Genomic DNA, 208,526 nt, shown 5'->3' with positions numbered 1-208,526 from the left:
GATAATCTTTCTGACTATCAGTCCGTACTCACAAGCACCCACACGAATTGCTTGATTCGATTTGTTAAAGAGCGTTTGGTTAAGAGCTTTTCGTCTCAACCGAGGCGCGCATTCTACGCTTTCCTCAGAGCCTGTCAAGCGTTTATTTTGAAGTTTTTCCGAGAAACTCGTTTAACTTCAGACACTTAACTCGCTGCGATCTCTCGTAGCGGAAGGCGAATCATACAGCGTTTAGAAGCGCTGTCAACCACCATTTCAACCGCTATCGATCAGACGACCGAAGCACCACCAGCACCACCTGGATTAAGCAACTCTTTGAATTTCAAGGAGTTTCTCGCTCCGACTACGCTGGAAGTGGGGCGCATTATAAGGGGATTCGGACGCCCGTCAAGGCTTAATTTCAATAAACCTTGATATCGCCTAAAACAAAGCGGGGAGGCCTATCGGCCTCCCCGCTTCGCTTCTCACGCCTTAAAGGCTAGGGAAGGCAAATTGCGACGCCTCATGGCTCGCACGCTGCGGCCAACGCTGGGTAATCGCCTTGCGACGGGTATAGAACCGTACCCCATCCGGCCCATAAGCATGCAGGTCGCCAAACAGCGAGCGCTTCCAGCCACCAAAGCTGTGGTACGCCACAGGCACCGGCAGCGGCACGTTCACACCAACCATGCCCACTTCGATCTCATCACAGAACAGGCGTGCCGCCTCACCATCACGGGTAAAGATACAGGTCCCGTTACCATACTCGTGATCGTTGATCAGCTGCATGGCCTGCTCCAGGCTGTTCACACGCACCACGCACAGCACAGGGCCGAAGATCTCTTCTTTATAGATGCGCATCTCTGGCGTCACCTTGTCGAACAGGGTGCCACCCACGAAGTAGCCGTCTTCATTACCCGCCACACGGAAACCACGGCCATCCACCACCAGCTTGGCGCCAGCAGAAACACCGTCATCGATGTACCCCACTACCTTGTCACGGGCAGCAGCAGTCACCAGCGGCCCCATGTCCAGGCCGCACGAGGTGCCGGCACCGATCTTGAGCGCCTTGATCTGCGGCTCCAGCTTGGCGATCAGCGCATCGGCAACCTGGTCGCCCACACACACCGCCACCGAAATAGCCATGCAACGCTCGCCGCACGAACCGTAGGCAGCGCCCATCAGTGCGCTGACGGCGTTGTCCAGGTCGGCATCCGGCATCAGCACTGCGTGGTTCTTCGCGCCACCCAAGGCTTGCACGCGCTTGCCGCGCTTGGTGCCTTCGGCATAAATGTACTCGGCGATCGGGGTCGAGCCCACAAAGCTCAGCGCTTTCACTTCCGGCGCCTCGATCAGCGCGTCCACAGCTTCCTTGTCCCCGTGCACCACGTTGAGGATACCCTTGGGCAGGCCGGCCTCCAGCAGCAACTGGGCAATGTACAAGGTCGAACTCGGGTCACGCTCGGACGGCTTGAGGATAAAGGCGTTACCGCAAGCGATGGCCAACGGGTACATCCACAGGGGGACCATGGCCGGGAAGTTGAACGGCGTAATACCGGCGACCACGCCCAGCGGCTGGAAGTCGGACCAGGCATCGATGTTCGGGCCGACGTTACGGCTGTATTCACCCTTGAGCACCTCAGGCGCTGCGCAGGCGAACTCGACGTTCTCGATACCGCGCTTGAGTTCGCCAGCCGCGTCTTCCAGCGTCTTGCCATGCTCTTCGCTGATCATCTGCGAGATGCGTGCTTCGTTCTGCTCCAGCAGTTGCTTGAAGCGGAACATCACCTGGGCACGCTTGGCCGGCGGGGTGTTGCGCCAGGCCGGGAATGCAGCCTTGGCAGAGTCGATCGCTTCCTGAACGGTCGCGCGGCTGGCCAGCTCGACCTTGCGTACTGCCTGGCCAGTGGACGGGTTGAAGACATCGGCGGTGCGCTCACCCTTGGAAACCAGCTCGCCGTGGATCAGGTGCTGAACAATGCTCATGCAAAACTCCAGATAAAGAAGGTTGATGCTGGCGCGCAAACAGCTCACGCGCCTTACGTCAGAATCGGAAAGATCAGTCGATCTTGTTCAGCGCTTCACCGACCGCGTCGAACAGACGGTCCAGTTCCTGCGGCTGTGTATTGAACGTTGGGCCAAACTGCAAGGTGTCGCCGCCGAAGCGCACGTAGAAGCCGGCTTGCCACAGCTTCATCGCGGCTTCATACGGACGGACAATGGCATCGCCATCGCGGGCAGCGATCTGGATCGCGCCGGCCAGGCCGTAGTTACGGATATCGACGACGTTCTTGGTGCCCTTCACGCCGTGCAACAGCTTCTCGAAGTGCGGCGCCAGCTCGGCGGCGGACTGCACCAGATTTTCCTTCTGCAGCAGGTCCAGCGCGGCGATACCGGCGGCACAGGCTACCGGGTGGGCCGAGTAGGTATAGCCGTGCGGGAATTCCACAGCGTATTCCGGGGTCGGCTGGTTCATGAAGGTCTGGTAGATCTCGCTGCTGGCGATCACCGCGCCCATCGGAATGGCGCCGTTGGTGACCTGCTTGGCGATGCACATAAGGTCAGGGGTCACGCCAAAGGCCTCAGAACCCGTCATGGCGCCCATGCGACCGAAGCCGGTGATCACTTCGTCGAAGATCAGCAGGATATTGTGCTGGGTGCAGATTTCACGCAGGCGCTTCAGGTAGCCCTTAGGCGGCGGCAGTACACCAGCCGAACCCGCAAGCGGCTCGACAATCACAGCTGCGATGTTCGACGCATCGTGCAGTTCGATCAGCTTGAGCATTTCATCAGCCAGGGCGATGCCGCCCTCTTCCGGCAGGCCTTTGGAGAAGGCATTGACCGGCAGCACAGTGTGCGGCAAATGGTCGACGTCCAGTAGCTGGCCAAACATCTTGCGGTTGCCGTTTACGCCACCCAGGCTGGTACCAGCGATGTTCACACCGTGGTAACCACGGGCACGGCCAATGATTTTGGTCTTGGTGGCCTGGCCCTTCAGGCGCCAGTAGGCGCGGACCATCTTCAGCGCGGTATCGGCGCACTCGGAACCGGAGTTGGTATAAAAGACGTGATTCAGGTCACCGGGGGTCAGCGCGGTGATCTTCTCGGCCAACTGGAACGAAAGCGGGTGACCGAACTGGAAGGCAGGGGAGTAATCCAGGGTGCCGAGCTGACGTGCAACCGCCTCGGTGATTTCCTTGCGGGTATGCCCGGCACCACAGGTCCACAGGCCCGACAAGGCATCGAAGATCCTGCGCCCTTTGTCATCGACCAGGTAATTGCCTTCGGCCGCCACGATCAGCCGTGGGTCGCGATGGAAATTGCGGTTGGCGGTGTAAGGCATCCAGTGCGCATCCAGCTTGAGCTGGCTTGCGATACCGGCAGGAGCGGTCTCGGGCATGTTCATCGGCGGTTCCTCGAAAAACGAATAGGCAACGATGGATGTTGTTGCAGCTAAATTCGCACGTGGATAAAGTCTGAAAAAGACTACATTTCTAATCTTCAGGTAGCGCAAGACTAAACTTATGAGCCGACGTCCCGACCCACTCGCCCAAGTCAGCGATTTCGACATCCGCCTGCTGAAGATCTACCGCAGCGTGGTCGAGTGCGGCGGCTTCTCGGCTGCCGAAAACGTGCTGGGCATTGGCCGCTCGGCCATCAGCCAGCAGATGAATGACCTGGAGCAACGCCTGGGCCTGCGCCTGTGCCAGCGTGGCCGCGCCGGTTTTTCGCTGACCGAGGAGGGCCGCGAGGTTTACCACTCGGCCCTGCAACTGCTCAGTGCGCTGGAAACCTTCCGTACCGAAGTCAACGGCCTGCACCAGCATCTGCGCGGGGAGCTGAACATCGGCCTGACCGATAACCTGGTGACCCTGCCGCACATGCGCATCACCCATGCATTGGCCGAACTCAAGGATCGCGGCCCCGAGGTGCGCATCCAGATCCGCATGATCGCCCCAAGCCAGGTCGAGCAGGGTGTGCTCGATGGCAGCCTGCATGTCGGCGTGGTGCCGCAGACCAGCCCGCTATCCGGCCTTGAGTACCAACCGCTGTACAGCGAACGCTCGCTGCTCTATTGCGCGGTTGGCCATCCGCTGTTCTATGCCGACGATCAACAGATCGACGAAGCCCGCCTCAACAGCCAGGAGGCGATCGCTCCGACCTTCCGCTTGCCCGCCGAAATTCAGGCCCATTATCAGGCCCTGAACTGCACCGCCAGCGCCTCGGACCGTGAGGGCATGGCATTTCTGATCCTTACCGGCCGCTACATCGGCTACCTGCCCGACCACTACGCCACGTTCTGGGTTCAGCAAGGTCGCCTGCGCGCCCTCAAGCCCTCGCAGCGCTTCTATGACCTGAGCCTGAGCTGGGTAACGCGCAAGGGCCGGCGGCCGAACCTGGTACTGGAAAGCTTCCTTGAAAGCCTGGCTGCGACACGCTGATGCCTGCTTGTGACGCTAATGCTTGTTACTTGAGCGCAGGAAGGTAATCTTGTCCGACATCCGTTGCCACAGACCTGTACGGAATCGTCCATGACCCTAGAAGTCCCTGCGCATCGCCTATCCGCCTCGGGCAAGCCCGCTGGCCGCATCCGCCAGAAGAACGAACAGGCCATCATCCAGGCCGCCGAAGACGAGTTCGCCCGCCATGGCTTCAAGGGCACCAGCATGAACACCATTGCGCTGAAGGCCGGTTTGCCCAAGGCCAACCTGCATTACTACTTCACCAACAAGCTCGGCCTGTACATTGCCGTGTTGAGCAACATCATCGAGCTCTGGGACAGCACCTTCAACGCCTTGAGCGTCGATGACGATCCCGGTGCTGCGTTGAGCCATTACATCCGCACCAAGATGGAATTCTCCCGGCGCAATCCGCAAGCCTCGCGGATCTTCGCCATGGAGGTGATCAGCGGAGGCACTTGCCTGACCGAGTACTTCAGCGCCGACTACCGCGAGTGGTTCCGGGGCCGGGCGGCGGTGTTCGAGGCCTGGATCGCGGCAGGCAAGATGGACCCGGTAGACCCGGTTCACCTGATATTCCTGCTATGGGGCAGCACCCAGCACTATGCCGACTTCGCCACCCAGATCTGCCAGGTGACCGGCCGCAGCCGCCTGACCAAGCAAGACATGGAAGATGCGAGCAACAACCTTATCCACATCATCCTCAAGGGGTGCGGCATCGCGCCGAGTGCCTGACATCGACTTATGCCTTCTACCCTGCTCGACCTCTGCGAGTTTCGCGAGGAAATCCGCAAAAGCCGCTTCATTACCCTCGCCGGCCCGATATCCAGTGCCGCCGAGGCGATGGGTTTCATTGAACGCCATAGCGACCCGGCTGCCACGCACAACTGCTGGGCCTGGAAGCTGGGCGGGCAATACCGCAGCAGCGATGACGGCGAACCCGGCGGCACGGCCGGCAGGCCAATCCTGGCTGCTATCGAAGCCCAGGACTGTGACCAGGTCGTGGTATTGGTGATCCGCTGGTACGGCGGCATCCAGCTAGGCACCGGCGGCCTGGCCCGGGCTTATGGTGGCGGTGCCAACAAGTGCCTGCAGCAGGCGCCGAAAAGGCTGCTGGTGCAACGCAGCGAGTACCGCTGCAGCTGCAGCTTCAGCGAACTGGCCCTGGTCAAACTGCGCCTGGCAGAAGTCGACGCGTTGGTGCTGGAAGAACGGTTCACCGCCAACGGGGTGGATCTGCACATTGCGGTAGGCGAAGCACACATCGGCGCGCTGCAACAGCAACTGGCCGACCTCAGCCGCGGGCGCATCCTCTTGGAAGCCTGCTGACCTTTGCCCACAACAACTGTGGGCCTGCCTGTGGATAAGCTTGGGGCACTCTGATGCAGGCCACGCCCATCAAGGCCTGCAGAGCATTGAGCGTTTTTTGACCACTGCATGATGAAAAGCTCGACCCGCTGAGCTGTCAAGAGTTATCCCCAATCGTCAAGCGTATAACACTACGGCCGCTTGGTAGTTTGCACACATTAACTGTGGAATAGCCTGTGGATAACCCGTTAGCCAACAAGCGAAGCACCCGGGCGCACACAGCCAAACGCCGTTGCTCATTTCTTGACCAGTGTTGATGCGGCGCATGACGCCAGGCTGAAGTATGCTCAAATCCTTTTCTTCTACCGCGACAGGAATGCTCCTATGACCACTCCACGAACTGCCCTCATCATCGGCGCCTCCCGCGGGCTTGGCCTTGGCCTGGTGCAGCGCCTTCACGAAGATGGCTGGAACATTACAGCCACGGTGCGTGACCCGCAAAAAACCGGCGCACTCGGCGAAGTGCCTGGGGTGCGCGTCGAGCAGCTGGAAATGAACGACACCGCACAGCTCGATGGCCTGAAGCAGCGCCTGCATGGCGAAGTCTTCGACCTGGTGTTCGTCAATGCCGGCGTCATGGGGCCGCTGCCGCAGGACCTGGAAACCGTGCAGCGCAGTGAAATCGGCGACCTGTTCATGACCAACGCCGTGGCGCCGATCCGCGTCGCCCGACGCCTGGCCGGCCAGGTGCGTGAAGGCTCGGGCGTGTTGGCGTTCATGAGCTCGATCCTGGGTAGCGTGACCATCCCCGACGGTGGCGAGGTCTGCCTGTACAAGGCCAGCAAGGCCGCCCTGAACTCGATGATCAACAGCTTCGTGGTCGATCTGCAGCGACCTGGCCTTTGCGTATTGGCCATGCACCCGGGTTGGGTAAAGACCGACATGGGCGGCGAGAACGCCGAAATCGACGTACTCACCAGTACCCAAGGCATGCTCGAACAGATCAAGGCGCAAAGCGGCAATGGCGGGCTGCGCTTCATCAACTACAAGGGCGAATCGCTCGTCTGGTGAGTTGAACCTGATCGGTGGTTGAAACAATGCAGGGCCAGGCCGGGCGCAATGCCCGGCCTGGCCCTGTAGAATGGCGGCAACCGTACCTGATTTGAGAACACCCACTATGTATGAATGGTTGAACGCCCTGCCCAAGGCTGAACTGCACCTGCACCTGGAAGGCTCACTGGAACCCGAGCTGCTGTTCGCCCTGGCCGAGCGCAACAAGATCGCCCTGCCCTGGAACGACGTCGAAGCCCTGCGTAGCGCTTACGCCTTCAACAATCTGCAGGAATTCCTCGACCTTTATTACCAAGGTGCGGACGTGCTGCGCACTGAGCAGGACTTCTACGACCTGACCTGGGCCTACCTGCAGCGCTGCAAGGCGCAGAATGTCATCCACACCGAACCGTTCTTCGACCCACAGACCCACACTGACCGTGGCATCCCGTTCGAAGTGGTGCTCAATGGTATCAACCAGGCACTCAAGGATGGTCGTGAGCAGCTGGGTATCAGCAGCGGCCTCATCCTGAGCTTCCTGCGCCACCTGAGCGAAGAAGAAGCACAGAAAACCTTGGACCAGGCCCTGCCCTTCCGCGACGCGTTCATCGCGGTAGGCCTGGACAGCTCCGAGAAAGGCCACCCGCCGAGCAAGTTCCAGCGCGTCTTCGACCGTGCCCGCAGCGAAGGCTTCGAGGCCGTGGCCCACGCTGGCGAGGAAGGACCACCCGAGTACATCTGGGAAGCCCTCGACCTGCTCAAGATCAAGCGCATCGACCATGGCGTGCGCGCCATGGAAGACGAGCGCCTGATGCAACGCATCATCGACGAGCAGATCCCGCTCACCGTGTGCCCACTGTCCAATACCAAACTCTGTGTGTTCGACCACATGAGCCAGCACAACATCCTCGACATGCTCGAGCGCGGCGTGAAAGTGACCGTGAACTCGGATGACCCCGCCTACTTCGGCGGCTACGTCACCGAAAACTTCCATGCCTTGCACACTCACCTGGGCATGACCGAAGACCAGGCTCGCCGCCTCGCGCAGAACAGCCTGGACGCACGGTTGGTCTGACCGGACACGGCGTTGCGGTTACCCCACCTGCAACGTCGGAACGCGGGCAATGCGATTGATCTGCTGAATCCCCAGGGCCGAGATCTGCAATGCCCGCGTATTCTCGGCCTCACGTATCCATCCCGATTGCAGGAACAAGGTGAGCAAGGCCTGCCCCAGGCTACCGCCAAGATGAGGCCCCTGGTCGCTCCACTCATTACAGTGGCAGATCACGCAACCGCGCTGCTGCTGAGGTGCCAGTGCATCGATATAGACGCCAATGCTTGCCAACTGCGCCCGGCCCTTCTCACTGACCATCATCTGATGCACGCTGCCCTCCAGCCAGCCTGCTACCACCAATCGGTGATAGAGCTCACCGGCCAGCTCGCCGCCCAGGTGATCAGCGCAGCGACGCGCCCGGCGCATCGACATTGGCATCGGCAGCGGCTTGGCCTGCGCGCCCCTGTCATTACCCAGTTGCACACTGGCCAAGGCTTCTACGGCTGCGCCCACCTGGGGCGTCGCCAGCCGGAAGTAACGCTTGCGACCGCGCGCCTCAAGCCTGAGCAGGCCTGCCGAAGACAGCAATGACAAATGGGCGCAGGCCGAGGAGGAGGTCAACCCAGCCATCATCGCCAGCTCATCGGTCGGTCGCGGCGTGCCATCAATCAGCGCCCACAACATGGCGCTCCGCTTGGGGTCGGCCATCAGGCCGGCAATCTGACTGATACTGCTGACTGTATTCATGTCCCTTTAACTCCCTGCAAGATCACATCTGAATTCCAATGGCCAACATTGGCAACGCCGATTGCCCCCTAGCTGCTACCGGCCTGGCACCGGGGTCAGTATAAGCCGCATGAAAGCCCGCTCTAGCAGCCGTGCAGACAGACCTTTGGGTCAAAGGGGGATGGGTAGGGCAACCCTTGATCCATTGAGATAGGCGAACGACCCCCGCCTCAGTTTTAGGTGACAGGCATCAGACCGCGAAATAAAGGGGAAGAAACAACGCACGAGGAAGAATGGCCCCGTGCGGGCAGCGACTCTGCCGACAGCGCCGTTCCATAAATAGCGCAAATAAAAGCGAAGGTTCGACACCCTGCAGAAATTGCATCTGGAAGCGTCCGACGCCCCTGCCGGAAAATGCCCTGACCGCCAGTCAGGACACCCATTCATGCCCTGGCACCACGTAACCGCAGCGCTACACTTGACCCGCTCTCCCCACCATTCGGAGGTATGCCGCGATGGAGATTATCGTCAGTGCGTCCAACCGCAACCCCAACTGCCCCTGGGAGGTCAGGCTCGACCAGCATGTGGTGAGCTTCCGCAGCGAAGCAGAAGCACGTGCCTTCGTCGTCACGCTGGAAGCCCGTTTGCGCGCGCCTCACCCGCTCAAGCCGGACGCGTGGCCTGCAAGCGCCGGGTCAACAGCGCAACACTGACCACCAGTGCCCCGCACAGGCTGATTACCAACGCCATGGGCACTGCACTGCCGTCATGCAGCAGGCTGACCAAAGCTGCCGCGCCTGCGGCGACGCTGAATTGCAGGCACCCCATCAAGGCCGAGGCGCTGCCGGCGCGTACGCCCTGGCCGCTCATGGCGCACGCCGAAGCATTGGGGATGATGCAGCCCAGGCTGGCGATGCAGATGAACAGCGGCACCAGCAATGGCCATAGTTCAGCCGGGCGCAGCGCTGCTACAGCGAGCAACGCCAGGGCCGCGACCAGGTACAGCCAGACGGCACGCACCAGCAGGAAGGCCGGACCACGCTTAGCCAGCATGCGCGCGTTGATCTGCGCCACCAGGATGAAACCTGCCGCATTGGTACCGAACAGCCAGCCGTAGTGTTCGGCCGGCACACCGTAGAGCTTGATGAACACGAAAGGTGAACCCGCGATGTAGGCAAACATACCTGCGATGGCGATCCCCCCTGTAAGGGCATGGCCAAAGAACGTGCGGTCAGCCAACAACCGCACGTACTGGCGCAATGCGCCGGATAAAGGCTGGCGTGGCATATGCGCGGGTAAGCTCTCGGGCAACCCCAGGCCGACCGCCACCAGGCAAGCAGCGCTGAACAGGCTCAATGTCAGGAAAATCGACTGCCAACCAGCCAGGTTAACCAGTACGCCGCCGAGCATCGGCGCCAGAATGGGCGCCAACCCCATCACCAGCATCAGTTGTGAGAACACTTTGGCCGACGCCACCGGGTCGCACTTGTCGCTGACGATGGCCCGTGACAACACCATGCCGGCGCAGCCGCCCAACGCCTGGACGAAGCGTGCCAGGATCAGCGTGTCGAGGTTAGGCGCGTAGGCACAGGCCAGCGACGCCAGGGTAAACAGCGCTACGCCGAACAGCAGCGGTTTGCGCCGGCCAAAGCGGTCGGCCATCGGCCCATAGGCCAGTTGCCCCAGCGACAAGCCGAGGAAGTAGGCAGCCAGAGTGGTCTGGACATGTTTTTCGTCGGTGGCGAACGCCTGCGCCATGGCCGGGAAGGCGGGCAGGTAGAAGTCGATCGCCAGCGGCCCGAACGCACTGAGTGCGCCCAGGATAAGCACCATTCGCAGGTTCATCAGGAATCCATAGCAGGCTAAGCAAGTGCGTAAGTCTACCTGCAGTGGACAGTATCAGCATGAAAACATTTGCAACAAAACAGGGCCGCAAACACGGCCCCTTCCAACTCAAGCCACCTCAGCCTGGTAGCCCTCTTCACGAATCGCAGCCAGCAACTGCTCAGCACCCAGAGCGCTCTGCACACGCACCTGCTTGCCGGCCAGGTCGACCTCGACCTGGGCGTTTGCATCCTGTTCCTGCACCGCGCGGGTCACCGCCTTAACGCAGTGGCCACAAGTCATGCCTTGTACGTTGAACACTTGCATGGGTGTTGCCTCCTTCAGGGTTTAACTCAGTTTCAAGCTTGCCATCGGGGCAAGGTCAAGTTCTGCATCCAACGGCCGGGCTGGAAATCCGCACCAACCTCGGCCAAGCTGCGCCTTTGACGATTCGGCAAGCAGGAGATTCTTCATGTTCAGGACAGCACTGGGCGTTGTCGGGCTATTGGGCACGCTGGCCGCGGTGCCACCGGCAAGCGCCGAAGGCAACTCGGACTACAGCGTGCTGATCATTTCACGCGAACGCCTGGAAGTGGCCACCAGCTGCGAAATCGGTGTCTACCTCAACGACCAGCTTTCCGGGCGCGTATTCCAGGAACAGTCGACCTCTTTCAACCTGCCGCCCGGCCCTGTTGATGTACGCTTGCGCCTGCTGCCGGGGCAGATGCCCGGCTGCGCGCCCGGCCTGGAAGACCAGCGCAGCACGCGACTGACCCTGCAGGCGGGCCAGATCAACAAGTACCGCATTGCCATGGGCCACAATGGGCTGGTACTGAGGCGAGCCAACCTGGACTATTGACCTTCCCCACATGGCAAGGTTGATGCTGGTGGCCTGTCCAAGGAGGAGAGCCATGCCCGCATCCACTGTATTCGACCTGCCGATCTGCGGCATGACCTGCGCCAGCTGTGCCGGCCGGGTCGAGCGCGCTCTGCGCAAGGTCAGCGGCGCTGAACAGGTCAGCGTCAACCTCGCCAACGAACAGGCCAGGGTCCAGGCCCCGGCCGGCAGCCTGCCCGCCCTGGTCGAGGCTGTGCGCGGCGCCGGGTACGAGGTACCGACCCGCACCGTAGAGCTACAGATCGATGGCATGACCTGCGCCAGTTGCGTCGGCCGAGTCGAGCGCGCGCTCGGTAAACTACCGGGCGTTGAACAGGTCAGTGTCAACCTTGCCAACGAACGTGCCCACCTTCAGGTGCTGCAGGGCGTTGATGACAACCTGCTGCTCGGCGCGGTCGAAAAGGCCGGCTACAGTGCCAGCCTGCCGCTGTCGGTCAACAATGACCAGGAAGCCGTCCAGCGCCGCCTGCGCAACGAACGTCTGGCCGTCGGCGCTGCCCTTTTGCTGGCCCTGCCCCTGGTGTTGCCGATGCTGCTTCAACCGTTTGGTCTGCACTGGATGCTGCCGGCCTGGGCGCAATTCGCGCTGGCCACCCCCGTGCAGTTCATCCTTGGCGCACGCTTTTATGTGGCGGCCTACAAGGCTGTGCGCGCCGGCACCGGCAACATGGACCTGCTGGTCGCGCTGGGCACCAGTGCCGGTTACGGTCTTAGCCTGTACCAATGGGCCAAGGCATCTGCCGGGATGGCCCCGCACCTGTACTTCGAGGCATCGGCGGTGGTGATCGCCCTGGTGTTGCTGGGCAAGTACCTGGAAAGCCGGGCCAAACGCCAGACCGCCAGCGCCATACGGGCCCTCGAAGCGCTGCGCCCAGAGCGCGCAATGAGGGTGCTCGATGGCCATGAAGAAGACGTTGCAATTGCCCAATTGCGGCTCGGTGACCTGGTGCTGGTCAAGCCAGGGGAGCGCTTCCCGGTCGATGGTGAAGTGGAAGAAGGCAGCAGCCACGCTGACGAAGCCCTGATCAGCGGCGAGAGCCTGCCAGTACCCAAGCAACCCGGCGATAGCGTTACCGGCGGCGCGATCAACGGCGAGGGTCGGCTGCTGGTGCGCACCAGGGCATTGGGCACAGAAACCGTGCTGGCCCGCATCATCCGCCTGGTCGAAGACGCCCAGGCGGCCAAGGCGCCCATCCAGAAACTGGTGGACCGGGTCAGCCAGATCTTCGTCCCGGCCGTGCTGGTCATCGCACTGCTGACCCTGATCGGTTGGTCGCTGGCCGGCGCCCCGCTGGAGACCGCGCTGATCAATGCCGTTGCCGTGCTGGTGATTGCCTGCCCTTGCGCCCTTGGCCTGGCCACACCTGCAGCGATCATGGCGGGTACAGGCGTTGCCGCGCGCCACGGCATCCTGATCAAGGACGCCGAGGCGCTGGAGCGCGCACATGCGGTGAACCGCGTGGTGTTCGACAAAACCGGAACGCTCACCTCCGGCAGCCCGCGCGTTGTCCACAGCCAGGCCCTGGTCGGTGATAGTGCCGAGTTGCACCGCCTGGCGGGGGCCCTGCAACGTGGCAGCGAACACCCCTTGGCCAAGGCGGTACTCGACGCCTGCACCGAGCAAGGCCTAAAGGTTCCCACGGTAGCCGACAGCCAGTCGCTTACCGGCCGCGGCATCGCTGGCCGGGTGGAAGGCCGCGAACTGGCGCTGGGCAATCGGCGCCTGCTCGACGAGTGCAACCTGCAACCCGGCGCCCTCGCCACAGAAGCACAGGCCTGGGAAGCCGAAGGCCGTACCCTGTCCTGGCTGATTGAACGAGGCGCACAACCTCGCGTGCTGGGGCTGTTCGCCTTCGGCGACAGCATCAAGCCCGGTGCCGACCAGGCCATCGCAGCCCTGCGCAAGCGCCATATCAGCAGCCACCTGCTGACCGGTGACAATCGCGGCAGCGCCAAGGTGGTAGCCGATACCCTAGGCATCGATGACGTGCACGCCGAAGTGCTGCCAGCCGACAAGGCCGCCACGGTAGCCGAACTGAAAAAGCACGGTGTGGTGGCGATGGTCGGCGACGGTATCAACGATGCCCCAGCGCTTGCCGCCGCCGATATCGGCATCGCCATGGGCGGGGGCACCGACGTGGCCATGCAGGCAGCCGGCATCACACTGATGCGTGGCGACCCACGCCTGGTGCCTGCCGCCCTGGAAATCAGCCGCAAGACCTATGCGAAAATTCGCCAGAACCTGTTCTGGGCATTCATCTATAACCTCATCGGCATCCCACTGGCCGCACTGGGTTACCTGAACCCGGTACTGGCCGGTGCCGCCATGGCGCTGTCCAGCGTCAGCGTGGTGAGCAATGCCTTGTGGCTCAAGACCTGGAAACCCACCAGCACCTCGCAGGAGGCCCCATGAATATCGGCCAGGCCGCCCGCCGCAGCGGGCTCAGCACCAAGATGATCCGCTATTACGAAGCCATAGGCCTGCTCAAACCGGCCACCCGCAGCGACAGCGGCTACCGCCTGTACCAGCCAGAGGACCTGCACAGCCTGGCCTTCATCAAGCGCTCACGCGACCTGGGGTTTTCCCTGGAAGAGGTGGGCAAGCTGCTGACCCTGTGGCAGGACCGGCAACGCGCCAGCGCTGATGTGAAGGCTCTGGCTCTGCAACACATCGATGAACTGAACCGGCGCATTGAGGAGTTGGCCAGCCTGCGTGACACATTGAGCGAACTGGTAGCCCACTGCAAAGGCAATGACCGGCCTGACTGCCCGATACTCAAAGATCTCGCACAAGGGGGCGAGTGCTGTCACTGACGCGTTTGACCACCACGCCCAGACATTTGGTATGCCATATTAGCCTGAAGCCGACCGAATAGTCGCCAAATGCGCCTAGACCCAATAAATACGGGCATTTTCATTCAAAAAAACCCGGACGCTGCCGATACAGTTTCTACCTGCCTCGCGTGTCGAAAAAAATAAATTCCGGGAGCGTCGATGAACATCAAACAGAAACTGACCTGGGCATTCGCGGTCATCGCCGCACTGCCCATCGTCCTCGTAGCCACCTTGGTGGTCATCAACCTGCGCGGCGAAGCCCGCGAGGATTTTCTTGACGGCAGCAGCCGGGAAATCCGCCAGGTCAGTAACGCGATGAACCTGTTTTTCCAGGGCATCACCCAGAACGTCGACTACCTGGCCAGCCTCCCGCAGGTCACCGGTAGCAGCGACAACGTCAAGAAACACATAGGCGCCGACGCCGCGCAAATCACCCCGAGCGAACAGGACAAGACACTGTTCGAGCTGTTCACGCGCCTGGCCAAGAGCCATCCGGACTACGCCTACGTGTCCTATGGCCTGCAAGACGGCGGCTACGCCTTCTGGCCAGGCGACCCGAACATGAGCAACTACGACCCGCGCACCCGCCCCTGGTACCAGGCGGCCATGGCCAACCCTGGCAAGACCCTGCGCACCGCCCCTTACTACTGGGCCGGCGACGATGCCGTATTGGTCAGCACCGTGCGTACCGTTGCCAACCAGCTGGGCAGCCCCGGTGGCGTGGTCAACATCGACGTATCGCTCAAGGGCCTGACCGAGATCGTCCAGCAGATCAAGCTGGGCGAAAGCGGCTACCTGATCCTCATGGAAAACAACGGTAACGTGATGGTCGACCCGCGCGATGCCAGTCACAACTTCAAACAGCTGGCCAGCTTCGGCGACGGTTATGCCGAGCTGGCCAAGGCCGGCAAGGGTTTGGCTGAAGTCGACATTGGCGGCGTGCGCTACATGGCCAACGTCTACCCCGACGAAAAACTCGGCTGGACCTTCATAGGCCTGATCCAACAAAGCGAAGTGATGCAAACCACTACCCGCCTGACCTGGCTCATCGGCGGCGTCGCGCTGGTGCTGGCCGCGCTGTTCGCCGTGGTCGGTGCCACTTTCGCCAAACTCATCGTGCGCCCCATCAACAGTGTTTCCAGTGGCCTGGAAGACATCGCCCAGGGCGAAGGCGACCTGACCCGCAACCTGGAGGTGCGTGGGCGTGATGAAACCGCGCAACTGGCCGGCTGGTTCAACCAGTTCCTCAGTGCCATCCGCAGCCTGATCCAGCACATCGGCGCGGCGGCGAGCAAGATCCTCAGCACGTCCACCAGCTCCACTCAGGTTTCAAGCGACATGGCCGAGGCCGCCGGGCGCCAGCGCGAAGCGGTGGACATGGTGTCCACCGCATTCCACGAAATGGTCGCCACCGCCAACGAGGTTGCCCGCTCCTGCAGCCAGGCCGCGCAATCGGCCGACAGCGGCCAGCAACAGGCCCGCGAAGGCCAGCAGCAGATCGATGCGGCCGTCAGCAGTGTCGACCGGCTGAGCCAGGAGATCGAGCAATCGGCGCAGTCGATTCAGCAGTTGGAGCGCGACAGCAATGCCATTCAGTCGATCCTCGGTACCATTCGCTCGATTGCCGAACAGACCAACCTGCTGGCGCTCAATGCTGCGATCGAAGCCGCCCGCGCCGGCGAACAGGGCCGTGGGTTTGCGGTAGTTGCCGACGAGGTCCGGGCGCTGGCCAAGCGCACCGCCGATTCCACTGCTGAAATCGACGGGCTGCTTGGCAACCTGGCCAGCCGTACCGCCGAAGTGGCCGAGCAGATGCATGCCAGCCTGGAAGTGTCGCAGCAGTCGGTCAGCCGCATTGGCCTGGCCCGCGACAGCTTTGGCCAGATACGCGAGTCGGTGGACATCATCCGCGACATGAACACGCAGATCGCCACCGCAGCGGAAGAACAGCACCAGGTTGCCGAAGACATCAACCGCCATATCAGCCAGATTCACGGTGATGCGCAGCTGGTGGCCGACCTGGCTCAGGCGGCGCGGCAGGACTCGGAAAGCCTGGCCGGGTTGTCCAATGAGCTGGATTCGCTGGTACGACGCTTCCGTACCTGACCGGTTGTCTGCACCGGCCTCTTCGCGAGTTATCGGGAAGAGGCCGGTACCCCTGCTACAACGTCAACTCACCCGGTGTCGAGCCAAACAATTGCTTGAAGGCGGCGATATAGGCCGACGTCGAGTCATAGCCACAGCCCAGCGCCGCTTCGGTCACGCTCGCCCCCGTCTCCAGCAGCGCCAGCGACGACAATAGCCGCATGCGTTGACGCCAGTTGCGAAAACTCAACCCCGTCTCTCGCTGAAAAAGGCGCATGAGGGTCTTCTCCGAGCACTGCAGTTGGCGGGCCCACTGCTGCAGGGTCTGCACCTGATCCGGCGCGGCTATCAGGCTGTTGCACAGCGCCAGCAAGCCTGTATGCCGTGGCAGTGGCAGGGAAAACCCCACTTCAGGCAACGTACGAAGCTGGTCGAGCAGCACCGAGACCAAGCGGCCTTCCACGCTGTCGCCTTCGGGATAGTGCGGCGGGAACACGCAAAACTGCTTTATCAACTCACGCGCCAGCGGGGTCACTTCCAATACCCGGCACTGCGCCGAAGCCCACGGGCAAGCGTCGCGGCGAATGTACAGGCTGCGCATTTCCGCCCGCCCGGACGTCACCACTTCATGTTCGGCGTCGGCAGGGATCCACACGCCCCACTGCGGCGGCGCGAAATAGCTGCCATCACGCGTGTAGACACCCAGCACGCCGCTGATCGCATAGGAAAACTGCACCCAGTCGTGGCTGTGGCGGGTGGTCCAGGAGCCGGCCCCCAAGCTTTCAGCACGGGCATAGAGCGGCCTGGGCAAATGGACCAGGGCAGGGATGGCGCGGGGGTGTCCTATAATCGGCATGGTGAGTTCTTGTAGTTCTGACCAGACAAGCCTAACACCCGCCATCGCGACCCTGCAGCCCTTCAGGCAGTTACCGCTCGACGATCACTGTCACCCCTTGCCCGCCCGCCGCGCAGATCGAAATCAAGCCTCGCCCCTTCCCTGCCGTCGCCAGCAGTTTGGCGAGGTTTGCCAGGATCCGCCCCCCGGTCGCCGCAAACGGGTGCCCTGCCGCCAATGAGCTGCCTTTGACGTTGAGCTTGCTCCGATCGATCGCACCCAGGGGGGCATCCAGCCCCAGCCGCTCGCGGCAGAACTCGGCACTCTCCCAGGCCTTGAGCGTGCACAGCACCTGGGCAGCAAATGCCTCATGGATCTCGTAGTAATCGAAGTCTTGCAGGGTAAGGCCATTGCGCGCCAGAAGCCGCGGCACCGCATAGGCCGGCGCCATCAGCAGCCCTTCCTGGCCCTTGACGAAGTCCACCGCAGCAGTCTCGCCATCGACCAGATAGGCCAGCACCGGCAGGCCCTGTGCCTGCGCCCACTCCTCTGTGCCCAGCAGCACCAGCGACGCACCATCGGTCAGCGGTGTGGAATTGCCTGCTGTGAGTGTGCCCAAGCCACTGCGGTCGAACGCGGGCTTGAGCTTGCTCAACTGCGCAAGGGTCAAGTCCGGCCGCAGGTTGTTGTCGCGCGTAAGGCCCAGAAACGGTGTCAGCAGGTCATCCTGCCAACCCTCGGCGTAGGCCGCTGCCAGATGCTGATGGCTAAGCAGAGCCAGCTCATCCTGCTCGGCGCGACCGATCTGCCAGGCCTGGGCCATGCGCTCGCAGTGTTCGCCCATCGGCAACCCGGTACGCGGCTCGCCATTGCGTGGCAGCTCGGGCTTGAGATGGCCCGGGCGCAACTGTAGGAAGGGCTTCAAACGCTCGCCCAGAGTCCTGCCGCGGTTGGCCTGCAGCAAGATGCGCCGCAACCCCTCATTGACCCCGATCGGGGCATCGGATGTGGTGTCGACGCCACCGGCGATACCGCTGTCGATCTGCCCGAGGGCAATCTTGTTGGCCACCAGCAGGGCAGCCTCCAGCCCGGTACCGCAAGCCTGCTGAATATCGTAGGCCGGTGTCTGCGGCGACAGCCGCGAACCGAGCACGCATTCGCGGGTCAGGCTCATGTCGCGCGAATGCTTGAGCACCGCACCGGCCACTACTTCACCCAGGCGCAAACCGTGCAGGCGGTAGCGTTCTGTCAGGCCCTCCAGCGTGACCGTGAGCATCGCCTGGTTGCTGACAGTGGCGTAGGCACCGTTGGAGCGGGCGAAAGGGATTCGGTTGCCGCCCAGAATCGCGACCCGGCGAAGTGAACGCATGCGTAAATTCCTCCTGAAACAATTCGATCCGAACAGCCTAGGTGTTTTTGCCGCATTCGAACGACCTCTTCACAAAGTTGGTCCACACTTCAATGCTTGCCTTCAGGGAGACCCGCACATGAGCGACCGCTATCTCGGCTTTGCCAACTCCAACCTCGGCCGCCGCTTCGTCGATGCCCTCGGGCTGCCACGCCCGGCACCGCTGGAACGCTGGCAGGCCGGGCGCCTGCGCCCGGTGGAGGGCGCACTGGTCATCGGCGGTGGGCCTCTGGCAAATCAGGTCGAAGCCATCGCTCCACGCCTGACCGACGAATGCTACAGCTTCAATGGTGTAAGCCTGCAGGCTCCCGCCTGGGTGGCTGGCCTGGGGCCCAAGCTCAAGGCCGTGGTGTTCGATGCCAGTCATCTGTCCGACAGCGATGAGCTGAAGCAGTTGCGCGAATTCTTCCAGCCGTTGCTGCGCAGCCTGGCACCCTGCGCCCATGTGGTCATACTCGGGCGCGCACCGGAAGGCATCGACGACCCGCTGGCCAGCGTCGCCCAGCGTGCTCTGGAGGGTTTCAGCCGCTCGCTGGCCAAGGAATTGCGTAACGGTGCGACGGCGCAGCTGTTGTACGTGGATGAAGCTGCCGATGGCCAGCTCGAAGGCGCCTTGCGCTTCTTCCTGTCACCCAAGAGCGCATTCATTTCCGGCCAGGTGCTGCGTTTGCAGGCCTGTGCCAGCCAGGTCGAAGACTGGACGCGGCCGCTCGCCGGGCGCCGGGCATTGGTCACTGGCGCTGCACGCGGGATCGGCGCCGCCATTGCCGAAACCTTGGCACGTGATGGTGCCGAGGTGATGCTGCTGGACGTGCCGCAGGCCCAGCGAGACCTCGATGCACTCGCTGCCCGCCTGGGCGGCAAGGCGCTGGGGCTGGACATCTGTGCCAGTGACGCAGCCGCGCAACTGCTCCAGGCCTTGCCTGATGGCATCGATATCGTCGTGCACAACGCCGGCATCACCCGGGACAAGACCCTCGCCAACATGACCCCCGATTACTGGGACGCCGTCATGGCGGTCAACCTCAAAGCACCCCAGGTACTGACCCAGGCGCTGTATGAAGGCGGCGCCCTGGGCGCAGATGCACGCATCACTCTGCTGGCCTCGGTCAGCGGCATCGCCGGCAACCGCGGCCAGGCCAACTATGCCGCAAGCAAGGCCGGGCTGATCGGTTTTGCCCAGGCCTGGGCACCCAAGCTCGCCGGGCAAGGTGGCAGCATCAATGCCGTGGCCCCCGGTTTTATCGAGACGCACATGACCGCCGCCATGCCCATGGGCCTGCGTGAAGCCGGGCGGCGCCTGAGCTCGCTGGGCCAGGGCGGGCGCCCGCAGGATGTCGCCGAGGCCATCGCCTGGCTCAGCCAGCCCGGTTCCGGCGCGGTGAATGGCCAAGCGCTGCGGGTCTGTGGCCAGGCATTGATGGGAGCTTGAGCATGAACCGGCACTGGCATGACCTGAACAGCCCCGACTCACGCGCAAGCCTTTATCTGCGCGCGGCCAGCAAACGCAAGATCAGCGGCCACGCCCTGCCAGCCGATGGCCTGCGCTGCTTCATCCCTATGCAGCCCGGCAATCTCGCGGCGTACCGCAATCTGTGCCACTTCACCGATGACGGCCGCTTGCCGGGCACCTACCCCCATATCATGGCGTTTAACCTGCAGTTGCAGTTGCTGACCGCCCACGGCTTCCCTTTCCCGCTGCTGGGCCTGGTACACCTGCACAACCGCATCGAGGTGCTGCGCCCCCTGGGTGGTATCGACGGGCTGCACTTTGCGGTGTTTGCCGACAACCTGCAGCCACATGCCAAAGGCGGCACATTCGACCTGATCACCGAAGCCGAAGATGGCCTTGGCCTTTTGTGGCGCGAAACCAGCCGCATGCTGGTGCGCGGCTTGAAACTTGAAGGGCAGCCCGAAGAAAGCGAGGAAAGCGAACCGCAGCCTTTGCCTGAGACGACCCGCTGGTACGCCGACAGCGATATTGGCCGGCGCTACGCCAAAGTCTGTGGCGACTACAACCCGATTCATCTGAGCGCCACAAGTGCCCGGTTGTTCGGCTTCCCCAGGGCGATCGCCCATGGCATGTGGAGCAAGGCCATGGCGCTGGCAGCGCTGCGTGGGCACCTGCCAGGCAGCGGGTATGCCTTTGAAGTGGATTTCCGCAAGCCAGTGCGGTTGCCATCGGAGGTGGTATTGAGTGCCAGCGCCGCCGGCCCTGCCGGTGAGCTGCGCCTGGATGGGCACGGTGAGCTGCTGCACATGGTCGGGCGCTGGGGTTCGCTCTGAAGGCCGCAGGCTGCTTTGGCCCCTTGAATCCTCTTGCTTTGCATTGGGGCTGCACGGAAGCTATGCGGCACTAGGAGAACCGCAATGAACCTGCAAGAACTCACTCAACGCCTGCACCAGATCCGTGACAACAACGACTGGCGCGGCTTCCACAGCCCGAAGAACCTGGCCATGGCCGCCAGCGTGGAAATGGCCGAGCTGGTGGAAATCTTCCAATGGCTCAGCGAAGACGAATCGCGCCAACTGCCTGCGGACAAGCTCGCCCACGCCGGCCAAGAGGTAGGTGACGTCATTCTCTACCTGCTGCTGCTGTGCAGCGAACTGGGCCTGGACATGGAGCAGGTGGTACGGGCCAAGCTGGCCGACACCGAAAGGCGCTTCGCCCGATGAACGACCGTCACTTCGATGAGCTGGCCACTCGCTTCGCCGAGAAGATCTACGGCGGCGCCAAAGGCGCGATCCGCCTGGCCGTGCTGCAGGCCGACCTGGCCGACGCCCTCCCCGACCGCCCGCTGCGGGTGCTCGACATCGGTGCCGGGCTCGGCCACATGGCTTTGTGGCTGGCCGAGCGCGGTCACCAACTGACCCTGGCCGAGCCGGCCGCACCCATGCTCGAAGGTGCCCGCACGCGCTTTGCCGATGCCGGCCAGACCGCCACGTTCATCCAGGCGCCATGGCAGGACCTGCTCGGTCAGCTCACCGAGCCCTACGACCTGGTACTGTGCCACGCCGTGCTCGAATGGCTGGCCGAGCCAGAGAGCATCCTGCCAGTGCTGCACCAACTGACCGCACCTGGCGGGTGGTTGTCCCTGGCCTTCTACAACCGGGATGCGCTGGTTTATCGCAACCTGCTCAAGGGCCATTTCCGCAAGTTGCGCAGCAACCGCCTGGAAGGTGAAAAACAGAGCCTCACCCCGCAGAAACCGCTTGATCCACGTGAGCTCAAGGTGCAACTTGATCCTCTGTGGCAGGTCGAAACCGAGAGTGGCGTGCGAGTTTTCCACGACTACATGCCCAGGGAATTCCAGGCCAAGGCCGAGATGCTCGACCTGCTGGAAATGGAACTGGCCCACCGCCGCCACCCGAGCTTTGCCGGGCTTGGCCGCTACCTGCACTGGATGTGCCGCCCTCGCTGAACCACCCGCCGGGAGGATTTCATGCCGTACCGCCTGCTGTGCCTGGCCTTGCTCCCGCTTGCCCTCAGCGCCTGTCAGGGCAGCAACCCGTACGTTGCCAGCAGCCGCCCCTTGCCGCCGGCCCCCGCGCAGGCGGCCAGCACCTTCGACGCCAGTGCCTACCCGGCCCCACCGCGTGACTATGGCCGTTACCGCAGTTGGAGCTGGCGCGACGGCCAGTTGCCAAGCGGCACTGCTGACGCCGCCCCGGGGCAACTAGCCGATGCCGTCAGTGGCGCCCTCGACCAGCATGGACTGCGCCCGGCCAGGGGCGCGACCGGCGACTTGCTGGTCAGTGCCGACATGCGCCTGGAGCGGCGTTTGCGCCAGGTACGCGACTATGACTACTACGACCCCTACTACGGCCCGTCCCCCTACGGCGGTGTCGGTTTCGGCGGTTACCGCAACGGTTACGGCGCCTATGGCAGCGTGCCGATCGTACGCACTTACGAAGTTGAAGTGATGGTGGTGCGCATCGACCTGTTCGACGCCCGCAACGGCCAGCCGGTGTGGAGCGCGAGCGCTGAAAGCGGCAGTGACAAAAGCTCGCCGCGTGACCGCGAAAGCGCATTGCGCGAATCGGTACACAAGGCACTCAGCGGCTATCCTCCCAGTTAATGCCTAACGGAGAACCATCATGTTGCGTCGCTTCGTTCTACTGTCATTCGTGCTGTTGCTTGCCGCCTGCTCCAGCAACAACGTCCAGCAGGATTTCGACGCCAGCCGAGACTTTGCCGCGTACCGCAGCTGGGCATGGCAAGAGCCGGCCCTGCACTACCGCCCGGATGACCCGCGTATCAAGAGCGACCTCACCGAACAGCGGATCCGCCAGGCCGTCGCCGACCAACTCGACCAGCGCGGCCTGCGCCCGGCACAAGGCAATGCCCAACCTGATGTCACTGTGCGTGCCTACCTGATCGTCGAACAACGCCAGCAGCAGATCACCACCAACTACGGTGGTGGCTGGGGTGGTTATTGGGGTGGCTATTGGGGCGGGCCGATGTACAACGAAACCCGTAGCGTCGATTACAAGGTAGCGACCATCCAGGTCGACATGTTCGATGGCCGCGACGGCAAGCTGGTCTGGCGCGGCAGTGCAGAGCAGATCATGAACAACTACCCGCCCAGCCCTGAGGAACGCAACAGCGCCATCCAGAAGACCGTTGGCCAGGTACTGGGCAATTACCCGCCAGGCAGGGCCAGATGAGCATGGCATAGCCCGTTCGTCAGATCGCGTCTACCCTGTTGATAAACCTGCTGAACGGGTAGACGTGTTCAACGAATAAGGATCGACCTGCCAATGCAAAGCATTGTTCTGCTGATGTGGCTTGCCTTGTGCACTGAACAGGATATTCGCGAACGCCAGATCGCCGATGTCCTGACCTTGGGCGTAGCAGCCTGTGCGCTGATCTGGCTGTTCTTCACCGGCCACACCTGGATTGGCGCCGACGCCAGCGATGCCGGCTGGGCATTGGCCATCGTCATGCTATTGACCTTGCCCGGCTACATGCTCGGCCACTTCGGCGCTGACGACGTCAAGCTGATGGGCGCACTGGCGTTGGCGACCAGTCATCAGTATGTGCTGGGGACCTTTATCGGTGCCGGCGTCAGCGTGTTGCTGTGGCTGCTGACTCGCCGCCGCCTGTGGACCCTGTTCAACCCCAAGGTAAAGAAGCGGCTGCAGGCGCTCACCGAACAAATGGGCGACAAACAAGCCTTCGTGCCTTATGTGCTGGCCGGCTTTCTGCTCACAGCGGTATGGATCCAATAATCAGTCCCGTTGTCCGATAACTTGTACATGCGTTGTACAGGTTCGCAAGCAGCGTCTATGGTTAAGCTGCCAGAGCGTCTGGCCCGGGAGCAGGGCCGCTTAGGAACAGGGAGTTGATCGTGAACAAGTCATTCAGCGAGGTGAAGGTTCTGGTGGTCGATGACCAGCCCCTGATCGTCGAACAGTTGTGTGAGTATCTCGAAAATCAGGGCCACCATTGCGTGGCCGCGCATTCAACAGACGAAGCCATCGAGCGCTATGTGGCAGATGAATCCATTGGCCTGGTGCTGTGCGACCTGCACATGCCCGAGCGCGATGGCATTGAACTGGTGAGGGCGTTGAAGGAAATTGCCGGGCGCCAGCGCGTGTTCGAAGCGATCATGCTCACTGGCCGGGCCGACAAGCAGGACGTGATTCGTGCGCTGCGCGAAGGCTTCGCTGATTACTACCAAAAACCCGTTGACCTCGACGAACTGCTGGAAGGCGTGCGTCGCCAGGAGCAGGTTTTGCTGGAGCGCAAATCCAACTTCCAGAACCTGGGCAGTCTCAACAAACGGTTGCAAGACCTGGCGGGCTGCATCGATGAGCTTTACCAGGACCTGGAGAAAGCGCGGGGCCAGGGCGTCCACCGCCGCGCCAGCGATGTCGAAGAGGGCGAGAGCGATCTGCCCGCCGCGTTCGAGAAGCTCTCACCACGCCAGCTGGAAGTGGCCCGGCTGGTGAGCAAAGGCAAGACCAACTACCAGATTGCCTGCGAGCTCGGGATCACCGAAAACACCGTGAAACTGTACGTTTCGCAGGTGTTGCGACTGACCCATATGCACAACCGCACGCAACTGGCGCTTGCGTTGACACCCAGTTCGTCGCCGGTGCACCAGCGGTTCACCACCCATTGAGTGAAACGGTCTTCACAGGCCCTGTCACCGGCAGCCGCCGATAGGGCCTGAAGACCCGACGCTCAATCCAGCTGATAGCTGACGCTCAGCATCAGCCGAGGCCGGCGGTTCAGGCTGTCCAGTGCCACATCCGCCAGCGGCTTGGCCACCTCCAGCGCCACATTGCCATATCGCCCGCCTGCCAGGCGCACGCCCAGCGCTGCCGAACTAAGGTGCGCATCCTCGAAAGGCCCGCCGTTGTACCAGGCGTGCGCCGCATCGAGCACCGCATAGGGCTGCACCCGTTGCAACCAGGCACGGCCAGCCATAATGCTGTAGTTGAGCTCGTAAGCCACACCCCAGCCCTTGTCACCTGAGGCCTGGTCGCTCGGGTAGCCGCGGCCGAAACGCTGCCCGCCAAACACCGCTCGCTCACTGTCGGGCAGCCTGTAGTCACTCCAGTGCACTGCGGCCGACACGACGCCCTGCCACTTTTCAGACAGTTGGTCGCTCTGCAGCCCGGCGATCCGAAAGCGCAGAAAGTCCATGTCGTAGTCCGCATCGCTACGCGCCCCCAGATAATCCATACCCTGATAGACCCCGGCGCTGGCGATGCGCAGGCGACCGGGATCTGCCTTGCGCCAGTCGCCTTCGAATGACAGCGCGCGAACATAGGTGTCGTACTCGGGTAAGCCGCCCGCCCGATACTCAATGTGCTCGCCGACCGAATAAAAACGCCCGGCCACGTTCACCCATTCGTTCGGTGCAATCATCAGGGGCTGGCCGAGGCCAATAGAATAACGCTCGCTCTCAAGGCGCTGATTGATGTCGGCACCGCCATCCAGCCGGACACGAGTACGCGGCTCACTGCGGTACCGTGCAGCGCCTAGCAGCAATTGGTTGCCGTGAGCGTCCAGAGGCTGGCTGTAATCCAGGCGCTGGTAATCAACGTATTCGTCACCGGCCGGCAGCAGAAAGCTCGCAGTCAGTTGCTCGGCAAAGCGTGTCTGGCCATTGCTGGAGATTTTGAACAGCGCCTGCAGGTCCCCGCGGCTGCCGTCACTCAGGGTCACGCCAGCATCAACTGGCCTGCGCCACGCACGTATTTTCAGACGGTTCGCGTCTTCAGGGGCGGGCCCCACCGCCACTTCAGCCTTCACATTGATACCCGGTAGCCGCTGCACCGCGCCGACATAGCGCTCGAGCGCTTCCTGGGTCAGTGGCCGCTCGGCCAGCAGGCGTCCTGTCACCTGCTTGAGGTAGAGCGCGGGCGGGCCGATATCACCCAGCAGTTCATAGCCCTGGATGTACCCTTCCACCAGCACCACATGCACACGGCCATCGGCAAAGTCCTGAGGTGGCAGGTAGGCATACGACAGCGGGTAGCCATCATGCTGGTAACGCTGGGTCAGTCGCTCAGTGAATTGCTGCAGATCACCCAAGGAGATCTCGTGCCCAATCAATGCTTGATAGTGCTCACGCAATTCACTCAGCGGGTAAACCGTACCGCCCTCGAAGCGCACCTTGTGCAGTACGAATCGGGCATCTGACGGCAAGCTCTCGGGTGCAGCAGGTAACACGACATGCAGCGCCGGGGTAACGGGGCGATAGGTATCTACCGGCAGGTTGGCGGTGGGCAGCCGGCGCTCGTATTCATGGGTATCGAGAAAAGCCGGCAACGGCTCGGCAAGGGCCAGGCTGGCCCAGGTCAGCAGTAACAGGGGCACGACCGCAAGACGCATAGGACGCTCCACGATCCCTTGGGCGCCGGGGCGTCGGCCGGCCACACCCATCACCAGCAAGCGTAGGTGCTGCCCCGGCAAACGTCGAACGGCTAATCGCTGACCTGGAACGCCACCCGCGCGGTTTCACCGCTCTCATCGAGTGCGCTGAGCTCGATCTGCCCGGCCTGCTCAAAGCGCACCCGCATGCTGCCCTGGCCCTCGGTCTGGCCAAGGGGCTGGCCGTTGAGGAACCACCAGCGCCGCCCACCCCCACCCAGGGCCGAAACCTGCAGTTGCAACGGCTCGCTGCTGGTGGCCGGGCGGCGCAGGTTGTCGCCTGGGCGTACACCGACGATGGACAGGGGCGGTGCCGTGGCAGGTACCTGCGGCGGGCAGCTTGGGTCCACCGCCGGCAGCCGCGCCGCACGCCGCTCGACCCGCGCCAGCCAAGGCTCGAGCGGGGCCGGCCAAAGGGCGACATCGCGCGCGTGGGCACCTGGGCACGAGCCATCCACCCGCAGCCCCTGCGCGTTGACCCAGACCTGCTCACGCAAACCCAGCCCAAGCGGTTGATCGGCTGCCTGCAGGGTCGGCGGGGTGGTGCCGTCGAGTGTCCAGGCAAAGCGCTGGCGCCTGCAGTTGGGGTCTTGCCGGTTCATGGGCTGGCCCAGCGGCCAGCAGATCGCGGCCACGCCAATGCTGGCGGGCACCTGTTCGACCGGCACGCCAAGGCCCCGCTGGCTGTCACGGTTGGTCAGCAGGTCGTGAATCTGCAGCATCAGCGGCGCCGCCGAAGCCAGGCCGAACTGGCCGGGCACTGGGGTGCCGTCGGGCCGGCCAATCCACACGCCAATCAGATAACGCGGCCCGACGCCGATCGACCAGGCATCACGAAAGCCATAGCTGGTACCCGTTTTCCAGGCCAAATGCGGGCGTTGCACCAACTGCGCGTGCGGGTCACGGTCCGGCCGCGCCTGGCCGCTGAGAATACGGCGGATGATCCACGCCGCCCCCGGTGACAGCAGACGCCGCTCCAGCAGCGGATCCTGCGGTTGCAGACGCACCCGTGCACTGTTGCCGCCACGGGCCAATGCCGCATAACCACCCACCAGCTCCTCCAGGCGGCTGCCTGCGCCACCGAGGATCAACGACAGATTAGGCTCGGCCAATGGCGGCAGCGCCAGCGGCATGCCGGCCATGCGCAGTTGCGCAGCAAAGCGCTTGGGCCCATACGCTTCGAGCAACTGCACCGCCGGCAGGTTGAGCGACAAGGCCAGCGCCGAACTGGCCGAGACCGGGCCGCTGAAACCCATCGAGAAGTTGCCAGGCCGGTAATCGCCATAGCGGCGCGGTACATCCTGCAGCAGCGATTCGGAATGGATCAGGCCGTCGTCCAGGGCCATGCCATAGAGAAACGGCTTGAGGGTCGAGCCCGGTGAACGCAGCGAGTGGACCATGTCGACGTGGCCGAAACGGCGCTCATCGGCAAGGTCGATCGAACCCAGGTAGGCACGCACGGCCATGCTCTGCGCATCCACCACCAGCACGGCCGCGGAGGTACGTTCCGGCAAGCGGGCACGCCAGCCCAGCAGCAGGTCCTCGAGGCGCCGCTGCAACGAGGCATCGAGCGTGGTGCGGATCAACGGCGGGCTGCCGGGAGTGTTCAGGCGGCGCGCCAGCAGCGGTGCCAAGGCTGGCTCCTTACGCGGGGCCAGCAATAACGGCTCTTCGGCAGCTTCCTTGATCTGCCAGGCAGGCCACACCTGATACTCGTCCAGGCGCTGCAGCACCTTGTCCCGCGCACGCTGGGCGCGTGCGGGGTGACGGTCGGGGCGCAACCGGCTGGGTGCCTGGGGCAGCACTGCCAGCAGCGCCGCTTCGGCAGGCGTGAGGTGCATCGGCGATTTGCCGAGGTAGGCCCAACTGGCCGCCGCCACGCCCTGCAAGGTGCCACCGAAGGGTGCGCGATTGAGGTAGATCTGCAGAATCTCGTGCTTGGACAGGTGCCATTCCAGCTGCGCCGTACGCCACAGTTGCCGCAGCTTGCCTGCCAGCGTGCGTTCGTGCGGGTCGAGTAAACGCGCAACCTGCATCGACAGCGTGCTGCCACCTGAAACAACCCGCCCGCCGCGCACGTTCAGCCATGCCGCGCGCACCAGCGCCAGCGGGTTGACCCCTGGGTGGTGGTAGAACCAGCGGTCCTCATAGGTCAGCAGCGCCTGCAGGTACAAAGGCGAAACCTCTTTGGGGCTGACCGGGTAGCGCCACACGCCCTCGGCATCGGCGAAGCGCCACAAGGGCGTGCCGTCTTCGGCCAGCACGACCCGCGCCAGATCATCTGCCGGCATGGGCAATGGCCAGATACGGTCAGCCAGCCACAACAGGCCGGCGATACCCACCAGCGCCACCACGCTGGCGCGCAGGATCCTTGCCGCTCGGGTGCGCGGTCGCGCTAAGCTAGGCATCGGGAACCGACCGGGCCAGGTGATGGCCAAAGGCTTGGGGACGGCAACCTCGCCGATTCGTACATCAGGAAGCAACTATGCATGTAGAAGGTTTTTTCGAGTGGCTTGGCCAGGCACTGGGTTCGTTGATCCGCTTCATCGTCGACGCCTTGAGCGGCCTGTTCAACCTGCTGGCCAACGCCGGGGGCAACTTCATTGATGGCCTTGCGCGCACACTGGGCATGGACACCTCACTGGTCAGCATCCTTGCCCTGATCGTCGGCCTGCTGCTGCTGTACTCGGCAATCCGCGCCTTCATGCGCGCCTCGATCATCCTCGGGATCATCTGGCTGGTGCTGGGGTTGTGGGTGATGAGCTGGGTGATCCATTGAGCGTGCACCGTCAATTGTAGGAGCGGCCTTGCGTCGCGATCGGGCGCGCAGCGGCCGCAAAAACGTTGTTCACCACAGTTGCTGGTCTGGGGCCTCTATGAGGCCCTTTCGCGACGCAAGGCCGCTCCTACAAAAGAGCAGCATGCCCTACCTTGATTTGACCGTCATCTCACCCTGCCCATCGCCCACCGCCTGCAGGTTCGGCCGGTACATCGACTCCACTTGCGGCGGCGGTATACGGTAGGTGCCCGGGGTCACCGCTCGCGCCAGATACAACAGGTGAGTGGTGCCATAGCCGTCGAGCTTGAGCGCCGCCACATACCGGTCATCACGGTATTCCTGATGCACCACGCTGGCGTTTTGCATCGACTCACGCCACTGCTTCACTGCGCTGCTGGCATTGTTCAGGCTGGCAGCGCTCTGCGCCAGGTTCTGGTTCTCCAGCTCCAGGCCCGCCGGCAACAGGTCGACCACCAGCGCATCCGGAACTCGCTCCGTGGCCTTGAGCGCCAGATGCACCAGCACCAGGTCGCCGCTGCGCACGTTGTGCAGGTCCAGTACCTGGCCGTTCATGCCCAGGTATTCACGGCGGATCTCCATGCCGTTGCCGCCTGCGGCAGGCGCCTGACGTGGATAGCCCGAGAGGGTCAGTTGCTGGTAGACAGTTTCACTACCTTCGTTCTGCACACTCAGCGGCGAGGCCAACAGTGGGCCTTCGAGCTTCATGCCAGCGTCGCCATTGCTGAACTCCCGCACCTCACCGGCACTGTCCAGGCGCGCCTTCCACGGGCTCTCAGGCTTATCGAGCAAGCCACGCCCGGCCAGGTACAGCGCATTACGCTCCTGCGTCGACAGCCAACGGTTGGCGGCCAGCTCATCAGACAGCGCGAACAACCGCTGATCGACCTGGTTGCTGGCCAGATCACTCTCCTGCAGCAACGCCAGGATCAATGCCTGGTCACGCAGGCTGCTGCCGTAATCGGCCATCCAGCCTTTGCTGCGGCTGATACCCAGGCCTGCTTGCAATGCCTCCTGCGAACGCGGCTTGTCGCCCATCTTGTCCAGCGCCACGGCCAGTTGTACCAGCGGCAGGCCGGAGCGCGCATCGGCGCGCCGTTCGAACAGGCTGCGCAAGGCCCCCAGCGGAGCCTGCTGGCTGCGCGAAAGTACCAGCGCAGCGTAGGCCTGCACGGCAAAGCGGGTGTGTTCGGCGTTCTCGCTGTAGTCGACCTCGATCAGGTTACGCTCCTGCAAGTAGCGCAGCAGGCGTTCATTGGCTTTCTTCAGCGCCTCGGCCGGCACACCATAGCCTTGGTCCCGGGCCCTGAGCAGGAAGTCGGTGACATAGGCGGTCAGCCAGTACTCCTCCTCGCTGTCAGAACTCCACAGGCCGAAGCTGCCGTTGTAGCGCTGCATCCCCAGCAGGTGTTCGATGCCCATTTCGATCTTGCGCTTGCGCACCTCGGCCGGCTCGCCTTTGATCCCCAGGCGCTTGAGGCTCTGCGCATCGGCGTACAGCGAGGGGTACAGGCCGCTGGTGGTCTGTTCCAGGCAACCGTAGGGGTAGGCTTCGAGGGCACGGATCTGCTCGGCCAGGTTCAGTGGCGGGCGGCTCGACAACGCCAGGCTGGCTTCCAGCCCGGCCGGTTCGAATGCTGCCAGGTCGGCTTCAGGCAGCGTCCAGGGCTGGTCCTTGAGAGCCACGCGGTAATGCTTGAGCACGGCCGGGTACGCGGGGCGTACGCCCAGCGTCCATTCACGCTCGAAGGTGTTCAGCGGCTCGCCCGGCAACTGCAGGCCATTGACCCGTACATGCACCTTGCCCTGGCCCAAGCCACCCTGCGCCTGCACCGGGATCATCAGGGTGGTGCGCTGGCCCTCGGCCAGGGCAACACGCTGCTGGGCGCTCATTGCCAGGCTCACCTGCCCCTCGGTGCTGATATCGACAGTCAGCTGCTGGGCCAGGCCGGAAAGGTTGACCAGGTCCAGCGCCAGGCTGGTGCGGTCGCCACCGGCAAGGAAGCGCGGCGCCGAGAGTTCGGCAATCAGCGGGGCCGCCACCACGGTCTTGCCCTCGGCCATGCCGAAGTGGTCCTCGGTCCAGGCCTGGGCCATCAACCGCAGTTCGCCATTGAAGTCGGGAATATCGACGCTCGCCTCGCCCTCGCCCTGCTCGTTCAGGGTCACCGGAACACTCTGCCGGGCAACGATGGTGACCGTGGTGTTGGGGCGCTTGCCCCCCTTGGCCATGGCTGCGTCACCGCCGAAGGCCAGGCTGGCCAGGCGCCCCTGACCGGCTTCGATCAGTTGGCCATAGATGTCCAGCTGGTCGGCGCCATAGGCCTTGCGGCCGAACAGGCTGGCGTATGGGTCAGGGGTCTTGAAGTCGGTGATGTTGAGAATGCCCACATCCACAGCAGACAACAGCACATGGGCCTGTTTGGGAATACTGCCATCGGCATTGGTGGCCTTGATTCTGACCGTCAGGGGTTGCTTGGGGCGCATTTTTTCCGGTGCCTGCAGGCTGACCGCCAGCTTGCGCTCGGCGCGGCCCAGCGGCAGGTGTAGCACACCGACGGCACGCTTGGGCGTGGCATTGGCCTTGCGCTCACCCGGGCGGATCACCAAGGCACTGATGTACAGGTCGTGGCGAGCCCACTGCTTGTCCAGTTGCACATCGAAGGTCTTGCCTTCGGCGGGGACGTCGATCTCCTGCCACCACAGCGGGCCATCGCTGGATTCGATCATCAGGTAGCCATTGCCGGCAGCTGGCGGGGTTACCGTGACCTTGGCAGTAGCGCCATCAGCGTAAGCCGGCTGGTCCAGCGCCAGCTTGACCTGGTCGGGGCGCACTGCGCCGCCTTCGGCATTGTCCTGGGCGCGATACCCCGCCCAGAAGCGTTCGCTGGACACCAGGCCAGTCTGTGGGTCTTCCACCTCGACGCGGTAAGGCCCCCACTCGACCTGGAAGGTCAGCTTGGCAGTCGAGCCCGCTTGTACGTTGACGCTTTGCTCGCTCTGAGTGAGGAATTTTTCGTTGTAGTTGTAGCTCCAGCCGTCGCTTTGCGAGTAGTTCCAGTAGTAATCGCGGCGCTCTCGGATCAGCCGTACCTTGAGGTCGCTTGCAGCGAGCTTGTTGCCGTCTCGGTCGGCCACCAGGAACTCGAATTCCACCGGGCCGTCGCTGTCGGTTTCCTCGCCCTCGAACACGCCACGCAGGCCAGGCAGGCGGTCGGCGGGCCAGATCGGTTGTTCGAGACGACGGGTGATCGGTCGGCCACCGGACTCCTGCAAGCTGGCCTGCACGGTCAACTGCAGCGGCGAGCGCGCTTCGGCCCAGCGGCTTTCGATATCGACCACGGCCTTGCCAGCCTGATCGAGGGTCACTTCATCCAGCTCCAGGTCTTGGTTCAGCTCGGTTTCGGTGACCGAACCAAACTGATAACCCGGCAAAGCAGGTACCGCTTCGCGCAGGGGGCGCACGTACGCCTGGCCGCTCAGGCGATTGCCCGCCGCTGGCGCACCGTAGAGGTACCGGCCATTGACCTGGACCTGCGCCGTTTCTTCGGGCGAGAGCGGTGTGCTGCTGCCCTTCAGTTCAAGCGCCAGGCGTTCAGGAAGGAAGTCTTCGACGAGGAACTCATAGACCTGCTTGCGCCCCCCGCCAAGGTCGAGCAGCAGTTGCCAACGACCGGTCGGTGCTTCTGTAGCCAGTTGCAACTGGTACTGATAAAGGCCGTTGGCATCGGCCTCCCAGACAAACTTGCGGCTGACCTGCTCATCCGGGCGGCGTACCTCCACACTGACCGGCTGGGCCTTTACCGGCTTGCCATCCTGGTCGCGCAACAGGCCGTTGAGCAGCACCGTCTCACCCGGGCGATACAGGTCGCGCGGGCCAAAGATGAAGAACTGCAGCGGGTTTGCCTGCGGGCCGGTGATGTCGAATTCGGCCAGGTCCAGCGCTGCAGTGTTCAGGCGTAGCAGTGTGGTATGCACACCCTGGGTCGCGATCAGGGTATCGGCCTTGGCCGTGAGCGGCAGCTGGGCATGGCCTTGGCCATCGGTCTTGGCCTGGGCCAGCAGCTTGCCCTTGTCGTCATGAAGTTCGAGGTTTACCTGGTTGAGCGCCTTGCCGCCCTCCAGGGCCTGGGCAAACACGTCAAGACGGTCGCGATAGCGGTGGGCCGAGACGCCGATATCGCTGAGGGTGAACAGCGTCGCCGGCTGCGAATAATCGTAGGTTCCTGACGCGCGCATCACTGCCAGGTATACGCCCGGCTCCTGCAGCGGCTTGATCCCGGCGATCGGCAGCAGCACGGTCTCACGGGTATTGCGCGCCGGGTTGAGGTCGAACCGGCCGCTGTAGACCAGGTCGGCCAGGGCCAGGGTTTCCTTGGACTGGTAGTAGTAGAGGCTGCTGTTGCGGCCCCAGTTGACCAGGAAGGTCGAGAGCATGTCCGGCTTGACCCGGAAAAACTCGACATCGACCTTGTCGACGTTCAGGGCAATCACCGGCAGGCCCTCGGCCAGCCGCGTAGGCAGCAGCGAGCCACGGCTGGCGAAGCCGATGGTCGGCTGCATGTCGCGGGTTTCCAGGCGGGTCACCGACTCGCTTTCCAGCTGCTTGCCGTTGACAGCCAGCAGGCCCTTGTCGACGGTCAACACAAGCTTGCGCTGCGGCTCGAGGTGACGCAGGCGCAGTTCCATCTGGTTGTCGGCAAGCTCCCAGGCACCGTCGACCTTGCCTTTGACGGTATCGACCAGATGCAGCTTGGCAGCGAAGTCCTGCTTTGCGTCCAGCGGTGCGGAAAAACTGACCGAGAGGGCACTGGCGCCGTCGAGCTGCACTTCCGAAACATCCAGTACGCTGAGCTCACGGCCTTCGTAGCGTTTGGCGAGTTCGGCAGGGTCCTGGCGCTTGGGCGCAGCAGATTCGGCCGGGGTGCTTGCCGCCGGTTTTTCGGTGGCGGCAGGTTTGTCTGGCGTGGAGGAATCACAGGCACTGAGCAGGGCCAGCGCGCAGGCCAGCAACAATCCTTTGTTGAACATGGAGTGGGGACTCTAATCGGCAGCGTATGCGTGAAGGCAGCAACTATAGCGCAACGGCAGGTGGCTGGCCGTTAGAATGCGGCCTATCGATCCAGAAGGGCCGCTATGCGGGCCTGTTTTCCCAGGAACTCAAATGTCGCAAATTGCCACCGACTGGCAGCACCGCCTCACCCACCGCAAAGTCTGGGCCCTGGCCGCACCGATGATTTTGTCCAACATCTCGGTGCCCTTGGTGGCCCTGGTAGACAGCACGGTCATCGGTCACCTGCCCCACGCCCATCAGCTTGGCGCGGTGGCGGTGGGTGCCACGCTGTTCACTTTCATGGTCGGCCTGATGGGCTTCCTGCGCATGGGCTCCACCGGCTTCGCTGCCCAGGCCGCGGGGCGTGCCGACGGTGCTGCGCTGCGCCAGGTCCTGGTGCAAGGCCTGCTGCTGGCGGTGGGCTTTGCCCTGCTCATCGGCCTGCTCGCCCTGCCCTTCAGCCAACTGGCGCTGCACGCGATGCAACCGAGCCAAGCCTTGCAGCAGTCGACCGAGGCCTTCTTCCATACCCGCCTGCTCGGCCTGCCGGCGGCGCTGGCCAGCTACGCGCTGGTCGGCTGGTTCCTCGGCACCCAGAACGCCCGAGCACCGCTTGCCATATTGCTGACCACCAACCTGCTGAACATCGGCCTCAACCTATGGTTCGTTCTTGGCCTGGATTGGGGTGTGCTGGGGTCGGCGCGGGCGTCGGTGATCGCCGAGTGGGCGGCGGCACTGCTTGGCCTGGCCCTGACCCGCCCTGCCCTGCGCGCCTACCCCGGGCATATCGCCTGGGCGGCACTCAGGCGCTGGCAAGCCTGGCGGCCGTTGCTATCGGTCAACCGCGATATCTTCCTGCGCAGCCTGGCCTTGCAGCTGGTGTTCCTGCTGATCACCGTGCAAGGCGCGCGACTGGGCGAGGCCACGGTGGCGGCCAATGCACTGCTGCTCAACGGCCTGCTGCTCACCGCCTACGCCCTCGACGGCCTGGCGCATGCGGTGGAAGCCCTGTGCGGCCATGCCATTGGCGCCCACGATCGCGACACCCTGCGCCGCTCGCTGGTGGTGGCCTGTGGATGGTCATTGATTACCAGTCTGGGTTTTGCCGGGCTGTTCCTGCTGGCCGGGCATTTGTTCATCGACCTGCAGACCGATATCGAGAGTGTACGCGCGGCCGCCTATCCGTACCTGCCGTACCTGGCGGTACTGCCATTGGTAGCGGTGTGGAGTTACTTGCTGGACGGCCTGTTCATCGGTGCCACGCGGGCGCGGGAGATGCGCAATGCAATGCTGGTTTCGGTGCTGGTTGCATTGCCGCTGGCGTGGGCCATGAGTGGCTTTGGCAACCACGGTTTGTGGTTGGCGTTTCTCGGGTTCATGGCGTTGCGGGCGGTGACGTTGGGATGGGTGGGCTGGCGCCTGCAACGAAAAGGACTGTGGATTCACTGATGCTGGGGCTGCCTTGCAGCCCTTTCGCGACGCAAGGCCGCTCCTACAGGCGACGCGGTACCGCTGTAGGAGCGGCCTTGTGTCGCGAAATGAGGGCGCAGCCCTCATCTGCATACTCACAGCCACACACAATCCCAGTGAGAATACTCGCCAGCACGCTGTACCAGTCCGGCACGGATTGGAGTGGGTTTGGCAACCACGGGTTGTGGTTTGCGTTTCTCGGGTTCATGGCGTTGCGGGCGCTGACGTTGGGATGGGTGGGTTGGCGCCTGCAACGAAAAAGACTGTGGATTCACTGATGCTGGGGCTGCCTTGCAGCCCTTTCGCGACGCAAGGCCGCTCCTACAGGCGACGCGGTACCGCTGTAGGAGCGGCCTTGTGTCGCGAAATGAGGGCGCAGCCCTCATCTGCATACTCACAGCCACACACAATCCCAGTGAGAATACTCGCCAGCACGCTGTACCAGTCCGGCACGGATTGGAGTGGGTTTGGCAACCACGGGTTGTGGTTTGCGTTTCTCGGGTTCATGGCGTTGCGGGCGCTGACGTTGGGATGGGTGGGTTGGCGCCTGCAACGAAAAAGACTGTGGATTCACTGATGCTGGGGCTGCCTTGCAGCCCTTTCGCGACGCAAGGCCGCTCCTACAGGCGACGCGGTACCGCTGTAGGAGCGGCCTTGTGTCGCGAAATGAGGGCGCAGCCCTCATCTGCATACTCACAGCCACACACAATCCCAGTGAGAATACTCGCCAGCACGCTGTACCAGTCCGGCACGGATTGGGTTGGCGATGATGTATCGAGCAACGGCCCTGATGTCCTGCTCACGCCGTAACGCTCGGTCATGGAAGCCAGGTTGCCAGATATGACGCCTATCAGATCCGCTCGATAAAGCGCGCAACTTCTTCGAGATTTGAATGCGCACATCAATTCGCCAAGCGTTCCGTGGCCTAGCTCGATCAGCCAGTGCAGATGATCTGGCATCAAGACCCACGCCAGCGTTCGACAGCACGCTTCCTGATCGCTTAGCCGCAACTGTTGAATGGCGGCTCGGGCGAAAGGAAGATTCTTGAAGATTGGAGCGCGATTGCGGGTAACCGTTGTTAATAGATACAGCCTCCCCTGCTCCGAGTGGCGGCCTTTGCGCAAACGGTGATTGCCTTGACGGTCCATGTCGGTATCCCTTGAACATTGCGTTCAACGGTAGTCAGCCCCATGCAGCCGGGTACGTTTGTTCCTTTTCCTGATGTGACACCGGTGAGGGCTGCGCCCTCATTCGCGACGCAAGGCCGCTCCTACGGGGGTAGCAGGAGCGGCCGTGACAATCACGACGACAGGTAGGAAGACCGGGTCAGCCCCAGGCGCAGTGCATCGAGGAACTGGGTACGCTCTCGGGCGCTGATCTTGGCGCTGGCCACCTTGTCGCGGTAGTGGGTCATCAACTCCTCCGGCGACAGGTGCACATAGCGCAACATGTCTTCGATGGTGTCGTGGGTCTCGATACCGGCGTGGAACACGCTGCCATCGGCGTTCTGGTAAATGTTCACCGAGTCGGTATCACCGAACAGGTTGTGCATGTCACCGAGAATTTCCTGGTAGGCACCGACCAGGAACACGCCCAGCAGGTAGTCCTCACCGTCCTTGAGCGAGTGCACCGGCATGCTGGTCTCGATGCTCTGCTCGTCGACGTACTGGTTGATCTTGCCGTCGGAGTCGCAGGTCAGGTCCTGCAGCACTGCACGGCGCAGCGGCTCTTCGTCCAGACGGTGCAACGGGATGATCGGCAGCACCTGGCCGATGGCCCAGGTGTCCGGCAGGCTCTGGAACACCGAGAAGTTGCAGATGTACTTGTCGGCCAGCTTGTCGTTCAGTTCGTCCAGCACCTGGCGGTGCGAGCGCTGGCGGGCCTTGAGCGAGTTGTGCAGGCGACGGCACACGGCGAAGTAGCACTGCTCGGCCAGGGCCTTTTCGGCCAGGCTGATCTTGCCATCGGCATATTGCGCTGCCACGTCTCCCATGTAGTGTGTGGCGCGCCAGTAGGTCTCGGTGACCATCTCGATGTCGGTCGGGCCGAGCAGGTCGGCCAGCCACTGCACGGTCTCGGGCAGGCTTTCCTTGTTTTCGATGGTCGGCACGTCGTCGTTGTGTTTCTCGACGTCGGTCACCTGGATCACCAGCATGGCGTGGTGCGCAGTCAGCGAACGGCCACTCTCGGAGAAAATGTGCGGATGCGGCAAGCCCTGCGCGTCGCAGAACTCCTTGAGCATGCCCACCACCACGCCGGCATAGTCGTCCATGTCGTAGTTGATCGAACTGGCGTTGCGCGAGTGGGTGCCGTCGTAGTCCACACCCAGGCCACCGCCCACGTCGATATGGTCGACCGGCAGGCCCAGGGCACGCAGCTCGCCGTAGTAGCGGATGGCTTCCTTGAAGCCATGCTGGTAGTCGGCCAGGTTGGCGATCTGCGAACCCATGTGGAAGTGCAGCAGGCGGATGCCCTGGTCCAGCCCGGCATCGCGGAAGCGCTGCACGACCGAAATCAACTGGGCAGCCGACAGGCCGAACTTGGACTTCTCGCCACCGGTGTCTGCCCACTTGCTCGAAGCCAGCGACGACAGGCGAACGCGCAGCCCAACCTGCGGCTTGACCTTGAGCTCGGCGGCCTCTTCGATCACCAGCGCCACTTCGGACTCTTTCTCGATGACGATGAACACATTGTGGCCGAGCTTCTGGCCCATCAGCGCCAGGCGGATGAACTCGCGGTCCTTGTAGCCGTTGCAGACGATGGTGCCGCCCTTCGGCGCCAGCGCCAGCACCGCCAGCAGTTCAGGCTTGGAACCTGCCTCCAGGCCGATGGAAACGTTCTGCGTGGCGATGATGTTCTCTACCACCGCTTCCTGCTGGTTGACCTTGATCGGATACAGCGCGGTGTACTGGCTCTGGTACTCAAGGCGCGCGATGTTGGCGTCGAAGGCACCAGTCAACTGGCGCACGCGGTCCTGCAGAATGTCGGGGAAGCGTACCAGCAGCGGCAGCGACAAGCCGCTCTGGCGCAGCTCATCGACCTGCTCGAACAAGTCGATCGGCGCGCTCTGAGGGCCGTTGGGGCGCACTTCGACGCGCCCGGCTTCATTGATGGCGAAATAACCAGCGCCCCAATGGCGGATACCATAAACACTGCGGCTGTCGGCCACGGTCCATTGGCTACCATCGTCTTTGCGTGTGCGTCGTACGGACATTCAAGTCCCCTATAAAGTCGAAAACACTGCCCCACATGGTGGCGGGCGCAGTGTAAAAGCTGGAAATGACGATTCATCCGTGCCCAGCAATAGACCCTGGTCACGGGAACGAGTTTAGAAAGCGCTGGGCAAAAAATCGCGTGATGGCCTCAGCCCCCGGACTTTTTCGTCTTGAAACCCTGTTTGGTCAGCTCGCCGATCAACAGCTCGACATGGTCGCCCTGGATCTCGATAACCCCGTCCTTCAGGGCACCGCCGGTACCGCAGCGGCGCTTGAGGGTGGTGGCCAGCTCCTTGAGCTGGTCTGGCGGCAGCGGCACGCCGGTGACAGTGGTCACGGTCTTGCCGCCACGGCCTTTGCTCTCACGGCGAACACGGGCGATGCCGTCGCCTTCGGGGATGGTTTGCTGCTTGCAGATGCAGGCATCCACCGGCTGGCTACAGTCGGGGCAGTGCCGACCGGCGTCGGTGGAAAACACGAGACCGCCAAGGGCGGAAAAGGAAGAAGCTTTCTTGGCCACTTTTGTTCCTCTGTGCTGAGGACAAAAACTGGTCGGCAGGAGCCGACCGCGAAGCCCCACTCTGGCAGGGGCGGCGCTACTGCCGCAAGATCCTGCAACAGCCCGAAAAGGGCGCGCAGTGTAACGATAAATCAGGTGATTGCTAAGTACCGGAATGCGCCATTTTGCGAAAGATTTGCGACTCATGGGACCTGGGACCGCAAAGCGGCCCCAGCCTTAGCCCAGACTGACCTTGTACCGCTGCAGCGCCGCCAACGAGTCCGGACAGTAGGGCTTGCTGAGGCTTTCTGCCTCAGCCTGGGCGAGGCTGATGAACCTCGCCTCGCTCACCTCTTCAGGCTGCAACCGCAGCGGCGCGTCCGACACTGCCGAATACACCGCGCACCATAACCGGTTGTCGGGCTGGTCGAAGTAGAACCGTTCGTGGAAACGCAACTCGGCGCCCTCGATGCCCAACTCCTCGGCCAGTTCACGGGCCGCCGAGTCGGCATACGCCTCCCCCGCCGCCACCATGCCGCCTGCGGCCACATCCCAATAGCCCGGATACAGCGCCTTGCTCAAGGTGCGCCGGTGTACGCATAACTCACCGGCGCCATTGAACAGCAGAATGAAGGTACAGCGGCCAATCAGACCACGCTCGCGAAGCTCCGCCCTGGGCAGCGCACCAAGCACCTGGTCGGCTTCGTCCACCCAGGCGACCAGTTCGCGGTCGGAAGCCGCCCGGTGGGCGGCCTCGTTGGGGCTTATAGCCATGTTCAACCCTGCGACAACAGTTGACGCAGGTCGATGACCGCCGCGTTGGCCCGCGAAATATAGTTGGCCATGACCAGCGAGTGGTTGGCCCACATGCCGAAGCCGCTGCCGTTGAGCACCATCGGGCTCCACAACGCTTCCTGCGACGCCTCCAGTTCACGAATGATCTGGCGCACGCTGACGGTGGCATTCTTCTTCGCCAGCACGTCAGCGAAGTCCACTTCGATGGCACGCAGCAGGTGCGACAGCGCCCAAGCCTGGCCGCGGGCTTCGTAGAACACGTTGTCGATCTGCAGCCAAGGCGTTTCCACCACCTCCTCGTCCACCTGCGGCGCTTGGCCAGCAACCACCGATTCGGTCTTCAGGGTGGTATTGAGCTTGACCCGGCCAACACTTGCCGACAGGCGCTGCGACAGCGAACCCAGGCGCGTGGCGACATCGCCCAGCCAGTTGTTCAGGTTGTCGGCACGGGTATAGAAGATCGCACCCTTGTCGCCAGCCGCCAGGCGGGTCTGGTAGCGGGCGAGCGATTTGATGCCCTCTTCGAACTCCGATTCGCTCGATGGCAGGATCCAGCTCTTGTTGTCGAAGTTGAAGCGCGGCTCGGCCTTGGCAAGGTCGGCGTCCTCGGTGGACTGCGACTGCGAGCGGGCGAAGTCTTTGCGCAAAGCGCGGGACAGGTCACGCACCTGGACCAGCACGCCGTATTCCCAGCTCGGCATGTTGTCCATCCACAGCCCCGGCGGGAAGCGATCGTTGGAAATGTAGCCGCCCGGCTTGTTCAGCAGGGTTTCGGCCACAGTCTTGAGCGTTTCGATGGTGGTGTAACCAATCACCATCTGCTGGCCGTTGCGCTCGGCTGCTGCCTGGGCATTCTGCTGCACCGGGAACAGCTCCGGTTCCTGGCTCCAGTACCAGCCCAGCCCGATGCAGACCAGCAGGTACAACCCGATCAGGGTCCCCAGGGCTCGGCTCCAGAGGCCACCCACATAGCTACGGGCGGCAGCACCGCGGCCATCGACACGCTCACGGGGCTCGGCCTTGGCCTCGCGGTTTTTCCAGTCCAGCATGGCTTTGTCCTTATCAGTCACGACGGTTCAGGGCTTTTGACCACAGGCCAGTGCCAGGGTGCCACGGCAAGCCCACGTTGCTGCACTATAAAGCAGACACCACCGTACGCATAAGCGACCAATCGGTCAGCAACTGAATATTCGTCATCAACGCTTTGTTGATCCCGCGCACTCGCATGCCTGGAAAGAGCTGCTAGCATAGAGCCATCATCGCACCTGCATATCCCACTAATAAGTAGTCAGGACATGACCCAAGCCGCGGAGCCGAGCCAAGAGCGCCTCAAGCAGGAGCTCGATCACCTGTTGCAACGCCTGTCGCGCACTCGTTTGCGCCAGGGCGACCAACTTGATCAGCTGACGTTGCCACCTGCCCGCAGGCCGGTGTATCTGCTGCTGCGCGACCATGAGCGCGCCGAGCGTCTGGCCCAGCAACTGGAGTTCTTCGGCCTGAGCGTGCAAGCGCTGTTCAGCGTCGACGCTTTGCTGGCGTCAGTGGCCGAGCAGGCACCCTCTGCCATCGTGATGGATGTCGACTTCAGCGGGCCAGGTTGCGGCATGCAACTGGCGGCACAGGCGCAGTCGGGTCTGGAGCAGCCGATCCCGCTGCTGTTCTTCAGCCTGCACGAAGCCGACACGCCAACGCGCCTGGCCGCAGTACGCGCAGGTGGTCAAGCATTTCTCACCGGCACACTGGAAGCCTCCAGCCTGCTTGAGAAGCTCGAGATCATGACCAGCACCGCGCCTCTTGAACCGCTGCGCGTGCTGATCATCGACGACTCGCGCACCCAGGCACTGCACACCGAACGCGTGCTGGGCAGCGCCGGCATGATCACCCGCAGCCTGACCGACCCGATCCGCGCCATGGCCGAGTTGGCCGAGTTCCAGCCCGACCTGATCATTCTCGACCTGTACATGCCAGCCTGCTCGGGCCCGGAACTGGCCAAAGTGATCCGCCACAACGACCGCTACGTCAGCGTACCCATCATCTACCTGTCCGCCGAGGACGACCTGGACAAACAGCTCGACGCCATGAGCGAGGGCGGCGACGACTTTCTGACCAAACCGATCCGCTCGCGCCATCTGATCACCACTGTGCGCAACCGTGCTGCCCGAGCGCGCCACCTCAAGTCGCGCATGGTCCGCGACAGCCTTACCGGCCTGTACAACCACACGCACATCCTGCAATTGCTGGAAGATTGCAGCTTTCGCGCCCGTCGCGAGGGCCAGCCGCTCAGCTTTGCCATGCTCGACATCGACCACTTCAAGAAGATCAACGACCGCCATGGCCACCCCATGGGTGATCGGGTTATCAAAAGCCTGGCGCTTTTTCTCAAGCAACGGCTGCGCAAGACCGACTTCATCGGCCGCTATGGCGGCGAGGAGTTCGCCATCGTCATGCCCAACACCGCACTGGATGCCGCGCACAAGGTGCTCGACGAGATTCGCCGGCGCTTCGCCGAAATCCTCTACCCGGCACAGCCTTGCGACCTGCGGTGCACGTTCAGTGCCGGGGTGGTGCAGCTGGACGATGAGCTCGATGCATTGAGCATGGCCAGCACCGCTGACGAGGCGCTGTATCGGGCCAAGCATGCGGGGCGCAACTGTGTGGTGCGGGTCGAGCCTTAGCCGGCCGGCCCGCGCCCATTAGATAGCGTTAAGCCACCATCGTCATCACCCCGTCACAAAATAGCAATAACTTCAGGCACCTACCCCTCCACCCCCGCAGGAAGTTCGCGGCTATGCGCCTGAAGTGGCTGACCAATTTCAACACCCTGTTGCTGGTGACCGTGTGTATCGCTCTGGGCGCGACCCTTTGGTGGTCGCAGCGCGCCCTGGAGCGCCCCTATCAATTGATGGAACGCTATCTGGGCCTGTCGCAGCAGTTCCAGAACCAGGCCGCGCGCAACATCCAGGCTTATCTGGGCAGCGGCGACGCCCTGCGCCATGCGGCGGCGCTGGAGGCCAACCAACAGCTTGGGCAGGCACTGGCCGACTGGCCTGAAGAGCTGGCCGGCCAATTGCGCCCAAGCCTTGATACCCTGCAAGCCTTCACCGCCAACGAGCTGCTCGCGGCCGGCAAACTGGCCGGCGACCCTCAAGCCCTGCTGTTGCAGGCCGAACGTGAACTAGGCGCCAATTTCGAACAACTGGCCGGCTATGCCCGCGACAGCGCCAGCAGCGAGGCGAGCGGTTATCTGCTGCCGCTGCTCGACGCCAGCGTACACCTGGGCCGCCTGTCGCTGGCCCGTGACAAACTGGTCAGCAGCGGCCGCGCCGAGCTGGCCGACGAGGTAGAACGCGAGCTGCAACTGATCCGCGCCCAGGCTCAGGTCATCGACAACCTGCCGTTGCTGGGCGTGACCCGCGCCGCCGAATCCAACGCTGATGATTTCGCCGCCATGATGGGCCTGGAAACGCAGGCCGCCGGGCAACAGGAAGACGTTGCCGTTGGCCTCAAGCGCGAACTGCAGAGCCTGCTCAACCGCTACCCTGGCGAACTGCAACGCACCCGCGAACAGATCGAGCGGCGCACAGCCCTGGCCGCCAGCACCAATGAACGGCTCGACGCCGTGCAAAAAGCCATTGCCAGCCTTGAGCCTGAAGTGCGCGGCCAGCACGCCCGTATCGCCAGCGAAGTGCGCCTTATCCAGGGCCTGATGATCGGCCTGATCCTGCTGATCGCCCTGCTCATCGACACATTGCAGCGGCGGCTGACGCGCACCCTGACCGGCCTGGCCCCGGCCCTGTCGCGATGGGCCGAAGGCGATTTCGCCGCCCCCATCGCCCTGGGCAAGACAAACCGCGAGCTGCACGACATCCAGGAATCGCTCAACCGCCTGCGCCAGTACCTGGTGGAGCTGGTCGGCACCATCCGCCACAACGCCGAGCAGGTGGCCGGCAGCAGCCACGCACTGGCCGGCATGAGCGCCGCCCTGCATGACGGCGCAGAGCGCCAGGCCGGTGACACCGGGCAGATCCGCGATGCGCTGGGCGAACTGGAAGCCACCATTTTGCAGGTGGCTGATGATGCCAGCTCCGCGGCCGATGCCAGCCGCGATGCCGGCCGCGCCGTGGAGCAAGGCCAGACGGTGATCGGCCAGAGCCTTGGCGGGCTGCGCACGCTGGTCGATGAGGTGCAGGGCAATGCCCGCATGATCGAACAGCTGGCCGAGGAGTCGGCCACCATCGGCGGTGTGCTCACCGTGATCAGATCGATCGCCGAGCAGACCAACCTGCTGGCATTGAACGCCGCCATCGAAGCCGCCCGCGCGGGCGAAATGGGCCGCGGCTTTGCCGTGGTTGCAGACGAAGTACGCTCGCTGGCACAACGCACCACAGGCGCCACTGGCGAGATCCAGGCCTTGATCGACCGGCTGCAACAGGCGGCACGGGAGTCGGTGACAGGTATGCGGGCGCAACTGGAACATGCGCAAGCCACAGCTGACCAGGCTCAGGCTGCCGATGGCGCGCTGGACGAGATCGTCAACGCGATCCGCACCATCGCCGATACTGCAGTGCGCATTGCCGACGTCACGGCGCAGCAGAGTGATGCGGTGAGCGAGATTCGAGGGCACAGCGAGCGGATTCATGAGCTGGGTGAAGACAACCTGCAGCGCATCGGTGAAGGGCGCGAGCAGGGCGAGCAATTGCTGACCCTTGGCGGCGAGCTGAACCGTGCGGTGCGGGCCTTCAGGCTGTGATCGTTTGCCTGCACTGCCCCCCAACCAAGGCCAACTCCGCTATCATGCCGGGCACGTTCCACCTCGCGAGTCCGCCATGCGCCGCCTGTTTTTCCTGCTGTTCCTGCTGCTGGCCAGCCCTGCCTTCGCCACGGGCCTGCTCGACAACCGCCCCAGCGCCACCCTCGGCGCCGCCTCGCTGAGCAACAGCGCAGACTTTTTGCCCGTACATGAAGCCTTCAAGCTCAGCCTGGTCCAGGCCGATGCGCACACCATCAAACTGCGCTTCGTCGCCACCGACGGCTATTACCTCTACCGCCATCGCTTCCAGTTCCGCAGCGAACCGGCAGACATCACCCTGGGTTCGCCGAACATTCCCAAGGGCGAGGCCAAGCACGATGAGTTCTTCGGCGACGTCGAGGTCTACCACGGGGTGCTCGACATCGAACTGCCGCGCACCGACGCCCGCGCATTCACCCTGCTGGTCGGCTACCAGGGCTGTGCCGACAAGGGCCTGTGCTACCCACCAGAGACGGCACGCCTGAGCATCGACGGCGCAGGGGGGAGCACGGCCGACGCCCCGGCGACGGCCAGCGAGCAAGGCTGGAGCTGGAAATCGTTGCTGCTGTTCTTCCTCGCCGGGGTCGGCCTGACCTTCACGCCCTGCGTGCTGCCAATGCTGCCGATCCTCTCTGGCGTGGTCCTGCGCGGCCAGGTCGCCGGCCTGCGCGGCCTGGCCCTGTCGCTGGCCTATGTGCTGGCCATGGCCGCCAGTTTCGCCCTGCTGGGGGCGCTGATGGGCCTGTTCGGTGCAGGCCTGAACCTGCAGGCGCGGCTGCAATCGGCTTGGGTACTGGTGCCTTTCGCGCTGTTCTTCGTGCTGTTCGCACTGGCCATGTTCGGCCTGTTCGAACTCAAACTGCCACAGGCCTTGAACAATCGCCTGGACACGCTCGCCCACCGCACCAAGGGCGGCTCGCTGCTGGGTGCAGCAGTGCTGGGCGTGCTGTCCAGCCTGCTGGTTTCGCCGTGCGTCTCGGCACCATTGGCCGGCGCCTTGCTGTATATCAGTGCCAGCGGTGACGCCCTGGGTGGCGCACTCAAGTTGTTTGCCCTCGGCCTGGGCATGGGCGCGCCATTGTTGCTGGTAGCTACTGGGGGCGCGGCCTGGCTGCCAAAGAGCGGGCCTTGGCTGAACACCGTGAAAAACGCTATTGGTGTGTTGCTGCTGGGCCTCGCCATCGGCCTGCTCAGCCGCGTGCTGCCGGGGCCGGCAACCTTGTTGCTGGTCGGTTTCCTGAGCGTGGGCGTAGCCGTTTTCCTCGGTGCGCTGGAGTTCGTGGTCAAGGCGCCACGCCAACGCCTGGCGCAACTGCTGGGCCTGGCCCTGCTGGTCTACGGCCTGGCCTGCTGGTACGGCGCCCTCAATGGCCAGGGCGACCCGCTGCGCCCATTGCCTGCGCCAACGCCGACAACCGTCGGCAGTGGCCCGGCAGCTTCGGTGGATGCCTGGCAAACCGTCACTACGCCGGCCGCACTTGACGCGGCCCTGGCCGAGGCGAAAGCTGCGGGGCAGCCGGTCTTGCTCGACTGGTACGCCGACTGGTGCATCAGCTGCAAAGTCATCGAGCATGAAGTACTCAACGCAGCGCAGGTCCAACCGCAACTGGGCGCATTCAAGTTGCTGCGTTTCGACATCACCGAAAGCAACGCCGAGCAACGTACCCTGCTCGACCGCTACCAGCTGTTCGGCCCGCCTGCACTGTTGTTCTTTGCCGCGAACGGCAGCGAAATGACCACCGATCGGGTCATTGGCGAGATAAACGCCGCCGAATTTGCGGGTGTTCTGGCGCGCGTGCGCGGCAAACTCGGTCTATAACTTCCCGCGTGCTGGCATATTTCTGCGAACGAGTGACCAGATTTTAATATTTGGTCACATACTTCGCGCGAACCTCGGACATCGTGCTGGCTATTGCCGGGAACTGGACACTTGCCGTCGCTTTACGGCACACTCGCCGCGCTGTGTCGAATTGCCCTACAAATCCAAGGAATCTGCAGATGGCAACGCTACTGGTGCTTCACGGCCCCAACCTGAACATGCTCGGGCTCCGCGAACCGGGCCACTACGGCGCCGTGACCCTGGCCCAGATCAACCAGGACCTGGAACAGCGCGCCCGCGCCGCAGGCCATCACCTGCAGTACCTGCAGAGCAATGCCGAGTACGAGCTGATCGACCGTATTCACGCCGCACGCAACGAGGGTGTGGACTTCATCCTGATCAATCCGGCTGCTTTCACCCACACAAGCGTCGCATTACGTGACGCATTGCTTTCGGTGAGCATCCCATTCATCGAAGTGCACCTGTCCAACGTGCACAAACGCGAACCGTTCCGTCACCACTCCTACTTCTCCGATGTAGCCGTAGGGGTGATCTGCGGCCTGGGCGCCAGCGGGTATCGCCTGGCCCTGGAGGCCGCACTGGAACAACTGGCTGCCAACGCACAGCCCTGATGATAGAAGCCCTGGCCTGAGTGGGCCGGGGTTCGAGAAAAACGTTTCAGATACGTTTTTAACTTAATGCCCCCTGACCGAACCTTTGGGAGTTGATGATTAATGGATATCCGTAAAGTCAAGAAACTGATCGAGCTGCTGGAAGAGTCTGGCATCGACGAACTGGAGATCAAGGAAGGCGAAGAGTCGGTCCGTATCAGCCGTCACAGCAAGACCCCAGCCGCTCAACAGTTCTACGCACCTGCGCCAATGGCTGCCGCGCCTGTAGCTGCTCCGGCCGCTGCTGCCCCGGTTGCCGAAGCTGCCGCCGCTGCCCCGGCCCTCAAAGGCACCGTGATCCGTTCGCCAATGGTCGGTACCTTCTACCGCAAGCCTTCGCCGACCTCGCCGAACTTCGCTGAAGTTGGCCAGAGCGTGAAGAAAGGCGACACCCTGTGCATCGTCGAAGCGATGAAGATGATGAACCACATCGAAGCCGATGTCGGCGGCGTTATCGACGCCATCCTGGTGGAAGACGGTCAGCCGGTTGAGTTCGACCAGCCGCTGTTCACCATCGTTTGATTCGCGGAGAGCCAACGATGTCTGGGAAGCTGGAAAAAGTCCTGATCGCCAACCGCGGGGAAATTGCCCTGCGGATCCTGCGTGCCTGCAAAGAACTGGGCATCAAGACCGTCGCCGTGCACTCCACGGCCGACCGCGAACTGATGCACCTGGGCCTGGCAGACGAGTCGGTCTGCATTGGTCCTGCTTCGTCCAAAGATTCGTACCTGCACATCCCGGCGATCATCGCCGCCGCTGAAGTGACAGGCGCTACCGCCATCCACCCGGGTTACGGCTTCCTCGCGGAAAACGCCGACTTCGCCGAGCAGGTGGAGAAGTCCGGTTTCGCCTTCATCGGCCCGCGCGCCGACACCATTCGCCTGATGGGCGACAAGGTTTCGGCCAAGGACGCGATGATCAAGACCGGCGTACCGACCGTACCGGGCTCCGATGGCCCGCTGCCGGAAGACGAAGAGGTCGCCCTGGCGATCGCGCGTGATGTCGGCTACCCGGTGATCATCAAGGCCGCCGGTGGTGGTGGTGGTCGCGGTATGCGCGTGGTGCACAAGGAAGAGGACCTGATCGCCTCGGCCAAGCTCACCCGTACCGAAGCCGGTGCAGCCTTCGGCAACCCGATGGTCTACCTGGAGAAGTTCCTGACCAACCCACGCCACGTGGAAGTTCAGGTGCTGTCCGACGGCCAAGGCAACGCCATCCACCTGGGCGACCGCGACTGCTCGCTGCAGCGTCGTCACCAGAAGGTACTTGAAGAAGCGCCTGCCCCGGGCATCGACGAGAAGGCCCGCCAGGAAGTCTTCAAGCGTTGCGTCGATGCGTGCGTCGAGATCGGCTACCGTGGCGCCGGTACTTTCGAGTTCCTGTACGAAAACGGCCGTTTCTACTTCATCGAAATGAACACCCGTGTGCAGGTTGAGCACCCGGTTTCGGAGATGGTCACCGGTATCGACATCGTCAAGGAGATGCTCAGCATCGCCGCTGGCAACAAGCTGTCGATCCGTCAGGAAGACGTGGTGATCCGCGGCCACTCGCTGGAGTGCCGGATCAACGCCGAAGACCCGAAGAAGTTCATTCCGAGCCCAGGCAAGGTCAAGCACTTCCACGCCCCGGGTGGCAACGGCGTTCGCGTCGATTCGCACCTGTACAGCGGTTATTCGGTTCCGCCGAACTACGACTCGCTGATCGGCAAGCTGATCACCTACGGCAAGGACCGCGACGAAGCCATGGCGCGCATGCGCAATGCCCTGGACGAGATCGTCGTCGACGGCATCAAGACCAACATCCCGCTGCACCGCGACCTGGTGCGTGATGAAGGTTTCTGCAAAGGCGGCGTGAACATCCACTACCTCGAGCACAAACTGGCCAACCAGGAGTGATCGCGTTAGCGTGATGCAGCGAAGAACCCCGGCCCTGTGCCGGGGTTCTTTTTTGTAGGGCTGCTCTCAGACCATCGGTTATGCGTTACCACGTTTACCGGCCCGATCGCTGGCAAACCTGCGCCTACAGTCAGATCAGTGCACTGAAAAACAGTGAAGAGCCCGTTGGACCCGGCTCGCCGGCGATTGGCCTGCAAGGCAGCCCCTCAAGTCATCCACAAACACACCGCACTCGCGTAAACTGCCAGCCTTCGCGCAGCCTCGGGCTGCCCCTCTCGATTTACCAAAGGTGCCCGCCATGCCTTGGCTGCAAGTACGCCTGGCCATCAGCCCGGAACAAGCCGAAACCTACGAAGACGCCCTGCTCGAAGTCGGCGCCGTATCGGTCACGTTCATGGACGCCGAAGACCAGCCCATCTTCGAACCCGACCTCAACACCACGCCGCTGTGGTCGCACACGCACCTGCTGGCACTGTTCGAGGCGGACGCCGACCCTGAGCAGGTATTCGCTCACCTGCGCCTGCTGACCGGTGCGCAGCTGCCGGAACACCAGGCCGAAGTGATCGAAGATCAGGATTGGGAACGCAGCTGGATGGACAACTTCCAGCCAATGCGCTTCGGCCGCCGCCTGTGGATCGTGCCAAGCTGGCACGAAGCGCCGGAAAAGGACGCAGTCAACCTGCTGCTTGACCCTGGCCTGGCCTTCGGCACCGGCACCCACCCGACCACCGCCCTGTGCCTGGAATGGCTCGACGGCCAACAGCTCGAAGGCACCCAGGTGCTGGACTTCGGCTGCGGCTCGGGCATTCTGGCCATCGCTGCATTGTTGTTGGGCGCACGCGAAGCGGTCGGTACCGACATCGACGTGCAGGCCATCGAAGCCTCGCGTGACAACGCCCAGCGCAATGGCGTCGCCGACGAGAAGCTGGCGCTGTACCTGCCCGAGCATATGCCGGCCATGCAGGCCGACGTGCTGGTCGCCAATATCCTGGCTGGCCCTTTGGTCTCGCTGGCGCCGCAGCTGTCCGGCCTGGTACGCCCAGGTGGCCTGCTCGCGTTGTCTGGCATCCTTGCCGAACAGGGTGAGGAGGTCGCCGCGGCCTACGCCGCCGACTTCGAGCTGGACCCGATCGTCGTGCGCGACGGCTGGGTGCGCATCAGTGGTCGCCGCCGCTAAGCGGGCCTAAAATACTTCTCTGCACAGCTCCCGGATCGCCGCATGACCGACAGTTTCGTCACCCAGTGCCCGCATTGCCAGACCAGCTTTCGCGTCACCCATCACCAGTTGAGCGTGGCGCGCGGCGTAGTGCGCTGCGGCCATTGCCTGCAGGTGTTCAACGCGGCGAAGCAACTGCTGGAGCAGAATCGCGCCAGCGCCGCCCCGGCAGTGCCGCCGATACCGGTGGTCGCGCCCGTCACCGCGCCCGAGCCCCCGGTCAGCGAGCGCTCAGCCGCCGAGCCGCAAGACTGGGCAGCCACAGCGCAAGCCCTCGACGAACTCGACCTGGACCAGGAACTGGCCCGCCTCGAACGCCGTGGCAAGCCAGACGAGCCGCGCCCTGCTGCCCCTGCCGATGCACTGCAGGCGCGGCGTGACGAGCCCGCCGCCGAGCCCCATGGCGACGCACTGTTCGGTAATGCAACCGACGATCACCATGAGCCGCTGGAAACCGTCGATCCCGCCCCGGTACTGCTGGAGCAGGAGCCACTGGACCTGGAGCCCGCCCCAGGCGATCGCACCGAGCCCACACTGGACGGCAACCTGGACCTGGACTTCGATGATGAACCTGCCACGCATCGGGCTGCCGAGCGCGATAACGCGCACGACTTTTCCGAGCGGCTGTCGCCAGATGACGAACCCGTTCACGAAAAAGGCCTGAGCGCCCGCGATGATGACGATACGGATCTGCATCTGGCGGCGCACGATGACACCCCTGCCCCGGCGCTGACTGGCGAGCGCCTTGAACCTGGCTTCGCTGCCAGGCCCCAGCGCCCGTCACGCAAGGAGCCGCTCATCGACGTGGTCGACGACCCTTTGCAACTGGGCTGGGAGAAGCCGCGCCCCCACTGGGGCAAACGCGTGCTCTGGGGCTTGCTCACCCTGCTGGCCGCCGGCCTGCTGGCATTCCAGTACGTGTGGTTCCATTTCGACGAAATGGCACGCCAGGACCAGTACCGCCCGCTCTTCCAGCAACTGTGCCCGATGCTTGGCTGCGAGGTGCCCACCCGTGTCGACATCGGCCGAATCAAGAGCAGCAACCTGGTGGTGCGCAGCCACCCTGACTTCAAGGGCGCGCTGATCGTCGATGCGATCATCTACAACCGCGCGCCCTTCGCCCAGCCGTTCCCGCTGCTGGAACTGCGTTTTGCCGACCTCAATGGCCAATTGATCGCCAGCCGGCGCTTCAAGCCGAGCGAGTATCTCTCGGGTGAATTGGCCGGCCGTGGCGAAATGCCCAGCCAGACGCCGATCCACATTGCCCTGGACATCCTCGACCCTGGCCCGAAAGCAGTGAACTACAGCCTCAGCTTCCGCTCCCCCGAATAAACGTCGAGCGGCAAGCTGCAAGAGAAGCGAGCCGACAACCGGTCTGCTTCCTCTTGCCGCTTGAAGCTGAAGCTTGTAGCCCAAAGGCATAAGCCTACAACTGTTCAGAATTTATCCAAATCCATCTTTATCCGGTCACCGAGAGCGGGTATTATGCCAACCCTTTTTCGACTCCAATGATTCGGCCCCACAACAGGGAACACCTATGTCGGCGGTACGCATCGGCCCATACACACTACGCAACAACCTGATCCTCGCGCCCATGGCCGGGGTCACGGACCAGCCTTTCCGTACACTTTGCAAGCGCCTGGGCGCGGGCATGGTGGTGTCGGAGATGGTCAGCAGCGACATGAGCCTGTGGAACAGCCGCAAGTCGAGCCTGCGCCGCATTCACGAAGGCGATCCCGAGCCGCGCTCGGTACAGATCGCCGGTGGCGATGCGCAGATGATGGCGGCGGCGGCCAGGGCCAACGTCGAAGCTGGCGCCCAGATCATCGACATCAACATGGGTTGCCCGGCGAAAAAAGTCTGCAACAAAGCTGCAGGCTCTGCTTTATTGAGAGATGAAGTTTTGGTCAGCGAGATTCTCCACGCCGTCGTCGGCGCGGTGGACGTCCCGGTGACCCTGAAGATCCGCACCGGTTGGGACCGGGCGAACAAGAACGGCCTGAACGTGGCGAGGATCGCCGAGCAGGCTGGCATCCAGGCGCTGGCGGTGCATGGCCGCACACGCGCCGACCTGTACACCGGCGAAGCCGAATACGACACCATCGCTGCCATCAAGCAGGCGGTGTCCATCCCGGTTTTTGCCAACGGCGATATCACTTCGCCAGAAAAGGCCCGGGCGGTGCTGGACGCCACCGGCGTCGACGGTCTGCTGATTGGCAGGGCCGCCCAGGGGCGGCCCTGGATCTTTCGCGAGATCGAGCATTACCTGGGGACTGGCCAGCATTTGCCGGCCCCGCAGCTGGACGAAGTGGAACGTATCCTGCTGGAGCACCTTGCCGCGCTGCACGCCTTCTATGGCGATGTGATGGGCGTACGTATCGCCCGCAAGCACGTTGGCTGGTACCTGGCAACACGACCCGGCGGCAAGGAGTTTCGCTCCCGGTTCAACGCTTTGGAAGACACACAAGCGCAGTGCGCCAACGTTCGAGCGTATTTCAGCGAACGTCGACAGAGCCTTGAGACAGAGGACGGACAAGGGGTGGCCGCATGACGATGATGACCGAGACATTAGTGAGTGGAACAACGCCCGTGAGCGACAACGCCAACCTCAAACAGCACCTCAACACGCCGAGCGAAGAGGGCCAGACCCTTCGTGACAGCGTCGAGAAGGCGCTGCACAACTACTTCGCACACCTGGAAGGCGCTACCGTCACTGACGTGTACAACCTGGTGCTCTCCGAAGTCGAGGCGCCCCTGCTCGAAAGCGTGATGAATTACGTCAAGGGCAACCAGACCAAGGCCAGCGAGATGCTCGGGCTCAACCGAGGCACCCTGCGCAAGAAACTCAAGCAGTACGACTTGTTGTAAGCCAGAATCCCAATCAGAAAAGGCGGCTCCCTGAACAGAGGCGCCTTTTTTGCTGACTCCACCGCGTTATTGGAATCCGAAATGACCGACCAGACTACCCGCCTGCCAGTCCGCCGCGCCCTGATCAGCGTCTCCGACAAGACCGGTATCCTCGAATTCGCTCGTGAGCTGCAGCAGCTCGGTGTCGAGATCCTGTCCACCGGCGGCACCTACAAGCTGCTCAAGGACAACGGCGTGAACGCGGTGGAAGTGGCCGACTACACCGGCTTCGCCGAAATGATGGACGGCCGGGTCAAGACCCTGCACCCGAAGATCCACGGCGGCATCCTCGGCCGTCGCGGTGTCGACGACGCCATCATGAACGAGCACGGCATCAAGCCGATCGACCTGGTCGCCGTCAACCTTTACCCATTCGAAGCCACCATCGCAAAACCTGGCTGTGACCTGCCGACCGCCATCGAGAACATCGACATCGGTGGCCCGACCATGGTCCGTTCGGCTGCCAAGAACCACAAGGACGTCGCTATCGTGGTCAACGCCGGTGACTACGCCAGCGTCCTCGAGGGCCTCAAGGCCGGCGGCCTGACCTACGCCCAGCGTTTCGACCTGATGCTCAAGGCCTTCGAGCACACTGCCGCTTACGACGGCATGATCGCCAACTACATGGGCACCATCGACCAGGCCAAGGACACGCTGTCCACCGAAGCGCGCAGCGAGTTCCCGCGCACCTTCAACAGCCAGTTCGTCAAGGCTCAGGAAATGCGCTACGGCGAGAACCCGCACCAGAGCGCGGCGTTCTACGTTGAAGCCAACAAAGGCGAAGCCAGCGTTTCTACCGCCATCCAGCTGCAGGGCAAGGAGCTGTCGTTCAACAACGTGGCCGACACCGATGCCGCGCTCGAGTGCGTGAAGAGCTTCGTCAAGCCGGCCTGCGTCATCGTCAAGCACGCCAACCCATGCGGCGTCGCCGTGGTGCCTGAAGACGAGGGCGGTATCCGCAAGGCCTACGACCTGGCCTACGCTACCGACACCGAATCGGCCTTCGGCGGGATCATCGCCTTCAACCGCGAACTGGATGGCGAAACCGCCCAGGCCATCGTCGAGCGCCAGTTCGTCGAAGTGATCATCGCCCCGAAAATCTCCCAAGCTGCCCGCGACGTGGTGGCTGCCAAGCAAAACGTACGTCTGCTGGAGTGCGGCGAGTGGCCAGCCGAGCGCGCCGCCGGTTGGGACTTCAAGCGCGTCAACGGTGGCCTGCTGGTGCAGAGCCGCGACAACGGCATGATCACCGCAGATGACCTGAAGATCGTCACCAAGCGTGCACCGACCGAGCAGGAAATCCACGACCTGGTGTTCGCCTGGAAAGTGGCCAAGTTCGTCAAGTCCAACGCCATCGTCTACGCCAAGCAGCGCCAGACCATCGGCGTGGGCGCCGGCCAGATGAGCCGCGTCAACTCCGCGCGCATCGCGGCCATCAAGGCAGAGCATGCCGGCCTGCAGGTGCAAGGTGCGGTCATGGCGTCGGACGCGTTCTTCCCGTTCCGTGATGGCATCGACAATGCAGCTAAAGTGGGTATCAGCGCCGTGATCCAGCCAGGTGGTTCGATGCGCGATGCTGAAGTCATCGCCGCTGCCGACGAAGCTGGCATCGCGATGGTATTCACCGGTATGCGCCACTTCCGCCACTGATAGCAGCGGCAAGCTTTAAGCTGCAAGCTGCAAGCAAGAGCAGGCCCAGTCGCTCCTGCTTGCAGCCACAGCCCCTTGAATCCCTGAGTTGTGAGCATTTGAAAGGATCAGCGCGAACCGCTTTTGCTTGACGCTTGCAGCTTGCAGCTTCTCCGAAGGAGCCTGTAATGAAAGTTTTGATCATCGGCAGCGGCGGCCGTGAGCACGCCCTGGCCTGGAAAGTCGCCCAGGACCCACGCGTCGAGAAAGTATTCGTCGCCCCCGGCAACGCCGGTACCGCCATTGAAGCCAAGTGCGAGAACGTTGCCATCGACGTCACCGCCCTTGAGCAACTGGCAGACTTCGCCGAGAAGAACGTCGACCTGACCATCGTGGGCCCCGAGGCGCCGCTGGTCATCGGTGTGGTCGACCTGTTCCGCAGCCGCGGCCTGGACTGCTTCGGCCCGACCAAGGGCGCGGCCCAGCTGGAAGGTTCCAAGGCCTTCACCAAGGACTTCCTGGCTCGCCACAAGATCCCGACCGCCGACTACCAGAACTTTACCGAGATCGAGCCGGCCCTGGCCTACCTGCAGGAAAAAGGCGCGCCGATCGTGATCAAGGCCGACGGCCTGGCCGCAGGCAAAGGCGTGATCGTCGCCATGACCCTGGAAGAAGCCGAAGCCGCCGTGCGTGACATGCTCGCGGGCAACGCCTTTGGCGACGCCGGTTCGCGCGTGGTGATCGAAGAGTTCCTCGACGGCGAGGAAGCCAGCTTCATCGTGATGGTCGACGGCCACAACGTGCTGCCAATGGCCACCAGCCAGGACCACAAGCGCGTCGGTGACCAGGACACCGGCCCGAACACGGGCGGTATGGGTGCCTACTCCCCTGCCCCGGTCGTTACCGCCGATGTACACCAGCGCGTGATGGACCAGGTAATCTGGCCGACCGTGCGCGGCATGGCCGAAGAAGGCAACGTGTACACCGGCTTCCTGTATGCCGGCCTGATGATCGACAAGGCGGGCAACCCCAAGGTCATCGAGTTCAACTGCCGCTTTGGCGACCCGGAAACCCAGCCGGTCATGCTGCGCCTGGAGTCGAGCCTGGTGCTGCTGATCGAAGCCGCTTTCGCCAAGGCGCTGGACAAGGTCGAAGCGCAGTGGGACCCCCGCCCAAGCCTGGGTGTGGTGCTGGCTGCCGGCGGTTACCCGGGCGACTACGCCAAGGGCGACGCGATCAGCGGCCTGGAGGCCGCAGCCAAGATCGAAGGCAAGGTGTTCCATGCCGGTACTTCGCTCAAGGACGGCCAGGTAGTGACCAACGGTGGCCGCGTGCTCTGCGCCACGGCCATGGGCAGCACGGTTGCCGATGCCCAGCAGCAGGCTTACCGCCTGGCCAAGGAAGTCACCTGGAACGGTAGCTTCTACCGTACCGACATCGGCTACCGGGCTATCGCCCGCGAGCGCGGTGAACACCAGCAATAACCTTTACCGGATAGCCGCAGCGTCTTGCGCATGCGGCCTTCGGCTCGTCGACAGGGCCCCATCGCGGGCCTTGCCTTCGACTTGGCGCGCCGCGCATAGTTACTACACGGCACATCAGCTAGGAAGGGATCTCGTAGTGCGTCGGCTTCGGATTGCCACAGCTCTGATCGTCAGCTTGCTGACCCTGCTCTGCCTGCTCCCGGCTTCGGCTGACCAAGGCGGAGGCTGGTCCGTTTTGCTCGACGAACAAGCCAACCTGCAATTGAGCGACGTCCGCTCGGATCGCTATCGCAACCAGTTCAGCCCTACTACGCTGAGCGACCTCGATGCCGCACCGGCGCAACAGGCCCTGTGGCTGCACTATCGCCTCGAACCGGGTGACCAGGAGCAACTGCTGCGGGTCTTTGCCCCGGACCTTTCACGCCTGGACCTCTACGCCCTCGACGGCGACAGGCTATTACGCCAACTGCACCACGGGCGCCAGGCCGGCAACGCCAGCACGACCCTGCGCGGCAGCGATCACGTATTGCCCTTGCCAAACAGCCGCAAAGCGGTGGACATCTACCTGCGCCTGGTTTCCGAGCATCAGCTGCGCCCGGCCATCAGCCTGGAGCCTGCGGCAGTCGCCGCTTCAAACCATGGCCAGCCGTTGCTGTTCGGCATGCTCTTCGGCGGCCTGGTCATGCTCATACTGCACAACCTGATCCGCTTTCTGTACACCCGCTCCAGCACCACCCTGATCCTTGCGCTGTACCACGGGCTGATGCTGTTCAGCGGCCTGATCCTGCTCAACCTCAGCGGCCCCTGGTGGCACCTGTGGCACAGCGCGCAAACCCCGGCCGCCTACCTGACCCTGGTACTGGCGGGCCTCGCGGGGCTGTATTTCACCCAGCACTTTTTCTCGCGCTGCAACTCACCGCAGCTCAATCGCTTGCTGCAGGGCGAAATGCTGGTGGCCGGGGTCAGCGGCCTGATCCTGCTGTTCGTGGATACCCTGCCGCTCAACCTGATGACCTACGCCCTGCTGGCCCTGGGCAGTGTGAGCATGCTGCTGGTCAGCAGCTACCACTGGTACAAAGGTTATGCGCCGGCACGCCTGTTCAGCCTGGCCATGGTGGTGTTCAACCTGGGCGGGCTGGTGCTGCTGCCGGCCCTGCTTGGCCTGACCCGCACCTCGACGCCCTGGCTGCTGTGCATTCTGCTCGGGTTGACGGTGGCCAGCGGCCTGCTGCTCAACCTGGCGGTCAGCGAGCGCCTGCGGCGGATGAGCGAAGAGCGCTTCAGCGCCAGCCGCGCACTGGCGGCCAGCGATGCCGAAATCAATGCCAAGGCCGAGTTCCTGGCCAAGATCAGCCATGAAATCCGCACGCCCATGAACGGCGTGCTGGGCATGACCGAACTGCTGCTGGGCACGCCACTGTCGGTCAAACAACGTGACTACGTGCAGACCATCCACAGCGCCGGCAACGAACTGCTCACACTGATCAACGAAATTCTCGACATTTCCAAACTCGAGTCGCGACAGATCGAACTGGACGATGTGCAGTTCGACCTCAATGCCCTGATCGAAGACTGCCTGAACATCTTCCGCGCCAAGGCCGAACAACAGAACATCGAGCTGATCAGCTTCACCCAGCCACAAGTGCCACGGGTCATCAGCGGTGACCCGACGCGCCTGCGCCAGGCCCTCTCCAGCCTACTGGAAAACGCCCTGAAAAATACCGACCAGGGTGAAATCCTCCTGGTCGTTGCACTGGACCAGCGCGGCGAGGTGCCGCGCCTGCGTATCGCCGTGCAGGACAGCGGCGAGCCACTGCCTGCGGCCGAACGTGAAGCCCTGCTGCAGGCAGAGCTGCACAGCCATCACTTCCTTTCCAGCAACAAGCTTGGCGGCCACCTTGGGCTGATCATCGCCAAGCAGTTGATCGGCCTGATGCAAGGCGAGTTCGGCATCAAGAGCAGCACCAGCATGGGCAACACCCTGTGGCTGACCCTGCCGCTCGACCCCTCTCGCCTGGAGCAACCCTTGGCCGACCTCGACAGCCCATTGCGCGACGCCCGGGTGCTGGTGGTGGACGACAACGACACCTGCCGCAAGGTGCTGGTGCAGCAGTGCAGCGCCTGGGGCATGAACGTGAGTGCCGTACCCTCGGGCAAGGAGGCCTTGGCCCTGCTACGGACCAAGGCGCACCTGCGTGACTATTTCGACGCGGTCTTGCTCGACCAGAACATGCCGGGCATGACCGGCATGCAGCTGGCGGCCAAGATCAAGGAAGACCCAAGCCTGAACCACGACATCCTCGTGGTGATGCTCACCGGTATCAGCAATGCACCGAGCAAAGTCATTGCCCGTAATGCCGGGGTCAAGCGCATCCTGGCCAAACCGGTGGCCGGCTACACCCTCAAGACCACTCTGGCCGAGGAGTTGGCCCAGCGCGGCCGCGAACAGACCGTGCCGACGCCCTTGCCAGGCACACCGCCCACCCACGAGCTGCCGGGCGACTTCCGCGTGCTGGTCGCCGAGGACAACAGCATCTCGACCAAGGTGATCCGCGGCATGCTGGGCAAACTCAACCTCGAACCGGACACCGCCAGCAATGGTGAGGAAGCCCTGCAAGCCATGAAGGCCCAGCGTTATGACCTGGTGCTGATGGATTGTGAAATGCCGGTACTGGACGGTTTCTCTGCCACTCAGCAACTGCGCGCCTGGGAAGTCGCCAACCAGCGCCAGCGCACCCCGGTGGTGGCACTGACCGCGCACATCCTGGCCGAACACAAAGAGCGCGCACGGCTGGCCGGCATGGACGGGCACATGGCCAAGCCGGTGGAGCTGTCGCAATTGCGCGAGTTGATCCAGTATTGGGCGAACCAGCGGGAAGCCAAGACCGATCCGCTGCATACTTCGTAACCGATAAAGCGCTGTAGGAGCGGCCTTGTGTCGCGAAAGGGGTGCGCAGCAGCCCCAATTCCGTGTGGTGCTGCTGAAATTCTGGGGCTGCTGCGCACCCCTTTCGCGACACAAGGCCGCTCCTACAAAGGACTCACCCTCATGCTTCATGAGTTGTTCAGTGTCTACCTGAAGATGCTGGTGCTCTACAGCCCGTTCTTCGTGCTGTCGTGCTTCATCAGCCTGACCCGTGGCCACTCCAGCAAGGAGCGCAAACAGCTGGCCTGGAAGGTTGCCTTCGCCGCCTTGGTCGCCAGCGTGTTGCTGTACCTGTTCGGGCGGGCGATCTTCGGCATCTTCGGCATCACGGCCGATGCCTTCCGCATCGGCGCCGGCAGCGTGCTGTTCATCTCTGCCTTGGGCATGGCCCAGGGCAAACCGGCCGTGCAGGCCGACAACGTGCAGCAAGACGTGACCATCGTACCGCTGACGATCCCGCTCACCGTAGGCCCGGGCACCATCGGCGCCCTGCTGGTGATGGGCGTCAGCCAGCCGCACTGGGACGACAAGTTGCTGGCCATCGTCAGTATCGCGCTGGCCAGCTTCACCGTGGGCCTGGTGCTGTATCTGTCGCACGGGATCGAGCGCATTCTCGGCGATCAAGGCCTGCAGATCGTCAGCCGCCTGATGGGGCTGTTCGTCTGCGCCTTGGCGGCGCAGATCATCTTCACCGGCATCAGGGGCTACCTGGTCGGCTAGCCCTGCCACTCAGGGCGCAACAGGGTACCAGCGCGGGGTATAGACCCACTGCCCACCGTCGGCACGGGCAAAGGTACAGGTCGTGGAAGAACCGACCAGGACCATGGTGCGCATGTCGACCATCTCTGGCGTCAGCTCGGCGAGGGTGACCACCCTCAGCGTCTGCCCCGGCCTGCCGATGTCACGCCCCAGCACCACGGGTGTATTACCATCCCGGTGCTGGCGCACGATTTCCAGCGCGCGCCCAAGCTGCCAAGGGCGCGAACGCGAGATCGGGTTGTAGAAGGCCAGCACCAGGTCGGCCTGGGCCGCCAGGGCCAGCCGATGCTCGATGGTCGGCCACGGTTTGAGGTTGTCCGATAGCGACATCACGCAGAAGTCATGCCCCAGCGGCGCGCCCGCCTGAGCGGCAGTGGCCAGCGAGGCCGAAACCCCTGGCAGGATTTCCAGATCGACACGATGCCAGGCGGGGTCAGTGGACCCGTGCAACGCTTCCAGCACGGCGGCGGCCATGGCGAATACCCCCGGGTCACCCGACGACACCACCACCACCGAGCGCCCTTGTGCGGCGAGCTCGAATGCATGACGCGCGCGCTGCATTTCTTCGCGATTGTCGGTGCAATGTTGCACCTGGTCATCGCGGAACGGCCCGGCCATGCGTACGTAGGTTTCGTAACCGAGAATATCCTCGGCGCGTGCCAGCTCGGCTTTGACCGCCGGCACCATCAGCTCGGCGGCGCCAGGGCCAAGGCCGATGACGGCCAGGCGACCACGCCTGCGGCCCAGTTGGTTGACCTTGACAGGCGCCGATGCCAGCGCAATGACCAGGCCCCCTTGTTCGATCAGGCGCGCATCCGGCAGTGCTTCGGCGGCCATGCTGACAAGAGTGCTTTCTTTGGCAGCAAAACGCAGTGCGACACCCAGCACCTTGGCCGCTGCCTGCAAGGACGGTTCGGCCATGGCCTGTTCGGCAACCAGCAGGCACGCCAGTGACTGCTCGGCGATGCCCGCCTCATGCAGGGCATCGCCGACGCGTTCAACCAGATCAGGACCGCCCGCATCCACCGCAACCACCACCGAACGTGGGTGGATCAGCAACTCGTCACGGCTGGCCGGGCGCGCAGTGCATCCCACATGAATGGTGCGCTGGGCGGCTTCACTGGCCGGCAATTGGGCGTGAGCCAGCCAAGGCGCATCGCCCTCGATACGTACCGCCTCGCCCGCCAACAGATCGGAAACGAAACGCTTGCCCTGTTCGATATCCGCCAGGGCGTAGCCCTCGGGTGGGTTCAACAGGCAGGTGCCGAAACGCAGCTCGCCACTGGTGGTGATCGCCGCCGCTACGCCCAGCGCCTCACCGATCTCGCGGGCCATGACATTGACGCCGCTCAGCCCGCCAAGCAGCGGCACTACCGCACTGCCGTCCTCGGCCACCGCCAGCACCGGCGGCTCCGCACCTTTCTCGCTGAGCAGGCTGGCCAGGCTACGGATGACGATACCCGCCGCACACAGGGCTATGATCGGCGTGTCTTGTAGATACAGGGCGCGCAGCGTGTCGCCAAATGCTTCGTAGTACTGGTCGGCCAGCTCGACCCGGCCGCTCAGGCCATGGATCGTCGCCTGTGGATAGTGCTGCTGAATGCGCCGCGCGGTGGCCACGCTGCCAGCGCCGAGCACGATGATTGCCGGTGCCTTGTGCATGCTCATCCCTGCCATTTTTCACCCGGCACGATGATCAGCGAGAAGTACGGTGATGACTGTGGGTCCACCTGGTCCAGCGCGACGATTTTCTGATTTGCCATGGTCGCCCGCTCGACGTACAGCGCTCGCCCGTCCAGGCCCAGTTCGCCCAGCACCTGGCGCACCTTGGGGAAGTTGCGGCCCAGCTTCATGATCACTGCCGCATCGGCATCGGCCAGGCGCCGCTTGAGTTCTTCGGCCGGCAGCACGCCCGACAGCACCGACAGGCTCTGGTTGCGGTAAACCAGGGGCGCGCCCAGTACCGACGCGCCCCCCAGCATCGAGCAGACACCGGGGATCACTTGCGCGTCATAGCGCTGCGCCAGACGGTCATGCAGGTACATGTAGGAGCCGTAAAAGAACGGGTCGCCCTCGCAGATCACCGCGACATCGCGGCCGGCATCGAGGTGCTCGGCCACCTGCACGCTGGCCTCGTCATAAAAATCGCTGATGACCTGCTCGTACGACAACGGAGCCGGCAACGCCTCGGTGGTCACCGGATAGACCAGCGGCAGCAGCGTTTGCGCTGGCTGCAGATGCGACTCGATGATGCCGAAGGCATTGCCACGCTTGCCCTTGGCCACGAAGTAGGCGACCACCGGGGCCTCGCGCAGCAAGCGCAGGGCCTTGAGCGTAATCAGCTCAGGGTCGCCAGGGCCTACGCCCAGGCCCAGCAGACGTCCACGCGGCGCCATCATTCCACCTCCGTGGCGAGGGCATTGACCGCGGCAGCAGCCATCGCACTACCGCCCAGGCGGCCCTGCATGATCACGAACGGGATGCCCCGGCTGTCTGCGGCAAGCATGGCCTTGGACTCCGCCGCACCGACGAAGCCAACCGGGAAACCGAGGATCAGCGCAGGCTTTGGTGCACCGGCATCGATCATTTCCAGCAAGTAGAACAGTGCGGTCGGCGCGTTGCCGATCACTACCACGCTACCCTCCAGATAGGGCCGCCACAGCTCCAGAGCCACAGCCGAGCGGGTATTGCCGGCATCTTTGGCCAGGGCCGGGACACTCGGGTCGCGCAGGGTGCAGATCACCTTGTTATCGGCGGGCAGGCGGGCACGGGTGATGCCTTCGGCGACCATGTGCGCATCGCAGAGGATCGGCGCGCCGTTGGCCAGGGCCTCGCGCCCCGCGCGGCCGGCACCTTCGGAGAACTGCAGGCCGTCGATGGCCTCGACCATGCCACAGGCATGGATCACACGTACGGCGAGTTTCTCGAGGTCTGCGGGGATCCGCTCGAGCCGGGCCTCCTCACGGATGATCCGGAAGGAATTGCGATAGATCTCCTGACCATCGCGGATGTAATCAATCATCAAGGTGCTCCGTCGGCAGGTCGAGCATGGCGCCTGCTTCGTTCAAGGTGAGGTTGGCGGCGCGCAGGGCACCAAAGCCCGGCAGGCGCGCGTCACGCAAATAGAGGTCATAGCGGCCCGGCGAGCGGGCCAGCAGTGTGGCCGGGGCGACATGGGCCACGGCGCAGGATCGGGGGCAACCAGACAGGTGCACACTGGCAGGGGCGCCAGCGGGCAACAGGGCCGCCAGGGCCACGGCATCGGCCTTGGTATCGCCATGCGCCTTGGCGCAGCCGCTGGCGCCGGTGCAGGCAACCAGGCGGGCCAGGGGCTCATGGCTGTGGCAGAGCAGGCCCAGGGCCGACAACTCACGTTGCGCCGGGGCGATGCTCGCGCCAGCCACAGAGGTCAGCATCAGGCTCTGCCAGGGGCTCAGGCGCAGGCTGCCATCACCGTGTTCACGCGCGATTCGCGCCGCACCGCGCAGCATGTCGGCGCTGAGCCTGCCAAGCGGCGGGGCAACGCCCAGGGCCATGCCCTGCAGCTGCTCAACGGCACCCAGCCATGGGCTGTTGCCCGCTTTGCGGCGCCAATCGAGCACGGCATCATCCCGGCGGATCGCCAGCCCTAGCCCCTCGATGAATCGCTCCACTGAGCAGTTTTCAAGCAACTGGCGCATGCGCGCCTGGTCCGGGCTGGCCAGGTCGAGGAAGCGCTCAAGCACTGCGCGCACCAGCGCCAGCCCCTGTTCCACCGGCACCGCGCCCAGCACCTGGCCGTCAGCCGGGCAACCGGCCAGGCCGAAAGCCAGCCAGGTGCGTTGCTCGAGTCGCACGGCTGAAAGCCATAGATCGTGCGGGTGCTCGAGCATCGCCAGGCCTTCGCCGCCGTCCAGTTGCACCGCGAACTTGGCCGATAACTGGTGAAAGCGCGGTGTGCCTTGCAGCATGTCGAGGATGTGTTCGGCCAGGGGACGAACATCCAGCACCATCAAGGGGTCATGCCCGGCCAAGGGGCTGAGCATCAGGTTGCGCACATCGTCACTGGCAGCATCGCGTGGGCCCAGGCCTGCTGCCAGCAGGCTTTCGATCAGGCCGGCGTGATCGTCGCCAATGCCACGGACCTGCAGGTTGCCGCGGTTGGTCGCCTCGATCACACCACCGGCGAAACGCTCGGCAGCCGCCGCCACGGCATCGGCTTGATCGGCCAGCAACAGCCCACCGGGCAGCTTGATCCGGCAGATCCCGCCATCAAGGGCGCTGACGATGCGCCACAACCCCGGGCAAGCCGAGGGACGGGGCGATACGGGTGGGGTATGGACCTGCTTCAAAGGGACGTCCGGCAATCGCTGAAAATGCGCTTGAGTGTAGAAGGCGCGGTATTATGCCTGCTTTGTCCGGCGGCATGAAAAGCCGGTGGTCGAGCATCGCTGGCGATTGAACAGAAATTCATCACCGCGTCGCCCCCTTTGCCGGCTTAGGGGGGCGATGCGCCCCCAAAAATGGCGGATCAGAAACACATGACACCCTGGCTGACAGTAGTAGGCATCGGCGAAGACGGCTTCAGCGGCCTGGGCAAACAGGCCCGACGCGCCCTGCTCGGCGCTTCGCGGATCATCGGCAGCCCACGTCAGCTGGCCCTGCTGCCGCGCTGCGTTAGCGCCGCCCGGGAGGATTGGCCGAGCCCGTTCTCGCTCGCCCCGGTACTGGCTCGGCGCGGTGAGCAGGTGTGCGTGCTGGCCAGCGGTGACCCCATGTTCTACGGCGTCGGCGCCAGCCTGGCGCGGCAGGTGCCGGCCCAAGAGCTGCAGGTACTGTCGATGCCCTCCTCCTGCGCCTTGGCCGCCGCCCGCCTTGGCTGGCCGCTGCAGGACGTGCAGGTGGTGTCTCTGGTCGCGCGCCCCCTGGCCTCTCTCAACGCCCACCTTTACAGCGGCATGCGCCTGCTGGTGCTGAGCAACGACGGTGAGAGCCCCGCAGCCATCGCCGCCCTGCTGCGCGAGCGCGGTTTCGGGCCAAGCCGCCTGCAGGTGTTCGAGCACCTCGGCGGCCCTGCCGAACGCCACTTGGCGGGCATCGCCGATGACTGGGCCCAGCCTCAGGTCGCCGCGCTGAACCTGGTTGCCATCGAGTGCCAGGCCACTGCCGACGCTCCGCGACTGTCACGCGCAGCCGGCCTGCCGGACGATGCTTTCCGTCATGACGGCCAGCTGACCAAACGTGACGTACGGGCTATCACCTTGGCCCGTCTGGCCCCCCAACCAGGCGAGTTGCTGTGGGACGTTGGCGCAGGCTGTGGCTCGATCGGCATCGAGTGGATGCGCGCCCACCCCGCCTGCCGAACACTGGCAATCGAAGCCGACGAGGGCCGCCAGGGCTTCATCGAGTACAACCGTGATGCCCTTGGCGTTCCCGGCCTGCAACTGGTGCGCGGCAAAGCACCGCAGGCCTTGGCCGAGCTGGAGCGCCCGGATGCGATCTTCATCGGCGGTGGCGTCACCCGTGAAGGCGTGTTGCCGTTGTGTTGGGAGCGGCTTCGCCCCGGAGGGCGATTGGTGGCCAATGCCGTGACCCTGCAAAGCGAACTGGCACTGGCGCACTTTCGCCAACAGCATGGCGGTGAACTGACGCGTATCCATGTCGCCCAGGCCCAGCCATTGGGCGCCTTCGACACGTGGCGCCAGGCATTGCCGATCACCTTGCTCGACGTGGTGAAGCCCCACGATGCGTGAAGAAACCCGCGAACAGCCGGCGCCACTGCGCAGCGGCCTGACCACTGGCAGCTGCGCCACTGCCACCAGCCTGGCGGCAGCGCGCCTGCTGCTCACCGGTGTGAGCACTGACGCCGTGAGCATCACCTTGCCCAAGGGCAAGGTGGTGCAGATGCGCCTGGAATTCTGCCGCCGCGAGGACGAGCGCGCCGAAGCCGGCACACTCAAGGATGCTGGCGACGACCCCGATGTCACCCATGGCGCGCTGCTCTACAGCCAGGTGCGGTTGCAGGACGAGCCGGGCATACGCTTTGTAGCGGGCGTGGGTGTCGGCACGGTCACCCGCCCCGGGCTGGTACTCGCCGTGGGCGAGCCGGCGATCAACCCGGTACCGCGACGCATGATCAGTGAACACCTGCAGCAACTGGCCGACGACTGCGCCTACCACGGCGGCTTCGAGGTCACGGTCAACGTAAAGGGCGGCGAGCAGCTGGCACTCAAGACCATGAACCCGCGCCTGGGTATCCTCGGCGGGCTGTCGATTCTTGGTACCAGCGGCATCGTGCGGCCTTTCTCCTGCGCGGCCTACATCGCCTCCATCCACCAGGGCATCGATGTGGCCCACACCAATGGCTATACCCATATCGCCGCCTGCACCGGCAATGCCAGCGAAGACACCATGCGCCGCGTCTACGGCCTGCCGGAAATTGCCCTGATCGAGATGGGCGATTTTGTCGGCGCGGTGCTCAAGCACCTGCGCAAGGTGCCGGTGCCACGCCTGTCACTGTGCGGTGGCTTTGGCAAGATCAGCAAGCTGGCCGCCGGGCATATGGACCTGCACAGCCGCCACTCGAGCATCGACCTGCCGCAACTGGCCGGGTGGGCCGCGGACATCGGCGCCGATGCCGACCTGCAGGCAGCGATCATGGCCGCCAACACCAGCCAGCAAGCCCTGGCCCTGGCACACGCCGCCGGCATCGCCCTGGGCGACGCGGTCTGCGCCCACGCCCTGGCGTTCGCCCGCAGCGTGGTGCCCGCACAGGTGCAGGTGGAAGTGTTCGCCATCGACCGCCAGGGCGGCATCGTCGGCATGGCAGGTGTGCAATGAACCGGCGCATCCTGCTGCTGGGCGGTGTCACCGAGGCACTGGCCATCGCCCGTCAGCTTGGCCCGGAGCATGTCTACAGCCTGGCTGGCATCGGCCGGGTGCCGCAGGGCCTGGCCTGCCAGGTGCGGGTCGGCGGCTATGGCGGGGCCGAAGGCCTGGCCGCCTACCTGCGCGAGGCGGGTATCACCCTGCTGATAGACGCCACCCACCCCTATGCCGCGCAGATCAGCCACAATGCCGCCGCCGCCGCACGGGCCGTGGGCATCCCGTGCTGGGCCTTGCGGCGCCCGGCATGGCAGGCCCAGCCCGGTGACGACTGGCGCGAAGTGGAGGATTGGGCGGGGCTGATCCATGCACTCAAGCCGTTCCGTCGGCCTTTGTTCACCTTGGGGCGCGAGCCGCTGCAGCATCTGGACGAGATTCCGCCAGAGCAGTTCTGGACCCTCAGGGCGTTGCAGGCCTGCCCTGGTAATGATCGCTGCGAAGTGATCGGTGCGCGGGGGCCGTTTCACCTTGACGATGAGCGGGTGCTGTTCGCACGGCGCGATATCGATGTGCTGGTCAGCAAGAACAGCGGCAGCGTGGCGACCGAGCCCAAGCTTGAGGTGGCGCGGGAGCTGGGGGTTCCAGTACTCATTCTGAAGCGCCCCACACTTCCACAGGTCGATGCTGAGTTCACCCGGTACTGCCTGTTGCTCAGCGCCCTGCATCTATGACTGGCAGCCTTTGGCAACGTATATCCCATTGACATATACCTTGCGGAATTTAAACTTCAGTCACAGTTTGCCGCTTCCAGGGAGGCCCATCATGGAGCAAGGTGCTGTCTTCAAAAGCAATCGTAGCCAGGCCATCCGCTTGCCGAAATCTGTCGCATTTCCCGAAGAGGTGACCCGCGTGGACATTGTTGCAGTGGGTCGAACCCGCATCATCACTCCCGCTGGTGAATCATGGGATAGCTGGTTTGACGGCGAAGATGCGAGCCCGGACTTCATGGCCAGCCGCGACCAACCTGCCGACCAGGAACGTGAAGGGTTTTAATGCTCAAGTACATGCTCGATACGAATATCTGCATCTTCACGATCAAGAACAAACCCCAGGTAGTTCGTGAAGCGTTCAACCGCCACCATGGTCAGCTGGCAATCAGCACCGTCACACTGATGGAGCTGGTTTACGGTGCAGAGAAATCGGCCGCTCCTGCACGAAATCTCTCGATTGTGGAGGGTTTCGTAGCGCGTCTTGAAGTACTCGACTATGACAGCCATGCAGCAGAACACAGCGGGCAGCTTCGCTCAGAACTGGCAAAGGCCGGTACGCCCATCGGTCCTTTCGATCAGTTGATTGCCGGGCATGCCCGCGCGCGGGGGCTTACCTTGGTAACCAACAACCTGCGAGAGTTCATGCGCGTTCCGGGGTTGCGGGTTGAGGATTGGCTGGCCACGCCAGGGTAAAAGACGTAGCCCTTTCCATATTCCGACAGTGGCTATCGACCATCGCTGCGCTGTGACCAGATACATTCATATGGCCGTTGGCCTGTCGTCAGTCTTAAACTCAACCCCCCTCCCCTCCGGAAAGCGTCAACCATATGGAAATGCAATGGTGGATCTGGCTGGTCTTCGGCATCGCGCTGATCCTGCTCGAACTGGTCCTGCCCACGTTCTTCATCATCTGGTTCGGCATCGGTGCCGTGCTGGTGTCGCTCATCTCGCTCGCCGCCCCCAGCCTGCAACTGGACATGCAGGTACTGTCGTGGGTGCTGTTCTCGTCGGTCACCACGGCACTCTGGTTCAAGCTGTTCCGGCGCAAGCAGCCGGATGTGCGCTGGACCGCCGACAGCGTGATCGGCGAAGTCGGGCTGCTGATCAGCAGCGTTTCGCAATTCCAGAAAGGCCGTGTGCGGTTCCAGAAACCGATCCTGGGCAATGAGGAATGGATCTGCGTCGCTGACAGCGACATCCCGTCAGGCGAGCGTGTACGTCTCGTCGCCATCGAAGGCAATACTGCCCGGGTCATCCGGGCCTGACCGCATTAAAAGGAAGTTCGCATCATGACCAGCCTTATCGTCGTCGGCACCCTCGCCGTTTTCGTCCTGATCACTGTTTTCAAGGGTGTACGCATCGTACCCCAGGGGGAGGAGTGGATCGTCGAGCGCCTGGGCCGCTACCACAGCACACTCAAGCCCGGCCTGAACATCGTCATCCCGTACATGGACGTGGTCGCCTATCGCCTGCCGACCAAGGACATCATCCTCGATGTGCAGGAGCAGGAAATCATCACTCGCGACAATGCGGTGATCGTCGCCAATGCACTGTGTTTCGCCAAGGTGGTCGACCCACAGAAGGCCTCCTATGGCGTGCAGAATTTCTCGTTTGCCGTCACCAGCCTGACCATGACATCGCTGCGCGCCATCGTCGGCGCCATGGACCTGGACGAAGCGTTGTCCAGCCGCGAGCAGATCAAGGCACGCCTGCGAGAGGCGATGTCCGAACAGACCGAAGACTGGGGCGTGACCGTGCGCTCGGTAGAAATCCAGGACATCAAGCCATCGGAAAACATGCAGCTGGCCATGGAACGTCAGGCGGCGGCCGAACGTGAACGTAAAGCCGACGTGACCCGTGCCGAAGGTGCCAAGCAGGCCGCCATTCTCGAGGCCGAAGCCCGCCTGCAGTCGGCCAAGCTCGATGCCGAGGCGCAAATCAACCTTGCTGAGGCTTCGGCAAAGGCGATTTCGCTGGTCAAGGACGCGGTGGGCAACGAGACGGTGCCAGCCATGTACCTGCTGGGTGAGCGCTATGTCGGCGCCATGGAGAACCTGGCCAGCAGCAACAATGCCAAGGTGGTGGTGCTGCCGGCTGATTTGCAAGAGACCGTGCGTGGCTTGATGGGCCGTAACAAGGCTTGATGGCTGCTGTAGCTTCATGGCCGGCTTGCCGGCCATGGTCCGCGCAGCAGCTCCATCGACCCGCCTGCGTCACTTCACCGCACCCCATCATTTTTACCTATACTGCGCCGTACAATACCCGCCACGATTCCTGACCGGATCTCTCCATGCCCCCACGTCGGCACATCGCCTGGATAGCCTGCCTCGCAGTGCTGTTCAACCTGCTGGCCATGCCGCTGTCCTCTGCCGCGCCCAAGGGCCCGGCCGAGCAGCTGCTGTGGGGGGCTTTCTGTTCCAGCATGGCAGGCAAGGCCAAGGTCGACGTCCAGGCACTGGCCAAGATCGACCTCGGCACGCAAAACGACGAGCATTCCAACATGCAGCACTGCTGGTGCTGTTCGGGAGCCTCGCCGCTGCTGGCCCTGCCAGGTTATCCGCCACAACTGCACAACCCGCCCACGTTGCTGGCCGCGCATGTTCCACCGCCAGCCGATTACCAAATGACGCCGCGCCAACTCTGGCCCGCGCTCAACCCCCGCGCCTCTCCCCTGGTCTGAGTTCATCACGCTGTCTGCCTGAACCTGAACAGAACGGAGACTTACACCATGCTCAAGCAAGCTCTCGTAGTGGCCGCACTGCTGCTGCCCGGCGCCTTCGCCAACGCCCATGAATACACCGTGGGCGACCTGCATATCGCCCACCCCTGGTCGCTGCAACTGCCGCCGAACGCGCCCAATGTGGCCGCCTATTTCATCGTGCACAACAACGGCAAGGTCGATGACCGCCTGCTCAGCGTGGACAGCCCCATCACTGCTGACGCACAACTGCACGAACACGTGATGAGTGCCAACGGCGCCATGAAGATGCAGCAGGTGCCCAATGTAGTAGTGCCCGCTGGCAAGGACGTGGTCTTCGCCCCCAGCGCCTATCATGTGATGCTGATGCAGCCCAAGGACCGTAGCCTGCTCAGCGACGGCAAGCGCTTCCCGCTGACCCTGCATTTCGAGAAGGCAGGCGACATCACGGTCGACGTGGCTGTGCAGAGGCAGGCCCCGGCGGACCAGCCGCACGAACACGCACACTGACCCTTCGCTGACTGGCGCTCGCCTTCATGAGCCTGCCATGCAACAGACGCAGCCGTACCACCCGCCCTGAACGCAGGCGCGTCGGTGGCGGCTGGCTGAGCCTGTTCGCCATGTGGATGATCTTTATCGGCCCGCTGATTTCCCAGTCGATGCCGATGGATCATCACGCGGGCATGAGCATGCCGATGGGCATGGCTCTGTCCTCGGAACACGGGCACGCCAGCGACTCGCATCACGGCCACGGCGACGATGGCCAACTGCATGTGATGTGGGAAAAATGCGGCTACTGCAGCCTGCTGTTCAACTGCCCTGCATTACCGCAGACCTTCAGCCCACTCGTTGCCGGGCACGCCCTGCCCGTCACCCTCATCCCTGCGGCAACCCTTCAGGGCCATGCCCGACAGGCCATATTCCCCGGTGCGCGCAGCCGCGCGCCACCGCCTTCGATCAGCGTCTGAATCCCTGCTGCCGCACGGAGCCTGGAGGCTCCGCGCCCACCCATGACTGATCGACTGGAATCACTATGTCCGGCTGCACCCCTGTATTCGCCCCCTCTCTGCGAGGGACATTCGCCGTGTTGTGCGGGTCGCTGCTCGCACCCATGGCCCTGGCCGCCGAACCTGGCCATGAAACGCACGAGCAAGCGCCGCCCGAGCTGAGCCCGACGGTGATCACCGCCATCGCACCCAGCTCGCCCCTGACGGTCGTCACCAACCCCAAAGACCCGCGCCAGCCCGTGCCGGCCAGCGATGGTGCCGATTACCTCAAGACCATCCCTGGTTTTTCAGCCATCCGCGCCGGTGGCACCAACGGTGACCCGGTGCTGCGCGGCATGTTCGGTTCGCGCCTGAACATCCTCACCAACGGTGGTGTGATGCTCGGTGCCTGCCCCAACCGCATGGACGCACCGACCTCTTACATCGCGCCGGAAACCTATGACCGCCTCACCGTTATCAAAGGCCCGCAAAGCGTGATCTGGGGCCCCGGCGGCTCGGCCGGGACCATCCTTTTCGAACGTGAACCGGAAAAATTCGGCACCCTCGGCAGCCGGATCAACGCCAGCCTGCTGGCCGGCTCCAACGGCCGCTTCGACCAGGTACTCGACGCCGCCGCAGGCAATAGCCAGGCTTATGCGCGCTTCGTCGGCAACCAGTCGCGCTCGGACGACTACCACGACGGCAACGGCGACACCGTGCCTTCGCGCTGGGACAAATGGAACGGCGATGTGACCCTGGGCTGGACGCCCGACCAGGACACCTTGCTCGAACTCACCGCCGGCAAGGGTGACGGCGAGGCCCGCTATGCCGGCCGTGGCATGGACGGCTCGCAGTTCAAGCGCGAAAGCCTGGGCCTGCGCTTTGAAAAGTCCAACCTGGGCGAGGTGCTCGACAAGGTCGAGGCACAGGTCTATTACAACTACGCCGACCACGTGATGGACAACTACAGCCTGCGCACCCCATCGGGCAGCGGCATGATGGGCATGCCCATGGTCAGCAATGTCGACCGCCGCACAATGGGCGCACGCATCAAGGCCACCTGGCGCTGGGCCGACGTGCAACTGATCAGTGGCATCGACGCACAGACCAACGAACATCGCCAGCGTGGCGGCATGGGCGTTGATGCGCACAAGGGCCAGCCCTGGACCAAGGATGCCGACTTCCATAACTATGGGGCCTTTGGTGAACTGACCTGGTACGCCACAGGGGTTGACCGGCTGATCACCGGCGCCCGTCTCGATCGCGCCTCCGCCCGCGACTTCCGGGCTGGCAGCGCTACCGAAGGTGATACCCGCGCCGATACCCTACCCAGCGGTTTCGTACGTTATGAGCACGACCTCGCGGCGGTGCCGGCCACCACTTACATCGGCCTTGGCCATGCCCAGCGTTTCCCCGACTATTGGGAGCTGTTCTCGCCCAAGCTGGCGCCCTCTGGCGCCGCCAACGCCTTCGACGGCATCAAGCCAGAAAAGACCACCCAGCTCGACTTCGGCATCCAGTACCGCGACGAGCGCCTTGAAGCCTGGGCTTCGGGTTATGTCGGGCAGATCCGCGACTACATCCTGTTCGACTACCGTACCGGCATGATGGGCATGAGCACCTCCCAGGCGCAGAACATCGACGCCCGCATCATGGGTGGCGAACTGGGCGCCGCCTACAAGCTGACGGAAACCTGGAAGGCCGATGCGACCCTGGCCTACGCCTGGGGCAAGAACAGCAGTGACGGCAAGGCACTGCCGCAGATGCCACCACTGGAAAGCCGCATGGGCCTGACCTACAGCCGCGACACCTGGAGCGCCGGGGCCTTGTGGCGGCTGGTGGCTGCACAGAACCGCATCGCCGAAAACCAGGGCAATGTGGTCGGCAAGGACTACGAAACAAGCGCCGGGTTCGGCGTGTTCTCGCTCAATGGCGCCTACAAGGTGAACAACAACCTCAAGCTCAGCGCAGGCGTCGACAACCTGTTCGACAAGGCTTACGCCGAGCACCTGAACCTGGCCGGGAACGCCGGGTTCGGCTACCCGGCTTCCGATCCACAGCCGGTCAACGAGCCGGGCAGGACGTTCTGGACCAAGGTCGATTTCAGCTTCTGACAACAACAACGGGCGCAGCCGCTGGTTGCGCCCCTCAGCTGGTCAAACAGGAGGTTCCCATGAGCGGAACACGCGTTTCATTCTACAACCTGGCCTGGCGCTGGCATTTCTATGCGGGGCTGTTCGTCGCTCCGTTCATGATCCTGCTGGCGATTACCGGGATCATCTACCTGTTCAAACCGCAGCTGGACCCACTGCTGTACCGTGACCTGATGGTGGTCGAGGCCAGCCATCACCGCCAGGGCGCCGACGTGATGCTGGCCGAAGTGCGCCAGGCCTACCCCAAAGGCCATGTGGGCCAATATCTGCCACCCATCGATGCCGAGCGCAGCGCGCAGTTCGTGGTGCATGACGGTGGGCGCGAACTGAATGTGTTCGTCAACCCGTATAGCGGCAAGATCCTGGGCGAACAGGATGCCAAGCAGAACCTGCAGGCGGTCGCCCGCGCCCTGCATGGCGAGCTGATGGTCGGTACGCTCGGTGACCGACTGGTGGAACTGGCAGCCGGCTGGGGCATCGTGCTGGTGGTGTCCGGCCTGTACCTGTGGTGGCCGCGCGGGCGCAGCGGCAGTGGCGTGCTGTGGCCACGGCTGTCGGCGCGTGGCCGGCTGCTCTGGCGCGACCTGCACGCGGTCAGCGGCTTCTGGGGCTCGGCCCTGCTGCTGCTGATGCTGCTCAGCGGCATGACCTGGACCGGCCTGTGGGGCAAACAGTACGCCGACCTGTGGAACCGCTTCCCGGCGGCCATGTGGAATGACGTGCCCAAGTCCGATCAACAGGCCGGTGAACTGAACAGCGCCCACCGCCAGACGGTGCCCTGGGCCATGGAAAACACGCCGATGCCGCAGTCCGGTGCGCATGCCGAACATGCCGGGCACCACATGATGTCGAACAGGCCAGCGGCACCTCAGGTGAGCCTGCAGCAGGTTCAGGACCTCGCCACCGCGCGCGAGGTGGAACCCGGCTACAGCATCACCGTGCCGACCACTGCCGATGGCGTATTCACCATCGCCGTGTTCGCCGACGACCCGCGCAACGATGCCACCCTGCATGTCGATCAGTACACCGGCAAGGTGCTGGCCGACGTGCGCTGGAAGGACTACAGCCCGGTGGCCCGGGCGACCGAGCTGGGCGTCATGCTGCACGAGGGCAAGATGTTCGGCGTGCTGAACCAGATCATCATTCTGCTGGTGTGCCTGATGATTTTGCTGGGTTCGGTGAGCGGGCTGGTGATGTGGTGGAAACGCCGGCCGGCCGGTGGCCTGGGGGTGCCGGCGCTGCGCCATGACCTGCCGCGCTGGAAGGCGGCTGTCGGGGTGATGCTGGTACTTGGGGTGATGTTCCCGCTGGTGGGGGTGTCGATGGTCGTGATGTGGGTGGTGGACAGCCTGGTGGTAAGGCGCAGGGTGCTGGCCAGCACTTGAGGCCATTGGGGCTGCTGCGCAGCCCTTTCGCGACACAAGGCCGCTCCTACAGACGACCGCGTTGGCCTTGTGTCGCGAAAGGGCCGCACAGCGGCCATCTGCTACTGAAAAGTCGAGTCGATCTGTCGCGCCCCGATTTGGGACGCGCGTGTTAGCCTACGCGGCTTTCACAAAAAGACTGACCCTCAATGGAATGCAGCCAATGACCCGGACCTCTTCCCCTCCTGCTCAAGCGCAGCACCTGCAGCGTAACCTGACCAACCGCCACATCCAGCTGATCGCCATCGGTGGCGCCATCGGCACCGGCCTGTTCATGGGCTCGGGCAAGACCATCAGCCTGGCGGGGCCGTCGATCATCTTCGTCTACATGATCATCGGCTTCATGCTGTTCTTCGTCATGCGCGCCATGGGCGAACTACTGCTGTCGAACCTCAACTACAAGTCGTTCATCGATTTCTCGGCCGACCTGCTCGGCCCCTGGGCCGGCTACTTCACCGGCTGGACCTACTGGTTCTGCTGGGTGGTCACCGGCATTGCCGACGTGGTCGCCATCGCCGCCTACACGCAGTTCTGGTTCCCGGACCTGCCACAGTGGATACCCGCCCTGACCTGCGTTGCAGTACTGCTGTCGCTTAACCTGGTTACCGTGAAGATGTTCGGCGAGATGGAGTTCTGGTTCGCCCTGATCAAGATCGTCGCCATCCTCGGCCTGGTCGCCACCGGCCTGTACATGGTCATCACCGGTTTCGAGTCGCCGAGCGGGCGCACCGCGCAGCTGGCCAACCTGTGGAACGACGGCGGCATGTTCCCCAACGGCCTGATGGGCTTTTTCGCCGGCTTCCAGATTGCCGTGTTCGCCTTCGTCGGCATCGAGCTGGTCGGCACCACCGCCGCCGAAGCCAAGAACCCTGAACGCACCCTGCCAAGGGCGATCAACTCGATCCCGATCCGTATCATCGTGTTCTACGTGCTGGCACTGATCGCGATCATGGCTGTGACCCCATGGCGCGATGTGGTGCCGGGCAAGAGCCCGTTCGTCGAGCTGTTCGTGCTGGCCGGCCTGCCAGCGGCGGCGAGCATCATCAACTTCGTGGTGCTGACCTCGGCGGCCTCGTCGGCCAACAGCGGCGTGTTTTCCACCAGCCGCATGCTCTTCGGCCTGGCCCAGGAAGGCGACGCACCGCGCGCATTCGAAAAACTGTCGAGCCGCGCCGTACCGGCCAACGGCCTGTACTTCTCGTGCACCTGCCTGCTGCTTGGCGCGGTGCTGATCTACATGGTGCCGAACGTGATCGAAGCATTCACCCTGGTCACCACGGTTTCGGCAGTGCTGTTCATGTTTGTCTGGACGCTGATCCTGCTGTCGTACCTGAAGTACCGCAAAACCCGTGCGGCGCTGCACCAGGCGTCGACCTACAAAATGCCGGGCGGTCGCTTCATGTGCTACGTGTGCCTGGCGTTCTTCGCCTTTATCCTGGTGCTGCTTAGCCTGGAAGCGGACACCCGCTCTGCGCTGATCGTCACGCCGATCTGGTTCGTGTTGCTGGCGGTCACCTACCAGGGTGTGCGTAGCAAGCGGCATCCGCGCACAGCTGTGCGCAACAGCTGATGCACTACGGGGCTGCCTTGCAGCCCCAATCCTGTGCACACAAGCACCTCAGGCACCAACCTGGACCTTGCAAACGCCCCATCACCTCGCACGACCCTTCTATTACGCACCTTTTGCCGTTCGGCACACCCCTTGCAACGGCCCTCCCCGCTTGGCCAACACCAAAAAAACTCAGCGGAGAGAGCACATGAAGCGTCGCAGTCTGATCAAGGCCTTTACCCTCAGCGCATCGATTGCGGCGATGGGCCTTAGCTGGAGCATCCAGGCCGCCGAGACCATCAAGGTCGGCATCCTGCATTCGCTGTCCGGGACCATGGCGATTTCCGAAACATCGCTCAAGGACATGGCGCTGATGACCATCGACGAGATCAACGCCAAGGGCGGGGTCAACGGCAAGATGCTCGAACCGGTGGTGGTCGACCCTGCATCCAACTGGCCACTGTTCGCCGAAAAGAGCCGCCAGTTGCTGACCCAGGACAAGGTCGCGGTGGTGTTCGGCTGCTGGACCTCGGTGTCACGCAAGTCGGTGCTGCCCGTGTTCGAAGAGCTCAACGGCTTGCTGTTCTACCCGGTGCAGTACGAAGGTGAAGAGATGTCGCCGAACGTCTTCTACACCGGCGCCGCGCCCAACCAGCAAGCGATCCCGGCCGTGGAATACCTGATGAGCGAAGACGGCGGCAGCGCCAAGCGTTTCTTCCTGCTCGGCACCGACTACGTCTACCCGCGCACCACCAACAAGATCCTGCGCGCCTTCCTGCACAGCAAAGGCGTGGCCGACAAGGATATCGAAGAGGTCTACACGCCGTTCGGCCACGCCGATTACCAGACCATCGTCGCCAACATCAAGAAGTTCTCGGCAGGCGGCAAAACCGCCGTTATCTCCACCGTCAACGGCGACTCCAACGTACCGTTCTACAAGGAGCTGGCCAACCAGGGCCTGAAAGCCACCGACGTACCGGTGGTGGCGTTCTCGGTGGGTGAAGAGGAACTGCGCGGCATCGACACCAAGCCGCTGGTAGGCCACCTCGCCGCCTGGAACTACTTCGAATCGGTGGATAACCCGGTCAACCAGAAGTTCGTCGCCGACTGGAAGGCCTACGCCAAAGCCAAGAACCTGCCGGGTGCCGACAAGGCCGTGACCAACGACCCGATGGAAGCCACTTACGTGGGCATCCACATGTGGGCGCAAGCGGCGGAAAAAGCCAAGTCCACCGATGTCGACAAGGTACGCGAAGCCCTGGGTGGGCAAACCTTCAAGGCACCGTCCGGCTTCACCCTGACCATGGACAAGACCAACCACCACCTGCACAAGCCGGTGATGATCGGCGAAATCCAGGATGACGGGCAGTTCAGCGTGGTCTGGGAAACCGAACAGCCGCTGCGCGCGCAGCCGTGGAGCCCGTTCATTCCGGGCAACGACAAGCGCCCTGACTATGCAGTGAAAGGCAACTGAGTGCACTGGGGCTGCGCTGCAGCCCCTTCGTTGGCAAGCCAGCTTCCACAGGGCCCTGAGAACAGCACCACCCTGTGGGAGCCGGCTTGCCGGCGATGAATCCACCGCCGATTTCCAGGATTGCCCGCATGCTCAGACTCCTCCTCACCCTGCTGCTCCTGCTGCCCCTGGCAACCCAGGCCAGCGAGGGCGAATTCTTCCTCACCGCCAAGCCCGCCGAGCAGGCTCGCCTGCTCGAAGGCTGGGCGGCGCAACCCGAAGCCGCGCGCCTGCCGCTGCTGGAAAACCTGCGCCAGGGCCGCATCGCAGCCGATGACACCCGCAAGGTGCGCCTTAACAACCGCCTGCGCGGCCTGATCGATAACGCCCTGGCCAGCCACCAGTTGCTCAGCGACAACAGCGACACTCGCCTGACCGCCGCCCAGCAACTGCAAAAAAGTGCACAACCGGCGCAAATGGCATTCCTCGACCGGCGCTTTGCCAGCGAACCCGACACTACCGTGCACGCAGCGCTTGGCCTGGCACTGGCCAACCTGCAACTGGGCGCCAGCGAGCCAGCCGTGCGCCTGGCGGCGGTACGCCTGCTCGGCGAAACCGGCGACCCGCTGGCCCGCACCCGCCTGGAGGCCTTGCTGCAACCCGACGTGGAAACCGACGCAGGCGTGCGCACTGCCGCTGAAACAAGCCTGGCGCAGGTCAAACGCAAACTGCTGTTCGGTGAGCTGCTCGGCCAGGCTTTCAGCGGCCTGTCGCTGGGTTCGATCCTGCTGCTGGCGGCCCTTGGCCTGGCGATCACCTTCGGGCTGCTGGGCGTGATCAACATGGCCCACGGTGAGATGCTCATGCTCGGTGCTTACAGCACCTACATGGTCCAGGTGCTGCTGCAGCGCTACGCGCCAGGCGCAATCGAGTTCTACCCGCTGATTGCCCTGCCAGTGGCCTTCGCCGTCAGCGCCGGGGTGGGCATGGCCCTGGAGCGCACGGTGATCCGCCACCTCTACGGCCGCCCGCTGGAAACCCTGCTGGCGACCTGGGGCATCAGCCTAATGCTGATCCAGGCCATCCGCCTGCTGTTCGGCGCGCAGAACGTCGAGGTCAGCAACCCGGCGTGGCTGTCTGGTGGCATCCAGCTGCTGCCCAACCTGGTGCTGCCCTATAACCGCCTGGTGATCATTGCCTTCGCCCTGGCGGTGGTACTGCTGACCTGGCTGCTGCTCAACCGCACGCGGCTGGGCCTGAACGTACGTGCGGTCACCCAGAATCGCAACATGGCTGCCTGCTGTGGTGTGTCCACCGGGCGGGTGGACATGCTCGCCTTCGGCCTGGGCTCGGGCATCGCCGGGCTTGGTGGTGTAGCGCTGAGCCAGGTCGGCAACGTCGGCCCGGACCTTGGCCAGAGCTACATCATCGACTCGTTCCTGGTAGTGGTGCTCGGCGGTGTCGGGCAACTGGCCGGTAGCCTCTGGGCCGCCTTCGGCCTAGGGATAGCCAACAAGCTGCTGGAGCCGCAAATCGGCGCGGTGCTTGGCAAGATCCTCATCCTTGCGTTGATCATTCTGTTCATCCAGAAACGCCCGCAAGGCCTGTTCGCCCTCAAGGGACGGGTAATCGACTGATGAACCAGCCACTGCTTGTCACCGCTTCGCAAAAAGCCGGGCCGCGCCTGTCGCTGGCCATCGGTACCGTCGTCGTCCTGCTGTTGCTGGCCATGGCGCTGCTGTCGTTGCTGCCGCCCGACCATGCCTTGCAGGTCTCGGCCTACACACTCACCCTGGTCGGCAAGATCCTCTGCTACGCCATCGTCGCCCTGGCCCTGGACCTGGTCTGGGGCTACGCAGGGCTGCTGTCGCTCGGCCACGGGCTGTTCTTCGCCCTCGGTGGCTACGCCATGGGCATGTACCTGATGCGCCAGGCCGCCGGTGACGGCCTGCCGGGGTTCATGACATTCCTGTCGTGGAGCGAACTGCCGTGGTACTGGGCCGGTACCCAGCACTTTGCCTGGGCGCTGTGCCTGGTGGTGCTGGCACCGGGCCTGCTGGCACTGGTGTTTGGCTTCTTCGCCTTCCGCTCGCGGATCAAGGGCGTGTATTTCTCGATCATGACCCAGGCCCTGACCTTCGCCGGCATGCTGCTGTTCTTCCGCAACGAGACAGGGTTTGGCGGCAACAACGGTTTCACCAGTTTCCGCACGATTCTGGGCTTCGACATTGCCTCCCAAGGCACCCGCGCCGTGCTGTTCCTGCTGACCGTAGGTTTGCTGCTGGCAAGCCTGTACCTGTGCTGGCGCCTGACCCAGAGCAAGTTCGGCCGCCTGCTCACCGCCGTACGCGATGCAGAAAACCGCATGATGTTCTGTGGCTATGACCCACGGGGCTTCAAGCTGCTGGTGTGGGTACTGAGCGCCGTGCTGTGCGGCCTGGCGGGTGCGCTGTATGTGCCACAGGTGGGCATCATCAACCCCAGCGAGATGTCGCCGACCAACTCCATCGAGGCTGCTGTCTGGGTAGCCTTGGGCGGGCGCGGCACACTGATCGGCCCGCTGCTGGGCGCGGGCCTGGTCAACGGCATGAAAAGCTGGTTCACCGTGGCCTTCCCCGAGTTCTGGCTGTTCTTCCTCGGCGCATTGTTCATCCTCGTCACCCTGTACCTGCCCAAGGGCGTGGTCGGCCTGCTGAAGAAAAGGAGCCAGCCATGAAAGGCGTGCCCCCAGTGCATCCGGAATTCATGCTCGAACCGGTATTCGACAACCTTGGCAGCGGCCGTGACGCCATCGGCCTGGGCAGCCGCCGTGAAGCGGGGCTGGATACCCGTCACGGCACGGTGCTGAGCCTGGAAGGCATCAGCGTCAGCTTCGATGGTTTCAAGGCACTCAATGCCCTGAACCTGTACATCGGTGTGGGGGAGTTGCGCTGCATCATCGGCCCCAACGGTGCCGGCAAGACCACCATGATGGACGTGATTACCGGCAAGACGCGCCCCGACACCGGCAGTGCCTTCTTCGGCGATACCCTGGACCTGACCCGCATGAGCGAATACCAGATCGCCCAGGCCGGCATTGGCCGCAAGTTCCAGAAGCCCACGGTGTTCGAAGCACTGACCGTGTTCGAGAACCTTGAGCTGGCACTGAAAACCGATAAGTCAGTCTGGGCCTGCCTGACGGCACGCTTGAGCGGTGAGCAACAGCAACGCATCGAAGAAGTGCTGACCACCTTGCGCCTGCTACCCCTGGCCCAGCGCCAGGCAGGCCTGCTGTCACATGGGCAGAAACAGTTCCTCGAGATCGGCATGTTGCTGGTACAGGAGCCGCAACTGCTACTGCTCGACGAGCCGGTGGCCGGCATGACCGATGCCGAAACCGAGTTCACCGCTGAGCTGTTCAAAGGCTTGGCCGGCAAGCATTCGCTGATGGTGGTGGAGCACGACATGGGGTTTGTCGGCAGCATTGCCGACCATGTGACCGTGCTGCACCAGGGCAGCGTACTGGCAGAGGGATCGCTGGAGCAGGTGCAAGCGGATGAGCGGGTGGTCGAGGTTTATCTAGGGCGCTGACGCGCCTCAAGTGGCATGCATCAAGCCGCAAGCAGTAGCCGTGCGCTCCCTCTTGCCGCTTGAAGCTTGAAGCTTGTAGCTGACAAGAACGAGGAATTGAAAGTGCTTGAAGTCAGTGAATTGCACCAGTACTACGGCGGTAGCCACATCCTGCGCGGCCTGTCCTTCGAAGCCAAGGTCGGTGAAGTCACCTGCCTGCTCGGGCGCAACGGCGTGGGCAAGACCACCCTGCTGCGCTGCCTGATGGGCCTGGTGCCGCCACGCGAAGGCCGCGTCGAATGGGAAGGCCAGCCGATCACCACGCTCAAGCCACAGCAACGGGTACACGCAGGCATCGCCTATGTGCCCCAGGGGCGTGAGATATTCGCGCGGCTCAGCGTCGAGGAAAACCTGCTGATGGGCCTGTCGCGCTTCCCGGCGCGCGAGGCCCGTGAGGTGCCTGCGTTCATCTACGAACTGTTCCCGGTGCTGGAACAGATGAAGCAACGCCGCGGCGGTGACCTGTCCGGCGGCCAGCAGCAACAGCTGGCCATCGGCCGCGCCCTGGCCAGCCGGCCACGCCTGCTGATCCTCGACGAACCCACCGAAGGCATTCAGCCATCGGTCATCAAGGAGATCGGTGCGGTCATCCGCCGCCTGGCAGAGCGTGGCGACATGGCCATCCTGCTGGTGGAGCAGTTCTATGACTTTGCCGAGGAGCTGGCCGACCAGTATCTGGTCATGGCCCGTGGCGAAATCATCCAGCGCGGGCGCGGTGAAAACATGCAGGCCGAAGGTGTGCGTGGGCTGGTAACCATTTAATCTGCAGCGCTCGACCTTGTGAGACGCAGCAATGAGCCACGAAATTCGCGATGCCCTGCCCGCCGACGTGCCGGGCATCCTCGACATCTATAACGACGCAGTGCGCAACACCACGGCGATCTGGAACGATACGCCGGTGGACCTGGGCAACCGCCAGACCTGGTTCGAGGCACGGGCGCAACAGGGCTATCCGATTCTGGTGGCAGTGGATCACAGCGGTGTGCTGGGCTATGCGTCGTTTGGCGATTGGCGGCCGTTCGAGGGTTTTCGCAATACCGTGGAGCATTCGGTGTATATCCGTGGCGATCAGCGCGGCAAGGGCCTGGGGCCGCAATTGATGGCAGCACTGATCGCGCGCGCGCGGGGGTGTGGCAAGCATGTGATGGTCGCGGCCATCGAGAGTGGCAATGCCGCGTCGGTCCGCCTGCATGAGCGTCTGGGCTTCGTGGTGACAGGGCAGATGCCCCAGGTGGGGGTGAAGTTCGGGCGGTGGCTGGATTTGACTTTCATGCAGCTGGTGCTCGACCCGGGGGCAGAGCCAGCCTGAGTTTTTTGCTGATTGCAGCGGCCCCATCGCCAGCAAGCCGGCGATGGGGTCGCTGCAATCGACATCACATCTGGGTAAACCTGCCCAGCCGCTGTTTCAGCATGCTGTTCTCGCTGCGCAACTGCTGCACTTCCTGCAACAGCTCCAGCGCCAGCGCCACCCCTTCCCACTCCAGTTCCAGCTCCTGGTGCAGCTTTGCCGCACGCCTGGCCAGCAGCGGCGCCTGATCATCGAACAACCATTCCTCCGGCGTTCGCCCCGAAGGTTCAACGATGCCGTGCTCGACGATCTCGACCACGTAGTCGGCCGTGATATCGGCCTCCTGGCAAAGCGTGCGCATGTCCAGTTGAACGATCAGGGTGCTGCTCATGATCACTTACTCCATTGTGTCCTCGGATTGAACGCCGCCTTCTCGGAAAGCTGGGTCCACAATTGGCGGGTAGAGGCGTCGGATGCCGGCGGCATGACTACCTTGAGCTGGGCGTAGAGGTTGCCGCGCTCACCCTGCTTGTTCGCCAGGCCTTTGCCAGGCACACGCAGGCGCTGGCCACTCTGGCTGTCGGGGCGGATGGTCAGGTTGATCTTGCCGTCCAGGGTCGGCACCGCCACCTTGGTGCCCAATGCCGCCTCCCACGGTGCCAGTGGCACAGTGATGATCAGGTCCTGGCCCTCGACATCGAACAGCGGGTGCGGTGCCATGCGGATGGTCAGGAACAGGTCGCCGTTGGCGCCGCCAGCGCTGCCCGGCGCTCCTTGGCCCTTGAGGCGGATGCGCTCACCGTCGCTCACGCCGGCCGGGATCTTCACGTTCAGGGTCTTGGTCGTGAACCCGGTACGCTGGCCGGCGGCGTTGGTCTGCGGCACCTGGAAGCTGATCTGCTTGGACTCCTTGCTCAGGGTTTCCTCAAGGAAGATCGCCAGTTCCAGTTCCACATCCTGCCCTCGCCTGCCGGCACTGCGTTGTTGCCGAGCGCCGCCAAAGGGGTTGCCGCCCCGTGCGCCGAAGATCGAGCTGAAGAAGTCGGAGAAATCACCGCCCTCGAAACCACCGCCCGCACCGCCACGGTTCTCCCAGCCCGGTGGGGCCTGGAATGGCCGACCATGCTGGCCGCCGTACTTGCGGATCTCGTCGAACTCGGCGCGTTTCTGGGCGTCGCCAAGTACCTCGTAGGCCTCATTGGCCTCCTTGAATTTCTCCTCGGCGTCGCGCTCCTTGCTGACGTCAGGGTGATACTTGCGCGCCAGCTTGCGGTACGCGGCCTTGATCGCCTTCTCGTCCGCCGTGGGCTCTACGCCGAGTATCTTGTAGTAGTCTTTGAAGTCCATCTATGGATCACCAATGTGAATTTTCGTGTTGCATCTGAAGATAAGGGTCAAGCATAGCCTTTCAAGGTTCGCTTGGCTTTGCTTCAAGGCAGACGGCCGGTCTTGATTCTCTGGCCAAGTGGCATAAACTGCGCGGCCGTTTTGCCTCCGGAAGCCCTTTTCCCATGTCTGACGTATCCCCGGCCCGTGCCCTTGGCATCGACTTCGGCACCTCCAACTCCACGGTCGGCTGGCACCGCCCCGGGGTCGAGTCGCTGATAGCCCTGGAAGACGGCAAGATCACCCTGCCCTCGGTGGTTTTCTTCAATATCGAAGAGCGCCGCCCGGTGTATGGCCGGCTGGCACTGCACGAATACCTGGAAGGCTACGAAGGCCGCCTGATGCGCTCGCTCAAGAGCCTGCTGGGCTCCAAGCTGATCAAGCACGACACCAGCGTGCTGGGCAGCGCCTTGCCATTCAAGGACCTGCTGGGCATGTTCATCGGCGAACTGAAAAAGCGTGCCGAAACCGCCGCCGACCGCAGCTTCGATCAGGTGGTACTGGGCCGCCCGGTGTTTTTCGTCGACGAGGACCCGGCTGCCGACCAGGAGGCCGAAGATACCCTGGCCGACGTGGCCCGCAAGATCGGCTTCAAGGACGTGTCGTTCCAGTACGAACCGATTGCCGCCGCGTTCGACTACGAGTCAGGTATCAGCCGTGAAGAGCTGGTACTGATCGTGGATATCGGCGGGGGTACCTCGGACTTTACCCTGATACGCCTGTCACCCGAGCGTCACCAAGTGGCCGAGCGCCAGAGCGACATCCTCGCCACTGGCGGCGTGCACATCGGCGGTACCGACTTCGACAAGCAGTTGAGCCTGCAGGGCGTGATGCCGCTGTTCGGTTACGGCAGCCGGATGAAGAGCGGTGCGCTGATGCCTACCAGCTACCACCTCAACCTGGCCACCTGGCACACCATCAACGCCCTGTACTCGCAGAAGTCGCAACTGGCGTTGGGCAGCATGCGCTATGACATCGAGGACACCCTGGGCATCGACCGTCTGTTCAAGCTGATCGAGCAACGGGCCGGGCACTGGCTGGCGATGGAGGTCGAGGCCAGCAAGATTGAGCTGACCGACCACGAAAGCCGCCGTATCGACCTCGGCCGCGTGGAGCGCGAATTGGGCGTGGACCTGACCCGTGCGGTGTTCGAAGGCGCGATCGAAGGGCTGCTGGAGCGGGTGCGTGGCAGCGTCACCGAGCTGCTGGCCAAGGCCGGTGTAAGCGAAGGTCAGGTGGACACGGTGTTCTTCACCGGTGGTTCCAGCGGCATTCCGGCGCTGCGCAACAGTGTGGCGGCGATGCTGCCGAATGCGCGGCATGTGGAGGGCAATATCTTCGGCAGCATCGGCAGCGGGCTGGCAATCGAGGCGCGCAAGCGTTACGGGTGAGCTGCGAGCTACAAGCTGCGAGCTACAAGCCGATTGGCGATGGAAGGCCCACCGCGTTCGGCTTTATCTTGCAGCTTGCAGCTCTCAAACCAGCTCAGCCCGCTTCAGCTCGCTCTTCATGTACGCATAGTACACCGGCCCCGCTACCACTCCCGGCAACCCGAACGCCGCCTCGAACACCAGCATCGCCAGCAAAAGCTCCCAGGCCTTGGCACTGATCTGCCCCCCCACGATCCGCGCGTTGAGGAAGTACTCGACCTTGTGGATAACGATCAGATACCCCAGCGCGGCCGCAGCCACCCAGATCGACAGCGACATGCCAACAATCGTGATCAGCGTGTTGGACATCAGGTTGCCGATCACCGGCAACAGCCCGAGCAGGAAGGTCAGCACGATCAGCGTCTTGGTCAGCGGCAGGTGCACACCGAACAGTGGCAGCACCACGGCAAGGAAAATACCGGTGAACACGGTGTTGAGCAGCGAGATCTTGATCTGCGCGAAGACGATGTTGCGAAACGCCTGCACCAGCAGGCTCAGGCGCTCGAACAAGGCGGCAGCCAGCGGTTTGCGCCGCGAGATGTCGGGGATGCGCTGCAGGGCAATGATAGCGCCGAGTATCATGCCGATCAGCAGCGTCACGAACATGTGCGCCATGCCCTTGCCTACAAGCTGCAGGTCGCTGAGGTGGCTCTTGATCCACTCACCGATGGCCACTTTGAACTCCGCGGCACTGGCCGGCAGGTAGCCCTCGATGAACGGCGGCAACTGGCCACGGGCACGCTCGAACAGGGCCATGAACTTGTCCAGCGATGCGCCGGGGTTCTCTGCCTCGTGCAGCAGGAAGCTGAACGCGCCGGCGATCAGCAAGGTCAGGGTACTGACCACCAAGGTACCCAGCAGCGCCACCGCCAGCCAGCGTGCGCGTTGCCCGGCAATGATCGGCTGCAGGCGTGGCGTGAGCATGTTGACCAGCTCGAACACCAGCAGCCCGGCCAGCAGGCTGGGTAACAATTTCAGGGGGAGCGCCAGCAGCAGGCCGGCAAATACGATGATCCAGCTGGCCAGGGTGACCTGGCGGGGGGTGAAAGTCATACAGCCTCAACGGCAGACAACGGAAAAGAACCGCAGTCTGCCAGCCTTCGTCCTACAGGCATAGGCGCAGGTCATTTCTTCTTCAGGCAGTCACTCATGTAGGCCTTGCGCTCGTCGCCCTTGAGGGCCTGGGCGCTGGCGTCAGCGTTGCAGATCTTCATCTTTTCCTGCTGGGTCGGCGGTACGCTTTTCTTCAGGCAGTTGCTCATGAAGGCTTTGCGCTCATCGCCCTTGAGCGCCTTGGCAGAAGCGTCGGCATTGCACGAGGTCATCTTTTCCTGTTGCGCGGTGGCAGCGAATCCCTGCGCACTGAACATAACGGCCAACGCCAGCAATGGCATGTGCAGCATCTTCATGGAGTGGTCTCCTTGTCTCCCGCGCCCGATGCACGGTGTCGCAGGTGAGTGTAGACAACAAATTTTACACACCCGTCCGCGCTTGCCGCCGGTACTGCTCCGGCGTGCAATGGGCCTGACGCTGGAACATGGCGATGAATGCCGAGGCGCTGCTGTAGCCCAGGTCGAAGGCGATGGCCTGTATCGGCAAGCCGGCCTCCAGCGCCTCGATGGCCCGCAAGAACCTCAGGCGCAGGCGCCACTCACCAAAGCTGATGCCCAGTTCGCGCAGAAATTGCCGCGCCAGGGTGCGCTCGCTGACATGCACCTGCGCCGCCCAGTCCGCCAGCGGGCGGTTGTCACCAGGTTCGGCGCCGAGGGCATCGAGCACCTGGCGCAGGCCCTCGCTCCGAGCGAAGGGCAGGTAGCAGGTCTGGGTGGGTGCCAGCAGCAACTGATCGAGCAGCACCTGCACCAGACGCTGGTCGCGTTCGTCCTTGGCCACCTTGACGTCCCGGCGGGCGAAGTCGCCGAGGATGGCCTTGAGGATATCGCTTATCACCAGGCTGCACGCCTGCTGCGGCAGCCCGGCGCACAGGCTGCGGTCGAGATAGACCGAGCGGTAAACGATGGCCTGAGGGTTGTAGCAACCATGCTGGGTATCCGGCGGCACCCAGACGGCGTAATGCGGGGGTGACAGAAAACGCTGGCCATCGACATCCAGGTGCATGACGCCATGGGCGGTGTAGTTGAGCTGGCCCCAGGTGTGGCGATGGGGCGGGCTGTGAGTGTCGGCGCCAAATTCGTCGTGGCGCAGGTACACAGGCGCAGGAAGTTGGTCGAATTGGGGGATGTCGAGGTATTTGCGGTGCATGCTGTCTGCTTCAAGGGGCAGGTTGTCTGGATAGGAGTATAGGCTTGCTGACAGACACCCGATAATACCGGGCCACACTACAACCTCTGTGTGCTAGCGCAAACGCGCCCACAGAGGCTAGTAAGCATCCGAGAGCCGTTGCGTCATGAATTATCTGTACCCCCTTACCGCTATCCTCATCTGGGCCGGCAACACCGTGGTCACCAAGCTGTCAGCAGGTGCCATCCACCCTGCCGAGATCGGCTTCTACCGCTGGCTGCTCGCGGGGCTGCTGTTCACCCCATTCCTGCTGCCGGCCGTATGGCGCAACCGCGCAGCCATCCGTGCGCACCTGGCCAGAATCTTCGTCCTTGGCGTGCTCGGCATGGCCCTGTACCAAAGCCTCGCCTACTTCGCGGCCAGCATCACCAGCGCTACCAACATGGGCATCATTCTCTCGCTGATGCCCTTGATGTCGCTGGCCCTGTCCATCGCATGGCTCGGCCAGCGGCTGAGCTACGGTGCGCTGACGGGCGCGGCGGTGTCCTTCATCGGTGTGCTGGAAGTCGTCTCCGCCGGCCATCCCGGCATCTTGCTGGAGCAAGGCCTGAACCGCGGTGACCTGCTGATGCTGGTGGCCACCCTGGCCTACGCGGTGTACAGCTTCCTGCTGAAGAAATGGCAGCTGCGCCTGCCGCCCTTGCAGCTGCTGTACCTGCAGGTGCTGGTGGCAATCATCGTCTTGCTGCCACTGTTCCTGCTTTCGGACAAAACCGGCCTGAACGTGCATAACGCGGGCCTGGTGCTGTACGCCTGTGTGCTGGCCTCGATGGTCGCGCCGCTGGTGTGGATGCAGGCCGTGCAACGCCTGGGGCCAAGCCGCACCACGCTGTTCTTCAACCTGCTGCCACTGGTGACCGCGCTGATCGCAGCCGCAGTGCTCGACGAGCAACTGGCGAGCTACCACCTGATCGGCGGCTTGCTGACCCTGGCCGGGGTGGTCCTCGCCGAACGCTGGACCACCCCCGTGCGCCGCAGCGCTACAGCCCCGCAGCCTTGAGGCGGGCGGCGTGCTCGGTGAACAGCCGCACCGGCTCGGCGCCCTTGCCCACGGCGCCGAGCGACTGGTTGACGATGTCCAGGTGATCGAGCGGGTAGTCATCACCGATCACCTGCCCCAAGTGTGAACTGAAGCGCCCGACCATACCGTCACACTGGCCCTTTTCCTTGACGAAACTGCGGGCGAACAGGCGGCAGAAGCGGTTGCTGCCGTCAAAGCGGTTACGCCCCTGGTCGGTGATACCCGGCTGCAAGGTGCCTGACCACGAATAGTAACGCACGCCGTTGACCTCTCCCGCGCCCTCACCGCCCCAGGTGTCGGGCAGGCCCTGTGGATAAGCCTGGTTGAACAGCGCTACGCCGGCGCTGGTCAGCGATTGGTGCGAGGCATGCACGTCGATAGGCAATGAGTCGCGGCGCCAGCCGGTTTCCAACCACCCCAGCAGCACCGCCAGGCCATGCAAAACAGCCCTGAGGATGCGCCCTTGGGGTGAATCGCCCGGCGCTGTGCGAGCCAAGTGGTCGGCCAGTTCCGAGCCGTGGTTAGGCCCGGCCACCGAAGTCACTGATGCCACCCGGTCAGGCCGCTTGGCTGCGGCATAACGCGCGCTCAGGGCGCCTTGGCTATGGCCGATCAGGTTGACCTTGTCAGCGCCGGTACGCTGGCAGATGTCTTCGATGATTGCCAGCAACTGCTCACCGCGCACTTCGCTGGAGTGCAAGGGCGATACCTGCACGGGGAACACCTGCGCCCCGCCCTTGCGCAAGGCCGGCACGATGCCGAACCAATAGGGATAGAGCAATGCCCTGACAAAGCCGAGCATGCCCGGTACCAGCACCAACGGGTAGCGCGTAGCCAATTCCTGCTGCATGGGCCCAACCCCTTTGCGTGGACGACCGGCCAACACTACAGCGGCCTGAATGACCATCGCAATCGAACTCCTGACGCGCCGCGCGGTTCCAAACCAGAACAGACCCTTGAGCAAGGAGCGGGACCATGTACAAACAGACCCTGGCAATCCTTCTGGCAAGCGCGACCCTGGCCGCCTGTGGCAGCCGCCCGGAAAACCCGGTGGACTACGTCACCTACCGCGACGAGCCGCTGGTCAAGCAAGTCGAAAACGGCATGACCATGCAGAAAGTCATCGCCATCGGCGGCAGCCCATCGAATGCGACCGACCTGCCGCACGGAGGCACTTGCAACGACTACATCCTCAACCGCGATGGCCATCAACAGCCTTACTACGTGCGCTTCGATGCCACCGGCCATGTCGATGCCAAGGGTTTCAAGACTTGCAAACAACGAGAAGAGGACAGCGAAGCCGTACACGGCGCCTGAGCCTGCGCAACATCCTGACCACCCGTCCTGATTTGTCTGGAGATAACCATGAGCAACGTTGAACTGACCGATGTGCAAACCCTGCGCAAGCGTGCCCGTGAGCACGTCGAGCAAGGTGCGGTGACCGAGGGTTACCACGCCGACCGCCAGGAAATCCTGCGCCTGCTCAATGAGTCGCTGGCCACCGAGCTTGTCTGCGTACTGCGCTACAAGCGTCATTACTTCATGGCCAGCGGGATCAAGGCGAGCGTGGCTGCCGAGGAGTTTCTCGAGCATGCCAACCAGGAAGCCGAGCACGCCGACAAACTGGCCGAGCGCATCGTGCAGCTGGGCGGCGAGCCGGACTTCAATCCGGACAACCTGACCAAGAATTCCCATGCCCAATACGTAGCAGGCAATTCGTTGAAGGAGATGGTGCTGGAGGACTTGGTGGCCGAACGCATCGCGATCGACAGCTACCGCGAGATCATTCAGTACATTGGCGACAAAGACCCGACTACGCGTCGCATCTTCGAGGACATCCTGGCTCAGGAAGAAGAACACGCAGACGACATGTCCGATCTGCTGCAAGGCTTGTAATCGCCAGGGGCCGCTTTGCGGCCCCGGTTCACTTATTGCTTGCCCTTCACCTCAGCCGGCGCCTTGCCGGCTTTCATCTGCTGCAGCAACGGCGTGCACTGGTTGGGCTCATCGCCACTGCTTGGCGCCACCAGCGCCAGCAGCCCCGCCGCAGGCCCTGCAACTACCCCCAGTGCCACCATGCCCACGCCGCGCAATGCCAGCGGCACCGCCTGCACGCCCGCACCGGGCTTGGCGAACGGCCCGCGGACATACAGCGGCGAACGCAGCGAGAACAGCCGCAAGCCTTTCGATTCAGGAGTGATCTCAAGGTCCAGCTGCTCGCTGGCGAAGTTGGCCGTGCCGTTGACGTAGATGATCGCGTTCTCGGTATCGAATATGAACAGGCGCGTGCTCGCCAGCCCGTCCTTGATACCAACATCAGCTGCTGCGCAGTTGATCTGCACATCCTCATCGCCAAACAGCTTGCCGATCACGTAGTTGCCCACGTTCAACCCTGCAATCTCCATCAGGCTGCGGCTGATCGCACCATCGTTGATCAGCATGCGCAGGTCACCATTGGCCGTGCCCAGCAGGGCTGCCACCGAGTTGCCGCGGCCGCTGATATCGGCATCGCCGTTGAGCTCACCGAAGCTGGTCTGCATCGGCGCAAAGGTGGGGAACAGCTGCTTGAGCTTGAAGCCACGTGCGGTCAGCCGAGCGCGCCCCTGCAGCGGTACGCTGCGGCCATCCAGGCGTATCCTGGAGGCCAGGTTGCCACCGGCCACCCCAAAGCGCAGCGGCTCCAGGCGCAGCAGGCCGTCCTCGAGGATTACATGGGCAGAGAGGTCTTTGAACGGCAATTGCTCACTGTGGACGATTCGTTTGCCGGCAAACTCGACGTCGGCGTCCATGGTGCGCCAGCGATCAGTGCGGAACTCCTCCACCGGCAGCACCTTGCCGGCAGGCTGCTTGCTGGCGCCCCCGCGGGCTTTCTGCTCGGCGTTGGAGTCGGCACCGATCAGCGGTGCCAAGTCTTTGAACAACAACTGGTTGGAGACCAGCTTGCCAGATAGCTTAGGCCGCGGCTGGCTGGCGACGAACGCCAGGTCGCCGTGGATGTCACTGTTGCCGATCTTGCCGTTGAATCCTTCGTAGTTGAACGTCGCACCTTCGGCCGCCTGCAGGTTGGCCTTCAGGTGACCATCGGTTTCGTAGGCTGGTGTGTCTGGCAGGGTCACCCCCGTCAGCGGATAAAGGTTACCCAAACTGGCGCCTGACAAGCGCAGGCGAAGATCCAGCGCCCCCAGGTTGCGAGGGTCGGTCAGGGTGCCTGCGAGCACTACGTGGGTATCGGCAACGCGCACGTCGGCCTGCAACGGAAATGGCTGGCTGGCGTCCTGCAGCGCCAGCAGGCCACCAATCTTGCCAGTACCGGAGACTGGCTGCCCCTTGTAACGGCCCTGGGCCTTGAGCCCGAAGGCATAGTCCTGAGCGCCGCCGGCCTTGTCGGCACTTGCCTTACCCACGATCTCGCTGAACGGTATGGGTTTGCCCAGCGGATCTATCTGTACCTTCATGCTGGTTTTCAGGGTCTGGTCGTCGAAGCTGACATTACCTTGGTCAAAACCGATGGCACCGATATCCAGCTGCCACTTGGAGGGCTGTGCATTCTCATCCTTGGGGCCGAAATCGAAGGTCCAGTTGGCGCGGCCATCGGCCAGGCGAGTAAGGCTGGCGGTGGGTTTGACCAGGTCGATGCGCGGGATGACGATCTGCTGGAATACCAGCGGCAGCGGCGCCAGTCGAAATTCCACACGCTCCAGGCCGACCATCTTCGGCTCCTTCAGCCACTCGGGATTGCCTAGGGTCAGGTCCTCGGCAATGAAGTGCGGCCACGGTACCCAGGCGCGCCACCCGCCTTCTTCCGGCTCAGTGCGCCAGTGCACCGACAGGTTACCGTTGATCGCGAACGGCCGGTGCAACGCTTCGGAGACTTTCTCGTTAAGCAATGGCTTGACCCGGTTCCAGTCGAAGGTGGCGATCACAACCACTAGTATCGCCAGCAAGGTCAGCAGGCTGGTAAGGGTCCAGACGAGGATTCTGGCGGGACGCGTCATTGCGTTATTCTCCTGACGGCTTGGGGCAAAACGGGCGCAACGATCGCACTCAATATCTCCGACTGATGAAAGCCCCCAGGGTTTTATCCATGAAGCCCATGACGGTGAAGTTTTCTTGCCTACCTGCTCAGCTTTTTATCACAGGATGCCTTGAAACACCTGCGTTAGAGCATTGACACCGCGCTATCAATACCATCGATTGTTACCATTACCCGTATGAACTTCTCTCTGGCGTTGCCGAGCGTAGCATTGGCTTCGTACCCACTTTCCAGCCCCCGAGAGGAGCACCGAAATCATGAAACGCCAATTGCTGACCCTGACGCTGTCCATTCTTGCTGCCAACGCCTTCGCCGTTCCAGCTGCCGATCAGCACCTGACCGCCGAATCGCGCTCCAGCGCTGTTGAAATGGCCCAAACGCTGAAAACCGTTGCCGAAGGTGGTGCCGAGCGTCTGATCGAACGCAGTGGCCGTGTTGCCGAAGGCGGTTCGGATCGCCTGATCGAGCGCACCGGCCGCGTTGCCGAGGGTGGTTCGGATCGTCTGATCGAGCGCACCGGCCGCGTTGCCGAGGGTGGTTCGGATCGCCTGATCGAGCGCACCGGCCGCGTTGCCGAAGGCGGTTCGGATCGCCTGATCGAAATCAGCCGTGTGAGCTGATCTCCATGGCCGAAAACAACAACCTGCATCAAAGTGCCTACCCACCTCCCAGCCCGGTCAATTGACCGGGCTTTGTTTTCAGGTAACACCGCCCCGCGCAACTGGTAATTCTGCTAGTTCCACATCGCCCATCGCCATTGCTAGGTTACTGAAGGTATGGCTACGGAGCGTTCAAATGAGAAACCCGGCAACCGATCTGATAGCACTCAGGCCTGACTGGCTGGACGAAAGACTGCTGGCGCTCATCGCCCGGCCGATCGAGAACAGCGAAGAGGCCAAACGAACCTTCATTGAACTGTTGGCGCAGCCAAGCCTGCAGGGCGATGCATTGCTTGCCGATCTGCCTAAGTTGCTTCGGTTTCATACAACCTGTGCCATGCATGACGGTGCTCTGGCATCGATGATCTCGATTCACTACAACTTGTGCATGGGCTCGATCAAATCGATGGGCAATGACAGTGACTATGTGCGCAGCCTGTACAAACAGTTGAACGAAGGCACGGCAATCGGTGTATACCTCGCCACGGAACTGGGGTATGGCAGCAATCTTTTCTCACTGGAAACAGAAGCACGCTATTGCCCCGAGCGACAGATATTCGTGCTTGATTCGCCCAGCCGCCAATCCTACAAGTTCATGCCAAACAGCACGCATAGCCCCTTGCCCAAGATTGCAGTGGTGATGGCGCGCCTGATGGTCAACGACAAGTTCATCGGTATCTTGCCGTTTCTTGTGCCACTGCATGCGGGCGACACGGCCTTCCCCGGTGTTCGTATTACTGCACTGGGCCACAAACCAGGGATGCACCTGGACAATGCCATGACCTCGTTCGAAAACGTTGAACTCCCTTACGAGGCGCTCTTGCAACGAGGCACCATCGAACTGGACCGCGATGGGCAACTGCGCACGCTGGCCACTACACGCAGCCAACGCTTCATGCGCTCCATCGAACGTGTCCAGTCCGGCAAGCTGTGCATGGCCAGTTGCGCCCTGGCGGTGGCGATGGCCGGCTTGCATATCAATTACATCTACGCACAGAAACGCCAGACCTTCAGCCCGGCCGGTCCGGTCAACTTGCTTGCCCATCCCACCTATCGCCACCCACTGGCCATTGATGTCGTGACCAACCTAGTTCATGCCGCGTGGCTTGAACAGATCGTCGCCAGGCACGGCAAGGATGCGCTCAAGCCTTTAGCGCCTGACGTACTCAACGAAGTGGCAATTCTCAAGGCAGTTTCAACCTGGGCCAGCCAGGACATTCTGGTGCGCTGCCGTGAACGTTGTGGCGCACAAGGCATGTTCGCGGCGAACAAGATCATCGGTTACCTGTTGAACAATAACGGCGCGATCACTGCCGAAGGCGAAAACCTGGTGATCATGCTCAAGGCCGCTGCCTACTTCATGAAACACGCGGCCCCAGCCAGCGCGCACGCAGTGAAGGGCAAAAAGCGCCAGCGTCTGCTCGAACACCTCGACACCTGTATCGACCTCATCCGCTCAGGCATTGCCGACAAGCGTGACCGGTTCTTGCAAAGCGAGGACATGCTGCTGCTGGCCAAGCTGCTGGGGGTACGCATGGCCAGTGTGCGCTACCTGGCCCATATCGATGAAAGCCCACTGGATGGCGTTATCCTCGATGTGTTTCTGCTCAGCCAGTTAGAGCAACACGCTGTGGCGCTGGTACGGACCCAGGCAGCATCCTCCAGGCAGATCAGGAGCTGGGCAAACCGCAAACAGGCACTGCTGGTGCAGCATGCACCCTTGATTCTGGAGCGGTTGAAACGCATGGACATGAGAATGTTGGAGGTGCCGATCAGCAGCGACAGCTACATCGAGCATTACGCGTCCCGCCACCACGACGGGCAGGCCGCGTGAAACCTTTTTTTGACTTTTGTCCATGAGCCAATAAAGTGCAGGTTTCCTTCGCGATCAATGGCCTGACATGCTGCCGCGCGCCGAACAGAAGCTACAGACTCGCCAGGCCCTGCTCGACGCGGCCTGCCAGCTCATGGAAAGTGGCCGTGGTTTCGGCAGCATCAGCCTGCGCGAAGTGGCCAAGGCCGCCGGCATCGTGCCCACCGGGTTCTATCGGCACTTCACCGACATGGACGCCCTGGGCCTGGCCCTGGTGGCCGAGGTCGATGACACCTTCCGCCAGACCATCCGCCTGGTGCGGCAGAACGAGTTCGAACTGGGCGGTATCACCGACGCCTCGGTACGCATCTTCCTCGACGTGGTAGCCGCCCACCGGGCCCAGTTCCTGTTCCTGGCCCGCGAGCAGTACGGCGGCTCGCAGGCGGTGCGCCAGGCTATCGGCCGCCTGCGCCAAGGTATCAGCAACGACCTGGCTACCGACCTTGCGCGAATGAAACGCTGGCAGCACCTGAACGGAGCAGCGCTGGCGGTGATTGCCGACCTGGTGGTGAAGACCGTGTTCGCCACCCTGCCGGAACTGATCGACAACCCTGAACAAGGTTATCCACAGGCGCTGAGTGCACGGGACAAGATCACCCAGCAGTTGCGCTTCATCTTCGTCGGTGCGCGGCATTGGCAGGGTTTGGGTAATCCGGGCTGAAGCGCACTTCTGCTACCATGGCGCACTGCCGATTGTGACGAGCGCATTCATGTCCGACCCCCGCCCCACTCCAGCCGAACTGGCCCGCTTCAACCAGCACTTCGCCGAACGCATCGTGCCAGTGTGGCTGGGCCCCGGCTGGAATCCCGAAATGGCCCTGCCCTACGAGGCCCTGGATGCTACGCACCGCCCGCTGCCAGTGCAGCGCTACCGGGCGATGGCCTGCGCGCGTCAGTTGTACCTGTTCAGCAGCCGTATCGAGCAACCGGGAGCGGCAGAGCGGGCCGCAGCCCTGTTTCGCTCGCTGCAGCGGCATTTCCACGACGCCGAACATGGTGGCTGGTTCTACAGCATCGATGCCCAAGGCAAACCGCTGGACCGGCGCAAAGACCTCTACACCCACGCATTCATCGTGTTTGCCTGCGCTCATTACTGGGGAAAAGTCCGCGAAAGCCTGGTGGAATCGGCGCTCAATGCTGCCCTCGAGATCGTCAGCGAGCAGTTTGCCCGCGATGACGGCCTTTACGAAGCGAGCCTCGGTGAAGACTGGTCCGACCTCGGCAGCGGCCCGCTGCAAAACCCACAGATGCACCTGGCCGAAGCCTTCCTGCAGGTTCTCGCCGTGCGTGCAGATCAAGGTGTGCAACAGGCACTGCTGCAACTGTGCCAAGCCCTGCAGACGCACTTCATCGAACCGCAACATGGCCTGATGCTGGAAAAACCCCGCGGTGCTGTGGATAACTGGTTCGAGCCGGGGCACCAGTTCGAGTGGTTCTACCTGCTGCATACCTCGGCACTGCTGCGCGGTACGCCGCTGCATGCGTCCATCGACCGCGCATTCGCTTACGCCGAGCAGTGCGGAGTGAAGGATGCTGCCGTGCTGGCGATGCTGGCTGTGGATGGCCAGGTGATCGATGCGACCCAGCGCATCTGGGCACAGGCGGAGTACCTGCGGGCGCTGGCCTTGCGGTCAGGGAGTGAAGTGAAGGTGGCTGAACAGTTGCAGGCAATGGAACAGCGCTTCCTGCACGATGGTGGCTGGTATGAGTGCCGCGATGGTGAAGGTGCGGTCAGCCGCCATGACATGCCTTCGACTACGCCCTATCACCTGGCGACTTGCCTGGAAGGCTTGCACCGGCTGAACTGACGCAATTGCCGGCAAACTGGCTTCCACAGAGCAAGCAGAGCCGCAACACCTGTGGCAGCCGGCTTGCCGCCGATTGGGCGGCGAAGCGCCCTTACTGCATCAGCCTTTCACCGAACGGTCGATCGATAACCCAGCCCAGTCCTGGCTCACCGGCATCACCTCCAGGCTGTTGATGTTGATGTGAGCCGGCTGATTGAGGATCCAGAAGATAGTCTCGGCGATATCCTGCGGCTGAATAGGCTCGGCACCGGCGTAGGTGGCATCATACTTGGCCTGGTCCCCACCGAACCGCACCAGCGAAAACTCGCTTTCGCACAGCCCTGGCTCAAGGTTGCTGACACGCACGCCCGTGCCACGCAGGTCACAACGCAGGCTGAGCGAGAACTGGCCGACGAACGCCTTGGTACCGCCATAGACGTTGCTGCCAGGGTACGGATAGTTGCCCGCCACCGACCCCACGTTGAGGATCGACGCCCCCCGGCCGTGGGCGATCAGGCGTGGCAGCAGCAAGCGGGTGGTGTACATCAGGCCCTTGATGTTGGTATCGACCATGGTTTCCCAGTCGTCCAGGCTGCAGTTCTGCGCCGCATCGACGCCCAGCGCAAGGCCTGCGTTATTGACCAGCCCGCGCAGCTTGTCAAAGCCCGCTGGCAGGTTGGCTATGGCGTGTTCCATGGCCTTGCGGTCACGTACATCGAGCACCAGGCCGTGCACTTCGGTCTTGGCCGACAGTTCGGCGCACAGGGCATCCAGGCGATCCTTGCGCCGGCCGGTGAGGATCAGCTTCCAGCCGGCGTCGGCGAAGCGGCGAGCCGTGGCCTCGCCAAAACCGGAAGTCGCGCCAGTGATGAATACGGTGGACGTCATGCTCTGTTCCTCGCTGTGGATTATTTTCGGCAAGCTTTGCAGCATGCCCGCGACGGGCGTAGTCAGCAAGCCATCGCGGCACTTGGTCATTTTTTGTACATTACCCGCAAAGCCGCATGGCAGAGGGTCCAGCGCGAGCTATGCGCATGTTATCCACAAGGCTTTCCCCACGGATTGGGGGCAACTTGACCATCAGGCGGAACCCTTTCAGCCACCTACGGTCAGGATCACGCGTTGCGGAAATGGCGCACCCTTTCAAACATGCCGCTTACAGCAGTCTGTCCAAGGGTTTCGCACAGAGTTATCCACAGGCTGGTAGCCTATCGTTAGCGCTCTAAGGCGTCTGCGAAAACCCGCGCTGAATGACTCATAACAGCAACTGATCAAAATATGAACAGAACCTTGAAGGCCTTGATCTCATTGGGTTGCAGCTAGATGCCACCATGTTTTCCACAGGCGGCTCCACATTATCCGTGGACAACAATGAGCCTGTGGAAACAATGGCTTGCGTAGGGGTTGTGGCAAAGCTCAAGAAAGATATGCGACAAGTTGTCCACATTCGCCAGGTGATGCCGATCGGGGCCGCACAGCAGCCCCGGATTCAGCTTAGTGCCCGCCAAGATAGGCGCTGCGAACCTCTTCGTTGACCAACAACTCCTGCCCGGTGCCGGTCATGCGAATCTCGCCGTTCACCATGACATAGGCCCGGTCGGACAACTTCAAGGCATGGTTGGCGTTTTGCTCCACCAGAAAGATGGTCATCCCGGTCTTGGCCAGTTCGCGCAGGGTCGAAAAGATCTGCTTGACCACGATCGGCGCCAGCCCCAGCGACGGCTCGTCGAGCAACAGCAATTTGGGCCGACTCATCAGCGCACGGGCAATGGCCAGCATCTGCTGCTCGCCACCGGACATGGTCATCGCACGCTGGTTGCGCCGCTCCTTCAACCGAGGGAACAGCTCGAACATGCGTTGCATGTCCTCACTGGCATATTTGTCACCGATAGGGATGGTACCCATCATCAGGTTTTCCTCGACGCTCATGTCGGGGAACACCCGGCGCCCTTCCGGCGACTGGGCGATGCCATTGGATGCGATGTAGTGCGACGACTTGCGGGTAATGTCGGTGCCACGGTAGACAATCTGCCCCGAGGCTGCGCGCGGCTGGCCGAAGATGGACATCAGCAGGGTCGACTTGCCGGCACCGTTGGCGCCGATCAGGCTCACGGTCTCACCTTCATCGATGTGCATCGAGACCTTTTTCAACGCCTGAATCGGCCCGTAGAACACGTCCAGGTCCTTCAGTTCCAGAATGGGTGCACTCATACCAGCTCCTCTTCGTCGGCACCCAGGTAGGCGGCGATCACCGTCGGGTTGTGGCGGATATCCTGCGGCGCGCCTTCGGCGATCACGTTGCCGTGGTCGAGCACGACGATATGGTCGGAAATGCTCATGACCATGCCCATGTCGTGTTCGATCAGCACCACGGTGATGTCGTGCTCGTCACGCAGCACGCGGATCATACGGCTAAGTGCTTCGGTCTCCTGCGGGTTGAGGCCGGCCGCCGGTTCGTCCAGGCAGATGATCTTCGGCCGCGTGCACATGGCCCGGGCGATTTCCAGGCGGCGTTGCTGGCCATACGACAGCTCCCCGGCCAGGCGGTTGGCACAGTCGACCAGATCGACTACCTCCAGCCAGTAGAATGCGTGGTCCAGGGCATCACTCTCGGCCTTGCGGTAGGCCTTGGTGTTGAGCACGCCGGCCAGCAGGTTGCGGTTGACCCACATGTGCTGGGCGACCAGCAGGTTTTCCACCACCGACATTTCCTTGAACAGGCGAATGTTCTGGAAGGTGCGCGCCAGCCCCGCGCGGTTGACCAGGTGGGTGCCACCGAACATCTTGTAGTACAGGCGCGAACCAAAACGTGCCGGCGAAACGAAGTCCGCCGCCTGGAAGCGCTCACCAAGCAACTGGATGACGTTGGTATGGCTGCCGCGCACGTTCAGCTCGATGCGCCCGCCGCTGGCCTTGTAAAAACCGGTCAGGCAGTTGAACACCGTGGTCTTGCCGGCGCCGTTGGGGCCGATCAGGGCGAAGATCTGGTTACGCTTGACCTTGAGGCTGACGTCGCTGAGCGCCTTGATGCCACCGAACTGCATCATCAGGTTGTCGACCGAGAGAATGATTTCGTCGCTCATGGCGCCACTCCTTTACGCGGGACCACACCGGCGCGGCTGATGCGGATCAGCCCACGCGGTCGCCAGATCATCATCAGCACCATCAGCACACCGAACAGCAGCACCCGGTATTCGGAGAAGCTGCGCAGCAGCTCCGGCGCTACGGTCAGTACGAACGCAGCGATCACCACGCCCACGGTCGAGCCCATGCCGCCCAGTACGACAATGGCCAGAATCAGCGCCGACTCGAAGAAGGTGAACGAGGACGGGTTGACGAAGCCTTGGTAGGTGGCGAAGAACACCCCGGCGAGGCCCGCAGTGGAGGCCCCCAGGGTGAAGGCCGAAAGCTTGACCAGCACATGGTTCAGGCCCATCGAGCGGCAGGCGATTTCGTCCTCACGCAGCGCTTCCCAAGCGCGGCCAACCGGCATGCGGGTCAGCCGATGCTTGATGTACAGCACCGCCAGCACGACCAGGAACAGCACGGCATAGATGAACACGAACTTCAGATTGGCGTTGTAATCGAAGCCGAAGTACTCGTGGATCGGCACCCCGCCATCCTTGGCTCGACGGCCGAACTCCAGGCCAAAGAAAGTCGGCGCCGGGGCCGGCATGCCGTTCGGGCCACCGGTGAACGACAGCCAGTTGTTCAGCACCAGGCGGATGATCTCGCCAAAGCCCAGGGTCACGATCGCCAGGTAGTCACCGTGCATGCGCAACACCGGAAAGCCCAGTATGCACCCTGCCAACGCCGCGGCGATGGCCGCCAGTGGCAGCACACTCCAGAACCCCAGCCCCAGGTACTGATAGCCCAGCGCCAGGCCATAGGCGCCAATGGCGTAGAACGCCACGTAGCCCAGGTCGAGCAGGCCCGCCAGGCCTACCACGATGTTCAGGCCAAGGCCCAGCAGCACGTAGATCAGGCCCAGGATGACCACGGTCAGCAGGTACTTGTTGGCGAAGATGGGGAAGACGATGGCGATCACGATCAGCGCCGGAATGATGTAACGCAGACGCGACTTGTAGTTCGGTGCATTGACGTGCACCCCCGAGCCGCCGCTGTCGAAGCCTTGCAACATGCGTTTGCCTGCGGCGGTCTGCAGGTACAGGCTGAGCAGGAAGCGCCCGACCATCACGCCACCGACCAGCCAGGCCACGCGGCGGGGTTCGGCATTGAAGCTATAGCCGTCGAGCACCACGCCGACGACCGGACCAAAGACAATGAGCGCGAGCAGGCCGGCGACGATGGTCTCGAGCAAGCTGCGTTTGAGATCGAAACCTTGGGTTTCGGCAACGGAGGCAGTTTTGGCAGTGGACATGTTCACACCTTAGCCACGAGCGGGCGACCCAACAGGCCTTGTGGGCGGAAGATAAGGATCAGCACCAGCAGCGAGAAGCTGAACACGTCCTTGTAGTCGGAGTTGATCAGGCCAGAGAACAACGACTCGGAAATACCCAGGATAATCCCGCCCAACATGGCGCCGGGCAGCGAGCCGATGCCGCCGAGCACCGCAGCGGTGAATGCCTTGATGCCGATGATGAAGCCGGCGTAGAAGTCGAAGGTGCCGTAGTTCATGGTGATCAGCACACCGGCAAGCGCAGCCATCACCGCGCCGATGACGAACACGTAGGAGATCACCCGGTCGGTGTTGATGCCAAGGATCGAGGCCATCTTGCGGTCTTGCTGGGTAGCGCGGCACATGCGGCCGAGCTTGGTGTACTTGATCACATAGGTGAGCAGCCCCATGCCGACGAATGCGGCAATCAGGATGAAGATCTTGGTGTAGGTCAGTTGCACGAAGCCAGTGCCCACTTCGACGCGCCAGGCGCCTTCGAGCAGGGTCGGCACGCCTTGCTGGCGGGCGCCCTGGCTGATCTGCGCATAGTTTTGCAGGATCAGCGAGATGCCGATGGCACTGATCAGCGGTGCCAGGCGGGTGGAGTTGCGCAGGGGTTTGTAGGCGATGCGTTCAATGGTGAAGCCATACACACCCGTGACGACGATGGTGAACAACAAGGTGCCCAACATCAGCAGGGGGAACGACTCGATGCCGAAATAAGCCAGCAATGCCAGGCTGATTGCCGCGAGGTACGCGGAAATCATATACACCTCGCCGTGCGCGAAGTTGATCATGCCGATGATGCCATAGACCATTGTGTAGCCGATGGCGATCAGGCCATAGACCGACCCGAGGGTCAGGCCGTTGACCAGTTGCTGCAGGAAAATACCATCCATAACGCAATCTCACCTGAGCGAGACTGCACAAGCGCCGAGCACGCCAGGCCACGGATAAAGCGGCCCTCGCAGCGCAGAACCGTGCAGATCTCCGAATAAAGACAGGTACCGCAGGGGCATCGGCCCGGACGCAGGCCCGGGCTGGCTGCCGTTGTTATTTTTGTTTTTCCAGCTGGTGGTACTTGCCGTCCTTGTCCCACTGGTAGACCACGTAGTCAGAGACAGTCAGGTCGCCTTTGCTGTCCCACTTCTTCTCGCCCATGACGGTCTGCACCGGGTTGGCCTTGAGCCACTTGGCAGCGTCTTCGCCCTTGTTCGACTTGGCGCCGTTGAAGGCAGCGGCCAGGGCTTGCAGCGAAGCGTAGGCGTAGAGGGTGTAGCCTTCAGGCTCGGTGCCGGCTTTGCGGAATTCTTCCACCACCGCCTTGCTGTCTGGCAGCATGCGCGGGTCGGCACCGAAGGTCATGTACACGCCGTCCACGTACTGGGCGCCGCCCGCGGTTGCGACCAGTTCGTCGGTGACGATACCGTCATCGGACATGAACTTGACGTCCTTCAGGCCTTGCTCGCGCAGCTGACGCACCAGCGGACCGGCTTCGGGGTGAAGGCCGCCAAAGTAGACCACATCGGCACCGGTGGAACGGATCTTGGTCACCACGGCGCTGAAGTCTTTCTCGCCACGGGTCAGGCCTTCATACAGCACCGGCTTGACGCCACGCTTCTCCAGCTGCGCCTTGGTTGCATCGGCCAGGCCCTGGCCGTAGGTGTCCTTGTCGTGCAGCACCGCCACCTTCTTGCCCTTGAGCACATCGACGATGTAGTCACCGGCAACGATGCCCTGCTGGTCGTCACGGCCGCACATGCGGAACATGGCGCTCAGCCCGCGCTCGGTGACTTGTGGGTTGGTGGAGCCAGGGGTGATGGCGATCACGCCTGCTTCGTCATACACCTCGGAAGCTGGAATGGTGTTGGAGGAGCAGAAGTGGCCCACCACTCCGATTACCTTGTCCTGATCGACCAGACGGTTGGCAACCGATACAGCCTGTTTCGGCTCACAGGCGTCATCGCCTTTGACCAGGATGATTTTTTCGCCGTTGACGCCACCGGCAGCGTTGATCTTGTCAGCTGCCGCCTGGGCACCTTTCATGTATTGCTCGCCAAACGCTGCGTTAGCCCCGGTCATCGGGCCCGCGACACCGATCTTGACGTCGGCCTGAACATACGAAGAAACACCCAGTGCCGTAGCCACGGCCAGTGCCAGGAAACCTTTCTTGTAAAACGTCTGCGACATGAGGTGGTGCTCCTAGAGTTTTTTTTGGTTGGCACTACAACTTCTCAGCCCTGTGCTCAGAGCAAGGGCCGTGCCATCGGTTTTGTCTTCCGGGAAATCACACTGTTGGGGCCGCGTCGAGGCGACCGACGGCCTTTTCTTTACTGAGTGTGCAACCGTCTGCCACGCGACAAGCGCCACCATGCGCGCAAACAAGGAGCAACCACCGAGTGCCATCATTGCAACCCTGACAAGTGTTTACGTGCAACCACCCTGTAACAGCAGACGTCACCGAACTGCACACCACTGGTGCGCAACTGCTACAGGCGGCACCGTTTCAAGGCTAGCTGGTGCACGGAAAAACACCTGATTTGTCTGTTTCGGCCTCTTCACACACGCACCCGCTCCCGCCGGTAACGCGTTGCCGGCAAGTTCGGCGCGTTTCCTGTGGCACAATGACCGCCATTCGCCGCTTTGGAGCCCACCCTGATGAGCGAGAGCGCATTCGCTGAGCGCATCGTGCACAACCTGCTCGACACCGACTTCTACAAGCTCACCATGATGCAGGGCGTGCTGCACAACTACCCGGATGCCGACGTGGAGTGGGAATTCCGCTGCCGCAATGGCGAAGACTTGCGCCCCTATCTGGGCGAGATCCGCAACCAGCTCGAACGGCTGAGCGAACTTACCCTCGATGATGGCCAGCTGGCCTTCCTCGAACGCATCAGCTTCCTCAAGCCCGATTTCCTGCGCTTTCTGCGCCTGTTCCGTTTCAACCTGCGCTATGTGCAGGTTGGTATCGAGGGCGACCAGCTGTACCTGCGCCTCAAAGGGCCCTGGCTGCATGTGATCCTCTTCGAAGTCCCGCTGCTGGCCATCATCAGCGAAGTGCGCAACCGCCACCTGCACCCACGCATGCGCCTGGCCGAGGCCCGTGACCAACTTTACCGCAAGTTCGACTGGCTACAGGCGCATGCCAGCGCCGACGAACTGGCCGAACTGCAAGTGGCCGACTTCGGCACCCGCCGGCGTTTTTCCAGCCGCGTGCAGGAGGAGGTGGTGCGGGTACTGCGCGATGACTTCCCGGCCCGCTTCGTCGGTACCAGCAACGTCGATTTGGCATGGAAACTGGATATCAAGCCGCTGGGCACCATGGCCCACGAATGGATCATGGCCCACCAGCAGCTCGGCCCGCGGCTGATCGACAGCCAGATCGCCGCCCTGGACTGCTGGGTCCGGGAGTACCGCGGCCTGCTCGGCATCGCCCTGACCGACTGCATCACCATGGATGCCTTCCTCAGCGATTTCGACCTGTACTTCGCCAAGCTGTTCGACGGCCTGCGCCACGACTCGGGTGAGCCGGTGGCCTGGGCGGAAAAGGCCATCGCCCATTACCAGAGGTTGGGGATCGACCCGATGACCAAGACCCTGGTGTTCTCCGACGGCCTCAACCTGACCCGCGCGCTGCAGATCTTCCGTGCCCTGCGCGGGCGCATCAACGTCAGTTTCGGCATCGGCACCAACCTGACCTGCGACATCCCCGGCGTGGCGCCGATGAATATCGTGCTTAAAATGACCGACTGCAACGGCTCGCCGGTGGCGAAGATCTCTGACGAGGCCGCCAAGACCCAGTGCCGCGACGAGAATTTCGTCGCCTACATGCGTCACGTGTTCAAAATCCCCAGCAAGGAGTAACCCATGCAAGCCGTTCAGCAAGAGATTGCCCAGGCGCTCAACGTGCAGCCGCCGTTCGCAGACGCCGCTGCGCTCGAGGCCGAAGTCGCCCGGCGCGTGGCGTTCATCAAGGATTGCCTGGCCAACGCCCGCCTCAAGACCCTGGTACTGGGCATCAGCGGGGGCGTCGATTCGCTGACTGCCGCCCTGCTCGCCCAACGCGCCATCAACGAGTTGCGCGCCGAAACCAGCGACCCGGCCTACCGCTTCATTGCCGTGCGCCTGCCGTACCAGGTACAGCATGACGAGCACGACGCCCAGGCGTGCCTGGAAGTGATCAACGCCGATGAAGTGCACACCGTTGATATTGCACCTGCCGTGCGTGCACTGGCCGCAGAGGTGCAAGCATTGAAAGACGGCTCGCCGTCACTGGTGGACTTCGTCGTGGGCAACGTCAAGGCGCGTACGCGCATGGTCGCGCAGTACACCATCGCTGGCGCCCGCGCTGGCCTGGTGATCGGCACCGACCACGCCGCCGAGGCAGTGATGGGCTTCTTTACCAAGTTTGGTGACGGTGCCTGCGACCTGGCCCCGTTGAGCGGCCTGGTTAAGAACCAGGTGCGGGCCATTGCGCGCAGCTTTGGGGCGCCGGAATCGCTGGTGGAGAAGGTGCCTACTGCGGACCTGGAAGACCTGGAACCAGGCAAGCCTGACGAGGCGTCGCATGGCGTGACCTACCAACAGATCGATGCCTTCCTGCATGGGCTGCCGGTTGAGCAGGAAGCGTTCGACATCATCGTCGCCACCTACCGCAAGACCCAGCACAAGCGCGAACTGCCGTTCGCACCGTGAGACCTCTGGGGCCGCTTTGCGGCCCTTTCGCGACACAAGGCCGCTCCTACAGGACTGTAGGAGCGGCCTTGTGTCGCGAAGGAGGGCAAAGCCCTCCCCTGCTTCAAAGTGTCATTACTTGACGACTACCGTGCCTTTCATCATCGAGATATGGCCTGGGAATGAGCAGAAGAAGCCGTAGTCTGTACCAGCAACCAGCTTGGACACATCAAAGGTCACCGCGTCTTTTTCGCCCGCCCCAATGATCTTGGTGTGAGCGATGACACGCTCATCACCTTCTTTCAGATAGGACTTCTCGATACCGGCGCTCAGACCATCGGTCGCGATCGGCTGCATGTCAGCTGCCTTACTGATGACAATGTTGTGACCCATGACATTCTTTGGCAATTTGCCCGAATGTTCCAGGTTCACGGTGAATTGCTTGCAGCTCTTGTCGATGACGATTTCCTTGGTATTGAAGGACATCTGGTCAGTCGAGTCGACAGTTACCGAGCACTCGGCGGCGAAGACGGAGGCGCTGGCGAGGGTCAGCAGGGATACCGCTACAGCTTTCGCAAACATCATGAATCTCCTTGGCAGGGTTTTATCAATTGCGAGACTGCCTGAAACCGTTCAGCCCCTTGCTGACATGCATCAAAGGGTGTCAAGTGGCCAGCCAGTTGAATTGTTCAATGGATTGTATACAACCAATCTAAGGGCACATCATGCCCTTTTAATGGACGATGGGACAACCTCTCATTCAGGAGCAACTGCAATGGCCCTCTCAAGTTTCATGAACAGCCTGCTCGCCGCCTACGCCCACGGGGCCAGCGGTGCGATCTGTGAATTCTCCCGCCCGGAGTGACAACTGCCTTCGAACATTAAGGCCAGGCTTGTTTGATGCGGATGGACTCAACGAGAAGTCGCGTGGTTTTCTCGGCCTTGGCGGCGAAGTGGGTCGACAAGAAGCCTGATTGACCCAGAGGCTTTTGGGACCGCTTTGCGGTCCTTTCGCGACACAAGGCCGCTCCAACATCGACCGCGCTGCCAAATGAATTGTGCTTGCGCGGACATTGCAGGAGCGGCCTTGTGTCGCGATGGGCTGCAAAGCAGCCCCAAGAATCAATCAGCGCGGAATGACAGGCTGGCGCGGCTTCTTGCTGCCTTTGCCACCACCTTTTGCCGCTTCCTTGCGTTCCTTGGCCGCCTGCTGGTTGCGGGCGAACGCTTCAGCCTTGGCCTTCTCACGCTTGTCCCACGGCTTGCTGCCGTCACTGCCACGCGGCGGCAAACCGGTGTGCTGGGTGAGGATCTTCTGATCCTTGCCCACCTTGTGGCTGCCGGCCGGCGTCGAGTTCTTGCGCCGTGCACTCTGGTAGGTGTCGGTCTGCGGCTGGTGCAGCGGGATCAACTGATGCTTGCCCGGGCCAATGAGGTCGGCACGGCCCATACGCTCTAGTGCCTCGCGCAGCATCGGCCAGCCCTTCGGGTCGTGATAACGCAGGAACGCCTTGTGCAAGCGGCGCTGCTCGTCGCTCTTGACGATCTCCACGCCTTCACTCTTGTAAGTGACCTTGCGCAGCGGGTTCTTGCCCGAGTGGTACATGGCTGTGGCCGAGGCCATGGGCGACGGGTAGAACGCCTGCACCTGGTCGGCGCGGAAGCCGTTGCCCTTGAGCCACAGGGCGAGGTTCATCATGTCTTCGTCGGTGGTGCCTGGGTGCGCAGCGATGAAGTACGGGATCAGGTACTGCTCTTTGCCCGCCTCTTTCGAGTACTTCTCGAACATGCGCTTGAAGCGGTCGTAGGAGCCGATGCCGGGCTTCATCATCTTGTCCAGCGGGCCACGCTCGGTGTGCTCCGGGGCAATCTTCAGGTAACCGCCCACGTGGTGGGTGACCAGCTCCTTGACGTACTCCGGCGATTCCACTGCCAGGTCATAGCGCAGGCCCGACGCAATCAGGATCTTCTTCACACCCGGCAGGGCGCGTGCCTTGCGATACAGCTCGATCAGCGAGCTGTGGTCGGTGTTGAGGTTTTCGCAGATGCCCGGGAACACGCACGACGGCTTGCGGCAGTGCTTCTCGATCTCCGGGCTCTTGCAGGCGATGCGGTACATGTTGGCCGTCGGCCCGCCAAGGTCGGAGACCACGCCGGTGAAGCCAGGCACCTTGTCACGCATCTCCTCGATTTCGTGCAGGATCGACTCATGGGAGCGGTTCTGGATGATCCGACCTTCGTGCTCGGTGATCGAGCAGAAGGTACAGCCGCCGAAGCAGCCACGCATGATGTTCACCGAGAAGCGGATCATCTCGTAGGCCGGGATGCGCTCCTTACCGTAGGCCGGGTGCGGAATACGGGCATAGGGCATGCCGAACACGTAGTCCATTTCCTCGGTGGTCATTGGAATGGGTGGCGGGTTGAACCACACATCCACTTCGCCGTGCTTCTGCACCAGCGCACGAGCGTTGCCCGGGTTGGTCTCCAGGTGCAACACACGGTTGGCGTGAGCGTAGAGCACCGGGTCGTTACGCACCTTCTCGAACGATGGCAGGCGGATCACCGACTTGTCGCGGGTCATGCGCGGGCTGTCGAGGATCTGCACGACCTTGGCTTCGTTCGGATCTTCCTGGTCGCCCTTGGCCTGCTCGATGGCGCAGGCCTGGGTGTCCTGGGTATTGACGTACGGGTTGATGATCTTGTCGACGCGGCCAGGGCGGTCGATGCGGGTCGAGTCGATCTCGTACCAGCCCTCGGGCGTGTCACGACGCACGAATGCGGTACCGCGCACATCGGTGATGCTTTCGATGCTTTGGCCACTGGACAGGCGCTGGGCGACCTCGACGATCGCCCGCTCGGCGTTGCCGTACAGCAGGATGTCGGCGCTGGCGTCGATCAGGATCGAATGGCGAACCTTGTCCTGCCAGTAGTCATAGTGGGCGATGCGGCGCAGCGATGCCTCGATGCCACCGAGCACGATCGGCACGTGCTTGTAGGCTTCCTTGCAGCGCTGGCTGTACACCAGGCTGGCACGGTCAGGGCGCTTGCCGGCCATGCCGCCCGGGGTGTAGGCATCGTCAGAGCGGATTTTCTTGTCTGCGGTGTAGCGGTTGATCATCGAGTCCATGTTGCCCGCCGCGACGCCGAAGAACAGGTTCGGCTCACCAAGCTTCATGAAGTCGTCTTTGGACTGCCAGTTCGGCTGGGCAATGATGCCCACGCGAAAGCCCTGGGCTTCCAGCAGGCGGCCGATGATGGCCATGCCGAATGACGGATGATCGACGTAGGCATCACCGGTCACGATGATGATGTCGCAGGAATCCCAGCCGAGCAGATCCATCTCCTCCCTGCTCATCGGCAGGAAAGGTGCTGGCCCGAAGCATTCGGCCCAGTACTTGGGATAGTCGTAGAGTGGTTTGGCTGCTTGCATGTCAGTGACCGGTTCTGTTGTGCAGGGAAATCGCGGGCGCGGAATATAGCACAAAATTTGACCAAATCCGACTGCCTTCGTGGGGATTGGCGGGGGGGGCGACGGTTGGGGCGGGAAGCGCCACGTGGCTGGCTTGGGGTTTGTGGTTGGGTCGCCAGTATTTACCAAAACAGTTTCGGCGCCGATGAGATCGGGACGGGCCCAAGGATCAGAGCGACTGCCCGCAGGAAACCCGTACCCGCTCAGCTCTATGATGATCGCACCTCCTCTTTGAGGAGCGACCGTAATCCTTCCAGATTTTTTACAGAATATTTAGCCCCTCTAACCCTCAGCAAACGCTAACTTGTTAATTGTTAGAACGTTTTCTTTGCCTCTTAAAAAATTGCAGGAATCGAACTTCAAACACCGGGAAGAAATCCTACGATAACTTTCCGCCACGAATCCCGACCAGTTCTTGAACCCGCAAAAAAATAAGTGATACAACACTCATGCGCGGAAAGCGCACTCAAACCAACTCTGAAGGAGTACTAACCATGGGACGTCGTCGTTCTGAAATCAACACGCTGCAGATCCCTCGCGTGATGAACTACACATTCATCGAATCCGAGATTGACTTCCTCAACCTCCTGTAAGCGATAAGCCAGAAGGGGCTACCCCTTCTGGCACTACCAAGGAGTCATAGATGATTACCGAGCGCGAGCTGAACATAGACGAAGCCTACGATCGCCTGACCAGGCTGCATCAGCACTTGGGACTTAATTCAAGAACAACATTAGCAAGAACCAACAAACTGGTCGCCACCTGCCACTTGTACGACAGCGCCTACAAAGAGGTCTCTTGCGGAGCAGGAAAGGGCGAGTACTGCGAACTTGGAGCGCTTGCCGAAAGCCTGGAGCATTACTTCGTCGACGATATAACTTCTACCATCATCGACAGCGACCAAATATTGAAGTCGATAGAACCATTTGACGACTGGTTGCTCAACTCACTACCGCCTGGTTGCCAGGTACCTTATCTCAGACTTCAAGGCCTGGACAGCTACTACGAAATAAAAATACCTGCAATAATAATAGCACCATCAACCAGAAACATTGATGACATAGAAAAAACGGCAGCGGGCTTTCTTTCCAAATATGCCACCAACTCTGGCACAGCTCTTGGTTGCACAGAGAACGAGGCTCTGCTACACGCCATTAATGAAGCGATCGAACGCCACGCCCTCTCGGTTTACTACCTGTCACTCTGCGGACTGGCCTCACCGCCAGAACTCTACCGCCCCTCTACTTCATTCTTGGAAGAGACCTTCGCTCATGATGCCGAGCTTCTTCGTCACGCAAAGAAACTGAAAATATTCTTGACCCACGATTTCTATGAGGTGCCATTTTGCATCGCTGTTTCTCCCGATAAAACAGAAGGCTCACTCAGTAGCGTAGGCTCCGGTAGTTCACTCGACCCATACACTGCAATGTATCGTGCCGTAACCGAGCACCTTCAGTGCAAACAACTTTATGGCCCAAGAGAAAAACAAGAAGACCTCTCTGCTGAAAAAATGCTTGCCCACTCAGCCCGGCTGGCTTCACTTATAAATCCCTGCCCCACGTACGCCGTGCCCACGCTTCACCCTCCGCACACCGAGCTCAGCGTGCGCGGGCAAATCAAGCGCATACACATCAATCTGAAAAAACAAAATAAGGCCGTATTTTATCGCACACTTTATGAACACCCGAATCTCGCCACGGTTCTGCAGGTTTTCATACCCGGACTGGAGCGATTCCACCTGATCAGATCAGGTATTCCAGTCGCGCCGCAGAGCGCATTCAAAGGCATTAGGGAATGACATGCATATCTATCGAGGAATCATCGCCGCCTTGAGCGCGACATTGGTCCTGAAAGTCGCGACCGTCGTACCCGCCCTGATACTGGCCGACATCATTGACAACATATCCAGCTCAGCCGCGCCTACCCAGCTTCTACTCGGAGCCTTCATATGCCTTATCGCATTACAAGCCTCAATGACCCCTTTGCAAGCCTGGTGTCTTGCACGGCTCTGCCAGGATCGCGTGAAACAGCTCTCCATCCGCTGGTGCCGAGCGTTGTTGGACAAACGCTTCGAGGCCTATGGACAACTCCATGGCGGAATACTGGTAAAGGTGCTGGATAGGGGAATTACGGCACAGGAGCGCTGGCTAGGCTTTCTGATTGGTTCAGCTTGGCCGGTACTAGCTGAAGCTACAGTGCTGATAACGCTCTTCGCATATCTGGGGGCTACCTCGGTATTGATCGGTCTCATCCCCTTGAGTCTGGCGTATCTATGGGCAAATGATCGACTGGTGCGCTGGCGCCGACCACATATAGAGGCAGTGAACTCGCGAGAGGATGAACTGGCGGAACAATGGGTGGATACCTTCGCGAGCGCGGCGACGGTCAAACTGGAAAAGGCGGAGCATGCGGCGATGCTCCCGGTCAACCATACACTCTCGGCCTATGCCGACTCAGCGGTGAGGGTAGCCCACAGCGGGGGCTGGGTTCAGGGCTTGCGCACTTTGTTCATTGGCCTGGGCAGTGGCGGTCTGCTCATGTGGGGCATCCAGGATCAGGCTCTGACAACACCGCAATTGAGCTTGGGCGAACTCGTTGCTCTTTTCACCTTGGTGAGCGGATTGCTGGCAGGGGTTGCGCAACTGGCTGAGGCCTGGCGACTACTAGACCAGTTCAGGCTCGACAAACAAAAACTTGAACACTGGCTCCGACTCCCGCCGTTCGGTCCGACATGCTCTGCTGAGTCGAAATCACATGATAATAACGCAGGGCTGCGCATCGCCCCGTGCCTGCTAAGCGCTCGGAACAGTGTGCAACTGGAAATCGAAGAACCCTTGGTGCTGCACAAAGGAGAACGGGTCGCGCTGATAGGGTCCAGCGGGTGTGGCAAATCGACGCTTCTGCATGCGCTGGCTGGAACGGTATTCCAGTTGCGCGAGCATGTTCAATTGTACGGCAGGTGCCTGGCTGAGCTCGATGCTTGCGCGCAGTTCAGTCGCTTAAGACTCTGCCCTCAGGATGCGCACTTTCTACCCGGCCCACTGCCCCGTGCAGTACTGTTCGAGCATGATCATGATCGCGCTCAAATCGAACGATGGCTTGAGCGGCTGGGCTTGGATAAAGACTGGTACGAACTTGACCTGGATGCACGCGCAGAATCCATTTCGGGCGGCGAAGCACGAAGGCTGACGCTGCTACGCGTTCTCAATCAGCCAGGCGAATTCAATTTCTTTGACGAACCCACAGCTGGGCTCGATGCCGGATCGGCCGAGCGTACCTGGGATCTGTTGTTCGAAGCGTTCCAAGGGAGAGGGCTGATTTGCGTGACGCATGATCAAAGCGCGCTGTCACGATTTGACCGAGTGATCACACTGAGCGAGGGGCGGATAGTTAGCCAGGTGCAAGCGAAAATTGCTCAGAACCCTGAGCTAGCCGGCGCGTCGCACACCTTGCGGGACCGGCTTTAGCCCCGAACAACGGCGCAGCCGGTGCGACCCGCCGCACTGAATTCTTCACGGCTGAAGCCGCTTCGAACGGGCCTTGCAAACTCAGTGAGTTATGCGCAACTGCATGAAAGCAGATTTATTCGTCGTCGTCGAAGTTGTACATGCCCGGTGCGAGGTTCTCGAAGCGGGTGTACTTACCGATGAACGCCAGGCGGACGAAGCCGATGGGGCCGTTACGCTGTTTGCCGATGATGATTTCGGCAACGCCTTTGTGCTCTGTCTCCGGGTGGTACACCTCATCCCGGTACACGAACATGATCACGTCGGCGTCCTGCTCGATTGCACCCGATTCACGCAAGTCGGAGTTCACTGGGCGTTTGTTCGGGCGCTGTTCCAGGGAGCGGTTGAGCTGCGAAAGGGCGATGACCGGGCAGTTGAATTCCTTGGCCAAGGCCTTTAGCGAGCGGGAAATCTCGGAAATTTCGTTGGTCCGGTTGTCACCGGCCGAGCCCGGGATCTGCATCAGCTGCAGGTAGTCGACCATGATCATGGCGATCTCGCCGTGCTCACGCGCCAGGCGGCGGGTACGCGCCCGCATCTCCGAGGGGCTGATGCCGGCGGTATCGTCGATGAACAGCTTGCGGTCGTTGAGCAGGTTGACCGCCGACGTCAGGCGCGGCCAGTCGTCATCGTCCAACTGACCGGAACGCACCTTGGTCTGGTCGATGCGGCCAAGGGACGAGAGCATACGCATGATCAGCGATTCACCTGGCATCTCGAGGGAGAACACCAACACCGCCTTGTCGGTACGCAACACGGCATTTTCCACAAGGTTCATGGCGAAGGTGGTCTTACCCATCGACGGACGGCCGGCCACGATGACCAGGTCGGCAGCCTGCAGGCCGCTGGTTTTCGCGTCCAGGTCGGTGAAGCCGGTGGAAACGCCGGTGATGTCGCTGTCGGAGTTGAACAGCGTGTCGATCCGGTCGATAGCCAGGGTCAACAGTTCGTTGACGCCCACCGGGCCGCCGGTCTTGGGCCGCGCCTCGGCGATCTGGAAGATCTGCCTTTCGGCATCATCGAGGATTTCGGCGGCATTGCGCCCTTGCGGGTTGAAGGCGTTGTCGGCGATGTCGGTACTGATGCTGATCAGCTGGCGCAACGTTGCCCGCTCGCGAATGATCGCGGCGTAGGCCTTGATGTTGGCAACCGACGGGGTGTTCTTGGCAAGTTCTGCCAGGTACGCCAGGCCGCCAACCTGGGTCGACAAGCCTTCCTTGTCAAGCTGCTCGTGCAGGGTGACGACGTCGAATGGCTGGTTGGCGTCGGCCAGCTTGTGCACGGCACGGAAGATCAGGCGGTGGTCATGCCGATAGAAATCGCCATCCGAAACCTGATCCAGCACCCGCTCCCAGGCGTTATTGTCCAGCATCAGGCCACCGAGAACGGCCTGTTCGGCCTCGATGGAATGCGGCGGCACCTTGAGGGCAGCGGTTTGCAGGTCTAGCTGTTCGGGATTGGTGATCTCGTTCATGGCCACGAAAGAATTCTGGAGGATGAAAAAGACAAAGGGCACGGCCTGTTCAGAGACAGGACGTGCCCGATGTTAACCGGGCAGCCCGCGAGGAGCTACCCAGTCAGCGCAGCTTAGGCAGCTACGACGACCACACGTACGGTGGCTTCAACGTCGCTGTGCAGGTGCACGGCTACGTCGTATTCGCCAACCTGACGGATGGTGCCGTTCGGCAGACGAACTTCAGCCTTGGCCACTTCAACGCCGGAGGCGGTCAGGGCGTCAGCGATGTCGTGGGTGCCGATCGAACCGAACAGCTTGCCTTCGTCGCCAGCGGTGGCAGTGATGGTCACTTCCAGCTCGGCCAGTTGGGCAGCGCGGCTTTCAGCCGACGATTTACGGTCAGCAGCTGCTTTTTCCAGCTCGGCGCGACGCTCTTCGAACGCAGCCAGGTTGGCGGCGTTGGCAACGGTGGCCTTGCCGAATGGCAGCAGGAAGTTACGGCCGTAACCAGCCTTAACCTTAACTTTGTCGCCCAGGTTGCCCAGGTTAGCGACTTTTTCCAGCAGGATCAGTTCCATTTGGTAAAACCTCTTAACTTTTAACCTTCACCGTTCGCGGAGTCATTCCCCTCAGGGGACTTGCGACCGCGAAAATCAATCAGGCTGTCGACAATGGCCAGAACCACGAGCAACGGATAAATCAGCTGCAGTATCAGCGGCAGTGTCACGTACATGCCGACCAGCCAGAAACCGGCCAGCCGACCCTGTGCCACCAGCCCATGCATCAAGGCGATGCCGGCCAGGACGAGCACCAGGCTGGACGCGGAAGCCAGGACGATGAACTGCGGGCCGATGAACGGACCCAACACCATCGCGGCAACCAGAGCCAGCATGACTGCCCGCGGCAACTTCAGGGCGCGAAACTCGCGACCGAAGCCTCCAGGGTTGTACAACGCTGCTTGCCAATAACGCGCCAGCATCAAAGCCAGCACGCTGAACAACTGCAGCATCACCGCTGTGGAAGCGACCAGCACAGGGCCGATCAGCTCACCGGGAATGACTGGCTTGCCTTCGATTTGCGGCAACGCTTCGGAAAGCGCCTTGGCCAACACTTCGAAGGTTTCGCGCAGTACCGCGTCCAGGATGAGGCTGTAGACCAACCCCAACACAACACTGGACAACAACACCCGGCTCCAGGAATGCCCGGCACGCAACAAGGCGGCCAGCCCCAGTGTTCCCAACAGCACCAGCAAGGTGCTTGGATCACCGAAGGCCCAAATGGCCACCGCCGGCAAAAGGCCGAAAGCGATGACCGTTGAAGCGTCCTTGAACCCGCGCCGCAGCAGCACAAGGCTCCCGGCAGCGGCACTCAACCAGAACAGCAGCGGTAATACCGCACTCACGACCACCACCAAGGTGGCCTGCACACGACCGCGCATGATGAAATCAGCCAACGCTCGCATGCTTATCCCTTACTACTTGTCGACAACCCGGTCTCAGCGGCCGTGGCTGTCGGTGTAGGGCAGCAGGGCCAGGAAGCGGGCGCGCTTGATAGCGGTAGCCAGCTGACGCTGATAACGAGCTTTGGTACCGGTGATACGGCTTGGAACGATTTTGCCGGTTTCGGATACGTAAGCTTTCAGGGTGTTGAGATCTTTGAAGTCGATCTCTTTCACGTCTTCAGCAGTGAAGCGGCAGAATTTACGACGACGGAAGAAACGTGCCATGTAATAGGCTCCTCAAAAGGTCCGTGGATTACTCGTCAGCGTTATCGCTGGAGTCGCTGTCATTGCTGTCGTCGCCTTCGGCGGAGTCAGCATGCTCAGGACGCTCACGACGCTCACGGCGCTCGCTGCGGTTCTCTTCGGCCTTCAGCATCTCGGACTGACCGGTTACGGCTTCGTCGCGACGGATGACGAGGTTACGGATCACGGCATCGTTGTAGCGGAAGTTGTCTTCCAGCTCGGCCAGGGCCTTGCCGGTGCACTCAACGTTCAGCATCACGTAGTGAGCCTTGTGAACATTGTTGATTGCGTAGGCCAGTTGACGACGGCCCCAGTCTTCCAGGCGGTGGATCTTGCCACCATCTTCTTCGATCAGCTTGGTGTAACGCTCAACCATGCCGCCGACTTGCTCGCTCTGGTCCGGGTGAACCAGGAAGATGATTTCGTAATGACGCATGAATGCTCCTTACGGGTTAGTAGTCTGCCAGCGTATCTGGTCAGACAAGGAGTGAATGACACTGTATGTCTTGCCATGGAGGGGAGGCACATGCGCGCCTGCCAGCTCGGCAAGGGGCGCAATTGTAGAGAAGGCGGTGCGCACAAGCAAGGTGATTGGCGATTATTTGAACAGCCGGAAACACTTTACCTTGGGCGAGCCCTACCGCCAGCTCGCCGGCTTGCAGCGAAGCACCACAGCCATTGAACCTGGCGTGGTGCTTTTGGGAGCCGGCTTACCGGCGATAGGGCCGCTACAGTGTCGACAGATCAGCGCTTGGCCTGGCGCTGGCGCACTGCCTCGAACAGGCAGACGCCCGTAGCCACTGAAACGTTCAGACTGCTCACGCTGCCCGACATTGGCAACTTGACCAGGAAATCGCAGTGTTCACGGGTCAGCCGGCGCATGCCCTTGCCTTCCGCGCCCATGATCATCACCAATGGGCCGGTCAGGTCCTGCTGATAGATCTCCTGCTCGGCCTCACCGGCTGTACCCACCACCCACAGGCCACGCTGCTGAAGCTTCTCCAGGGTACGCGCCAGGTTGGTCACCGCCACCAGCGGAATCACTTCCGCTGCGCCGCAGGCCACCTTGCGCACCACCGGTGTCAGCGTCGCCGATTTATCCTTGGGCACCACCACTGCCGTAGCCCCGGCAGCATCGGCGGTGCGCAGGCAGGCGCCGAGGTTGTGCGGGTCAGTGACGCCGTCCAGTACCAGGATCAGCGGTGGCGTTTCGGTGCGCTCGAGCAACTCCTCGAGCATCAATTCGCCCCACACCTGGCTTGGGCTGACCTCGGCAACAACGCCCTGGTGCACGCCCTCGACCCAGGCATCGAGCTCACGGCGCTCGGCCTGGCCAACCTGCACACGGTTTTCTGCGGCCAGCGCCAGCAACGCCTGGATGCGTGGCTCGCTGCGCCCTTCCGACAGCCAGATCTGCTTGACCCGCTTCGGATGGTGCTGCAGCAGCGCCTGCACGGCATGCACACCGTAGATTTTTTCCAGCTGACTCATGACTTGTTCTTGCTCTTGCGTGGCGCGCCGGATTTCGGCGGGCCTTTACGGTGCTTGGTGGGCTTGCCGGAGGGCTTGCCGCCTTTGTCCGACTTGCTGCCGGCGTTGCCACCAGTGCGCGCGTCGGTCATCAGCGCCTTCTTCATTTCGCGACTTTTGCGCACTTCAGCATTACGCTGCACGGCATCTTTCGGGAAGTAAGCCTCGGCGGTCTCGCTCTTGCGGCTGCGCGGTTTCGGTGTGGCCTTGGCCTCCACCACTGGCTGCTGCTCGGCCTTTTCTGCAGCCGGTGCGGCGCCACGGCCCTTGCGCCCTATCGGCGCAGCGAGCTGCTGATCGGACACCTCGAAGTCGATCTTGCGCTCGTCTAGGTCAACGCGCATGACCTTGACCTCGATGGTGTCGCCCAGACGGAAGCTACGCCCGGTGCGCTCACCCGACAAGCGGTGATGCACGGGGTCGAAGTGGTAGTAGTCACCCGGCAGCGCACTGACATGCACCAGGCCTTCGACGTAGATATCGGTAAGCTCGACAAACAGCCCAAAACCGGTGACCGCAGTGATCACACCCGGGAAGGTCTCGCCCACACGGTCCTTCATGAACTCGCACTTGAGCCAGTTGACCACATCGCGGGTAGCTTCGTCGGCGCGGCGCTCGGTCATGGAGCACTGCTCGCCGAGCTGGTCGAGGGTGTTCACGTCGTACGGATAGATACGTGCTTTGGGAATGCTCATGGCGCCGGCACGCTTGACGTGCGGAGTATCGACCTTGGAACGGATGATGCTGCGGATGGCGCGGTGCACCAGCAGGTCCGGGTAACGACGGATCGGCGAGGTAAAGTGCGTGTACGCCTCGTAGTTCAAACCGAAGTGGCCGTTGTTGTCGGTGCTGTACACCGCCTGGCTCAGCGAACGCAGCATCACCGTCTGGATCAGGTGGAAGTCCGGGCGCCCGGCAATGCTTGCAAGCAGTGCCTGGTAGTCCTTGGGCGAAGGGTCCTTGCCTTTGTGCAGGCTAAGGCCCAGCTCGCCGAGGAAGGCACGCAGCTTTTCAAGGCGCTCCGGTGGCGGGCCATCGTGCACGCGGTACAGCGCCGGCACGCCATGCTTGTTGAGGAACTCGGCCGTGGCGACGTTGGCCGCCAGCATGCATTCCTCGATCAGCTTGTGGGCATCGTTGCGCACGGTCGGGCGGATTTCCGCGATCTTGCGCTCTTCACCGAAGATGATGCGGGTTTCCTGGGTTTCGAAGTCGATAGCGCCGCGGGCGTGACGGGCATCGAGCAGCACCTTGTACAGGTTGTACAGGTTCTTCAGGTCCGGCAGGACCTCTTGGTACTCCTCGCGCAGCGCCTTGCCCTCGCGGGTACGGGCATGCTCGAGCATGCTGCTGACCTTGTTGTAGGTCAGGCGGGCATGGGAGTGGATCACCCCTTCGTAGAACTGGTAGTCGACCATCTGGCCGGCCTTGTTCATGGTCATTTCGCAGACCATGGCCAGGCGATCGACGTGCGGGTTCAGCGAGCACAGGCCGTTGGACAGCTCCTCGGGGAGCATCGGGACAACACGCTCGGGGAAGTACACCGAGTTGCCACGCTGCTGCGCCTCGACATCCAGGGCAGAGCCCAGACGCACGTAGCTGGACACGTCGGCGATGGCCACATAGAGGCGCCAGCCACCAGAGAACAGCCGCAGCTTGCCAAGCGGCTCACAATAAACAGCGTCGTCGAAGTCGCGGGCATCTTCGCCGTCGATGGTGACGAAGGGCAAGTGGCGCAGGTCGATACGCTTTTCCTTGTCCTTCTCTTCGACATCGGAGCGGAACTTGCGCGCTTCCTTGATCACGTCCTGGGGCCAGACGTGCGGGATGTCATAGCTGCGCAGGGCAACATCGATTTCCATGCCCGGCGCCATGTAGTTGCCGATCACTTCGACCACATCGCCTTGTGGCTGGAACCGCGGGGTTGGCCAGTGGGTGATCTTGATCTCGACGAACTGGCCGATCTTGGCGCCACCGTTACGGCCCGCGGTCACCAGCACTTCCTGCTGGATCTTCGGGTTGTCCGGCGTCACGTAACCGATGCCGCCTTCTTCGAAGTAGCGGCCGACCACACTTTCGTGGCCGCGGGAAATGACTTCTACCAGCACACCTTCACGGCGGCCACGGCGGTCGAGCCCCGAGACACGCGCCAAGGCACGGTCGCCATCGAATACCAGGCGCATTTGCGACGGGCTGAGGAACAGGTCGTCGCTGCCATCGTCAGGGATAAGGAAGCCGAAACCGTCGCGGTGGCCGGAGATACGGCCGCAGATCAGGTCCAGTTTGTCTACCGGGGCATAGGTGCCGCGCCGGGTATAGATAAGCTGGCCGTCACGCTCCATGGCGCGCAGACGACGGCGCAAAGCTTCGATCTGGTCTTCTTCGTAAAGACCGAACTCGGCCGCCAGCTCCTCGCGCGCGGCCGGTTCGCCACGGTCGGCAAGGCGCTGCAGGATCAGCTCACGGCTGGGGATAGGGTTGTCGTATTTTTCCGCTTCGCGAGCGGCCTCGGGATCGAGGGATTGCCAATCGGCCATCAGAAGGGGTTCACCTTGGGGTATATAGATATGAATTCTGGCATAGGCCTATTGAAACCGGAAATGTCGGGCTTGGACAGCCCCAGCAGCATGTCCGCAGTGCGGCAATAGGCGTGTGGAATCAACAAGTTGAATTTTTTGAAATTTTTTTTGATCAAGGGCTTTACAGCCCCTGGGAGCGTCCGTATAGTGCGCACCACAACGACGGACAACCCCGAAGTTGTAGTAGAGATGAACGGCGCTGTAAAGCATCTTTTTATCTCGAATGTGTGCCCAGGTGGCGGAATTGGTAGACGCGCTGGTTTCAGGTATCAGTGACCGCAAGGTCGTGGAAGTTCGAGTCTTCTCCTGGGCACCAAGTATTTCAAGTAACAGATGACCAAGGATCTGTTACTACTGTGTGAAAGCGAACGATAGTCGCCTTCATCAGACGATGTAAAGCTTTGCCCAGGTGGCGGAATTGGTAGACGCGCTGGTTTCAGGTATCAGTGACTTAACGGTCGTGGAAGTTCGAGTCTTCTCCTGGGCACCATTCAAAAAACCCACTAGCTTGCTAGTGGGTTTTTTCTTGCCTGCGATTTTTGTGTCACCCTCCCCTGCATGGCCAGCCATCCGACGATGGGCTAACCATGAATTTCTCGTCACACGGCCACTTGAGAAACGATTTCGTTTACCATTGTTTCCAAATATGTAGCCGTAAGCGAGGAAGTACCCGCATGACGATCCGTCCGCAACCGCTGATGCGCACCCTGGCCGCCGCTGTCCTTAGCCTGGTGATGGGCGCTCCGGCCGCCATGGCAGACGACCCGGTCACTCTGACCATGTACAACGGTCAACACAAGGAAATCGGCGAAGCCATCGCCAAGGCCTACGAGGCCAAGACCGGCATCCATATCAATATCCGCAAAGGCAGCAGCAATCAGCTGGCCAGCCAGATCATCGAGGAAGGCGACCGCTCGCCGGCCGACATCATCTACACCGAAGAATCGCCACCACTGAACAACCTGGGCGAACTGGGCTTGCTGGCGAAGATCGATGACGCCACGCTGAACATGCTGCCCAAGGAATACGTTGCCGCCAACGGCTCCTGGATGGGCGTGACCGCCCGCACCCGCGTGGTGGTGTTCAACCCGAAGAAGATCGACGAGAAAGACTTGCCGCAATCGGTAATGGATTTCGCCAACCCCGAGTGGGACGGCAAGGTCGGTTTCGTACCGACCAGCGGTGCATTCCAGGAACAGGCCGTGGCCATCCTCAAGATGCACGGGCGTGACGCTGCCGAAGAGTGGCTGACCGGCCTGAAAGCCTTCGGCAAGACCTACACCAACAACATGGTCGCACTCAAGGCCGTGGAAAAAGGCGAAGTCGCCGCCGTGCTGGTGAACAACTACTACTGGTACGCCCTGGAGCGCGAGCGCGGCAAGCTCGATTCGAAGCTGTATTACCTGGCCGACGGCGATGCCGGTGGCCTGGTGACCATCTCCGGCGCCGCAGCGGTCAAGGCCAGCAAGCACCCGAAAGAAGCGCAGGCCCTGCTCAACTGGATGGCCAGCGAAGAAGGTCAGCGTGTGATCACCCAGACCACCGCTGAATACCCGCTGCACAAAGGCATGGTCTCCGACCGTGGCCTGAAGCCGTTCGAAGACCTGCGCCCGCCGAAAATCTCGCCGGCCGACCTGGGCAATGCCGAGGAAGCGCTGGAGCTTGAACGCGAGGTCGGCCTGCTCTGATGACCGCCGCCCTGTCCGAGCCGGTGCCGGTACGCTTCGTACCGCGCCGCAAGCGCCCCTCCATCTGGGTGGTGCTGCCTGTACTGTTTCTGGTGGCGATGAGCTTGCTGCCATTGCTGTACGTCGCGATGAAAGCCTGGGAAGCCGGCTGGCGAGAAGCCTTGCACCTGCTCTGGCGCCCGTTCGTCTGGGGCCTGATGCGCAACACCCTGATGCTGATGGTCGGGGTGACGCTGGCGTGCATGGTGGTTGGCCTGGCGCTGGCGTGGCTGCTCGAACGCAGCAACCTGCCGGGCCGTCGGCTGTGGGGCGTAGTGCTATGCCTGCCATTCGCCGTACCTTCGTTCGTCAGCAGCTTTACCTGGGTGTCGCTGAGCTCGGACTTCGAGGGGCTGGGCGGAGCTATCCTGGTCATGGCCCTGTCCAAGTACCCGCTGATATTCCTGCCGGTGGCCGCCACCCTGCGCAACCTCGACACTTCGCTTGAGGAGTCGGCGCGTACGCTGGGCTGCAGCCGCTGGGGCGTTTTCACCAAGGTCACCCTGCCGCTGCTGTGGCCGTCGATGCTCGGCGGCGCATTGCTGATCGCCCTGCACATGCTGGTGGAGTTTGGCGCGTTGTCGATCCTGGGCCTGCAGACCTTCACCACGGCGATCTACCAACAGTTCGAGCTGGAGTTCAGCAACGCCAACGCCGCCATGCTCTCGGCGGTACTGCTGGCACTGTGCCTGGTGATGCTCTGGCTGGAACTGAAGGTGCGCGGCAAGGCCCGCCACGTACGCATCGGTCAGGGCGTGGCACGCCGCGCGCAGCCGGTACGCCTGGGTAGCTGGGCGCCGCTGGCGCAGCTGTTCTGCCTGGGCCTGGCGATACTGGGCAGCGGTATTCCACTGGCCATGCTCGGTTACTGGCTGAGCGTGGGGTCTTCGGCGGCGTTCCCGGTGGCGGAGATTTCTAAGGCGCTGCTGACCTCCCTGTCGGTGTCACTGGGCGGCGCCGGCTTCTGCGTGCTGCTGGCGTTGCCGGTAAGCTTCCTGGTGGTGCGCTACAAAGGCCGCCTGGCGCTCTGGGCCGAGCGTCTGCCCTACCTGCTGCATGCCCTGCCCGGCCTGGTGATCGCCCTGACGCTGGTAGTGTTTTCCCTGCACTACGTGCCGGCGCTGTACCAGACCACTGCGTTGCTGTTGCTGGCCTATGCGCTGTTGTTCCTGCCTTTGGCGCAGGCCCCGGTGCGCACTGCGTTGAACAAGGCATCGCCAACCCTGGAAGAAGCGGCCCGCACCCTGGGTGCCAGCAGTTTCGCGGCGTTCTGCCGGGTAACCCTGCCGATCATTTTCCCGGCGCTGGCAGCTGCGTTCGCCTTGGTGTTCCTTGATGCCATGAAGGAGCTGACCGCTACCCTGCTACTCAGCCCGACCGGCATGACTACCCTGGCCACTGAGGTCTGGGCGCATACTGCAAACGTCGAGTTCGCGGCAGCGGCCCCTTATGCGGCGTTGTTGATTGTGGTTTCGGGGTTGCCGGTGTATTTGCTGACTACGCGGATGTATCTGAACAAGGCGTGAGAACCTGTCAAATTTGACGATAAGGGCGCTTGATCGGGGTGGAAGATGTTTAGTGAGTCATGTGGAGAGCGTATCAGGGCGAGCAGGTGCTCGCCTCGACATCTCTAGCGCCTAGCAGACCGAGCGCCGCGCGGGCGACGTTCGGTCCCACAGGCGCAGAAAACCCAAAGGCGAACAACCCGAACCCACCTCGACTCAAGCCCTGAACTGCCCCAGGCTCGCCCGCAGCTGCGCCGCCAAGTCATCCAGCACCTTGCTGCTTGCTGTGGTCTGCATCACCACTTCTGCCGAACGCTCTGCCTGGGCATGAATATTCTCGACCCGCCCACGCACCGCCTGAGCGCCATGTGCCTGCTGTTCCGCCGCCCGAGTCGCCAGGCCGATGGCCGCATGCACCTGCTCCACAGCCGCCTGCACCGACTGCTGCCGGCGCTCGTTATCGCGCAGCACTCGCAGGCCTTCGCTGGCCTTCAAGCCGGCCTGGCCGATGGTTGTCACGGCCTCCTTGGCGCCCTTCTGCAGCGCCGCGATATGCGCCTGGATGTCGCCGGTAGAGCTTTGCGTCTTGCTCGCCAATGCCCTCACCTCATCGGCCACCACCGCAAACCCGCGCCCGGTCTCACCGGCTCTTGCGGCTTCAATGGCTGCGTTGAGCGCCAGCAGGTTGGTCTGCTCGGCGATACCGTGGATCACGGTCAGCACCACTTCGATCTGCTCGCTCTGCTTGGCCAGCCGCTCGATTACCTGCGAGCCGGTTTCGACCTGACCTGCCAGGTTCTCGATCATGCCGGCAAGTTGCGTCGAAGCGCGGCTGTTCTCATCGGTCGCCTGGCGGATATCAACCACCTGCTGCAGCGCCGCCTGCATGGCCTGGCTTTCAGCCTGAGCCTCATCAGCCATGCTCGACAGATCGCGCAAGCTGGCGGCCACTTCGTCGCGTTGCAGCGCTGCGGCAGCATCGGCGCCTGCGTTGCGCTGCGTCATGCTGCCGATCTCGATCCCTGTACGCTGTGCCACCTCGCCCGCCTCGCGGACAATGGGCTGCAACTTGTCGACGAAGCGATTGACCGCCGAGGCCATGTCGCCTATCTCGTCGCGACTGTCGAGGTTGACGCGCTTGGTCAGGTCACCTTCGCCTGCAGCCAAATCGTTGAGCGCAGTAATCAGCAGGCGCAGCTTGCTGAGCACGCGGCGACCTAGCACCAGGGCCACTACCAGCAACACGCCAACCCCCACCACCACAAGGCCCAGCCCGATGCGCCAACGCAGCTCTGCCGCAGCGTCGCGCACGGTTTGTGCGGTATTGGCCTGCATCGCTGTAGCACTGCCCTGTGCGGTTTCCAGGCGCTCGCGCAAGGCCTTGCCACTGTCAGCTGCGGCAGCACCGAGGCTGTCGCCCACCAGTTGTTCACCGCTGGTGATCAAGGCAGCGAAGCGCTGGTCCAAGGCTTTGAGTTCCTGATCGACACCGGCAGTGGATACCCCCATCAGCACCTTGCCGATTTCCGCGCCGTTGGGGCTGATCGAGGCCTCGACGAAATACACCGAAGGGTCGCGGCGAGCGGCATCCAGTACCTTGTCCAATGCCCGTTCACCCTGGCCCTTTTCCATCAAGGCCTGGTTGATCGGGTTCTGCCGGTTCAGGTAGCGGGTCAAGTGCTGACCCTGGGCGTCGTCATAGATCACGAACAGTACGTTGGGGTTGCGCTGGGCCCGACGTGCGAAATCGGACAGCACTGGTACGTCGTTGTCCCAGATAGCCCGCGGGGCGACCGATGCCAGCAGTTGGGCCATGTCGTTGGCCGAGTCCTTGAGGTTCTTTTCCAGCGTGGTGCGCAGTTGCTGCTGCTCGCTTTGCAGCCGCTCGGACAGCCCGGCGCTAAGGCGCTGTCGTGTACTGCTGGAGAGGCTGTCCAGACCGGCGCGTACGTTCTGCCCAGCTTGTTCAAGGTCGCTGGCGAGCTTACGGCTATCGCTGCCCAGGCGCTCGCCCAGGTCGGCCTCAAGGGCGGTGACAGTGCTTCGGGTCAGCGCAACGGCAACCACTACCTGCACCAAAAGAGCGATACCAAGGGCAACAAACACAGGCCGCAAGAGGCGGCTTCGTAACAGTGAGAGGATGGCAGACACGGTGAAACCCTCGTGCTTTCTGGCGCCACTATTTTGATGGCATCTACAGAAACTTCTTACAGCAAGGGTTGTGCCGGACACAGCAGGGATAAACGCCAAGGTTAAGCAGTGCCATTGTCAGCATTGAGCAGATGCAAAAACGCCGCGCTCCCTTTCAAGAGCGCGGCGTCAGATCAGCCAGGTGGCAGATCAGGCGAACGGATGACGCAGCACGATGGTCTCGTTGCGGTCCGGGCCGGTGGAGATGATATCGATCGGTGCGCCGGTCAGCTCCTCGATGCGCTTGATGTAAGCGCGGGCAGCCGCTGGCAGCTCTTCCAGGGTCTTGGCACCCAGGGTCGACTCGCTCCAGCCTGGCATCTCTTCATACACCGGCTCCAGGCCGATGTAGCTGTCAGCGTCGGACGGTGCGTCGATGACCGCGCCGTTCTCGTTCTTGTAGCCGACACAGATGTTGATGGTTTCCAGGCCGTCCAGTACATCCAGCTTGGTCAGGCAGATGCCCGAGATGCTGTTGACGTCGATGGCGCGACGCAGAATGACGGCATCGAACCAACCGCAACGACGGGCACGGCCGGTGGTCGAACCGAACTCGTGGCCACGCTTGGCCAGGGTGGCGCCCGTCTCGTCGAACAGTTCGGTCGGGAACGGACCGGAACCGACGCGAGTGGTGTAGGCCTTGGTGATGCCGAGGATGTAGTCCAGGTACATCGGGCCAACGCCAGAACCGGTGGAGATACCGCCAGCAGTGGTGTTGGAGCTGGTGACGTACGGGTAGGTACCGTGGTCGATGTCCAGCAGCGAGCCCTGGGCACCTTCGAACATGATGTCCTTGCCAGCGCGACGCAGGTTGTGCAGCTCGGCGGTGACATCGAGCATCATTGGCTTGAGCTGCTCGGCGTAAGCCATGCACTCGTCCAGAGTCTGCTGGAAGTCGATGGCCGGCTCTTTGTAGTAGTTCACCAGCTGGAAGTTGTGATAATCCAGCAGCTCACCCAGCTTGGCGGCGAAACGCTCACGGTGGAACAGGTCGCCAACGCGCAGGCCGCGACGGGCAACCTTGTCTTCGTAGGCTGGGCCGATACCACGGCCGGTGGTGCCGATCTTGGCTTCGCCACGGGCTTTCTCGCGGGCCTGGTCCAGGGCCACGTGGTACGACAGGATCAGTGGGGCAGCCGGGCTGATGCGCAGGCGCTCGCGCACTGGTACGCCCTTCTCTTCCAGCTTGGTGATTTCACGCATCAGGGCATCGGGCGCAACGACCACGCCGTTGCCGATCAGGCACTGCACGCCTTCGCGCAGGATGCCGGACGGGATCAGGTGCAAAACGGTTTTTTCACCGTTGATCACCAGCGTGTGGCCCGCGTTGTGGCCACCCTGGTAGCGCACTACGGCGGCAGCATGTTCGGTCAGCAGATCGACGATCTTGCCTTTGCCCTCATCACCCCACTGGGTGCCCAGGACGACGACATTCTTACCCATTACATTGGTCCTCATTCACGCAAACTTGGTTGCCGGCCTACTGCCGACGCAGAAACTCAATGGGTCAGCGGCAGAACCTGCCAGCGCCCGTCTTGCTGAATCAATTGCCGATCACAATCCGCCTCGAGAGCAGCACTCAACGGCTGGCCAGGCAGAGCCTGGACCACACGCTGGCCCTCGTTGCGCAACTGGCAGACCTGCTGCCAGAGGGCCGCGTCACCACTGTCGGGCATCCAGATGCCGCCAGCTGGCAATACGACCTCCGCTCGCCCCAGTGTGACCAGGGTCTTCAAATCCGTGGAGAAACCGGTAGCCGGGCGTGCCCGACCGAAATCGGCGCCGATGTCGTCGTAGCGCCCGCCCTGGGCGATCGATTGGCCTTCACCAGGCACGAACACGGCGAACACCACACCTGTGTGGTAGTTGTAACCACGCAACTCGCCAAGGTCGAAGTACAGCGGCAGCTCCGGATAGCGCGACGCCAGGCGATCAGCGATCGCCAACAGGTCGTCAAGCGCCGCCAGCACGCTGGCCGGGGCACGACCCAGGCGCACACGCGCTTCGGCCAGCACTTCGCGGCCACCGCACAGCTCGACCAGAGCGCGCAGCATGTTGCCCAGGTCCTTCGGCAAGTCGGCAGTCAGTGCCTGCACTTCATCGACCGACTTGCGCTGCAGGGCATCGAACAGCTGCTGTTCGACTGCGCCGGACAAACCGGCGGCGCGCGCCAGGCCACGGTAGATGCCGACATGGCCGAGGTCCATGTGCACATCCGCGACGTCGGTCAGCTGCAGCGTGGCGAGCATCAGGCTGATGACTTCGACATCACTGGTAGGGCTGGCATCGCCGTACAGCTCGGCACCCAGCTGGATCGGGCTGCGCGAAGTGGACAGCGCACGCGGCTGGGCGTGCAGCACACTGCCGGCATAGCACAGGCGGCTCGGGCCTTCGCGGCGCAAGGTGTGGGCGTCGATGCGCGCCACCTGCGGGGTAAAGTCGGCACGGAAGCCCATCAGGCGACCGGACTGCGGGTCCACCACCTTGAAGGTACGCTGATCCAGGTCCTGGCCGGCGCCGGTTAGCAGCGACTCCAGGTACTCGATATGCGGGGTGACGACCAGTTCGTAGCCCCAACTCTGGAACAGGTCCAACACCTGACGACGCGCGATCTCGATACGCGCAGCCTCAGGTGGCAGTACTTCCTCGATGCCATCTGGCAGTAGCCAGCGGTCTACCGTTGCCATTACGCCATTTCCCCTCTGGTCCGGGCGGCTTGCCTGCAGGCGAGCCGTCAGTGAAGCAGGCATTGGCGCACAGCAGCAGGCAGCACTGATCCCAGCGCCGCCACCGTACCCAATACCCTCGAATTGCCTTGCGAACTGACCAAACCGTCAACTGGCGCTTTGCCAATCAACCTTGCAGACGCAAAAAAGCCGGGAAATTTCCCGGCTGCCTCATCATACACCCCTTTTTAATCAGGATGCACCCCGCCTGGTGTTTTAGCTGCCAGGCGGGGCATTTCCCGATCAGAGCATCAGGGCCTGCTCTTGTCCAGGAAGCGGAAGAACTCGTTCTTCGGATCCAGGACCAGGACATCGCTCTTGCTGGAGAAGCTCTCGCGGTATGCCTGAAGGCTACGGTAGAACGCATAGAACTCAGCGTCCTGGGTGTAAGCCTTGGCATAGATGGCGGCCGACTGGGCATCACCATCACCGCGGGTTTCTTCCGCTTCACGATAGGCTTCGGCCAGCAGTACGCGGCGCTGACGGTCGGCATCCGCACGGATACCCTCTGCCAGCTCGTTACCCTTGGCACGATGCTCGCGGGCTTCGCGCTCACGCTCGGTGCTCATACGGTCGAACACACTGCGGTTGACTTCCTTCGGCAGGTCGATGGCCTTGACGCGCACATCCACCACCTCGATACCCAGCTCCTTACTGGCCATGCGATTCAGTGATGCCGTGATGTCAGCCATCAGCGCGTCACGTTCACCGGAAACCACTTCGTGCAGGGTACGCTTACCGAACTGGTCACGCAGGCCGCTTTCCAGGCGACGAGACAGACGTTCATCGGCGATCTGCTTGAGGCCGGAAGTCGCGGTATAGAAACGCTCGGCATCCTGAACGCGCCACTTGGCGTAGGCGTCGACCATCACCGCTTTTTTCTCCAGGGTCAGGAACCGCTGGGTCGGGGCGTCGAGGGTCATCAGGCGGGCGTCGAACCTGCGCACCTGGTTCACATAAGGAATCTTCACATGCAGGCCAGGCTGGACATCCGCCTGGACCACACGGCCGAATTGCAGCAGTACCGCACGTTCGGTCTGGGCCACGATGTAGAAGCTGTTCCAGGCCACGACGGCCAGCACCACAGCTGCGATCAGGGCGATCAGCGATTTATTGCTCATCAGCGGCTCTCCCTAGTGCGCATCTGCTGCTGTTGCTGTTGCAGGTCCTGCGCCGCACGTGCGGCAGCATCATTGGCCGACGGCGACACACTGGCAGCCGGCGCGGACGTGTTGCGGCCGCCTTCGACCATCTTGTCCAGCGGCAGGTAGAGCAGGTTGTTCTGCCCGTCCTTGGTTGCCACCATGACCTTGCTGGTATTGCTGTAAACCTTTTGCATGGTCTCCAGATACAGACGCTGACGGGTCACGTCCGGTGCCTTACGGTACTCGGCGAGCAGCTTGGTGAAGCGGTCCGCCTCACCCTTGGCGCGGGCGATGACTTCGTCGCGGTAACCGTTGGCGTCCTCGATGATGCGCTGGGCCTGACCACGGGCTTCCGGCACCACGCCATTGGCGTAGGATTCGGCCTGGTTACGGGCACGCTGCTCGTCTTCGCGGGCACGGATCACGTCGTCGAAGGCTTCCTGCACTTCACGCGGGGCTGCCGCGCTCTGTACGTTGACCTGGGTAACCGTGATACCGGTACGGTAGTTGTCGAGGAAGCGCTGCAGGCGTTCGCGGATATCCACGGCCATCTGTTCACGACCCTCGGTCAACACCTGGTCCATCGAGGTGGAACCCACCACGTGGCGCAGGGCGCTTTCGGTGGCATGCTGCAGGCTGACCTCGGGCTGGTCGACGTTGAGCACGAAGTCCTGCAGGTTGGTGATCTTGTACTGGACGGTCAGTGGCACCTCGACGATGTTCTCGTCTTCGGTGAGCATCTGGCCCTGCTTGGTATAGGCACGCTCGCGCGTGACGTTTTCCATGTACTTGCGATCGATCGGCGGGAAGTAGATGTTCAGGCCGGGACCGACCGTTTCATAGTACTTGCCGAAGCGCAGCACAACGGCCTGCTCCTGCTCGTCGACCACGTACACGGCGCTGTACAGCCAGATGGCAGCCAGTACCGCCAGGCCGATGCCCAGCAGGCCGTAGCCACCGCCCTTGCCGACATTGCGGTCACCGCCGCCACGTTTCTTGCCGCTGCCGAACATGCCGTTAAGGCTGTCCTGCAGTTTGCGGAAGGCCTCGTCCAGATCCGGCGGGCCTTTTTTATCGCCACCACCGCCACCACCACCGCGGCGGCCGCCCCAGGGATCCTGATTGTTCGAGTTGCCACCCGGCTCGTTCCAAGCCATAGCGCTCTCCATCTGATAAAGCAAAGACGCGCCCACGGCGCGCCGTCCAATGCTACAGAATGCCTGCCACTGCTGCCCGACGACCTCGGCGGGCATTTATTGCAAAGTGTGTTGCTCGACAAACACTTGCGGCTCCATGCCTTCGCGGCTGACCAGGCGATTCAACTCGACCCTGGGCAATCGCACACTCAGCAGGCTGCGCCCTTCTTCGTCATGCTCCTCACTCTGCACCGCACCCAAGTCAAAGAATTGCGCGCGCAAGCGGGCAAAACGCTGCTCCAGGCACAGGGTACCGACAAAAAGATCATCCCCCAGCAACTCGGCAATGGCCTGACCAACCAACTCCAGGCCACGGCCATCTCGAGCCGATACCCAGACCCGCTCCGGCTTGCCATCGGCATTGCGCTGGATCTGCGGCTCGACATCTTCAAGCAGGTCGAGTTTGTTATAGACCTCGAGGATCGGCAAGCCTTCGGCACCGATCTCGCCCAATACTGCCAGCACCTGCTCGATCTGCTCCATGCGCTCAGGCTCATGGGCGTCGATCACATGCAGCAGCAGGTCGGAGTTGCTCGACTCTTCGAGCGTAGCCCGAAATGCCTCGACCAGCTTGTGCGGAAGGTGGCGAATGAAGCCCACGGTGTCAGCCAGCACGATAGGCCCAAGGTCGTCGAGCTGGAGCCGGCGCAGGGTCGGGTCGAGGGTGGCGAACAATTGGTCGGCGGCGTACACGTCGGATTCAGTCAGCGCGTTGAACAACGTGGACTTGCCAGCGTTGGTGTAACCCACCAGCGATACCGACGGGATATCCGCGCGGCGACGACCCCGGCGAGCCTGCTCACGCTGGCTGCGAACCTTTTCCAGGCGCGACTTGATCTGCCGCAGGCGCACCCGCAACAGGCGCCGGTCGGTTTCCAGCTGGGTTTCACCCGGGCCGCGCATACCGATACCACCCTTCTGACGCTCGAGGTGGGTCCAGCCGCGCACCAGCCGCGTGCTCATGTGCTCGAGCTGGGCCAGTTCGACCTGCAGCTTGCCTTCATGGGTACGCGCCCGTTGGGCGAAGATGTCGAGAATCAGCCCGGTACGATCAAGCACGCGACACTCGAAGACTCGTTCGAGGTTGCGCTCCTGACTGGGCGTGAGGGTGTGATTGAAAATCACCAGGTCAACCTGTTCGGCTTTGACCAGGTCGCGCAATTCCTCGACCTTGCCGCTGCCAATCAGGTATTTGGCGGTAGGCTGATGCCTTGCCACTGTGACCAGCGAGACGATGTCGGCTCCGGCCGACAATGCCAGTTCCTGAAACTCCTGCGGGTCTTCGCGCGCCTCAGGGTTCTGACCTTCCAAGTGAACGAGCAGCGCCCGCTCACCACCACCGTGGCGCTCAAAGAACAATGCAGGCTCCTATCAGGCGTTGCCTGGTTCGCTGTCGCCGTGTTCGGAATCGGACGGGCTTGGCAGGCGAACCGGACGGGCTGGAACCACGGTCGAAATCGCGTGCTTGTAGACCATCTGGCTGACGGTGTTCTTCAGCAGCACCACGAACTGGTCGAACGATTCGATCGAGCCCTGCAGCTTGATCCCGTTGACCAGATAGATCGAAACCGGGACCTTTTCTTTTCTCAAGGTGTTCAAGTAAGGGTCTTGTAGCGAATGCCCTTTTGACATATGCCGCACTCCTGTAAGGATAAATAGTAGAAAATCAAAAAAATCGATAAGTTAGGCCGCCCCTTCGGAAGAATAGACGGCAATCAGCAGGGACTCAGCTCAATATGGAGATGGCCCCAAGGTATTTCAAGGTGCGGGACAGATTGTCGCAGGCCAGGCTGTCGAGCCAGTGCACGTCGGACCAACCGCGCAACCAGGTGAACTGACGCTTGGCCAGCTGGCGAGTAGCAATGATACCGCGTTCGCGCATCTCATTCTCAGTCAGCTTGCCGTCGAGGTAGTCCCAGACCTGCCGATATCCCACTGCCCGTATAGACGGCAGCCCGGCGTGCAAGTCACTTCTGGCTCGCAGCGATCGGACCTCGTCGACGAAGCCCTGTTCCAGCATCTGCGAAAATCGTAACGCAATTCGCTGATGCAGAATGTGACGATCTGTAGGAGCAATCGCCAAACTCGCGACAGTATAGGGCAAATGCCCGCCAGCGCCTGCGTCTGCGCCGCTACTTTCCGCGAATTGACGCTGGCGATGGGCTGTCATGCTCTCGCCACTCACATGATAGACCTCCAACGCACGGATCAGGCGCTGCGGGTCGTTGGGGTGGATGCGTGCGGCCGACTCCGGGTCCACTTCGGCGAGCTGGCGGTGCAACTCGGCCAAACCCAGCGCCTGCGCCCGGGCCTCGAGCTCGGCACGCACCGCAGCGTCGGCCGGCGGCATGTCCGCCAGGCCATCGATCAATGCCTTGTAGTAGAGCATGGTGCCACCGACCAGCAGCGGGACTTTGCCGCGCGCGGTGATTTCGGCCATGGCCTGAAGGGCATCGGTGCGAAACTGCGCAGCCGAGTAGCTCTCGGCAGGGTCGCGAATATCGATAAGACGATGTGGATGGGCAGCCAATACCTCCTTGGAGGGCTTGGCGCTGCCGATGTCCATGCCGCGGTAGACGAGGGCCGAGTCGACGCTGATCAGCTCGCAGGGCAGGACCTTGGTCAGCTCGATGGCAAGGTCGGTCTTGCCGGCCGCCGTCGGGCCCATGAGGAATATTGCTGGGGGCTTGCCGCTCATGTCATCGACCGCGCAGGAAAAGTTTGTCCAGGTCGTCCAGGCCCATCTGGGTCCAGGTCGGTCGGCCATGGTTGCACTGGCCGCTACGCTCGGTGTTTTCCATGTCGCGCAACAGGGCGTTCATTTCAGGAATCGCCAGGCGCCGGTTGGCACGTACGGCGCCGTGACAGGCCATGGTACCGAGCAGTTCGTTGAGGTGCGCCTGAATGCGATCGCTGGTGCCGTACTCCATAAGGTCGGCAAGCACGTCCTGGACCAGGCGGTTGGCCTCGGCCTGCTTGAGCAGGGCAGGAATCTGGCGGATCGCCAGCGTCTCGGGGCCCAGGCGCTGCAACTCAAAGCCCAGGCGCTGGAACCACTGGGCATGCTCCTCGGCGCAATCGGCCTCGCGCTGGCTCAGCGCCAGTGACTCGGGCACCAGCAGCGGCTGGCCACTCAGGCCCTCGCTGGCCATCGCCACCTTGAGCCGTTCATACATGATCCGCTCGTGGGCTGCATGCATGTCGACCAGCACCAGGCCGGCAGCATTCTCGGCGAGAATGTAGATGCCTTTGAGCTGGGCCAGAGCGTACCCCAAGGGCGGGATGTCGCCCTGGCTCTGCGGCAATGTCGCAGGCCCGGCAGCGTCATCGTTCAGCGGCTTGTAGAACTCGCGGTAGACCGCCTGGGCCTCGGCAGCGGGCAACGGCTGTGATGGCCGGGGGGTGTACTGGTACTGGTAACCTGCGCCACTGCCGCCGTTGGAAATCGAATGCTGGGCCACCTGGGGCTGTTCGAGCACCGGCGAGGCCAGGCGCATCTCGCCTTGCGGGCCGAATTCGCCCGCCTGTTGCCCCGTCGGGCGGACGACCTCGGCAGCGGCGGCAGGCGCCGACGCCAGATGGTCTTCCGGGCGCACGTCGGCCAAGGCACGGTGCAGCGTGCCGTAGAGAAAATCGTGAACCGAACGCCCCTCACGGAAACGCACTTCGTGCTTGGTCGGGTGCACGTTGACGTCGACGCCGTTGGGCTCAAGCTCAAGGAACAGCACGAACGTGGGGTGACGGCCATTGAACAGCACATCACGGTAAGCCTGGCGCACCGCATGGGCTACCAGCTTGTCGCGCACCGCACGGCCGTTGACGAAGAAGTACTGAAGGTCTGCCTGGCTGCGCGAGAAAGTCGGCAGGCCGACCCAGCCCCACAGGCGCAGGCCGTTACGCTCGACATCGATCGGCAGCGCCTGCTCCATGAAGCCCCCGCCACAAATGGCGCCGACCCGCCGCGCACGGGCCGTTTCGTCATGAGCCTCGTGCAGGCTGAGGATGCTCTTGCCGTTGTGCCGCAGGTGGAAGGCCACATCGAAGCGGGCCAGGGCCAGGCGCCGGATGACTTCCTGCAGGTGATCGAATTCGGTCTTTTCGGCCTTGAGAAACTTGCGACGGGCCGGGGTATTGAAGAACAGGTCACGCACTTCCACCGAGGTGCCGACGGGGTGTGCGGCAGGCTGCACACGCGGAGTCATGTCGCGACCTTCGGTCTCGACCTGCCAGGCTTCGCTAGCACTGGCGGTGCGCGACGTCAGGGTCAGGCGCGCCACCGAGCTGATGGAGGCCAGGGCCTCGCCACGAAAGCCCAGGCTCAGCACACCTTCGAGGTCTTCCAGCTCACGGATCTTGCTGGTGGCGTGCCGGGCCAGAGCCAATGGCAGGTCGTCAGCGGAAATACCGCTGCCGTCGTCACGTACCCGCAACAACTTGACGCCGCCCTGCTCCACTTCGACATCGATGCGTCGGGCACCGGAATCCAGACTGTTCTCCAGCAACTCCTTGGCCACCGAAGCCGGGCGTTCGACCACCTCACCGGCGGCAATCTGGTTGGCCAGCCGCGGGCTGAGCAGCTGGATGCGCGACCCCCCACTCATTGCTGCGAGGCCAGGGTCGTTGAGGGAATATTGAGGTGCTGGCCGACCTTCAGCTCATCGCTCTTGAGGCTGTTGGTGTTGCGCAGGCTAGCCACGCTGACCTGGTAGCGCACGGCAAGCATCGCCAGGGTCTCGCCCGGACGTACCGTGTGCTCACGTGGCCCCTGCGCGATCTTGCCGCTGTCGCGCATCCAGGCGATGTAGGTACCAGGCGGCGGGTTCTGCTGGAAGTACTGGCGCACACCGGTATGGATCGAGCGGGCCAGTGCCTGCTGATGGCTGCGCGTGGCCAGCTTGGCGGCTTCGTTGTTGTTGGAGATGAACCCGGTTTCGACCAGGATCGACGGAATGTCCGGCGACTTCAGCACCATGAAACCTGCTTGCTCGACACGCTGCTTGTGCAGCGAGGTGATGCGCCCCATGTTGCCCAGCACTTTTTGCCCGACGTTGAGGCTGGAACTGAGCGTCGCGGTCATCGACAGGTCGAGCAGCACGCCTGCAAGCATGCGGTCTTTGTCGTCGAGGCTGACGTTACCAGCGCCACCGATCAGGTCGGAGCGGTTTTCCGCATCGGCGAGCCAGCGGGCGGTCTCGGACGTGGCGCCACGGTCCGACAGGGCGAACACCGAGGCGCCAAAAGCGGCCCGCGACGGTGCAGCGTCGGCGTGGATCGAGATGAACAGGTCGGCGCCTTTCTTGCGGGCAATCTCGGTACGTTTACGCAGCGGAATGAAGTAGTCACCAGTGCGGGTCAGTTCAGCACGGTAGCCCTTCTCGGTATTGATCTGGCGCTGCAGTTCCTTGGCGATCTGCAGCACGATGTCTTTCTCATGCTGGCCACGCGATCCCGAAGCACCCGGGTCCTCCCCGCCATGACCGGCGTCGATGGCGACCACGATGTCGCGCTTGCCGCTGGGCACAGGCGGCAGCTTGATCGCCGGCTGGGCCGGGCTTACCGGCACCGCCGGCGTGGTCGCCGGGGTTCGCACAGGCGTTGGCGGTGCAGCAGGCGCCGTGGCGGCGATGGCATCGGCTTCCTGGTCATAGAGGTCGACCACCAGGCGGTTGCCGTATTGAGCATTGGGCGCCAGGGTGAAACTCTTGGGCGTGACCGACTTTTTCAGGTCGACCACCACCCGCAGGTCAGTCGCCGTACGCTGCGCCGAGCGCACGTTGCTGATGGGTGTATTCGAGGTGGACACGTTCAGTGGCGCGGCCAGGGTCGCCCCGTTGATATCGATTACCAGGCGATCCGGTGCGCTGAGGGTGAAGACGCTATGCTGCACGGGGCCAGACAGGTCGAAGACCAGCCGCGTGTTGTCCGGCGCGCGCCACAGGCGCATGCTCTTGACTTGAGTGACGGCCAGAGCGTCAACAGTCACCGCTGTCAGCAGCAGACCAACGACAGCGACCAGTGCGCGTATGCGCATACCTACCCCACTTACTGTTTATAGTGTTTGGCCAGCGCAATGCACCAGGCCTCGCCGCGAGCCCCCTGCGGCGCAAGGATCAGCGAGCGTCCGCCCGCTTGGGGGCTTATGGTAATGGTCAGGTCAGGCTTTGGCAAAACGCCCGCACCCTTTTCTGGCCACTCGAACAGACACAGCGGATCTCCCTCGAAATAGTCGCGAATGCCCATGAACTCCAGTTCCTCCGGATCGACCAGGCGATACAGGTCGAAATGGTAGGCGCGCACCTCACCGATCTCGTAGGGTTCAACCACGGTGAAGGTCGGGCTTTTCACTGCACCAGTATGGCCCAAGCCGCGAATAAGGCCACGGGACAGCGTAGTCTTGCCCGCGCCCAGGTCGCCCTCGAGAAAGATGATGCCGCGACCGCCGGTCACCTCGGCCAGTGATGCACCGAATTTGACCGTAGCCTCTTCATCGGCCAGAAACAGGGTTATGCCAGACACGCAGAATGCTCCTCCAACAACTCACGAATGACCGGCGCCAGATCACTGGCCGCCAGGCCTCTACCTTTCACACCCAACCGCTCGCCGGCACACGCGTGCAACCACACTCCAAGACTCGCGGCCTGCCAGGCGTCCAGCCCTTGAGCCAATAACGCCGCCAGTACACCGGTGAGCACGTCACCCAAGCCTGCCCCTGCCATTGCCGGATGCCCGCGCTGGCACAGCGCCAACTGCCCCGACGGGTCCGCCACCAACGTACCGGCGCCCTTGAGCACGCAGACACTGGCATAGCGGCGCGCCAGCTTGCGAGCAGCGCCCGGCCGGTCGGCCTGTACCGCCTCGGTGGAAATGCCCAGCAGCCGCGCGGCCTCCCCCGGGTGCGGAGTGAGGATACTGCCACTGGGTAATGCCAGGGGCGTGCGCGCCAGCAGGTTGAGTGCATCGGCATCCCACACTTGCGGCCGCTCGGCATTGGCAACAGCCGACAGCAGGCTGCGCCCCCAGGCGGCCTGGCCCAGGCCCGGGCCGACCACCAGCACCGAAGCGCGCTCCAATACCCCCATCAGCTGGTTGGCCGAATCGACCCCCAGGCACATGGTTTCGGGCAAGCGGGCAAGGCTTGCGGCCACGTGATCGGGGCGAGTCGCCACGCTGACCAGCCCGGCGCCGCAGCGTAGCGCGGCTTCGGCGCTCAGCAGCACTGCGCCACCGGTACCGAGGTCGCCACCCACCACCAGCACGTGGCCGAAGTCACCTTTATGGGCGTGCGGATGCCTGGCGGGCAGGCGCGTGACGGTCACGCTGCTTAGCAGGAGCGGGGCATGGCTTGGGTGTTTGGTCTGCGGCATGGGGTCAAAGGCTCCAATGTCTGGCAGAATTATACGCACCTGAGCCCGTATTGCCTTGCCCATCCATGTCCGCTTGCACACTTGACCTCGCCGCCCTGGCCCAATCGATCAAAAATTGGGGCCGAGAACTCGGTTTTGCCCACGTCGGCATCGCCGGTGTGGACCTTGGCGAGCACGAACAGCACCTGCAGCGCTGGCTCGACGCCGGCTACCAGGGCGAAATGGAATACCTGGCCGCCCACGATGGCAAACGCGCCCACCCCGACCAGTTGATCCCTGGCACCGTGAGGGTGGTTTCGCTGCGTATGGACTACTTGCCCGGCGATACACAGATGGCTCAACGCCTGGCCCAGGCGGAAAAAGCCTACGTATCGCGCTATGCCCTTGGCCGCGATTACCACAAGCTGGTGCGCAAACGCGTGCAGCACCTGGCCGATCGCATCCAGGAAGACATCGGTCCGTTCGGTTACCGGGCGTTCGTCGACAGTGCCCCGGTGCTGGAAAAGGCCATTGCCGAACAGGCGGGGCTAGGCTGGATCGGCAAGAACACGCTGCTGCTCAATCGCAAGGCCGGCAGCTATTTCTTCCTGGCCGAACTGTTCGTCGACCTGCCACTGCCGGTAGACGAGGCGCATGCCAGCGAGCATTGCGGACGCTGCCAGGCGTGCCTGGACATCTGCCCGACCAAGGCCTTTGTCGGGCCCTATGTGCTGGATGCCAGGCGCTGCATTTCTTACCTGACCATCGAGTTGAAGGGCGCCATCCCCGTGGAATTGCGCTCGATGATGGGCAATCGGGTGTTCGGTTGCGATGACTGCCAGATCGTCTGCCCGTGGAATCGTTTTGCACGTCCAACCCAGGAAAACGACTTCAAGCCCAGGCATGGCCTGGAGAATGCCGAGCTGGCCGAGATGTTCCTGTGGGATGAAAAGACTTTTCTACGCAAGACCGAGGGCGGGCCTTTGCGGCGCGCCGGGTATGAGCGCTGGCTACGCAACCTGGCGGTGGGCCTGGGCAATGCGCCGTCGACGATTCCGGTGCTGGAAGCCTTGAAGGCGCGCCGGGAAGACCCGTCGGAGCTGGTGCGTGAGCATGTGGAGTGGGCGCTGGCGCGGCATGGCATTACATAGCCGGGGCCGCCAAGCAGCCCCTGAGGTTTCACTGCTGGTCGTTGTAGTGAAACTTCGGCATTTCCCAATGGAAGCGGATCGCCAATAGCCGAACCAGGAACCCACCAAACAAGGTCAGCAGCATGGCCTGCTCTGCCGGCACCTTGAAATACACACAGCCCAGGTAAAACCACGCCGCGGCAAAAGACACGCTGGCATACAGTTCACGCCGGAACACCAGTGGGATGTCGTTACAGAAAATATCCCGAAGGATCCCACCGAACACCCCTGTAATGACCCCGCTGATCGACGCCACCAGCATGCCCTGCCCCATCTCCAGCGCAGTCATGCAGCCAATCAGGGTAAAGGCCACCAGCCCCAAGGCATCCAGCACCAGGAACAGTGACCGCAGGCGGCGCATCATCGGTGCGATGAAAATCGTCAGCAGCGCGGCAAAGCTGGTCAGCACCAGGTATTCCGGATGCTTCACCCAAGTCAGTGGGTAGTGCCCGAGCAGCACATCACGCACCGAGCCACCACCCAGGGCAGTCACACAGGCGATCAGTACCACGCCAAACCAGTCCATGCCACGCCGCCCGGCAGACAGGGCGCCGGTCATGGCTTCGGCGGTGATGGCAATAAGGTAGAGCATCAACAACATGGCGCGGGTCCGTGCGGGAAAGGCGCGCAGTCTAACCAGTTGCCCAAGGCACCAAAAGAGGGCGCGCGCACATTCTATGCGCCCTTTTTCGACTCACACCTTGATGAAGTGCGTGCGGTAGTGGCGCAGTTCGGCAATCGACTCGCGGATATCGTCCAGCGCCAGGTGGGTGCTGCCCTTCTTGAAGCTGTCCCGCACGTCCGGTGCCCAGCGCGCAGCCAGCTCCTTCACGGTGGAGACATCGAGGTTGCGGTAGTGGAAGTAGTTTTCCAGGCTGCGCATATGGCGATAGAGAAAGCGGCGATCCTGGCAGATGCTGTTGCCACAGATCGGCGACTTGCCTTTGGGAACCCATTGTTCCAGGAAGGCGATGGTCTGCGCTTCGGCCTCGGCCATGCCGACCTTGCTTTCGCGTACACGCTGGGTCAGCCCCGAGCCGCCATGGGTGCGGGTATTCCACTCGTCCATGCGCGCCAGCACTTCGTCACTGTGGTGGATGGCGATCACCGGCCCTTCGGCCAGCGTGTTCAGCTCGCTGTCGGTGACGATGGTGGCCATCTCGATGATGACGTCGTTGTCCGGATCCAGGCCGGTCATTTCCAGATCGATCCAGATCAGGTTCTGTGGGTTCTGCATGAAGGGCTCCTCGTATAGGCCGTCATATTAGCCTAGCGGCATAGCCCCGCGCATTCCCGGCGCAAAGGTAACCAGAATGGTCCGCCGCCCGTCGTGCTAAACTGCCTGCCGTTTTCAATGCCCCACCACGGCTCTCTCACGCAACTCGCACGGAACACTAATGGCCAAACGCCAGCTCAATCGCCGCCAAAACTGGCGTATCGAAAAGATCCAGAACGAACGCGCCGCTCGCGCTGCCAAACGCGAGCAGCATGCGCTGCAGGAGCTTGAAGGGGGCGACCTGGGGCCGGAGCAACTGGGCCTGGTGATCGCTCACTTTGGCGTGCAGGTCGAGGTGGAGGCCAAGGACGGCGAGTCTGCAGGCCAGGTATTCCGCTGCCACCTGCGCGCAAACCTGCCGGCGCTGGTCACCGGTGACCGCGTGGTCTGGCGTGCCGGCAACCAGGGCATTGGCGTAATCGTCGCGCAGATGCCGCGCAGCACCGAGCTGTGCCGGCCGAACAACCACGGTCAGCTCAAGCCGGTTGCCGCCAACGTCGACCTCATCGTGATCGTCTTCGCGCCAGCGCCCGAACCGCACCCGAACCTGATCGACCGTTACCTGGTCGCTGCCGAGCACGCGGGTATCCGCCCACTGCTGCTGCTGAACAAAGCCGACCTGATCAACGACGAGAACGGCCCGGCCCTGCATGCCTTGCTCGAGGTGTACCGCGACCTCGGCTACCCGCTGCTGGAGGTTTCCGCCCACCATGGCGACGGCATGCAGCGCCTGCAGCAAATGCTGGACGGCCATATCAGCGTGTTCGTCGGCCAGTCGGGTGTGGGCAAGTCTTCTCTGGTCAACAGCCTGCTGCCTGCTGCCGACACCCGGGTCGGTGACCTGTCCGAATGGTCGGGCCAAGGCACCCACACCACCACCACCGCGCGCCTTTACCACTTCCCCAATGGCGGCGACCTGATCGACTCGCCAGGCATCCGGGAGTTCGGCCTTGGCCATGTCAGCCGCGACGATGTGGAAGATGGCTTCATCGAGTTCCGCGACCTGTTCGGCACCTGCCGCTTTCGCGACTGCAAGCATGATCGCGAGCCAGGCTGCGCGCTGCTCACGGCACTGGAAGACGGCCGTATCAAGCAGCAGCGCATGAACAGCTACCGCTCGATCATTGCCAGCCTGCCGGAAGACAGCTACTGATTCGTAGGAAATATTACCGGGGCGCGTAGGGCTATTCCGGTTTTGCCGTCATCTATTGCCCCGCCTGCAGCTTTCCCTGATGGTCATGACTTCCTATCAGGGAGGGCAACCGCGATGCCGGTTTTAATCACTTACCGCCACGAAGAGCGGCTTGACGCCTTTATCCTCAATGAACGCTTGCTGCTCGAAAGCATTCCCGCGCAGCTGGTCCTGTTCGACTGCCAAGGGCAGACCCGCGAAGATCTGTATTGCAGCTTCTGTCGATACATGAGCGATGCAACCCACTGGATTGGGCTTTTGTCCGAATGGGCCGCCGCAGACTGGTGGACACCCTGGCTGCTGGGGGCTGCAGTCATGAGCAGTCGGCGTGTCAGCTTTTATCAAAGAAACGGCGGCGCTCTGCCTGAGTGCTTTGGCAAATGGCCGGTAATGCGCGAGCGCAGGCACATCGACCTGTTTGTGCGGGCCTATCACGATGAGTGCACGTTCACCCGCGCCATGACGTTGCCGCCGGGGCGCGGAAGCTGCGCCGACAGGGACAATGCTGACTTCTTTCATGCGGATCTGAAGGCCAAGATCCGGCGGGGGTTTTGATGAATCGGGGCCGCTGGGCGGCCCCTGCGTCACTGGTCGTTGGGCTCGTCCATCCTCAAGGTGCCTTCCTCGAAGATGTTCAGCTTCTGGCGCAGTTCACGCGGCTGCATCGGTGCATCCTGCGCAGCAGGTGCCGCCGAAGCATCAGGCGCAGCGCCGGCAGGCGGCGCTGGCTGGCTTGGCTGTGCAGGCGACGTACCCTGCTCACCCTCAATGTTGCGCTGGGCCTTCTTGGTCAGGACGATGATGTCGATACGGCGGTTTACCGGGTTGAACGGGTCTTTGCGGTCGAACAGCGAAGACGACGCATAACCCACCACCCGCGCGACCTGGTCATCCGGATAGCCACCGGCAACCAGCGCACGCCGTGCGGCATTGGCGCGATTGGCCGACAGCTCCCAGTTGCCGAACTCGCCGCTGTCCGAATAAGGCTTGGCATCGGTGTGACCACTGACGCTGATCTTGTTCGGCACCGCCTTGATGGTGTCGGCCATGGCCAGCAGAATGTCCTCGAAATACGGCTGCAGGCGGGCGCTGCCGATGTCGAACATCGGCCGGTTCTCGGCATCCATGATCTGGATGCGCAGGCCGTCCTGAGTGATCTCGAAGAGAATCTGGTCCTTGAACTTCTGCAGCTGGGGGTTTTCCTCGACCTTGTTCTGCAGCTCCTGCAACAGCAGTTCGAGGCGTTCTCGCTCAACCTGTTCAGCCAAGGTCTCGACCTGGTCCTTGTCCAGCTGAATGCTGGTATCGGGCGTAGGCTCGGACTTCTCCTCCGGGTTGATGGTCTTTTCCGGCGCCAGCTGGGGCGAGCCGCCAAGGTCGATCACGTAGGGCGTACCGCTTTCGGAGAAACCGATCGGGTCCTTGAAGTAGCCGGCAATGGCGATCTTCTGCTCCGGCGTTGCTGTGGACAGCAGCCACAGCACCAGAAAGAACGCCATCATCGCCGTGGCGAAGTCAGCGAAAGCGATCTTCCAGGCGCCGCCATGGTGGCCACCACCGTAGCGCTTGACGCGCTTGATGATTATCGGCTGATTGTTTTCCATGGCTCAGCGACCGCGAACTGCTTGTTCCAGCTCGACAAAGCTCGGGCGATGCTTCGGATACAGCACCTTGCGCCCGAATTCAACGGCCAGCGAAGGTGGCATGCCAGAGGCCGAAGCGACCAGCGAAGCCTTGATCGACTCATAGAGGTTGAGCTCTTCCTTGGCATCGTGCTCCAGGCACTTGGCCAGCGGGCCGAAGAAACCATAGGCTGCAAGGATACCGAAGAAGGTACCGACCAGCGCGGCGCCGACGTGCAGGCCGATGGAGGCCTGGTCGCCTTCGCCCAGAGACGCCATGGTCACCACGATACCCAGTACTGCCGCGACGATACCGAAACCGGGCATGCCGTCGGCAATGCCGTTGACCGCATGCGACGGGTGCTCGAGCTCTTCCTTCATGCTCAACAGTTCCATGTCGAACAAGCCTTCGAGCTCGTGGGGGGCCATGTTGCCGGTGGACATGATGCGCAGGTAGTCGCAGATGAAGGCAGTCATGCGCTCATCACCCAGCACCGCTGGGTATTTGGCAAAGATCGGGCTGGCCGCGGCGTCCTCGATATCGCCCTCGATCGCCATCATGCCTTCGCGACGGCTCTTGTTGAGGATTTCGTAAACCAGGCCCAGCACTTCCAGGTAGAAAGTATGGGTGAAGCGCGTGCCGAACATCTTCAGCGACTTCTTGATTACATGCATGGTCATGTAACCGGGGTTGGCCTGCATGAAGGCGCCAAAGGCTGCACCGCCGATGATCAGCACTTCGAACGGCTGGATCAGTGCCGCGATCTTGCCGTGGGAGAGCACATATCCGCCGAGCACGCTCGCGAATACGACGATGATGCCGATAATTTTAGCCATAGGTTCAAAGCACTTGCTGTCGTGGTCAGGATGAGGGACGGGAGCTTTAAAACTCTTCTTCTACTTATCGGCAGAACTGCGCCAGACTATAGCCACTCAAAGCGAAAAGCCAGTTCGGACTGATGTCAAAATGCCAATGGAATCCAAGGTGCCCACTCAGAATCCGCGTACGCTAGAGGCCTGGGTAAAGCTGCTCGACGGTATTCGTGTTCCGGTACCGAAGCAGAGTTACGACCGGGTCATGGGCGCTATCAACGATAGCCGCCGTTCGCTTCGCGATATCGCCGAACTGATGCAGGACAGCCCGGCCCTGGTGCTGTCGGTGATGCGCGAGGCCAATCATCCCGCCAACGCCAGCCAGGCAGAACCCGCCGAAAGCCTGGAAATCGCCCTTAACAGGCTGGGCCTGGCGCGCAGCAGGGAATTGCTTACCCGCCTGCCAGCGCTGCCGGACGACGACATACCGCCGGTACTGCGGCAGTTCCTGCTGATCAGCCAGCATGCTTCGCAGCAAGCCAGCGGCCTGTTCGCCAGCCGCCTGGCGCGGCTGTGGCAGGAAATTCACTGGGGTAGCCTGCTGTTCCTCTCGCCCCTATGGCCGATGGCCCTGGCCTACCCCAAGCTGCTCGATGCCTGGGAACTGCGGGTTATCCACAAGGGCGAAGAGGCGCAAGAGGTCGAGCTCGAGCTGTTTGGCGTGCGCATCCTGGCACTGTGCCAAGCCATGGCTGAACACTGGCGCCTGTCGCAATGGGTAACCCAGGGTTACCGCATGCTGCTCGAAGAGCGTGAGCAGCTGGGGCAGATACTGAGCATCGCCCGCGACGAAGACCTGCTCAGCCAACAGCACCGCCTGGACGAGGCGCCGGCACTGAGCCGCTGGTTCAACCAGCCGGCCAATACCGTGCTGCTGGCCAACAACTTGGCCCTGGCGGCACAGGTAGGCTGGGACAACCCGCACCTGCTGCGCTGGCAATTGCTCACCGCGCTGTACCTGCAGACCACACTGGAGGACGTGCAACAGCAAGTTCACCAACAGGCCGCCGCCAGTGCCCGCCGGCACGCCAGGCATGCCTTGTTCCACCCTGCCGAGGCCTTGATCTGGCCCTGGGAACAGCGTCGCCCGCATCCGGACATGCTGACGCCACCACCGCCTTCCAGCGAGGCGCTCGGCCATTGGCGCAAGCTGTGCCAGGAGCTGCTGGCACAGCCCAGCCCGTTCACCAATACCGTGCATCTGGCCACCCAGGCCCGCGAAGCACTGTTGGCCTGCGGCATGCAGCGCATCATGCTGCTGACCCTGGACAAGGCCAGTGATTACCTGCGCGTGCAGCAAACTGCCGGCTTGCCCAAGGAGGCTGCAACCATCGCCTTGCCTGTCACGCAGAGCAAGCTTTTGCAGAAACTGGTCGGGCAGGCCGCACAGCTGCGCCTGTCACCAGACAACCATGCCCAGTTCGCGGCCCTGCTGCCGGCCCCATTGCGTGCGTTCTTCCGTAGCGAACACCTGTTGCTGCGCTCGCTGGCAGTCAACAACCAGGTACTGATGCTGGCGGTGGCCGACCAAGGCGGCAAACCGCTGGCCGATGTCAGTGTCCAGGCGTTCGGCAAAACCGCGCAATGTATCGAGCGCGCCCTTGCGGTGTTTGCCAACCGCAATGCCTGACCCTTGCGCTACAATCGCCCCTCTTTCCACACTGGAGACCGTGGATGACTGATTTTGCCGGACTACCGCTGGTGATCGAGCCCGCGGATCTGCTTGCGCGCCTGGCTTCCCCCCAGCTGATCCTGGTCGACCTGAGCAGCGCCAACCGCTATGTCAGCGGTCATATCCCGGGCGCCCGCTTCGTCGAAGGCAAACGCACCCAGCTGGGCATGCCGCCCGCGCCGGGGCTTTTGCCGGCCATTGGCGACCTGGAAAAACTGTTCAGCGAACTCGGCCACCGGGATGATGCGGTCTACGTGGTGTACGACGATGAGGGCGGCGGCTGGGCCGGGCGCTTCATCTGGCTGCTCGACGTCATCGGCCACAAGGCCTGCCATTACCTCAATGGCGGCATCCAGGCCTGGCCGGCGGACAAGCTCTCGACGGAGGCACCCGCGCCCGCCACCGCACCGGTACGCCTGCAATTGCACAGCGAACCGACTGCCACTCGCGAATACCTGCAAAGCCGCCTGGGCGCCGATGACCTGGTGATCTGGGATGCCCGCGCCCCGCAAGAATTCTCTGGTGAAAAGGTCCTGGCAGCCAGGGGTGGCCATATACCCGGCGCGGTCAACTTTGAATGGACGGCCGGCATGGACCTCAACGACCATCTGCGCATCCGCAAGGACATCGCCGAAGTCCTCCAGCAACTGGGCATCACCCCCGACAAGGAGGTGATCACCCATTGCCAGTCCCACCGCCGCTCCGGTTTTACCTACCTGGTGGCCAAAGCCCTCGGCTATCCACGCGTCAAGGCCTATGCCGGCTCGTGGAGCGAATGGGGCAACCACCCGGACACGCCTGTAGAAGTTTAAGGAACCTGCATGAAATCCCGTCTGTTCATCATCAGCCAGTACCTGCTGCCGCACCATCTTCTGTCGCGGCTTGCCGGCTGCGTCGCCGAGTGCCGCTCACGCTGGTTCAAGAATGCCTTCACCGCCTGGTTCGCCAAGCGCTACCAGGTGAACATGAACGAGGCACTGGTCGAAGACCTCACCGCCTACGAGCACTTCAATGCCTTCTTCACCCGCGCCCTCAAGCCGGGTGCACGCCCGCTGGATGAAACCCCGGGGGCAATCCTGTGCCCGGCCGATGGCGCTGTGAGCCAGCTGGGCCCGATCGAGCACGGTCGCATCTTCCAGGCCAAGGGCCACAGCTTCAGCGCTCTGGAGCTGCTCGGCGGCGACCCGGCGCTGGCCGCCCCGTTCATGGGTGGTGAATTCGCTACCATCTACCTGTCACCGAAGGACTACCACCGCGTGCACATGCCGCTGGCCGGTACCCTGCGCGAAATGGTCTATGTGCCGGGTCGCCTGTTCTCGGTTAACCAGACCACCGCAGAAAACGTCCCCGAGCTGTTTGCCCGCAACGAGCGTGTGGTGTGCCTGTTCGACACTGAGCGCGGGCCGATGGCCGTCGTGCTGGTGGGGGCGATGATCGTTGCCTCGATCGAGACCGTGTGGGCCGGCCTGGTCACTCCACCCAAGCGCGAACTTAAAACCTTCCGCTATGACGAAGGCAGCCGTGCGCCGATCCATCTGGAGAAGGGTGCGGAACTGGGCCGCTTCAAGCTGGGCTCTACGGCTATCGTGCTGTTTGGGCCGGAGCAGGTGAAGTGGGCTGAAACCCTGGGTGCCGGTTCGGCAACGCGCATGGGTGAGCTGTTGGCGGTTCCCGCGCAGGCTTGATTCTGGCAAAAAATGAAAAGGCCCTGCATGACTGAAGTCATGCAGGGCCTTTTTGTCAGCGAGGCTTGTGTCAGCCCCGCGCGTCGCGGTCGCGCAGCCCCAGCAGATACAGCACGCCGTCCAGCCCCAGAGTCGAGATGGCCTGCTTGGCCGATTGACGTACCAGTGGCTTGGCGCGGAAGGCGACGCCCAGGCCGGCCAGCGACAGCATCGGCAGGTCGTTGGCACCGTCACCTACGGCAATGGTCTGCTCCAGTTGCAGGCCCTCTTCGCTCGCCAAATGCTGCAGCAGTTCTGCCTTGCGCTGGGCATCGACGATGGGCTCGACGGCCACGCCGGTCACCTTGCCATCGACCACTTCCAGCTCGTTGGCGAACACGTAATCGATGCCCAGGCGTGCCTGCACCTGCTTGGCAAAGTAGGTGAAGCCACCCGAAAGGATTGCAGTCTTGTAGCCCATGCGCTTGAGCTCGGCGAACAGGTTCTCGGCACCTTCGGTGAGGCGCAGCGAAGCACCGATCTGGTCCAGCACACCAACATCCAGGCCTTTGAGCAGCGCCATGCGCTCCTTGAAGCTGGCGCGAAAGTCCAGTTCGCCGCGCATTGCACGTTCGGTAATCGCCGCCACCTGCTCGCCGACACCTGCAGCCTTGGCCAGTTCGTCGATGACTTCGGCTTCGATCAGGGTCGAATCCATGTCAAACACGGCCAGGCGGCGGTTGCGACGGAACAGGTCGTCCTTCTGGAAGGCGATGTCGATGTTCAGCGCTTCGGACAATGCAAAGAAGTCGGCGCGCAGCGCCTGGGCATCGCTTGGCTCACCGCGGACGGAAATTTCCAGGGCAGCCTTGCCTTTCTCGCGCTGCGCGCCCAGGGCAACACGTGCAGACAGGCGCTCGATCCGCTCGATGGTCAGGCCATATTGGCTGATGACCGCGCTGACACTCTGCAGTTGCTCCGGGGTGATCTTGCGGCTGAGGACGGTAGCGATATAGCGAGCCTCGCCCTGACCATCGGCCCAGTGCTGGTAATCGGACTCGGAAATCGGCGTGTAGCGGGCCTGCAGATTCAGCTCATGGGCCTTGGACTGCACGCTTTGCAACAGGCTGGTGGCCACTTCGTTGTCCGGTATATCGACCAGAATGCCGAACGACAGGGTGCCGTGCATGACAGCCAGGCCGATGTCGAGAATGTTCACACCGCCCTGGAGCAGGACGCCGGTGATGGCGGCAGTGAGACCCGGACGGTCCTCACCGGTGATGTTGATCAGAACGATTTCGCGCACAACCTGGCTCCGACTTCGATGAAAAATGCGCATTCTACCGATTTTCCGTGACCATCGGGCGCCAACGATACTTTGCCGACAAAACTCGGGTCGCTATACTGCGCGCACTTTCATGCCATTAAGAGCCGCGCTCTGTGAACCGGCCCACGCCCGTCAAACCAGACAACTTCTTCCTCATGATCTTCCGTGCCCTGCGCCAACGTCGCGTTCCCCTGGCACTGCGCATCGCCAGCACCAACATTTTCTTGGTGGCGCTGGCGCTGGTGATCTATGCCTGCGTGATGGGTCTGCAGTTCAAGCAGGCCATGCACGAGCAGGCTGACGCCCTTGGCCAGAGCCTGACCACCCAGACAGCCACATCGGCGACCGAGCTGCTGGTGTCCAACGACATCCTCAGCCTCAACGTGCTGTTGGGCAACCTGGTGAAGAACCCGCTGGTGGCCCATGCGGCTATATATAGCGTGGATAGCCGCATCCTGGCCGAGGCCGGGCAGCGCCCACGCAACAGCCTGCTGGGTGAGGCCGAAGGCCTGTACCAGACCAAGATCACCTTCCAGGACGTGACCGCCGGGCAACTGCGCATCAGCCTGGACATGAGCCAGTTCCAGCAGCCGATGCTGATCAGCCTGCAGAGCATGGGCATCCTGGCCGCGATCCTGCTGGCCCTGGCGCTGAGCCTGAGCCTGCGCCAAGGCCGCCACATCACCCTGCCGCTGCTGCAACTGCGCGTATGGTTGCGCGACCCGCACCCCTACACCCCGGCAATCGATCGTCAGGATGAGATCGGCGATATTGCCCGCCAGCTGCATGCCCGCCTGGCCCCGCCGCCACCTCCGGAACCTGAGCCGGAGGAGTACGAAGACGAAGACGACTTCGACGACCTGCACGATACCCCTGCGCCGGTCAAAGCCGCGCCACGGGCCAAGGTTGCCGCCCAGGTAGACGACGAAGACGACGATGAAGCCTTTGCCGGCCTGCTGGACCACGAAGAAAGCGCGCCGAAGGCCGCCGTAGTCGACTCCGACGAGCCGCAGAGCACTGCGGTGCTGGCCGTTCAGCTAGGCTCGCAGGAGCAACTGCGCCGGCTGCCACGCACCCGCCTGACCGAGCTGCTGGAACGCTACCGCGACTGCCTGGAGCAGGCCGCGTCGCTGTACGATGGCGAGACCCACACGCTCAACGACGGCAGCACTCTGGTGCTGTTCCACAGCCGCGACTGCGGCGAGGATTACCTGACCAACGCAATCTGCTGCGGCGAGCTGCTGCGCGCCCTCGGCCACGCCCTGCAGATCGAGGTAGCCGACAGCGGCATCACCTTGCAACTGCAACTGGGCCTGGCCTTGGGCGATGACCTGCATGGGCTGGAACAGGTAGACCTGCTGATGACCGAAAAAGCCCAGGACGCCCTGGCTCTTTCCCAGCACAGCCGCAACCTACTGCTGGTGGAGCGGCAGATCAGTGATGACTCGCTGATTCGCCAGCGTGCGCGGATTCGGCCGATTGCCAGCCCTGAAGGCGCCTGCTGTGTCGAGCGCTTGATGGAGCCTTACCCCTCGATGCTGGAGCGACAGTTGGCGCGGATGCACGAGCGCAGGGTCTGATATCGAGCCCCCTGCTCTGACACCCACAAAAAAGCCCGCACATGTGCGGGCTTTTCTGTATCTGGGGGCAAACATCAGAACCGATAAACTTCCATATCGGTCCGGATAGGGGAAGCCATGGGGATCTTCGACTTCTCCGGTGTTTTCTTGACCTGAACCGGTGCTGCAGGTTTTTTGCGCGACTCTTCGGCAATCGCTGGCTGGTTGGCCAAGGGTTTGACTGCAGCGCTCAACTGCTCTGCCAGCTTCTGCAACAACTGCCCCTGAGCCTGCACCTGCGACGACTCGCTGCCTTCGTGCGGCTGCTCGAGGTGAACGATACGGTTGTCGCGCACATTGCCGCGACGGTCCAGCAAACGCCATTGCGCGTCGAGGATGGCCGGCTGGTTCTTGCCCGAGTCCAGGCGGGTGATCGACAGCAATACCTGTACGTCAGGCGAGAAGCCACTGCTGGCCGGCGCCAGAACCACCCGTTGGCTGTCCAGGCGCCAGGCCAGCTGACGCACCAACAGTTGATCGATGTCTGCCGACAGGCTACCGGCCCAACGACCGTCCGTCGCCGAACTCAGGCTGCCATCAGCCTGGCGCTGCAAAAAGGTTTCACGCTGCAGGTAATCGGCAACCGATACCGGGCCGAGCACCACGGCCATGCCCGCACTCTGCGAAGGCTGGCCAGGATCACCGCTGTCGAGCTGATAGAGGGCAACCGGCTGATGCATGCTGCATCCGCTCAGCCCCAGCAGGCCCGTCATCAATAGCGCAAATGGAAGGCGCAGAAATTTCATTCATCCCATCCAGGCGGTCGCCACCAGGCTAACCGCATTGATACTGATATAGATTCAATCGGGCACACGGCCACGCCGGCACCACAAGGGCACTATCATCCGCGAAATGTCGGTCCGACTCCAGCATTTCTGCCTGGAACGGCGCTGAAATTGCCGCCCCAGACATTTCTACCGGTTACGCCGGAACTTCCACCTGCAAACCGTCAACGCGCTGGAACCCGCGCGGCAGCTTGCTACCCCGCCGTCCACGCTCGCCCTTGTAATGCTCAAGGTCGTCCGGCTTCAAAGACAGGGTACGCTTGCCAGCTTGCAATACAAGGGTCGCGCCCTCGGGGATCACCGCCAGATCTGTAACATATTCTTCACGGCTGGCGACCCGATCACCGGGCACACCGATGATCTTGTTGCCCTTGCCTTTGCCCAGTTGTGGCAGGTCAGCGACCTTGAACACCAGCAAGCGGCCTTCGGTGGTCACTGCCGCCAGCCAGTCCTGCTCACGGTTGGCCACCGGGCGCGGACCGATGACCTTGGCACCGTTAGGCAGGCTGAGCAGCCCCTTGCCGGCCTTGTTCTTGGCCTGCAGGTCCTCACCTTTGACCACAAAGCCGTAACCGGCATCCGATGCCACCACGTACAGCGCATCATCGTCCGGCAACAGCACGCACTCGAAGGTAGCCCCCGGCGGCGGCGTCAGGCGACCGGTCAGCGGCTCGCCCTGGCCACGCGCCGATGGCAAGGTATGCGCCGCCACAGAGTAGCTGCGCCCGGTGGAGTCGATGAGCACGGCAAACTGGTTGGAACGCCCCGCCGCTGCAGCCTTGAAGCCATCCCCGGCCTTGTACGACAGGCCGGTTGCATCGATATCGTGGCCTTTGGCGCAACGCACCCAGCCTTTTTCCGACAGCACGACCGTGACTGGCTCCGTCGGCATCAGCTCGTTTTCCGACAGCGCCTTGGCTTCGGCGCGCGCGACGATCGGCGACCGGCGGTCGTCGCCGTAAGTTTCCGCATCCTTGATCAGTTCGCTGCGCACCAGCTTGCGTAGCTTGGCATCGCTGCCGAGCAGGGCCAGCAGCTTGGCCTGTTCCTTGAGCAGTTCGTCCTGCTCACCGCGGATTTTCATCTCCTCCAGACGGGCCAGCTGGCGCAGGCGCGTCTCGAGGATGTAGTCGGCCTGGATTTCGGTGAGGTCGAAACGAGCGATCAATGCCTGCTTGGGATGCTCCTCGGTACGGATGATGTGGATGACTTCATCGAGGTTGAGGAATGCAGTGAGCAAGCCTTCCAACAGGTGCAGGCGCCTCTCGACCTTCTCCAGGCGATGCTGCAGGCGGCGACGGACGGTACCGATACGGTACTGCAGCCACTCCAGGAGCAAGGCACGCAGGTTCTTGAGCTGCGGCCGGCCATCCAGGCCGATGATGTTGACGTTGACCCGATAGCTGCTTTCCAGCTCGGTAGTGGCGAACAGGTGCTGCATCAGTTCATCGGCATCCACGCGGTTGGAGCGTGGGATGATCACGATACGGCAGGGGTTTTCATGGTCCGACTCGTCACGCAGGTCAGCGACCATCGGCAGCTTCTTCGCCTGCATCTGCGCGGCGATCTGCTCCAGCACCTTGGCCCCGGAGACCTGGTGCGGCAACGCAGTGACGACAATGTCGCCGTCCTCGACCCGGTATACGGCGCGCATACGGATCGAACCGCGGCCGCTTTCGTAGATCTTGAGGATCTCGGCACGCGGCGTGATGATTTCGGCTTCGGTCGGGTAGTCCGGCCCCTGGATGTGTTCACACAGTTGCTCAAGGGTGGCCTTGGGCTCGTCGAGCAGGCGCACACAGGCACTGGCCACTTCGCGCAGGTTATGTGGCGGCACGTCGGTGGCCATGCCGACGGCAATACCGGTGGTGCCGTTTAGCAGGATGTTCGGCAGCCGTGCCGGCAATACTGCAGGCTCCTGCAGGGTACCGTCGAAGTTGGGCACCCAGTCCACGGTACCCTGGCCCAGCTCACCGAGCAGCACCTCGGAGTAGCGCGACAGGCGCGCTTCGGTGTAACGCATCGCCGCGAACGACTTCGGATCGTCCGGCGCACCCCAGTTACCCTGGCCATCGACCAGCGTGTAGCGGTAGCTGAACGGCTGCGCCATCAGCACCATGGCTTCGTAGCAGGCCGAATCGCCGTGGGGGTGGAATTTACCGAGCACGTCGCCGACGGTACGCGCCGACTTCTTGTGCTTGGCATCGGCATCGAGCCCCAACTCGCTCATGGCATAGACGATGCGTCGTTGCACAGGCTTGAGGCCGTCGCCGATGTGCGGCAAGGCCCGATCCATGATCACGTACATGGAATAGTTGAGGTAGGCCTGTTCGGTGAAGTCAGCCAGCGAACGGCGTTCGACGCCGTCGAGGCTGAGTTCCAGTGAGTCGCTCATGCGGGCCTCGTCATTTCAGGTTCTGGCGCAGCAGCATGGTGCCGCCGCGCTGGGTAAATTCAAGTTGTTTCAGAGCGCTCATGCCGAGCAGCACCGTCTGCCCATCCAGCCCCGGCACCACCAGGGCGCGCACGCCCTGCAGGCGGATGTCCCCCAGTTGCAGGCTGTCCAGTCGCGTGCGGTAACCTTCGGTGCGACCGTTGGCGGTGCTGAGGATGACCGGGCTGCCACGTTGCAGGCTCAGGTCACGGGCCAGCGCCTCGGGGATCGCCACGTCGGTGGCTCCGGTATCGAGCATGAAATGCACAGCCTTGCCGTTGATCGCGCCATCTGCCACGAAATGGCCCTGGCCATTGCCCAGCAGGCGCACTTCGATGAAGCCTTCGCCGTGCTCGGACTGCACCTGGGTATTGGGGTTGCGCTCGCGCGCCTCCCACTCACCGAAAAAGCGCGTAGCCAGGAACATCGCCGCCGCCCAGGCGACGATCATCAGTACCCTGCCCGCACGCTTGCCCGGTGGCTGGCTCATGGTGTGGTGCTCCAACCGCCTTGCGGCGCGGCGAAGCGCCAGACGACCGGCCGGCTTTCACCATCGGCGCGGTCAGCGTTGTTGTTGTCAAGACCGATCCATGCGCCCTTGGTATCGATGACCAGCGCTTCGGCCAGGCCGAACGGCTGATCATAGCGTCGCTCGGGTACCAGAGCATCGGCTGCGAACGACCAGCAGCGCTCGACCTCACCGCTGTCGGCATGGCGTCGGCACACACGGTATGCATTACGTTCGAGGGTGAACAGCTTGCCCTCGAACCAGGCCAGGTCGGCGAAATCACGCGAAAGCGCACGGGCATTGGGCATTTGAGGCGGTTGCATCTCGACCCCGGCTTCACTGAGCAGTACGCAAGTGCGTCCGCACGTCCATACCGACTGCTGGCGCTCTATCTTTACCAAGCCGCGGCGCTCACGCTCGGCCGCAAGCCACAGGCGGTCACCGGCAGGGTTGATCGCCAGGCCTTCGAACAGGGCATTGAAGTTCAGCAGCATGCCAGTGGCCCTGGCCTGGCGCATCATCGCCGGGTCAACCCTGAGCCAGGCAGGCGCGCCTACGACCGGCAGTTGCAGCACGGCCACATGCGCTTCGCTGACCAGGTAGATATTACCGGCCTGATCGCAAGTGATACCTTCGTAATCAAACTGGCCACCACGAATGTACGACACCGCCCAGTTGCGCGACTTCAGCCCCCAGGGCAACCCGCTCTCCGGTACCGGGGGCGGGGAAAAAGTCAAAGGCTGGGCGCGCCACACCTCATTGTGCTGGTCGAAGCGGTAGATACGGTCATCATCACGGTCTGAAACACCCCACAGCGCACCTCGGCAAAAAGCCAGCCCGGACAGATTGCCGCCGCGCATGCCGTCAATCGGATGCTCGGATGCCAGCTTCAGCTCCGGCCAGTCGGCTGCCAGGCTCGGCAGAGTAACCAGCGTCAGTAAAACCGCGACAAACAGACGAATCAAACCAGAACCTCGGCCAGATTGCCTTTGGTCTCCAGCCAGTTCTTGCGATCGCCCGCGCGTTTCTTGGCCAGCAGCATATCCATGATTTCGGTAGTACCCTGCAGGTCATCCAGTGTCAGCTGGACCAGGCGCCGGGTGTTCGGGTCCATGGTGGTTTCGCGCAATTGCGGCGGGTTCATCTCGCCCAGCCCCTTGAAGCGGGTGACCTGTGGCTTGCCACGCTTTTTCTCAGCCACCAGGCGGTCGAGAATGCCGTCGCGTTCAGCCTCGTCGAGGGCGTAGTAGATTTCCTTGCCAAGGTCGATACGGTACAGCGGCGGCATGGCGACATAGACGTGGCCTGCTTCGACCAACGGACGGAAGTGCTGAACGAACAGCGCGCACAGCAGGGTCGCGATGTGCAGGCCGTCGGAGTCGGCGTCGGCGAGGATGCAGATCTTGCCGTAGCGCAGCTGCGACAGGTCGGCAGCGCCCGGGTCGACACCGATGGCCACGGCGATGTTATGCACTTCCTGGCTGGCCAGTACCTCGCCACCGTCCACTTCCCAGGTATTGAGGATTTTGCCGCGCAGCGGCAGGATCGCCTGGAATTCCTTGTCACGTGCCTGCTTGGCAGAGCCACCGGCCGAATCACCCTCGACCAGGAACAGCTCGGCCCGCATTGGGTCCTGGCCTGCGCAGTCGGCCAGCTTGCCCGGCAGCGCAGGGCCCTGAGTGACGCGCTTGCGCTCGACTTTCTTGCTGGCCTTGAGGCGGCGGCCGGCGTTGCTGATGGCCAGTTCCGCCAGTTGCATGCCCAGCTCGGGGTGTGCATTGAGCCACAGGCTGAAGGCATCCTTGACCACGCCCGAAACGAATGCCGCAGCCTCGCGGGACGACAGGCGCTCTTTGGTCTGCCCAGAGAACTGTGGCTCCTGCATTTTCATCGAGAGCACGAAAGTGATGCGTTCCCAGACGTCTTCGGGCGCCAGCTTGACCCCACGCGGCAGCAGGTTGCGGAACTCGCAGAACTCGCGCATGGCATCGAGCAGCCCCTGACGCAGGCCATTGACGTGGGTACCGCCCTGGGCGGTGGGGATCAGGTTGACGTAGCTTTCCTGAACACTGTCACCACCTTCTGGCAGCCACAGCAAGGCCCAGTCCACGGCTTCCTTGTTACCGGCCAGGCTGCCGCAGAAGGGCTCGTCCGGCAGGCGCTGGAACTCGCTGACCGAGTCGACCAGGTAGGAACGCAGGCCATCCTCGTAGTGCCATTCGACCTTCTCGCCGCTGGCCTTGTCCTCGAAGCTGACCAACAGGCCCGGGCACAATACGGCCTTGGCCTTGAGCACGTGCTTGAGGCGGCTGATGGAAAACTTGGGAGAATCGAAATACTTCGGGTCGGGGCTGAAGTACACACTGGTGCCGGTGTTGCGTTTGCCGACCGTACCGACCACCTCCAGCTCGCTGGCCTTGAAGCCATCGGCGAAGGTCATCTGGTATTCATTGCCGTCCCGCTTGACGCGCACGCGCACCTGGGTCGACAGGGCATTGACCACCGAGATGCCGACGCCGTGCAGGCCCCCGGAGAACTGGTAGTTCTTGTTGGAGAACTTGCCGCCGGCGTGCAGCTTGGTGAGGATCAGCTCGACCCCCGATACACCCTCTTCCGGATGGATATCCACCGGCATGCCGCGGCCATCGTCGCTGACCTCCAGCGAGTGGTCGGCATGCAGGATGACCTGCACCGAACGGGCGTGGCCAGCCAGGGCTTCGTCGACACTGTTGTCGATGACTTCCTGGGCCAGGTGGTTCGGCCGGCTGGTATCGGTGTACATGCCCGGCCGTTTACGGACCGGGTCAAGGCCCGAGAGGACTTCGATGGCGTCTGCGTTATAGGCGCTAGCGCTGGGATTGGCCATGGGTTCTCGTCGTCAGTCTGGTGAATGCGAAAAAATCAAATACAGAAAAATCGAGCGCCGCATACTGCCCCCGGGCAACTCCGGCGAAGGCAAGCAGGGCTGGTATCTGCTCGGCAAAACCCTGGTAGCCATGGTCGCCACCGGCCTGGATACGCAACGCGCACGCCCGGTAATAACGCTCGGCGTGTCGATAGTCCAGGGTTTCATCGGCGGTCTGCAACCACACTTGATAGCGGCTGGCGTCCGCTGGGGCCGGCACTTCCAGTTCAGCGAGGGCCTGGACATGATCGTGGGTCAGTTCCCAGGTTTCGCCGCTGTAGTGGTTGCGCTGGGTGCCCAGGTAGCCGTCGAACAGTTTGTGCGGGGTGACCGCCGGGTTGATCAGCAGGGCGTTGAGGCCATGGCGCTCGGCCAGATGGGTGGCATAGTAGCCGCCGAGCGAACTGCCGACCAGCAGGGGCGCCCCCAGTTCGGCGATGGCGGCTTCGAGCTGTGCAATGGCCTGGCGCGGGTGATGGTGCAAGGCGGGTACGCGCAACTGGCCTGACAGACCTAGCTGCTGCATCACAGCCTGGAGCTGACGCGCCTTGGTGGAGAGCGGTGAGCTGTTCAAGCCATGGATATAGAGGATGGAACCCGACATGCTGCCCCCGGAATCTTTGGCTTCGCGCCCGATGGTGGAGGCGCAGGGATGCGCAGTGTAGCGTGTTCGCCGTGTTTTGGCGCTGCGGCGGGTTTTTCGCAACAATTTTTGGGCTGCACGGCGGCCCCTGGTTTCAATAGCCCGGGCTATCAAAATCGAGCTTCACCTCAAAGTCCGTGGCCCGCTGCACCCCGGTCTCCAGCCGCCCGTCGGCATGCAGGCGCAACCACCGGTAACCCGGCTGCTCCTCGCTCACCTTGAAGTCTTCGCTACGAGCGGCGAACTGTATGCAGGTCGATGGCGTGGCCAGCAGGCGCAAACCGCCACGCAGCTCATCCCACTCCTGATGAATATGCCCCCAAAGCAGCGCCTTCACCTGTGGATAACCCTCAAGCCGGCGCAACAATTCGTCAGCATTGCGCAAACCGATCGGTGCTATCCAGGCGCAGCCGATATCCACAGGTTGATGGTGACAGCAGACCAGGCAATGGCGCCCCCCTGCCGACACCAGCGCATCATCGAGCAGCGACAGCTGTGCCGGCTCAAGCAGCCCATGGGTCGCACCTTGCACCGCCGAATTGAGCATGATGATACGCCAGGCGCCGATATCGGTTACCGCCTGCACCAGCTCCGGCGCCACCTCGGCCATGACCCTGGCTTCATCATGATTACCCGGCAACCAGCGCGCCGGTACGGCGAAGTCACCCGTCAGATCACGGAACGCCTGATACGAGGCAGCACTGCCATCCTGCGAAAGATCACCGGTGCACAGCAGCAAATCGACACACGGCTGTTCGCGGCGCACCTGGGCGATCACATGGCGCAGGCTATCGCGCGTGCGCAGCCCCAGCAGCGTGCCCGCAGGGTCAGCGAACAGGTGAGCGTCAGTCAATTGCACCACGCATACGGGTGCCTGAGAGGGGTCTGGGTGCGGCACCGGCCGTCTCCTCGGGGAATTCAGCACGAATTATGGCGGGGGATTGGTTGCGAGCAAATAGTCGAAACCGACCGGCATCACATTTCAGCGCACACTTGCCAGCTCGTGACCACAGGCCAGGCAGTGGCTCAGCCATTCCCCGAGAAACAGATTGAGCTGGGCCTTTTCATCCGGCTGGTGCATGGACTGGTTGGGGTACGGGTAGATGCTGCGCAGGCGCCGGGTATGCTCGGCGCTGACCACTTCGGCCATGCGCGCATCGTGGTACACCTGCACCTCCAGGTGGGGCACCGGTAGCCAAGGCAGGCTGTGCTCCTGGCGCACCCGCAGGGTGGTGGTGTAGGGGCAGGCCAGCACCACATCGAGCACCAGCACGCCGAGCATCTGGTCGCCCTGGGTCATGCCGATGCGGCGCGAACTCTGGGTGGTACGCATGTCGGGAAGCAGGCGCATGAGCCGGGCGTAGTTGGCTTCACAGGCTGCCTGCAGCCCGGCCAGATCGACCCGATAACGCTCACGCAGCAGGTTCACTTCCACATACCTCGTACTTCATCTCTGTTGAGCGCCAGCCATTGCAGGCCAATGATCGTCGCCGCATTGCAGATGCGCCCGTCGCGCACGGCCTGCAAGGCATCTTCGAACGACCAGACCCGCACGCGGATATCTTCGCCCTCTTCTTCCAGGCCATGCAGCCCCCCGGCGCCTTCGCTGCTGCAGCGGCCAAGGAACAGGTGCACGTATTCATCACTGCCGCCGGGCGATGGGAAATAACGGGTCATCGGCCACAGGGCGCTGAAGGTCAGACCGGCTTCTTCTTCGGCTTCACGATGAGCGACCTCTTCAGGCTGTTCGTCCTTGTCGATCAGGCCGGCGACCATCTCGATCAGCCAGGGATTGTCGACTTTATCCAGCGCGCCGACGCGAAACTGCTCGATCAACACCACTTCATCGCGCAGTGGATCGTAAGGCAGCACGCAAACGGCATCATGGCGCACGAACAGTTCGCGGCTGATCTCGCGGCCCATGCCCCCGGCAAACAGCTCATGGCGCAGGCGAAGCTTGTCGAGCTTGTAGAAGCCCTGGAAGCAATTGGCCCGTTCGATGATGTCGAAGCCCTTGGGCACTGAATTCAACGCGTCTGACATGGAAATCCTCATTACCTCAAATACTGCTTCGCGCCATCCTACTCTGCACGCCTGCCTGTTTCACCCCTTTCCGGTAACCGTTCGCGCAGTCGGGACAGCGGCTCTTCTCTCTGTTAGCTTAGTGGCGAACTGAAGGCCGCGCAGGCGGTCAAAGGCCGACTTTTCCCTGTATTGCAAGGATCATCATGACACTTGTCAAACTGACTGCCGTGGCTGTGCTGGCCTTGGCCCTCGGTGCCTGCCAGAGCCTGTTCGCGCCGAATTACCGTGCCCCACTGGAGGTAAAGCGCGACGCCTGGGAGCACGTAAAGCCAGGTTGCAGCGAGAGTGACTGCCCACTGGTGAACATTGACACCATTCACTTCCCGGACCTGCCCAAGCTCGACGGCATCGTCGAAAAACGCCTGCTGCAACTGACCGAAGACAACCAGCATGGCACCGCACCAAGCACTTTGCAGGCGTATGAGCAGCAATACCTGGCCACCGCCGACAAACGCAACAGCAGCTACCTGCAAGCCAAGGTACGTGAACAGCATGACGGGCTGGTGATCATCGAGCTGTCCAGCTACCTCGACAGCGGCGGCGCCCATGGCATGCCAGGCCGGGGCTTCATCAACTATTCGCGCAAGCTGGACAAGGTGCTGACCCTGCAAGACATGCTGGTGCCGGGCCAGGAAGATACCTTCTGGAAAACGGTAGAAGAATCGCACCGCGCCTGGTTGATCAGCGTGGGCATGGACAAGGATGCCGAGTTCGTCAAAACCTGGCCATTCAAGAAGTCGCCGCACATCGCCCTGACGTACGGCGCAGTGGTGGTCAAATATGAGGTCTATACCATCGCGCCCTACTCCATGGGCCACGTGGAGTTGAAAATCCCCTACCCACGCCTGAACGGCGTGCTCAAGCCCGAACTGTTCCCCGGCCGCGGCTGAGACTCAGTAGCGCATGCAGCCCACCCGCCAGCAACAATGCCGGCAGGGTAGCGCCGAACTCTGGCGCTTGCGCAGCGATGCTGTGATAGGCCACCACACCCACCGCCCAGGCCAGCAGCGCCTGCCAGTGCAAACCATCAATTTGTGCTGGAAGGCGGCGGCGGCGGATCACGAAGTGGTCCGTCAGCACCACACCGAACAGCGGCGCGAACACCGAGCCGATCAGCAGCAGGAAGTTTTCGTACTGGGCAAGCGGCGCCAGCAGGGCAATCAGGGTGCATAGCACACCGATGCCCAACGCCAGGTACTCGACCTTCAGGCGTACCAGCAGACTGGTCGATACCGCAGCCGAGTGGATATCGGCAAAGGCCTTCTCCGACTCGTCCAGCAAAATCAGCAGCAACGGAATACCCAGCCCGGCACCGGCCAGGGCCAGCAGCAGCGCATTGGCCTCACCGCTCGGCGCAAAGGCCAGGGTGTAGGCCACGCCAAGGCTCATCAACCAGGTATTGCCAATGAAGTAACCGAGCACGGTCCCGCCGAACACTCGCTTGGCGCTGCGGGCAAAACGTGAGTAGTCGGCGATCAATGGCAACCAGGACAGCGGCATGGCGATGACGATGTCGAAGCCCACAGCCAGCGACATCGACCCATCTGCGCTGCGCCGCCACAGCTCGCCCAGGTCAGCCTTGGCGAACAGGTTCCAGGTCAGCCACAGGCAAGCGCCCAACAACAGCCAGATCCCCCATTTGCGCAGCACCTTGCGCACGAATGCCAGCGGCCCGCTGACCGCGAGCAGCGTAGCCAGGCCACCGAAGCAGAGGGTCCAGAACATCGGGCTGTTCCATAGACTGCCTTCACCGAAGGTGCGCGCGCCGAGCAGGCTGGCGGCGTCACGCATGACAATGATCTCGAACGCGCCCCAACCGACCAGTTGCAGCAGGTTGAGCAGCGCTGGCAGGCGCACGCCTTGGCTGCCCAGGCTCAGGCGCAGGGTGGCCATGGCGCAAAGGCCCGTATCGCTGCCAATCACGCCTGCCGCCCCAAGCAGCAGCACGCCCACGCCGGTGCCCAGGGCGATGGCCAGCACCGCGCCGGCCAGGCCCAGGCCTGGAGCGAGCATCGCGCCGACCTGCAGGACCATCAGGCCGATACCGAGGGAAAACCAGAGCGAGAACAGGTCGCGACCACCGAACGGGCGTTGGCTGGTGGGGACAGGGTGGTCGGGGGAAAAATGGCTGGGAGTTGTCATTGTTGTTACTCGACAAAAGAAAACAAATCGACACGGTCGTTGCAGGAGCGGCGCACCGGCAAGGCCGCTCCTGCAACAGATCAGCGCTGCGGCTTACACCTTGTGGTACAGCTGGCTGCCTTCCTGGCGGAACCGTTCGGCCTGCTCGCGCATCCCCTCCTCAACCGATACATCCACCGCATCGATGCGCAGGTTGGCGGCGTATTCCCGTACTTCCTGGGTGATTTTCATCGAGCAGAACTTCGGCCCGCACATCGAGCAGAAGTGCGCGACCTTAGCCGATTCCTTCGGCAGGGTTTCATCGTGGAAGGCACGTGCGGTGTCAGGGTCCAGGCCCAGGTTGAACTGGTCCTCCCAGCGGAACTCGAAACGCGCCTTGGACAGGGCATTGTCACGGATCTGCGCGCCCGGGTGGCCCTTGGCAAGGTCGGCTGCATGCGCGGCGATCTTGTAAGTGATGATGCCGGTCTTGACGTCATCCTTGTTCGGCAGGCCCAGGTGCTCCTTGGGGGTGACGTAGCACAGCATGGCGCAGCCGAACCAGCCGATCATGGCCGCACCGATGCCCGAGGTGATGTGGTCGTAACCAGGCGCAATGTCGGTGGTCAAAGGGCCGAGGGTGTAGAACGGCGCTTCGTCGCAGCACTCCAGCTGCTTGTCCATATTCTCTTTGATGAGCTGCATCGGCACATGGCCAGGGCCTTCGATCATGCACTGCACGTCGTGCTTCCAGGCGATCTTGGTCAGCTCGCCAAGGGTTTCCAGCTCACCGAACTGCGCAGCGTCGTTGGCATCGGCAATCGAGCCTGGGCGTAGCCCGTCACCGAGCGAGAAGCTCACGTCGTAAGCCTTCATGATTTCGCAGATCTCATCGAAATGCGTGTACAGGAAATTCTCCTGGTGATGCGCCAGGCACCACTTGGCCATGATCGAACCGCCGCGGCTGACGATACCGGTGACCCGCTTGGCGGTCAGTGGCACGTAGCGCAGCAGCACGCCAGCATGGATGGTGAAGTAGTCCACGCCCTGCTCGGCCTGCTCGATCAGCGTGTCGCGGAACAGCTCCCAGGTCAGGTCCTCGGCAACCCCACCGACCTTCTCCAGGGCCTGGTAGATCGGTACGGTACCGATGGGTACCGGCGAGTTGCGGATGATCCACTCGCGGGTTTCATGGATGTGCTTGCCGGTCGACAGGTCCATGACCGTGTCCGAGCCCCAGCGAATACCCCAGGTCAGCTTGGCTACTTCCTCCTCGATCGAGGAACCCAGGGCGCTGTTGCCGATGTTGCCGTTGATCTTCACCAGGAAGTTGCGGCCGATGATCATCGGCTCCAGTTCCGTGTGGTTGATGTTGGCCGGGATGATCGCGCGACCGCGGGCGATTTCCTCGCGCACGAATTCGGCGGTGATCTCTTTGGGGATGTTGGCGCCGAAGCTGTGGCCGGCGTGCTGCTGCTTGAGCAAGCCAGCAGCGCGGGCCTCCTGCAGCTTCATGTTCTCGCGGATGGCGACGTATTCCATCTCGGCGGTGATGATGCCCTGGCGGGCGTAGTGCATCTGCGAGACGTTGGCGCCAGCCTTGGCGCGGCGCGGGTTGCGCACATGGTTGAAGCGCAGCTTGGCCAGTTCGGCGTCGTTCAGCCGCTGCTGGCCGAAGTTCGAGCTCAGCCCACCCAGGCGCTCGGTATCGCCACGGGCGTCGATCCAGGCCGAACGCACATCGGCCAGGCCTTTGCGCACATCGATGATGACGTCGGGATCGGTGTAGGGGCCGGAAGTGTCATAGACCATCACCGGCGCGTTGGCTTCGCCGCCAAAGTCGGTGGGGGTGTCGTGCAGGCTGATTTCGCGCATCGGCACGCGTATGTCCGGGCGCGAGCCCTCGACATAGACCTTGCGCGAACGCGGGAAGGGTTGCACGGACTGCTGATCGACTTGCGCCGACTCGCTGAGGTTGATCGTTTTTTCTTGTTTGCTCATCACAGGCTCCAGACAGCTTCCTAGCGGTGGAATGTCGGGGAGAACCTGAAAGACGCGGACGCACCCCTTGGCGGGCATGCAGTGCCGGATACATGGAGTGCCTTGAGCTGCTTGCAGCTGCGACATTCCCGGACCTGGCACAAGAGGCTCCCCGGGAAGGCGAGCAATCTTGTTCCCTACGCAGGCGCTAACCTGATCAGGTTCAACGGGATCCGCACCTATGCGATCTCAGCCTTTGCTTCAAGGCACCCCGACAAGAACGTGCGCAGTCTAGACTGGAGTGGCCGGCAAAGCCAAGCGTGTAAAACGGGGGGATGATGAAAGGCACAGCCAACGATTGTTGCCAGTTGCGCATGGCACTACACTGCCCCAACGCTCGATACTCAACAGTTCAGTAATTAAATTTCGTACAAGGATTGCCTCTATGCTGCGCAAACTTTCACTGGCGATTGCCGTGTCTTGTGCGTCCAACGGAGTGGCCTGGGCAGCGGATGTGCCCATGACGGTCAAGACTGACCTGGTCAGCGTCTACCAGGAAGCGGTCGACAACAACGCCGATCTTGCCGCCGCCCGCGCCGATTATGGCGCGCGCCGCGAAGTGGTGCCCCAGGCCCGCGCCGGCCTGCTGCCCAACCTGTCGGCAGGTGCCGAAATGATGAACACCCGCACCAAGCTCGACGAACCCTCGATCACCTCCAACCGCAGCGGCAACGCCTGGAGCGCCACCCTGGCGCAACCTGTCTTCCGCGCCGACCGCTGGTTCCAGTTGCAGGCCGCCGAAGCTGTCAATGAGCAGGCAGCGCTGGAGTTGTCTGCCACCGAACAGAATCTGATCCTGCAGACCGCGCAAAGCTACTTTGCCGTGCTGCGGGCCCAGGACAACCTTGCAGCCACCAAGGCCGAAGAATCGGCTTTCAAGCGCCAACTCGACCAGTCCAACGAACGTTTCGATGTCGGCCTGTCCGACAAGACCGACGTACTGCAATCCCAGGCCAGCTATGACACCGCCCGGGCCAACCGGATCATCGCCGAACGCCAGGTGCAGGATGCCTTCGAGGCATTGGTGACCCTCACCAACCGCGAATACACGTCGATCCAGGGCGTTGTCCACACCTTGCCCATACAGGTGCCCACGCCCAACGATGCCAAGGCCTGGGTCGAGACTGCCGGGCGGCAGAACCTCAACCTGCTGGCAACCAACTACGCAGTCGATGCCGCCGAAGAAACCCTGCGCCAGCGCAAGGCCGGCCACGCCCCGACACTGGATGCGGTAGCCAAGTACCAGAAAGGCGACAACGACAGCCTGGGCTTCACCAACCCTTCGCAACTGGGCGTGCGCTATAGCGGTGACGTGGAGCAGACCAGCATCGGCCTGCAACTGAACATTCCGATCTACAGCGGCGGCCTGACCAGCTCGCAGGTACGCGAGGCATACCAGCGCCTGAGCCAGAGCGAGCAACAACGCGAGAGCCTGCGCCGCCAGGTGGTGGAGAACACACGCAACCTGCACCGTGCCGTGAATACCGATGTGGAACAGGTGCAAGCGCGCAAGCAGTCGATCATTTCCAACCAGAGCGCGCTGGAAGCCACCGAGATCGGTTACCAGGTCGGTACCCGCAACATCGTCGACGTGCTCGATGCCCAGCGCCAGCTGTACACCTCGGTTCGCGACTACAACAACAGCCGGTACGACTACATTCTCGACAACCTGAGCCTGAAGCAGGCAGCCGGCACCTTGAGCCCACAGGACCTGGTGGACCTCAAGCGGTACCTGAAGGCGGACTACAACCCGGACAAGGACTTCCTGCCACCGGACCTGGCGGCGGCAGCGGCGAAGAACTTCGAACGCAGGCCTTGAGGTAGGCGCTGGTTTCTTCGCGGGTAAACCTGCACCCACAGGGCTTGCGCCAGTGTTTCGACAATGCGCCTACCCTGTGGCCGGCTTGCCGGCGTGCCCGTCAGGCAGTCACTGCAATCGTCGAATCAAAGCGTTGGATGGGCGCATCCGAAAACCCACTACTCGCAGGCTCGGGGGCAAACGCAGGCCGGCCCTGGGATCAACGATCTCAGGGGCGCAGTGAAAAGCCCTTGGCATATACTTCCCGATCTTCCCGGCCATCCGTGAAGCCTCCCAAAAAAAACCCAGGGCAAATGCCCTGGGTTTTCGATGAAGCGGGACGTCTTACCGGCCTGGAGTTGCTCTAGAACGGAATATCGTCATCAAAGCTGTCAAAGTCAGCAGCCGGCTGCGGCGCGGGCTGTTGCGGCGCTGGGCGCTGCTGGGCCTGTTGCGGGCGCGGGGCCTGCTGACGCGGTGGGGCCTGGTTGTACTGTTGCTGCTGGCCACCCTGGTTGTAGTTGTTACCACCACCCTGGTTGTACTGGTCGCCGCCACCTTGTTGGTTCTGCGGACGCCCACCAAGCAGCTGCATGGTGCCCTGCATGTCGACGATGATTTCGGTGGTGTAACGCTTGATGCCGTCTTTTTCCCACTCGCGGGTCTGCAGCTTGCCTTCGATGTACACTTGCGAACCCTTGCGCAGGTATTCGCCAGCGATTTCAGCAACCTTGCCGAACATCGACACACGGTGCCACTCGGTACGCTCGACCTTTTGGCCCGACTGCTTGTCGGTCCACTGCTCGCTGGTAGCCAGGCTCAGGTTGGTCACGGCGTTACCGTTGGGCAGGTAGCGGACTTCGGGATCCTGGCCACAGGTGCCGACCAGAATGACTTTGTTAACCCCACGGGCCATAACGTTCTCCTAGGCTTCGCACGCCGATGAGGCTGGGTTCACCAGACGCTCGAGGGTCGCACGGTCCAAAATTTTCGTATCCAGTTTGATATAGATGGCAGCTTCTTCTGCCACCACAACGGCGTCGGTCACACCCGGCACGGCCATCAGGCGCTCGGTCAGGCCGGCTTCCCGGACTGCCTCAGGCGTCAGTGGCATGCGCAGGCTGGTCACATAAGGCGGCTCGTTCATGCGCAACGCGACCACCAGCCATACGGCACACAGCACCGCGCAACCGAGGAACACCGTGTTCAGCCCACCGTGCTGGAACAGCCAGCCACCAAGGATTCCACCCAGCGCTGCGCCAAGGAACTGGCTGGTGGAATACACCCCCATCGCCGTCCCCTTGCCGCCAGCAGGCGACACCTTGCTAACCAGCGACGGCAGCGATGCCTCCAGCAGGTTGAATGCAGTAAAGAATACCACGGTGCCAATCACCAGTCCGCGCAAGTTGTCAGCCCACTGCCAGAAGAACACCTCCACCAGCAGCAACACACTGACCGCTCCAGCCAATACGCGTTTCATCTTGCGCTTTTTTTCGCCATAGATGATGAACGGGACCATTGCAAAAAATGAGATGAACAGCGCGGTCAGGTATACCCACCAATGCTCTTCCTTGGGCAAGCCGCCGCGCTCGACGAAGGCCAGAGGCAGCGCGACGAAGCTCGCCATGAGGATCGCGTGGAGGATGAAGATACCGGTGTCCAGGCGCAGAAGGTCCGGATGGCGCAGGGTTGGGCCGAGCGCCTGGCGCGCCACACCCGACTCGCGGTGCTGCAAAGTGCTGTGGGTGTTGGGCACGACAAAAGCGATCAGCAAAATGCCGACCAGGGCAAGTCCTGCCGTGGCGAGGAACAATCCTGACAGGCCGAAGGCGCTGGTGAGAAGCGGGCCGACGACCATCGCCACGGCGAACGACAGGCCGATGCTCATGCCGATCATGGCCATGGCCTTGGTACGGTGCTGCTCGCGGGTCAGGTCGGACAGCAGCGCCATGACTGCAGCAGAAATTGCCCCGGCGCCTTGCAGAATGCGCCCGGCAATCACGCCCCAGATGGAGTCGGCTTGAGCCGCCAGCACACTGCCCAGGGCGAAGATCACCAGGCCCAGATAGATCACCGGACGTCGCCCGATGCGGTCGGAAATCATCCCGAACGGGATCTGAAAAAACGCCTGGGTCAGGCCATAGGCACCGATGGCCAGGCCGATCAGCGCGGGCGTGGCGCCGGCCATGTCCATGCCGTAAGTGGCCAGCACCGGCAGGACCATGAACATGCCCAGCATACGAAAGGCAAAGACCAGGGCCAGGCCGCCAGCGGCGCGCGTTTCGCTGCCACTCATGCGCTCGTTGTGGGTGTCGTGCATGGATTAACCTCGTGTGAACCGGCGGCGATTCTATCAGTCCGACAGCTTGACGGCATCTACGCGACGCTTTGCCGCGTACTGGCAGCGCGCCGTATACTTCCTTGTTTATGCCCGCCAAGCGAGGCCGCAGTGGACAAGATCCTGATTCGTGGGGCACGTACCCACAACCTGAAGAACATCGACCTGACCCTGCCGCGGGACAAGCTGATCGTGATCACCGGCTTGTCCGGGTCGGGGAAGTCTTCCCTGGCATTCGATACCTTGTACGCCGAGGGTCAGCGCCGCTATGTGGAATCGCTGTCGGCCTACGCCCGGCAATTCCTGTCGATGATGGAAAAGCCTGACGTCGACACCATCGAAGGCCTGTCGCCCGCCATCTCCATCGAGCAGAAGTCGACTTCGCACAACCCGCGTTCGACGGTAGGTACCATCACCGAAATCTACGACTACCTACGCCTGCTTTATGCTCGCGTGGGTACGCCGCGCTGCCCGGACCACGACATTCCGCTGGAGGCGCAGACCATCAGCCAGATGGTCGACCTGGTGCTGGAGCGCCCGGAAGGCAGCAAGCTGATGCTGCTGGCACCGGTGATCCGCGAGCGCAAGGGTGAGCACCTGGCCGTGTTCGACGAATTGCGTGCCCAGGGCTTCGTTCGGGCACGCGTCAACGGCAAGCTCTACGAACTCGACGAACTGCCCAAGCTGGACAAGCAGAAGAAGCACAGCATCGATGTGGTAGTGGACCGCTTCAAGGTCCGCGCCGACCTGCAACAACGCCTTGCCGAGTCATTCGAGACCGCTCTCAAGCTGGCCGACGGCATCGCCCTGGTTGCACCGATGGACGATGAGGAAGGCGAAGAGACGATCTTCTCCGCCCGCTTCGCCTGCCCGGTCTGCGGCCATGCGATCAGCGAGCTGGAGCCCAAGCTGTTCTCCTTCAACAACCCGGCCGGCGCCTGCCCGACCTGCGACGGCCTGGGGGTGAAGCAATTTTTCGATATCAAGCGTCTGGTCAACAGCGAGCTGACATTGGCCGAGGGTGCTATCCGCGGCTGGGATCGGCGCAACGTCTATTACTTCCAGATGCTTGGCTCGCTGGCAGCGCATTACGACTTCAGCCTGGAGGAGCCGTTCGGCGAGCTTTCGGCCGAACACCAGAAAGTGATCCTGCAAGGCAGCGGCAAGCAGAGCGTCGACTTCAAGTACCTGAACGACCGTGGCGATATCGTCAAGCGTTCGCACCCGTTCGAAGGGATCGTGCCCAACCTGGAGCGGCGTTACCGCGAGACCGAGTCGGCCACGGTGCGCGAGGAGCTGGCCAAGTTCCTCGGCACCCAGCCCTGCCCCGACTGCCGCGGCACCCGCCTGCGCCGGGAAGCCCGTCATGTCTGGGTAGGCGAAAAAACCCTGCCGGCGGTGACCAACCTGCCTATCGGTGAAGCCAGCAGCTACTTCGGCGAGCTGACCTTGACCGGGCGTCGCGGTGAAATCGCTGCAAAGATCCTCAAGGAAATCTGCGAACGCCTACAGTTTCTGGTCAACGTCGGCCTGGACTACCTCACTCTGGATCGCAGTGCCGACACCCTGTCCGGCGGCGAAGCGCAGCGGATCCGCCTTGCCAGCCAGATTGGCGCAGGGCTGGTCGGAGTGATGTATATCCTTGATGAGCCGTCCATCGGTCTTCATCAACGCGACAACGACCGCCTGCTCGCCACCCTGAACCACCTGCGCGATCTGGGTAATACCGTGATCGTGGTCGAGCACGACGAAGACGCCATTCGCCTGGCTGACTACGTGGTGGACATCGGCCCGGGTGCCGGCGTACACGGTGGCCAGATCGTTGCCGAGGGCACGCCTCAGGAAGTCATGGCACATCCCGACTCGCTGACCGGGAAGTACCTGTCTGGGCGCAAGAAAATCGCTGTACCGGCCAAACGCACCCCCCGCGACAAAAAGCTATCCCTCAAGCTCAAGGGTGCGCGTGGCAACAACCTGCAGAACGTTGATCTGGAAATCCCGATCGGTCTGCTGACCTGCGTGACTGGCGTATCCGGCTCGGGCAAGTCGACGTTGATCAACAACACGCTGTATCCCCTGGCCGCTACAGCCCTCAATGGTGCGAGCAGCCTGGAAGCCGCCCCGCACAGCAACATGGATGGCCTGCAGCACCTGGACAAGGTTGTCGATATCGACCAGAGCCCGATCGGCCGCACACCGCGTTCGAACCCGGCGACCTATACCGGCATCTTTACCCCGATTCGCGAGCTGTTTTCCGGCGTGCCGGAATCGCGCTCGCGCGGCTACGGCCCAGGGCGTTTCTCGTTCAACGTCAAGGGCGGGCGTTGCGAGGCGTGCCAAGGCGATGGGCTGATCAAGGTGGAGATGCACTTCCTGCCAGATATCTACGTGCCGTGCGACGTGTGCAAGAGCAAGCGCTACAACCGCGAAACCCTGGAGATCAAATACAAGGGCAAGAACATCCACGAGGTGCTGGAAATGACCATCGAGGATGCTCGCGAATTCTTCGATGCGGTGCCGGCCCTGGCGCGCAAGCTGCAAACCCTGATGGATGTGGGGCTGTCTTACATCAAACTGGGGCAGTCGGCGACCACGCTGTCGGGCGGTGAAGCGCAAAGGGTCAAGCTCTCACGCGAACTGTCCAAGCGCGATACTGGCAAGACGTTGTACATCCTTGACGAGCCGACCACCGGCCTGCACTTCGCCGATATCCAGCAGTTGCTGGATGTGTTGCATCGCCTGCGCGACCACGGCAACACCGTGGTGGTTATCGAACATAACCTCGATGTGATCAAGACCGCGGACTGGTTGGTTGACCTGGGCCCGGAGGGTGGTTCAAAGGGTGGGCAAATTATTGCCAGCGGTACACCGGAAGAGCTGGCAAAGATGAAGCAGTCGTACACAGGGCACTATCTCAAACCGCTTCTGGAGCGTGACCGGGCCTGATCTGCCTGTGCATGAAAAAGCCCCTGGTTACCGACGGTGCCAGGGGCTCTTTTTTAGTCTGTGGATAACTTACATCTGCGACTGCAGGTAGTTTTCCAGGCCGATGGCCTTGATCAGGCCCTGCTGCTTCTCAAGCCAATAGGTGTGATCTTCTTCGGTATCGGCCAGCTGGGCACGCAGGATATCGCGACTGATGTAGTCCTTGTGCAGCTCGCACAGCTCGATGCCCTTGCACAGGGCGGCACGAACCTTGTACTCAAGCTTGAGGTCCGCTTCGATCATTTCGGGCACGGTACTGCCCACTTCCAGGTCATCCGCGCGCATATCGGGGGTGCCTTCGAGCATGAGGATACGCCGCATCAGCGCATCGGCGTGCTGGGTTTCCTCTTCCATTTCATGGTTGATGCGTTCGTAGAGCTTGGACAGGCCCCAGTCTTCGTACATGCGCGAGTGAATGAAGTACTGATCGCGTGCGGCCAGTTCGCCCTTCAGCAACGTGACGAGATAATTGATTACGTCCGGGTGACCTTGCATCGCCCTGATTCTCCGTGTGGATACGTCTAATGAAACATAGTTTGAACCAGGAATTGCTTGCGGTCACTGAAAACTGCGCAATCAGGGGCAAAAAATCGGGTAAACAGTAGTGATATTCATTGAAAAACCGCCCAAATGAGGGCGGTTCTTCTTATCACTTCGAGTTAGGCGAGATTCACGCCCAATGCCTTGGCGATGCCTTCACCGTAGGCTGGGTCAGCCCTGAAGAAGTACTGCAACTGACGGTGGATGACATCTTCACTGACGCCTGCCATGGTTCCAGCGATATTGCTGATCAGCAGTGCCTTTTGCTCATCGCTCATCAAGCGGAACAGTGCACCGGCGTGGCTGTAATAGTCGTTGTCTTCACGGTGATCGTAGCGATCAGCTGCTCCATTGAGGGCCAATGCTGGTTCGCCATGGTCAGGCGACTGCTTTGGCGCGTCGCGATAGCTGTTGGGCTCGTAATTGGGCGCACCGCCATAACTACCAAAAGCCATCGAACCATCACGCTGGTAGCTATTGACCGGGCAGCGTGGCGCGTTGACGGGCAACTGCTGGTGGTTGGTGCCCACGCGGTAGCGATGCGCATCGGCATAGGCGAACACGCGGCCCTGCAGCATGCGATCTGGCGAAAGCCCCACGCCCGGCACCATGTTGCTCGGGCCAAACGCTGCCTGCTCGACTTCGGCGAAATAGTTGAGCGGGTTGCGGTTAAGTTCCAGCACACCTACCTCGATCAACGGATAGTCCTTCTGCGACCAGGTCTTGGTCACATCGAACGGATTTTCATCGCGACTGGCCGCCTCCTCTTCAGTCATGACCTGAATGCACACGGTCCAACGCGGGTAGTCTGCGCGTTCGATGGCCTCGAACAGGTCGCGCTGGGCGTAGTCAGGGTCTGTACCGGCCAGGCGCGCAGCATCGGCGGGCGTAAGGTTCTTGATGCCTTGTTGGGTCTTGAAGTGCCATTTGACCCAGGTACGCTCGCCAGCAGCGCTGATCAGGCTATAGGTGTGGCTGCCGAAGCCGTGCATGTGGCGGTAGCCGTCCGGGATGCCACGATCAGAGAACAGGATGGTGACCTGGTGCAACGCCTCCGGCGAATGCGACCAGAAGTCCCACATCATCTGGGCGTTCTTCAGGTTGGTTTGTGGGTGGCGCTTCTGGGTGTGAATAAAGTCCGGGAATTTGAGCGGGTCACGAATGAAGAAAACCGGGGTGTTGTTACCCACGATGTCCCAGTTGCCTTCCTCGGTGTAAAACTTTACTGCAAAGCCACGAGGATCACGCTCGGTATCTGCCGAACCGCGCTCGCCACCGACGGTAGAAAAACGCAGGAAGGTTTCAGTCTGCTTACCAATCGTGTCGAACAGCTTGGCCTTGGTATATCGAGTGATGTCCTGGGTGACTGTAAAGGTGCCATAGGCTCCGGAGCCCTTGGCGTGTACACGCCGTTCAGGGATGTTCTCTCGGTTGAAGTGAGCGAGTTTCTCGATCAGGTGGAAATCGTCGAGCAGCAGCGGGCCGTGCGGGCCAGCAGAGCGGGAATTCTGGTTGTCAGCTACGGGGGCACCGCTGGCGGTGGTGAGAATCTTGCTCATGGGCTCTCCATATCGGTCTTGGACTGCCGGCGAACCGGCTTGGATAGGAGTATCGACGAGCGGTTGTTTCAAAACAAATTCATTACATGCCTTGTATCAATAGAAATAAACAATACCTGCAGAAACAAAAAACCGGGCACTAGGCCCGGTTTTTTGTAGCAGACAGAACGTCTTACTCGGCAGCTTCTACAGCACCACCGACTGGACGATCAACCAGCTCGACGTACGCCATAGGCGCGTTGTCGCCAGCGCGGAAACCGCACTTCAGGATGCGCAGGTAGCCGCCCTGACGGGTGGCGTAGCGCTTGCCCAGATCGTTGAACAGTTTGCCAACAGCCGACTTCGAACGGGTACGGTCGAAGGCCAGACGGCGGTTAGCAACGCTGTCTTCCTTGGCCAGGGTGATCAGCGGCTCGGCAACGCGGCGCAGTTCCTTGGCTTTCGGCAGGGTGGTTTTGATCAGCTCGTGCTCGATCAGCGACACAGCCATGTTCTGGAACATAGCTTTGCGGTGAGAGCTGGTACGGCTCAGGTGACGTCCACTTTTACGATGACGCATGATTCATTCCTTACCAAACACTACGTTCGGTGATTACGACGATCAGGCGGTCGCCTTGTCGTCTTTCTTAAGACTTGCAGGCGGCCAGTTGTCGAGGCGCATGCCGAGAGACAGACCACGAGAGGCCAGCACGTCCTTGATTTCAGTCAGGGACTTCTTGCCCAGGTTAGGAGTCTTCAACAACTCTACTTCGGTACGCTGAATCAGGTCGCCGATGTAGTAGATGTTCTCCGCCTTGAGGCAGTTGGCCGAACGTACAGTCAGTTCCAGGTCGTCAACCGGACGCAGCAGGATCGGATCGATCTCGTCTTCCTGCTCGACTACGACAGGCTCGCTGTCACCTTTGAGGTCGACGAACGCGGCCAACTGCTGTTGCAGGATGGTCGCAGCGCGGCGGATAGCCTCTTCAGGATCCAGGGTGCCGTTGGTTTCCAGATCAATGACCAGCTTGTCCAGGTTGGTACGCTGTTCAACACGGGCGTTCTCGACCACATAGGCGATACGACGCACCGGGCTGAACGAAGCGTCCAGCTGCAGACGGCCAATGCTACGGCTTTCGTCTTCGTCGGTTTGACGGGAGTCAGCCGGCTCGTAACCGCGACCACGAGCTACAGTGAGCTTCATGTTCAGGGCGCCGTTGGACGCCAGGTTCGCGATTACGTGATCGGGGTTGACGATCTCGACATCGTGATCCAGCTGAATATCGGCAGCGGTAACCACCCCCGAACCCTTTTTCGACAAGGTCAGCGTAACTTCGTCACGACCGTGCAGTTTGATAGCCAGGCCTTTAAGGTTCAACAGGATTTCAATTACGTCTTCCTGTACACCTTCGATCGCGGAGTACTCATGGAGTACGCCATCGATCTCGGCCTCGACTACTGCACAGCCAGGCATGGAGGACAACAGGATGCGGCGCAGCGCGTTGCCCAGGGTATGGCCGAAGCCACGCTCGAGAGGCTCGAGCGTGATCTTGGCGCGGGTCGGACTGACTACCTGCACATCAATATGGCGGGGAGTCAGGAACTCATTTACCGAAATCTGCATGGATGCACCTATTTTCTAGCCCTTACTTGGAGTAGAGCTCGACAATCAGGTTTTCGTTGATGTCGGCAGACAGGTCGCCGCGAGCAGGAACGTTCTTGAAAACGCCCGACTTCTTAGCGGAATCTACGTCTACCCACTCAACGCGGCCACGCTGGGCGCACAGTTCAAGGGCTTGAACAATGCGCAGCTGGTTCGACGACTTCTCGCGAACCGCGACCACGTCACCCGGACGAACTTGGTAGGATGGAATGTTTACAGTCTTACCGTTGACGCTGATCGCTTTGTGCGAAACCAGCTGACGGGACTCGGAACGAGTCGAGCCGAAGCCCATACGGTAGACGACGTTATCCAGACGGCACTCGAGCAGTTGCAGCAGGTTCTCACCGGTTGCGCCTTTTTTCGAGGCAGCAGCCTGGTAGTAACCGCGGAACTGACGCTCCAGAACACCGTAGATACGACGGACTTTTTGTTTCTCGCGCAGCTGGGTACCGTAGTCGGACTGACGGCCACGGCGCTGGCCGTGGATACCTGGGGCTGCTTCGATGTTGCACTTCGATTCCAGAGCGCGAACGCCGCTCTTCAGGAACAGGTCGGTGCCTTCACGACGAGACAGTTTGCATTTTGGACCAATGTAACGTGCCATTCTTCTGTCTCCTGATTACACGCGGCGCTTCTTCGGCGGACGGCACCCGTTGTGCGGGATTGGCGTCACGTCGGTGATGCTGGCGATCTTGTAGCCGCAGCTGTTCAATGCACGAACGGCGGACTCACGACCTGGACCTGGACCCTTGACGTTTACGTCGAGGTTCTTAAGACCGTATTCCAGCGCAGCTTGACCAGCACGCTCAGCAGCGATCTGAGCTGCGAACGGGGTGGATTTGCGCGAACCACGGAAACCCGAACCACCGGAGGTCGCCCAGGACAAAGCATTGCCCTGACGGTCGGTGATGGTCACGATGGTGTTGTTGAAAGACGCATGGATGTGGGCGATGCCATCAACCACTGTCTTTTTGACTTTCTTACGAGGACGAGCAGCAGGTTTTGCCATGTCTATATTCCTGGGCGATTACTTGCGGATCGGCTTACGCGGGCCCTTACGGGTGCGTGCGTTGGTCTTGGTGCGCTGACCGCGAACCGGCAGACCTTTACGATGACGCAGGCCGCGGTAGCAACCCAGGTCCATCAAGCGCTTGATCTTCATGTTGACGTCACGACGCAGGTCACCTTCGGTGGTGAACTTCGCAACTTCGCCACGCAGGGTTTCGATTTGCTCGTCGCTCAGATCCTTGATCTTAGCGGCTGGATTTACACCAGCATCTGCACAGATCTTCTGTGCAGTTGTGCGACCGACACCATAGATGTAGGTCAGCGAGATAACAGTATGCTTGTTATCTGGAATGTTGACGCCTGCAATACGGGCCATTCAGTGGGACTCCAATTGACAGCTACCTACGCCCCGGAAGCCAAGAAATAGGGCGCGAGATAATATCGCTGTAGAAACGAATAATCAACCCAGCAGCACACTAGCTGCTGGGTTTGAAACGCAGATCACACTCAGCCTTGGCGCTGTTTGTGACGCGGTTCCGAGCTGCAGATCACTCGTACGACGCCTTCGCGACGGATGATCTTGCAGTTGCGGCACAGCTTTTTCACCGATGCACGAACTTTCATTACCGACTCCTCGAACCTTAGGGGCGTATCAGCGCAGCAAACCGCTGCCACCGTAGCCTTTCAGGTTGGCTTTCTTCATCAGGGATTCGTACTGGTGCGAAACGAGGTGCGATTGTACTTGGGACATGAAGTCCATCACAACCACTACCACAATCAGCAACGAGGTCCCGCCAAGGTAGAACGGCACATTTGCTGCCACCACCAGGAACTGGGGCAGAAGGCAGACGGCCATCATGTAAAGAGCACCGAACATGGTCAAACGAGTCAGAACGCCATCAATGTAGCGCGCCGACTGCTCACCAGGACGGATACCCGGAATAAAGGCACCGGACTTCTTCAGGTTTTCCGCTACGTCTTTCGGGTTGAACATCAACGCTGTGTAGAAGAAGCAGAAGAAAATGATCCCTGCACTAAACAGCAGAATGTTCAACGGCTGACCAGGAGCGATCGACTGCGAGATGTCCTGCAGCCAGCCCATACCTTCGGACTGACCGAACCAGGCACCCAGCGAAGCCGGGAACAGCAGAATGCTGCTCGCGAAAATGGCCGGGATAACCCCCGCCATGTTCACTTTAAGCGGCAAGTGGCTGGTCTGCGCTGCAAAGACCTTGCGGCCCTGCTGACGCTTGGCGTAGTGAACGGCGATACGACGCTGACCACGCTCAATGAACACCACGAAACCGATAATCGCTACTGCCAGCAAACCGATAGCGACCAGGGCGAAAATGTTGATATCGCCTGTGCGCGCAGACTCGAAAGACTGCCCGATTGCTCTCGGAAGACCGGCAACGATACCTGCGAAGATCAACATCGAGATACCGTTGCCCACACCGCGCTCGGTGATCTGCTCACCCAGCCACATCATGAACATCGCGCCTGCCACAAACGTGGAAACCGCGACGACATGGAAGCCAAGGCCCGCAGAAAACGCCACGCCCTGGTTGGCCAGGCCAATGGACATGCCAATGGCTTGAACCAGCGCCAGAATAACGGTGCCGTAGCGGGTGTACTGGCTGATCTTGCGACGGCCAGCTTCACCTTCCTTCTTCAACTGCTCCAGTTGCGGGCTGACCGCGGTCATCAGCTGCATGATGATCGATGCCGAGATGTACGGCATGATCCCCAATGCAAAGATGCTCATGCGCTCAAGCGCGCCACCGGAAAACATGTTGAACAAGCTAAGAATGGTCCCCTCATTCTGCCGAAACAGATCCGCCAGACGGTCCGGATTGATGCCTGGAACCGGGATATGCGCACCTATCCGATAGACGATGATCGCCATGAACAGAAAGCGCAGACGAGCCCAGAGTTCCGACATCCCGCCCTTACCGAGCGAAGAGAGAGCACCTTGCTTAGCCATTTATTCCTCGAATTTGCCGCCAGCTGCTTCGATAGCCGCACGCGCACCCTTGGTGGCTGCGATACCCTTGATGGTGACTGCGCGAGTAACTTCGCCAGACAGCATGATTTTCACACGCTGAATGTGCTGGTTGATCACGTTGGCATCCTTCAGGGATTGCACGGAGATCACGTCGCCTTCCACTTTGGCCAGCTCGGACAGACGCACTTCTGCGCGGTCCATGGCCTTCAGGGAAACGAAGCCGAACTTCGGCAGGCGACGGTGCAGCGGCTGTTGACCGCCTTCGAAGCCCGGAGCGATCGAACCACCCGAACGGGAGGTCTGACCTTTGTGGCCACGGCCGCCGGTCTTGCCCAGACCGCTACCGATACCACGACCCGGACGATGCTTTTCGCGACGGGAACCCGGCGCTGGACTCAGATCATTGAGTTTCATCGATTAACCCTCGACGCGCAGCATGTAGTAAGCCTTGTTGATCATCCCGCGGTTCTCGGGAGTATCCTGGACTTCTACAGTGTGACCGATGCGACGCAGACCCAGACCTTTAACGCACAGTTTGTGGTTAGGGATACGGCCCGAGACGCTCTTGATCAGCGTTACTTTTACGGTTGCCATGATCAGAAGATCTCCTCAACGCTCTTGCCGCGCTTGGCAGCAATGGACTCAGGAGATTGCATGGCTTTCAGACCCTTGAAGGTGGCGTAAACCACGTTCACTGGGTTGGTCGAACCGTAGCACTTGGCCAGGACGTTCTGAACACCAGCAACTTCCAGGACAGCACGCATGGCGCCGCCGGCGATGATACCGGTACCTTCCGAAGCAGGCTGCATGTAAACCTTCGAGGCGCCGTGGGCGGCCTTGGTGGCGTACTGCAGGGTGGTGCCCTTCAGGTCAACCTGGATCATGTTGCGACGAGCAGCTTCCATGGCTTTCTGAATCGCGGCAGGTACTTCGCGCGATTTGCCACGGCCGAAGCCGACGCGACCTTTACCATCACCAACCACGGTCAGCGCGGTGAAGGTGAAGATACGGCCGCCTTTAACGGTTTTAGCTACGCGGTTAACTTGAACCAGCTTCTCGATGTAGCCTTCGTCGCGCTTTTGATCGTTATTTGCCATAACTTAGAACTCCAGCCCGCCTTCACGAGCAGCATCAGCCAGCGCTTTGACGCGGCCATGGTACTTGAAGCCGGAACGGTCAAAGGCAACTTGAGATACACCGGCGGCTTTCGCACGCTCAGCTACCAGCTTGCCAACCTTAGTGGCCGCGTCGATGTTGCCAGTGGCGCCATCACGCAGGTCTTTGTCCAAGGTCGAGGCGCTTGCCAAAACCTTGCTGCCGTCGGCCGAAATGACCTGGGCGTAGATGTGCTGCGAGGAGCGGAACACGCACAGGCGCACGACTTCGAGTTCGTGCATCTTGAGACGTGCTTTGCGAGCGCGACGCAGTCGAGTAACTTTTTTGTCGGTCATTTGCTAGGCCCTACTTCTTCTTGGCTTCTTTACGACGGACTACTTCGTCCGCGTAACGCACACCCTTGCCTTTGTAAGGCTCTGGCGGACGGAAGTCGCGGATTTCAGCGGCCACCTGACCTACCAGCTGCTTGTCGATACCCTTGATCAGGATGTCGGTTTGGCTGGGAGTTTCAGCAGTGATACCGGCTGGCAGTTCGTAGTCCACTGGATGCGAGAAGCCCAGAGCCAGGTTCAGGACGGTGCCTTTAGCCTGTGCCTTGTAACCAACACCGACCAGCTGGAGCTTGCGCTCAAAGCCTTGGCTTACGCCCTGGACCATGTTGTTGACCAGAGCACGGGTAGTACCGGCCATGGCGCGAGCTTGCTGATCACCGTTGCGAGCGACGAAACGCAGTTCGCCGGACTCTTCGGTAACTTCAACAGACGAGTGAACGTTCAGTTCGAGAGTGCCTTTGGCACCCTTCACCGAAAGCTGCTGACCGGCGAATTTGACTTCGACACCAGCTGGCAGCTTAACGGGGTTCTTAGCGACGCGAGACATGCCTATCTCCCCTTAGAACACTGTGCACAGAACTTCGCCGCCGACACCGGCAGCGCGCGCAGCGCGGTCAGTCATCACACCTTTGTTGGTGGAGACGATAGACACGCCCAGGCCGCCACGAACTTTCGGCAGGTCTGTGACGGACTTGTACTGGCGCAGGCCAGGACGGCTGGAACGCTTCAGTTCCTCGATGACCGGACGGCCTTCGAAGTACTTGAGTTCGATCGACAGGGACGGCTTGGCCTCACCAGTAACCTGGTAGCCAGCGATGTAACCTTCGTCTTTCAGAACTTTGGCAACCGCGACCTTCAGAGTGGAGGAAGGCATGCTTACGACGGACTTTTCAGCCATCTGGGCATTACGGATGCGAGTTAGCATGTCCGCTAACGGGTCCTGCATACTCATGGGCTAGATGCTCCTGATACAAGAATTATTAGCCTTGCGGCTATCACAACCACCCAAGCAGGCAGGGTAAAAACCCGGGCTCAGGTGAGCCGGTCATTCTAGACACAAGACAGAAACGAAACAAGCCCCATGAAGGGGCTTGTTTGTTGGCGAGAACACCGGCGGTCGGAAGATTACCCCCCTTCCGCCAGGGTCACACCTGCAGCGATTACCAGGAGGCCTTGACCAGACCTGGTACGTCACCGCGCATTGCGGCTTGACGCAGCATGTTACGGCCCAGGCCGAACTTACGGTATACACCGTGAGGACGACCGGTCAGGCGGCAACGGTTGCGCAGACGCGCAGCGCTGGCATCACGTGGCTGCTTCTGCAGAGCGACAACGGCAGCGAAACGCTCTTCAGGAGAGGCGTTCAGGTTGACGATGGTCGCTTTCAGCTCAGCACGCTTTTTGGCGAACTTGGCTACCGTGAGCTGACGCTTCAGCTCGCGGTTTTTCATGCTCTTCTTGGCCATTTTCCTACTCCAATCAGTTGCGGAACGGGAATTTGAATGCACGCAGCAGAGCGCGGCCTTCGTCATCCGAACGAGCAGTGGTGGTCAGGGTGATGTCCAAACCGCGCAGAGCATCGATCTTGTCGTAATCGATTTCCGGGAAGATGATCTGCTCTTTCACGCCCATGCTGTAGTTGCCACGGCCATCGAAGGACTTGGCATTCAGGCCGCGGAAGTCGCGGACCCGAGGCAGGGAGATCGCCAGCAGGCGGTCCAGGAATTCGTACATCTTTTCGCGACGCAGGGTCACCTTGACACCGATCGGCCATCCTTCACGGACTTTGAAGCCCGCGATGGATTTACGAGCGAAAGTCACAACCGGCTTTTGACCGGTGATCTTTTCCAGGTCGGCAACAGCGTGCTCGATGACTTTCTTGTCGCCGATCGCTTCGCCCAGGCCCATGTTCAGGGTGATCTTGGTAACGCGCGGAACTTCCATCACGTTCGACAGCTTAAGTTCTTCCTTAAGCTTAGGAGCGATTTCGTTCCGGTAAATCTCTTTCAGTCGTGCCATGGTCTTCTACCTAGCAGTGTTCAAGCATCAACCGCTTTTTGGGTCGACTTGAAGACACGAATTTTCTTACCGTCTTCTACTTTGAAACCAACGCGGTCAGCCTTGTTGGTTTCGCCATTGAAGATGGCAACGTTGGAAGCGTGCAGAGGCGCTTCTTTTTCGACGATACCGCCCTGAACGCCCGCCATCGGGTTAGGCTTGGTATGACGCTTGACCAGGTTCACACCACCGATGACCAGACGGTCGTCAGCGAGAACCTTCAGCACCTTACCGCGCTTACCTTTGTCTTTGCCGGCGATCACGATGATCTCGTCGTCACGACGAATCTTTTGCATGTCGGATCTCCTTACAGCACTTCAGGGGCGAGCGAGACGATCTTCATGAACTTCTCAGTACGAAGTTCACGGGTCACTGGCCCGAAGATGCGAGTGCCGATCGGCTCTTGCTTGGTGTTCAGCAGAACAGCAGCGTTGCCGTCGAAACGAATGATGGAACCGTCAGCGCGACGTACACCGTGACGGGTACGGACGACAACAGCGGTCATCACCTGGCCTTTTTTGACCTTACCGCGCGGAATTGCTTCCTTGACGGTTACTTTGATGATGTCACCGATGCCGGCGTAACGGCGGTGCGAACCACCGAGCACCTTGATGCACATGACGCGACGAGCGCCGCTGTTATCGGCCACATCGAGCATGGATTGAGTCTGAATCATAAAATTTCTCCGACCCCTAGCCCTTAGACTTCAACAGCGCGTTCGAGGACTTCAACCAGTGCCCAGGACTTGGTCTTGGCCAGCGGACGGGTTTCACGGATGGAAACCTTGTCGCCGATTTTGCACTGGTTGGATTCGTCGTGCGCGTGCAGCTTAGTCGAACGCTTAACGTATTTACCGTAGATCGGGTGCTTGACGCGACGCTCGATCAGAACGGTGATGGTCTTGTCCATTTTGTCGCTGACGACACGGCCAGTCAGCGTACGGACGGTTTTTTCAGCTTCAGCCATGATCACTTACCTGCCTGCTGGTTAAGCACAGTTTTCACGCGAGCGATGTCACGCTTAACTTGCGAGAGCAGGTGCGACTGCCCCAACTGGCCAGTTGCCTTCTGCATACGCAGATTGAACTGGTCGCGCAGCAAGCCGAGCAGTTGCTCATTCAGTTGCTGTGCAGATTTTTCACGAAGTTCATTCGCTTTCATCACATCACCGTCCGCTTAACAAAGGAGGTGGCGAGAGGCAGCTTTGCAGCAGCCAGGGCGAAAGCTTCGCGCGCCAGCTCTTCAGAAACACCCTCGATCTCGTACAGGACTTTGCCTGGCTGGATCTGGGCAACCCAGTATTCCACGGAACCCTTACCTTTACCCATACGAACCTCGAGAGGCTTCTTGGAGATCGGCTTGTCCGGGAAGACACGGATCCAGATCTTGCCGCCACGCTTAACGTGACGGGTCAGAGCACGACGTGCCGACTCGATCTGGCGGGCGGTGAGGCGACCGCGAGCAACAGCTTTCAGGGCGAATTCGCCGAAGCTGACTTTGCTACCGCGCAGTGCCAGACCACGGTTGTGGCCGGTCATCTGCTTGCGGAATTTTGTACGCTTTGGTTGCAACATTTGGCGTACCCCTTACTTAGCAGCTTTTTTACGAGGCGCTGGTGCTTGTGGTTTCAGTTCTTCTTGGCGACCACCAATAACTTCGCCTTTGAAGATCCAAACCTTCACACCGATCACACCGTAAGTGGTGTGAGCTTCGTAGGTGTTGTAGTCGATATCGGCACGCAGGGTGTGCAGAGGCACACGACCTTCGCGATACCACTCGGTACGAGCAATCTCAGCACCGCCGAGACGACCGCTCACCTGGATCTTGATGCCCTTGGCACCAATACGCATGGCGTTCTGTACGGCGCGCTTCATGGCGCGACGGAACATTACGCGGCGTTCCAGCTGCTGAGCTACGCTCTGCGCAACCAGCATAGCGTCGAGTTCCGGCTTGCGGATCTCTTCGATGTTGATGTGCACAGGCACACCCATCTGCTTGGTCAGGTCCTGACGCAGCTTCTCGACATCCTCACCTTTCTTACCGATAACGATACCGGGACGAGCGGTGTGGATGGTGATGCGTGCAGTTTGAGCCGGACGATGAATATCGATACGGCTTACGGACGCGCTTTTTAGTTTGTCTTGGAGGTACTCACGCGTTTTCAGATCCTTCAAGAGGTAATCTGCGTAAGTAGCACCGTCTGCGTACCAGACGGAGGTGTGCTCCTTGACGATTCCCAGGCGAATGCCAGTGGGATGTACTTTCTGACCCATCTGATCGACTCCGTTACTTGTCCGCAACCTTGACAGTGATATGGCAAGACCGCTTGACGATGCGATCAGCACGGCCTTTGGCACGTGGCATGATGCGCTTCAGCGAACGCCCTTCGTTGACGAAGACGGTGGAGACCTTCAGGTCATCAACGTCTGCGCCTTCGTTGTGTTCGGCGTTGGCAACGGCCGACTCGAGGACTTTCTTCATGATTTCAGCGGCTTTTTTGCTGCTGAAGGCCAACAGGTTGAGCGCTTCGCCCACCTTCTTCCCGCGGATCTGGTCGGCGACCAAGCGGGCTTTCTGGGCGGAGATGCGAGCGCCCGACAACTTAGCGGCTACTTCCATTTCCTTACCCCTTAACGCTTGGCTTTCTTGTCAGCCACGTGCCCGCGATAGGTGCGGGTACCGGCGAACTCGCCCAGTTTGTGGCCGACCATGTCTTCGTTCACGAGAACTGGAACATGCTGGCGACCGTTGTGAACCGCGATGGTCAGACCGACCATTTGTGGCAGGATCATCGAACGACGCGACCAGGTTTTAACTGGCTTGCGATCATTCTTCTCCACCGCCACTTCGACCTTCTTCAGCAGGTGAAGATCGATAAAAGGACCTTTTTTCAGAGAACGTGGCACTGTCGTATCCCTCTAGTTACTTGCGACGACGGACGATCATGTTGTCGGTACGCTTATTACCACGGGTTTTAGCACCCTTGGTTGGGAAGCCCCATGGCGATACCGGATGACGACCACCGGAGGTACGACCTTCACCACCACCATGTGGGTGGTCAACCGGGTTCATGGCAACACCACGAACGGTTGGGCGAACGCCGCGCCAGCGTTTGGCACCAGCTTTACCCAGCGAGCGCAGGCTGTGCTCGGAGTTCGAGACTTCGCCCAGGGTCGCACGGCACTCAGCCAGTACTTTACGCATCTCACCGGAACGCAGACGCAGAGTCACGTAGACGCCTTCACGAGCGATCAGCTGAGCCGAAGCACCAGCGGAACGAGCGATCTGAGCACCTTTACCCGGCTTCAGTTCGATGCCGTGAATGGTGCTACCTACTGGGATGTTGCGCAGCTGCAGGGAGTTACCGGCCTTGATTGGGGCCAGAGCACCTGCGATCAGCTGGTCGCCAGCACTTACGCCTTTAGGGGCGATGATGTAGCGACGCTCACCGTCTGCGTAGCACAGCAGGGCGATGTGAGCAGTACGGTTTGGATCGTATTCGATACGCTCGACAGTGGCTGGGATGCCATCTTTGTCGTTGCGACGGAAGTCGACCAGACGATAATGCTGCTTATGACCACCACCAACGTGACGAGTGGTGATGCGGCCATTGTTGTTACGACCACCAGACTTCGATTTCTTCTCGAGCAGCGGTGCGTGAGGAGCGCCTTTATGCAGCTCCTGGTTGACCACCTTGACCACGAAACGGCGGCCAGGGGAAGTCGGTTTGCATTTAACGATTGCCATGATGCACCCCTTCCTTACTCAGCACTGCTGCTGAAATCGAGATCTTGGCCTGGCTGAAGGGAGACGATCGCCTTCTTCCAGTCATTACGCTTGCCCAGACCACGTGCGGTACGCTTGGTTTTACCCAGAACGTTAACAGTCGACACGTTTTCAACTTTTACGTTGAACAGGCCTTCGACAGCTTTCTTGATTTCCAGCTTGGTTGCGTCAGTAGCAACCTTGAATACGAACTGGCCTTTTTTCTCAGCCAGAACGGTAGCCTTCTCGGAAACGTGCGGGCCAAGGAGGACTTTGAATACGCGTTCCTGGTTCATCCCAGCAGCTCCTCGAATTTCTTCACGGCCGAGACAGTGATCAACACTTTCTCGTATGCGATCAGACTGACCGGGTCGGAACCTTGAACGTCACGTACATCGACGTGCGGCAGGTTACGAGCAGCCAGGTACAGGTTCTGATCAACAGCGTCCGAAACGATCAGAACGTCGCTCAGACCCATGCCGTTCAGCTTGTTCAGCAGATCTTTGGTTTTCGGTGCTTCAACAGCGAAGTCCTGAACCACGACCAGACGGTCGCTACGCACCAGCTCAGCGAGGATGGAGCGCAGAGCTGCGCGGTACATCTTCTTGTTGAGCTTCTGCGAGTGATCCTGAGGACGAGCTGCGAAGGTTACACCACCGCCACGCCAGATCGGACCACGAGTGGTACCAGCACGAGCACGGCCAGTACCCTTCTGACGCCATGGGCGCTTACCGCCACCAGCCACGTCGGAACGGGTCTTTTGCTGCTTGGTGCCCTGACGGCCGCCGGCCATGTAGGCCACGACTGCTTGGTGTACCAGCGTCTCGTTGAATTCGCCACCGAAAGTCAGTTCGGAAACTTCGATCGCCTGAGCGTCATTTACATTAAGTTGCATGTCAGTTTCCCCTTAACCGCGAGCCTTGACAGCCGGACGTACAACCACGTCGCCGCCAGTAGCGCCAGGAACGGCACCCTTGACCAGCAGCAGGTTGCGCTCAGCGTCTACGCGAACTACTTCCAGGGACTGAACAGTCACGCGCTCGGCGCCCATGTGACCGGACATTTTCTTGCCCTTGAACACACGACCAGGAGTCTGGCACTGGCCGATGGAGCCTGGGACACGGTGCGACACGGAGTTACCGTGGGTGTTGTCCTGGCCACGGAAGTTCCAGCGCTTGATGGTACCGGCAAAGCCTTTACCTTTGGACTGACCAGTAACGTCTACCAGCTGGCCTGCAGTGAAGAGTTCAGCTTTGATCGAGTCGCCAGCCTGGAACTCGCCTTCTTCAAGGCGGAACTCCCAGACACCGCGACCAGCGGCAACGTTGGCCTTGGCGAAGTGACCTGCCTGAGCGGCAGTCACACGCGAAGCACGACGCTCGCCGACAGTGACTTGCACTGCACGGTAGCCATCGGTTTCTTCAGTTTTGAACTGGGTGACGCGATTCGGCTCGATCTCAATGACCGTGACCGGAATGGAGACACCTTCTTCGGTGAAAATGCGGGTCATACCGCACTTGCGACCGACTACACCAATAGTCATGTTGTAAACCTCATGAGTGTACGGGGCTTTCACCCGCTATGGCCGCCCATTTCAGAGCGTTACACGACAAGACCGAAGTCTTAGCCGAGGCTGATCTGCACTTCCACACCTGCCGCCAGATCAAGCTTCATCAGCGCGTCAACGGTTTTATCCGTCGGCTGGACGATGTCCAGAACACGCTTATGAGTGCGGATCTCGTACTGGTCACGCGCGTCTTTGTTGACGTGCGGGGAGACCAGAACGGTGAAACGCTCTTTGCGGGTAGGCAGTGGAATTGGACCACGCACTTGTGCACCAGTACGTTTCGCGGTTTCCACGATTTCCTGGGTGGATTGGTCGATCAGGCGATGGTCGAAAGCCTTCAACCTGATTCGGATTTGCTGATTTTGCATTGGATTTCAGACTCCAGGCTGTTCCCAACGGACGCACTACGCCCGCTAAAAGGAGGCGTGATTCTATAGACGCCCCTATTTAGTGTCAACCCAATAAAAAAAACCCCCGCTGAGCGGGGGTTTTTTTCAATCGGTCGAGTGATTACTCGATGATTTTGGCTACGACGCCGGCGCCGACGGTACGACCGCCTTCACGGATAGCGAAGCGCAGACCGTCTTCCATTGCGATGGTCTTGATCAGGGTAACAGTCATCTGAATGTTGTCACCTGGCATTACCATTTCAACGCCTTCCGGCAGTTCGCAGTTACCGGTCACGTCAGTGGTACGGAAGTAGAACTGAGGACGGTAGCCTTTGAAGAACGGAGTGTGACGGCCGCCTTCTTCCTTCGACAGAACGTAGACTTCTGCGGTGAACTTGGTGTGCGGCTTGACCGAACCTGGCTTGACCAGAACCTGGCCACGCTCAACGTCATCACGCTTGGTACCACGCAGCAGAACGCCGCAGTTCTCGCCAGCACGACCTTCGTCCAGCAGCTTGCGGAACATCTCAACACCGGTGCAGGTGGTGGTGGTGGTGTCACGCAGACCAACGATTTCCAGCGGATCCTGAACGCGGACGATACCACGCTCGATACGACCGGTAACAACGGTACCACGCCCCGAGATCGAGAATACGTCTTCGATCGGCATCAGGAACGGCTGGTCGATGGCACGAACTGGCTCAGGAATGTAGCTGTCCAGAGTTTCTACCAGCTTCTTGACAGCGGTAGTGCCCATTTCGTTGTCGTCTTTGCCTTCCAGGGCCATACGAGCAGAACCGATGATGATCGGAGTGTCGTCGCCTGGGAAGTCGTAGGTGGACAGCAGGTCGCGAACTTCCATCTCGACCAGTTCCAGCAGCTCGGCGTCGTCTACCAGGTCAGCCTTGTTCAGGAAGACCACGATGTACGGAACGCCAACCTGACGGGACAGCAGGATGTGCTCACGGGTTTGTGGCATCGGACCATCGGCGGCCGAGCAAACCAGGATCGCGCCGTCCATCTGGGCAGCACCGGTGATCATGTTCTTCACGTAGTCAGCGTGACCTGGGCAGTCAACGTGAGCGTAGTGACGAATGGTCGAGTTGTACTCAACGTGAGCGGTGTTGATGGTGATACCGCGCGCTTTTTCTTCCGGAGCCGAGTCGATCTTGTCGAACTCAACGATTGCCGAACCGAAAACTTCGGAGCAAACGCGAGTCAGAGCTGCGGTCAGAGTGGTCTTACCGTGGTCAACGTGGCCGATGGTGCCAACGTTAACGTGCGGAAGGGAACGATCAAATTTTTCTTTAGCCACGACAGTGAACCTCTTGCCTAAAGGGGATTAGCCTTGTTTTTTAACGAGTGCTTCGACGATGTTCGACGGAGCTTCGGCGTATTTGGAGAATTCCATGGAGTAGCTTGCGCGACCCTGAGACATGGAACGAACGTCGGTCGCATAACCGAACATTTCTCCGAGCGGTACTTCAGCACGGACGACGCGGCCGGAGACCGACTCATCCATACCCTGGACCAGACCACGACGACGGTTCAGGTCACCCATCACGTCACCCAGGTAGTCTTCCGGGGTTACAACTTCGACCTTCATGATCGGCTCGAGGACCACGCCACCGCCCTTCTGGGCCAGCTGCTTGGTTGCCATCGAAGCAGCGATCTTGAACGCCATTTCGTTGGAGTCGACGTCGTGGTACGAACCGTCGAATACCGTGGCCTTCAGGCCGATCAGAGGATAACCGGCAACGACGCCGTTTTTCATCTGCTCTTCGATACCCTTCTGGATCGGGGCGATGAATTCCTTAGGAATCACACCACCAACGACTTCGTTGGAGAACACCAGACCTTCGGTGATGTTGCCTTTCTCGTCCTGATCTGGCTCCGAGAAACGGATCCAGCAGTGACCGAACTGACCACGACCACCCGACTGACGAACGAACTTGCCTTCGATCTCAACGCCGGACTTGGTGATCTTCTCGCGGTACGAAACCTGCGGCTTACCGATGTTGGCTTCGACGTTGAACTCGCGCTTCATGCGGTCAACGAGGATGTCCAGGTGCAGCTCACCCATGCCCGAGATGATGGTCTGGCCAGTCTCTTCGTCGGTCTTGACGCGGAACGACGGGTCTTCCTGGGCCAGCTTGCCCAGAGCAATACCCATCTTCTCCTGGTCAGCCTTGGTTTTCGGCTCGACGGAGAGCGAAATGACCGGCTCAGGGAAGTCCATACGCTCAAGAATGATTGGCTTGTCGGCGTTGCACAGGGTTTCGCCCGTGGTCACGTCCTTCATGCCGATCAGTGCCGCGATGTCGCCAGCGCGCACTTCCTTGATCTCTTCACGCTGGTTGGCGTGCATCTGCACCATACGACCAACGCGCTCTTTCTTGCCCTTGACCGAGTTGATGACCGAGTCACCGGAGCTCAGAACGCCGGAGTAGACGCGAACAAAGGTCAGAGTACCAACGAACGGGTCGGTCGCGATCTTGAACGCCAGAGCAGAGAACGGCTCGTTGTCGTCGGCGTGACGCTCGTCTTTACGAACAGCCGGATCGTCTTTGTCCAGGTCCTTGTCGTCCGGGTTGATACCCTGGATTGCAGGGATCTCGGTCGGAGCAGGCAGGTAGTCGATGACGGCGTCGAGAACCAGGGGAACGCCCTTGTTCTTGAACGACGAACCGCAGACAGCCGGTACGATTTCGCTGGCCAGGGTGCGCGCGCGCAGACCGGCTTTGATCTCTTCGACGGTCAGCTCTTCGCCTTCCAGGTACTTGTTCATCAGCTCTTCGCTGGACTCGGCAGCAGCTTCAACCATGTTGGAGCGCCACTCTTGAGCCAGCTCCAGCATATCGGCAGGAATTTCTTCCTCGCGATAAGTGGTGCCTTTGTCGTCGTCGTTCCAGTAGATAGCCTTCATCTTGATCAGGTCGACCTGACCCTGGAAGTTATCTTCCGAACCGATGGCCAGCTGAACAGGAACCGGGGTGTGACCCAGGCGGTTCTTGATCTGACCTACGACGCGCAGGAAGTTTGCACCGGCACGGTCCATCTTGTTCACGTAAACAACACGTGGAACGCCGTACTTGTTGGCCTGACGCCATACGGTTTCGGACTGAGGCTCAACGCCGGAGGTACCGCAGAACACAACGACCGCGCCGTCGAGTACACGCAGCGAACGCTCTACTTCAATGGTGAAGTCAACGTGGCCAGGGGTATCGATGACGTTTACACGGTAGTTGTCGTACTGACCAACGGAACCCTTCCAGAAGGTGGTAACGGCAGCGGAGGTAATGGTGATACCGCGCTCCTGCTCCTGCACCATCCAGTCGGTGGTCGCGGCGCCGTCGTGCACCTCGCCCATCTTGTGGCTCAGACCTGTGTAGAACAGGATCCGCTCGGTAGTGGTAGTCTTGCCCGCGTCAACGTGAGCACAGATACCGATGTTACGGTAGCGGTTAATTGCTGTAGTACGAGCCATAAAGCCCTCGCAAAAATGTTGATGCTTGAATTAGAAGCGGTAGTGCGAGAACGCTTTGTTGGCTTCAGCCATACGGTGCACGTCTTCACGCTTCTTGACTGCAGCACCCTTGCCTTCGGCAGCATCCAGCAGCTCGCCAGCCAGGCGCAGAGCCATCGACTTCTCGCCGCGCTTGCGGGCGTAGTCTACGAGCCAGCGCATTGCCAGAGCGTTACGACGGGATGGACGAACTTCAACCGGAACCTGGTAAGTGGCACCGCCGACACGACGGGACTTTACTTCGACCAGCGGAGCGATGGCGTCGAGAGCTTTCTCGAAGATTTCCAGGGGGTCGCTGTTCTTGCGTGCTTTGACGGTATCCAGGGCACCGTAAACGATGCGCTCGGCTACGGCCTTCTTGCCGCTTTCCATCACGTGGTTCATGAACTTGGCGAGGATCTGGGATCCGTACTTCGGATCGTCAAGGATCTCACGTTTTGCTGCTACACGACGTCTTGGCATGATAAGCCCTCAAACGGTCTTCAGGTTAGCCCGGGACGTGGGTCTTCGACCCCTGCCCGACCTTACTCTTATCGACTCAAAAAAATGGATGTCTGCAAACGGCCGATTACTTCGGACGCTTGGTACCGTACTTCGAACGACCCTGGTTACGGCCTTTGACGCCCGAAGTATCCAGAGAGCCGCGAACGGTATGGTAACGAACACCTGGCAAGTCTTTTACACGGCCGCCACGGATCAGGACGACGCTGTGCTCTTGCAGGTTGTGGCCTTCACCGCCGATGTACGAGGAAACCTCGAAACCGTTGGTCAGACGCACACGGCATACTTTACGCAGTGCCGAGTTAGGTTTTTTCGGCGTGGTGGTGTACACGCGGGTGCACACGCCACGACGTTGCGGGCAGTTCTGCAGCGCAGGAACGTCGGACTTTTCGACCGAACGCTTACGCGGCTGACGTACCAGCTGGTTGATAGTTGCCATCTACTAGCTCCACTGATTGTCTTGCGACTCTATTGTCTTGCAAGAAAGCCAAAAATTGGCGAGACGGAGCCTCACCAAATTTAAGGGTACAAAAGTCTAAAGAGGATCTTGCACCCAGTCAAGACAAGGCCCCGGCCCTCCCCGCCCGATCATCGGCAACATTTCATGTCTCCGATGACCGTTCGGGGCTTGCCGGGGCCCTGCCCTGTACTTAGTTACCGCTGGAATTCAGCGCTTCGGTCAGTGCGGCTTCCACCTCACTGGCACTTACGCGCAGCGGTTTGTCGGCTTCACGGCGACGCTTACGCTCGCTGTGGTAGGCCAGACCGGTACCGGCCGGGATCAGACGACCCACGACCACGTTCTCTTTCAGGCCGCGCAGGTAATCGCGCTTGCCGGTTACGGCCGCTTCGGTCAGCACGCGGGTGGTTTCCTGGAAGGAAGCCGCGGAGATGAACGACTCGGTCGAAAGCGACGCCTTGGTGATACCCAGCAACACACGGGTGAACTTCGAGACGAACTTGTCATCAGCGGCGAGACGCTCGTTCTCGACCAGCACCTGAGTCAGTTCCATCTGGTCGCCCTTGATGAAGCTGGAATCGCCCGACTCGGAGATCTCGACCTTACGCAGCATCTGACGCAGGATGGTCTCGATGTGCTTGTCGTTGATCTTAACGCCTTGCAGACGGTAAACGTCCTGGATCTCGTTGACGATGTATTTCGCCAGCGCGCTCACACCCAGCAGACGCAGGATGTCGTGCGGATCGCTCGGGCCGTCGGAGATAACTTCACCGCGGTTTACCTGTTCGCCTTCGAAGACGTTCAGGTGACGCCACTTCGGAATCAGCTCTTCGTACGGATCGCTACCGTCGGTCGGGGTAATGACCAGGCGACGCTTGCCTTTGGTCTCCTTGCCGAATGCGATGGTGCCGCTGACCTCAGCCAGAATCGAGGCTTCTTTCGGACGACGCGCTTCGAACAGGTCGGCAACACGCGGCAGACCACCGGTGATGTCACGGGTCTTCGACGTTTCTTGCGGGATACGCGCAATAACGTCACCAACGCCGATCTGCGCACCGTCAGCAACACCAACCAAGGCGTTCGCTGGCAGGAAGTACTGTGCAGGTACGTCGGTACCTGGCAGGTACAGATCCTTGCCATTGGCGTCGACCATCTTGATTGCCGGACGGATTTCCTTGCCTGCGGCAGGGCGATCCTTGACGTCCAGCACTTCAATGTTGGTCAGGCCGGTCAGCTCGTCGGTCTGGCGCTTGATGGTGATGTTTTCTTCCATGCCCACGAAGGTCACGGTACCTTTCAGCTCGGTAACGATCGGGTGGGTGTGCGGATCCCACTTGGCGACGATGGCGCCAGCTTCGACCTTGTCACCTTCCTTGACCGAAATCACCGCACCGTAAGGCAGCTTGTAACGCTCGCGCTCACGGCCGAATTCATCGGCAATGGCCAGCTCACCGGAACGCGATACGGCAACCAGGTTGCCATCGGCACGCTCGACCTGCTTCAGGTTGTGCAGACGCACCATACCGCCGTTCTTCACCTGGACGCTGTCGGCAGCCGAAGTCCGGCTTGCAGCACCACCGATGTGGAACGTACGCATGGTCAGCTGGGTACCAGGCTCACCGATCGACTGGGCAGCGATAACGCCGACAGCTTCACCGATGTTCACCTGATGACCGCGGGCCAGGTCACGACCGTAGCACTTGGCACAGATACCGTAGCGGGTTTCGCAGTTGATCGGCGAACGTACGACAACTTCGTCGATGCTGTTCAGCTCGATGAACTCGACCCACTGCTCGTCGACCAGGGTACCGGCAGGAACGATGACGTCCTCGGTGCCTGGCTTGAACACGTCACGGGCGATGACACGGCCCAGTACACGCTCACCCAACGGCTCCACGACGTCACCGCCTTCGATGTGCGGAGTCATCAGCAGGCCGTGGTCGGTACCGCAATCGATCTCGGTTACAACCAGGTCTTGCGCAACGTCCACCAGACGACGGGTCAGGTAACCGGAGTTCGCAGTCTTCAATGCGGTATCCGCCAGACCTTTACGAGCACCGTGAGTCGAGATGAAGTACTGGAGTACGCTCAGACCTTCACGGAAGTTCGCAGTGATCGGCGTCTCGATGATCGAGCCGTCCGGCTTGGCCATCAGGCCACGCATACCGGCCAGCTGACGGATCTGTGCTGCGGAACCCCGCGCACCGGAGTCAGCCATCATGTACATCGAGTTGAAGGACTCTTGCTCGACTTCTTTGCCCTCGCGGTCAATGACCTTCTCTTTCGAGAGGTTGGCCATCATCGCCTTGGACACTTCGTCGTTCGCCTTGGACCACAAGTCGATGACCTTGTTGTACTTCTCGCCCTGGGTTACCAGGCCGGAGGCGTACTGGCTCTCGATTTCCTTCACTTCATCAGTGGCGCTGCCAATGATGCGTGCTTTTTCATCAGGGATGACGAAGTCATTCACACCGATGGAAACGCCGGAAATGGTCGAGTAGGCGAAACCGGTGTACATCAACTGGTCGGCGAAGATAACGGTCTCTTTCAGACCAACCACGCGGTAGCACTGGTTGATCAGCTTGGAGATCGCCTTTTTCTTCATCGGCTGGTTGACCACATCGTACGGCAGGCCTGCCGGTACAACCTGGAACAGCAGTGCACGGCCGACAGTGGTGTCGACGATGCGGGTGTTCTTGGTGATGCTGCCATCACGGTCTTTCACGGTCTCGTTGATACGGACCTTGATTTTCGCGTGCAGAGCGGCTTCGCCGGCGCGGAATACACGATCGACTTCCTGCAGGTCGGCGAACACGCGACCTTCGCCCTTGGCATTGATGGCTTCACGGGTCATGTAGTACAGACCCAGTACAACGTCCTGCGACGGAACGATGATTGGCTCACCGTTGGCTGGCGACAGAATGTTGTTGGTCGACATCATCAGCGCGCGCGCTTCAAGCTGTGCTTCCAGGGTCAGAGGCACGTGAACGGCCATCTGGTCACCGTCGAAGTCGGCGTTGTACGCAGCACAGACCAGTGGGTGCAGCTGAATGGCCTTGCCTTCGATGAGCACAGGCTCGAACGCCTGGATACCCAGACGGTGAAGGGTCGGTGCACGGTTCAGCAGTACGGGGTGTTCGCGAATCACCTCAGCGAGAACGTCCCATACCTCTGGCAGCTCGCGCTCGACCATCTTCTTGGCAGCCTTGATGGTGGTCGCCAGACCACGCATTTCCAGCTTGCCGAAAATGAACGGCTTGAACAGCTCGAGGGCCATCTTCTTCGGCAGACCGCACTGATGCAGACGCAGGGTCGGGCCTACGGTAATTACCGAACGGCCGGAGTAGTCCACACGCTTGCCGAGCAAGTTCTGACGGAAACGACCTTGCTTACCTTTGATCATGTCGGCCAGGGACTTCAGCGGACGCTTGTTCGAGCCAGTGATGGCGCGACCGCGACGGCCGTTGTCCAGCAGGGCGTCTACCGCTTCCTGCAGCATGCGCTTTTCGTTGCGCACGATGATGTCCGGCGCCGACAGATCGAGCAGGCGCTTCAGACGGTTGTTACGGTTGATCACCCGACGATACAGGTCGTTCAGGTCGGAGGTCGCGAAGCGGCCGCCATCCAGCGGAACCAGCGGACGCAGGTCCGGCGGCAGTACTGGCAGAACGGTCAGGACCATCCACTCAGGCAGGTTGCCCGAGCCCTGGAAAGCTTCCATCAGCTTCAGGCGCTTGGACAGCTTCTTGATCTTGGTTTCCGAGTTGGTCTGCGGAATCTCTTCGCGCAGGCGACCGATCTCGTGCTCCAGGTCGATAGCGTGCAGCAGCTCGCGGACAGCCTCGGCACCCATGCGGGCGTCGAAATCGTCACCGAACTCTTCCAGCGCTTCGAAGTACTGCTCGTCGTTCAGCAGCTGACCCTTCTCGAGGGTAGTCATGCCTGGGTCGATGACGACGTAGCTCTCGAAATAGAGAACGCGCTCGATGTCACGCAGGGTCATGTCCATCAGCAGGCCGATACGGGACGGCAGCGACTTCAGGAACCAGATATGGGCAACCGGCGAGGCCAGCTCGATGTGCGCCATGCGCTCACGACGAACCTTGGCCAAGGCAACTTCAACGCCGCACTTCTCGCAGATCACACCGCGGTGCTTGAGGCGCTTGTACTTGCCGCACAGGCACTCGTAGTCCTTGACCGGGCCAAAGATCTTGGCGCAGAAAAGGCCGTCACGCTCAGGTTTGAACGTACGGTAGTTGATGGTTTCCGGCTTCTTAACTTCACCGAACGACCACGAACGGATCATTTCAGGCGACGCCAGACCGATGCGGATGGCGTCGAACTCTTCGACTTGACCCTGGTTTTTCAGCAAATTCAGTAGGTCTTTCAAGGCCTTTCCTCCTGGCGGAGCAGGAAGCGGGCTGTACCAGCCCCACTCCCCTTCGCGTCACGTGTTATTCGGTTTCCAGATCGATATCGATACCGAGCGAACGGATCTCTTTGATCAACACGTTGAAGGACTCGGGCATGCCCGGCTCCATACGGTGATCGCCATCCACGATGTTCTTGTACATCTTGGTACGGCCGTTCACGTCGTCCGACTTCACTGTGAGCATTTCTTGCAGGGTGTATGCCGCGCCGTATGCTTCCAGCGCCCACACTTCCATCTCCCCGAAACGCTGACCACCGAACTGCGCCTTACCACCCAGCGGCTGCTGGGTAACCAGGCTGTAGGAACCAGTGGAACGCGCGTGCATCTTGTCGTCCACCAAGTGGTTCAGCTTGAGCATGTACATGTAACCAACGGTCACAGGACGCTCGAACTTGTTGCCGGTGCGACCGTCGAACAGCACCATCTGGCCGCTCTCTGGCAGGTCAGCCAGCTTCAGCATGGCCTTGATCTCGCGCTCCTTGGCACCGTCGAAGACCGGAGTAGCCATAGGCACGCCTTTCTTCAGGTTGTGCGCCAGGGCGAGGATCTCTTCGTCGGTGAACTCTTCCAGGTTCTCCTGACGACCACCGATCTCGTTGTAGATCTCGGTGAGGAAGCCACGCAGCTCAGCGGCTTTGCGCTGTTCTTCGATCATGCGGTCGATCTTCTCGCCCAGACCTTTGGCCGCGAGGCCCAGGTGGGTTTCAAGGATCTGACCGACGTTCATACGCGAAGGTACGCCCAGCGGGTTCAGTACGACGTCGACCGGAGTACCGTTGGCATCGTGCGGCATGTCTTCTACCGGCATGATGACCGAGACCACACCTTTGTTACCGTGACGACCAGCCATCTTGTCACCCGGCTGGATGCGACGGCGGATGGCCAGGTAAACCTTGACGATCTTCAGTACGCCCGGTGCCAGGTCATCGCCCTGCTGCAGCTTGCGCTTCTTGTCTTCGAACTTGTCGTCCAGCAGGCGACGGCGATCTACGATGTACTGCTGAGCCTTTTCCAGCTGCTCGTTCAGTGCATCTTCAGCCATGCGCAGCTTGAACCACTGGCCGTGCTCCAGACCGTCCAGCACTTCGTCAGTGATCACGGTGCCTTTCTTCAGGCCCGCGCCACCGTCGACCACTTGGCCGTTCAGGGCAGAACGCAAACGCTCGAAGGTTGCACCTTCGACGATACGGAACTCTTCGTTGAGGTCCTTGCGAATCTCGTCCAGCTGCATCTTCTCGATGGCCAGTGCGCGGCTGTCGCGCTCTACGCCATCACGGGTGAAGACTTGTACGTCGATGACGGTACCCTTGGTGCCAGTCGGCACGCGCAGGGAGGTATCCTTAACGTCGCTGGCCTTCTCACCGAAGATCGCGCGCAGCAGTTTTTCTTCCGGAGTCAGCTGGGTTTCGCCTTTTGGCGTGACCTTGCCGACCAGGATGTCGCCAGCGCCGACTTCAGCACCTACGTAGACGATACCGGCTTCGTCCAGCTTGTTCAGCGCAGCTTCACCCACGTTCGGGATATCCGCAGTGATTTCCTCTGGGCCAAGCTTGGTGTCACGCGCCACACAGGTGAGTTCCTGAATATGGATTGTGGTAAAGCGGTCTTCCTGAACCACACGCTCGGACAGGCAGATGGAGTCTTCGAAGTTGAAGCCGTTCCACGCCATGAACGCGATGCGCATGTTCTGACCCAGCGCCAGTTCACCCATGTCGGTGGACGGGCCGTCGGCCATGATGTCGCCGCGCGCAACCTTGTCACCTTTGCTAACCAGCGGACGCTGGTTGATGCAGGTGTTCTGGTTGGAGCGGGTGTACTTGGTCAGGTTGTAGATATCTACACCTGCTTCACCGGTCTCGACTTCGTCGTCAGCTACGCGAACGACGATACGGCTGGCGTCGACGGAGTCGATCACACCACCGCGACGAGCAACCACGCAGACACCGGAGTCACGGGCAACGTTGCGCTCCATGCCGGTACCGACCAGCGGCTTGTCAGCACGCAGGGTTGGTACAGCCTGACGCTGCATGTTCGAACCCATGAGTGCACGGTTGGCGTCGTCGTGCTCGAGGAACGGAATCAGCGAGGCAGCAACGGAAACAACCTGCTTCGGCGATACGTCCATCAGGGTGACGTCTTCCGGCGCCTTGACGGTGAATTCGTTCAGGTGACGAACGGCCACCAGTTCGTCGATCAGTTGCTTCTTGTCGTTCATCGCGGCCGAAGCCTGGGCGATGACGTGATCAGCTTCTTCGATCGCCGACAGGAACACGATGTCATCGCTGACCACGCCTTCCTTCACCACGCGGTACGGGCTTTCCAGGAAGCCGTACTGGTTGGTGCGGGCATAGGCCGCCAGGGAGTTGATCAGACCGATGTTCGGACCTTCAGGGGTCTCGATCGGGCACACGCGGCCGTAGTGGGTCGGGTGTACGTCACGGACTTCGAAGCCTGCGCGCTCACGGGTCAGACCGCCCGGGCCGAGTGCGGAAACACGGCGCTTGTGGGTGATCTCGGAGAGCGGGTTGTTCTGGTCCATGAACTGCGAAAGCTGGCTGGAACCGAAGAACTCTTTCACCGCCGCCGCAACCGGCTTGGCGTTGATCAGGTCCTGCGGCATCAGGCCTTCGCTTTCAGCCATCGACAGGCGTTCCTTGACCGCGCGCTCGACGCGCACCAGGCCAACACGGAACTGGTTCTCGGCCATCTCGCCGACGCAACGTACGCGACGGTTACCGAGGTGGTCGATGTCGTCGACGATGCCTTTACCGTTACGGATATCGACCAGGGTCTTGAGAACCTCGACGATGTCTTCCTTGCTCAGCACGCCCGAACCTTCGATCTCGGTACGACCGATACGACGGTTGAACTTCATGCGGCCTACGGCCGACAGGTCGTAACGCTCAGCGCTGAAGAACAGGTTGTTGAACAGGGTCTCGGCAGCATCCTTGGTTGGCGGCTCGCCTGGGCGCATCATGCGATAGATCTCGACCAGCGCTTCCAGTTGGTTGCTGGTGGTGTCGATCTTCAGGGTGTCCGAGATGAACGGACCGCAGTCGATGTCGTTGGTGTACAGCGTCTCGATGCGAACGACCTGAGCCTTGGCGATCTTGATCAGCAGCTCGGTGGTCAGCTCGGTGTTGCACTCGGCGATGATCTCGCCGGTGGCCGGATGCACAATGGCCTTGGCGGTGGTGCGGCCCAGGACGTATTCCATCGGAACGTCCAGCTGGTTCACACCGGCCTTCTCGAGCTGGTTGACGTGGCGCGCGGTAATACGGCGGCCCTGCTCAACGATGACCTTGCCGGTTTCGTCATGGATGTCCATGACCGCAACTTCACCACGCAGACGCTGAGGCACCAGTTCCAGGCTGAGTTTCTCGCCGGAAATATGGAACACGTTGGTGGTGTAGAAGGTGTTCAGAACCTCTTCGGTGCTATAACCCAAGGCGCGCAGCAGTACCGAGGCCGGCAGTTTGCGACGACGGTCGATACGGACGAACACGCAGTCTTTCGGGTCGAACTCGAAGTCCAACCAGGAGCCGCGGTACGGAATGATGCGAGCGGAGTACAGCAGCTTGCCGGAGCTGTGCGTCTTGCCACGGTCGTGGTCGAAGAACACACCAGGCGAACGGTGCAGCTGGGAAACGATCACACGCTCGGTACCGTTGATAACGAAGGTACCGTTCTCAGTCATCAGGGGGATTTCACCCATGTAGACTTCTTGCTCTTTGATGTCCTTGATCGCTTTGTTCGACGATTCCTTGTCGAAGATGATCAGGCGCACCTTGACCCGCAGCGGGACCGCGAAGGTCACGCCACGCAGGACACATTCCTTCACATCGAAGGCGGGTTCGCCCAGGCGATAGCCTACGTACTCCAGGGCAGCATTGCCGGAGTAGCTGATGATCGGAAATACCGATTTGAAGGCCGCGTGCAGGCCGACGTCGCGGAACTGATCCTTGGATGCTCCCGCTTGCAGGAATTCGCGATACGAATCCAGCTGGATGGCCAGGAGGTAAGGCACATCCATGACGTCCGGCAACTTGCTAAAGTCCTTGCGGATACGTTTTTTCTCAGTGTATGAGTAAGCCATCAGCGTTCCCCAGCTTGGTCACCTGCTTGTTTGGCTTCTCCCGGCGGGAGCAGCCAGAAAATCGTGCAAACCCCTTGGTTTGCGCCACCCACATGGGTGTCTTGCAGCTTGTTATCGGGGCCGACCTGATCGGCCACCAATAACGGAAAAAGGCCGGTGGCATAAGCCACCAGCCATCAGCCTTTGCTCAACGCTCCGGCTGGAGTCGCAAAGTCGAGATTACTTCAGCTCGACTTTAGCGCCTGCTTCTTCCAGCTTCTTCTTAGCGTCTTCAGCGGCTTCTTTCGAAACGCCTTCAGCTACGACCTGAGGAGCGCCATCGACTTTCTCTTTGGCTTCTTTCAGGCCCAGACCGGTCAGCTCGCGAACGGCTTTGATCACGTTCACTTTCTTGTCGCCGGCTTCAACCAGAACAACGTTGAACTCGGTCTGCTCTTCAACAACGGCAGCAGCAGCAGCTGGGCCAGCAGCGGCAACAGCAGCGGTAACGCCGAAGGTTTCTTCCATAGCTTTGATCAGCTCAACAACTTCCAGAACGGTTTTCTGGCCGATTGCTTCGATGATTTGCTCGTTAGTCAGGGACATGACTTAAATCCTGTATTGGGGTGACAGCCTACGCAGCCATCAAATTAAACATATGATTTTGAAAGAGGTTACGCGGCCTTAGGCAGCAGCAGCTTCTTTCTGGTCGCGAACGGCCGCCAGAGTACGAGCCAGCTTGCTGGTAGCGCCTTGAATAACGCTCATCAGACGTGCGATAGCTTCGTCACGGGTCGGCAAGGTAGCCAGTACATCGATCTGGTTGGCGGCAATGAAATTGCCGTCAAACGCAGCTGCCTTGATCTCGAACTTGTCCTGACCCTTGGCGAACTCTTTGAACAGACGAGCAGCAGCGCCCGGGTGTTCGTTGGAGAAAGCAATCAGGGTCGGGCCTTTGAACGCGTCGTTGAGGATCGAATACTCGGTGCCTTCAACTGCGCGCTTGAGCAGGGTGTTACGTACGACACGTACGTATACGCCAGCTTCGCGGGCCTCTTTACGGAGTCCGGTCATTGCGCTTACAGTCACACCACGGGCATCGGCCACGACAGCGGACAGAGCGACTTTGGCAGCCTCGTTGACTTCAGCGACGATGGCTTTCTTGTCTTCGAGTTTAATTGCCACGGGTTTACTCCTGGTTTTTACCGTTTCATCTGGCCGAAGCCGGATGTCGTTTTGGTGTCTGATTCGGTAACGAATCGGGAGCACCATCTGCGTAGGCTTGAGGTTTAAGGCTTGCGCCGCCTACGGTCTTGGATAGCCCCCGCCAGGCAGGGACCCCAATTTTGCTGATGGCGCGACGGATCGCGCCATCATTGCCTTACGCGTTCAGCGAGCTCTGATCGATGACCAGACCTGGGCCCATAGTGGTGCTCAGGGTAACGCGCTTGACGTAGATACCTTTCGAAGAAGCCGGCTTGATACGCTTCAAATCAGCGATCAGGGCCTCAACGTTTTCCTTCAGCTTGCCAGCTTCGAAGCCGACCTTGCCAACGGAGGTGTGGATGATACCGTTTTTGTCGGTGCGATAGCGAACCTGACCGGCCTTGGCGTTTTTCACAGCCGTGGCAACATCAGGAGTCACAGTACCGACTTTCGGGTTAGGCATCAGGCCGCGAGGACCCAGAACCTGACCCAGCTGACCCACAACGCGCATGGCATCTGGCGATGCGATGACTACGTCATAGTTCAGGTCGCCGCCTTTCATTTCGGCAGCCAGATCGTCCATACCTACACGGTCAGCGCCGGCAGCCAGAGCGGCCTCAGCAGCTGGACCCTGGGTGAAGACAGCAACGCGTACGGTCTTGCCAGTGCCGTGTGGCAGCACAGTAGCGCTACGTACGACCTGGTCGGATTTACGCGGGTCAACACCGAGGTTGACAGCAACGTCGAAAGATTCGCTGAACTTCACGGTGGACAGTTCAGCCAGCAGCGCAGCTGCGTCTTCGAAGTTGTAAACTTTGCCAGCTTCGATTTTCGAAGCAATAGCCTTTTGGCGCTTGGTCAGCTTAGCCATTACACACCCTCCACGTTCAGGCCCATGCTGCGGGCAGAGCCAGCGATGGTGCGTACAGCAGCGTCCAGGTCAGCAGCGGTCAGATCAGCCTGTTTAGCTTTGGCGATATCTTCCAGCTGAGCACGGGTCACGGTACCGACTTTGACGGTGTTCGGGCGAGCCGAACCACTGGTCAGGCCAGCAGCTTTCTTCAGCAGAACCGAGGCAGGGGTGCTCTTGGTTTCGAAAGTGAAGCTACGGTCACTGTAAACAGTGATGATCACAGGAGTCGGCAGGCCGGCTTCTTGACCCTGAGTACGGGCGTTGAAGGCCTTGCAGAATTCCATGATGTTCACACCGTGTTGACCCAGTGCTGGACCAACGGGTGGGCTTGGGTTGGCCTGGCCGGCCTTAACTTGCAGCTTGATGTAAGCCTGAATCTTCTTAGCCATGAGCTACTCCAATATCGGGTACGAACGCCAGATGGCTCCCCGGATGACTTGCGTTTTATCCCAGTGACGACAAAACCCCGCAGCACACAGGGCTGCGGGGTATGGGATGCTTCGTCCGCCTAGACCTTTTCGACCTGGCTGAACTCGAGCTCTACCGGAGTAGAGCGACCGAAAATGAGCACCGCCACCTGGAGGCGACTCTTTTCGTAGTTAACCTCTTCGACGTTACCATTGAAGTCAGCGAACGGACCGTCAATGACTCGAACCACTTCACCGGGCTCGAACAACGTCTTCGGCTTCGGCTTGTCACTACCATCGGCAACGCGACGCAGGATAGCCTCAGCTTCTTTATCAGTGATCGGTGCAGGCTTATCTGCAGTGCCACCAATAAAGCCCATCACACGAGGGGTGTCCTTGACCAAGTGCCAAGTCCCTTCGTTCATCTCCATCTGGACCAGAACATAGCCAGGGAAGAATTTACGCTCACTTTTGCGCTTCTGGCCGTTGCGCATTTCGACGACTTCTTCGGTCGGGACCAGGATCTCGCCGAAACCGTCTTCCATGCCTGCCAGCTTGACGCGCTCTATCAGGGAGCGCATAACATGCTTCTCGTAACCCGAGTAAGCATGCACAACATACCAACGCTTAGCCACGGGACACCTTTAGCCAACGATCAGGGAGACCGCCCAGCCGAGCAGGGAATCAAGACCCCACAGCAGCAGTGCCATAACCAGCACGACAGCCACGACAATCAGCGTGGTCTGGGTGGTTTCCTGGCGGGTCGGCCACACGACTTTACGGATCTCAGTACGAGCTTCCTTCGCAAGCGCAAAGAACGACTTACCCTTCGCAGTCTGCAGAGCTACAAAGCCTGCAACAGCAGCCAGGGCGAGAAGCGCAAGAACGCGGTACAGGATTGGGGAGGCGGAGTAATACTGATTACCCACTACACCAACAACCACCAAAGCCACTACAGCCAGCCACTTGAACAGATCAAAACGCGATTCTTGGGCTTCAGTTTTGGGAGTCATCGGGGAGGATCCTGTAAGAAGAAAGCCAATCACACTGAGGTGAATGGCAGGTCAGGAGGGAATCGAACCCCCAACCTACGGTTTTGGAGACCGTCGCTCTGCCAATTGAGCTACTGACCTGTAACGCTGTATCAGGCCGGCCATTATACCGGCCTGATCAAGTAAATCAACTACTTATTCGATAATTTTTGCTACGACGCCGGCGCCGACGGTACGACCGCCTTCACGGATAGCGAAGCGCAGACCGTCTTCCATTGCGATGGTCTTGATCAGGGTAACAGTCATCTGAATGTTGTCACCTGGCATTACCATTTCAACGCCTTCCGGCAGTTCGCAGTTACCGGTCACGTCAGTGGTACGGAAGTAGAACTGAGGACGGTAGCCTTTGAAGAACGGAGTGTGACGGCCGCCTTCTTCCTTCGACAGAACGTAGACTTCTGCGGTGAACTTGGTGTGCGGCTTGACCGAACCTGGCTTGACCAGAACCTGGCCACGCTCAACGTCATCACGCTTGGTACCACGCAGCAGAACGCCGCAGTTCTCGCCAGCACGACCTTCGTCCAGCAGCTTGCGGAACATCTCAACACCGGTGCAGGTGGTGGTGGTGGTGTCACGCAGACCAACGATTTCCAGCGGATCCTGAACGCGGACGATACCACGCTCGATACGACCGGTAACAACGGTACCACGCCCCGAGATCGAGAATACGTCTTCGATCGGCATCAGGAACGGCTGGTCGATGGCACGAACTGGCTCAGGAATGTAGCTGTCCAGAGTTTCTACCAGCTTCTTGACAGCGGTAGTGCCCATTTCGTTGTCGTCTTTGCCTTCCAGGGCCATACGAGCAGAACCGATGATGATCGGAGTGTCGTCGCCTGGGAAGTCGTAGGTGGACAGCAGGTCGCGAACTTCCATCTCGACCAGTTCCAGCAGCTCGGCGTCGTCTACCAGGTCAGCCTTGTTCAGGAAGACCACGATGTACGGAACGCCAACCTGACGGGACAGCAGGATGTGCTCACGGGTTTGTGGCATCGGACCATCGGCGGCCGAGCAAACCAGGATCGCGCCGTCCATCTGGGCAGCACCGGTGATCATGTTCTTCACGTAGTCAGCGTGACCTGGGCAGTCAACGTGAGCGTAGTGACGAATGGTCGAGTTGTACTCAACGTGAGCGGTGTTGATGGTGATACCGCGCGCTTTTTCTTCCGGAGCCGAGTCGATCTTGTCGAACTCAACGATTGCCGAACCGAAAACTTCGGAGCAAACGCGAGTCAGAGCTGCGGTCAGAGTGGTCTTACCGTGGTCAACGTGGCCGATAGTGCCGACGTTAACGTGGGGAAGGGAACGATCAAACTTTTCCTTAGCCATCGATACAATCCTCCGCAGAAGAAATAGTCTTACGCTGATAAAACAAAGGCAGATATTTTCATATCTGCCTTGTTTATATGGAGCTCTTGAGCGGACTTGAACCGCTGACCTCACCCTTACCAAGGGTGTGCTCTACCAACTGAGCTACAAGAGCGAAACACATTGTGCAAAACCCAGCAAACTTGGAGCGGGTAGCGGGAATCGAACCCGCATCATCAGCTTGGAAGGCTGAGGTTCTACCACTAAACTATACCCGCGGAGCTTGCGGCTCTCGCTAAAACTGGTGGAGGGAGAAGGATTCGAACCTTCGAAGCTCTCGCAACGGATTTACAGTCCGTCCCCTTTGACCGCTCGGGAATCCCTCCAGATGTGGCCGGCATTCTATTTGTCTGCCGCCCTAGTGTCAAGCTTATTTTCAAATTTTTTCAATCAAATCTGAAGCTTAGCAACTTTGACACTGCCTCCAGCTCTACCACCTCAGTGGTGTTCCCTGTGAAGCGGGCGCCATTCTATCAAGCTATTCGCCAGTTGCAATACCCTGGCAGAAAATAATTTTATGTTTTAAGTCTTTGAAATCGTTGGAAAGAGTGGCGAGGACCGTTTGATCCAGCAAACGCTCGCTTTCCGGGGAAATCTTGAGCCAGAGGCCATCAGCGCCGGGCAGCTGCCCAGATACCGGCAATGCACTGATATCCAAGCTCAACAAGCGCTGGCGCAGGGCATCGATTTGATCTCGCCCTGCCAGGCCGCCCACCACCAGACATTCGTCGCGGCGACGGGGCGGCGTGGCCACACCCGTTTCACGCAAGAGACGAATCTCCTGCTGATTGCCTTTGTACAACGAGAGCGGGGCGACATCCTTGGCTTTTAGCGGGGCTTCCTGTTGGTGCCAGACGTAATAGAAGACGTTGAGCACCAGCAATAGCAGAAACAACCAACGCATAAACACCTCAGCTCAAAGGGCAGGCCATTGCCAAGCCAACGAATACCAAGTCGGGAACCACGCGCGCCTGCGGTACTGCTTCACGCACCAATGGTGCATCCCCCCCAGTGAGGAATACAGTAAAGTCCTCCCCCCACAGCGAGCGTGCTTGCTCCAGCTGCGTACGAGCAAAGCCCTGCAGCATCAACACGCAGCCACGCTCGACCGCCTCGACGGTCGAGCGCCCAGGAGCAAGGCTGGTCAAGGCACGCTCCGCAGATGCGTCGTCGTAGCGGATGCGTCGAGTGTGCGTGCGCAACTGGCTGCGCATCAGTGGCATACCTGGGCAGATGTACCCCCCAAGATGCTCGCCATCAGCGCCAATGAAGTCGGCCTTGGCAGCTGTACCCAGGTCGATCACCAAGCACGCACCCTTGGCCAAGTGGAAAGCGCCCAACGCCGCGAGCCAGCGATCCATGCCCAGGCGCTGGAAATCTTCATATCCATTGCGCACCCCGGCCATCTCACGAGCCGGTTCCGCGACACGCGGCAACACAGAAAACGCCTGAGCGATCAGCGTACAGAGCGCTGCCGTTTCTTCCTCGCTGCGCACACTGACGATACGACAACCCGACAAACGCAGCGAAGCCAAAGTACCGACCTCGGCCACAAGCGCCTGATCCGAATCCACAATGCCGCCACCCACGATAGTAGCGTCGACAGCATGAATGACTCGCCATTTGATGAAGCTGTTACCGCAATCGAGCTCAAGAATCATCACGCAACCTCAAACTGAGCTCACCACCACTGAAGCTCTTCTCCACGCCATCGATCTCCAGGCGCAAGCCACCCTGCCCATCCACTCCAAGCACTACTCCATCGATCTGGGTACTGCCGGCAACAAGCGATACGTTACGCCCCTGCCATAGATGTGCTTGCTCCCATTCCTCCTGAAAAGCGGCAAAACCATAACGTCGGTGACGCGCCAGCTCGTGCTGCAGTTGCTGGCTGAGCATTGCCACCAGGCGATTACGATCGATGGGAGAGCCAACCTCACGCCGTATGGATGTCCACTGCTGATCGACCTGGACGTTTACCTGCATGTTCACATTGACGCCAATGCCAAGAACAACGTGACAGACGTCCGCCGGATCACCGACCAACTCAAGCAGGATGCCGGCGATTTTCTGCCCACGCACAAGAACATCATTAGGCCACTTGAGCCCAACTTCCTTAACACCGAAGCCTTCCAAGGTGCGCATTACCGCCAAGCCGACCACCAGACTCAGCCCTTCGAGCTGTCGCATGCCGCCTTCGACACGTAACACCAGGCTGTAGTAAAGGTTTTCCGCGAAAGGACTTACCCACTGACGACCGCGACGGCCACGCCCAGCGCTCTGTCGCTCGGCAAGCACCAGAAAGGGAGCTGCCAGCCCCTCCCCCACGAGCCGCAACCCTTCAGCGTTAGTCGAGCCGATGGTTTCGTGGATGAACATTGGCCATTGCTCAGCATCAGCATATTCGGCAATTGCCTTCGCTTCGAGCAAGGCCAGGGGCGCCGCTAGCTGATAGCCGCGTCCGCGAACCTTATGAATGGTGAGATTTAGCTCACTCTCCAGATGCTGCAGCTGCTTCCAAACGGCGCTGCGGCTCACCCCGAGGGCTGCACCCAAGGCTTCTCCGGAATGGAACCGGCCATCCTTGAGGAGATTCAACAACTTCAGCATGCCAGTCTCGACTTGGAATAAGGCTGGCATGATAGCTATGGGTCGTGGGCTTGCATAGGAAAAGGGCCCCCGAAACGACCCAAATGCCATGCATCAACCCATAATAGACAAAACCCCTACCTGCTTGCGCAGATAGGGGTTTTGCGAAATGAATCTTGACGATGACCTACTCTCACATGGGGAAACCCCACACTACCATCGGCGATGCATCGTTTCACTACTGAGTTCGGGA

195 protein-coding genes, 6 tRNA genes, 1 rRNA gene, 3 pseudogenes and 1 riboswitch are annotated in these 208,526 nt (G+C 61.6%); of the genes and pseudogenes, 81 read left to right on the top strand and 124 right to left on the bottom strand.

Features of this window, described 5'->3' with window-relative positions; all coding sequences use genetic code 11:
* Positions 1 to 471: 471 nt before the first annotated feature.
* Positions 472 to 1,965, bottom strand: coding sequence for a CoA-acylating methylmalonate-semialdehyde dehydrogenase (locus tag NGJ21_RS17250; protein ID WP_119687806.1), 1,494 nt, complete (start codon positions 1,963 to 1,965; stop codon positions 472 to 474).
* Positions 1,966 to 2,038: 73 nt separating this feature from the next.
* Positions 2,039 to 3,385 (bottom strand): omega-aminotransferase AptA, encoded by a 1,347-nt coding sequence (gene aptA, locus NGJ21_RS17245; RefSeq protein WP_046787872.1) that lies wholly within the window; start codon positions 3,383 to 3,385, stop codon positions 2,039 to 2,041.
* A 118-nt stretch (positions 3,386 to 3,503) separates the two neighbouring features.
* Between aptA and NGJ21_RS17240 the strand changes: the two genes are divergently transcribed.
* The 5 genes from NGJ21_RS17240 to NGJ21_RS17220 all read left to right on the top strand — a co-directional run bounded on the left by NGJ21_RS17240 (position 3,504) and on the right by NGJ21_RS17220 (position 7,872).
* The gene (locus tag NGJ21_RS17240; RefSeq protein ID WP_012316368.1) at positions 3,504 to 4,421 is read left to right on the top strand and encodes a LysR family transcriptional regulator; all 918 of its coding nucleotides are present in this window, start codon (positions 3,504 to 3,506) and stop codon (positions 4,419 to 4,421) included.
* Positions 4,422 to 4,511: 90 nt separating this feature from the next.
* On the top strand, positions 4,512 to 5,174 hold the full coding sequence (locus NGJ21_RS17235; protein WP_046787871.1) for a TetR/AcrR family transcriptional regulator: 663 nt from the start codon (positions 4,512 to 4,514) through the stop codon (positions 5,172 to 5,174).
* 9 nt (positions 5,175 to 5,183) lie between these two features.
* Positions 5,184 to 5,768 (top strand): IMPACT family protein, encoded by a 585-nt coding sequence (locus NGJ21_RS17230; protein WP_119687807.1) that lies wholly within the window; start codon positions 5,184 to 5,186, stop codon positions 5,766 to 5,768.
* A gap of 363 nt (positions 5,769 to 6,131) precedes the next feature.
* Complete coding sequence (locus NGJ21_RS17225; protein WP_115273817.1) at positions 6,132 to 6,818, top strand: SDR family oxidoreductase; 687 nt, start codon at positions 6,132 to 6,134, stop codon at positions 6,816 to 6,818.
* 106 nt (positions 6,819 to 6,924) lie between these two features.
* On the top strand, positions 6,925 to 7,872 hold the full coding sequence (locus tag NGJ21_RS17220) for an adenosine deaminase (protein WP_119687808.1): 948 nt from the start codon (positions 6,925 to 6,927) through the stop codon (positions 7,870 to 7,872).
* An 18-nt stretch (positions 7,873 to 7,890) separates the two neighbouring features.
* Here the strand turns inward: NGJ21_RS17220 and NGJ21_RS17215 are convergent, their stop codons facing one another.
* Positions 7,891 to 8,598, bottom strand: a complete 708-nt coding sequence (locus NGJ21_RS17215) for an ArsR/SmtB family transcription factor (RefSeq protein WP_046787867.1) — start codon at positions 8,596 to 8,598, stop codon at positions 7,891 to 7,893.
* Between the two features lie 494 nt (positions 8,599 to 9,092).
* Between NGJ21_RS17215 and NGJ21_RS17210 the strand changes: the two genes are divergently transcribed.
* Positions 9,093 to 9,290 (top strand): hypothetical protein, encoded by a 198-nt coding sequence (locus NGJ21_RS17210; protein WP_080952191.1) that lies wholly within the window; start codon positions 9,093 to 9,095, stop codon positions 9,288 to 9,290.
* Here NGJ21_RS17210 and NGJ21_RS17205 read toward each other — a convergent pair.
* Together NGJ21_RS17205 and NGJ21_RS17200 are read right to left on the bottom strand one after the other, a co-directional pair.
* Positions 9,241 to 10,422, bottom strand: coding sequence for a multidrug effflux MFS transporter (locus tag NGJ21_RS17205; protein ID WP_251962435.1), 1,182 nt, complete (start codon positions 10,420 to 10,422; stop codon positions 9,241 to 9,243). The genes NGJ21_RS17210 and NGJ21_RS17205 overlap by 50 nt on opposite strands.
* Before the next feature lie 108 nt (positions 10,423 to 10,530).
* Positions 10,531 to 10,728 carry a heavy-metal-associated domain-containing protein gene (locus tag NGJ21_RS17200; RefSeq protein ID WP_046787865.1) on the bottom strand — a complete coding sequence of 66 codons (198 nt, stop codon included), beginning with the start codon at positions 10,726 to 10,728 and terminating at the stop codon, positions 10,531 to 10,533.
* 145 nt (positions 10,729 to 10,873) lie between these two features.
* Between NGJ21_RS17200 and NGJ21_RS17195 the strand changes: the two genes are divergently transcribed.
* From NGJ21_RS17195 to NGJ21_RS26115, 5 genes and pseudogenes are all read left to right on the top strand, one after another.
* Entirely contained in the window at positions 10,874 to 11,260 is a 387-nt protein-coding gene (locus tag NGJ21_RS17195) for a hypothetical protein (RefSeq protein ID WP_046787864.1), read from the top strand.
* 52 nt (positions 11,261 to 11,312) lie between these two features.
* A complete protein-coding gene (locus NGJ21_RS17190) occupies positions 11,313 to 13,712 on the top strand; it encodes a heavy metal translocating P-type ATPase (protein ID WP_251962434.1) in 2,400 nt (799 codons plus the stop codon).
* Entirely contained in the window at positions 13,709 to 14,113 is a 405-nt protein-coding gene (gene cueR, locus NGJ21_RS17185) for a Cu(I)-responsive transcriptional regulator (protein ID WP_046787862.1), read from the top strand. The genes NGJ21_RS17190 and cueR overlap by 4 nt, the downstream gene beginning before the upstream one ends.
* 180 nt (positions 14,114 to 14,293) lie before the next feature.
* Positions 14,294 to 15,382 (top strand): annotated as a pseudogene (locus tag NGJ21_RS26120) (HAMP domain-containing protein); the annotation flags it as partial.
* 90 nt (positions 15,383 to 15,472) lie between these two features.
* On the top strand, positions 15,473 to 16,240 hold the full coding sequence (locus NGJ21_RS26115) for a methyl-accepting chemotaxis protein (RefSeq protein ID WP_371928103.1): 768 nt from the start codon (positions 15,473 to 15,475) through the stop codon (positions 16,238 to 16,240).
* A gap of 55 nt (positions 16,241 to 16,295) precedes the next feature.
* On the opposite strand, the gene NGJ21_RS17175 is transcribed toward NGJ21_RS26115, so the two are convergent.
* Together NGJ21_RS17175 and NGJ21_RS17170 are read right to left on the bottom strand one after the other, a co-directional pair.
* Positions 16,296 to 17,075 (bottom strand): AraC family transcriptional regulator, encoded by a 780-nt coding sequence (locus NGJ21_RS17175; RefSeq protein WP_046787860.1) that lies wholly within the window; start codon positions 17,073 to 17,075, stop codon positions 16,296 to 16,298.
* Between the two features lie 70 nt (positions 17,076 to 17,145).
* Complete coding sequence (locus NGJ21_RS17170; protein WP_251962433.1) at positions 17,146 to 18,423, bottom strand: acetyl-CoA C-acetyltransferase; 1,278 nt, start codon at positions 18,421 to 18,423, stop codon at positions 17,146 to 17,148.
* Positions 18,424 to 18,541: 118 nt separating this feature from the next.
* Between NGJ21_RS17170 and NGJ21_RS17165 the strand changes: the two genes are divergently transcribed.
* The 8 genes from NGJ21_RS17165 (at position 18,542) to NGJ21_RS17130 (ending at position 24,590) form a co-directional block, all read left to right on the top strand.
* The gene (locus tag NGJ21_RS17165) at positions 18,542 to 19,894 is read left to right on the top strand and encodes a 3-oxoacyl-ACP reductase (RefSeq protein ID WP_251962432.1); all 1,353 of its coding nucleotides are present in this window, start codon (positions 18,542 to 18,544) and stop codon (positions 19,892 to 19,894) included.
* Between the two features lie 2 nt (positions 19,895 to 19,896).
* On the top strand, positions 19,897 to 20,748 hold the full coding sequence (locus NGJ21_RS17160; RefSeq protein ID WP_115273811.1) for a MaoC family dehydratase: 852 nt from the start codon (positions 19,897 to 19,899) through the stop codon (positions 20,746 to 20,748).
* Positions 20,749 to 20,832: 84 nt separating this feature from the next.
* The gene (locus tag NGJ21_RS17155; RefSeq protein WP_012316385.1) at positions 20,833 to 21,138 is read left to right on the top strand and encodes a MazG-like family protein; all 306 of its coding nucleotides are present in this window, start codon (positions 20,833 to 20,835) and stop codon (positions 21,136 to 21,138) included.
* Positions 21,135 to 21,884, top strand: a complete 750-nt coding sequence (locus NGJ21_RS17150) for a methyltransferase (protein ID WP_012316386.1) — start codon at positions 21,135 to 21,137, stop codon at positions 21,882 to 21,884. The genes NGJ21_RS17155 and NGJ21_RS17150 overlap by 4 nt, the downstream gene beginning before the upstream one ends.
* Positions 21,885 to 21,905: 21 nt before the next feature.
* Positions 21,906 to 22,541, top strand: a complete 636-nt coding sequence (locus NGJ21_RS17145) for a DUF4136 domain-containing protein (RefSeq protein ID WP_115273810.1) — start codon at positions 21,906 to 21,908, stop codon at positions 22,539 to 22,541.
* A 19-nt stretch (positions 22,542 to 22,560) separates the two neighbouring features.
* A complete protein-coding gene (locus tag NGJ21_RS17140) occupies positions 22,561 to 23,130 on the top strand; it encodes a DUF4136 domain-containing protein (protein ID WP_174142009.1) in 570 nt (189 codons plus the stop codon).
* A 93-nt stretch (positions 23,131 to 23,223) separates the two neighbouring features.
* Positions 23,224 to 23,694 carry an A24 family peptidase gene (locus NGJ21_RS17135; protein ID WP_039602427.1) on the top strand — a complete coding sequence of 157 codons (471 nt, stop codon included), beginning with the start codon at positions 23,224 to 23,226 and terminating at the stop codon, positions 23,692 to 23,694.
* A gap of 113 nt (positions 23,695 to 23,807) precedes the next feature.
* Positions 23,808 to 24,590: a response regulator transcription factor gene (locus NGJ21_RS17130; protein ID WP_217433399.1), complete on the top strand. Its 783-nt coding sequence runs from the start codon at positions 23,808 to 23,810 to the stop codon at positions 24,588 to 24,590.
* Between the two features lie 62 nt (positions 24,591 to 24,652).
* Here NGJ21_RS17130 and NGJ21_RS17125 read toward each other — a convergent pair whose 3' ends face one another.
* Together NGJ21_RS17125 and pbpC are read right to left on the bottom strand one after the other, a co-directional pair.
* Positions 24,653 to 26,311, bottom strand: coding sequence for a ShlB/FhaC/HecB family hemolysin secretion/activation protein (locus NGJ21_RS17125; protein ID WP_251962431.1), 1,659 nt, complete (start codon positions 26,309 to 26,311; stop codon positions 24,653 to 24,655).
* Positions 26,312 to 26,403: 92 nt separating this feature from the next.
* The gene (gene pbpC / locus NGJ21_RS17120; RefSeq protein ID WP_115273807.1) at positions 26,404 to 28,758 is read right to left on the bottom strand and encodes a peptidoglycan glycosyltransferase PbpC; all 2,355 of its coding nucleotides are present in this window, start codon (positions 28,756 to 28,758) and stop codon (positions 26,404 to 26,406) included.
* Between the two features lie 77 nt (positions 28,759 to 28,835).
* On the opposite strand from pbpC, the gene NGJ21_RS17115 reads away from it, so the two are divergent.
* The gene (locus NGJ21_RS17115; protein WP_012316393.1) at positions 28,836 to 29,129 is read left to right on the top strand and encodes a hypothetical protein; all 294 of its coding nucleotides are present in this window, start codon (positions 28,836 to 28,838) and stop codon (positions 29,127 to 29,129) included.
* 147 nt (positions 29,130 to 29,276) lie between these two features.
* Here NGJ21_RS17115 and NGJ21_RS17110 read toward each other — a convergent pair whose 3' ends face one another.
* The gene (locus tag NGJ21_RS17110) at positions 29,277 to 34,178 is read right to left on the bottom strand and encodes an alpha-2-macroglobulin family protein (RefSeq protein ID WP_251962430.1); all 4,902 of its coding nucleotides are present in this window, start codon (positions 34,176 to 34,178) and stop codon (positions 29,277 to 29,279) included.
* A gap of 133 nt (positions 34,179 to 34,311) precedes the next feature.
* Here NGJ21_RS17110 and NGJ21_RS17105 point away from each other — a divergent pair, with 133 nt between their 5' ends.
* The gene (locus tag NGJ21_RS17105; RefSeq protein WP_251962429.1) at positions 34,312 to 35,649 is read left to right on the top strand and encodes an MATE family efflux transporter; all 1,338 of its coding nucleotides are present in this window, start codon (positions 34,312 to 34,314) and stop codon (positions 35,647 to 35,649) included.
* Positions 35,650 to 36,363: 714 nt separating this feature from the next.
* On the opposite strand, the pseudogene NGJ21_RS17100 reads toward NGJ21_RS17105, so the two are convergent.
* The 5 genes and pseudogenes from NGJ21_RS17100 to NGJ21_RS17080 form a co-directional block, all read right to left on the bottom strand.
* Positions 36,364 to 36,818: pseudogene (locus tag NGJ21_RS17100) on the bottom strand (REP-associated tyrosine transposase).
* Between the two features lie 152 nt (positions 36,819 to 36,970).
* Entirely contained in the window at positions 36,971 to 38,884 is a 1,914-nt protein-coding gene (speA, locus tag NGJ21_RS17095) for an arginine decarboxylase (protein WP_012316398.1), read from the bottom strand.
* Positions 38,885 to 39,033: 149 nt separating this feature from the next.
* Complete coding sequence (locus NGJ21_RS17090; RefSeq protein ID WP_251962428.1) at positions 39,034 to 39,405, bottom strand: translation initiation factor Sui1; 372 nt, start codon at positions 39,403 to 39,405, stop codon at positions 39,034 to 39,036.
* Positions 39,406 to 39,621: 216 nt separating this feature from the next.
* Entirely contained in the window at positions 39,622 to 40,158 is a 537-nt protein-coding gene (locus NGJ21_RS17085; RefSeq protein ID WP_046787850.1) for an NUDIX hydrolase, read from the bottom strand.
* 2 nt (positions 40,159 to 40,160) lie between these two features.
* Positions 40,161 to 41,228, bottom strand: coding sequence for a DUF2333 family protein (locus NGJ21_RS17080; protein ID WP_046787849.1), 1,068 nt, complete (start codon positions 41,226 to 41,228; stop codon positions 40,161 to 40,163).
* Positions 41,229 to 41,474: 246 nt separating this feature from the next.
* On the opposite strand from NGJ21_RS17080, the gene NGJ21_RS17075 reads away from it, so the two are divergent.
* From NGJ21_RS17075 to tspR, 14 genes are all read left to right on the top strand, one after another.
* A complete protein-coding gene (locus NGJ21_RS17075; protein ID WP_046787848.1) occupies positions 41,475 to 42,854 on the top strand; it encodes a diguanylate cyclase in 1,380 nt (459 codons plus the stop codon).
* Between the two features lie 113 nt (positions 42,855 to 42,967).
* Positions 42,968 to 44,929, top strand: coding sequence for a methyl-accepting chemotaxis protein (locus NGJ21_RS17070; protein ID WP_119687821.1), 1,962 nt, complete (start codon positions 42,968 to 42,970; stop codon positions 44,927 to 44,929).
* Positions 44,930 to 45,005: 76 nt separating this feature from the next.
* Positions 45,006 to 46,787: a protein-disulfide reductase DsbD gene (locus tag NGJ21_RS17065; protein ID WP_115273802.1), complete on the top strand. Its 1,782-nt coding sequence runs from the start codon at positions 45,006 to 45,008 to the stop codon at positions 46,785 to 46,787.
* Positions 46,788 to 46,966: 179 nt separating this feature from the next.
* Entirely contained in the window at positions 46,967 to 47,419 is a 453-nt protein-coding gene (gene aroQ, locus NGJ21_RS17060; RefSeq protein ID WP_012316405.1) for a type II 3-dehydroquinate dehydratase, read from the top strand.
* Positions 47,420 to 47,521: 102 nt separating this feature from the next.
* Positions 47,522 to 47,980, top strand: coding sequence for an acetyl-CoA carboxylase biotin carboxyl carrier protein (gene accB / locus NGJ21_RS17055; RefSeq protein ID WP_046787845.1), 459 nt, complete (start codon positions 47,522 to 47,524; stop codon positions 47,978 to 47,980).
* Positions 47,981 to 47,997: 17 nt separating this feature from the next.
* Positions 47,998 to 49,353, top strand: a complete 1,356-nt coding sequence (gene accC / locus NGJ21_RS17050) for an acetyl-CoA carboxylase biotin carboxylase subunit (RefSeq protein ID WP_012316407.1) — start codon at positions 47,998 to 48,000, stop codon at positions 49,351 to 49,353.
* Between the two features lie 298 nt (positions 49,354 to 49,651).
* Positions 49,652 to 50,530: a 50S ribosomal protein L11 methyltransferase gene (gene prmA, locus NGJ21_RS17045; protein WP_046787844.1), complete on the top strand. Its 879-nt coding sequence runs from the start codon at positions 49,652 to 49,654 to the stop codon at positions 50,528 to 50,530.
* A 42-nt stretch (positions 50,531 to 50,572) separates the two neighbouring features.
* Positions 50,573 to 51,901, top strand: a complete 1,329-nt coding sequence (locus tag NGJ21_RS17040) for a DUF3426 domain-containing protein (protein ID WP_177010427.1) — start codon at positions 50,573 to 50,575, stop codon at positions 51,899 to 51,901.
* A 205-nt stretch (positions 51,902 to 52,106) separates the two neighbouring features.
* A complete protein-coding gene (dusB, locus tag NGJ21_RS17035; protein ID WP_251962427.1) occupies positions 52,107 to 53,120 on the top strand; it encodes a tRNA dihydrouridine synthase DusB in 1,014 nt (337 codons plus the stop codon).
* On the top strand, positions 53,117 to 53,437 hold the full coding sequence (fis, locus tag NGJ21_RS17030; protein WP_008093076.1) for a DNA-binding transcriptional regulator Fis: 321 nt from the start codon (positions 53,117 to 53,119) through the stop codon (positions 53,435 to 53,437). The genes dusB and fis overlap by 4 nt, the downstream gene beginning before the upstream one ends.
* Before the next feature lie 81 nt (positions 53,438 to 53,518).
* The gene (purH, locus tag NGJ21_RS17025) at positions 53,519 to 55,126 is read left to right on the top strand and encodes a bifunctional phosphoribosylaminoimidazolecarboxamide formyltransferase/IMP cyclohydrolase (protein ID WP_115273798.1); all 1,608 of its coding nucleotides are present in this window, start codon (positions 53,519 to 53,521) and stop codon (positions 55,124 to 55,126) included.
* 167 nt (positions 55,127 to 55,293) lie between these two features.
* Positions 55,294 to 56,589, top strand: coding sequence for a phosphoribosylamine--glycine ligase (gene purD / locus NGJ21_RS17020; protein WP_046787841.1), 1,296 nt, complete (start codon positions 55,294 to 55,296; stop codon positions 56,587 to 56,589).
* A gap of 136 nt (positions 56,590 to 56,725) precedes the next feature.
* On the top strand, positions 56,726 to 59,497 hold the full coding sequence (locus NGJ21_RS17015) for a hybrid sensor histidine kinase/response regulator (RefSeq protein ID WP_251962426.1): 2,772 nt from the start codon (positions 56,726 to 56,728) through the stop codon (positions 59,495 to 59,497).
* A 141-nt stretch (positions 59,498 to 59,638) separates the two neighbouring features.
* Positions 59,639 to 60,235: a type III secretion system genes modulator TspR gene (tspR, locus tag NGJ21_RS17010; RefSeq protein ID WP_012316414.1), complete on the top strand. Its 597-nt coding sequence runs from the start codon at positions 59,639 to 59,641 to the stop codon at positions 60,233 to 60,235.
* Between the two features lie 9 nt (positions 60,236 to 60,244).
* On the opposite strand, the gene cobJ is transcribed toward tspR, so the two are convergent.
* The 4 genes from cobJ to cobG are packed head-to-tail and all read right to left on the bottom strand — an operon-like array spanning position 60,245 to position 64,620.
* Positions 60,245 to 61,936 (bottom strand): precorrin-3B C(17)-methyltransferase, encoded by a 1,692-nt coding sequence (gene cobJ, locus NGJ21_RS17005; RefSeq protein ID WP_251962425.1) that lies wholly within the window; start codon positions 61,934 to 61,936, stop codon positions 60,245 to 60,247.
* Positions 61,937 to 61,938: 2 nt separating this feature from the next.
* On the bottom strand, positions 61,939 to 62,670 hold the full coding sequence (locus NGJ21_RS17000; protein WP_251962436.1) for a precorrin-2 C(20)-methyltransferase: 732 nt from the start codon (positions 62,668 to 62,670) through the stop codon (positions 61,939 to 61,941).
* A complete protein-coding gene (locus NGJ21_RS16995; protein WP_012316417.1) occupies positions 62,670 to 63,296 on the bottom strand; it encodes a precorrin-8X methylmutase in 627 nt (208 codons plus the stop codon). Before NGJ21_RS16995 ends, NGJ21_RS17000 begins: the two co-directional genes overlap by 1 nt.
* Positions 63,289 to 64,620, bottom strand: a complete 1,332-nt coding sequence (gene cobG, locus NGJ21_RS16990) for a precorrin-3B synthase (protein ID WP_187306321.1) — start codon at positions 64,618 to 64,620, stop codon at positions 63,289 to 63,291. Before cobG ends, NGJ21_RS16995 begins: the two co-directional genes overlap by 8 nt.
* A gap of 174 nt (positions 64,621 to 64,794) precedes the next feature.
* Between cobG and cbiE the strand changes: the two genes are divergently transcribed.
* The 19 genes from cbiE (at position 64,795) to NGJ21_RS16895 (ending at position 83,029) form a co-directional block, all read left to right on the top strand.
* Positions 64,795 to 66,006 (top strand): precorrin-6y C5,15-methyltransferase (decarboxylating) subunit CbiE, encoded by a 1,212-nt coding sequence (gene cbiE / locus NGJ21_RS16985; protein ID WP_251962424.1) that lies wholly within the window; start codon positions 64,795 to 64,797, stop codon positions 66,004 to 66,006.
* On the top strand, positions 65,999 to 67,093 hold the full coding sequence (locus NGJ21_RS16980) for a cobalt-precorrin-5B (C(1))-methyltransferase (RefSeq protein ID WP_251962423.1): 1,095 nt from the start codon (positions 65,999 to 66,001) through the stop codon (positions 67,091 to 67,093). The genes cbiE and NGJ21_RS16980 overlap by 8 nt, the downstream gene beginning before the upstream one ends.
* On the top strand, positions 67,090 to 67,809 hold the full coding sequence (locus NGJ21_RS16975; RefSeq protein ID WP_046787836.1) for a cobalt-precorrin-6A reductase: 720 nt from the start codon (positions 67,090 to 67,092) through the stop codon (positions 67,807 to 67,809). Before NGJ21_RS16980 ends, NGJ21_RS16975 begins: the two co-directional genes overlap by 4 nt.
* Positions 67,810 to 67,900: 91 nt before the next feature.
* A complete protein-coding gene (gene vapB, locus NGJ21_RS16970; RefSeq protein WP_012316422.1) occupies positions 67,901 to 68,131 on the top strand; it encodes a type II toxin-antitoxin system VapB family antitoxin in 231 nt (76 codons plus the stop codon).
* Positions 68,131 to 68,541: a type II toxin-antitoxin system tRNA(fMet)-specific endonuclease VapC gene (gene vapC / locus NGJ21_RS16965; protein ID WP_046787835.1), complete on the top strand. Its 411-nt coding sequence runs from the start codon at positions 68,131 to 68,133 to the stop codon at positions 68,539 to 68,541. Before vapB ends, vapC begins: the two co-directional genes overlap by 1 nt.
* 134 nt (positions 68,542 to 68,675) lie before the next feature.
* Complete coding sequence (locus NGJ21_RS16960) at positions 68,676 to 69,113, top strand: NfeD family protein (protein WP_115273790.1); 438 nt, start codon at positions 68,676 to 68,678, stop codon at positions 69,111 to 69,113.
* 24 nt (positions 69,114 to 69,137) lie between these two features.
* Positions 69,138 to 69,992 carry an SPFH domain-containing protein gene (locus NGJ21_RS16955; RefSeq protein WP_012316425.1) on the top strand — a complete coding sequence of 285 codons (855 nt, stop codon included), beginning with the start codon at positions 69,138 to 69,140 and terminating at the stop codon, positions 69,990 to 69,992.
* 146 nt (positions 69,993 to 70,138) lie between these two features.
* Positions 70,139 to 70,528, top strand: coding sequence for a DUF2946 domain-containing protein (locus NGJ21_RS16950; protein ID WP_046787833.1), 390 nt, complete (start codon positions 70,139 to 70,141; stop codon positions 70,526 to 70,528).
* A 48-nt stretch (positions 70,529 to 70,576) separates the two neighbouring features.
* Positions 70,577 to 71,056 (top strand): copper chaperone PCu(A)C, encoded by a 480-nt coding sequence (locus tag NGJ21_RS16945; RefSeq protein ID WP_046787832.1) that lies wholly within the window; start codon positions 70,577 to 70,579, stop codon positions 71,054 to 71,056.
* A gap of 26 nt (positions 71,057 to 71,082) precedes the next feature.
* Positions 71,083 to 71,514 (top strand): DUF2946 domain-containing protein, encoded by a 432-nt coding sequence (locus NGJ21_RS16940; RefSeq protein ID WP_046787831.1) that lies wholly within the window; start codon positions 71,083 to 71,085, stop codon positions 71,512 to 71,514.
* A 65-nt stretch (positions 71,515 to 71,579) separates the two neighbouring features.
* Positions 71,580 to 73,646, top strand: a complete 2,067-nt coding sequence (locus tag NGJ21_RS16935) for a TonB-dependent copper receptor (protein WP_251962422.1) — start codon at positions 71,580 to 71,582, stop codon at positions 73,644 to 73,646.
* A 59-nt stretch (positions 73,647 to 73,705) separates the two neighbouring features.
* Positions 73,706 to 75,070 (top strand): PepSY-associated TM helix domain-containing protein, encoded by a 1,365-nt coding sequence (locus NGJ21_RS16930; RefSeq protein WP_251962421.1) that lies wholly within the window; start codon positions 73,706 to 73,708, stop codon positions 75,068 to 75,070.
* 202 nt (positions 75,071 to 75,272) lie between these two features.
* Positions 75,273 to 76,679 carry a D-serine/D-alanine/glycine transporter gene (cycA, locus tag NGJ21_RS16925; protein WP_012316431.1) on the top strand — a complete coding sequence of 469 codons (1,407 nt, stop codon included), beginning with the start codon at positions 75,273 to 75,275 and terminating at the stop codon, positions 76,677 to 76,679.
* 187 nt (positions 76,680 to 76,866) lie between these two features.
* A complete protein-coding gene (gene urtA, locus NGJ21_RS16920) occupies positions 76,867 to 78,132 on the top strand; it encodes an urea ABC transporter substrate-binding protein (protein ID WP_012316432.1) in 1,266 nt (421 codons plus the stop codon).
* Between the two features lie 95 nt (positions 78,133 to 78,227).
* Positions 78,228 to 79,748 (top strand): urea ABC transporter permease subunit UrtB, encoded by a 1,521-nt coding sequence (gene urtB / locus NGJ21_RS16915; protein WP_425301420.1) that lies wholly within the window; start codon positions 78,228 to 78,230, stop codon positions 79,746 to 79,748.
* The gene (gene urtC / locus NGJ21_RS16910; RefSeq protein WP_115273785.1) at positions 79,748 to 80,827 is read left to right on the top strand and encodes an urea ABC transporter permease subunit UrtC; all 1,080 of its coding nucleotides are present in this window, start codon (positions 79,748 to 79,750) and stop codon (positions 80,825 to 80,827) included. The genes urtB and urtC overlap by 1 nt, the downstream gene beginning before the upstream one ends.
* Entirely contained in the window at positions 80,824 to 81,681 is an 858-nt protein-coding gene (urtD, locus tag NGJ21_RS16905; RefSeq protein ID WP_069974045.1) for an urea ABC transporter ATP-binding protein UrtD, read from the top strand. Before urtC ends, urtD begins: the two co-directional genes overlap by 4 nt.
* A 102-nt stretch (positions 81,682 to 81,783) precedes the next feature.
* Positions 81,784 to 82,482 carry an urea ABC transporter ATP-binding subunit UrtE gene (urtE, locus tag NGJ21_RS16900; protein ID WP_012316436.1) on the top strand — a complete coding sequence of 233 codons (699 nt, stop codon included), beginning with the start codon at positions 81,784 to 81,786 and terminating at the stop codon, positions 82,480 to 82,482.
* Between the two features lie 31 nt (positions 82,483 to 82,513).
* The gene (locus NGJ21_RS16895) at positions 82,514 to 83,029 is read left to right on the top strand and encodes a GNAT family N-acetyltransferase (protein WP_237860362.1); all 516 of its coding nucleotides are present in this window, start codon (positions 82,514 to 82,516) and stop codon (positions 83,027 to 83,029) included.
* A 64-nt stretch (positions 83,030 to 83,093) separates the two neighbouring features.
* On the opposite strand, the gene NGJ21_RS16890 is transcribed toward NGJ21_RS16895, so the two are convergent.
* Complete coding sequence (locus NGJ21_RS16890; protein ID WP_012316438.1) at positions 83,094 to 83,399, bottom strand: chaperone modulator CbpM; 306 nt, start codon at positions 83,397 to 83,399, stop codon at positions 83,094 to 83,096.
* A 2-nt stretch (positions 83,400 to 83,401) separates the two neighbouring features.
* The gene (gene cbpA, locus NGJ21_RS16885; protein ID WP_012316439.1) at positions 83,402 to 84,355 is read right to left on the bottom strand and encodes a curved DNA-binding protein; all 954 of its coding nucleotides are present in this window, start codon (positions 84,353 to 84,355) and stop codon (positions 83,402 to 83,404) included.
* Between the two features lie 164 nt (positions 84,356 to 84,519).
* Between cbpA and NGJ21_RS16880 the strand changes: the two genes are divergently transcribed.
* Positions 84,520 to 85,785, top strand: a complete 1,266-nt coding sequence (locus NGJ21_RS16880) for an Hsp70 family protein (protein ID WP_174142028.1) — start codon at positions 84,520 to 84,522, stop codon at positions 85,783 to 85,785.
* 84 nt (positions 85,786 to 85,869) lie between these two features.
* Here NGJ21_RS16880 and NGJ21_RS16875 read toward each other — a convergent pair whose 3' ends face one another.
* The 3 genes from NGJ21_RS16875 to NGJ21_RS16865 all read right to left on the bottom strand — a co-directional run bounded on the left by NGJ21_RS16875 (position 85,870) and on the right by NGJ21_RS16865 (position 88,086).
* Positions 85,870 to 86,877, bottom strand: coding sequence for an AI-2E family transporter (locus tag NGJ21_RS16875; RefSeq protein ID WP_012316441.1), 1,008 nt, complete (start codon positions 86,875 to 86,877; stop codon positions 85,870 to 85,872).
* 71 nt (positions 86,878 to 86,948) lie between these two features.
* Positions 86,949 to 87,233, bottom strand: a complete 285-nt coding sequence (locus tag NGJ21_RS16870; protein WP_012316442.1) for a PsiF family protein — start codon at positions 87,231 to 87,233, stop codon at positions 86,949 to 86,951.
* A 64-nt stretch (positions 87,234 to 87,297) separates the two neighbouring features.
* Positions 87,298 to 88,086 (bottom strand): AraC family transcriptional regulator, encoded by a 789-nt coding sequence (locus tag NGJ21_RS16865; RefSeq protein ID WP_251962420.1) that lies wholly within the window; start codon positions 88,084 to 88,086, stop codon positions 87,298 to 87,300.
* 145 nt (positions 88,087 to 88,231) lie between these two features.
* On the opposite strand from NGJ21_RS16865, the gene NGJ21_RS16860 reads away from it, so the two are divergent.
* On the top strand, positions 88,232 to 89,125 hold the full coding sequence (locus tag NGJ21_RS16860) for a DMT family transporter (protein ID WP_251962419.1): 894 nt from the start codon (positions 88,232 to 88,234) through the stop codon (positions 89,123 to 89,125).
* On the opposite strand, the gene NGJ21_RS16855 is transcribed toward NGJ21_RS16860, so the two are convergent.
* Positions 89,106 to 89,996 (bottom strand): esterase/lipase family protein, encoded by an 891-nt coding sequence (locus NGJ21_RS16855; RefSeq protein WP_251962418.1) that lies wholly within the window; start codon positions 89,994 to 89,996, stop codon positions 89,106 to 89,108. The two genes, NGJ21_RS16860 and NGJ21_RS16855, sit on opposite strands and share 20 nt — an antisense overlap.
* 125 nt (positions 89,997 to 90,121) lie before the next feature.
* Here NGJ21_RS16855 and osmE point away from each other — a divergent pair, with 125 nt between their 5' ends.
* Positions 90,122 to 90,463 (top strand): osmotically-inducible lipoprotein OsmE, encoded by a 342-nt coding sequence (gene osmE / locus NGJ21_RS16850; protein ID WP_039603804.1) that lies wholly within the window; start codon positions 90,122 to 90,124, stop codon positions 90,461 to 90,463.
* A 48-nt stretch (positions 90,464 to 90,511) separates the two neighbouring features.
* Entirely contained in the window at positions 90,512 to 91,042 is a 531-nt protein-coding gene (locus NGJ21_RS16845) for a ferritin-like domain-containing protein (RefSeq protein WP_012316447.1), read from the top strand.
* Positions 91,043 to 91,074: 32 nt separating this feature from the next.
* Here the strand turns inward: NGJ21_RS16845 and NGJ21_RS16840 are convergent, their stop codons facing one another.
* Complete coding sequence (locus NGJ21_RS16840) at positions 91,075 to 93,141, bottom strand: AsmA family protein (protein ID WP_174142030.1); 2,067 nt, start codon at positions 93,139 to 93,141, stop codon at positions 91,075 to 91,077.
* A gap of 295 nt (positions 93,142 to 93,436) precedes the next feature.
* On the opposite strand from NGJ21_RS16840, the gene NGJ21_RS16835 reads away from it, so the two are divergent.
* The 4 genes from NGJ21_RS16835 to NGJ21_RS16820 all read left to right on the top strand — a co-directional run bounded on the left by NGJ21_RS16835 (position 93,437) and on the right by NGJ21_RS16820 (position 97,519).
* Positions 93,437 to 93,799, top strand: a complete 363-nt coding sequence (locus NGJ21_RS16835) for a hypothetical protein (protein ID WP_251962417.1) — start codon at positions 93,437 to 93,439, stop codon at positions 93,797 to 93,799.
* A gap of 175 nt (positions 93,800 to 93,974) precedes the next feature.
* The gene (locus NGJ21_RS16830; RefSeq protein WP_251962416.1) at positions 93,975 to 95,672 is read left to right on the top strand and encodes an acyl-CoA dehydrogenase family protein; all 1,698 of its coding nucleotides are present in this window, start codon (positions 93,975 to 93,977) and stop codon (positions 95,670 to 95,672) included.
* A 67-nt stretch (positions 95,673 to 95,739) separates the two neighbouring features.
* The gene (locus NGJ21_RS16825; RefSeq protein ID WP_046787815.1) at positions 95,740 to 96,372 is read left to right on the top strand and encodes a TetR family transcriptional regulator; all 633 of its coding nucleotides are present in this window, start codon (positions 95,740 to 95,742) and stop codon (positions 96,370 to 96,372) included.
* Positions 96,373 to 96,421: 49 nt separating this feature from the next.
* Positions 96,422 to 97,519 carry an AGE family epimerase/isomerase gene (locus NGJ21_RS16820; RefSeq protein ID WP_046787814.1) on the top strand — a complete coding sequence of 366 codons (1,098 nt, stop codon included), beginning with the start codon at positions 96,422 to 96,424 and terminating at the stop codon, positions 97,517 to 97,519.
* 99 nt (positions 97,520 to 97,618) lie between these two features.
* Here NGJ21_RS16820 and NGJ21_RS16815 read toward each other — a convergent pair whose 3' ends face one another.
* The 6 genes from NGJ21_RS16815 to NGJ21_RS16790 all read right to left on the bottom strand — a co-directional run bounded on the left by NGJ21_RS16815 (position 97,619) and on the right by NGJ21_RS16790 (position 104,087).
* Positions 97,619 to 98,386 (bottom strand): SDR family oxidoreductase, encoded by a 768-nt coding sequence (locus NGJ21_RS16815; RefSeq protein ID WP_046787874.1) that lies wholly within the window; start codon positions 98,384 to 98,386, stop codon positions 97,619 to 97,621.
* 606 nt (positions 98,387 to 98,992) lie between these two features.
* Positions 98,993 to 99,709 (bottom strand): ABC transporter ATP-binding protein, encoded by a 717-nt coding sequence (locus tag NGJ21_RS16810; RefSeq protein WP_012316454.1) that lies wholly within the window; start codon positions 99,707 to 99,709, stop codon positions 98,993 to 98,995.
* On the bottom strand, positions 99,706 to 100,581 hold the full coding sequence (locus NGJ21_RS16805; protein WP_012316455.1) for an ATP-binding cassette domain-containing protein: 876 nt from the start codon (positions 100,579 to 100,581) through the stop codon (positions 99,706 to 99,708). The genes NGJ21_RS16810 and NGJ21_RS16805 overlap by 4 nt, the downstream gene beginning before the upstream one ends.
* Positions 100,578 to 101,879, bottom strand: a complete 1,302-nt coding sequence (gene livM / locus NGJ21_RS16800; protein WP_115273775.1) for a high-affinity branched-chain amino acid ABC transporter permease LivM — start codon at positions 101,877 to 101,879, stop codon at positions 100,578 to 100,580. Before livM ends, NGJ21_RS16805 begins: the two co-directional genes overlap by 4 nt.
* A gap of 2 nt (positions 101,880 to 101,881) precedes the next feature.
* Positions 101,882 to 102,796 (bottom strand): ABC transporter permease subunit, encoded by a 915-nt coding sequence (locus NGJ21_RS16795; protein ID WP_012316457.1) that lies wholly within the window; start codon positions 102,794 to 102,796, stop codon positions 101,882 to 101,884.
* A 154-nt stretch (positions 102,797 to 102,950) separates the two neighbouring features.
* Positions 102,951 to 104,087 carry a branched-chain amino acid ABC transporter substrate-binding protein gene (locus NGJ21_RS16790; RefSeq protein ID WP_012316458.1) on the bottom strand — a complete coding sequence of 379 codons (1,137 nt, stop codon included), beginning with the start codon at positions 104,085 to 104,087 and terminating at the stop codon, positions 102,951 to 102,953.
* A 468-nt stretch (positions 104,088 to 104,555) separates the two neighbouring features.
* Between NGJ21_RS16790 and pncB the strand changes: the two genes are divergently transcribed.
* Together pncB and nadE are read left to right on the top strand one after the other, a co-directional pair.
* Positions 104,556 to 105,761: a nicotinate phosphoribosyltransferase gene (gene pncB, locus NGJ21_RS16785; protein ID WP_046787811.1), complete on the top strand. Its 1,206-nt coding sequence runs from the start codon at positions 104,556 to 104,558 to the stop codon at positions 105,759 to 105,761.
* A gap of 3 nt (positions 105,762 to 105,764) precedes the next feature.
* A complete protein-coding gene (gene nadE, locus NGJ21_RS16780) occupies positions 105,765 to 106,592 on the top strand; it encodes an NAD(+) synthase (protein WP_115273772.1) in 828 nt (275 codons plus the stop codon).
* Positions 106,593 to 106,706: 114 nt separating this feature from the next.
* Here the strand turns inward: nadE and azu are convergent, their stop codons facing one another.
* Both azu and NGJ21_RS16770 read right to left on the bottom strand, forming a co-directional pair.
* The gene (gene azu, locus NGJ21_RS16775; protein WP_046787810.1) at positions 106,707 to 107,153 is read right to left on the bottom strand and encodes an azurin; all 447 of its coding nucleotides are present in this window, start codon (positions 107,151 to 107,153) and stop codon (positions 106,707 to 106,709) included.
* Between the two features lie 544 nt (positions 107,154 to 107,697).
* The gene (locus NGJ21_RS16770; RefSeq protein WP_046787809.1) at positions 107,698 to 110,001 is read right to left on the bottom strand and encodes a YgiQ family radical SAM protein; all 2,304 of its coding nucleotides are present in this window, start codon (positions 109,999 to 110,001) and stop codon (positions 107,698 to 107,700) included.
* Between the two features lie 533 nt (positions 110,002 to 110,534).
* Between NGJ21_RS16770 and NGJ21_RS16765 the strand changes: the two genes are divergently transcribed.
* From NGJ21_RS16765 to NGJ21_RS16755, 3 genes are read left to right on the top strand one after another with little or no spacing between them, the layout of a single operon-like run.
* The gene (locus NGJ21_RS16765; protein ID WP_115273771.1) at positions 110,535 to 110,633 is read left to right on the top strand and encodes an alginate O-acetyltransferase; all 99 of its coding nucleotides are present in this window, start codon (positions 110,535 to 110,537) and stop codon (positions 110,631 to 110,633) included.
* Between the two features lie 50 nt (positions 110,634 to 110,683).
* Positions 110,684 to 111,838 (top strand): YcaO-like family protein, encoded by a 1,155-nt coding sequence (locus tag NGJ21_RS16760; protein WP_251962415.1) that lies wholly within the window; start codon positions 110,684 to 110,686, stop codon positions 111,836 to 111,838.
* A 1-nt stretch (position 111,839) separates the two neighbouring features.
* On the top strand, positions 111,840 to 113,507 hold the full coding sequence (locus NGJ21_RS16755; protein ID WP_251962414.1) for an ATP-binding cassette domain-containing protein: 1,668 nt from the start codon (positions 111,840 to 111,842) through the stop codon (positions 113,505 to 113,507).
* A gap of 115 nt (positions 113,508 to 113,622) precedes the next feature.
* Here NGJ21_RS16755 and dnaB read toward each other — a convergent pair whose 3' ends face one another.
* The 7 genes from dnaB to rnr all read right to left on the bottom strand — a co-directional run bounded on the left by dnaB (position 113,623) and on the right by rnr (position 120,813).
* Positions 113,623 to 115,020 (bottom strand): replicative DNA helicase, encoded by a 1,398-nt coding sequence (gene dnaB, locus NGJ21_RS16750; RefSeq protein ID WP_046787808.1) that lies wholly within the window; start codon positions 115,018 to 115,020, stop codon positions 113,623 to 113,625.
* A gap of 113 nt (positions 115,021 to 115,133) precedes the next feature.
* Complete coding sequence (gene rplI, locus NGJ21_RS16745) at positions 115,134 to 115,580, bottom strand: 50S ribosomal protein L9 (RefSeq protein WP_012316464.1); 447 nt, start codon at positions 115,578 to 115,580, stop codon at positions 115,134 to 115,136.
* A 20-nt stretch (positions 115,581 to 115,600) separates the two neighbouring features.
* A complete protein-coding gene (locus NGJ21_RS16740; protein ID WP_046787807.1) occupies positions 115,601 to 116,464 on the bottom strand; it encodes a YybS family protein in 864 nt (287 codons plus the stop codon).
* 33 nt (positions 116,465 to 116,497) lie between these two features.
* The gene (gene rpsR, locus NGJ21_RS16735) at positions 116,498 to 116,728 is read right to left on the bottom strand and encodes a 30S ribosomal protein S18 (RefSeq protein WP_003249563.1); all 231 of its coding nucleotides are present in this window, start codon (positions 116,726 to 116,728) and stop codon (positions 116,498 to 116,500) included.
* 28 nt (positions 116,729 to 116,756) lie between these two features.
* Positions 116,757 to 117,182 (bottom strand): 30S ribosomal protein S6, encoded by a 426-nt coding sequence (gene rpsF, locus NGJ21_RS16730; RefSeq protein ID WP_003249557.1) that lies wholly within the window; start codon positions 117,180 to 117,182, stop codon positions 116,757 to 116,759.
* A gap of 308 nt (positions 117,183 to 117,490) precedes the next feature.
* Positions 117,491 to 118,237, bottom strand: a complete 747-nt coding sequence (rlmB, locus tag NGJ21_RS16725; protein ID WP_012316466.1) for a 23S rRNA (guanosine(2251)-2'-O)-methyltransferase RlmB — start codon at positions 118,235 to 118,237, stop codon at positions 117,491 to 117,493.
* Positions 118,234 to 120,813, bottom strand: a complete 2,580-nt coding sequence (gene rnr, locus NGJ21_RS16720; RefSeq protein ID WP_115273767.1) for a ribonuclease R — start codon at positions 120,811 to 120,813, stop codon at positions 118,234 to 118,236. Before rnr ends, rlmB begins: the two co-directional genes overlap by 4 nt.
* Positions 120,814 to 121,084: 271 nt before the next feature.
* Between rnr and NGJ21_RS16715 the strand changes: the two genes are divergently transcribed.
* From NGJ21_RS16715 to NGJ21_RS16700, 4 genes are all read left to right on the top strand, one after another.
* Positions 121,085 to 121,171: transfer RNA gene (locus NGJ21_RS16715), tRNA-Leu, on the top strand.
* Positions 121,172 to 121,258: 87 nt separating this feature from the next.
* A tRNA-Leu gene (locus NGJ21_RS16710) sits at positions 121,259 to 121,345 on the top strand.
* A gap of 184 nt (positions 121,346 to 121,529) precedes the next feature.
* Positions 121,530 to 122,543: an extracellular solute-binding protein gene (locus tag NGJ21_RS16705; protein ID WP_012316468.1), complete on the top strand. Its 1,014-nt coding sequence runs from the start codon at positions 121,530 to 121,532 to the stop codon at positions 122,541 to 122,543.
* Positions 122,543 to 124,108 carry an ABC transporter permease gene (locus NGJ21_RS16700; protein WP_119687843.1) on the top strand — a complete coding sequence of 522 codons (1,566 nt, stop codon included), beginning with the start codon at positions 122,543 to 122,545 and terminating at the stop codon, positions 124,106 to 124,108. The genes NGJ21_RS16705 and NGJ21_RS16700 overlap by 1 nt, the downstream gene beginning before the upstream one ends.
* A gap of 195 nt (positions 124,109 to 124,303) precedes the next feature.
* Here NGJ21_RS16700 and NGJ21_RS26110 read toward each other — a convergent pair whose 3' ends face one another.
* From NGJ21_RS26110 to NGJ21_RS16640, 13 genes and pseudogenes are all read right to left on the bottom strand, one after another.
* Positions 124,304 to 125,008, bottom strand: coding sequence for a methyl-accepting chemotaxis protein (locus tag NGJ21_RS26110; RefSeq protein ID WP_371316840.1), 705 nt, complete (start codon positions 125,006 to 125,008; stop codon positions 124,304 to 124,306).
* Positions 125,009 to 125,209: 201 nt separating this feature from the next.
* Positions 125,210 to 125,422 (bottom strand): annotated as a pseudogene (locus NGJ21_RS26105) (methyl-accepting chemotaxis protein); the annotation flags it as partial.
* 1,005 nt (positions 125,423 to 126,427) lie between these two features.
* Positions 126,428 to 127,720 (bottom strand): adenylosuccinate synthase, encoded by a 1,293-nt coding sequence (locus NGJ21_RS16690; RefSeq protein WP_012316474.1) that lies wholly within the window; start codon positions 127,718 to 127,720, stop codon positions 126,428 to 126,430.
* Between the two features lie 56 nt (positions 127,721 to 127,776).
* A complete protein-coding gene (locus tag NGJ21_RS16685) occupies positions 127,777 to 128,964 on the bottom strand; it encodes an ATP phosphoribosyltransferase regulatory subunit (RefSeq protein ID WP_012316475.1) in 1,188 nt (395 codons plus the stop codon).
* Between the two features lie 290 nt (positions 128,965 to 129,254).
* Positions 129,255 to 130,124 carry a protease modulator HflC gene (gene hflC, locus NGJ21_RS16680; RefSeq protein ID WP_046788095.1) on the bottom strand — a complete coding sequence of 290 codons (870 nt, stop codon included), beginning with the start codon at positions 130,122 to 130,124 and terminating at the stop codon, positions 129,255 to 129,257.
* Complete coding sequence (gene hflK / locus NGJ21_RS16675) at positions 130,124 to 131,305, bottom strand: FtsH protease activity modulator HflK (protein ID WP_046788096.1); 1,182 nt, start codon at positions 131,303 to 131,305, stop codon at positions 130,124 to 130,126. Before hflK ends, hflC begins: the two co-directional genes overlap by 1 nt.
* Positions 131,306 to 131,401: 96 nt before the next feature.
* Positions 131,402 to 132,703 (bottom strand): ribosome rescue GTPase HflX, encoded by a 1,302-nt coding sequence (gene hflX / locus NGJ21_RS16670; RefSeq protein ID WP_012316478.1) that lies wholly within the window; start codon positions 132,701 to 132,703, stop codon positions 131,402 to 131,404.
* 12 nt (positions 132,704 to 132,715) lie between these two features.
* A complete protein-coding gene (gene hfq / locus NGJ21_RS16665) occupies positions 132,716 to 132,976 on the bottom strand; it encodes an RNA chaperone Hfq (RefSeq protein ID WP_003258160.1) in 261 nt (86 codons plus the stop codon).
* Between the two features lie 94 nt (positions 132,977 to 133,070).
* The gene (gene miaA / locus NGJ21_RS16660; RefSeq protein WP_115273763.1) at positions 133,071 to 134,042 is read right to left on the bottom strand and encodes a tRNA (adenosine(37)-N6)-dimethylallyltransferase MiaA; all 972 of its coding nucleotides are present in this window, start codon (positions 134,040 to 134,042) and stop codon (positions 133,071 to 133,073) included.
* A gap of 1 nt (position 134,043) precedes the next feature.
* Entirely contained in the window at positions 134,044 to 135,945 is a 1,902-nt protein-coding gene (mutL, locus tag NGJ21_RS16655; protein WP_251962412.1) for a DNA mismatch repair endonuclease MutL, read from the bottom strand.
* On the bottom strand, positions 135,942 to 137,375 hold the full coding sequence (locus tag NGJ21_RS16650; RefSeq protein WP_046788099.1) for an N-acetylmuramoyl-L-alanine amidase: 1,434 nt from the start codon (positions 137,373 to 137,375) through the stop codon (positions 135,942 to 135,944). The genes mutL and NGJ21_RS16650 overlap by 4 nt, the downstream gene beginning before the upstream one ends.
* Positions 137,376 to 137,386: 11 nt before the next feature.
* On the bottom strand, positions 137,387 to 137,851 hold the full coding sequence (gene tsaE, locus NGJ21_RS16645; protein ID WP_371316839.1) for a tRNA (adenosine(37)-N6)-threonylcarbamoyltransferase complex ATPase subunit type 1 TsaE: 465 nt from the start codon (positions 137,849 to 137,851) through the stop codon (positions 137,387 to 137,389).
* Complete coding sequence (locus tag NGJ21_RS16640; protein WP_046788101.1) at positions 137,848 to 138,708, bottom strand: NAD(P)H-hydrate dehydratase; 861 nt, start codon at positions 138,706 to 138,708, stop codon at positions 137,848 to 137,850. Before NGJ21_RS16640 ends, tsaE begins: the two co-directional genes overlap by 4 nt.
* Positions 138,709 to 138,773: 65 nt before the next feature.
* Here NGJ21_RS16640 and queG point away from each other — a divergent pair, with 65 nt between their 5' ends.
* Positions 138,774 to 139,838: a tRNA epoxyqueuosine(34) reductase QueG gene (queG, locus tag NGJ21_RS16635; RefSeq protein WP_115273761.1), complete on the top strand. Its 1,065-nt coding sequence runs from the start codon at positions 138,774 to 138,776 to the stop codon at positions 139,836 to 139,838.
* 28 nt (positions 139,839 to 139,866) lie between these two features.
* On the opposite strand, the gene NGJ21_RS16630 is transcribed toward queG, so the two are convergent.
* Together NGJ21_RS16630 and orn are read right to left on the bottom strand one after the other, a co-directional pair.
* Positions 139,867 to 140,478: a trimeric intracellular cation channel family protein gene (locus tag NGJ21_RS16630; RefSeq protein ID WP_003249516.1), complete on the bottom strand. Its 612-nt coding sequence runs from the start codon at positions 140,476 to 140,478 to the stop codon at positions 139,867 to 139,869.
* Between the two features lie 93 nt (positions 140,479 to 140,571).
* Complete coding sequence (gene orn / locus NGJ21_RS16625; protein WP_046788103.1) at positions 140,572 to 141,114, bottom strand: oligoribonuclease; 543 nt, start codon at positions 141,112 to 141,114, stop codon at positions 140,572 to 140,574.
* Positions 141,115 to 141,274: 160 nt separating this feature from the next.
* Between orn and rsgA the strand changes: the two genes are divergently transcribed.
* Entirely contained in the window at positions 141,275 to 142,306 is a 1,032-nt protein-coding gene (gene rsgA, locus NGJ21_RS16620; RefSeq protein ID WP_046788104.1) for a small ribosomal subunit biogenesis GTPase RsgA, read from the top strand.
* A 114-nt stretch (positions 142,307 to 142,420) separates the two neighbouring features.
* Positions 142,421 to 142,900 carry a molecular chaperone Tir gene (locus NGJ21_RS16615; protein WP_115273760.1) on the top strand — a complete coding sequence of 160 codons (480 nt, stop codon included), beginning with the start codon at positions 142,421 to 142,423 and terminating at the stop codon, positions 142,898 to 142,900.
* 29 nt (positions 142,901 to 142,929) lie between these two features.
* Here the strand turns inward: NGJ21_RS16615 and motB are convergent, their stop codons facing one another.
* Together motB and motA are read right to left on the bottom strand one after the other, a co-directional pair.
* Positions 142,930 to 143,949 carry a flagellar motor protein MotB gene (gene motB / locus NGJ21_RS16610; protein WP_115273759.1) on the bottom strand — a complete coding sequence of 340 codons (1,020 nt, stop codon included), beginning with the start codon at positions 143,947 to 143,949 and terminating at the stop codon, positions 142,930 to 142,932.
* A 3-nt stretch (positions 143,950 to 143,952) separates the two neighbouring features.
* Entirely contained in the window at positions 143,953 to 144,804 is an 852-nt protein-coding gene (gene motA / locus NGJ21_RS16605; protein WP_046788106.1) for a flagellar motor stator protein MotA, read from the bottom strand.
* Between the two features lie 130 nt (positions 144,805 to 144,934).
* Between motA and NGJ21_RS16600 the strand changes: the two genes are divergently transcribed.
* Genes NGJ21_RS16600 through asd form a run of 3 tightly spaced genes read left to right on the top strand, consistent with a single transcriptional unit; the run spans position 144,935 to position 148,197 of the window.
* Positions 144,935 to 146,470, top strand: coding sequence for an HDOD domain-containing protein (locus NGJ21_RS16600; protein ID WP_251962411.1), 1,536 nt, complete (start codon positions 144,935 to 144,937; stop codon positions 146,468 to 146,470).
* Between the two features lie 44 nt (positions 146,471 to 146,514).
* Positions 146,515 to 147,324, top strand: a complete 810-nt coding sequence (locus NGJ21_RS16595; protein ID WP_046788108.1) for a rhodanese-like domain-containing protein — start codon at positions 146,515 to 146,517, stop codon at positions 147,322 to 147,324.
* Between the two features lie 9 nt (positions 147,325 to 147,333).
* Entirely contained in the window at positions 147,334 to 148,197 is an 864-nt protein-coding gene (gene asd, locus NGJ21_RS16590) for an archaetidylserine decarboxylase (RefSeq protein WP_046788109.1), read from the top strand.
* Positions 148,198 to 148,267: 70 nt separating this feature from the next.
* On the opposite strand, the gene serB is transcribed toward asd, so the two are convergent.
* Positions 148,268 to 149,482, bottom strand: a complete 1,215-nt coding sequence (gene serB, locus NGJ21_RS16585) for a phosphoserine phosphatase SerB (protein WP_046788110.1) — start codon at positions 149,480 to 149,482, stop codon at positions 148,268 to 148,270.
* Between the two features lie 134 nt (positions 149,483 to 149,616).
* Between serB and NGJ21_RS16580 the strand changes: the two genes are divergently transcribed.
* On the top strand, positions 149,617 to 151,083 hold the full coding sequence (locus tag NGJ21_RS16580; protein WP_115273757.1) for an AhpA/YtjB family protein: 1,467 nt from the start codon (positions 149,617 to 149,619) through the stop codon (positions 151,081 to 151,083).
* Between the two features lie 74 nt (positions 151,084 to 151,157).
* Here the strand turns inward: NGJ21_RS16580 and NGJ21_RS16575 are convergent, their stop codons facing one another.
* The 9 genes from NGJ21_RS16575 to NGJ21_RS16535 form a co-directional block, all read right to left on the bottom strand.
* Positions 151,158 to 151,868 carry a PqiC family protein gene (locus tag NGJ21_RS16575; RefSeq protein ID WP_046788112.1) on the bottom strand — a complete coding sequence of 237 codons (711 nt, stop codon included), beginning with the start codon at positions 151,866 to 151,868 and terminating at the stop codon, positions 151,158 to 151,160.
* Positions 151,869 to 152,043: 175 nt separating this feature from the next.
* On the bottom strand, positions 152,044 to 154,302 hold the full coding sequence (parC, locus tag NGJ21_RS16570; protein WP_046788113.1) for a DNA topoisomerase IV subunit A: 2,259 nt from the start codon (positions 154,300 to 154,302) through the stop codon (positions 152,044 to 152,046).
* Between the two features lie 10 nt (positions 154,303 to 154,312).
* Positions 154,313 to 154,831 carry a retropepsin-like aspartic protease family protein gene (locus NGJ21_RS16565; RefSeq protein WP_046788114.1) on the bottom strand — a complete coding sequence of 173 codons (519 nt, stop codon included), beginning with the start codon at positions 154,829 to 154,831 and terminating at the stop codon, positions 154,313 to 154,315.
* Complete coding sequence (locus tag NGJ21_RS16560; protein ID WP_115273755.1) at positions 154,828 to 155,814, bottom strand: esterase-like activity of phytase family protein; 987 nt, start codon at positions 155,812 to 155,814, stop codon at positions 154,828 to 154,830. The genes NGJ21_RS16565 and NGJ21_RS16560 overlap by 4 nt, the downstream gene beginning before the upstream one ends.
* Entirely contained in the window at positions 155,811 to 157,715 is a 1,905-nt protein-coding gene (parE, locus tag NGJ21_RS16555) for a DNA topoisomerase IV subunit B (RefSeq protein ID WP_012316499.1), read from the bottom strand. Before parE ends, NGJ21_RS16560 begins: the two co-directional genes overlap by 4 nt.
* A complete protein-coding gene (locus NGJ21_RS16550) occupies positions 157,696 to 158,358 on the bottom strand; it encodes a YqiA/YcfP family alpha/beta fold hydrolase (protein ID WP_251962410.1) in 663 nt (220 codons plus the stop codon). The genes parE and NGJ21_RS16550 overlap by 20 nt, the downstream gene beginning before the upstream one ends.
* A gap of 133 nt (positions 158,359 to 158,491) precedes the next feature.
* Positions 158,492 to 159,295: a 3',5'-cyclic-AMP phosphodiesterase gene (gene cpdA / locus NGJ21_RS16545; RefSeq protein ID WP_237860346.1), complete on the bottom strand. Its 804-nt coding sequence runs from the start codon at positions 159,293 to 159,295 to the stop codon at positions 158,492 to 158,494.
* A gap of 84 nt (positions 159,296 to 159,379) precedes the next feature.
* The gene (locus tag NGJ21_RS16540) at positions 159,380 to 159,832 is read right to left on the bottom strand and encodes a DUF1249 domain-containing protein (RefSeq protein WP_042111790.1); all 453 of its coding nucleotides are present in this window, start codon (positions 159,830 to 159,832) and stop codon (positions 159,380 to 159,382) included.
* Positions 159,823 to 160,440, bottom strand: a complete 618-nt coding sequence (locus tag NGJ21_RS16535; protein WP_012316503.1) for an NUDIX domain-containing protein — start codon at positions 160,438 to 160,440, stop codon at positions 159,823 to 159,825. The genes NGJ21_RS16540 and NGJ21_RS16535 overlap by 10 nt, the downstream gene beginning before the upstream one ends.
* Before the next feature lie 185 nt (positions 160,441 to 160,625).
* Here NGJ21_RS16535 and NGJ21_RS16530 point away from each other — a divergent pair, with 185 nt between their 5' ends.
* Positions 160,626 to 161,372, top strand: a complete 747-nt coding sequence (locus NGJ21_RS16530; RefSeq protein ID WP_115273752.1) for an RsiV family protein — start codon at positions 160,626 to 160,628, stop codon at positions 161,370 to 161,372.
* Here NGJ21_RS16530 and cytX read toward each other — a convergent pair.
* Positions 161,341 to 162,624, bottom strand: coding sequence for a putative hydroxymethylpyrimidine transporter CytX (gene cytX, locus NGJ21_RS16525; RefSeq protein WP_046788120.1), 1,284 nt, complete (start codon positions 162,622 to 162,624; stop codon positions 161,341 to 161,343). The two genes, NGJ21_RS16530 and cytX, sit on opposite strands and share 32 nt — an antisense overlap.
* A gap of 93 nt (positions 162,625 to 162,717) precedes the next feature.
* Entirely contained in the window at positions 162,718 to 164,604 is a 1,887-nt protein-coding gene (thiC, locus tag NGJ21_RS16520; protein ID WP_046788121.1) for a phosphomethylpyrimidine synthase ThiC, read from the bottom strand.
* A gap of 156 nt (positions 164,605 to 164,760) precedes the next feature.
* A riboswitch (TPP riboswitch) is annotated at positions 164,761 to 164,867 on the bottom strand.
* A gap of 161 nt (positions 164,868 to 165,028) precedes the next feature.
* Here thiC and NGJ21_RS16515 point away from each other — a divergent pair.
* The gene (locus NGJ21_RS16515) at positions 165,029 to 166,462 is read left to right on the top strand and encodes a TolC family outer membrane protein (protein ID WP_115273751.1); all 1,434 of its coding nucleotides are present in this window, start codon (positions 165,029 to 165,031) and stop codon (positions 166,460 to 166,462) included.
* Positions 166,463 to 166,805: 343 nt separating this feature from the next.
* Here NGJ21_RS16515 and NGJ21_RS16510 read toward each other — a convergent pair whose 3' ends face one another.
* Positions 166,806 to 167,357 carry a single-stranded DNA-binding protein gene (locus tag NGJ21_RS16510; protein ID WP_012316509.1) on the bottom strand — a complete coding sequence of 184 codons (552 nt, stop codon included), beginning with the start codon at positions 167,355 to 167,357 and terminating at the stop codon, positions 166,806 to 166,808.
* 9 nt (positions 167,358 to 167,366) lie between these two features.
* Positions 167,367 to 168,761: an MFS transporter gene (locus tag NGJ21_RS16505; RefSeq protein WP_046788131.1), complete on the bottom strand. Its 1,395-nt coding sequence runs from the start codon at positions 168,759 to 168,761 to the stop codon at positions 167,367 to 167,369.
* A gap of 129 nt (positions 168,762 to 168,890) precedes the next feature.
* Here NGJ21_RS16505 and uvrA point away from each other — a divergent pair, with 129 nt between their 5' ends.
* The gene (gene uvrA / locus NGJ21_RS16500; RefSeq protein WP_251962409.1) at positions 168,891 to 171,725 is read left to right on the top strand and encodes an excinuclease ABC subunit UvrA; all 2,835 of its coding nucleotides are present in this window, start codon (positions 168,891 to 168,893) and stop codon (positions 171,723 to 171,725) included.
* 69 nt (positions 171,726 to 171,794) lie between these two features.
* Here uvrA and bfr read toward each other — a convergent pair whose 3' ends face one another.
* From bfr to rrf, 52 genes are all read right to left on the bottom strand, one after another.
* A complete protein-coding gene (gene bfr / locus NGJ21_RS16495; RefSeq protein ID WP_012316512.1) occupies positions 171,795 to 172,259 on the bottom strand; it encodes a bacterioferritin in 465 nt (154 codons plus the stop codon).
* Positions 172,260 to 172,423: 164 nt separating this feature from the next.
* The gene (locus NGJ21_RS16490; protein WP_251962408.1) at positions 172,424 to 173,863 is read right to left on the bottom strand and encodes a catalase; all 1,440 of its coding nucleotides are present in this window, start codon (positions 173,861 to 173,863) and stop codon (positions 172,424 to 172,426) included.
* Positions 173,864 to 174,035: 172 nt separating this feature from the next.
* Positions 174,036 to 174,422 carry a 50S ribosomal protein L17 gene (rplQ, locus tag NGJ21_RS16485; protein WP_003255451.1) on the bottom strand — a complete coding sequence of 129 codons (387 nt, stop codon included), beginning with the start codon at positions 174,420 to 174,422 and terminating at the stop codon, positions 174,036 to 174,038.
* 42 nt (positions 174,423 to 174,464) lie between these two features.
* Positions 174,465 to 175,466, bottom strand: coding sequence for a DNA-directed RNA polymerase subunit alpha (locus NGJ21_RS16480; protein ID WP_003255452.1), 1,002 nt, complete (start codon positions 175,464 to 175,466; stop codon positions 174,465 to 174,467).
* A 22-nt stretch (positions 175,467 to 175,488) separates the two neighbouring features.
* On the bottom strand, positions 175,489 to 176,109 hold the full coding sequence (gene rpsD, locus NGJ21_RS16475) for a 30S ribosomal protein S4 (protein WP_012316514.1): 621 nt from the start codon (positions 176,107 to 176,109) through the stop codon (positions 175,489 to 175,491).
* A gap of 15 nt (positions 176,110 to 176,124) precedes the next feature.
* A complete protein-coding gene (gene rpsK / locus NGJ21_RS16470) occupies positions 176,125 to 176,514 on the bottom strand; it encodes a 30S ribosomal protein S11 (protein ID WP_003255454.1) in 390 nt (129 codons plus the stop codon).
* An 18-nt stretch (positions 176,515 to 176,532) separates the two neighbouring features.
* The gene (gene rpsM / locus NGJ21_RS16465) at positions 176,533 to 176,889 is read right to left on the bottom strand and encodes a 30S ribosomal protein S13 (RefSeq protein WP_012316515.1); all 357 of its coding nucleotides are present in this window, start codon (positions 176,887 to 176,889) and stop codon (positions 176,533 to 176,535) included.
* A gap of 131 nt (positions 176,890 to 177,020) precedes the next feature.
* The gene (gene rpmJ / locus NGJ21_RS16460; protein ID WP_046788135.1) at positions 177,021 to 177,137 is read right to left on the bottom strand and encodes a 50S ribosomal protein L36; all 117 of its coding nucleotides are present in this window, start codon (positions 177,135 to 177,137) and stop codon (positions 177,021 to 177,023) included.
* A gap of 28 nt (positions 177,138 to 177,165) precedes the next feature.
* Positions 177,166 to 178,497, bottom strand: coding sequence for a preprotein translocase subunit SecY (secY, locus tag NGJ21_RS16455; RefSeq protein ID WP_003255459.1), 1,332 nt, complete (start codon positions 178,495 to 178,497; stop codon positions 177,166 to 177,168).
* Entirely contained in the window at positions 178,498 to 178,932 is a 435-nt protein-coding gene (rplO, locus tag NGJ21_RS16450; protein ID WP_003255461.1) for a 50S ribosomal protein L15, read from the bottom strand.
* 3 nt (positions 178,933 to 178,935) lie between these two features.
* A complete protein-coding gene (rpmD, locus tag NGJ21_RS16445) occupies positions 178,936 to 179,112 on the bottom strand; it encodes a 50S ribosomal protein L30 (protein WP_008089798.1) in 177 nt (58 codons plus the stop codon).
* A gap of 2 nt (positions 179,113 to 179,114) precedes the next feature.
* Entirely contained in the window at positions 179,115 to 179,615 is a 501-nt protein-coding gene (gene rpsE, locus NGJ21_RS16440; RefSeq protein ID WP_003255465.1) for a 30S ribosomal protein S5, read from the bottom strand.
* Between the two features lie 3 nt (positions 179,616 to 179,618).
* A complete protein-coding gene (gene rplR / locus NGJ21_RS16435; protein ID WP_008089801.1) occupies positions 179,619 to 179,969 on the bottom strand; it encodes a 50S ribosomal protein L18 in 351 nt (116 codons plus the stop codon).
* Positions 179,970 to 179,979: 10 nt separating this feature from the next.
* Entirely contained in the window at positions 179,980 to 180,513 is a 534-nt protein-coding gene (gene rplF / locus NGJ21_RS16430) for a 50S ribosomal protein L6 (protein ID WP_009681972.1), read from the bottom strand.
* 12 nt (positions 180,514 to 180,525) lie between these two features.
* Positions 180,526 to 180,918, bottom strand: a complete 393-nt coding sequence (rpsH, locus tag NGJ21_RS16425; RefSeq protein WP_008089805.1) for a 30S ribosomal protein S8 — start codon at positions 180,916 to 180,918, stop codon at positions 180,526 to 180,528.
* Positions 180,919 to 181,126: 208 nt separating this feature from the next.
* Complete coding sequence (gene rpsN, locus NGJ21_RS16420) at positions 181,127 to 181,432, bottom strand: 30S ribosomal protein S14 (protein WP_012316516.1); 306 nt, start codon at positions 181,430 to 181,432, stop codon at positions 181,127 to 181,129.
* A 13-nt stretch (positions 181,433 to 181,445) separates the two neighbouring features.
* Complete coding sequence (gene rplE, locus NGJ21_RS16415) at positions 181,446 to 181,985, bottom strand: 50S ribosomal protein L5 (RefSeq protein ID WP_012316517.1); 540 nt, start codon at positions 181,983 to 181,985, stop codon at positions 181,446 to 181,448.
* Between the two features lie 20 nt (positions 181,986 to 182,005).
* The gene (gene rplX / locus NGJ21_RS16410) at positions 182,006 to 182,320 is read right to left on the bottom strand and encodes a 50S ribosomal protein L24 (RefSeq protein WP_003255476.1); all 315 of its coding nucleotides are present in this window, start codon (positions 182,318 to 182,320) and stop codon (positions 182,006 to 182,008) included.
* A gap of 11 nt (positions 182,321 to 182,331) precedes the next feature.
* On the bottom strand, positions 182,332 to 182,700 hold the full coding sequence (rplN, locus tag NGJ21_RS16405) for a 50S ribosomal protein L14 (RefSeq protein WP_008089810.1): 369 nt from the start codon (positions 182,698 to 182,700) through the stop codon (positions 182,332 to 182,334).
* A 23-nt stretch (positions 182,701 to 182,723) separates the two neighbouring features.
* Positions 182,724 to 182,990, bottom strand: a complete 267-nt coding sequence (gene rpsQ, locus NGJ21_RS16400) for a 30S ribosomal protein S17 (RefSeq protein WP_008089812.1) — start codon at positions 182,988 to 182,990, stop codon at positions 182,724 to 182,726.
* A gap of 2 nt (positions 182,991 to 182,992) precedes the next feature.
* Positions 182,993 to 183,184 carry a 50S ribosomal protein L29 gene (gene rpmC, locus NGJ21_RS16395; protein ID WP_002555481.1) on the bottom strand — a complete coding sequence of 64 codons (192 nt, stop codon included), beginning with the start codon at positions 183,182 to 183,184 and terminating at the stop codon, positions 182,993 to 182,995.
* The gene (gene rplP, locus NGJ21_RS16390; protein ID WP_003255479.1) at positions 183,184 to 183,597 is read right to left on the bottom strand and encodes a 50S ribosomal protein L16; all 414 of its coding nucleotides are present in this window, start codon (positions 183,595 to 183,597) and stop codon (positions 183,184 to 183,186) included. The genes rpmC and rplP overlap by 1 nt, the downstream gene beginning before the upstream one ends.
* Positions 183,598 to 183,609: 12 nt before the next feature.
* Complete coding sequence (rpsC, locus tag NGJ21_RS16385; RefSeq protein WP_003255481.1) at positions 183,610 to 184,296, bottom strand: 30S ribosomal protein S3; 687 nt, start codon at positions 184,294 to 184,296, stop codon at positions 183,610 to 183,612.
* Between the two features lie 13 nt (positions 184,297 to 184,309).
* Positions 184,310 to 184,642, bottom strand: a complete 333-nt coding sequence (gene rplV, locus NGJ21_RS16380) for a 50S ribosomal protein L22 (protein ID WP_003103908.1) — start codon at positions 184,640 to 184,642, stop codon at positions 184,310 to 184,312.
* Positions 184,643 to 184,653: 11 nt separating this feature from the next.
* A complete protein-coding gene (gene rpsS / locus NGJ21_RS16375) occupies positions 184,654 to 184,929 on the bottom strand; it encodes a 30S ribosomal protein S19 (RefSeq protein WP_003255482.1) in 276 nt (91 codons plus the stop codon).
* A gap of 16 nt (positions 184,930 to 184,945) precedes the next feature.
* Positions 184,946 to 185,770 carry a 50S ribosomal protein L2 gene (gene rplB, locus NGJ21_RS16370; RefSeq protein WP_012316518.1) on the bottom strand — a complete coding sequence of 275 codons (825 nt, stop codon included), beginning with the start codon at positions 185,768 to 185,770 and terminating at the stop codon, positions 184,946 to 184,948.
* Positions 185,771 to 185,784: 14 nt separating this feature from the next.
* Positions 185,785 to 186,084 carry a 50S ribosomal protein L23 gene (rplW, locus tag NGJ21_RS16365; protein ID WP_003255484.1) on the bottom strand — a complete coding sequence of 100 codons (300 nt, stop codon included), beginning with the start codon at positions 186,082 to 186,084 and terminating at the stop codon, positions 185,785 to 185,787.
* Positions 186,081 to 186,683, bottom strand: a complete 603-nt coding sequence (gene rplD / locus NGJ21_RS16360; protein ID WP_003255485.1) for a 50S ribosomal protein L4 — start codon at positions 186,681 to 186,683, stop codon at positions 186,081 to 186,083. Before rplD ends, rplW begins: the two co-directional genes overlap by 4 nt.
* A gap of 12 nt (positions 186,684 to 186,695) precedes the next feature.
* Positions 186,696 to 187,331: a 50S ribosomal protein L3 gene (gene rplC, locus NGJ21_RS16355; RefSeq protein ID WP_012316519.1), complete on the bottom strand. Its 636-nt coding sequence runs from the start codon at positions 187,329 to 187,331 to the stop codon at positions 186,696 to 186,698.
* An 80-nt stretch (positions 187,332 to 187,411) separates the two neighbouring features.
* Complete coding sequence (gene rpsJ, locus NGJ21_RS16350) at positions 187,412 to 187,723, bottom strand: 30S ribosomal protein S10 (RefSeq protein ID WP_003186070.1); 312 nt, start codon at positions 187,721 to 187,723, stop codon at positions 187,412 to 187,414.
* Between the two features lie 142 nt (positions 187,724 to 187,865).
* Positions 187,866 to 189,059, bottom strand: a complete 1,194-nt coding sequence (tuf, locus tag NGJ21_RS16345) for an elongation factor Tu (RefSeq protein WP_003255489.1) — start codon at positions 189,057 to 189,059, stop codon at positions 187,866 to 187,868.
* Between the two features lie 27 nt (positions 189,060 to 189,086).
* Positions 189,087 to 191,231 carry an elongation factor G gene (gene fusA / locus NGJ21_RS16340; protein ID WP_046788136.1) on the bottom strand — a complete coding sequence of 715 codons (2,145 nt, stop codon included), beginning with the start codon at positions 191,229 to 191,231 and terminating at the stop codon, positions 189,087 to 189,089.
* A gap of 30 nt (positions 191,232 to 191,261) precedes the next feature.
* Entirely contained in the window at positions 191,262 to 191,732 is a 471-nt protein-coding gene (gene rpsG, locus NGJ21_RS16335) for a 30S ribosomal protein S7 (protein WP_003246741.1), read from the bottom strand.
* A gap of 106 nt (positions 191,733 to 191,838) precedes the next feature.
* The gene (rpsL, locus tag NGJ21_RS16330) at positions 191,839 to 192,210 is read right to left on the bottom strand and encodes a 30S ribosomal protein S12 (RefSeq protein ID WP_003255492.1); all 372 of its coding nucleotides are present in this window, start codon (positions 192,208 to 192,210) and stop codon (positions 191,839 to 191,841) included.
* 211 nt (positions 192,211 to 192,421) lie between these two features.
* Complete coding sequence (gene rpoC, locus NGJ21_RS16325) at positions 192,422 to 196,621, bottom strand: DNA-directed RNA polymerase subunit beta' (protein WP_039601744.1); 4,200 nt, start codon at positions 196,619 to 196,621, stop codon at positions 192,422 to 192,424.
* Positions 196,622 to 196,685: 64 nt separating this feature from the next.
* Positions 196,686 to 200,759, bottom strand: coding sequence for a DNA-directed RNA polymerase subunit beta (gene rpoB / locus NGJ21_RS16320; RefSeq protein WP_012316522.1), 4,074 nt, complete (start codon positions 200,757 to 200,759; stop codon positions 196,686 to 196,688).
* Positions 200,759 to 200,929, bottom strand: coding sequence for a hypothetical protein (locus tag NGJ21_RS16315; RefSeq protein WP_155294789.1), 171 nt, complete (start codon positions 200,927 to 200,929; stop codon positions 200,759 to 200,761). The genes rpoB and NGJ21_RS16315 overlap by 1 nt, the downstream gene beginning before the upstream one ends.
* A gap of 49 nt (positions 200,930 to 200,978) precedes the next feature.
* Positions 200,979 to 201,344 carry a 50S ribosomal protein L7/L12 gene (gene rplL / locus NGJ21_RS16310; RefSeq protein ID WP_003255496.1) on the bottom strand — a complete coding sequence of 122 codons (366 nt, stop codon included), beginning with the start codon at positions 201,342 to 201,344 and terminating at the stop codon, positions 200,979 to 200,981.
* A gap of 78 nt (positions 201,345 to 201,422) precedes the next feature.
* A complete protein-coding gene (rplJ, locus tag NGJ21_RS16305) occupies positions 201,423 to 201,923 on the bottom strand; it encodes a 50S ribosomal protein L10 (RefSeq protein WP_012316523.1) in 501 nt (166 codons plus the stop codon).
* Between the two features lie 196 nt (positions 201,924 to 202,119).
* Entirely contained in the window at positions 202,120 to 202,815 is a 696-nt protein-coding gene (rplA, locus tag NGJ21_RS16300; RefSeq protein WP_008089131.1) for a 50S ribosomal protein L1, read from the bottom strand.
* Positions 202,815 to 203,246, bottom strand: coding sequence for a 50S ribosomal protein L11 (rplK, locus tag NGJ21_RS16295; RefSeq protein WP_003255500.1), 432 nt, complete (start codon positions 203,244 to 203,246; stop codon positions 202,815 to 202,817). The genes rplA and rplK overlap by 1 nt, the downstream gene beginning before the upstream one ends.
* A 119-nt stretch (positions 203,247 to 203,365) precedes the next feature.
* A complete protein-coding gene (gene nusG / locus NGJ21_RS16290) occupies positions 203,366 to 203,899 on the bottom strand; it encodes a transcription termination/antitermination protein NusG (RefSeq protein WP_012316525.1) in 534 nt (177 codons plus the stop codon).
* Between the two features lie 9 nt (positions 203,900 to 203,908).
* Positions 203,909 to 204,277: a preprotein translocase subunit SecE gene (gene secE, locus NGJ21_RS16285; protein WP_008089117.1), complete on the bottom strand. Its 369-nt coding sequence runs from the start codon at positions 204,275 to 204,277 to the stop codon at positions 203,909 to 203,911.
* 44 nt (positions 204,278 to 204,321) lie between these two features.
* Positions 204,322 to 204,397, bottom strand: a tRNA-Trp gene (locus NGJ21_RS16280).
* Positions 204,398 to 204,451: 54 nt separating this feature from the next.
* On the bottom strand, positions 204,452 to 205,645 hold the full coding sequence (gene tuf / locus NGJ21_RS16275) for an elongation factor Tu (RefSeq protein WP_003255489.1): 1,194 nt from the start codon (positions 205,643 to 205,645) through the stop codon (positions 204,452 to 204,454).
* Positions 205,646 to 205,723: 78 nt separating this feature from the next.
* Positions 205,724 to 205,799 (bottom strand) — tRNA-Thr (locus NGJ21_RS16270).
* Positions 205,800 to 205,828: 29 nt separating this feature from the next.
* Positions 205,829 to 205,902: transfer RNA gene (locus NGJ21_RS16265), tRNA-Gly, on the bottom strand.
* A 24-nt stretch (positions 205,903 to 205,926) separates the two neighbouring features.
* Positions 205,927 to 206,010, bottom strand: a tRNA-Tyr gene (locus NGJ21_RS16260).
* A gap of 152 nt (positions 206,011 to 206,162) precedes the next feature.
* Positions 206,163 to 206,588, bottom strand: a complete 426-nt coding sequence (locus NGJ21_RS16255) for a hypothetical protein (RefSeq protein ID WP_046788138.1) — start codon at positions 206,586 to 206,588, stop codon at positions 206,163 to 206,165.
* A gap of 7 nt (positions 206,589 to 206,595) precedes the next feature.
* Positions 206,596 to 207,345 carry a pantothenate kinase gene (locus NGJ21_RS16250; protein WP_115273747.1) on the bottom strand — a complete coding sequence of 250 codons (750 nt, stop codon included), beginning with the start codon at positions 207,343 to 207,345 and terminating at the stop codon, positions 206,596 to 206,598.
* Positions 207,335 to 208,294 carry a bifunctional biotin--[acetyl-CoA-carboxylase] ligase/biotin operon repressor BirA gene (gene birA, locus NGJ21_RS16245; protein WP_251962407.1) on the bottom strand — a complete coding sequence of 320 codons (960 nt, stop codon included), beginning with the start codon at positions 208,292 to 208,294 and terminating at the stop codon, positions 207,335 to 207,337. Before birA ends, NGJ21_RS16250 begins: the two co-directional genes overlap by 11 nt.
* A 153-nt stretch (positions 208,295 to 208,447) precedes the next feature.
* Positions 208,448 to 208,526, bottom strand: a 5S ribosomal RNA gene (gene rrf / locus NGJ21_RS26100); the annotation flags it as partial.

The organism is Pseudomonas sp. Marseille-Q5299, assembly GCF_943737035.1.
Lineage (GTDB): Bacteria > Pseudomonadota > Gammaproteobacteria > Pseudomonadales > Pseudomonadaceae > Aquipseudomonas > Aquipseudomonas putida_E.
This window is presented reverse-complemented; position numbering and strand designations above follow the sequence as displayed.

Excerpts from the sequence above, each read along its gene's own strand:
- NGJ21_RS17250 (WP_119687806.1), bottom strand. The coding sequence starts at position 1,965 with ATGAGCATTGTTCAGCACCTGATCCACGGCGAGCTGGTTTCCAAGGGT.
- aptA (WP_046787872.1), bottom strand. The coding sequence starts at position 3,385 with ATGAACATGCCCGAGACCGCTCCTGCCGGTATCGCAAGCCAGCTCAAG.
- NGJ21_RS17240 (WP_012316368.1), top strand. The coding sequence starts at position 3,504 with ATGAGCCGACGTCCCGACCCACTCGCCCAAGTCAGCGATTTCGACATC.
- NGJ21_RS17235 (WP_046787871.1), top strand. The coding sequence starts at position 4,512 with ATGACCCTAGAAGTCCCTGCGCATCGCCTATCCGCCTCGGGCAAGCCC.
- NGJ21_RS17230 (WP_119687807.1), top strand. The coding sequence starts at position 5,184 with ATGCCTTCTACCCTGCTCGACCTCTGCGAGTTTCGCGAGGAAATCCGC.
- NGJ21_RS17225 (WP_115273817.1), top strand. The coding sequence starts at position 6,132 with ATGACCACTCCACGAACTGCCCTCATCATCGGCGCCTCCCGCGGGCTT.
- NGJ21_RS17220 (WP_119687808.1), top strand. The coding sequence starts at position 6,925 with ATGTATGAATGGTTGAACGCCCTGCCCAAGGCTGAACTGCACCTGCAC.
- NGJ21_RS17215 (WP_046787867.1), bottom strand. The coding sequence starts at position 8,598 with ATGAATACAGTCAGCAGTATCAGTCAGATTGCCGGCCTGATGGCCGAC.
- NGJ21_RS17210 (WP_080952191.1), top strand. The coding sequence starts at position 9,093 with ATGGAGATTATCGTCAGTGCGTCCAACCGCAACCCCAACTGCCCCTGG.
- NGJ21_RS17205 (WP_251962435.1), bottom strand. The coding sequence starts at position 10,422 with ATGAACCTGCGAATGGTGCTTATCCTGGGCGCACTCAGTGCGTTCGGG.
- NGJ21_RS17200 (WP_046787865.1), bottom strand. The coding sequence starts at position 10,728 with ATGCAAGTGTTCAACGTACAAGGCATGACTTGTGGCCACTGCGTTAAG.
- NGJ21_RS17195 (WP_046787864.1), top strand. The coding sequence starts at position 10,874 with ATGTTCAGGACAGCACTGGGCGTTGTCGGGCTATTGGGCACGCTGGCC.
- NGJ21_RS17190 (WP_251962434.1), top strand. The coding sequence starts at position 11,313 with ATGCCCGCATCCACTGTATTCGACCTGCCGATCTGCGGCATGACCTGC.
- cueR (WP_046787862.1), top strand. The coding sequence starts at position 13,709 with ATGAATATCGGCCAGGCCGCCCGCCGCAGCGGGCTCAGCACCAAGATG.
- NGJ21_RS26115 (WP_371928103.1), top strand. The coding sequence starts at position 15,473 with ATGGCCGAGGCCGCCGGGCGCCAGCGCGAAGCGGTGGACATGGTGTCC.
- NGJ21_RS17175 (WP_046787860.1), bottom strand. The coding sequence starts at position 17,075 with ATGCCGATTATAGGACACCCCCGCGCCATCCCTGCCCTGGTCCATTTG.
- NGJ21_RS17170 (WP_251962433.1), bottom strand. The coding sequence starts at position 18,423 with ATGCGTTCACTTCGCCGGGTCGCGATTCTGGGCGGCAACCGAATCCCT.
- NGJ21_RS17165 (WP_251962432.1), top strand. The coding sequence starts at position 18,542 with ATGAGCGACCGCTATCTCGGCTTTGCCAACTCCAACCTCGGCCGCCGC.
- NGJ21_RS17160 (WP_115273811.1), top strand. The coding sequence starts at position 19,897 with ATGAACCGGCACTGGCATGACCTGAACAGCCCCGACTCACGCGCAAGC.
- NGJ21_RS17155 (WP_012316385.1), top strand. The coding sequence starts at position 20,833 with ATGAACCTGCAAGAACTCACTCAACGCCTGCACCAGATCCGTGACAAC.
- NGJ21_RS17150 (WP_012316386.1), top strand. The coding sequence starts at position 21,135 with ATGAACGACCGTCACTTCGATGAGCTGGCCACTCGCTTCGCCGAGAAG.
- NGJ21_RS17145 (WP_115273810.1), top strand. The coding sequence starts at position 21,906 with ATGCCGTACCGCCTGCTGTGCCTGGCCTTGCTCCCGCTTGCCCTCAGC.
- NGJ21_RS17140 (WP_174142009.1), top strand. The coding sequence starts at position 22,561 with ATGTTGCGTCGCTTCGTTCTACTGTCATTCGTGCTGTTGCTTGCCGCC.
- NGJ21_RS17135 (WP_039602427.1), top strand. The coding sequence starts at position 23,224 with ATGCAAAGCATTGTTCTGCTGATGTGGCTTGCCTTGTGCACTGAACAG.
- NGJ21_RS17125 (WP_251962431.1), bottom strand. The coding sequence starts at position 26,311 with ATGCGTCTTGCGGTCGTGCCCCTGTTACTGCTGACCTGGGCCAGCCTG.
- pbpC (WP_115273807.1), bottom strand. The coding sequence starts at position 28,758 with ATGCCTAGCTTAGCGCGACCGCGCACCCGAGCGGCAAGGATCCTGCGC.
- NGJ21_RS17115 (WP_012316393.1), top strand. The coding sequence starts at position 28,836 with ATGCATGTAGAAGGTTTTTTCGAGTGGCTTGGCCAGGCACTGGGTTCG.
- NGJ21_RS17110 (WP_251962430.1), bottom strand. The coding sequence starts at position 34,178 with ATGTTCAACAAAGGATTGTTGCTGGCCTGCGCGCTGGCCCTGCTCAGT.
- NGJ21_RS17105 (WP_251962429.1), top strand. The coding sequence starts at position 34,312 with ATGTCGCAAATTGCCACCGACTGGCAGCACCGCCTCACCCACCGCAAA.
- speA (WP_012316398.1), bottom strand. The coding sequence starts at position 38,884 with ATGTCCGTACGACGCACACGCAAAGACGATGGTAGCCAATGGACCGTG.
- NGJ21_RS17085 (WP_046787850.1), bottom strand. The coding sequence starts at position 40,158 with ATGGCTATAAGCCCCAACGAGGCCGCCCACCGGGCGGCTTCCGACCGC.
- NGJ21_RS17080 (WP_046787849.1), bottom strand. The coding sequence starts at position 41,228 with ATGCTGGACTGGAAAAACCGCGAGGCCAAGGCCGAGCCCCGTGAGCGT.
- NGJ21_RS17075 (WP_046787848.1), top strand. The coding sequence starts at position 41,475 with ATGACCCAAGCCGCGGAGCCGAGCCAAGAGCGCCTCAAGCAGGAGCTC.
- NGJ21_RS17070 (WP_119687821.1), top strand. The coding sequence starts at position 42,968 with ATGCGCCTGAAGTGGCTGACCAATTTCAACACCCTGTTGCTGGTGACC.
- NGJ21_RS17065 (WP_115273802.1), top strand. The coding sequence starts at position 45,006 with ATGCGCCGCCTGTTTTTCCTGCTGTTCCTGCTGCTGGCCAGCCCTGCC.
- aroQ (WP_012316405.1), top strand. The coding sequence starts at position 46,967 with ATGGCAACGCTACTGGTGCTTCACGGCCCCAACCTGAACATGCTCGGG.
- accB (WP_046787845.1), top strand. The coding sequence starts at position 47,522 with ATGGATATCCGTAAAGTCAAGAAACTGATCGAGCTGCTGGAAGAGTCT.
- accC (WP_012316407.1), top strand. The coding sequence starts at position 47,998 with ATGTCTGGGAAGCTGGAAAAAGTCCTGATCGCCAACCGCGGGGAAATT.
- prmA (WP_046787844.1), top strand. The coding sequence starts at position 49,652 with ATGCCTTGGCTGCAAGTACGCCTGGCCATCAGCCCGGAACAAGCCGAA.
- NGJ21_RS17040 (WP_177010427.1), top strand. The coding sequence starts at position 50,573 with ATGACCGACAGTTTCGTCACCCAGTGCCCGCATTGCCAGACCAGCTTT.
- dusB (WP_251962427.1), top strand. The coding sequence starts at position 52,107 with ATGTCGGCGGTACGCATCGGCCCATACACACTACGCAACAACCTGATC.
- fis (WP_008093076.1), top strand. The coding sequence starts at position 53,117 with ATGACGATGATGACCGAGACATTAGTGAGTGGAACAACGCCCGTGAGC.
- purH (WP_115273798.1), top strand. The coding sequence starts at position 53,519 with ATGACCGACCAGACTACCCGCCTGCCAGTCCGCCGCGCCCTGATCAGC.
- purD (WP_046787841.1), top strand. The coding sequence starts at position 55,294 with ATGAAAGTTTTGATCATCGGCAGCGGCGGCCGTGAGCACGCCCTGGCC.
- tspR (WP_012316414.1), top strand. The coding sequence starts at position 59,639 with ATGCTTCATGAGTTGTTCAGTGTCTACCTGAAGATGCTGGTGCTCTAC.
- cobJ (WP_251962425.1), bottom strand. The coding sequence starts at position 61,936 with ATGCACAAGGCACCGGCAATCATCGTGCTCGGCGCTGGCAGCGTGGCC.
- NGJ21_RS17000 (WP_251962436.1), bottom strand. The coding sequence starts at position 62,670 with ATGGCGCCGCGTGGACGTCTGCTGGGCCTGGGCGTAGGCCCTGGCGAC.
- NGJ21_RS16995 (WP_012316417.1), bottom strand. The coding sequence starts at position 63,296 with ATGATTGATTACATCCGCGATGGTCAGGAGATCTATCGCAATTCCTTC.
- cbiE (WP_251962424.1), top strand. The coding sequence starts at position 64,795 with ATGACACCCTGGCTGACAGTAGTAGGCATCGGCGAAGACGGCTTCAGC.
- NGJ21_RS16980 (WP_251962423.1), top strand. The coding sequence starts at position 65,999 with ATGCGTGAAGAAACCCGCGAACAGCCGGCGCCACTGCGCAGCGGCCTG.
- NGJ21_RS16975 (WP_046787836.1), top strand. The coding sequence starts at position 67,090 with ATGAACCGGCGCATCCTGCTGCTGGGCGGTGTCACCGAGGCACTGGCC.
- vapB (WP_012316422.1), top strand. The coding sequence starts at position 67,901 with ATGGAGCAAGGTGCTGTCTTCAAAAGCAATCGTAGCCAGGCCATCCGC.
- vapC (WP_046787835.1), top strand. The coding sequence starts at position 68,131 with ATGCTCAAGTACATGCTCGATACGAATATCTGCATCTTCACGATCAAG.
- NGJ21_RS16960 (WP_115273790.1), top strand. The coding sequence starts at position 68,676 with ATGGAAATGCAATGGTGGATCTGGCTGGTCTTCGGCATCGCGCTGATC.
- NGJ21_RS16955 (WP_012316425.1), top strand. The coding sequence starts at position 69,138 with ATGACCAGCCTTATCGTCGTCGGCACCCTCGCCGTTTTCGTCCTGATC.
- NGJ21_RS16950 (WP_046787833.1), top strand. The coding sequence starts at position 70,139 with ATGCCCCCACGTCGGCACATCGCCTGGATAGCCTGCCTCGCAGTGCTG.
- NGJ21_RS16945 (WP_046787832.1), top strand. The coding sequence starts at position 70,577 with ATGCTCAAGCAAGCTCTCGTAGTGGCCGCACTGCTGCTGCCCGGCGCC.
- NGJ21_RS16940 (WP_046787831.1), top strand. The coding sequence starts at position 71,083 with ATGAGCCTGCCATGCAACAGACGCAGCCGTACCACCCGCCCTGAACGC.
- NGJ21_RS16935 (WP_251962422.1), top strand. The coding sequence starts at position 71,580 with ATGTCCGGCTGCACCCCTGTATTCGCCCCCTCTCTGCGAGGGACATTC.
- NGJ21_RS16930 (WP_251962421.1), top strand. The coding sequence starts at position 73,706 with ATGAGCGGAACACGCGTTTCATTCTACAACCTGGCCTGGCGCTGGCAT.
- cycA (WP_012316431.1), top strand. The coding sequence starts at position 75,273 with ATGACCCGGACCTCTTCCCCTCCTGCTCAAGCGCAGCACCTGCAGCGT.
- urtA (WP_012316432.1), top strand. The coding sequence starts at position 76,867 with ATGAAGCGTCGCAGTCTGATCAAGGCCTTTACCCTCAGCGCATCGATT.
- urtB (WP_425301420.1), top strand. The coding sequence starts at position 78,228 with ATGAATCCACCGCCGATTTCCAGGATTGCCCGCATGCTCAGACTCCTC.
- urtC (WP_115273785.1), top strand. The coding sequence starts at position 79,748 with ATGAACCAGCCACTGCTTGTCACCGCTTCGCAAAAAGCCGGGCCGCGC.
- urtD (WP_069974045.1), top strand. The coding sequence starts at position 80,824 with ATGAAAGGCGTGCCCCCAGTGCATCCGGAATTCATGCTCGAACCGGTA.
- NGJ21_RS16895 (WP_237860362.1), top strand. The coding sequence starts at position 82,514 with ATGAGCCACGAAATTCGCGATGCCCTGCCCGCCGACGTGCCGGGCATC.
- NGJ21_RS16890 (WP_012316438.1), bottom strand. The coding sequence starts at position 83,399 with ATGAGCAGCACCCTGATCGTTCAACTGGACATGCGCACGCTTTGCCAG.
- cbpA (WP_012316439.1), bottom strand. The coding sequence starts at position 84,355 with ATGGACTTCAAAGACTACTACAAGATACTCGGCGTAGAGCCCACGGCG.
- NGJ21_RS16880 (WP_174142028.1), top strand. The coding sequence starts at position 84,520 with ATGTCTGACGTATCCCCGGCCCGTGCCCTTGGCATCGACTTCGGCACC.
- NGJ21_RS16875 (WP_012316441.1), bottom strand. The coding sequence starts at position 86,877 with ATGACTTTCACCCCCCGCCAGGTCACCCTGGCCAGCTGGATCATCGTA.
- NGJ21_RS16870 (WP_012316442.1), bottom strand. The coding sequence starts at position 87,233 with ATGAAGATGCTGCACATGCCATTGCTGGCGTTGGCCGTTATGTTCAGT.
- NGJ21_RS16865 (WP_251962420.1), bottom strand. The coding sequence starts at position 88,086 with ATGCACCGCAAATACCTCGACATCCCCCAATTCGACCAACTTCCTGCG.
- NGJ21_RS16860 (WP_251962419.1), top strand. The coding sequence starts at position 88,232 with ATGAATTATCTGTACCCCCTTACCGCTATCCTCATCTGGGCCGGCAAC.
- NGJ21_RS16855 (WP_251962418.1), bottom strand. The coding sequence starts at position 89,996 with ATGCAGCAGGAATTGGCTACGCGCTACCCGTTGGTGCTGGTACCGGGC.
- osmE (WP_039603804.1), top strand. The coding sequence starts at position 90,122 with ATGTACAAACAGACCCTGGCAATCCTTCTGGCAAGCGCGACCCTGGCC.
- NGJ21_RS16845 (WP_012316447.1), top strand. The coding sequence starts at position 90,512 with ATGAGCAACGTTGAACTGACCGATGTGCAAACCCTGCGCAAGCGTGCC.
- NGJ21_RS16840 (WP_174142030.1), bottom strand. The coding sequence starts at position 93,141 with ATGACGCGTCCCGCCAGAATCCTCGTCTGGACCCTTACCAGCCTGCTG.
- NGJ21_RS16835 (WP_251962417.1), top strand. The coding sequence starts at position 93,437 with ATGAAACGCCAATTGCTGACCCTGACGCTGTCCATTCTTGCTGCCAAC.
- NGJ21_RS16830 (WP_251962416.1), top strand. The coding sequence starts at position 93,975 with ATGAGAAACCCGGCAACCGATCTGATAGCACTCAGGCCTGACTGGCTG.
- NGJ21_RS16825 (WP_046787815.1), top strand. The coding sequence starts at position 95,740 with ATGCTGCCGCGCGCCGAACAGAAGCTACAGACTCGCCAGGCCCTGCTC.
- NGJ21_RS16820 (WP_046787814.1), top strand. The coding sequence starts at position 96,422 with ATGTCCGACCCCCGCCCCACTCCAGCCGAACTGGCCCGCTTCAACCAG.
- NGJ21_RS16815 (WP_046787874.1), bottom strand. The coding sequence starts at position 98,386 with ATGACGTCCACCGTATTCATCACTGGCGCGACTTCCGGTTTTGGCGAG.
- NGJ21_RS16810 (WP_012316454.1), bottom strand. The coding sequence starts at position 99,709 with ATGAGTGCACCCATTCTGGAACTGAAGGACCTGGACGTGTTCTACGGG.
- NGJ21_RS16805 (WP_012316455.1), bottom strand. The coding sequence starts at position 100,581 with ATGAGCGACGAAATCATTCTCTCGGTCGACAACCTGATGATGCAGTTC.
- livM (WP_115273775.1), bottom strand. The coding sequence starts at position 101,879 with ATGTCCACTGCCAAAACTGCCTCCGTTGCCGAAACCCAAGGTTTCGAT.
- NGJ21_RS16795 (WP_012316457.1), bottom strand. The coding sequence starts at position 102,796 with ATGGATGGTATTTTCCTGCAGCAACTGGTCAACGGCCTGACCCTCGGG.
- NGJ21_RS16790 (WP_012316458.1), bottom strand. The coding sequence starts at position 104,087 with ATGTCGCAGACGTTTTACAAGAAAGGTTTCCTGGCACTGGCCGTGGCT.
- pncB (WP_046787811.1), top strand. The coding sequence starts at position 104,556 with ATGAGCGAGAGCGCATTCGCTGAGCGCATCGTGCACAACCTGCTCGAC.
- nadE (WP_115273772.1), top strand. The coding sequence starts at position 105,765 with ATGCAAGCCGTTCAGCAAGAGATTGCCCAGGCGCTCAACGTGCAGCCG.
- azu (WP_046787810.1), bottom strand. The coding sequence starts at position 107,153 with ATGTTTGCGAAAGCTGTAGCGGTATCCCTGCTGACCCTCGCCAGCGCC.
- NGJ21_RS16770 (WP_046787809.1), bottom strand. The coding sequence starts at position 110,001 with ATGCAAGCAGCCAAACCACTCTACGACTATCCCAAGTACTGGGCCGAA.
- NGJ21_RS16765 (WP_115273771.1), top strand. The coding sequence starts at position 110,535 with ATGGGACGTCGTCGTTCTGAAATCAACACGCTGCAGATCCCTCGCGTG.
- NGJ21_RS16760 (WP_251962415.1), top strand. The coding sequence starts at position 110,684 with ATGATTACCGAGCGCGAGCTGAACATAGACGAAGCCTACGATCGCCTG.
- NGJ21_RS16755 (WP_251962414.1), top strand. The coding sequence starts at position 111,840 with ATGCATATCTATCGAGGAATCATCGCCGCCTTGAGCGCGACATTGGTC.
- dnaB (WP_046787808.1), bottom strand. The coding sequence starts at position 115,020 with ATGAACGAGATCACCAATCCCGAACAGCTAGACCTGCAAACCGCTGCC.
- rplI (WP_012316464.1), bottom strand. The coding sequence starts at position 115,580 with ATGGAACTGATCCTGCTGGAAAAAGTCGCTAACCTGGGCAACCTGGGC.
- NGJ21_RS16740 (WP_046787807.1), bottom strand. The coding sequence starts at position 116,464 with ATGCGAGCGTTGGCTGATTTCATCATGCGCGGTCGTGTGCAGGCCACC.
- rpsR (WP_003249563.1), bottom strand. The coding sequence starts at position 116,728 with ATGGCACGTTTCTTCCGTCGTCGTAAATTCTGCCGCTTCACTGCTGAA.
- rpsF (WP_003249557.1), bottom strand. The coding sequence starts at position 117,182 with ATGCGTCATTACGAAATCATCTTCCTGGTTCACCCGGACCAGAGCGAG.
- rlmB (WP_012316466.1), bottom strand. The coding sequence starts at position 118,237 with ATGAGTCAGCTGGAAAAAATCTACGGTGTGCATGCCGTGCAGGCGCTG.
- rnr (WP_115273767.1), bottom strand. The coding sequence starts at position 120,813 with ATGGCCGATTGGCAATCCCTCGATCCCGAGGCCGCTCGCGAAGCGGAA.
- NGJ21_RS16705 (WP_012316468.1), top strand. The coding sequence starts at position 121,530 with ATGACGATCCGTCCGCAACCGCTGATGCGCACCCTGGCCGCCGCTGTC.
- NGJ21_RS16700 (WP_119687843.1), top strand. The coding sequence starts at position 122,543 with ATGACCGCCGCCCTGTCCGAGCCGGTGCCGGTACGCTTCGTACCGCGC.
- NGJ21_RS26110 (WP_371316840.1), bottom strand. The coding sequence starts at position 125,008 with ATGGCTGATGAGGCTCAGGCTGAAAGCCAGGCCATGCAGGCGGCGCTG.
- NGJ21_RS16690 (WP_012316474.1), bottom strand. The coding sequence starts at position 127,720 with ATGGGTAAGAATGTCGTCGTCCTGGGCACCCAGTGGGGTGATGAGGGC.
- NGJ21_RS16685 (WP_012316475.1), bottom strand. The coding sequence starts at position 128,964 with ATGGCAACGGTAGACCGCTGGCTACTGCCAGATGGCATCGAGGAAGTA.
- hflC (WP_046788095.1), bottom strand. The coding sequence starts at position 130,124 with ATGAGCAATAAATCGCTGATCGCCCTGATCGCAGCTGTGGTGCTGGCC.
- hflK (WP_046788096.1), bottom strand. The coding sequence starts at position 131,305 with ATGGCTTGGAACGAGCCGGGTGGCAACTCGAACAATCAGGATCCCTGG.
- hfq (WP_003258160.1), bottom strand. The coding sequence starts at position 132,976 with ATGTCAAAAGGGCATTCGCTACAAGACCCTTACTTGAACACCTTGAGA.
- miaA (WP_115273763.1), bottom strand. The coding sequence starts at position 134,042 with ATGAGCGGCAAGCCCCCAGCAATATTCCTCATGGGCCCGACGGCGGCC.
- mutL (WP_251962412.1), bottom strand. The coding sequence starts at position 135,945 with ATGAGTGGGGGGTCGCGCATCCAGCTGCTCAGCCCGCGGCTGGCCAAC.
- NGJ21_RS16650 (WP_046788099.1), bottom strand. The coding sequence starts at position 137,375 with ATGCGCATACGCGCACTGGTCGCTGTCGTTGGTCTGCTGCTGACAGCG.
- NGJ21_RS16640 (WP_046788101.1), bottom strand. The coding sequence starts at position 138,708 with ATGCCGCAGACCAAACACCCAAGCCATGCCCCGCTCCTGCTAAGCAGC.
- queG (WP_115273761.1), top strand. The coding sequence starts at position 138,774 with ATGTCCGCTTGCACACTTGACCTCGCCGCCCTGGCCCAATCGATCAAA.
- NGJ21_RS16630 (WP_003249516.1), bottom strand. The coding sequence starts at position 140,478 with ATGTTGTTGATGCTCTACCTTATTGCCATCACCGCCGAAGCCATGACC.
- orn (WP_046788103.1), bottom strand. The coding sequence starts at position 141,114 with ATGCAGAACCCACAGAACCTGATCTGGATCGATCTGGAAATGACCGGC.
- rsgA (WP_046788104.1), top strand. The coding sequence starts at position 141,275 with ATGGCCAAACGCCAGCTCAATCGCCGCCAAAACTGGCGTATCGAAAAG.
- NGJ21_RS16615 (WP_115273760.1), top strand. The coding sequence starts at position 142,421 with ATGCCGGTTTTAATCACTTACCGCCACGAAGAGCGGCTTGACGCCTTT.
- motB (WP_115273759.1), bottom strand. The coding sequence starts at position 143,949 with ATGGAAAACAATCAGCCGATAATCATCAAGCGCGTCAAGCGCTACGGT.
- motA (WP_046788106.1), bottom strand. The coding sequence starts at position 144,804 with ATGGCTAAAATTATCGGCATCATCGTCGTATTCGCGAGCGTGCTCGGC.
- NGJ21_RS16600 (WP_251962411.1), top strand. The coding sequence starts at position 144,935 with ATGCCAATGGAATCCAAGGTGCCCACTCAGAATCCGCGTACGCTAGAG.
- NGJ21_RS16595 (WP_046788108.1), top strand. The coding sequence starts at position 146,515 with ATGACTGATTTTGCCGGACTACCGCTGGTGATCGAGCCCGCGGATCTG.
- asd (WP_046788109.1), top strand. The coding sequence starts at position 147,334 with ATGAAATCCCGTCTGTTCATCATCAGCCAGTACCTGCTGCCGCACCAT.
- NGJ21_RS16575 (WP_046788112.1), bottom strand. The coding sequence starts at position 151,868 with ATGAAATTTCTGCGCCTTCCATTTGCGCTATTGATGACGGGCCTGCTG.
- parC (WP_046788113.1), bottom strand. The coding sequence starts at position 154,302 with ATGAGCGACTCACTGGAACTCAGCCTCGACGGCGTCGAACGCCGTTCG.
- NGJ21_RS16565 (WP_046788114.1), bottom strand. The coding sequence starts at position 154,831 with ATGAGCCAGCCACCGGGCAAGCGTGCGGGCAGGGTACTGATGATCGTC.
- parE (WP_012316499.1), bottom strand. The coding sequence starts at position 157,715 with ATGGCCAATCCCAGCGCTAGCGCCTATAACGCAGACGCCATCGAAGTC.
- NGJ21_RS16550 (WP_251962410.1), bottom strand. The coding sequence starts at position 158,358 with ATGTCGGGTTCCATCCTCTATATCCATGGCTTGAACAGCTCACCGCTC.
- NGJ21_RS16535 (WP_012316503.1), bottom strand. The coding sequence starts at position 160,440 with ATGTCAGACGCGTTGAATTCAGTGCCCAAGGGCTTCGACATCATCGAA.
- NGJ21_RS16530 (WP_115273752.1), top strand. The coding sequence starts at position 160,626 with ATGACACTTGTCAAACTGACTGCCGTGGCTGTGCTGGCCTTGGCCCTC.
- cytX (WP_046788120.1), bottom strand. The coding sequence starts at position 162,624 with ATGACAACTCCCAGCCATTTTTCCCCCGACCACCCTGTCCCCACCAGC.
- thiC (WP_046788121.1), bottom strand. The coding sequence starts at position 164,604 with ATGAGCAAACAAGAAAAAACGATCAACCTCAGCGAGTCGGCGCAAGTC.
- NGJ21_RS16515 (WP_115273751.1), top strand. The coding sequence starts at position 165,029 with ATGCTGCGCAAACTTTCACTGGCGATTGCCGTGTCTTGTGCGTCCAAC.
- NGJ21_RS16510 (WP_012316509.1), bottom strand. The coding sequence starts at position 167,357 with ATGGCCCGTGGGGTTAACAAAGTCATTCTGGTCGGCACCTGTGGCCAG.
- NGJ21_RS16505 (WP_046788131.1), bottom strand. The coding sequence starts at position 168,761 with ATGCACGACACCCACAACGAGCGCATGAGTGGCAGCGAAACGCGCGCC.
- bfr (WP_012316512.1), bottom strand. The coding sequence starts at position 172,259 with ATGCAAGGTCACCCGGACGTAATCAATTATCTCGTCACGTTGCTGAAG.
- NGJ21_RS16490 (WP_251962408.1), bottom strand. The coding sequence starts at position 173,863 with ATGAGCAAGATTCTCACCACCGCCAGCGGTGCCCCCGTAGCTGACAAC.
- rplQ (WP_003255451.1), bottom strand. The coding sequence starts at position 174,422 with ATGCGTCATCGTAAAAGTGGACGTCACCTGAGCCGTACCAGCTCTCAC.
- NGJ21_RS16480 (WP_003255452.1), bottom strand. The coding sequence starts at position 175,466 with ATGCAGATTTCGGTAAATGAGTTCCTGACTCCCCGCCATATTGATGTG.
- rpsD (WP_012316514.1), bottom strand. The coding sequence starts at position 176,109 with ATGGCACGTTACATTGGTCCAAAATGCAAACTGTCTCGTCGTGAAGGC.
- rpsK (WP_003255454.1), bottom strand. The coding sequence starts at position 176,514 with ATGGCAAAACCTGCTGCTCGTCCTCGTAAGAAAGTCAAAAAGACAGTG.
- rpsM (WP_012316515.1), bottom strand. The coding sequence starts at position 176,889 with ATGGCCCGTATTGCAGGCGTCAACATTCCAGATAACAAGCATACTGTT.
- rpmJ (WP_046788135.1), bottom strand. The coding sequence starts at position 177,137 with ATGAAAGTTCGTGCATCGGTGAAAAAGCTGTGCCGCAACTGCAAGATC.
- secY (WP_003255459.1), bottom strand. The coding sequence starts at position 178,497 with ATGGCTAAGCAAGGTGCTCTCTCTTCGCTCGGTAAGGGCGGGATGTCG.
- rplO (WP_003255461.1), bottom strand. The coding sequence starts at position 178,932 with ATGAAACTCAATGATCTGAGTCCAGCGCCGGGTTCCCGTCGCGAAAAG.
- rpmD (WP_008089798.1), bottom strand. The coding sequence starts at position 179,112 with ATGGCAACCGTAAAAGTAACGCTGATCAAGAGCGTCTCGGGCCGTATC.
- rpsE (WP_003255465.1), bottom strand. The coding sequence starts at position 179,615 with ATGGCAAATAACGATCAAAAGCGCGACGAAGGCTACATCGAGAAGCTG.
- rplR (WP_008089801.1), bottom strand. The coding sequence starts at position 179,969 with ATGACCGACAAAAAAGTTACTCGACTGCGTCGCGCTCGCAAAGCACGT.
- rplF (WP_009681972.1), bottom strand. The coding sequence starts at position 180,513 with ATGTCTCGCGTCGCTAAGAACCCCGTTAAGCTGCCAGCTGGTGTCGAA.
- rpsH (WP_008089805.1), bottom strand. The coding sequence starts at position 180,918 with ATGAGTATGCAGGACCCGTTAGCGGACATGCTAACTCGCATCCGTAAT.
- rpsN (WP_012316516.1), bottom strand. The coding sequence starts at position 181,432 with ATGGCCAAGAAGAGCATGAAAAACCGCGAGCTGAAGCGTCAGCTCACG.
- rplE (WP_012316517.1), bottom strand. The coding sequence starts at position 181,985 with ATGGCACGACTGAAAGAGATTTACCGGAACGAAATCGCTCCTAAGCTT.
- rplX (WP_003255476.1), bottom strand. The coding sequence starts at position 182,320 with ATGCAAAAGATTCGTCGTGACGACGAGATCATCGTGATCGCCGGCAAA.
- rplN (WP_008089810.1), bottom strand. The coding sequence starts at position 182,700 with ATGATTCAGACTCAATCCATGCTCGATGTGGCCGATAACAGCGGCGCT.
- rpsQ (WP_008089812.1), bottom strand. The coding sequence starts at position 182,990 with ATGGCTGAAGCTGAAAAAACCGTCCGTACGCTGACTGGCCGTGTCGTC.
- rpmC (WP_002555481.1), bottom strand. The coding sequence starts at position 183,184 with ATGAAAGCGAATGAACTTCGTGAAAAATCTGCACAGCAACTGAATGAG.
- rplP (WP_003255479.1), bottom strand. The coding sequence starts at position 183,597 with ATGTTGCAACCAAAGCGTACAAAATTCCGCAAGCAGATGACCGGCCAC.
- rpsC (WP_003255481.1), bottom strand. The coding sequence starts at position 184,296 with ATGGGTCAGAAAGTACATCCCACTGGCATTCGCCTGGGAATCGTCAAG.
- rplV (WP_003103908.1), bottom strand. The coding sequence starts at position 184,642 with ATGGAAGTAGCCGCTAAGTTGTCGGGCGCTCGCATCTCCGCCCAGAAA.
- rplB (WP_012316518.1), bottom strand. The coding sequence starts at position 185,770 with ATGGCAATCGTTAAATGCAAACCGACTTCCCCTGGCCGCCGTTTCGTG.
- rplW (WP_003255484.1), bottom strand. The coding sequence starts at position 186,084 with ATGAACCAGGAACGCGTATTCAAAGTCCTCCTTGGCCCGCACGTTTCC.
- rplD (WP_003255485.1), bottom strand. The coding sequence starts at position 186,683 with ATGCAACTTAATGTAAATGACGCTCAGGCGATCGAAGTTTCCGAACTG.
- rplC (WP_012316519.1), bottom strand. The coding sequence starts at position 187,331 with ATGACTATTGGTGTAGTCGGTCGCAAGTGCGGTATGACCCGCATTTTC.
- rpsJ (WP_003186070.1), bottom strand. The coding sequence starts at position 187,723 with ATGCAAAATCAGCAAATCCGAATCAGGTTGAAGGCTTTCGACCATCGC.
- fusA (WP_046788136.1), bottom strand. The coding sequence starts at position 191,231 with ATGGCTCGTACTACAGCAATTAACCGCTACCGTAACATCGGTATCTGT.
- rpsG (WP_003246741.1), bottom strand. The coding sequence starts at position 191,732 with ATGCCAAGACGTCGTGTAGCAGCAAAACGTGAGATCCTTGACGATCCG.
- rpsL (WP_003255492.1), bottom strand. The coding sequence starts at position 192,210 with ATGGCAACTATCAACCAGCTGGTACGTCAGCCGCGTAAGCGTTCGGTC.
- rpoB (WP_012316522.1), bottom strand. The coding sequence starts at position 200,759 with ATGGCTTACTCATACACTGAGAAAAAACGTATCCGCAAGGACTTTAGC.
- rplL (WP_003255496.1), bottom strand. The coding sequence starts at position 201,344 with ATGTCCCTGACTAACGAGCAAATCATCGAAGCAATCGGCCAGAAAACC.
- rplA (WP_008089131.1), bottom strand. The coding sequence starts at position 202,815 with ATGGCTAAGCTGACCAAGCGCCAAAAGGCTATTGCTTCGAAAATCGAA.
- rplK (WP_003255500.1), bottom strand. The coding sequence starts at position 203,246 with ATGGCTAAGAAGATTCAGGCTTACATCAAGCTGCAAGTTAAGGCCGGC.
- secE (WP_008089117.1), bottom strand. The coding sequence starts at position 204,277 with ATGACTCCCAAAACTGAAGCCCAAGAATCGCGTTTTGATCTGTTCAAG.
- tuf (WP_003255489.1), bottom strand. The coding sequence starts at position 205,645 with ATGGCTAAGGAAAAGTTTGATCGTTCCCTTCCCCACGTTAACGTCGGC.
- NGJ21_RS16255 (WP_046788138.1), bottom strand. The coding sequence starts at position 206,588 with ATGCGTTGGTTGTTTCTGCTATTGCTGGTGCTCAACGTCTTCTATTAC.
- NGJ21_RS16250 (WP_115273747.1), bottom strand. The coding sequence starts at position 207,345 with ATGATTCTTGAGCTCGATTGCGGTAACAGCTTCATCAAATGGCGAGTC.
- birA (WP_251962407.1), bottom strand. The coding sequence starts at position 208,294 with ATGCTGAAGTTGTTGAATCTCCTCAAGGATGGCCGGTTCCATTCCGGA.